The sequence below is a fragment of the Paraburkholderia lebeckiae genome, from assembly GCF_050436325.1.
Lineage (GTDB): Bacteria > Pseudomonadota > Gammaproteobacteria > Burkholderiales > Burkholderiaceae > Paraburkholderia > Paraburkholderia tuberum.
Genome location: NZ_JBNDLZ010000003.1, coordinates 2,647,180 through 2,825,000 on the forward strand (window position 1 = coordinate 2,647,180; position 177,821 = coordinate 2,825,000).

165 protein-coding genes, 6 pseudogenes and 1 riboswitch (2 of these 172 only partly in view) are annotated in these 177,821 nt (G+C 64.0%); of the genes and pseudogenes, 101 read left to right on the forward strand and 70 right to left on the reverse strand.

Annotated features, from left to right (window positions below; translation table 11 throughout):
• The 4 genes from OKW44_RS30035 to OKW44_RS30050 form a co-directional block, all read left to right on the forward strand.
• On the forward strand, window positions 1–661 hold the 3' portion of the coding sequence (locus OKW44_RS30035) for a site-specific integrase (RefSeq protein ID WP_018418831.1). The gene continues 407 nt to the left of window position 1, outside the view; 661 of the gene's 1,068 nt are visible here — the last part of the coding sequence; the start codon falls outside the window, past its left edge; the stop codon is at window positions 659–661.
• Window positions 662–744: 83 nt separating this feature from the next.
• Complete coding sequence (locus OKW44_RS30040) at window positions 745–954, forward strand: hypothetical protein (RefSeq protein WP_113061897.1); 210 nt, start codon at window positions 745–747, stop codon at window positions 952–954.
• Between the two features lie 25 nt (window positions 955–979).
• Window positions 980–1,258 carry a hypothetical protein gene (locus tag OKW44_RS30045; RefSeq protein WP_018418829.1) on the forward strand — a complete coding sequence of 93 codons (279 nt, stop codon included), beginning with the start codon at window positions 980–982 and terminating at the stop codon, window positions 1,256–1,258.
• Window positions 1,259–1,383: 125 nt separating this feature from the next.
• Window positions 1,384–3,858, forward strand: a complete 2,475-nt coding sequence (locus tag OKW44_RS30050) for a DotA/TraY family protein (RefSeq protein ID WP_239499016.1) — start codon at window positions 1,384–1,386, stop codon at window positions 3,856–3,858.
• Between the two features lie 42 nt (window positions 3,859–3,900).
• On the opposite strand, the gene OKW44_RS30055 is transcribed toward OKW44_RS30050, so the two are convergent.
• Window positions 3,901–4,164 carry a hypothetical protein gene (locus tag OKW44_RS30055; protein WP_018418826.1) on the reverse strand — a complete coding sequence of 88 codons (264 nt, stop codon included), beginning with the start codon at window positions 4,162–4,164 and terminating at the stop codon, window positions 3,901–3,903.
• On the reverse strand, window positions 4,161–4,406 hold the full coding sequence (locus OKW44_RS30060) for a hypothetical protein (RefSeq protein ID WP_084753995.1): 246 nt from the start codon (window positions 4,404–4,406) through the stop codon (window positions 4,161–4,163). Before OKW44_RS30060 ends, OKW44_RS30055 begins: the two co-directional genes overlap by 4 nt.
• A 441-nt stretch (window positions 4,407–4,847) precedes the next feature.
• Between OKW44_RS30060 and OKW44_RS30065 the strand changes: the two genes are divergently transcribed.
• Window positions 4,848–5,336 (forward strand): 3'-5' exonuclease family protein, encoded by a 489-nt coding sequence (locus OKW44_RS30065; protein WP_018418825.1) that lies wholly within the window; start codon window positions 4,848–4,850, stop codon window positions 5,334–5,336.
• A 668-nt stretch (window positions 5,337–6,004) separates the two neighbouring features.
• Here the strand turns inward: OKW44_RS30065 and OKW44_RS30070 are convergent.
• The 7 genes from OKW44_RS30070 to OKW44_RS30100 all read right to left on the reverse strand — a co-directional run bounded on the left by OKW44_RS30070 (window position 6,005) and on the right by OKW44_RS30100 (window position 13,395).
• The gene (locus OKW44_RS30070; RefSeq protein ID WP_018418824.1) at window positions 6,005–6,736 is read right to left on the reverse strand and encodes a hypothetical protein; all 732 of its coding nucleotides are present in this window, start codon (window positions 6,734–6,736) and stop codon (window positions 6,005–6,007) included.
• Complete coding sequence (locus tag OKW44_RS30075; RefSeq protein ID WP_018418823.1) at window positions 6,733–9,750, reverse strand: HsdM family class I SAM-dependent methyltransferase; 3,018 nt, start codon at window positions 9,748–9,750, stop codon at window positions 6,733–6,735. The genes OKW44_RS30070 and OKW44_RS30075 overlap by 4 nt, the downstream gene beginning before the upstream one ends.
• 82 nt (window positions 9,751–9,832) lie before the next feature.
• The gene (locus OKW44_RS30080; RefSeq protein ID WP_018418822.1) at window positions 9,833–10,288 is read right to left on the reverse strand and encodes a MerR family transcriptional regulator; all 456 of its coding nucleotides are present in this window, start codon (window positions 10,286–10,288) and stop codon (window positions 9,833–9,835) included.
• Window positions 10,285–10,716, reverse strand: a complete 432-nt coding sequence (locus tag OKW44_RS30085) for a hypothetical protein (RefSeq protein WP_162633911.1) — start codon at window positions 10,714–10,716, stop codon at window positions 10,285–10,287. The genes OKW44_RS30080 and OKW44_RS30085 overlap by 4 nt, the downstream gene beginning before the upstream one ends.
• A gap of 28 nt (window positions 10,717–10,744) precedes the next feature.
• Window positions 10,745–11,461: a site-specific integrase gene (locus OKW44_RS30090; RefSeq protein WP_018418821.1), complete on the reverse strand. Its 717-nt coding sequence runs from the start codon at window positions 11,459–11,461 to the stop codon at window positions 10,745–10,747.
• Between the two features lie 708 nt (window positions 11,462–12,169).
• Complete coding sequence (locus OKW44_RS30095; RefSeq protein ID WP_018418820.1) at window positions 12,170–13,024, reverse strand: hypothetical protein; 855 nt, start codon at window positions 13,022–13,024, stop codon at window positions 12,170–12,172.
• Window positions 13,025–13,179: 155 nt separating this feature from the next.
• Window positions 13,180–13,395 carry a hypothetical protein gene (locus OKW44_RS30100; protein ID WP_162633910.1) on the reverse strand — a complete coding sequence of 72 codons (216 nt, stop codon included), beginning with the start codon at window positions 13,393–13,395 and terminating at the stop codon, window positions 13,180–13,182.
• A 94-nt stretch (window positions 13,396–13,489) separates the two neighbouring features.
• On the opposite strand from OKW44_RS30100, the gene OKW44_RS30105 reads away from it, so the two are divergent.
• Window positions 13,490–14,347, forward strand: a complete 858-nt coding sequence (locus OKW44_RS30105) for a hypothetical protein (RefSeq protein ID WP_018418818.1) — start codon at window positions 13,490–13,492, stop codon at window positions 14,345–14,347.
• 431 nt (window positions 14,348–14,778) lie between these two features.
• Here OKW44_RS30105 and fliT read toward each other — a convergent pair whose 3' ends face one another.
• From fliT to OKW44_RS30120, 3 genes are all read right to left on the reverse strand, one after another.
• On the reverse strand, window positions 14,779–15,078 hold the full coding sequence (gene fliT / locus OKW44_RS30110) for a flagellar protein FliT (RefSeq protein ID WP_018418817.1): 300 nt from the start codon (window positions 15,076–15,078) through the stop codon (window positions 14,779–14,781).
• A gap of 19 nt (window positions 15,079–15,097) precedes the next feature.
• Window positions 15,098–16,669 carry a flagellar filament capping protein FliD gene (gene fliD, locus OKW44_RS30115; RefSeq protein ID WP_026225518.1) on the reverse strand — a complete coding sequence of 524 codons (1,572 nt, stop codon included), beginning with the start codon at window positions 16,667–16,669 and terminating at the stop codon, window positions 15,098–15,100.
• A 172-nt stretch (window positions 16,670–16,841) separates the two neighbouring features.
• Complete coding sequence (locus OKW44_RS30120; protein WP_018418814.1) at window positions 16,842–18,059, reverse strand: flagellin; 1,218 nt, start codon at window positions 18,057–18,059, stop codon at window positions 16,842–16,844.
• Window positions 18,060–18,443: 384 nt separating this feature from the next.
• Here OKW44_RS30120 and OKW44_RS30125 point away from each other — a divergent pair, with 384 nt between their 5' ends.
• The 9 genes from OKW44_RS30125 (at window position 18,444) to OKW44_RS30165 (ending at window position 27,314) form a co-directional block, all read left to right on the forward strand.
• Complete coding sequence (locus OKW44_RS30125; RefSeq protein WP_018418812.1) at window positions 18,444–20,126, forward strand: glycosyltransferase family 2 protein; 1,683 nt, start codon at window positions 18,444–18,446, stop codon at window positions 20,124–20,126.
• Between the two features lie 84 nt (window positions 20,127–20,210).
• A complete protein-coding gene (locus OKW44_RS30130) occupies window positions 20,211–21,329 on the forward strand; it encodes a DegT/DnrJ/EryC1/StrS family aminotransferase (protein WP_018418811.1) in 1,119 nt (372 codons plus the stop codon).
• Between the two features lie 17 nt (window positions 21,330–21,346).
• Window positions 21,347–21,571, forward strand: a complete 225-nt coding sequence (locus OKW44_RS30135) for an acyl carrier protein (RefSeq protein WP_018418810.1) — start codon at window positions 21,347–21,349, stop codon at window positions 21,569–21,571.
• A 4-nt stretch (window positions 21,572–21,575) separates the two neighbouring features.
• Window positions 21,576–22,613, forward strand: a complete 1,038-nt coding sequence (locus tag OKW44_RS30140; RefSeq protein ID WP_018418809.1) for a ketoacyl-ACP synthase III — start codon at window positions 21,576–21,578, stop codon at window positions 22,611–22,613.
• Between the two features lie 2 nt (window positions 22,614–22,615).
• Window positions 22,616–23,371, forward strand: a complete 756-nt coding sequence (locus OKW44_RS30145) for an SDR family NAD(P)-dependent oxidoreductase (RefSeq protein WP_018418808.1) — start codon at window positions 22,616–22,618, stop codon at window positions 23,369–23,371.
• A gap of 1 nt (window position 23,372) precedes the next feature.
• Entirely contained in the window at window positions 23,373–24,017 is a 645-nt protein-coding gene (locus OKW44_RS30150; RefSeq protein ID WP_018418807.1) for an acetyltransferase, read from the forward strand.
• 4 nt (window positions 24,018–24,021) lie between these two features.
• Complete coding sequence (locus OKW44_RS30155; RefSeq protein ID WP_026225516.1) at window positions 24,022–25,137, forward strand: aromatic ring-hydroxylating oxygenase subunit alpha; 1,116 nt, start codon at window positions 24,022–24,024, stop codon at window positions 25,135–25,137.
• Between the two features lie 69 nt (window positions 25,138–25,206).
• A complete protein-coding gene (locus OKW44_RS30160) occupies window positions 25,207–26,127 on the forward strand; it encodes a sulfotransferase family protein (protein WP_018418805.1) in 921 nt (306 codons plus the stop codon).
• Window positions 26,124–27,314, forward strand: coding sequence for an FkbM family methyltransferase (locus tag OKW44_RS30165; protein WP_026225515.1), 1,191 nt, complete (start codon window positions 26,124–26,126; stop codon window positions 27,312–27,314). Before OKW44_RS30160 ends, OKW44_RS30165 begins: the two co-directional genes overlap by 4 nt.
• A gap of 483 nt (window positions 27,315–27,797) precedes the next feature.
• Here OKW44_RS30165 and OKW44_RS30170 read toward each other — a convergent pair whose 3' ends face one another.
• Window positions 27,798–32,687, reverse strand: a complete 4,890-nt coding sequence (locus OKW44_RS30170; protein WP_018418803.1) for an O-linked N-acetylglucosamine transferase family protein — start codon at window positions 32,685–32,687, stop codon at window positions 27,798–27,800.
• 427 nt (window positions 32,688–33,114) lie between these two features.
• Between OKW44_RS30170 and OKW44_RS30175 the strand changes: the two genes are divergently transcribed.
• Both OKW44_RS30175 and rpsU read left to right on the forward strand, forming a co-directional pair.
• Window positions 33,115–34,056, forward strand: coding sequence for an aldo/keto reductase (locus OKW44_RS30175; RefSeq protein ID WP_018418802.1), 942 nt, complete (start codon window positions 33,115–33,117; stop codon window positions 34,054–34,056).
• Window positions 34,057–34,465: 409 nt separating this feature from the next.
• A complete protein-coding gene (gene rpsU / locus OKW44_RS30180) occupies window positions 34,466–34,678 on the forward strand; it encodes a 30S ribosomal protein S21 (protein ID WP_006050883.1) in 213 nt (70 codons plus the stop codon).
• A gap of 99 nt (window positions 34,679–34,777) precedes the next feature.
• Here the strand turns inward: rpsU and OKW44_RS30185 are convergent, their stop codons facing one another.
• Both OKW44_RS30185 and OKW44_RS30190 read right to left on the reverse strand, forming a co-directional pair.
• A complete protein-coding gene (locus OKW44_RS30185; RefSeq protein ID WP_026225514.1) occupies window positions 34,778–35,200 on the reverse strand; it encodes a hypothetical protein in 423 nt (140 codons plus the stop codon).
• 53 nt (window positions 35,201–35,253) lie between these two features.
• A pseudogene (locus OKW44_RS30190) lies at window positions 35,254–35,851 on the reverse strand (DNA-3-methyladenine glycosylase I).
• A 140-nt stretch (window positions 35,852–35,991) separates the two neighbouring features.
• On the opposite strand from OKW44_RS30190, the gene OKW44_RS30195 reads away from it, so the two are divergent.
• Both OKW44_RS30195 and OKW44_RS30200 read left to right on the forward strand, forming a co-directional pair.
• Window positions 35,992–36,882: a glucosamine kinase nucleotide-binding domain-containing protein gene (locus OKW44_RS30195; protein ID WP_018418799.1), complete on the forward strand. Its 891-nt coding sequence runs from the start codon at window positions 35,992–35,994 to the stop codon at window positions 36,880–36,882.
• Window positions 36,883–36,929: 47 nt separating this feature from the next.
• A complete protein-coding gene (locus tag OKW44_RS30200; protein ID WP_018418798.1) occupies window positions 36,930–37,751 on the forward strand; it encodes a Cof-type HAD-IIB family hydrolase in 822 nt (273 codons plus the stop codon).
• Window positions 37,752–37,851: 100 nt separating this feature from the next.
• Here the strand turns inward: OKW44_RS30200 and OKW44_RS30205 are convergent, their stop codons facing one another.
• The 3 genes from OKW44_RS30205 to aqpZ all read right to left on the reverse strand — a co-directional run bounded on the left by OKW44_RS30205 (window position 37,852) and on the right by aqpZ (window position 40,114).
• Window positions 37,852–38,145: a PXPV repeat protein gene (locus OKW44_RS30205; RefSeq protein WP_018418797.1), complete on the reverse strand. Its 294-nt coding sequence runs from the start codon at window positions 38,143–38,145 to the stop codon at window positions 37,852–37,854.
• 287 nt (window positions 38,146–38,432) lie between these two features.
• The gene (locus tag OKW44_RS30210) at window positions 38,433–39,200 is read right to left on the reverse strand and encodes a hypothetical protein (protein WP_018418796.1); all 768 of its coding nucleotides are present in this window, start codon (window positions 39,198–39,200) and stop codon (window positions 38,433–38,435) included.
• A 173-nt stretch (window positions 39,201–39,373) separates the two neighbouring features.
• Window positions 39,374–40,114 (reverse strand): aquaporin Z, encoded by a 741-nt coding sequence (gene aqpZ / locus OKW44_RS30215; RefSeq protein ID WP_018418795.1) that lies wholly within the window; start codon window positions 40,112–40,114, stop codon window positions 39,374–39,376.
• Window positions 40,115–40,399: 285 nt separating this feature from the next.
• Here aqpZ and OKW44_RS30220 point away from each other — a divergent pair, with 285 nt between their 5' ends.
• Complete coding sequence (locus tag OKW44_RS30220) at window positions 40,400–40,702, forward strand: H-NS histone family protein (RefSeq protein WP_013090908.1); 303 nt, start codon at window positions 40,400–40,402, stop codon at window positions 40,700–40,702.
• Between the two features lie 299 nt (window positions 40,703–41,001).
• Here the strand turns inward: OKW44_RS30220 and OKW44_RS30225 are convergent, their stop codons facing one another.
• Window positions 41,002–42,066 carry a glycosyltransferase family 4 protein gene (locus tag OKW44_RS30225; protein ID WP_018418794.1) on the reverse strand — a complete coding sequence of 355 codons (1,065 nt, stop codon included), beginning with the start codon at window positions 42,064–42,066 and terminating at the stop codon, window positions 41,002–41,004.
• Window positions 42,067–42,864: 798 nt separating this feature from the next.
• On the opposite strand from OKW44_RS30225, the gene flhD reads away from it, so the two are divergent.
• The 20 genes from flhD (at window position 42,865) to OKW44_RS30325 (ending at window position 65,013) form a co-directional block, all read left to right on the forward strand.
• Window positions 42,865–43,185, forward strand: a complete 321-nt coding sequence (gene flhD / locus OKW44_RS30230; RefSeq protein ID WP_026225512.1) for a flagellar transcriptional regulator FlhD — start codon at window positions 42,865–42,867, stop codon at window positions 43,183–43,185.
• The gene (gene flhC, locus OKW44_RS30235) at window positions 43,185–43,835 is read left to right on the forward strand and encodes a flagellar transcriptional regulator FlhC (RefSeq protein ID WP_018418792.1); all 651 of its coding nucleotides are present in this window, start codon (window positions 43,185–43,187) and stop codon (window positions 43,833–43,835) included. The genes flhD and flhC overlap by 1 nt, the downstream gene beginning before the upstream one ends.
• Window positions 43,836–43,972: 137 nt before the next feature.
• Entirely contained in the window at window positions 43,973–44,833 is an 861-nt protein-coding gene (gene motA, locus OKW44_RS30240; RefSeq protein WP_018418791.1) for a flagellar motor stator protein MotA, read from the forward strand.
• A gap of 22 nt (window positions 44,834–44,855) precedes the next feature.
• Window positions 44,856–45,866, forward strand: a complete 1,011-nt coding sequence (motB, locus tag OKW44_RS30245) for a flagellar motor protein MotB (RefSeq protein ID WP_018418790.1) — start codon at window positions 44,856–44,858, stop codon at window positions 45,864–45,866.
• Window positions 45,867–45,949: 83 nt separating this feature from the next.
• Window positions 45,950–46,327: a response regulator gene (locus tag OKW44_RS30250; protein WP_018418789.1), complete on the forward strand. Its 378-nt coding sequence runs from the start codon at window positions 45,950–45,952 to the stop codon at window positions 46,325–46,327.
• A 97-nt stretch (window positions 46,328–46,424) separates the two neighbouring features.
• Entirely contained in the window at window positions 46,425–48,785 is a 2,361-nt protein-coding gene (gene cheA / locus OKW44_RS30255; RefSeq protein ID WP_018418788.1) for a chemotaxis protein CheA, read from the forward strand.
• A 79-nt stretch (window positions 48,786–48,864) separates the two neighbouring features.
• Window positions 48,865–49,398 (forward strand): chemotaxis protein CheW, encoded by a 534-nt coding sequence (locus OKW44_RS30260; RefSeq protein ID WP_018418787.1) that lies wholly within the window; start codon window positions 48,865–48,867, stop codon window positions 49,396–49,398.
• A gap of 39 nt (window positions 49,399–49,437) precedes the next feature.
• Entirely contained in the window at window positions 49,438–51,294 is a 1,857-nt protein-coding gene (locus OKW44_RS30265) for a methyl-accepting chemotaxis protein (protein ID WP_018418786.1), read from the forward strand.
• Between the two features lie 207 nt (window positions 51,295–51,501).
• Window positions 51,502–52,464, forward strand: a complete 963-nt coding sequence (locus OKW44_RS30270) for a CheR family methyltransferase (protein WP_018418785.1) — start codon at window positions 51,502–51,504, stop codon at window positions 52,462–52,464.
• Window positions 52,461–53,180: a chemoreceptor glutamine deamidase CheD gene (gene cheD, locus OKW44_RS30275; protein ID WP_018418784.1), complete on the forward strand. Its 720-nt coding sequence runs from the start codon at window positions 52,461–52,463 to the stop codon at window positions 53,178–53,180. Before OKW44_RS30270 ends, cheD begins: the two co-directional genes overlap by 4 nt.
• Window positions 53,181–53,185: 5 nt before the next feature.
• A complete protein-coding gene (locus tag OKW44_RS30280) occupies window positions 53,186–54,274 on the forward strand; it encodes a protein-glutamate methylesterase/protein-glutamine glutaminase (protein WP_026225511.1) in 1,089 nt (362 codons plus the stop codon).
• Window positions 54,275–54,335: 61 nt separating this feature from the next.
• Window positions 54,336–54,731, forward strand: coding sequence for a chemotaxis response regulator CheY (gene cheY, locus OKW44_RS30285; RefSeq protein ID WP_018418782.1), 396 nt, complete (start codon window positions 54,336–54,338; stop codon window positions 54,729–54,731).
• Between the two features lies 1 nt (window position 54,732).
• Window positions 54,733–55,443, forward strand: a complete 711-nt coding sequence (gene cheZ / locus OKW44_RS30290; RefSeq protein ID WP_018418781.1) for a protein phosphatase CheZ — start codon at window positions 54,733–54,735, stop codon at window positions 55,441–55,443.
• 339 nt (window positions 55,444–55,782) lie between these two features.
• Window positions 55,783–56,328, forward strand: a complete 546-nt coding sequence (locus OKW44_RS30295; RefSeq protein WP_018418780.1) for a DUF2844 domain-containing protein — start codon at window positions 55,783–55,785, stop codon at window positions 56,326–56,328.
• 14 nt (window positions 56,329–56,342) lie between these two features.
• Window positions 56,343–57,665, forward strand: coding sequence for a DUF3443 domain-containing protein (locus tag OKW44_RS30300; RefSeq protein WP_026225510.1), 1,323 nt, complete (start codon window positions 56,343–56,345; stop codon window positions 57,663–57,665).
• 175 nt (window positions 57,666–57,840) lie between these two features.
• On the forward strand, window positions 57,841–59,076 hold the full coding sequence (flhB, locus tag OKW44_RS30305) for a flagellar biosynthesis protein FlhB (protein ID WP_018418778.1): 1,236 nt from the start codon (window positions 57,841–57,843) through the stop codon (window positions 59,074–59,076).
• Window positions 59,073–61,175 (forward strand): flagellar biosynthesis protein FlhA, encoded by a 2,103-nt coding sequence (gene flhA, locus OKW44_RS30310; protein WP_018418777.1) that lies wholly within the window; start codon window positions 59,073–59,075, stop codon window positions 61,173–61,175. The genes flhB and flhA overlap by 4 nt, the downstream gene beginning before the upstream one ends.
• A gap of 249 nt (window positions 61,176–61,424) precedes the next feature.
• Window positions 61,425–63,386 carry a flagellar biosynthesis GTPase FlhF gene (flhF, locus tag OKW44_RS30315; RefSeq protein ID WP_018418776.1) on the forward strand — a complete coding sequence of 654 codons (1,962 nt, stop codon included), beginning with the start codon at window positions 61,425–61,427 and terminating at the stop codon, window positions 63,384–63,386.
• On the forward strand, window positions 63,379–64,248 hold the full coding sequence (locus tag OKW44_RS30320) for a MinD/ParA family ATP-binding protein (protein ID WP_018418775.1): 870 nt from the start codon (window positions 63,379–63,381) through the stop codon (window positions 64,246–64,248). Before flhF ends, OKW44_RS30320 begins: the two co-directional genes overlap by 8 nt.
• Before the next feature lie 30 nt (window positions 64,249–64,278).
• A complete protein-coding gene (locus tag OKW44_RS30325; protein ID WP_018418774.1) occupies window positions 64,279–65,013 on the forward strand; it encodes an RNA polymerase sigma factor FliA in 735 nt (244 codons plus the stop codon).
• Between the two features lie 93 nt (window positions 65,014–65,106).
• Here the strand turns inward: OKW44_RS30325 and OKW44_RS30330 are convergent, their stop codons facing one another.
• From OKW44_RS30330 to flgA, 5 genes are all read right to left on the reverse strand, one after another.
• Window positions 65,107–65,517, reverse strand: a complete 411-nt coding sequence (locus OKW44_RS30330; protein WP_018418773.1) for a type II toxin-antitoxin system HicB family antitoxin — start codon at window positions 65,515–65,517, stop codon at window positions 65,107–65,109.
• Window positions 65,514–65,696, reverse strand: a complete 183-nt coding sequence (locus tag OKW44_RS30335) for a type II toxin-antitoxin system HicA family toxin (RefSeq protein WP_018418772.1) — start codon at window positions 65,694–65,696, stop codon at window positions 65,514–65,516. The genes OKW44_RS30330 and OKW44_RS30335 overlap by 4 nt, the downstream gene beginning before the upstream one ends.
• Before the next feature lie 291 nt (window positions 65,697–65,987).
• On the reverse strand, window positions 65,988–66,434 hold the full coding sequence (locus OKW44_RS30340; RefSeq protein ID WP_018418771.1) for a flagella synthesis protein FlgN: 447 nt from the start codon (window positions 66,432–66,434) through the stop codon (window positions 65,988–65,990).
• A gap of 94 nt (window positions 66,435–66,528) precedes the next feature.
• Window positions 66,529–66,888: a flagellar biosynthesis anti-sigma factor FlgM gene (flgM, locus tag OKW44_RS30345; protein WP_018418770.1), complete on the reverse strand. Its 360-nt coding sequence runs from the start codon at window positions 66,886–66,888 to the stop codon at window positions 66,529–66,531.
• 177 nt (window positions 66,889–67,065) lie between these two features.
• Entirely contained in the window at window positions 67,066–68,541 is a 1,476-nt protein-coding gene (flgA, locus tag OKW44_RS30350) for a flagellar basal body P-ring formation chaperone FlgA (RefSeq protein WP_018418769.1), read from the reverse strand.
• 218 nt (window positions 68,542–68,759) lie between these two features.
• Between flgA and flgB the strand changes: the two genes are divergently transcribed.
• The 12 genes from flgB to flgL all read left to right on the forward strand — a co-directional run bounded on the left by flgB (window position 68,760) and on the right by flgL (window position 81,279).
• Complete coding sequence (flgB, locus tag OKW44_RS30355; RefSeq protein ID WP_018418768.1) at window positions 68,760–69,260, forward strand: flagellar basal body rod protein FlgB; 501 nt, start codon at window positions 68,760–68,762, stop codon at window positions 69,258–69,260.
• 129 nt (window positions 69,261–69,389) lie between these two features.
• The gene (gene flgC / locus OKW44_RS30360) at window positions 69,390–69,815 is read left to right on the forward strand and encodes a flagellar basal body rod protein FlgC (RefSeq protein ID WP_026225509.1); all 426 of its coding nucleotides are present in this window, start codon (window positions 69,390–69,392) and stop codon (window positions 69,813–69,815) included.
• Window positions 69,816–69,825: 10 nt separating this feature from the next.
• Window positions 69,826–70,560, forward strand: a complete 735-nt coding sequence (locus OKW44_RS30365) for a flagellar hook assembly protein FlgD (RefSeq protein WP_018418766.1) — start codon at window positions 69,826–69,828, stop codon at window positions 70,558–70,560.
• A 43-nt stretch (window positions 70,561–70,603) separates the two neighbouring features.
• Window positions 70,604–72,118, forward strand: coding sequence for a flagellar hook protein FlgE (locus tag OKW44_RS30370; protein WP_018418765.1), 1,515 nt, complete (start codon window positions 70,604–70,606; stop codon window positions 72,116–72,118).
• Window positions 72,119–72,135: 17 nt separating this feature from the next.
• Window positions 72,136–72,894, forward strand: a complete 759-nt coding sequence (gene flgF, locus OKW44_RS30375) for a flagellar basal-body rod protein FlgF (protein ID WP_018418764.1) — start codon at window positions 72,136–72,138, stop codon at window positions 72,892–72,894.
• A 106-nt stretch (window positions 72,895–73,000) separates the two neighbouring features.
• Complete coding sequence (flgG, locus tag OKW44_RS30380) at window positions 73,001–73,789, forward strand: flagellar basal-body rod protein FlgG (RefSeq protein ID WP_018418763.1); 789 nt, start codon at window positions 73,001–73,003, stop codon at window positions 73,787–73,789.
• Window positions 73,790–73,818: 29 nt separating this feature from the next.
• Complete coding sequence (gene flgH, locus OKW44_RS30385) at window positions 73,819–74,517, forward strand: flagellar basal body L-ring protein FlgH (RefSeq protein ID WP_026225508.1); 699 nt, start codon at window positions 73,819–73,821, stop codon at window positions 74,515–74,517.
• A 2-nt stretch (window positions 74,518–74,519) separates the two neighbouring features.
• Window positions 74,520–75,689, forward strand: coding sequence for a flagellar basal body P-ring protein FlgI (locus OKW44_RS30390; RefSeq protein WP_026225507.1), 1,170 nt, complete (start codon window positions 74,520–74,522; stop codon window positions 75,687–75,689).
• A 12-nt stretch (window positions 75,690–75,701) separates the two neighbouring features.
• On the forward strand, window positions 75,702–76,706 hold the full coding sequence (flgJ, locus tag OKW44_RS30395; RefSeq protein ID WP_018418760.1) for a flagellar assembly peptidoglycan hydrolase FlgJ: 1,005 nt from the start codon (window positions 75,702–75,704) through the stop codon (window positions 76,704–76,706).
• 355 nt (window positions 76,707–77,061) lie between these two features.
• Complete coding sequence (locus OKW44_RS30400; RefSeq protein WP_503125022.1) at window positions 77,062–77,829, forward strand: flagellar brake protein; 768 nt, start codon at window positions 77,062–77,064, stop codon at window positions 77,827–77,829.
• A gap of 217 nt (window positions 77,830–78,046) precedes the next feature.
• Window positions 78,047–80,041 carry a flagellar hook-associated protein FlgK gene (gene flgK / locus OKW44_RS30405; RefSeq protein ID WP_018418758.1) on the forward strand — a complete coding sequence of 665 codons (1,995 nt, stop codon included), beginning with the start codon at window positions 78,047–78,049 and terminating at the stop codon, window positions 80,039–80,041.
• A gap of 11 nt (window positions 80,042–80,052) precedes the next feature.
• A complete protein-coding gene (gene flgL / locus OKW44_RS30410) occupies window positions 80,053–81,279 on the forward strand; it encodes a flagellar hook-associated protein FlgL (protein WP_018418757.1) in 1,227 nt (408 codons plus the stop codon).
• 67 nt (window positions 81,280–81,346) lie between these two features.
• Here flgL and fliR read toward each other — a convergent pair whose 3' ends face one another.
• From fliR to fliF, 13 genes and pseudogenes are all read right to left on the reverse strand, one after another.
• Window positions 81,347–82,129: a flagellar biosynthetic protein FliR gene (fliR, locus tag OKW44_RS30415; protein ID WP_018418756.1), complete on the reverse strand. Its 783-nt coding sequence runs from the start codon at window positions 82,127–82,129 to the stop codon at window positions 81,347–81,349.
• A 31-nt stretch (window positions 82,130–82,160) separates the two neighbouring features.
• Window positions 82,161–82,430: a flagellar biosynthesis protein FliQ gene (fliQ, locus tag OKW44_RS30420; protein ID WP_026225505.1), complete on the reverse strand. Its 270-nt coding sequence runs from the start codon at window positions 82,428–82,430 to the stop codon at window positions 82,161–82,163.
• A 35-nt stretch (window positions 82,431–82,465) separates the two neighbouring features.
• Window positions 82,466–83,276 (reverse strand): annotated as a pseudogene (gene fliP / locus OKW44_RS30425) (flagellar type III secretion system pore protein FliP).
• Window positions 83,276–83,791 carry a flagellar biosynthetic protein FliO gene (gene fliO / locus OKW44_RS30430; RefSeq protein WP_018418753.1) on the reverse strand — a complete coding sequence of 172 codons (516 nt, stop codon included), beginning with the start codon at window positions 83,789–83,791 and terminating at the stop codon, window positions 83,276–83,278. The pseudogene fliP and the gene fliO overlap by 1 nt, the downstream one beginning before the upstream one ends.
• Window positions 83,788–84,252 (reverse strand): flagellar motor switch protein FliN, encoded by a 465-nt coding sequence (fliN, locus tag OKW44_RS30435; RefSeq protein WP_018418752.1) that lies wholly within the window; start codon window positions 84,250–84,252, stop codon window positions 83,788–83,790. The genes fliO and fliN overlap by 4 nt, the downstream gene beginning before the upstream one ends.
• Window positions 84,245–85,243, reverse strand: coding sequence for a flagellar motor switch protein FliM (gene fliM, locus OKW44_RS30440; protein ID WP_018418751.1), 999 nt, complete (start codon window positions 85,241–85,243; stop codon window positions 84,245–84,247). Before fliM ends, fliN begins: the two co-directional genes overlap by 8 nt.
• Before the next feature lie 58 nt (window positions 85,244–85,301).
• A complete protein-coding gene (gene fliL / locus OKW44_RS30445; protein WP_018418750.1) occupies window positions 85,302–85,802 on the reverse strand; it encodes a flagellar basal body-associated protein FliL in 501 nt (166 codons plus the stop codon).
• A 756-nt stretch (window positions 85,803–86,558) separates the two neighbouring features.
• Complete coding sequence (locus tag OKW44_RS30450) at window positions 86,559–88,070, reverse strand: flagellar hook-length control protein FliK (protein ID WP_018418749.1); 1,512 nt, start codon at window positions 88,068–88,070, stop codon at window positions 86,559–86,561.
• 61 nt (window positions 88,071–88,131) lie between these two features.
• Window positions 88,132–88,581 carry a flagellar export protein FliJ gene (gene fliJ, locus OKW44_RS30455; protein ID WP_018418748.1) on the reverse strand — a complete coding sequence of 150 codons (450 nt, stop codon included), beginning with the start codon at window positions 88,579–88,581 and terminating at the stop codon, window positions 88,132–88,134.
• A gap of 17 nt (window positions 88,582–88,598) precedes the next feature.
• A complete protein-coding gene (fliI, locus tag OKW44_RS30460) occupies window positions 88,599–90,242 on the reverse strand; it encodes a flagellar protein export ATPase FliI (RefSeq protein WP_018418747.1) in 1,644 nt (547 codons plus the stop codon).
• Complete coding sequence (gene fliH, locus OKW44_RS30465) at window positions 90,236–90,919, reverse strand: flagellar assembly protein FliH (protein ID WP_026225504.1); 684 nt, start codon at window positions 90,917–90,919, stop codon at window positions 90,236–90,238. The genes fliI and fliH overlap by 7 nt, the downstream gene beginning before the upstream one ends.
• Entirely contained in the window at window positions 90,912–91,907 is a 996-nt protein-coding gene (fliG, locus tag OKW44_RS30470) for a flagellar motor switch protein FliG (RefSeq protein ID WP_018418745.1), read from the reverse strand. The genes fliH and fliG overlap by 8 nt, the downstream gene beginning before the upstream one ends.
• A complete protein-coding gene (gene fliF / locus OKW44_RS30475) occupies window positions 91,897–93,693 on the reverse strand; it encodes a flagellar basal-body MS-ring/collar protein FliF (protein ID WP_018418744.1) in 1,797 nt (598 codons plus the stop codon). The genes fliG and fliF overlap by 11 nt, the downstream gene beginning before the upstream one ends.
• A 236-nt stretch (window positions 93,694–93,929) precedes the next feature.
• On the opposite strand from fliF, the gene fliE reads away from it, so the two are divergent.
• The 5 genes from fliE to OKW44_RS30500 all read left to right on the forward strand — a co-directional run bounded on the left by fliE (window position 93,930) and on the right by OKW44_RS30500 (window position 97,150).
• Entirely contained in the window at window positions 93,930–94,265 is a 336-nt protein-coding gene (gene fliE / locus OKW44_RS30480) for a flagellar hook-basal body complex protein FliE (RefSeq protein WP_018418743.1), read from the forward strand.
• Window positions 94,266–94,520: 255 nt separating this feature from the next.
• Complete coding sequence (fliS, locus tag OKW44_RS30485) at window positions 94,521–94,955, forward strand: flagellar export chaperone FliS (RefSeq protein WP_026225503.1); 435 nt, start codon at window positions 94,521–94,523, stop codon at window positions 94,953–94,955.
• On the forward strand, window positions 94,952–95,278 hold the full coding sequence (locus OKW44_RS30490) for a flagellar protein FliT (RefSeq protein WP_018418741.1): 327 nt from the start codon (window positions 94,952–94,954) through the stop codon (window positions 95,276–95,278). Before fliS ends, OKW44_RS30490 begins: the two co-directional genes overlap by 4 nt.
• A gap of 106 nt (window positions 95,279–95,384) precedes the next feature.
• Window positions 95,385–96,791 carry a flagellar hook-length control protein FliK gene (fliK, locus tag OKW44_RS30495; protein WP_018418740.1) on the forward strand — a complete coding sequence of 469 codons (1,407 nt, stop codon included), beginning with the start codon at window positions 95,385–95,387 and terminating at the stop codon, window positions 96,789–96,791.
• On the forward strand, window positions 96,791–97,150 hold the full coding sequence (locus OKW44_RS30500; protein WP_018418739.1) for an EscU/YscU/HrcU family type III secretion system export apparatus switch protein: 360 nt from the start codon (window positions 96,791–96,793) through the stop codon (window positions 97,148–97,150). The genes fliK and OKW44_RS30500 overlap by 1 nt, the downstream gene beginning before the upstream one ends.
• 748 nt (window positions 97,151–97,898) lie before the next feature.
• Here the strand turns inward: OKW44_RS30500 and OKW44_RS30505 are convergent.
• Window positions 97,899–99,317 carry a coniferyl aldehyde dehydrogenase gene (locus OKW44_RS30505; RefSeq protein ID WP_018418738.1) on the reverse strand — a complete coding sequence of 473 codons (1,419 nt, stop codon included), beginning with the start codon at window positions 99,315–99,317 and terminating at the stop codon, window positions 97,899–97,901.
• 109 nt (window positions 99,318–99,426) lie between these two features.
• Window positions 99,427–101,115 carry an isovaleryl-CoA dehydrogenase gene (locus OKW44_RS30510; RefSeq protein WP_018418737.1) on the reverse strand — a complete coding sequence of 563 codons (1,689 nt, stop codon included), beginning with the start codon at window positions 101,113–101,115 and terminating at the stop codon, window positions 99,427–99,429.
• A 317-nt stretch (window positions 101,116–101,432) separates the two neighbouring features.
• On the opposite strand from OKW44_RS30510, the gene OKW44_RS30515 reads away from it, so the two are divergent.
• Window positions 101,433–103,094, forward strand: a complete 1,662-nt coding sequence (locus OKW44_RS30515) for a GMC family oxidoreductase (RefSeq protein WP_018418736.1) — start codon at window positions 101,433–101,435, stop codon at window positions 103,092–103,094.
• Between the two features lie 58 nt (window positions 103,095–103,152).
• Here the strand turns inward: OKW44_RS30515 and OKW44_RS30520 are convergent, their stop codons facing one another.
• Window positions 103,153–104,121: a LysR family transcriptional regulator gene (locus tag OKW44_RS30520; protein ID WP_018418735.1), complete on the reverse strand. Its 969-nt coding sequence runs from the start codon at window positions 104,119–104,121 to the stop codon at window positions 103,153–103,155.
• Between the two features lie 112 nt (window positions 104,122–104,233).
• Here OKW44_RS30520 and OKW44_RS30525 point away from each other — a divergent pair, with 112 nt between their 5' ends.
• The 12 genes from OKW44_RS30525 to OKW44_RS30580 all read left to right on the forward strand — a co-directional run bounded on the left by OKW44_RS30525 (window position 104,234) and on the right by OKW44_RS30580 (window position 117,476).
• On the forward strand, window positions 104,234–104,725 hold the full coding sequence (locus OKW44_RS30525; RefSeq protein WP_018418734.1) for a CidA/LrgA family protein: 492 nt from the start codon (window positions 104,234–104,236) through the stop codon (window positions 104,723–104,725).
• Complete coding sequence (locus tag OKW44_RS30530) at window positions 104,722–105,447, forward strand: LrgB family protein (RefSeq protein WP_018418733.1); 726 nt, start codon at window positions 104,722–104,724, stop codon at window positions 105,445–105,447. The genes OKW44_RS30525 and OKW44_RS30530 overlap by 4 nt, the downstream gene beginning before the upstream one ends.
• 65 nt (window positions 105,448–105,512) lie before the next feature.
• Window positions 105,513–105,646: riboswitch (S-adenosyl-L-homocysteine riboswitch) on the forward strand.
• A 33-nt stretch (window positions 105,647–105,679) separates the two neighbouring features.
• On the forward strand, window positions 105,680–107,098 hold the full coding sequence (ahcY, locus tag OKW44_RS30535; RefSeq protein ID WP_018418732.1) for an adenosylhomocysteinase: 1,419 nt from the start codon (window positions 105,680–105,682) through the stop codon (window positions 107,096–107,098).
• A gap of 173 nt (window positions 107,099–107,271) precedes the next feature.
• Entirely contained in the window at window positions 107,272–107,625 is a 354-nt protein-coding gene (locus tag OKW44_RS30540; protein ID WP_018418731.1) for a phage holin family protein, read from the forward strand.
• An 11-nt stretch (window positions 107,626–107,636) separates the two neighbouring features.
• Window positions 107,637–108,467 (forward strand): methylenetetrahydrofolate reductase [NAD(P)H], encoded by an 831-nt coding sequence (metF, locus tag OKW44_RS30545; protein ID WP_026225502.1) that lies wholly within the window; start codon window positions 107,637–107,639, stop codon window positions 108,465–108,467.
• Window positions 108,468–108,625: 158 nt separating this feature from the next.
• Complete coding sequence (locus tag OKW44_RS30550; protein ID WP_018418729.1) at window positions 108,626–110,284, forward strand: ABC transporter substrate-binding protein; 1,659 nt, start codon at window positions 108,626–108,628, stop codon at window positions 110,282–110,284.
• A 204-nt stretch (window positions 110,285–110,488) separates the two neighbouring features.
• The gene (locus tag OKW44_RS30555; protein WP_018418728.1) at window positions 110,489–112,120 is read left to right on the forward strand and encodes an ABC transporter substrate-binding protein; all 1,632 of its coding nucleotides are present in this window, start codon (window positions 110,489–110,491) and stop codon (window positions 112,118–112,120) included.
• Window positions 112,121–112,275: 155 nt separating this feature from the next.
• Window positions 112,276–113,286, forward strand: a complete 1,011-nt coding sequence (locus tag OKW44_RS30560; RefSeq protein WP_018418727.1) for an ABC transporter permease subunit — start codon at window positions 112,276–112,278, stop codon at window positions 113,284–113,286.
• Window positions 113,287–113,292: 6 nt separating this feature from the next.
• Window positions 113,293–114,210: an ABC transporter permease subunit gene (locus OKW44_RS30565; protein WP_018418726.1), complete on the forward strand. Its 918-nt coding sequence runs from the start codon at window positions 113,293–113,295 to the stop codon at window positions 114,208–114,210.
• Between the two features lie 2 nt (window positions 114,211–114,212).
• On the forward strand, window positions 114,213–115,217 hold the full coding sequence (locus OKW44_RS30570) for an ABC transporter ATP-binding protein (protein ID WP_018418725.1): 1,005 nt from the start codon (window positions 114,213–114,215) through the stop codon (window positions 115,215–115,217).
• Window positions 115,214–116,233 (forward strand): peptide ABC transporter ATP-binding protein, encoded by a 1,020-nt coding sequence (locus OKW44_RS30575; protein WP_018418724.1) that lies wholly within the window; start codon window positions 115,214–115,216, stop codon window positions 116,231–116,233. The genes OKW44_RS30570 and OKW44_RS30575 overlap by 4 nt, the downstream gene beginning before the upstream one ends.
• Window positions 116,226–117,476, forward strand: a complete 1,251-nt coding sequence (locus OKW44_RS30580; RefSeq protein ID WP_018418723.1) for a TraB/GumN family protein — start codon at window positions 116,226–116,228, stop codon at window positions 117,474–117,476. The genes OKW44_RS30575 and OKW44_RS30580 overlap by 8 nt, the downstream gene beginning before the upstream one ends.
• Window positions 117,477–117,541: 65 nt before the next feature.
• On the opposite strand, the gene OKW44_RS30585 is transcribed toward OKW44_RS30580, so the two are convergent.
• From OKW44_RS30585 to pxpB, 5 genes are all read right to left on the reverse strand, one after another.
• Window positions 117,542–118,498 carry a DUF979 domain-containing protein gene (locus OKW44_RS30585; protein WP_018418722.1) on the reverse strand — a complete coding sequence of 319 codons (957 nt, stop codon included), beginning with the start codon at window positions 118,496–118,498 and terminating at the stop codon, window positions 117,542–117,544.
• On the reverse strand, window positions 118,495–119,268 hold the full coding sequence (locus OKW44_RS30590; RefSeq protein ID WP_018418721.1) for a DUF969 domain-containing protein: 774 nt from the start codon (window positions 119,266–119,268) through the stop codon (window positions 118,495–118,497). Before OKW44_RS30590 ends, OKW44_RS30585 begins: the two co-directional genes overlap by 4 nt.
• Before the next feature lie 277 nt (window positions 119,269–119,545).
• On the reverse strand, window positions 119,546–120,298 hold the full coding sequence (pxpA, locus tag OKW44_RS30595; RefSeq protein WP_018418720.1) for a 5-oxoprolinase subunit PxpA: 753 nt from the start codon (window positions 120,296–120,298) through the stop codon (window positions 119,546–119,548).
• A gap of 20 nt (window positions 120,299–120,318) precedes the next feature.
• Entirely contained in the window at window positions 120,319–121,371 is a 1,053-nt protein-coding gene (locus OKW44_RS30600) for a 5-oxoprolinase subunit C family protein (RefSeq protein WP_018418719.1), read from the reverse strand.
• Complete coding sequence (pxpB, locus tag OKW44_RS30605) at window positions 121,368–122,021, reverse strand: 5-oxoprolinase subunit PxpB (protein WP_018418718.1); 654 nt, start codon at window positions 122,019–122,021, stop codon at window positions 121,368–121,370. The genes OKW44_RS30600 and pxpB overlap by 4 nt, the downstream gene beginning before the upstream one ends.
• 212 nt (window positions 122,022–122,233) lie before the next feature.
• Between pxpB and OKW44_RS30610 the strand changes: the two genes are divergently transcribed.
• Window positions 122,234–122,746 carry a winged helix DNA-binding protein gene (locus OKW44_RS30610; RefSeq protein ID WP_018418717.1) on the forward strand — a complete coding sequence of 171 codons (513 nt, stop codon included), beginning with the start codon at window positions 122,234–122,236 and terminating at the stop codon, window positions 122,744–122,746.
• Window positions 122,747–122,797: 51 nt separating this feature from the next.
• On the opposite strand, the gene OKW44_RS30615 is transcribed toward OKW44_RS30610, so the two are convergent.
• Entirely contained in the window at window positions 122,798–123,340 is a 543-nt protein-coding gene (locus tag OKW44_RS30615) for a 5-formyltetrahydrofolate cyclo-ligase (RefSeq protein ID WP_018418716.1), read from the reverse strand.
• 77 nt (window positions 123,341–123,417) lie between these two features.
• Here OKW44_RS30615 and OKW44_RS30620 point away from each other — a divergent pair, with 77 nt between their 5' ends.
• The 4 genes from OKW44_RS30620 to OKW44_RS30635 all read left to right on the forward strand — a co-directional run bounded on the left by OKW44_RS30620 (window position 123,418) and on the right by OKW44_RS30635 (window position 128,332).
• The gene (locus tag OKW44_RS30620; RefSeq protein WP_018418715.1) at window positions 123,418–125,385 is read left to right on the forward strand and encodes a lytic transglycosylase domain-containing protein; all 1,968 of its coding nucleotides are present in this window, start codon (window positions 123,418–123,420) and stop codon (window positions 125,383–125,385) included.
• 81 nt (window positions 125,386–125,466) lie between these two features.
• A complete protein-coding gene (locus OKW44_RS30625) occupies window positions 125,467–126,420 on the forward strand; it encodes a complex I NDUFA9 subunit family protein (protein WP_018418714.1) in 954 nt (317 codons plus the stop codon).
• Between the two features lie 29 nt (window positions 126,421–126,449).
• Entirely contained in the window at window positions 126,450–127,103 is a 654-nt protein-coding gene (locus OKW44_RS30630; protein ID WP_018418713.1) for a glutathione S-transferase family protein, read from the forward strand.
• On the forward strand, window positions 127,100–128,332 hold the full coding sequence (locus tag OKW44_RS30635) for a multifunctional CCA addition/repair protein (RefSeq protein WP_018418712.1): 1,233 nt from the start codon (window positions 127,100–127,102) through the stop codon (window positions 128,330–128,332). Before OKW44_RS30630 ends, OKW44_RS30635 begins: the two co-directional genes overlap by 4 nt.
• A gap of 34 nt (window positions 128,333–128,366) precedes the next feature.
• On the opposite strand, the gene OKW44_RS30640 is transcribed toward OKW44_RS30635, so the two are convergent.
• Both OKW44_RS30640 and OKW44_RS30645 read right to left on the reverse strand, forming a co-directional pair.
• On the reverse strand, window positions 128,367–128,561 hold the full coding sequence (locus tag OKW44_RS30640) for a DUF2905 domain-containing protein (protein ID WP_018418711.1): 195 nt from the start codon (window positions 128,559–128,561) through the stop codon (window positions 128,367–128,369).
• 31 nt (window positions 128,562–128,592) lie between these two features.
• On the reverse strand, window positions 128,593–129,795 hold the full coding sequence (locus tag OKW44_RS30645; RefSeq protein WP_018418710.1) for a class I SAM-dependent methyltransferase: 1,203 nt from the start codon (window positions 129,793–129,795) through the stop codon (window positions 128,593–128,595).
• Window positions 129,796–129,808: 13 nt separating this feature from the next.
• Here OKW44_RS30645 and OKW44_RS30650 point away from each other — a divergent pair, with 13 nt between their 5' ends.
• From OKW44_RS30650 to OKW44_RS30675, 6 genes are all read left to right on the forward strand, one after another.
• The gene (locus OKW44_RS30650) at window positions 129,809–130,636 is read left to right on the forward strand and encodes an SDR family oxidoreductase (protein WP_018418709.1); all 828 of its coding nucleotides are present in this window, start codon (window positions 129,809–129,811) and stop codon (window positions 130,634–130,636) included.
• Between the two features lie 91 nt (window positions 130,637–130,727).
• A complete protein-coding gene (locus OKW44_RS30655) occupies window positions 130,728–131,123 on the forward strand; it encodes a dihydroneopterin aldolase (protein WP_018418708.1) in 396 nt (131 codons plus the stop codon).
• A gap of 3 nt (window positions 131,124–131,126) precedes the next feature.
• Window positions 131,127–132,128, forward strand: a complete 1,002-nt coding sequence (ttcA, locus tag OKW44_RS30660; protein ID WP_018418707.1) for a tRNA 2-thiocytidine(32) synthetase TtcA — start codon at window positions 131,127–131,129, stop codon at window positions 132,126–132,128.
• A gap of 141 nt (window positions 132,129–132,269) precedes the next feature.
• A complete protein-coding gene (gene glmU, locus OKW44_RS30665) occupies window positions 132,270–133,631 on the forward strand; it encodes a bifunctional UDP-N-acetylglucosamine diphosphorylase/glucosamine-1-phosphate N-acetyltransferase GlmU (protein ID WP_018418706.1) in 1,362 nt (453 codons plus the stop codon).
• A 59-nt stretch (window positions 133,632–133,690) separates the two neighbouring features.
• On the forward strand, window positions 133,691–135,508 hold the full coding sequence (glmS, locus tag OKW44_RS30670; protein ID WP_018418705.1) for a glutamine--fructose-6-phosphate transaminase (isomerizing): 1,818 nt from the start codon (window positions 133,691–133,693) through the stop codon (window positions 135,506–135,508).
• 162 nt (window positions 135,509–135,670) lie between these two features.
• On the forward strand, window positions 135,671–136,270 hold the full coding sequence (locus OKW44_RS30675; RefSeq protein ID WP_018418704.1) for a rhomboid family intramembrane serine protease: 600 nt from the start codon (window positions 135,671–135,673) through the stop codon (window positions 136,268–136,270).
• A gap of 51 nt (window positions 136,271–136,321) precedes the next feature.
• Here the strand turns inward: OKW44_RS30675 and OKW44_RS30680 are convergent, their stop codons facing one another.
• The gene (locus OKW44_RS30680; protein WP_018418703.1) at window positions 136,322–136,582 is read right to left on the reverse strand and encodes a DUF6723 family protein; all 261 of its coding nucleotides are present in this window, start codon (window positions 136,580–136,582) and stop codon (window positions 136,322–136,324) included.
• Window positions 136,583–136,822: 240 nt separating this feature from the next.
• Between OKW44_RS30680 and OKW44_RS30685 the strand changes: the two genes are divergently transcribed.
• From OKW44_RS30685 to OKW44_RS30705, 5 genes are all read left to right on the forward strand, one after another.
• Complete coding sequence (locus tag OKW44_RS30685; protein ID WP_026225501.1) at window positions 136,823–138,058, forward strand: alkaline phosphatase family protein; 1,236 nt, start codon at window positions 136,823–136,825, stop codon at window positions 138,056–138,058.
• 8 nt (window positions 138,059–138,066) lie between these two features.
• Window positions 138,067–139,353 carry a cytochrome-c peroxidase gene (locus OKW44_RS30690; protein ID WP_239499015.1) on the forward strand — a complete coding sequence of 429 codons (1,287 nt, stop codon included), beginning with the start codon at window positions 138,067–138,069 and terminating at the stop codon, window positions 139,351–139,353.
• A gap of 125 nt (window positions 139,354–139,478) precedes the next feature.
• On the forward strand, window positions 139,479–140,171 hold the full coding sequence (locus tag OKW44_RS30695; RefSeq protein WP_018418700.1) for a lytic transglycosylase domain-containing protein: 693 nt from the start codon (window positions 139,479–139,481) through the stop codon (window positions 140,169–140,171).
• 195 nt (window positions 140,172–140,366) lie between these two features.
• A complete protein-coding gene (locus OKW44_RS30700; RefSeq protein WP_018418699.1) occupies window positions 140,367–141,284 on the forward strand; it encodes a DUF2242 domain-containing protein in 918 nt (305 codons plus the stop codon).
• A gap of 781 nt (window positions 141,285–142,065) precedes the next feature.
• The gene (locus tag OKW44_RS30705; protein ID WP_018418697.1) at window positions 142,066–142,317 is read left to right on the forward strand and encodes a hypothetical protein; all 252 of its coding nucleotides are present in this window, start codon (window positions 142,066–142,068) and stop codon (window positions 142,315–142,317) included.
• Window positions 142,318–142,402: 85 nt separating this feature from the next.
• Here OKW44_RS30705 and OKW44_RS30710 read toward each other — a convergent pair.
• Window positions 142,403–143,331 (reverse strand): annotated as a pseudogene (locus OKW44_RS30710) (DMT family transporter).
• A gap of 234 nt (window positions 143,332–143,565) precedes the next feature.
• On the opposite strand from OKW44_RS30710, the gene OKW44_RS30715 reads away from it, so the two are divergent.
• Together OKW44_RS30715 and OKW44_RS30720 are read left to right on the forward strand one after the other, a co-directional pair.
• The gene (locus OKW44_RS30715) at window positions 143,566–144,318 is read left to right on the forward strand and encodes an IclR family transcriptional regulator domain-containing protein (protein WP_018418696.1); all 753 of its coding nucleotides are present in this window, start codon (window positions 143,566–143,568) and stop codon (window positions 144,316–144,318) included.
• 265 nt (window positions 144,319–144,583) lie between these two features.
• Window positions 144,584–144,793, forward strand: a complete 210-nt coding sequence (locus tag OKW44_RS30720) for a hypothetical protein (protein ID WP_018418695.1) — start codon at window positions 144,584–144,586, stop codon at window positions 144,791–144,793.
• A gap of 151 nt (window positions 144,794–144,944) precedes the next feature.
• On the opposite strand, the gene OKW44_RS30725 is transcribed toward OKW44_RS30720, so the two are convergent.
• A complete protein-coding gene (locus tag OKW44_RS30725) occupies window positions 144,945–145,220 on the reverse strand; it encodes a hypothetical protein (protein ID WP_018418694.1) in 276 nt (91 codons plus the stop codon).
• A 53-nt stretch (window positions 145,221–145,273) separates the two neighbouring features.
• Window positions 145,274–146,032 (reverse strand): Mut7-C RNAse domain-containing protein, encoded by a 759-nt coding sequence (locus OKW44_RS30730; protein ID WP_018418693.1) that lies wholly within the window; start codon window positions 146,030–146,032, stop codon window positions 145,274–145,276.
• Window positions 146,033–146,125: 93 nt separating this feature from the next.
• Between OKW44_RS30730 and OKW44_RS30735 the strand changes: the two genes are divergently transcribed.
• Complete coding sequence (locus OKW44_RS30735; RefSeq protein ID WP_018418692.1) at window positions 146,126–146,995, forward strand: NAD(P)-dependent oxidoreductase; 870 nt, start codon at window positions 146,126–146,128, stop codon at window positions 146,993–146,995.
• A gap of 106 nt (window positions 146,996–147,101) precedes the next feature.
• Complete coding sequence (locus OKW44_RS30740) at window positions 147,102–147,737, forward strand: LysE family translocator (protein WP_018418691.1); 636 nt, start codon at window positions 147,102–147,104, stop codon at window positions 147,735–147,737.
• Between the two features lie 297 nt (window positions 147,738–148,034).
• On the opposite strand, the pseudogene OKW44_RS30745 reads toward OKW44_RS30740, so the two are convergent.
• The 4 genes and pseudogenes from OKW44_RS30745 to OKW44_RS30760 form a co-directional block, all read right to left on the reverse strand.
• Window positions 148,035–148,295, reverse strand: a pseudogene (locus tag OKW44_RS30745) (DUF2957 domain-containing protein); the annotation flags it as partial.
• Window positions 148,296–148,773: 478 nt separating this feature from the next.
• Window positions 148,774–149,721 (reverse strand): N-acetyl-gamma-glutamyl-phosphate reductase, encoded by a 948-nt coding sequence (argC, locus tag OKW44_RS30750; RefSeq protein ID WP_018418690.1) that lies wholly within the window; start codon window positions 149,719–149,721, stop codon window positions 148,774–148,776.
• Between the two features lie 222 nt (window positions 149,722–149,943).
• Window positions 149,944–150,516, reverse strand: coding sequence for a flavodoxin family protein (locus OKW44_RS30755; protein WP_026225500.1), 573 nt, complete (start codon window positions 150,514–150,516; stop codon window positions 149,944–149,946).
• 91 nt (window positions 150,517–150,607) lie between these two features.
• Window positions 150,608–151,204 carry a YbhB/YbcL family Raf kinase inhibitor-like protein gene (locus OKW44_RS30760; protein WP_018418688.1) on the reverse strand — a complete coding sequence of 199 codons (597 nt, stop codon included), beginning with the start codon at window positions 151,202–151,204 and terminating at the stop codon, window positions 150,608–150,610.
• Window positions 151,205–151,473: 269 nt separating this feature from the next.
• Between OKW44_RS30760 and OKW44_RS30765 the strand changes: the two genes are divergently transcribed.
• Complete coding sequence (locus tag OKW44_RS30765) at window positions 151,474–152,154, forward strand: response regulator (protein WP_018418687.1); 681 nt, start codon at window positions 151,474–151,476, stop codon at window positions 152,152–152,154.
• Window positions 152,155–152,298: 144 nt separating this feature from the next.
• Here OKW44_RS30765 and OKW44_RS30770 read toward each other — a convergent pair whose 3' ends face one another.
• Complete coding sequence (locus OKW44_RS30770) at window positions 152,299–152,985, reverse strand: orotate phosphoribosyltransferase (protein ID WP_018418686.1); 687 nt, start codon at window positions 152,983–152,985, stop codon at window positions 152,299–152,301.
• Window positions 152,986–153,297: 312 nt separating this feature from the next.
• On the opposite strand from OKW44_RS30770, the gene OKW44_RS30775 reads away from it, so the two are divergent.
• Window positions 153,298–154,542, forward strand: a complete 1,245-nt coding sequence (locus tag OKW44_RS30775; RefSeq protein ID WP_018418684.1) for an MFS transporter — start codon at window positions 153,298–153,300, stop codon at window positions 154,540–154,542.
• 361 nt (window positions 154,543–154,903) lie between these two features.
• Entirely contained in the window at window positions 154,904–157,186 is a 2,283-nt protein-coding gene (locus tag OKW44_RS30780; protein ID WP_018418683.1) for an NADP-dependent malic enzyme, read from the forward strand.
• Between the two features lie 159 nt (window positions 157,187–157,345).
• Here OKW44_RS30780 and OKW44_RS30785 read toward each other — a convergent pair.
• A pseudogene (locus OKW44_RS30785) lies at window positions 157,346–160,943 on the reverse strand (indolepyruvate ferredoxin oxidoreductase family protein).
• A gap of 386 nt (window positions 160,944–161,329) precedes the next feature.
• On the opposite strand from OKW44_RS30785, the gene OKW44_RS30790 reads away from it, so the two are divergent.
• Entirely contained in the window at window positions 161,330–161,530 is a 201-nt protein-coding gene (locus tag OKW44_RS30790) for a hypothetical protein (protein ID WP_018418681.1), read from the forward strand.
• 138 nt (window positions 161,531–161,668) lie between these two features.
• On the opposite strand, the gene hppD is transcribed toward OKW44_RS30790, so the two are convergent.
• Entirely contained in the window at window positions 161,669–162,766 is a 1,098-nt protein-coding gene (gene hppD, locus OKW44_RS30795; protein WP_018418680.1) for a 4-hydroxyphenylpyruvate dioxygenase, read from the reverse strand.
• 189 nt (window positions 162,767–162,955) lie between these two features.
• Here hppD and OKW44_RS30800 point away from each other — a divergent pair, with 189 nt between their 5' ends.
• Window positions 162,956–163,453: an Lrp/AsnC family transcriptional regulator gene (locus tag OKW44_RS30800; RefSeq protein ID WP_018418679.1), complete on the forward strand. Its 498-nt coding sequence runs from the start codon at window positions 162,956–162,958 to the stop codon at window positions 163,451–163,453.
• 96 nt (window positions 163,454–163,549) lie between these two features.
• On the opposite strand, the gene OKW44_RS30805 is transcribed toward OKW44_RS30800, so the two are convergent.
• The 8 genes and pseudogenes from OKW44_RS30805 to paaA all read right to left on the reverse strand — a co-directional run bounded on the left by OKW44_RS30805 (window position 163,550) and on the right by paaA (window position 169,941).
• Entirely contained in the window at window positions 163,550–164,218 is a 669-nt protein-coding gene (locus OKW44_RS30805; RefSeq protein WP_018418678.1) for a GNAT family N-acetyltransferase, read from the reverse strand.
• A gap of 277 nt (window positions 164,219–164,495) precedes the next feature.
• Entirely contained in the window at window positions 164,496–165,107 is a 612-nt protein-coding gene (locus OKW44_RS30810) for a TetR/AcrR family transcriptional regulator (protein WP_018418677.1), read from the reverse strand.
• Window positions 165,108–165,124: 17 nt separating this feature from the next.
• A pseudogene (locus tag OKW44_RS30815) lies at window positions 165,125–165,941 on the reverse strand (DUF1835 domain-containing protein).
• 174 nt (window positions 165,942–166,115) lie between these two features.
• Entirely contained in the window at window positions 166,116–167,204 is a 1,089-nt protein-coding gene (gene paaE, locus OKW44_RS30820) for a 1,2-phenylacetyl-CoA epoxidase subunit PaaE (protein WP_018418674.1), read from the reverse strand.
• 1 nt (window position 167,205) lies between these two features.
• Window positions 167,206–167,775: a 1,2-phenylacetyl-CoA epoxidase subunit PaaD gene (gene paaD / locus OKW44_RS30825; RefSeq protein ID WP_018418673.1), complete on the reverse strand. Its 570-nt coding sequence runs from the start codon at window positions 167,773–167,775 to the stop codon at window positions 167,206–167,208.
• Window positions 167,776–167,782: 7 nt separating this feature from the next.
• The gene (gene paaC / locus OKW44_RS30830) at window positions 167,783–168,613 is read right to left on the reverse strand and encodes a 1,2-phenylacetyl-CoA epoxidase subunit PaaC (protein ID WP_018418672.1); all 831 of its coding nucleotides are present in this window, start codon (window positions 168,611–168,613) and stop codon (window positions 167,783–167,785) included.
• Between the two features lie 8 nt (window positions 168,614–168,621).
• Window positions 168,622–168,906, reverse strand: a complete 285-nt coding sequence (gene paaB / locus OKW44_RS30835) for a 1,2-phenylacetyl-CoA epoxidase subunit PaaB (protein ID WP_018418671.1) — start codon at window positions 168,904–168,906, stop codon at window positions 168,622–168,624.
• A 36-nt stretch (window positions 168,907–168,942) separates the two neighbouring features.
• Window positions 168,943–169,941, reverse strand: a complete 999-nt coding sequence (gene paaA, locus OKW44_RS30840; protein WP_018418670.1) for a 1,2-phenylacetyl-CoA epoxidase subunit PaaA — start codon at window positions 169,939–169,941, stop codon at window positions 168,943–168,945.
• A gap of 98 nt (window positions 169,942–170,039) precedes the next feature.
• Between paaA and OKW44_RS30845 the strand changes: the two genes are divergently transcribed.
• Together OKW44_RS30845 and OKW44_RS30850 are read left to right on the forward strand one after the other, a co-directional pair.
• Complete coding sequence (locus OKW44_RS30845; protein WP_018418669.1) at window positions 170,040–170,255, forward strand: hypothetical protein; 216 nt, start codon at window positions 170,040–170,042, stop codon at window positions 170,253–170,255.
• Between the two features lie 23 nt (window positions 170,256–170,278).
• On the forward strand, window positions 170,279–170,767 hold the full coding sequence (locus tag OKW44_RS30850; RefSeq protein WP_239499014.1) for a CHAD domain-containing protein: 489 nt from the start codon (window positions 170,279–170,281) through the stop codon (window positions 170,765–170,767).
• A 15-nt stretch (window positions 170,768–170,782) separates the two neighbouring features.
• Here the strand turns inward: OKW44_RS30850 and OKW44_RS30855 are convergent, their stop codons facing one another.
• Window positions 170,783–171,142 carry a hypothetical protein gene (locus tag OKW44_RS30855; RefSeq protein ID WP_018418667.1) on the reverse strand — a complete coding sequence of 120 codons (360 nt, stop codon included), beginning with the start codon at window positions 171,140–171,142 and terminating at the stop codon, window positions 170,783–170,785.
• Window positions 171,143–171,353: 211 nt separating this feature from the next.
• On the opposite strand from OKW44_RS30855, the gene OKW44_RS30860 reads away from it, so the two are divergent.
• On the forward strand, window positions 171,354–172,535 hold the full coding sequence (locus OKW44_RS30860) for an FUSC family protein (protein ID WP_018418666.1): 1,182 nt from the start codon (window positions 171,354–171,356) through the stop codon (window positions 172,533–172,535).
• Here OKW44_RS30860 and OKW44_RS30865 read toward each other — a convergent pair whose 3' ends face one another.
• A complete protein-coding gene (locus OKW44_RS30865; RefSeq protein WP_018418665.1) occupies window positions 172,536–172,667 on the reverse strand; it encodes a hypothetical protein in 132 nt (43 codons plus the stop codon). It lies immediately after the preceding gene.
• 55 nt (window positions 172,668–172,722) lie between these two features.
• On the opposite strand from OKW44_RS30865, the gene OKW44_RS30870 reads away from it, so the two are divergent.
• Window positions 172,723–173,787, forward strand: a complete 1,065-nt coding sequence (locus tag OKW44_RS30870) for an efflux transporter outer membrane subunit (RefSeq protein WP_343219815.1) — start codon at window positions 172,723–172,725, stop codon at window positions 173,785–173,787.
• A 16-nt stretch (window positions 173,788–173,803) separates the two neighbouring features.
• Here the strand turns inward: OKW44_RS30870 and OKW44_RS30875 are convergent, their stop codons facing one another.
• On the reverse strand, window positions 173,804–174,253 hold the full coding sequence (locus OKW44_RS30875; RefSeq protein ID WP_035470484.1) for a hypothetical protein: 450 nt from the start codon (window positions 174,251–174,253) through the stop codon (window positions 173,804–173,806).
• 684 nt (window positions 174,254–174,937) lie between these two features.
• Between OKW44_RS30875 and OKW44_RS30880 the strand changes: the two genes are divergently transcribed.
• Both OKW44_RS30880 and OKW44_RS30885 read left to right on the forward strand, forming a co-directional pair.
• Window positions 174,938–176,560 carry an NAD(P)/FAD-dependent oxidoreductase gene (locus OKW44_RS30880; protein ID WP_018418662.1) on the forward strand — a complete coding sequence of 541 codons (1,623 nt, stop codon included), beginning with the start codon at window positions 174,938–174,940 and terminating at the stop codon, window positions 176,558–176,560.
• Between the two features lie 113 nt (window positions 176,561–176,673).
• Window positions 176,674–177,821, forward strand: the 5' portion of a protein-coding gene (locus tag OKW44_RS30885) for an SGNH/GDSL hydrolase family protein (protein ID WP_018418661.1). The gene runs 133 nt beyond the window's last position; only the first 1,148 of its 1,281 coding nucleotides appear in the window; its start codon is at window positions 176,674–176,676; its stop codon lies off the right edge, out of view.

Here is a 177,821-nt window from a genome sequence, read left to right on the forward strand (position 1 = left end):
CACCATCATCAGTCATGTGCTCACCATTGCCAGCAAGGAGTGGGGAGTCCACGTCCACACCAATCCAGTTTCCCAAATTCGCCGCCCGCGCGAAAACCGCGCGCGCACTCGTCGCCTTCGTCGTGATGAAGAAGAGCGCTTGCTCGCTGAATTGGGACCAAATCCAGATGACGTTGCTCGTGGCTATGGAGCCGGGGGCTGTCGCGGTTGCCGGAACGAATACATGCGGCCGATCGTTGTCTTGGCGGTTGAAACAGCCATGCGACGTAGCGAGATCCTATCGCTGCGTTGGAGTGACGTGTTTCTTGAGGAGCGCTATGTCCGCCTACACGACACGAAGAATGGCGATGCGAGGGACGTTCCCTTGTCGTCACGCGCTATCCAAACGCTGACCGAACTTTCAACCAAGGATCGCCGTATCGATGGTCGAGTGTTCCCCGTTTCGGCTGAAGCGCTCAAACAATCGTTCGTCCGTGCCTGCGAACGCGCGGGCATCCGCGACTTGCGGTTCCACGACCTCCGGCACGAAGCGACTAGTCGGATTAGCGAACGCCTCGATAACGTTTTGGAGCTCTCGGCAGTGACTGGCCATAAAACGGTCCAAATGCTGAAGCGCTATTACCACCCGCGTGCGAGTGACCTGGCCCGAAAGCTCGGCTGATTGTTTCAAAAAGCGGCGTGTTGGCCGGCGGCTACCGGCCAATACGCCTGACCACAACTCACCTGAACAAGAGAGGTGAAATCATGGCTGCTCCCATTCTACTGGCCCACCCGCTCACCAGCCTGTCACCTGATTGCGAACTGTCCTTAGTCTTTGAAAGAGAAGACCCGTTTCACATGCCTCTTGAGCGCTTGGAAACGCTAATCGAGCGCAGCGAACCAGGCGAAATGAGGGCCTACCTGTTTGGCTTGTATGACTTGCGTCGCGCCGTGGTCTACGCAGGGGGGTACTGACATGCGAAAGGTCATTTGCGCGTGCATGCTCGCTGCCGCGTCGCCGCTGGTTATGGCTCAGACCGCCTCGGAAATCATCTCCGGAACGAGCGGCGTCCAGCGCGCGCCGGGGTCAACTCCGGACGATCCGCTGGCCGCCAAGCTGATCGCGATCGATCCGGCGCAGGCCTCGTTTGTCGAGACTTACAACGCAAGCATTGAGGCGCTCTATAACCGACCGACCACGTATTACCAGGTGATCGGTGGCTACTGCGTGCCCGCTCCCATGACGGAGCGTCAATTCTTCTCTCTGACCCGGCGCTGATGCAACATGGACTTTCGAGAATTTTCCCGCGTTGTGTCGGCGACGCTGGCCGTCATCCGCCGTCGCCGTGCGCGTGGCGGTTTCACGCATGAGCAATTCAGGGACGCTTGCTTGATTGCCCAGGTGTGCGTGCTCGTGCATTGCTTCCTGTTCGCTTCGCTTTGGTGGGCGCGCATCCATCACGGCAGGGGAAGCTGGTCGAATTGGCTCGGCGTCGCCGTGGCCGTCGCGTGGGTCATTTTTTTCTGGGGATTCCTACTGAGGCAGGCGTACAAAGCACTCGAAAACGAAGTTGCGAGGGAGATCCGACAATGAGCAGCGACCAATCAAAGACAAACGACCTCTCCGGTTGCTTCGCTCATGCAGCCCTATGCTCGCGACATCGCGTTTCAATGGGCAAGGTCAAGCGAGCCGCAACTGCCGTGGTTATCACGCTGACATCGGTAACGTCCTTTGCGCAGTCGTCTGTGTCGATGGGCGACATCCAGAACGCCGCAAACCGAAGTGGCGACAAGTCGATGTCGCTGCTGGAACTGGTCTACGGGTCGGTGGTACACAACCCGCTTGCGGCCGGTGGCGGGTCGGGAGGCATGCTTGCGCAAATGTTCCTCGTGCTGAACTCGTGCATGCTCGCGGTCGGTGCGATTTGGGCCATGTATCACTTTGGTTCCGCGATGATAGCGACTGGGCAGGACGGTGAGTTCATGGGGCAGAAGAAATCGTCACCATGGTTCATCATCCGCTTGGGCGCGGGCTTCGCTGGCCTCGTTCCTATGTTCGGCGGCTACTGTGGCGCACAGATGGTGATGCTGTGGGGAACAATGCTCGGCGTTGGCATTGCGAACCTGTCGCTCGACCCGGCGGTTTCAGTGATCAACAGCGGTGGCTCGATGATTGCAACGCCAGCTTCGCCGCAGGCCACCACACTGGCGAAGGCTCTCTTCGAAGCGAACCTTTGCGCGCAGGCGGCCAACACGGCGATCGCCAACATGCCGAACGACAGCGGCGTGTCCGTCGATCCGGCCGAGAGTTTCACCGCGATCACGACGAGCAGCAAGGTCGTGCTCATGAACCAACGCGGCCTTTCGTGCGGCGGAGCGGAGATCGACATTACGCAACCGCCGACGCTGCCAGCGTATGACGGCATGGCCGTGTATTCGCTTGACCCGGCATCGATCTACTCGCAGATGCTCAGCGCACACCAGAGCGCATTGAGCACGCTCCAGTCCACGTTGTCTGCTGCTGCGCAAGCTTACGTGTCGTCCGTGAACGGGCAGACGCAGCCGGCAGATCCGCAGGACACGATCAATCAGGCCGCGCTCAAGTACCAGACTACGATTTCGCAGGCGATATTGAATTCCTCGACCGCAATCAGCGGACTCGCGAGCGTGATCCAATCGAACCTTCAACGCGACGGCTGGATCATGATGGGCGCGTGGTATCAGACTTTCGCGCAGGCCAACTCGCAAGTGACTACACTGGCAAACGCGACGGCGGCCGCTGTGCCGGGCACTGATGCCGACAACATGCCGTACCCGCAGCTATACCGGAAGGTCAGCGCGACGTATGCGCAGCAGAATCAACAAGACGCGTCGGTGGCCACTGCACAGAGTCGTACCAATCCGTCCGGAAGCGGCATTACGGGCCTGACGGACGCGAAGAGCATTTTCGGGAAGATCTTCGACGGCCAAGGCATGGTGAAGTGGGCGGTCAACCTGAACTCCGGTCAAGGGCCGGGAGGCACGACGAATCCGCTGATCGGCATGAAGAACCTTGGAGACTACATTCTCGACGCTGGTTGGACCGCGCTCGGCGCATATGCCGCCTTGAAGGGCTTGGAGGGGGCTTCGGACTCCAATGTTGGAAAGTTGATAGGCGTGGTCGGAGACGTGGCGACAGGAGGGATCGTCGGTGCCGCCAAGGGCGCGGCAAAAGGCGTCCTCGATGCGTTGGCACCGTTCGTCGTGGTCATGTGCATCACGTTGTTCTTTTTCGGCGCGATGCTGTCGATCTACATTCCGATGCTTCCGTTCATCATCTGGTTCAGCGGCGTATTGTCGTGGTACGCCGTCGTCGGTGAGTCGATGGTTGCGTCGCCGCTGTGGGCGATGACGCACCTCGACGGCGAAGGGGAGGGTATGGGCCAGCGGCCGACGCACGGCTACATCTTTTTGCTCAACGTCATGTTCCGGCCGGTATTCATGGAGATAGGCTTCGTCCTCGCGGGAGCCGGCATCGTCGTGCTTGGCACACTGCTGAACACGATGTTCGGCGTTGCCATGCAGAACGCTCAATACGACTCCACGACGGGCCTCGTGAGCATCATCGGCTACATCGTGCTCTATGTCGGCATGTGTCAGACGTTGTGCAACAGCACGTTCAGCCTGATTCACATCGTTCCCGACCAGGTGTTCTCTTGGGTCGGTGGCCAGATGGCGTCGCGGATGCCGGAACTGGAGGATCGTGTGAACCGGCTCTTCGGTGGAGGTCTCGGTCAAGCCGGCAATACGGCACGCGGCCAAGTGCCTGCAATTTTGGGAGGTAACGGCTCGCCCGCCGACCCGAAAGACGTTGATCGTATTCCCCGCGAACGCATGTAGCGAATGCCCCGTCGGCGCGAGGGATTTTCGTTGCGAGGTTGGCTACACCGGACGACGGCCAGACGCGATAACAGCGTCAAAGTCCTTGTCGTAGATCCGTTGGCGATTCTGCTGGACCATCAAGTAATTTGCGGGATCGGCCTTCGCCAATTCGCGGAGTGCCGCATCCTTTAATGCCTTGTTGCCTGCAAGGTTCGCCTCGGCGGCCAAGAGCTGCTGTTCGAGCTTTCTCGCATATGCTCGCCAGTCCGTCGCATTGCGCTCGGCGGCGAAAGCTCTGCCGAGCGCGACTCCGTTATCGCTCATTCCTCGCCCCCGTTCCGTTTTCGTTCGCTTTTCAATATATCGGGAACCCGGTGACCCTCGCAAGCGGCATCTCCGCTCGACGCATCATGGCTCACACCGACAATCCGGCCCGTTTTCCGATCGAAATAAACAGGCCGGATACCATGCGACTTCAAATCGCGCACAGCTTCGGCGACGGCTTCATTGGCCCGCTTCAGAAATTCCGGGCTCCGCATATAGCGGCCTAGTTTGTCGGCTGGCATGGCGTGTTCTCCGTTTGTTACAAGCATACGCGGGTGCCCGGACCCTCGAAACTCTTGATTTCGCTTGCTGCACTGCGCAGGCGCGACCAAATAACCTCACGGTTGTGCGCAGGCCGATGGACATCCGGTCCATGTCGTCACAGTCACCTGGCATAATGCCTTTTTCACCCGACTATGGCCGGGCCGGGGCCGCTACACTCGATGCATGCGCCACTTCGGGGCAAAAATGGACATTCGACCGCTGCACACTGGAGATGACTATCGGACGGCGCTGGCAGAAGTGTCGGCGCTGATCGATCGAGACCCCGAACCCTGCACGCCGGAAGGCGACAGGCTAGGAATATCGAGCGTCCTCGTAGATCGCCACTCCGGCACTCTCACGACCGAAGAACGGCTCGCGTTCCTCGCTGAATGGCAAGCAAAAAAACTCGGCGCTAACCCATGCTGCTTTTTCTAGACACCGAATACACCGGCTTGGATCAACGACCGCCGAAACTCGTCAGCCTCGCCCTCGTGGCTGAGGACGGCTCGCGCGAGTTCTATGTCGAGCTGGCCGACACATGGGCGATCGATGACTGTGCGGCATTCGTGCAGCGGAAAGTGCTGCCGTTGCTCGACAAATCCGGCACGACACGCGCCGAGGCACGCGCAACGCTTCAAAGCTGGCTTGCCGCTTCGCCGCGCACCGTGCAGGCCGCATGCGACTCGGAAACCGATTTTCGATTCCTGGTCGACCTACTCGGCCCCGATCGCCCTGCGAACCTCACCGATCGATACTACGATTTACGCCCCCTAATCGATACGCCAGTCTATGACCGCGCAGTGCAGGATTACTACCGCAAGGACCGTCGCGTGCATCACGCGCTCGCTGACGCAAGAGCCTACCGGTATGGCTGGCTGGCGTGGATGGATGCACACAAGGGAGCCTGAATTGAACCTACTGCCGGAAGCAGCCGCACCGGTCGGCAGCGCGCGCGACATCCTCGCCCGTTGCCCATCCTTGTCGCGAAGGAATGGACGATCGCGGAGGACCGCCTGCGCGACTAGATAACCTCGCGACGTACGCCCGTATCAAGACGTCCCCAAGTTGCGCGCGACCTTGGCTGCGGAAACCTCGCCGCCGATCGTCGCGCTGTGGCAATCCGACTCATGACTACGTACAACGTCATTTCTATGACGTGCAGCCGTTCAAATCTGACATAAGCGCTGTTATGTCATTGAGTGTGGTGTAGAAAAATATCGCAAATCAACCTATACCAGCGTGGAATATTCACGTGGATCGCGACGAACTAGCTTACCGGTCAGGCATTGGTCTGTTGAGGGCTTACGCGTGAAACTTTCGCGAGACCAATGCGAGGATTCTCCGAATCACGGATTCGTGCCGCCGCTCGAAAAAATTTCGCACCGCAGACGCAACATGGTCGCATCTACGAAAAAACACCACGCCTAACGCGCATCCACTATACCGCGCAGATTCTCCGCGCTATGGACGAGATACTCACATTCTCAACACGCATGAGCTCGGCAGCGATCAAACGGCTGAACCCCTTGTTTACGAAATCCGGGGAACCGAGCCACTGCAAAGCTCACGCCTTGGTTTATGGGATGTCAAGGCTCCAGAGGTGCCACACTCGAATGCTTCCTGGCTGGCCACCTGCTCCGTAGGTCCAATTTCGTTTGTGAGTACTCTTACCGCTTGCGGGAATCTTGAGGTCCGACTGAACAAGATTCTTTTTGTTTTCCGGAGAAACCAACAACGCGCGATCCTTTCCAAGCGGGGACTCCAAGGTATCTAGCTTGCGATGTGGTTTCGCCCGATATGCAATCATGAGGCCGTCTTGCATCGCCCATGCGTAGTCTCCCCGGACGAATCGCGAGACGCCATCTTTTGTATAGCTGCTCAAGCTTCTCTTCATGGACACGACCTTCGTTTCAACAAAGACGCCCACGTATCGACGCGCATTGACCAAGGGGCCGTTAGCCAGCCGTATCACGAGGTCAGGCTGCTTGTTGATTACGCTTTGGTCATAATTTGAAAGATTCGCGCCTCGTTCCACATTTTCGAACACGTCCGACGTGAACCCATGAACGGGGTTCGCCGAAACACGCAGCCAGTAGGAGAGCACCTCGCAAAGCGCATCGGTATATCGATCCTCTTCAGGATTGCCGGGCGTCACCGGCGCAAGATGGCTCGCGGGATCAGCACAAATTACTCCCCAAGCCTCGTGCAATGCTCGAATGACGATAGTCAAGACGCTGGGAGGGATCATGACTGGGAAGCCAGTTTTGCCAGAAATCAGCTTGCCAGGACTACCGTGCGGACCGATCATGCCGGCTGCCCGCTAGTAGAGACGCGATTCAGAATCGGATCATTGCGCTTGATGAAATCCAACGCAAGCGTCCGCGCAGCAGTTCGCGTCCAGTAACGTCGCTGATTCAGGACCCCGACGTAGGCCGCATCGTCTTGATGAAACTCGACCAGCGTGCAGTCCATGCTATCGGCCATGTTTAGCGCACCGAGTAAATCTTGGACTTTCGGTTTGCGATTGCCGGCAGGACCGCCGATTCGGAAAAAACGCCATGGGGACAGGGAACTTGGACGATAGGTCGTCACTTCCAAAGGCTGATCGCTCATGTCAAACGGCCGCAAGATGTTCACAAGTGCTTCTTGATATCGATCCACTTCTGCGTCTTTGGGGGGGGCGACGGCAGCCTGACGCACCCGCGAGAACGGCAGCGCAGTTGCTAGCCGATCCTCAACTAGGATGACATCGGCTGGGGTCAGCCCGTAGATGCTGTTGACCATCGCATCGACGTCGCTCATATCGAAATGCCTTATCTCTGCCTTTGCCAAAAGCTCGTCAAGCGAGGCACGATGCTCAGCGGAAAGCGAATCCAGGGGGAACACAGGGAACTGCTCAATGTCTGCTTTCTGCATCGCCTCGCGCTCACAACCGAAGATGCTGCTAGTCATCAGCGCGTAGTACAAGAACAACTTGCTGTTCATTAGCGCCCAGAGATACGTGGCCATTAGGCGGGGCTCGCGTACACCTGCACAGCTGTAACCGATGTACGACTCTCGGTACGCAACACGCTCCAGCGCTAGCATCGCAATCGGGGCATGCTCCCGGGTGCTTGGAGATTTCCTCAGCAACACCATCGGCGGTTCATAAATTTCAGACTTGCGCGTGCGATGGACGTGATCTCGATCAAAGATCTCGAGGTCTTGCGTCGGAACGATATGCCACAGTGCCAGCCGAGGGTCTGGCATCATGGGCAGGCCCTTGAGGAAACCTGCCTCCTCGTCCTCGCTGCTCGTCTGGTATCCATGCCCCTCGTTAATTCCGACGCTCTCGGCATATTCCACAAGCGTCGGATGTCGTGTCGCCCGACCGTCGCGTCTGTGCTGAGTGTCGAACTGAATTTTTTCCAACAACGCAACATCCAAGCTGCTGCCCTTGGCTAAGGTTTTGAACAGGTGTGGAACCTGGTCGACCATAGCCACATCGGATGCCCACGCATCCTTGCTGTCGATGCGTACGCGTCCTTCAGCATTCAGCGCGCGGTCCACCGCGGGTGTCACAGAGTAGAAATGGTTGTCTTCGCTAGCAGCTTGATTGCGCGCGAAGAGCAAGCAAAAATAGGCTGCGTTGCTCGGCCACACCGATGTGTTACGCAGCTCCATTCCATTGAGGACATAGGTGACGTTTAACCCGCGGAATAGAGCTTTGCGCGCATCCCATCCGAGTCGTGTCGTCTTGATCAACAAACGGGCGTGAAGTGCAAATGCCACGACGGCCCCTTCGCGAGCCCAGCGGCTGGACTCCCAAACAAAAGGAAGATCAGGAACCCCATCGGGATTGGCAGCGGGCGTGATGCCTCGCTCAATCATCGCTGAACGCGCGATATCATCGAAAGCCTTCTGCCGCGGACGATCCGCCACCGAAGTCCACGGTGGGTTCCCGACGACCAGATCAAATTGATTGGCTAGGGCACTCGCAGCCGGACGGCTCAGGCTGCCTAGATATAGGCCGCTCGGTTCATCCACCCAGTGCTCAGCTGCGAGCAGTACCTTGCCTTGCAAACCGTCGAACTTCAGATGTCGTAGCTTGCCGACGTCCGGATCCAGCTCGAGTGCCGTGAGGTACAAAGCCAGCGCAGTCAATTGGCGTGCAGCGGGGTTGATGTCAATACCAACTAACTGCGCGTTGAGAATTTTTCGAATGACCTTGGTCGTCGGTTGCTTGCCCGTTGCACGCCAACGGCCTTGAACAAGCCGACGAAATGCGGCGAGCAAAAACACGCCGCCACCTGCTGCAGGATCTAGAACTCGCGCCTTGTGCGCATCAGGTCCAAGCATCCCAAGTGCGTGGTCGACAACGTATTCCGCTAAATGACGCGGCGTGTAATAGACGCTCTGCTCCTTAGCCGTGGGCGCCTCGAAATGATGGATGTGGGCCTCGTAGACCTGGCTGAGCAGCCCAACTGGCATATAAGCAAAGTGTAGGTCGCCCCAAGAAAACTGGGTTTGATAGGTGCCGTTTCCCGCTGGCTTGTCGCCACGAATGATGGCAGTCAAATCGTCGAACGCCGAGGTTCGGTCGGCGCGACGAAGACTGCGGAAGTAGTCTTCACTCCCGCCGTCAGGAAGCGTCAGTAAATCGCCGTTAAACGTTTCATCAAGCCAGCGGGAACTGATCGCCGCCAATTCCGGCGTCGACAGACAATCGGCGAACCGAGGCACGCCAGGGATCGGGTTGATATCACTCAAGATCCCGCGGTCGTGAAGAAAGCGTAAGAAGAGCGCGCGCCCCATCAAAGCGAGCGCCTCTGGAGCGCTTACATGCCGTAGTTTGATTAGTTCGTCCGTGACTACGTTAAGCAACTCGAGCATAAGGTCATGCGTGCTGATTCCATCGGCGCGCTGGGGGATGTCGCCTACCGCGAGCTTCGCTAGCAATCCGGGATGCAGTTCTGCATCTTCGAGCAGCGGTGCTGCGTCTTCGTCCCGTGCCTGCCCTAACGCATAGACTTGCACGCTGCCTGGTCGGAGAAATGCGACGTACGGCGCATCTGATCGCAGCGCGAGTACCTGTATGTCACGGTTTCGGTCACTCGCGCTCAGAGTTGGCTCATGTCTCAGATCCCAAATGTACAACAATGGTTGATCCTCGCTGAGGACAACCGCGTCCGGCGCCGGCTCTTGTCGTTCGCGTGCGTGAATCAAGCCCAGAAAGTCCAGATGCTCCGGCTGTAGCGCAGCTTGTCCAAACGACACCACTGCGGTGGGTTCGGTACCCAACGCGTCCGCAATGCTTTGGCGGGTCAGTGTGACGGGCGACATTGTCAGCGCTTCCCTGTTTGTACGGCGGGTCGACGACCGCCGGTCGATCGAACGGTGACGAACGAGCGATTTTGTTGTGATCTCATGCCGATCGCCCCCCCGAAAGGCTTACTGGGGGGAACACGATATCGGACTGAACGGGGAGCCTTTCTTCGATGGAAAGCGATTGGCGCAACTCGGTGATCAGCGAACGCAGTGGTACAACCATGCATGTGCACATCGCCAGCCTTTGGCTGTCGAGGACGCTCACCAACTCAACCGACTCGCCGTCAAAAACGACTGCTTTGTCATCTAGGCCGAACCAAGCGCCCTGCGAGCAGATCTGAAACAGCGCTTCAGCATGCGGTGTCAGGTGGCGAATCTGTATTCCGAATGCGTGCAGCTTCGCGACGACCTTGAGCGCGAGTAGATCGCCGGGGGTAAAGCAAGGACCATAGCCGCGCCTGCCTCTCAACGGAGGCAGGGCACGACGCCAATGTCGGAAGGTTTCTTCCGAAATCCCAATGGCTTCTTTTGCTTGGGCGGGCAGGTATCTCATGCCGGGAAGTATATCTCCACGAAGCATTTCGTTGCTTGCAACGAAATAATTCGTTGTCTTTTTGCATTGTTGTGGAACTGGAGTGACCGTTTCTTCAGTTTCTGCAGGTACTTTCTCCCGCCGAACATCTCACTGCGCCGCACAATGAAGGCAAGCCGCTCAATGCGGGCGCCTACAGTAATGCTTTTTTCGCTGCTAGAAGAACGATGCTCGGGTGGTGCCCCTCGTACTGAAGCGTCACTCGAATCGCACACCGCGGCGGCAAACGAGGTTATTCGGTCGCACCTGACGAACGACGCACATTTGACGCAAACGCCCCAGCGATGCCACTGCTCGCTGCCTTCGGTGCGTCGAAAACGACGCACCTTCGACGCATTGCCGATCGGCGGGATACGGATGTCTAAGTTGGGGGAATCTTCAGAACACAAGGATGATGCTTGACGATTACCGAAGTGATTAACTGGGCTTGAGGCCTCGCCGCTTCATCGTCGCAATTTTGAAGCGGGCGAGGCGATCCACTTTCGGTGAATGCCTCACCGGCCTTGAAGTCTCTACCATCAGCGCCTTGGCTCGCCCCCGCTTTCGCCCATGGGTCGCATCGCCGTACTTGCCAATGGAATAATCGGACAGGTGCCCCATAGCTTTGGCCGCTTCTTCGAGCGGCACCTCGGGATCAGCCTTCAAATCGGAGGCATGCTGATGTCGGAAGCAATATGGGCTGACCCGCGTCCTGATTTTCGGAAATGCCGCCCGGCCTAGCTGGACAACGCTGTTGTACAGGTAGTCGGCGTCGTGGCTCACCACGCTGCGACCGGTACCGTCAGTGGAAGCCTCCAAGGCGTAACGACGCAGCACCGCCAATGCCGGGCACAAGGCCTCCTCGCCGGGACCGGTTCTGAACGCGTACCGTCGATGTGGCTGCCCTCTTTCGCGCTGGCCGGCATCGACGCACTTTGTTCCGGTTACCTCGATCACGAGCAAATGATCACGCCAGACGAGATGAACCCCGTGTTCGATTTCGGACGGCCGGCATCCGATGAGCCAAAGCACCGCAAACGCGGGAAGCAGTTGCGGGCGACTTCGCCGCCATTCCGGGTCGACTGCGCAATCCCACATGGCCTCGCGCCAGTTGGGAGGCAGTGATTTGAGCGCTGGCTTCTTTGCTTTCCCCATTATTTCGGCTCCGCATGGTTGGGTTTCTTTTTGCTTCGGTGACTGTCACGCTCGAATTCAAGGCGGTTAGAAATCTGCTACCCCCCGAGACGCTATGCGTCTCGACCCCCAGAGGGGGTGGGGGCTCGGGCCACTTCAGCCTCAACCCGTCATGTCTGCCGCATGTCGTTGTTGTGTCTGAAATGGCCCGAGCCCCCTCTTGTCCGACTTCGCCGTCGGACAAGAGACCGACACGATTTCGGCGCGTTGGAAATCAAGATCGGCCTGTGCTCGGCGGAGAAGAATTCGCACGAATCGTGGCCGCCGCAGTTGGGTTTCGGTGGTGACGTGCGCTGCCCACAAACTGGCCTTGTGCTACTGCCATGGTCATTCCCGCGCCCGCCCATGGACGGCTGCGCTGCCCACACCACGAGGGTGTGGACATCGCCGGCTCGCTGGCCGGCGTCCCGCAACCGACCACCGGCTCCCCGCGACGATTGCCTTCGGCCTGACGCGCCGCGATGCGGCTTGCCCAAGTGATAGAAGCGGTCCGACCACAAGCCCCCCTCTGCAGCCAAAGCGGTTGATCGACGGCGAGGCGTCGGCGAGCGCCGCGAGCCCGGATTGAGGTGCACGGGCACCGCCGCCCGCTGGGCGGTGGGAGAGCACCGACCGGCACGCGGTGCCGGGCAATCCGGCTCTCACGCTTGCAAATCGTTGGTTTGGTGGTCATATCCCGCGACCCTTCGCAGCGATGGCGGCCATCGTTTCATGCAACCGCCCCAAGTTCGCTTCAACGGTTTCGCGTGATGCCTTAGGAGGTTCGGAGACCGACGACGCCGAGAACTGCAACGGACCTTGTCGTCTCATCGTGATCGCGCGTCCGAACTCGGGTATGAAACTCCCGTTCTTGTATTGCGTGATTACGCTGTTGAGCCACCCGCGCACGCTTCCGACCGCACTGTGCGTGCCCCTCGCCGCTGCCTCAAGGCGACCAGCCAGTTCGTCGGCAATCTGCTGGCCGGCATCACTACTCAGCCCCGCTTGGTTGAGCAGCGTGATCAGGATGTCACGGTGCCTCTCTGCCGAGCCCCCCACCACTACGGTGACTGGCGCGTCAAGCGCGCTTCCACCGCCGCGCTGTCCATCCGTCGGCGTTGTAGTGGTAGTTCTCTTGCTATTGGTCACTGCTTCGCTTGGTATTTCTTTATTGCCGGGTTTTCCGGCGACGGATGAGCCGGAGCCGGTTACGCCATCGCCGGAAAACCCGGCACTGGTGTCGAGCGCTCGTGCTGGTGTTGGATGGAAGACAATGTTCCATTCCCACTGCCCAGCACGTCCGTTGCGCTGGTGCCGGCGAAGATAGCCGGCCGCTTCCAACTCTCGGGCAATTCTTTGCCAGCGGTCCTTCCCCAACGTTCGATATTGTGATCCCTCGCCCTCAGTGTTCGGTGCGATCTTCCCGAGTCGCTTGCGAAGGGCTTCGACCGAAATTTGCCAACCTTGCGGCTTAACGGCCAGCCACGCGGCGACGGCCCTGCTGTCTAGATCCAAGGCCGGATCTTCGAGCAAAGCCTCGGGCACTGAACCCCACCTCTCGGTGTGGCGTACTTGCACGACTCCGCCTGTGTGGTGTGGAAATTTTCGGTTCTTCATCAGAGGCAATGGTTGGCAACGGCATGTCGGCCGTCTGGGAATTCGAGGGGTTGCGCCGGCTCAAGACCGTGTGTGCCGGTTCGTCACGCCCTATTTCTCATCCACGCTCTGACGCAGCCGAGATGCCATCGCAAACGGCCGATTTGCAGGTTGGGGCTAGGCAAACCCGAGACCTTCCGCTGACGGATGCTGTTGGGCGAAAAGCCAGTGATTGCCGCAAACTCTTCGACATCGATCAATGCGTCGTCGTGGAGCAGACTCACTCGCTGGGCGAGTTCGAATTGTTCTTTGGTGCGCATGGCGGTTCCCGGAAGCTAAGCATGTCTAATGCTTGATGCAATGTGCTTACGGTAGTAGGCTGCGATCGTGATCGGGAGGAACGTAACTCGGAAAATGGAAAATTACTTGGACTTTCTGGGTGCACCAGAGGATCTACAGGCGTTCTTCCACTTGCGTCTAACGCCGGGTTGGACCGGGCGCACATCAACTGATGTGACGTGCATACTGCGGATACTGATGTCTCGCTCGGGAGTCACATCTCTCGGCAAGCTTGAGGGTTTGCTATCGCAGCAGCCAGCCGGGGCACGTTTTAACGGCTGCCTAAAGGAATATTTCAACTCGGGCGCGTCCCTTAGACGGCGCGGCTCGAAGTTGATGCGGGTCAGTTCGCTGCGACGATTAGAGCTGCAACGGAAACAGCGAAAGCATGCGCACCTTTCCGTGGATGGATTGGTAGACGCGAAAGCAGATGGCGAGGGAGCCGTAGCGCTCGTTCAGGCGGCATCGGAGGCTGGCATTCTCAGTCAGCCGGAAGCCGGAAGACTACTGCTGGACCTTGATCGCGAGGAAATGCTTGGCCAGTTGATAAATATCTGGAAAGGTAAAAAGTGGTCGCTCGATACAGACGACAACCCTTTCACCGACGAACGGTGGGATGACGTTCGGGGCTTGGCTCGAATCGTCGCGACTGATATCTGGAATCGCAGAGGCTATTGGCACAAGAATGCGGTGAGGTCGGCCATTGCGGAACTGACAGATCGAGATGCGGAATTTTCTGCTCGCGATCGCGGTGACGGGGGCAACCAATTGGATCCGCCGAATTGTTCAGCATGCGGCGTAGAACCTATGGCAATGGCCGCCGAGTATCGGGTTGGCATGGTGCTAAAGGGCGGGACTGCGATCCTGCGCACTATGTTGACCGCAGAAGATTTGGACGATGATCGTCCGCGCTCCGGCGCGGTTTCAGCGTGACTTTCCGCAAAATGCCCGTAACAAAAGGGGTAACGTTTGCTAAACTACGCTTCGATAGGTTGGCGCTTTCTCGTGTAAGCGTTTGATTTCAAAGAAGTCTCGAAGTTAAGTTACTGATTTCATTACGGGTTCTTCGCGGACTCCGAAGGCAGGGGTTGCTGGTTCGATCCCAGCCGGGCGCACCAAAATTCGAAGTGATGCCAGGTTGATGAAACCTGATAAAACAAGGCCCTAAGGCAAATGCCGAGGGCCTTTTTTCATTTTGGGCGACGTCGGGAACCCCACCGTATGCGCCATTTGGCGGAACAGTGGCGGCGTCGAGAATAGTCCAGACATAACCGTCCGATCGAAAACCGGGGCTGCACAAAGAAAAGAGCCCGCGCAAAGGCGGGCCGTGGTGCGCAAATGCGCAGCGAATCGTGGTTCCTGCTTCAAGCGAGAGCCACGCTCAAATACCGCCCGGCGTTGCGACTCGCCTGCATGTTCGCCTGATACTCGGCGCCCAGCTCCTGCTGCGCGACGCGCGCGGCTTCGGAGATGCGGCTGTCGATCTCGTGGATCTCCCTGAGCCGTGCCATAACCTCCTGCGGCGGCTGCGCGCCGAGCGCCGTCAAGAGCGGCGAGCGCTCGTCGGCGAGCTGCGCGGCGCGCTCCCAGTCGCCGACAGCGGCCGCCAGTTCGAGGTCTTTCGTCATCTGCCAGATGCGCTCGATCGTGGCTACGTTCTGCATGGTTCGCTCCGCGCCACGCTCAGCTCTTGTTCGTGGCAAGCGCGCCTGCGCTGTTGGTGCCACCGAACAGTTGCGTGAGGTACTGCGAGTTGCTGTTCATCGTTGCCATCAGCGTGTCGAGCGCGGTGAACTGCGCGGTGTACTGGCTGGTGAGCTGTGCCTGCCACGCCGTCAGCGTCGTCTGCTGGTTCGAGAGGCTCGTGAGGTCGCTGTTGATCGCGTCCGTACGGTTTTGAATGATGCCGCCGGACGAGGTGTAGTTCGTGATGCTGTCGTCCAGTTGCGCGGCGATGCCGGTGGTCGGATTGAACAGGGAGGTCACGGCCGACTGGTTGTTCTGCAGCGCAGCGTTGAGCGTCGTGTCGTCGACCGACAGCGTGCCGTCCGCCTGGAGCGTAATGCCGATCGCGGCAAGCGTCGTCTTCGTGGTGCCGCTGCCCACGCCGCTGCCCACGATGTTGGCGAGCTGGTTCTGGATCACACTCAACGTGGAATCGCCGAGCAGCACCCCCTGCGACGTCGAGTTCGCGTTGTACGCCGTCAACGAGCCCATCGTCGTGATGAGTGTGTTGTAGACGGTGACGAAATTGTCGATCGCCGACGACTCCGCGCTGGTGTCCTGCGCCACCGTGAGCGTCTGGGTGGTGCCGACCGCCGCTGACGTGAGATTCAGCGTCACGCCGGACAGGGCCGTCGTCACGGCGTTCGTGGAACTGCTCACGCCGACGCCGCCGAGCGTGAAGTACGAATCCTGGGCAGCCTGCGTCTGGGTCCAGCCTGTGCCGGAGACGGTCGACTGGCTGGGGTTGATCGTGTTGCCGCTGCTGTCGGTACCGGTGAGGTCGCTCGCGCTGGATATCGACTTGCCGGCGGTGGTCGTCACCGCGAGCTTGTTCAGGTCGTCGGTCGAAGTCGAATCGCTGATCGCGATGCTGATGCCGCTCGACGCACCGGTCGAGTTCGATTGCAGCACGAGGTGGGCGCCGTCCGCGCCGGTCACCACGGTCGCGGTCACGCCGGGATTGTCGTTGGCCGAATTGATCGCCGAGGCAATGCCGGCAATCGTGCTGTTCGAGCTGTTCAGGGAAATCGTGCTGCTCTGGCCGTTGACCGTCAGGGTCATCGTGGCTGAGCCGGAAGCCAGGTTCGTGCTCGCGTTATAACCCGCCGAGGTGAGCACTTGCGAGGTGGCGACCTGCGCCACATTGAGCGAATACGAACCCGCCACCGCGCCGGTCGCGGCCGTAGCGGTGACGCCGGTGCCGCTCAGGGTGGTCTTGAACGTATTGAGCGTGGCACCGTCGCTGAGCGGCAAGATGGCTGCCTGCAACGCGGACAGTCCCGCGGAGAGCGTGCCGTAGGCGGAGATCAGCGTGTTGTCCGCGGTCTGCTCGGCGGCGATGGTGGCGGCCTGGCCGGCGGTCTTGCTGTTGACGAGCGCGGTGACGAGCGAACTCGTGTCCATGGAGGAATTGGTCGAGCCGCTGATGATCGACTGGGCGGCTGCCTGCACCGACGCCTGGGCGGCGGCGGTCGTGGTGGCGACTGCGCTCGAGATCGCGGCAGTCGTGGATCCGGTTACGGTGGACATGAGGAGGCTCCGTGCGTCGGCAAGGCCGGTCAAAACGCTTGAATGGGCGGTTGAATGCGCGATTTAATTCGCGGTGTAACGCTGGAAACGACAATCGGGAGGCAAGCCTCCCGACGGATTTGCGTCCGGCGCGCGATGCGCTGCGAGCCGGACACCTGCGGCCGGAAGCGCCTTACTGGAGGAGCTTCAGGATCTGCTGCGGCTGCGAGTTTGCTTGTGCCAGCACCGAGATACCGGCTTGTTGCAGAACCTGCGCCTTGCTCAGGTTAGCCGTTTCCTGCGCGAAGTCCGCGTCCTGGATCGACGACTGGGCGCTCGACAGGTCGGTCGATTGCGCTTGCTGCGTCGAGCCGATGGCGGTGAAGCGGTTTTGTGCCGCGCCGAGCGTTGCTTGCAGGTTGTTCAGCGTGGTCAGCGCGTTGTCGATCGATTCCATCGCTGCGCTTGCGCCGGTCTGGCTGCTGATGTCGATGCTCGCAACGTTCGTCGGCGTGTTGAGTGCGTCGATCGTGGCACCGGTGGCGGTGTTCGAAGCCGCGGTGAAGCTCGTGGTGAGGGTAGCGGTCGATCCGCCTACCGTCGCCGACATGTCAGTACCAAGGGCCGAGGCAATTGCCGCGCCTGCGCCAGCAGCATTGGCGGCCGAGATGGTGGCGTTGCCATTGGCGTCGGCGGTGATCGTAACGCCGCTGAGCACTGCCGTAGCGGTGGCGGACGTCAGCGCCTGGTTGTTCTGGTCCGTCAGCGTGTAACCGCCCGAGCCGTCGGCGATCACGTTGATGGCCGTGATCGCGGCGCCAGTAGCAACCGTTTGGCCGCTAGTGTTCAGCGACAGGTTGCCGAACGAACCGAGCGTGTTGCCTGCTTGCACGTTGCCGGTGCCGAGCTTCGCAGCCGACATGTCTTGCGTCAGGTTCAGGCTGATCGACTGACCGACGTTCGCGCCAACCTGGAACGACACGGTGCCCAGCGAACCGTTGAGCAGGTTCATGCCGTTGAACGTCGTCTGCGACGCGACACGGTTGACTTCCGAGATCTGTTGCGAGACTTCCTGCTGCAGGGCCGCGCGGTCGTCGCTGGTCATCGAGCCGTTCGCTGCTTGCGTGGCCAACTGGCGGATACGCTGCAGGCTGTTCGTCAGCGAGGCGAGGCCGCTCGATGCGGTTTGCACCATCGACGTACCGTCGTTCGAGTTCGACACACCCTGGTTCAGACCGTTGATCTGGGTCTGCATGATGTTCGAGATCGCGAGGCCTGCTGCGTCGTCCGCTGCGCTGTTGATGCGCTTGCCCGACGACAGACGCGTGATCGCCTGCGACAGTGCGCTGCCCGAACCGGTCAGGTTCTGCTGCGAAACGAGCGAGTTGATGTTTGTATTGATTCCGAGCATTTCAATTCTCCGAGTAGGGCACGGGCCCGATCCCAAAAATGGCAGCGTGGGTTTGTGTTGGCCGCCTTGTTTGGGATATCGGTCCCTACCGGGAAAACTTTAAGGGGAGAATCAATCGAGGAAGTCAAATGGCGCGAAAGGGGCTTCGGCGCGGGATTGACGGCGCATGTCCAGCATTGAATCTTGCATCTTGCTTTCAGCGGCTGCCCCTGACTTCAAGGGCTGGTCATTCAATTCATCGCGCATTTTCGCTATGTCATAGCTTGCGCGAACCCGGCGTTCCCGCATCTGCGGAATTGGGCGCGAAAAGCGTGCCTGTCTGCCGGATCAACATTCCGTAGCGGCCGCTACACTGCCCGATCGCTTAATTCGGCCGCCAGTCGTATGCCCACAGTCAGCATCCTCATTCCCGCGTTCAAGCCGGCATACCTGGCCAAGACTTTGGCGAGCGCCTGCGCTCAAAGCTTTACGGACATCGAAATCCTCGTCGGCGACGACACGCCGGACGGCATACTGCGCGAGATCGCCGATGCAGCGAACGATCCGCGGATTCGATATTTTCACCACGGATTTCAGGACGGCCTGCGCAACCAGGAGCAGTTGTGGGCGCACGCTAGCGGCCGGTACGTGAAGTGGCTTTACGACGACGATCTTTTGATGCCGACTTCGGTCGCCACGCTGGTTGCCGCGCTCGACAGTCATCCCGAATCGACCCTGGCCTTTCATCAGCGCGTTGTCATCGATTCCGACGACAAGGTGATCGACGTGCCAGCCGCACTGATCCAGCCCGGCGAGACGGCGCTCCTCGATCGAGCGTTTCTGATCGAGAACGTGGTGGTGACCGCCAACAACTTCCTCGGTGAACCAAGCAACGTCATGCTTGTGCGCGAGCGGGTCAACGTCGGCTCCATGATGAAGTACAGGGAGCACGGATTCATCTATCTGACCGATGTCGCGATGTACCTGAACATGGCCGAGCAGGGGCCGGTCGTCCTGGCTGGCGGCTACCACAGTTGCTTTCGGCGGCACGCGACGCAAAACTCCGGCGTGGCGAACCCCTGGCTGGCGGCGGGCTTTTACGAATGGGAAATCATGGTGCGCGGCGAAGCGGCCGCCGGGACCATCGGCGCGGAGGCGCTCGGCAAGGCTCGCGAGCGGCTCGGCGAGGTTTACAGCTTTGCCATCGAACAGCGCGGCCTGTCTGGGCTTGAACTGTTGAAGCAGAGCCTGGACGAGCTGGGGCGCCTGCCGACTCGCGAACTGCCCGCGTCTCGCCGGTTTCTCGATGGCATCGCCCACTCGCGCGCGGTGGCGGCGGCAAAGAACCGCAAGCGCGTGCGGCTCGTCTGCGCCACACGGGGAGACCAGCAGCAGTTCATGGCCGACACCGCGCTCGGCCGTTCGCTGCGGCTCTACAGCTCCGCCATGCGTGAAGACGACGTGCAGATCAGGCTGACGATCAACAACACGCAAGGGTTGCCTGCGATCTACAACGCCGCGATCGAGGCGGCGGCCACTGATCCGGCGATCCTCGTCTTTATCCACGATGACGTTTGGCTTGCCGACTTTTTCTGGCAGGAACGCATCCACACGGCACTCGACCACTTCGATGTGGTCGGTATCGCTGGCAACACGCGCCGCGTGCCGGGGCAGCCGGCCTGGCATTCGACGACGCTCAGCTTTCAACAGGACGCGGAGCATCTGAGCGGAAGCGTTGGCCGCGGTCGGGGCATGCCCTGCGACGAAGTCGAGCTGTTCGGGCCACCGGAGCAAGAATGCAAGCTGCTCGACGGCTTGATGCTCATCGCCGACAGCGAGACGCTGCTTGCCCGTGGTGTCCGGTTCGACGAACGTTTTGCGTTCGACTTCTACGATCTGGACTTCTGCCGGCAGGCCGAACTGGCTGGCCTACGGATGGGAACGTGGGCGTTGAGCGTGATTCACGAGGGTGGGCGTCGGTACGGCACCGAGGCGTGGCTCGAAGGCTACATCCGGTATCTGCAGAAATACGGCGAACAGGCGGGGCATGACATGCCGGTCGCGCAGGTTTATGCCAATGAGGCGTAGTGAGGGGGAAAAGGCCCTTAGTTCGCCGGACTGAAATGGCGGCGCGAGGGTCAAACTCTCGGGACCGACTTATCTCGATTACCCATGAAATCGCCCGGCCACACGCCCATCTATGTCACCCAGCCGTACATGCCACCGCTGGAGGACTTCATTCCCTATCTGGAAAAAATCTGGGACTCCAAGCGGCTGACCAATCATGGGCCGATGCACGAGCATCTCGAGAAAGCGCTCGCCGAGTATCTCGGCGTCGAGCACATCGCACTCTTTTCCAACGGCACACTGGCGCTGGTCACGGCCCTGCAAGCCTTGCGCATCACCGGCGAGGTCATCACGACGCCGTACTCCTTCATCGCCACGGCGCACTCCCTGCGCTGGAACGGCATCGAGCCGGTCTTCGTGGACATCGACCCGGTCACGCTCAATCTTGACCCAGCGAAGATCGAAGCGGCCATCACGCCCAAGACCACGGCTATCCTGCCCGTGCATTGCTATGGCAATCCCTGCAAGGTCGACGCCATTCAGAAGATCGCCGACATTTACAACCTGAAAGTGATATACGACGCCGCGCATGCCTTCGGTGTGCGCGACGAAGGCGGCAGCATCGTGCGGCACGGTGACCTCTCCGTATTGAGCTTTCACGCCACCAAAGTATTTACGACCTTCGAGGGCGGCGCCATCGTCTGCCCGGACAAGAAGACCAAAGAACGCATCGACAACTTGAAGAATTTTGGGATCGTCGACGAAACCACGGTCGTCGCACCGGGCATCAACGGCAAGATGGCTGAGGTCAATGCCGCCTTCGGCTTGCTGCAACTGCAACACATCGACAAGGCGCTGGCGCGCCGCCGCGAGATCGGCGCGAAGTACGGTGAGCTGTTGAGAGACGTTCCGGGCATCGAATGCGTCCAGCAACGGGAGGGAAATGGCACGAACTTTTCGTATTACCCGATCCTGGTCGGACAGAAATATCCAATCAGCCGGGACGCGCTTTTTGAGCGATTGCGGGACAAGGGAATTCATGGCCGCCGGTATTTCTATCCGTTGATCACCGAGTTCCCGATGTATCGCGGCATGTCTGGCGCTTCGCGCGGCAATCTGCCGGTGGCGACGAAGGTGGCAGCGGATGTGATCTGCCTGCCGATTTATCCGAACCTCACGAACGATGAGGTCGAGACGATTGCAGCACTGATTGGAGATATTTGATGACTATCGAGTATGTAATGCCCAGCATCGAAAGCTTTATTGAAAATTTTCTGGTTGTCACCGATTTTCAGAATCCGGTGGAAGTGAAACCGGAGACGGAATTGAGCAGCCTGGAAGAATGGGATTCGCTGGCTGCGCTGGGCGTGATCGTGATGTTCGACACGGAGTTCGGCAAGGTGATCTCAGGTGACGACCTGAAGAAGTGCGCAACGATCACCGACCTCTACAAACTGCTCGGATAAGAACATGGCATTTTCCACTCTGCGCAATGTGCGCTTCGCAGGCATGGCGAGCTGTGTGCCCAGACGTGTCTATGACAACGTCCTCGATGCTCCGCCGCAAATTCGTTCGGAGCGCGAGCGCCTGGTGCGCAATATCGGCATCAAGACGCGACGCCTTTGCCCGGAGTGGCAATGCTTTTCGGATCTCGCTTTCGATGCAACGGAGAAGCTGCTCACTGAGTTGGAGTGGGCACGGGAAGAGATCGATGCGCTAGTTGTCGTGACGCAGTCGCCGGACTACCTGATTCCATCGACGGCGATCATCCTGCAGGATCGCCTGAAGCTGTCGCAGGCGACGATTGCCTATGACGTGAACCTCGGCTGCTCCGGCTATCCCTTTGGTTTGCATCTGCTGGGTAGCATGATTGCCGCTGGCGCCATCAAGAAGGCGTTGCTACTGATCGGGGATCGTTCGGGCAATCTTCGCGATCCGTTGTTCTCCGATGCCGGCACGGCGACGGCACTCGAATTCGATGAGAAAGCGCCGCCGATGCACTTCGACCTCAACAGCGACGGTAGCGGTTACAAGGCCATCTGCTTGCCGGTCGGCGGACATCGGGAGCCGGTTGGTATTCACCATATGATCCCGACGCGCGATGAAAGCGGTTTCTTTCATTCAGGACTGGACTTGACGCTTGATGGTCCAGCCGTGCTGAGTTTTTCCACGCAGCGCGTACCGCCCGCAGTGGAAAAGATTCTGGAAAAAACCGGCACGAGCAAGGACGACATCGACTATTTCGTCTTTCATCAGGCCAACAAGATGATCAACGAAACCATCCGCAAGAAGCTGGGTTTGCCGGTGGAGAAAGTGCCTTCCACCTTGCCGGATTTCGGCAATACCAGCGGCGCATCCTTGCCGGTGACGATGACGGCCCGTTTGCACGAGGTGCTGGGCAAGGCCCGGCATCGCTTGCTATTGAGCGGTTTCGGTATTGGCCTGTCGTGGGGCACGGTCATTATGGATATTGAAGGCGCCAAGTTTCCGGCATTGATCGAGTCATGAGTATGGAAAACCCGTTCTCGCTTTCCGGGAAGCGCATCCTGGTCACAGGGGCCTCATCCGGCATTGGTCGCCAGATCGCGATTTCCTGTTCACAGATGGGCGCGCAGGTCGTTATCACGGGCCGCGACCGCGAACGTCTGAAACAGACGCTGGAGATGCTCGATAAATCGGCATTGGCAGGACATCAAGCAGTACAAGCCGAGCTGACGAATGCCGCCGAGCGAGAGACGCTGGTCGCGGCGCTCGGCGGCACGCAACTGAATGGCGTCGTGCATAGCGCAGGCATTTCGCGGCTGAGTCCGGTGCGCATGTTCACCGAACAGCACTTGCGGGAAGTCCAGGCTATCAATGTCGATGCGCCCATGTTGCTGACGCAGGCGCTGCTCAAGCGGAATCTGGTTGCACCGGAAGGTTCGCTGGTATTTGTCGCTTCGATTGCGGCGCACATCGGCGTTGCCGGGGTAGCGGCTTATTCGGGAACGAAGGCCGCACTGATTGCCATGACGCGTTGTCTTGCCATGGAAGTGGTCAAGCGCCGTATTCGTGCCAATTGCCTTTCGCCAGCATTGGTCGAAACGCCTCTGCTGGATGCGACGGCCACCATGGTGGGGTCGATGGAGCAGGAGCGGAACAACTACCCGCTCGGCTTCGGAAAGCCCGAAGATGTGGCCAATGCCGCTGTTTTCCTGTTGTCGAACGCCAGTCGCTGGATCACCGGCACGACGCTGGTGATGGATGGCGGCTTGACGATCAGCTGATATGTCGAACTCTCCTCGCCACCTGTTGATTGTTGGGGCCGGAGGCTTCGGTCGCGAAGTACTGAGCTACATCGAGGACGACAATCCTTTATTCGAGGTGAAAGGCTTTCTCGATGGCCGTGCCGGTGCGCTCGATGCAACGCCACGCGACGTGCCAATTGTCGGCGATCCGCTAACGTACCAGCCATTGCCGAATGAGGTCTTCATGGCTGCGCTCGGCGATCCGCAGCAGCGTTTCAAGTACACCGCTACGCTCCGTGACGTTCATCACGTCGATTTCGCGACCGTCGTGCATCCACGTGCAAATGTGAGTAAGCACGCAAATCTGGCACATGGTTGCATCATCGGCCCAGGCGTGGGCCTCTCGGTCGATACGCACGTCGGTGGCTTCACCTGCATTCAGGAATACACGGTCGTCGGTCACGACGCGCGTATCGGCGAGTGGTGCCAGATTAACAGCCATTGCACGATTGCCGGCGGCGCCCGTATCGGCAACTTTGTCACGATTCATCCCAACTGCGTGATTACCAGTCGTGCCGTCATTGGAGACGGGGTCACCGTTGCGCCGGGCAGTGTTGTCATCGGACGGATTCCGGCAGGTATCACGGTCCTGGGCAATCCGGCCAAACGCTTTTCTTTCCGCTGATTTTATGCCCACTCAACAGATTCCGCCCCGAGCTTACGTCGATTCTGCCCATCACGAAAACGAGCTGAATGGTTTGTTTCGTCAGTCGTGGATTTTCGCTGGCCTGAAACTGGAACTGCAGGGCAACGTGCATCAGGGCATGCGCCTGGGGAATACGGAGATCGTTCTGCAATGCGACGAAACGGGCAAGCCGCGCGCTTTTCTAAACGTATGCTCGCATCGTCATGCCCGTTTGTGTGAGCCCGGGACGCATCGCGGCTTCGTGCGTTGTCCATACCACAGTTGGGTGTACGACAAATGCGGCGTACCTCTTAGCATTCCCCAGAAGCAGGCATTTCCTCAAGTAGTCGCGGAGCCGGAGAAGTTCCGACTGCATGAGTTTGCTTGCGACACGGCAGGGCAATTCATCTTTGTGCGCCTGTCGGAGGAGGGGCCGAGTCTGCGCGACTATCTCGGTTCGCAATATGTCTTCCTCGAACATGCAAGCGAAGGCATGGACACGGTGCTGGACGAATTCCGCGAAGATGTCGCGGCCAACTGGAAAGTCGTCATCGAAAACGCCCTGGAGGGCTATCACGTCCCCTCGGTGCATTCCGGCACATTCATGGAGGTCGACGGGATGAGCCGCGAAAAAGAAGCTCCGCGCTTTTTCTTCGACGACGCCCGGCACAGTCACCTGGAGCACGATGCCAACGCCGATTGGGTCGCCCGTTTCAAGCGCATGGAATCCAGAATCGGCCGCTGGCCGTGGCCTTTCGAGCATTACACGCACCATCACATTTTTCCGAACCTGACCGTGACGTCCTTCATGGGCTATAGCTTTCACGTGCAGCGTTTCGATCCGACCTCCGTGGAGACCACGACGGTGCATTCGCGCACGCTTGGCGTGAAATTCGAAGGAAGCACGGAGGCCGGAAAAAAAATGATGGAACACATCTATGCCGATGGGCACGCCTTCACGAGGAAGGTGTTTGCGGAAGATGGCGGGATTTGTGCCAAGGTGCAGGCGGGTGTGCGCAATGCGACGAAGCTGGCTGTTCTCGGCGAGGGAATCGAAGACCGCGTTCGTCATTTTCACCATGCCTATGTTGCAGCCCAACCAATCGAAGGACAGGAATGAGTGCCGTTGATATCGCAGGAAAATCTGCGGAAGAATCGTTTTTTTACCGATCCGGCGACAAGGAATAGCATGGCTATCGATAATATCTTCATCGCCGGCATGGACAAGTGCGGTACGACCGCATTGTCCGAATGGATGGTCGCAAACGATCTGGCCGAAGATAGGGTGCCGGGAGTCAAAGAACCCGCGCTGTATGTCAACGATGAGCCTCATCCCGGGAAATACCGCATTCCAACTGGGCGCCCGTTGCTGGACGCCACGGTGGCCTATTCCAGGACCGCCGATTACATTCGCTTATTGCCCGAGCACAAGACCAAAATTGTCATCTGCTGGCGTAATCAGCTCGATCGGTCCTGGTCCTTGTACAAGATGCTGAAGGTCTATGACAGAGGCGGCGCCGAATTCGACAGCTATTTTCTTTCGCCGTTGGAAAAGAGAGGGGCGAAAGACGTCAAGCGCGAAACCTTTTTCGAGGCCATCGAGGGTTATTTTCCACGGCGTCTTAACGGTGTGTTCAAGCGATACATCGAAAAGGAAATCGAGCATATTCGTACCCATAGCTTTCTCGAGCGCGTCGAATACGAAATGGGTTTTCATCTCTCGCGACAGCAGTGGCCGTTTTGCTCCGTGCTTAGCGGCGGGTTCTATTACCGCCCAATCCGCATGCTGCTGGAAAAATACATGCCGCAGGATATCGCCGTGATCTCCGTCAATCAGTTGGCTGACGCCGATCGACGCCGCCATTTCGTTCGAGAGGTATTTGAGAAAGATGTCGAAACACCTGACGTGCCTCTGTCTTTCTCTAATGAAAACATCGAACTGGAAGAACCCAAACCGGATTTCCGCGACAGGAAGTTCGACACGCTGCGCGCATGTTTTTGCTACGACCTGGAACAGGCTCGTGAACTGGTCAGAACGACATTGTTCGGAGACAGTCTTCTTGACCATGCCGGACTGGATCGCTATTTCCCTGAAGGACAACATAAATGACTAACGCTTCCCCGTCGTTACGGGACCAGTTGCTGCGCGCCTTTGCCGACGATACGGCGCCCGCTCGCGCCGCTGCCAATCTGAAGGGCGCGGCTCTGGTCATCTTCGGTCCCGGCTCGTCCCTGGCATTGATGCATCTGCAGACCTTAGTGGCGCGCGGGGCGAACGTGGTATTGGCTGTGGACGACTGGGCTCGTGTGGAGGAGATTGCCGGAATCCCTGTGTGCACGTCGGGGCAGTTGGCCGCGGAACTGTCGCGGCGCGTGCCGAAAGGCACGGAAGTCAAGGCCATCAATTTCACGCAGAACCGGTATGGGCAGGCGCGTTTCCGCGCACTGGCCGGGCACTTGGGCATGCCGATTCATGATCTTGTGGAATTGCTTGCGGCGTACGATTGCCCGGGCGTCTACGAGCCTGTCTTGCAGTATCGTGCTCGTACCAAGGAACGTGCCGATGACTGGCTGGCTTTCGCCGAAAGCCTCGAAGACGAGCGCAGCCGCGAAACCTTATATGCCTCTCTGCTGCAGCGCCTGGAATTCAATCGCTATGTGCTGGATTCGGTCATGGTTAGTCCTAGCGACGAATATTTTGGCGTTAGCCGCGCACAGAGCGAAACATTCACGATTGGCACCAGGGAGCACTTAGTCGACTGCGGCGCGCATACCGGCACGGTTGTTGCCAAGTTGTTGGGCGCGACCGACTGGAAGGTGGCAAGCGTGCATGCGTTCGAGCCGGATGCGAAAAACTACGAGGCATTGAACAACTTGATGCCCTATCCGTTGTCTTTCATGCACGCTCACCGTTGTGCGGTATCCGACCGTAGCGAGACCCTGCGTTTCCACGAGACCGGCACGATGGGTAGCCATGTCAGTTCCAGCGGAGGGGTCGAGGTGCCTTGCGTGACGCTCGACGACGTGGTGGAAGACGCTACCTTCATCAAGATGGATGTCGAAGGTTTTGAGGCGCGCGCCTTGCGCGGCGCAGCGCACCTGATCGCCCGTGCTAAACCGAGAATGGCGATTGCCTCTTACCACTATGCGACCGATCTGCTCGACGTGGCTGATACGTTGCGCGAGATCGTCCCGGGACATCGCCTGCGCGTGCGTCAACACTACAGCTACTTCTATGACACCATCATCTATGCATCACCGCGCGATGATTGGGCGCCGCTGACGCGGGCCGAATAGCAAGCAGTTGATTTGGCTGACTGACTTTGCGGCCTTCCAGACGCAACAGGCACGTCACCATTCGTGCCCCGGCACGCGGAAAGTTCATGTGCAGCTCATGGATTCGCCGCATCAGCAACTGAGCGGCCTTGCTGCCCGGTTGCGGCCGGGCATACGAGTTCGATCTCGCAACGCCAACCAGGCGCGCTCGTCGCGAGACCCACAGCGCATGCCTACGGTCAATCATCGCTTTGCGCTCAGCAATCCCGACTCGATGCGCGTGCCGCTAAAAAAGATCATTCTCCTGCGGTACGCTCGTCTTTGACCGCTGCCAGCTCCGCTTTCACTTTGAACGCCGCTGAGTGCGGCCGTCGGATTTCCTTCAACATTTCCGCGGTTCCCTTGTCAGCATCATCGCAACCAAAGGAGCCGCGGCGATTCACCTAACCGGCTATCCGAATTTGCGCGGCCACCTCTGTGTAAAGCTATTTCTGGGTGGGCACACTAGCTCCCGTATTTGCGCAAATACCGCTCGTAGCCCTCACGCCATCCCGGCGACCCAAAAGCCCCACCGCTTTCGTGCACCACGCTCAACGGCCAGGTGCCCATGCTCAGGCCCTTGAGTTCGGCCTCGCGACAAAAATCCATGTCATAGAAGTGGAACTTGAACTGCTCGTCGAATCGCACGTCGCGGCTCACGAGCGTTTCGCTGTCGGCAATCAGCAGGAGACCGTCGAGGAGCTTGCATTCCTGGGCGATCGGGCCGAAGTTCGATATCTCGTTGCACGGGAATCCCTTGCCGTGGCCGACCGTCCCGCTCAGGTACCGTCGCTCGTCCCAGCGCAGGTCCGGCGTGACGAAGGCCCATGACGGCTGGTGCGGCACGCGGCGCAGGTTACCGGCAAGGCCCACCACGTCGAAACGCGTCAGCGATCGCCGCACGCGCAGTTTCCAGAAGAAGTCGCTGAGCCAGATGTCGTCGTGAATGAAGACGAGAATCGCGGGATCCTGCCTGGCGTGCTCGATGGCTTCGTTGTAGATGCTGGAAAGCCCGCGCGAGTTGTTGTCGAACAGTTGGAGTTGGACGTCAGGCTGGTTCGCGTAGGGCTTCAGCGTGCGACCCAGTGCGGTTTCGTTCCAGAACTGCTCGCGGCTGCAACGGGTGCCGCAGACGAAACGGATCGGTTTGATTGCTGCGGGGACGCCGTCTGCCTTCTCGCTCGACGTGACCGATGCCGCCGTTGTCCCGGCGGCGGTTTGCGTATCGCTTTCGCGCGCCGCGACCGGCTGTGCCGGCGCATTCGCGTCGCGCGCCGGAACCTCGAAGTGTGCGGGTCCCAGCCCGTCGCACCAGCGTTGCCACATCGCGCGCAGCGCACGCGACGCGGCCTCGGCAATCGTGCCCGCGCTGATGAGCGAGGACTGCGCGCAGTGCGCTCGAAGCTCGCGGCGCACCATGGCTAGCGCATCCAGATCGGCGGCCAGCGCGACGCACTTGCGCACAAAATCGTTCTCGTCGCGCGCAACGAATGCGTCGTCGATGCCGAGTTGCGAGAGCCATCCCGTGCTGCCTCGACTCGCCATCGAGAAGCCGGGCAGGGTCACGGTCGGGACGCCCATCCACAGCGCGTGCATGGTCGTGGTCGAACCGGCGAACGGAAATGCGTCGAGACACACGTCGATCTCATGGTGCTGCGCCAGGTAGGCCGCCATCCCCGCGCGTGGCAGGAAGCTGATGCGGCTGGCGTCTATGCCCTCGTTGGAGAATAGCGCGCTCACCTTGCTCATTTGCTCGGGCGCCACAATCGCGCCGATGACCATCCGCGAATGCGGCACCTCGCGCAGCACGCGCGCCCACAGCGCGATGACTTCCGGCCCGATCTTGAGTAGCTTGCTGAAGCTGCCGAAGGTCATGAAGCCGTTTTTCAGGGCGGGCAACGCGTTGACGTCCGGCGCGTGCGGGTGCGGCTTGAACGGTGCGAGCGCCGGCAGGAACACGAGCTTTTCGGAGAACTGCCCGGCGAACTGCTCGAGCGGTGTGACGAAGCGGTCCGACATGTAATAGTCGATGGCCGTCAGACCGGTCGTCGATGGATTGCCGATCCAGCTCACCTGCACCGGCGCTGGTTTGTGCGCGAATGTCACGAGCCGGTTGCGGCCGGTATGGCCGGACAGATCGATGAGAATATCGATCCCGTCGCCGCGGATTTTTTCAGCGAGCACGGCATCGCTGATGCCGGAAACCGGGTGCCAGCCTTGGGCATGGGCGCGGATCTGGTCGGTGTAGCCGTCGCTGACCGTGTGGTTCGAATAGAAGTGCAGTGCGAGGCTCGTGTCGCGTGCCAGATTCTCGACGATCGACAGCAGGAAATAAGCGATTGGGTGATTGAACAGGTCGCCCGAAACGAAGCCGATCCGCAGACGCCGCGACGGATTGCGATCATTGGCGTGCTTTGGCCGGCGCGCGCGCAGGGGCGCCTCGTGGCGGGTCGCGAATTCGCGGTATTCGGCGAAGGCGCTCGCCGCATCGAGACCGTTCTTGTGCATCAGGCAAAACAGCAGGTTGCTGTGCACCTGCGCCTGCGACGGCGCCAATTCGAGTGCCCGGCGCAAGGCCGATTCGGCCTCTTTGCTCTCGCCATACTCAAGGAGTGCGACGCCGAGCGCGTCGTACGCGAGAGCGTTGTCCGGTGTCAGCGCCACAGCACGGCGGAAACAGGCGATGCTCTGCGCGTGTCGGCCCATTGACTGCAGGACGACGCCCAAGGTGTGATGCAGTGCCGCGCTGTCGGGGTGGCGTTTGAGCGCCTCGCGGCAGTGCGTTTCGGCTTGCTCGAACTGGCGCGTGATTTTCAGCGCGTCGGCCAGCAGTGTTTGTGCAGAAAGCGTGTCGAGCAGCAGGGTGGCGGCACGCTCAGCGGCGCTCGCGAACTCAGTGTGCCTGCCCGCGCGCTGCAACGCGCACGCAAGGGCGAGCCAGCATTCGCCGTGCGACGGGTATTGCTGCGTCAAGCGATGCGCGGTCTTGAGCGCCGCTTCGATTTTTCCCTTGCCGAAGAGATCCGTGTATTGCCGCATTTCCCTGGCGCTTGGGCGTCTGTCATCGCGTCTTGCGGGCGCGGCTGTGTCCGCTACCGCGATGTCGTGTTCCGGTTGCGGATCGGCGGCTGGTACACCGGTTTCGGCTGGAACCGGCAAAGCGGCGTCGAAATGCTCGGGCGCGAGTCCGTCGCACCAGCGCTGCCACATGATGCGCAGCGCGCGCGATGCGGCGTCTGCGACCGGTTTCGCACTGAACACTGATGACTGCGCGCAGTGCTGACGAAGCTCGCGGCGCAGCGTCGCGAGAGCGTCGAGGTCGGCGGCGAGTGTCACGCACTTGCGCACGTAGTCGTCCTTGTCGTGCGCGACGAAGGGCGCGTCGAGCCCCAGCAATGAGAGCCAGCCGGTGCTGCTGCGGCTTGCCATCGAATCGGCGGGGAGCGTCACCGTGGGGACGCCCATCCACAAGGCTTGCAGTGTCGTGGTCGAGCCGCCGAACGGAAACGCGTCGAGACAGACGTCGATCTGGTGGTGCTGTTCCTGATAACCGAGCATGCCTTTGCGCGGCAGAAAGCCGAGCCGCGCCGCGTCGATCCCTTCAGCCGCGAACCGCCCGGTCAGTTTGTCGATCTCGTCCTGACCGGAAATCGAACCGATGACGAGACGCGCATCGGGCACCTCGCGCAGTACACGCGCCCACAGCGCCACGACTGCCGGCCCGATCTTGCTCATCCGGCTGAAACTGCCGAACGTCAGAAAGCCATTGCGCGACGCGGGCAGCTCGTTGACGGGCGGTGAGTTTTCCGGTGCCCTGAACGGGGCGAGGGCTGGCAGGAACACGAGCTTTTCCGAGAACTTGCCGGCGAACTGCGCGAGGGGCGTGACGAAACGGTCGGACAGGTAATAGTCGATGGACGTCAGGCCGGTCGTGGCAGGATTGCCGATCCAGCTGACCTGAACCGGCGCCGGTTTATGCGCGAACGCTGCAAGCCGGTTGCGGCCAGAATGGCCCGCGAGGTCGATCAGAATGTCGATGCCGTCAGCGCGGATCTGCTGGGCGAGCGCGCCGTCAGGGAGGCCGTACACTTCTCGCCATCCATCGACATGCCCGCGGATCTGTGCGGTGACGCTGTCGCTGGCCGGATTGTTCGAATAGAAGTGCAGCGAAAGGCCGTTGTCCCGCGCGAGATGCTCAACGACCGGCAAAAGAAACGACGTCACGGGGTGATCCACCAGATCGCCCGAAACGAAGCCTATGCGCAGGCGCCGCGACGGATCGCGCGGATTCGCATGGCGGAGCCACTGCTCGCGGAGGGGCGCTTCGTGCCGCTTCGCGAACTCGCGGGCCTCGGCCTGGAACATCGCGATGTCGCGATCGACCTTGTGCATCAGGCAGTGCAGCAAGGCGGTGTACGCGCTCGCATCCATCGGGGTCAATTCGAGTGCGCGGCGATACGCAGTTTCCGCTTCTTCATTCTGGCCGTGTCCGAGCAGAGCAGTGCCGAGCGTGCCATAGACGTCTGCATGGCCGGGTGCCAGCGCCGCGGCGCGGCGGCAACTGGCGATGCTCTCGGTGTAGCGGTGCATACCCGTCAGGCTGTTCGCCAGCATGCGATGCAGTTCCGCATAGCGGGGGAATTGTTCGAGCGCCTCGCGGCAGTGCGCCTCGGCGCGCGGCCAATCGGCGATGGCGCAGAGTCCGCTTGCCAGCAGCATGTGGGAAACCAGATCGTTGCGGAGCAGCCGCACGGCGTGCTCCGCAACGGGCACGGATTCGGCGTACTGCCCCAGACGCTGCTGAGACAGGGCAAGTGCTCGCCAGCATTCTCCGTGCGATGGATAGTGCGTCGTCAGACGAAGGGCGATGTTCAGCGATGCCTCGATCTCTCCTTTGCTGAAGAGGGCCGCGTGCTGGTTCAGCTCCTCTGTGCTCGCGCGACGCGTATCACTGGAGGGCATACGGGCGAGCAGCGTAGCGAATGCCGGCTCGCGCACGCCGAGCTGCTGTGCCGCGTCGCATGCCGCGCGGGCCGCTTCGTTCTGGCCGCTCTCGATGAGGGCGTTGATGTAGCCGACCCAATACGCGCCGTTGTTCGGTTCACGGCCGAGTGCGGCTTCGAAATGCAGCCACGCCTCGGCTTGGCGGCCCGTTTGCACGAGCAGCAGGCCGAGGTGGTAGTTTGCACTGGCGTGATCGCGAATCGCCTCGAGAATCGCGGCGTAGTGCGAAGCGGCCTGGTCGAATTCCTTCCTGCGATGATGCTCGAACGCCGCCTGCATCACGACCGCAATGTCGCGCTCCAGCTGTTGTTCGAGCTCCAGGGCGTCGGTTGGGTGGGAAGGAGTGGACATGTCGAATTCGCGCGTAGATCGCAAGGAGGCTGTGTCTGCAATTATGCGGTGGGGTCTGCTGCCCCGATGCGTCGAGCTAACGCCAAAACGGTCGTCAATTTGGCGGGATATCCGGAACTGTCGCCGATCGCGATATGGCGCGAGCCAGCAACCTGACCGTGGCGCGTGCCCGCGTCCGTGTCCTATGCGATGCCGCCGCTTGCGGCATTCGCCGGTACCTGCGAGGGGCATTGAAAAAGACTTGAGAGGCGCGCGCATCCCGTTGCGCCCCCTTTTGCGCCGTGCATCAATTTGGTGAGTGCCATGCGCTGTGATTTGCAGCGGCGCCGCGCGCTGCAGCCTTGTTCAAGGCGGCGTATGCTCAACGGTCCCGGGTTCGCCGGGCCACTTCCCGCATTGCGTTCGCCCACTCATTCCTGGAGCCATCATGGAACTACGCAGGATCGGCACTTCCTCGTTGCAGGTCGCCCCGCTCATGTTCGGCGGCAACGTATTCGGCTGGACGGCCGATGAAGCCACCTCTTTCTCGATCCTCGACGCGTTCGTTGAAGCCGGACTCAATTTCATCGATACCGCCGATGTCTATTCGGCCTGGGCGCCCGGCAACCAGGGCGGCGAGTCGGAGACGATCCTCGGCAAGTGGTTCCGACAGAGCGGCAAGCGCGAGCGGATCGTGCTCGCGACCAAGGTGTCGAAGCATCCGCAGCGCAAGGGGCTATCGGCCGCAAATATCCAGGCGGCGGTCGAAGACTCGCTGCGCCGCCTGCAAACCGATTACATCGACGTCTATTTCTCCCACGACGACGACACCGCGACACCGCTCGCGGAGACGCTCGGTGCGTATCAGAAGCTGATCGAGGCCGGCAAGGTGCGCGTGATCGGCGCGTCTAACTATAGTGGCGCGCGCGTCGAGGAAGCGCTCGCGGTGTCGCGCGAGCACGGGCTGCCCGGGTATCAGTTGCTGCAGCCCGAATACAACCTCTACGACCGCGCGCAATACGAGAGCGACAGCGAGCCGGTGGCGCTCGCGAATCATCTCGGCGTGGTCGTCTATTACAGCCTCGCGAGCGGGTTCCTGTCGGGCAAATACCGCAGCGAGGCCGATCTGGCCGGCAAAGCGCGCGGGAGCCGGGTCGAAAAATACCTGAACGGGCGCGGCTTGCGGATTCTCGGCGCGCTCGACCGCGTCGCGCAACGGCACGGCAGCGCGCCGGCCGCGCTCGCGCTTGCATGGCTGATCGCGCGGCCGAGCGTTACGGCCCCTATTGCGAGCGCAACCTCGGTCCAGCAGTTGAAGAGCCTGGTCGCGGCCGTCCAGCTGTCCCTCACCGCCGACGATATTCGTGAGCTGGACGAAGCGAGCGCCTGATAAGGCGAACACCTCGGCCGCCGACACGGGGCGATCCGCGCCAGGGAAAAGCCTGGCGCAATCGGTAAACCCCTGGTAGGATGGAGAGTTTCCTGATATGATCGGGAGTGAATTGAGATCTTTGCCTGTTTCGTCTTCGTTGATGAAAGGTTGGCGAAACGGCAACAGACGCGGCTTTTGCATTACGTCTGTCCGCGTTCCGCGGTGAACTCCCCACCTCTCTTTTCCGGCCTCCGTGGCCGCTTTGCCTCCGCTTCATTCGTGGTTTGGCCGGGGTTGTTTATCAGCCTCGCGTTTGCCTGTTACTGGCCATGAATCGGAGCGACCGGAGGGCCGGCGCGTGAGTGGTGATCTGAGCGGTTACCGCCATGCAATTAAACCCGTATCTAGTGATTGAGTTAGGAATTACATGACGACGATTCTTCTGAAGGAAAACGAGCCGTTCGAAGTGGCAATTCGCCGCTTTCGTCGCGCAATCGAAAAGAATGGCCTGATCGCTGAACTGCGTGAACGCCAGTCGTACGAAAAGCCGACCACGGCTCGCAAGCGCAAGAAGGCAGCAGCTGTTAAGCGCCTGCACAAGCGTCTGCGCAGCCAGATGCTGCCGAAAAAGCTGCACTAAGCAGGCTTTTTACATACGCCGAACGGCGGTGTGAGCTTCGAAAGAAGCCACATCGCCGTTTTGCTTTTACGCGTCGGATTTTGCCCCTGCGTGCAGCCGTTACGCCGCGCTCCTCAGCCGCTTGGCCGACAGCCCGAACTCGCGCGCGATCGAGCCCAGCCGGTCGTGCCACTCCCATGTGCCGAACACGTCGTGCACGTTTTGCAGGCAACTGAGCAAAGCGATGGTCACCGGGTCGTATACGTTGATGCGGGCGCGAAGCAGCGCTTTTTTCAGCGCGGCCAAGCCGACATCCATGTAAGCGGGCACTTCGGCCGGTGGCTTGGCGATGAAGCGCACCGGCTCGCCTTCCATTGCGGTCATGTAATCGCGCGGCTTGATCAGGTTGCCGACCGGGCAGCCGCCGCAATAGCCGCGGTAGGCGCCGCCCCTCGGAAGCAATGCGGCGCGTTTCTGTTCGAACAGATGCGTGACGCACTGATCGTAAATGTCCTTGTGGGTCAGGAAGCTAAGTGTTTTCATGGTTGGTCTCCCGCCCAATTCGCTCATTTGCACGTCCAGCGGACGCTGCGGCTTCACCCCGCCTTCCGACCACGCCGCTTCTTGCCCAGCGACGCACATCGCTCGCGGCACATGCAGGTCGTCTCATGATCGTTGACCATGCCGACCGCCTGCATGAATGCATAGCAGATCGTCGAACCGACAAATTTGCAGCCGTAGCGCTTGAGCGCCTTGCTTAGCGCGTCCGATACTTCCGTCGACGCAGGTGCATGCTTATACGAAGCCCATTCGTTCTGAATCGGTGTGTCGTCGACGAATGACCACACGAAGTGCGCGAGCGAGCCATGTTCGACCTGAATCTGCTGCACAGCGCGCGCGTTCAGGATGGCCGCCTCGATTTTGCCGCGATGTCGCACGATGCTTTCATCGGCGACGAGTGCATCCACGTGCTTCGGCGTGAAGGCCGCGACCTTGTCGATGTCGAAGTCGGCGAATGCACGGCGGTAGCCGATGCGCTTGTTGAGGATCGTCGACCATGACAAACCGGCCTGCGCGCCTTCGAGCACGAGCATCTCGAACAGGTGCTGGTCGTTCGCGCGAGGGCACACCCCATTCGGTGTCGTGGTACTGTGCGAGCGCTTCGCTCGATACCCAGTTGCATCGTTGTGTCACTGTCGCGCTCCCGCGTGGTCATGTCGTTCGCCAGCATAGCGGAAGCGGTGTACGCCGCAAGCTGGCCAATCGGCTAATTGCGCGATTCAAACTGACCTGCCACGCTAAGCGTTATTCACCCACGGAACCGATTCGATTCGATGAACCACGACTTCTTTCTGATCGGCGTCGACGGCGGCGGCACCGGCACGCGCGTCGTGCTCGGCGACGCGCAGGGCCGCGAACTGGCGCAAGCGGCAAGCGACCCATCGGGCCTTGGGCTCGGCATCCCGCGCGCATGGCAGTCCATTCAGGCCGCCTGCGGCGAAGCGTTCGAGCGAGCCGGAGTCGCGCTGGACTGGTCGCGCTGCGTGCTCGGTTGCGGACTGGCGGGTGTCAACAATCGCGACTGGCTCGCCGAGTTTCACCGGCAGGCGCCGCGGCTCGCCGGACTGGCCGTCGAAACCGACGCCTACACGACCCTGCTGGGCGCGCACGACGGCGCGCCCGGCGTGATCGTCGCACTCGGCACCGGCAGCGTCGCGGCTTCGCTCGCGAGCGACGGCGAATTCCGCATGGCCAGCGGCTACGGCTTTCCATCGGGCGACGAAGCGAGCGGCGCGTGGCTCGGCCTTCGGCTGATCGTGCACGCGCAACAGGCGCTGGACGGCCGCGTTCCCGTCGACGATCTCACGCACGCGCTGCTCGCGCATACCGGCGCGCGGGATCGCGACAGTCTCGTCGTGTGGCTGTGCGCGGCCAATCAGACTGCCTACGCGCGGCTCGCGCCGATCGCGATCGAACACCGCGCACATCCGTTCGCGGCGCGACTGCTCGGCGAGGCCGGCGTCGAAGTCGGCAAGATGATCGCCGCGCTGGACGCGACGGGCGCGCTGCCTGTCGCGTTATGCGGAGGCCTCGGTACGCCGTTGCGCGAGTACGTGCCGCAGGCGTATCAGGCGCGCCTGCGCGAGCCGCGGGCGGATTCGGCGCATGGCGGCTTGCAACTGGCGCGGCGCGAGGCGCAGCGGCTGGCTGGAGGAGACCTGTAAAATGCCCGCTTTGACGCTGCCTCGACGGCTCAGCCGCCGGACTCACCATGTATAAAGTCATCGCCACAGATCTCGACGGCACACTGCTCAACGCCGATCACCAGGTAGACCCGTTCACGGTCGCCACGGTGCGCAAGCTCGAAAGCGACGGGCTGCAGTTCGTGATCGCCACCGGGCGGCATTACTGCGACGTCGCGGGCATCCGCGATCTGCTCGGCATCAATCCGTATCTGATCACGTCGAACGGCGCGCGCATTCACGCGCCAGACAACGCGGTGATCCACGCCGACGATCTGCCGCCGGCGTTCGTCCAGCGTCTCGTGCAGCCCGAAATTGTCGGCGCGCATGGTCGAGTGATCGTCAGTCTGTTTGCAGACGAGGCCTGGCTGATCGACCGCGATGCGCCCCATCTGCTGGAATTTCACCAGGACTCCGGCTTCACGTACGAAGTGACCGACCTGCCGAAGCACGATGGCGTCGACATTGCCAAGGCGCTGTATATCGGCGATCCCGCCGATCTCGCGCAGGTGGCCGCCAATCTGGAACGTGACTTCGGCGAGCGACTGTACGTGACGTATTCGTTGCCGGATTGTCTCGAAGTGATGACCGCGAACGTGTCGAAGGGGCGCGCCCTGCAGATCGTGCTCGAGCGTCTCGGTGTCGACGCGTCGCACTGCGTCGCGTTCGGCGACAACATGAACGATATCGATCTGCTCGAGACGGCCGGCCATCCATTCATGATGAACAACGCCAATCCCGATCTGATCACCCGTCTGCCGCATGTCCCGCGCATCGGCAACAATTTCGAGGCAGGCGTTGCGCATCATCTGCGCAAACTGTTTGCGCTCAACGACGAACTGGCATCTTGAACCGCAGTCACCGCGATTGAATGCGGCCCGCATCCACCGCGTGGATGCGGGCCGCAGAAGTTGCTCGCGAAGCGCGCAGCGTGCGCTCCGCTTGCGCTCGTCAATCCCGCCAGCCGCGGTGCTCGCCTCGATTGTCATGACCCCAGCGACGGTTGTCGTGACCCCAGCCGCGGTCATCGCGGTGATAGTCGCGGTAGTAGTCGCCGCGCGGGTAGCGATGATCCCAGCCGCCGTAGTACACCGGCTCCGGCGCCGCGTAGACGCGCGCGGGCGCTGCATAAACCGGGGCACCGAGCGATAGGCCGACGCTCAGATCCGTATGCGCTTGCGCGACACCGCATGCGCCCGCCGCGAGTCCGGCAGCAACCAGCAAGTGAGTGACGATGCGTTTCATGTTGGTCTCTCCTGTGAGGCGACGTAGGTTTGTCGCACAGGACCAATGTACGCACTCTAGGTGGGCTGGACTGCGACCAGATGTTACGGACTGCAAGCACCGTCGAAGTCATCCAAGGCAGGAAAAGCACTCGCGCGGACGTTGCGCGCAGTCACCTTGTTTCGCTTGCAGCCGCGCCGCACGGGGCTTTGCGGCGGATCAATTCAAGCCGGCAGGCGGCTGGTCGCGCACGCTTGCCGCTTGCCGCGCCGGCGCACGTAAACGCGGCTTACATCTGTATTGCTCAATTAATCCGCCGCAGGCGCCGAAGCGGCCGAAGTTGCGGAAGAGGCCGCCCCTGCCGAAGATGCCGACACTCCCGGCAAGGCCGCGCAAGGGCAATCGGTTGCCCGCCCGTCGAGCCCTTCGCGATCGTGTTTGAAGCTCGCGCGCGGCGTGCCGTTCTGCCAGTCGAGTCGGACGATGTAAATGCTGTCGAAGTCGTCGCTCTGCCATTTCGGCACGTCGGCCGCGCGACCGCCATGCGCGCTCAACATCTGCCGCAACAGCGTCTCGATCAGCTTGTGCTCCCACGCAACGACGATGAGCTTGCCGCGATTGGCCGGGTCGACGAGCGCGTTGCCGAGCTGGTCGATCTGCGCAAACCCGTACGGTGTTTGGACCGGCATCTGGAATTGAATCGCGGTCGGTTCGATCGTCGCGAGCGGGCGCACGTAATAGTACGGATGACCGCCGTCGTCTTTTTGCTGGCCGGGGTCGGGCGCGTAGATCGCATCGGGTTTGCCGAATTTGGCGGCGATCACGGCCGGCAACGCGAGCGCACGGTTGAGCCCCTGGCAGTCTAGCTGGCCGTACCCCTGCGCGGGTTTCTCGCCGTGTCGAACGAATACGAGGGTTTCGATATTGCCGCCCGCCGCGGCAACGACGGGGGCCGCGGTCGCAACGGCGGTCGCCGTGTTCGTCGCCGCGGACGCGGCCGGCAACGCCATCGTGCTCGCGCACAGGCCGCCGAGCGACAGTGCGACGCCATGCAGGAATCCGCGGAAACGGTTCATCGAAAGCACCTGTGCGAGGCTGGGAAGTCGCCCGATTCTAGCAGCGGTGCCCACCGCCACGCGGCCGAGGCGGCATTCATATCGCATTGGCGAGCGCAATGAATAATGGGCGCCGAGGCGCCCATTCATGCCGACTACGCGACGATCACGAGACCGGCGCGTCGAACTGGCCGTCAGTCGAGTGCCAGCCTGCTCGCATCGCTGCTGCGATCCTCGGCGATCAGCGGATAGACGACACCCGCGATCACCGCACCGATGATCGGCGCAACCCAGAACAGCCACAGCTGATCGATCGCCACGCCGCCGACGAATAGCGCCGGGCCCGTCGAGCGTGCGGGATTGACCGACGTATTGGTGACTGGAATCGAGACCAGATGGATCAGCGTCAGGCACAGGCCGATCGCGATGGGCGCGAAGCCGGCCGGCGCGCGGCGGTCGGTCGCGCCGAGAATCACGAACAGGAAGAAGCTAGTCATTACCACTTCGCAAATGAAGGCAGCGGCGAGCGAGTAGTGACCCGGCGATTGCTCGCCGTAACCGTTCGTAGCGAAGCCGCTCGCGACCAGGTCGAAGCCAGGCTTGCCCGACGCGATTAGCGACAGTACGAATGCGCCGAGCACCGCGCCGACAACCTGCGCGACGACATACGGCAGAAGATCGCGCACCGGAAATCGGCCGGCGACGGCCAGTCCGACGCTCACCGCCGGATTCAGGTGGCAGCCCGAAATGTGGCCGATCGCAAAAGCCATCGTCAGCACGGTCAGGCCGAAGGCCAGCGACACGCCGACGAAGCCGATGCCCAATCCGTGAACCGGCCCGGCGAAGTTGGCGGCGAGGACCGCGCTGCCGCAGCCTCCGAGCACGAGCCAGAAGGTGCCGAACAATTCGGCAACGACGCGCTTTGACAACTGCATGTTTGGTGATCCTAAAAAGAATGGGTACTTCAGAAGCACGCATCGAAAAGGGCGAGTACGTACCTTGAGCGCGCAATTCTAGGCGGACAGCGCCAAACCGGGTGTCAAGGATTGTCAATTCGGACAAAATTTATAAACTATTGCGAGATAAAGCGGAGGTTTTACAATTCACGCACTTTAATAATTATCAGAGGAAATTCGCTAAACCGGTATTAGTCGCCATTGCGAATTTCTATAATTGCAGCTAGTCTGCGGTCGAATGAGTTCTAGAAAGGGGAGAACCGAATGTCTCAATATGCAGACCTCAAGGCGCAGATTGCCAAATTGCAGGCGCAGGCAGAAGAAGCGCGACGCACGGAAATCGACAATGTCGTCGCCGACATCCGCCAAAAGATCGCCGAATACGGTCTGACCGCGCAGGATCTCGGTTTTGCGGTCGCCGCCAAGCGCGGCCGCCCGCCCAAGAAGACGCCGCTGCCGGCGAAATATCAGGACCCGAAGTCGGGCAATACATGGAGCGGGCGCGGCAAGCCGCCCAAATGGATCGTCGGCAAGAATCGCGAGCGCTTTTTGATTGGCTCGGCGTGACGCCCGCCCGACCTGATGTGAGACCGGGTGAAGGCGGTTTGAAGGTTTCTTTGCTGTTTGGCTTATTCGCCGCGCGCTAATCCACCGTGGAAGCGCAACCATCCCTGTATTAAAAAAGCCGCCCATACAGGGCGGCTTTTTCGCGTCCGGCAGCCAAAAGACTTCGTTTTTAGCTCGCGCAAACGATTCCGATGCCCGACTCGCCGCTATTGGGCGTTATAGGCGAAGGTTCACTGCGCCGCTTCAAAGCGTACCGAAAACGGCCAGCCGTTAAAGCACCGGCCGGTTTTCACGCGCACCTAGCCGACCGCGACCTGGCGCAATACCGGGCGCCGCGACGTTTCAATCAAGGCGGAATAGCCGTCGACATAGTTCTGCGCCATCGTTTTCGAACTGAAGCGGCGTTCGAACTGGGCGCGGATTTCGGTGCGCGACAGCTCGTCGAGACGCTGCAGAGCCGCTACCGCGCCTTGCACGTCCTCGACGATATAGCCGGTCACGCCGTGGTCGATCACCTCAGGCACGGAGCCGCGGTTGAACGCGATAACCGGCGTGCCGCAGGCCATCGACTCGATCATCACGAGGCCGAACGGCTCGGACCAGTCGATCGGGAACAGCAGCGCCTTCGCGCCCGACAGAAACTCGGGTTTCTGCGCCTCGTTGATCTCGCCGACGAACTCGACATGCGCCATCGACAGCAGCGGCTCGATCTCGCGCTTGAAGTACTCCATGTCGACCTTGTCCACCTTGGCGGCGATCTTCAGCGGCAGACCGCTTTGCGCGGCGATCCTGATAGCTGTATCGACGCGTTTTTCCGGACAGATGCGGCCGAGGAACGCGAGATATTCGGGCTTCTTGTGCGGCTGCGGCGTCAGCAACTGGTCAGGTAGACCGTGATAGATCGTGTTGAGCCAGTTGGCCTGCTGCAGCGGCAGACGCTGCGAATCCGAAATCGACACGACCGGCACATGCGAGAACGCGTCGAACACCGGCTGTAATTCCGGCAGGTCGAGACGACCATGCAGCGTGGTCACGAACGGCGTGTCGATCGTCGTGAATAGCGGGAACGGCATGTAGTCGAGATGGAAGTGCAGCACGTCGAACTCGTGCGCGATCTTGCGGACCTTTTCCATCATCAGCACGTGCGGCGCCAATGCATCGCGAATCGTCGGATCGAGGCGCAGCGCGCGCGGCCAGCATGCCTCCAGATTGGCGGACGTGACCGAGTCGCCGCTCGCGAACAGCGTGACGTCATGGCCGAGTTCGACAAGCGCTTCGGTCAGATACGACACGACACGTTCGGTGCCGCCATAGAGTTTCGGTGGGACAGCTTCGTAGAGCGGCGCGATTTGTGCGATTCGCATGCGTTTTCTCCTGTGTCGATCGAAGTTGGCGCTGTGGCGCCGACCCAGATCCCATGCGGATTTTTGATACTTACCGGGGCTTCGCACGACGGCTGAATGGCGCGTGGTGCGTATGCCGAACCGGACGGTTGGGCGCGGTTTGCCCCGCCCGAGCGGGCTCCGAAATGACTATCGGGTAATCCCTTAGCCTTCATTATCGGGATCGACGGCGGTAATTCGAGCTATTTTTCAAACGCTTAATGTTGTTACAGCGCGAAACATGGACCGTTACAGCTGCCGCGCAAGGTCGAGCCGCAAAGGGTCCCCATAATCGGGAAGCGTAATTCCACCGGCTCAATCAAGGCTCGACAGGCGAAATGCACCATAGCAAACGGCGGGCCCGAGGGTCGGGTGGCCGAAAAAGGTCTCTAACCGAGCCAGATTGCAGCCGGTTGAAAACGTCTTATAATTCTTTGCCACCGTTTAACGGTGCGCCGGTGAGGTTCTGAAAACTCACCATCCGGTACACGCCGCTGCCGTATAAATTCCCAGCGCGCATCGTCAGTCCCGCCCCGCGCATCAATTCATCCCAATTCGTGGCTCGCCGCAACCCGAGTTGTAGGAATAATTCCTACACAAATGACGGATTAATCCGTCACCGAGCTGGGGTGTCTCTCCGATTTTCGGCTGTGCCCCCTTTCGAGACAATGCTTGCAAGACCAGAGACGAGCGGATTCGCGCGGATTCAGCGCGCGCGTTCGAGCAAACGTTTCCGCAAAAAATCGGCCTGACCAGCCGGGCATACGAACGGGGGAAATCATGAGCACGACTAGCCATATGCTCAGTGAGATCAGGGAAGTCAATCTTTCCTATCTGCTGCTCGCCCAGCGTCTGCTGCGCGAAGACAAGCCGATGGGCATGTTCCGCATGGGTATTTCGGACCAGTTGGCCGACGTGCTCGCCAATCTGTCGTTGGCGCAGACCGTCAAGCTCGCGGCGTCCAACCAGATGCTGTGCCGCTTCCGCTTCGACGATCACGCGGTGCTGTCCGCCCTCGCGGACAAGGACAAGTCCAGCGCGATCGCGCAGGCTCATTCGGCGATCCTGATGGCGAGCCAGCCGGTCGAGCAGATCGGCTGATGGCCAGTAAGAGCGTCGTACTCGAAGTCCGGGAAATCACCCTCGCGATCGAGCTGGTCGAACTGGGTGCGCGTCTGCAATTGCTGGAGGCGGAAACCAGCCTGTCGCGCGACCGGCTCGTCAAGCTGTACAAGGAATTGAAAGGGGTGTCGCCGCCCAAGGGCATGCTGCCGTTTTCGACCGACTGGTTCATGACCTGGCAGCCGAACTTTCATTCGTCGCTGTTCTACAACATCTACCGTTTCATGGCCGGTCACGGCGGCTGCCGCGCGATCGAATCGATCGTCAAGAGCTACCGGCTGTATCTCGAGCACGTGCAGTTGCACGACGACGAGCCGGTGCTCAGTCTCACGCGCGCGTGGACGCTGGTGCGCTTCTTCGACTCGGGCATGCTGCAGATGAGCGCCTGCCGCCGCTGCGGCGGCCACTTCGTCGCGCACGCGCACGATCCGCAGCACGGTTTCGTTTGCGGGCTGTGTCAGCCGCCGTCGCGCGCGGGCAAGACGAAGAAGGCGGCGCAAACGCGGGCCGAGCGGCAAATCGCCGTCGCCGGAATCCCGGCCGAGGTGCCGCAAGTGACCGACGCGCGAGCTCACGAGGCCCGCCGCCCCGCCCCCACGCTCGATACCCCCGTCAACGCCGAAGTCTGAGCAGCACATGCTGAGGCAGAGCAAGCCTCTGGTTTACACCGGACTCGAGCGCCGTCTTTTTCCCCAAAGTTTTCCGCCTCGGTGCCGTAAACCTGACTAACGACGGTAACCGTCGCTTTTTTTGTGAGGGCTCGGCAGTGCTGATTTTCGTGGGAACACTCGTGACGCTGTTGTCCGTTTTCGGCGGTTACGCGCTCGAAGGCGGCCATCTCGGCGCGCTGCTGCAACCCGTCGAGGTGCTGATGATCGTCGGCGCCGGACTCGGCGCATTCATTCTCGGTAACGGGATGAAGACGATCCGGGCGACACTGCGCGTAATTCCGACCCTGTTCAAGGGCGCGAAGTACAACAAGGACGTCTACATGGAGCTGATGGGGCTCCTGTACGTGCTGCTCGCGAAAGCACGCAAGGAAGGCACGCTGACGCTCGAAGCCGACATCGACGATCCGTCGAAGAGCCCGATCTTCACGCAGTACCCGAAGATCCTCGCCGACAAGCACATCATCGAGTTCCTGACCGACTACCTGCGACTGATGGTCGGCGGCAACATGAATGCGTTCGAGATCGAAAGCCTGATGGACGAGGAGATCGAGACGCACCACCAGGAAGGCGAGGCGCCCGCGCACGCGCTGACCAAGGTCGGCGACGCGATGCCGGCGTTCGGGATCGTCGCCGCGGTGATGGGCGTCGTGCACACGATGGCCTCGGCCGACAAGCCGCCCGCGGTGCTCGGTGAAATGATCGCTCAGGCGCTCGTCGGCACCTTCCTCGGCATTCTGCTTTCGTACGGGCTGATCGGGCCGCTCGCCAGCGTCGCCGAGCAGCGCGTGACCGAGTCGACCAAGATGTTCCAGTGCATCAAGGTGACGATCCTCGCGAGCCTGAACGGCTACGCGCCGGCGATCGCGGTCGAGTTCGGCCGCAAGGTGCTGTTCTCGACCGAGCGCCCGTCGTTCGCCGAGCTCGAAGAGCACGTGCGCCGCGTCAAGGCGAAATAAGACGGCGACGGGAACCGAATCGATGAGCAGCAAGGACAAAGACCGCGCAATCGTCGTCAAGCGCAGCGCGCCGAAAAAGTCCGGTCATCACGGCGGCGCGTGGAAGCTCGCGTACGCGGACTTCATGACCGCGATGATGGCGTTCTTCCTGCTGATGTGGCTGCTGAGTTCGGCCTCCACCGTGCAGCTGAAAGGTATCGCCGACTACTTCAACCAGCCGTTGAAGATCACGCTGTGGGGCGGCGATCGCAGCGCCGAAGACTCGAGCATCCTGAAGGGCGGCGGTCGCGACATCTCGACCGACGCGCAGGGCGTGACCCGCTCGACCGACGGCAGCAGCAGCCGCGCCGAGCGCACCGCGTCGCACAACGACGACGACTCCGTGAAGCAGCTGACGGGCGCGCTCGAACGCCAGGAACAGGTGCGCCTGCACGACCTGCAGGTCAAGCTGATGGCCGCGATCGAGGCGAACCCGGTGCTGCGCCAGTTCAAGCAGCAGATCCGCATCGACTCGACGCTGACCGGCCTGCGCATCGAGATCGTCGACTCGCAGAAGCGGCCGATGTTCGCAACCGCGCGCGACGTCGTCGAGCCGTACATGCGCGACATTCTGCGCGAGATCGGCCACACGCTGAACGACGTGCCGAACCGCATCATCGTGCAAGGTCACACCGACGCCGTGCCGTACGCGGGCGGCGAGAAGGGCTATAGCAACTGGGAGCTGTCGGCCGACCGCGCCAACGCATCGCGGCGCGAACTGGTCGCGGGCGGCATGGACGAAGCGAAGGTGATGCGCGTGCTCGGTCTCGCGTCGACGCAGAACCTGAACAAGGCGGACCCGCTCGATCCGGAGAACCGTCGCATCAGCATCATCGTGTTGAACAGGAAGTCCGAGGAGGCGCTCGATCACGACGACTCCACGACGACGACCCTGTCGGACGACGCAGCCGGCTCGAAGCCGCTGCTGCAAAAACTTGCGCAGCCGGTGACGGCTGCACCGAAGTTGCCGGCGGCGGCGCCACCGGCCCAGTAACAGACCGCGGCCGCCGGGCCGCGGCGCGCGCCCGACCGGCGCGCACCGCCCGGCGCCCCAGTGTTAAGCGCAGCGAGGTTTTCATGATCAGGCACATCCTGGCAATCGACGATTCGGCATCGATGCGGCAGATCCTCGCCGCGACGCTGACGGGCGCCGGCTATGAAGTCACGCTCGCGGCGGACGGCAACGAAGGGCTCGAAAACGCGCTCGCGATGGCGTTCGATCTCGTGTTGACCGACCAGCACATGCCCGGCAAGACCGGTCTCGATCTGATCACCGCGTTGCGCGGAAATCCAGCCTATCAGGCGACGCCCATCCTCGTCCTCACGACGGAATCGGGCGAACCCTTCAAAGAGGCTGCGCGCGCGGCGGGCGCGACCGGCTGGATCGAAAAGCCGCTCGACCCGGACATGCTGACCGAGCTGGTGGCGGCGCTGGCCGAACCGGACCCGGCTTGATCCGCGCAATCAGCACCTTTAGACACAGTACAGATAGCTCTCGACGCGCCTCTACGGCAGCTCACGCCAGAACAGGCACTCTCGCGGTGAACCAGGCATGACACTCGACATCACACAGTTCTATCAGACGTTCTTCGACGAAGCGGACGAACTGCTCGCGCAGATGGAGCAATTGCTGCTCAATCTCGACGTGGCCCACCCGGACCCCGAAGACCTCGCGGCGATCTTTCGCGCCGCGCATTCGATCAAGGGCGGCGCGGCGACGTTCGGTTTCACCGCGCTCACCGAGACCACGCACATTCTCGAGTCGCTGCTCGATCGCGCGCGCAACAACGAGCTGGTGCTGCGCAAGGACATGATCGACACGTTCCTCGAAACCAAGGACGTGCTGTCCGGCCAGCTCGCCGACTATCGCGCGAGCGCCGAGCCCGATGCGGCGGTGGCGCGTGCGATCTGCGCGAAGCTGGAGCAGCTGCACGCGGAAAGCCGCATGGGCGGCGCGCCGGCAGCGGCGGCGAGCGCCGAAACCGCGCCGGCCGTGAGCGCACCCGCGCCCGCAGCAGCGCAGGCGACGGCAACCCAAACAACAACACAAGCAACCGCGGTACAGCAGCAAGGCGGCACTCCGCCCGAGCACGTCGTCGAACAGGCGGTGCAAGCGGCGGGCGAATGGATCGACGGCGAACCGGCACAGACCGGACAAGCCGCGGGCACGGCCGACAGCGCCGGCCCACATATGAAAATTACGCTACGGGGCGTGGGAGAGAAAGACCAGGAACTGCTCACCGAAGAGCTGGGCAACCTGGGCAACATCGTCGGGCAGGTCAAGAGCGGCAGCGATCTGATGCTGTGGCTCTCGAGCGACGTATCTTCCGACGACATCATCGCCGTGTGCTGCTTCGTGATCGACGAAAGTCAGATCACGATCGGCCGTGGCACCGCGCCGGTGGACGACGCGCAGCAGGGCGAACCTGGAACGCCCGACGCTGCCGCTCCGACACCGGCGCAAACTGCGCAGGTCGCGCCCGCCGCTCCCGCGGCGCAAGCGCAGGCGCAGCCGGTCCTTCACACGGAGCCCGCAGCATCGTCGACCCCGGCGGCCCTCACCGCTTCGGCCGCAAGCGCGCCCGGTCAGGCGGACAGCATCGAGTCGCCGCCAGCGGCACCCGCGGCGGCTCAGGCTGCGGCCAAACCGGCTTCGGCCGCGTCCGCCGATCAGGACCGCAAGGCGGCCCGTCCGGCCGCCGCGGCGGCCGGCGCCGAAGGCAGCTCGATTCGGGTCGGCGTCGAGAAGGTCGATCAGCTAATCAACCTGGTCGGCGAGTTGGTGATCACGCAGGCGATGCTCGCGGAGACCACCAGCACGTTCGATCCGGCGCTGCACGACCGGCTCTTCAACGGCATGGCGCAACTCGAGCGCAACGCGCGCGATCTGCAGGAAGCGGTGATGTCGATCCGCATGATGCCGATGGATTACGTGTTCAGCCGCTTCCCGCGTCTGGTGCGCGATCTCGCGGCGAAACTCGGCAAGGAGGTCGAACTCGTCACCTTCGGTCAGGCGACCGAACTCGACAAGAGCCTCATCGAACGGATCATCGACCCGTTGACGCACCTCGTGCGCAACAGTCTCGACCACGGCATCGAAACCGTCGAGGCGCGGCGCGCGGCGGGCAAGGATTCGACCGGTCAGCTGGTGCTGTCGGCGGCGCACCACGGCGGCAACATCGTCATCGAGGTCAGCGACGACGGCGCGGGCCTGCGCCGCGACAAGATTCTCGCGAAGGCGGCCAAGCAGGGCATGCAGGTCAGCGACACGATGAGCGACGAGGAAGTCTGGAACCTGATCTTCCTGCCGGGCTTCTCGACCGCGGAGCAGGTCACCGACGTGTCCGGCCGCGGCGTCGGCATGGACGTGGTGAAGCGCAACATCCAGTCGATGGGCGGTCACGTCGAGATCACGTCGCACGCGGGCAAGGGCAGCACCACGCGGATCGTGCTGCCGCTCACGCTCGCGATCCTCGACGGCATGTCGGTGAAGGTCGGCAACGAGATCTTCATCCTGCCGCTGAACTTCGTGATGGAGTCGCTGCAACCGCGAGCCGAAGACATTTACACGGTCGCCAACGGCGAGCGCGTGGTGCGCGTGCGCGGCGAATACCTGCCGCTGGTCGCGCTGCACGAGGTGTTCAACGTATCGGATGCGAAGCGGGAGCCGACGCAGGGCATCGTCACGATCATGCAGACCGAGGGACGGCGCTTCGCGATGCTGATCGATGAACTCGTCGGCCAGCAGCAGGTGGTCGTGAAGAATCTGGAAACGAACTACCGCAAGGTGCACGGCATTTCCGCGGCGACCATTCTGGGCGACGGCAGCGTCGCGCTGATCGTGGACGTCGCGGCGCTGAACCGCGAATCGCGTCATGCGCATGGGCATGCGCAGGCGATGAGCGTCGCCTAACGCATGCAGCAAACGCGGCACTGACAGACATTCGCAACACAACTTCAATTCAATTCATCCCAACCGTTTGGGGGCTAACGTGGCAGAAGTCCAATCCATCAATTCGAGCGTCGCAAACGCGAGCGGTACGAATGGCCGCCGCGACGCGCAGGCGGACGCCGGCGGTCAGGAATTCCTCGTCTTCACGCTCGGCGCGGAAGAGTACGGCATCGACATCCTCAAGGTGCAGGAAATCCGCGGCTACGACAACGTGACGCGCATCGCCAACGCGCCCGAGTTCATCAAGGGCGTGATCAACCTGCGCGGCATCATCGTGCCGATCGTCGACATGCGGATCAAGTTCCATCTCGGCCGCGTCGAGTACGACCATCAGACCGTCGTGATCATCCTGAACGTCGCGCATCGCGTGGTCGGCATGGTCGTGGACGGCGTGTCGGACGTGCTGACGCTCGCGGTCGATCAGATCATGCCGGCGCCTGAATTCGGCGCGACGCTGACGACCGAATACCTGACCGGTCTCGGCACGGTCGACGGCCGCATGCTGATCCTGATGGACATCGAGAAGCTGATGACCAGCTCCGAGATGTCGCTGATCGAAACGCTCGGCGCCTGAGCGCAGGCAGTAACGGAACCCGGCACAAGGAGCATCAAAATGCTGAGCAGGTGGTCGATCCGCACGTCGCTGACGATGGTGGGGATTCTTCTGGTGACGCTGACCGTGGTAGTCGGCGCGCTCGGGCTGTCCGCGCTGAATCGCGCGAGCGGCTCGCTCGATCGCATCGCGCGCGGCGAACTGGTCGCGATTCATGCGCTCGACGATGCGTCGGCGTATCTGTTGCGTTCGCGCATCGCGATCGATCGCTTCAACACGCTGACGGCCGCCGGCAACGCGGAGGAGGCGAAGAAGGCGCTCGATCGCGCGCAGGAGCTGCTCGGCAAGAGCAAGCAGAGCTGGCAGGCGTATCTCGACGCGCCGAAGCACGGTGTCGAGCAGCCGTTGCTCGACGATGTGCTCGCGAAACATACGACGGTGATGCACGACGGCGTCGACGTCGAATTCGCCGCGTTGAACGCGAACAATCTCGACGCGTATCACGCGGTCGCGGACACGAAGATCAGCCCGATGTTCATCGCCTACGACGCGGCCGCCGCCGCGGTGATCCAGGCGCTGCAGCAGAGCGTGGCCGATCAGGAAACGAGCGCGCAGTCGAACGCGTCGCTGATGATCATGCTGATCGGCGTGACCACGGCGTTCGCGCTGCTGGTGGTGGTCGGCATCCGTTTCGCGCTGCGCGGGCTCATCGTGCAGCCGCTGAACGACGCGACCGCCTGTTTCGAGCGGATCGCCGGGGGCGACCTGTCCACCCCCGTCGAGGTGTTCAGCAACAATGAAATCGGTCGTCTGTTCGCGGGCATCAAGCGGATGCAGGAAAGCCTCGCGACGATGGTGCGCGCGGTCCGCAGCGGCACCGAATCGATCGACACCGGCGCGCGCGAAATCGCCATGGGCAACACCGATCTGTCACAGCGCACCGAGCAGCAAGCGGCGTCGCTGCAGGAAACCGCATCGAGCATGGATCAGCTGACCGGCACCGTGCGGCAGAACACCGAGAACGCGCGCCAGGCGAGCCAGCTCGCCGTCAACGCGTCGGACATCGCGACGCGCGGCGGCGACGTGGTGAGCCAGGTCGTCACGACGATGCAGGAAATCGCGACCAGTTCGAACAAGGTCGTCGACATCATCGGCGTGATCGAGGGCATCGCGTTCCAGACCAACATCCTCGCGCTGAACGCGGCGGTCGAAGCCGCACGCGCCGGCGAACAGGGCCGTGGATTCGCGGTCGTCGCGGGCGAAGTGCGCAGCCTCGCGCAGCGCAGCGCGAGCGCCGCGAAGGAAATCAAGGAGCTGATCGGCGATTCGGCCGACAAGGTCAAGAGCGGCTCCGAGCTGGTCGGCCGCGCGGGCACGACGATGGACGAAATCGTGCAGGCGGTGCGTCGCGTGACCGACATCATGGGCGAGATCAGCGCGGCGTCGGAAGAGCAGTCGGGCGGCATCGAGCAGGTGAACCGCGCGGTCGTGCAGATGGATTCGGTCACGCAGCAGAACGCGGCGCTGGTCGAACAGGCGGCGGCCGCGGCGGCGTCGCTCGAAGATCAGACGCGGCAGTTGCAGGCGGTGCTGGGCGGCTGGAAGGTAACCGGCACACCGGCGCGTCAGAGCGCCCCGGCGACGCGTGCGCAGACGCCCGCGAAGTTCGCCAAGGCTGCACCGCAAGCGGCGAGCGCGGCGACTCCGGTGAACCCGATGGGCGCGAGCAAGGAATCGAAGGCAACCGCGGCGAGCGCGGCGCCCCCCACCCAGCACGACGCGGCCGCACGCGTCGAACCGGCATTGAAGCCCCGGCCGGCCGCAGCCGCGGCTCGCGTCGCGACCGACACGGCTACGCGCGTCGCTCCGCCGAGCACGGCGAAGGCGGGCTCGGACGCGGACTGGGAAACGTTTTAGGCAACGGCAGAGTGACATGTGGTCAACCGGCATCGCGCGCGCGGATGGGCGAAGCATCGAAACACGCGCAGCAGCACGCGTGTCGCGAGCCGGCCATACGTCGATGGTACTCGCGGGAGGGCGCGACCCCGCGACGACAATTCCTACCTCCCGGGCAGTCCGGCTGGGAGGCGAGCGTGACGGCTCATATCGCAGACAGGAATTTTGATGATGGCAACGCGCGCAACACAACGCCCCGCGCGGGCAGCACCTGACGGCACAGAGCCGGCCAGGTCCGTCGAGACGGGCCGCGACTTCGAATTTACGGCGGAGGATTTCGCCCGCATCCGCGACCTGATTCATCGCGGGGCGGGCATCTCGCTGTCGGACCACAAGCGCGACATGGCGTATAGCCGCCTCGCGCGCCGCTTGCGGGCGCGCGGCATCGATACGTTCCGGCAGTATCTCGATCTGCTCGAAGCGGAAAACGATCCGGCCGAGTGGGAAGCGTTCACCAATGCCCTGACCACCAACCTCACGGCGTTTTTCCGGGAAGCCCATCACTTTCCGATCCTCGCCGAGTTCGTGCCGCGCCGTGCGCAACCGGTGTCCGTGTGGTGCTCGGCGGCATCGACGGGCGAGGAGCCGTACTCGATCGCGATGACGCTGCTCGAAGCGCTCGGCGACAGCGGCGCGCGCCAGGCGTCGGTGCTCGCGACCGACATCGACACCCAGGTGCTCGCGAAGGCCGAGGCCGGCGTCTACCAGTTCGACCAGGTCAAGCACCTGTCGCCCGAGCGGTTGAAGCGCTTCTTCCTGAAGGGCACCGGCGCGCATGCGGGGATGGTCAAGGTGCGTCCCGAAGTGCGCGCGCTCGTGCGCTTCGAGCAACTGAACCTGACCAATCGCGATTACCAGTTGCGCACGCAGTTCGACGCGATCTTCTGCCGCAACGTGATGATCTATTTCGACAAGCCGACGCAGGCGCAGGTGCTGTCGCGCTTCGAGCCGCTGATGAAATCGGGCGGCCTGTTGTTCGCCGGCCATTCCGAAAACTTCACGTACGTGACGCAAGCGTTCCGGCTGCGCGGCCAGACCGTCTACGAACTGACGCGCGACGCGGGCGGTGCGCGCGCGCCCTCGCGCGCCGACGCGCATGACGCGCATCAATCGAGCGGGGTGGCCGCATGAGCAGCACGCTGCCGATCGCTTCGAACCTGTACTACGACAACCACTTCCAGCGCCCCGGCGTGAAGCTGTTGCCCAACGAGTTCTACACGACGAGCGAAGACATGGTGCTCGTGACCGTGCTCGGCTCGTGCGTCGCGGCCTGCATCCAGGACCGCACCGCGGGCATCGGCGGCATGAATCACTTCATGCTGCCCGACGACGGCGCCGACGTCGCGCAGGCCGCGTCGGACTCGATGCGCTACGGCGCGTACGCGATGGAAGTGCTGATCAACGAACTGATCAAGGCGGGCGGCCGGCGCGAGCGCTTCGAGGCCAAGGTGTTCGGCGGCGGCGCGGTGCTCGCGGGCATGACGACGATGAACATCGGCGATCGCAACTCGGAGTTCGTGCGCCGCTATCTGGCCACCGAAAAGATCCGCATCGTCGCCGAGGACCTGCAGGGCTCGCACCCGCGCAAGGTCGCGTTCATGCCGCGCACCGGTCAGGTGATGGTGAAGAAATTGCGCTTGCAACAGGAAGCGGGCGTCGCCGAGCGCGAACAGGCGCTCGTGCGACAAAGCGCCGAAGCGCGCGCCGAGCGGCTCGCCGCCGCGCGCAAGCGGGTCGAGCTGTTCGCGAAGCCGGCCGCCGCCGCCGCGCGGCCGAGAATCGAACTGTTCGGCGCGAGCCCGCGCCCGACTCATTCCAACAACGCCAGAACTACAGAGGAGGCGTGAGCGCTGTGCAAAAGATCAAGGTATTGTGCGTCGACGATTCGGCGCTGATCCGCAGCCTGATGACCGAAATCATCAATGGCCAGCCGGACATGACGGTGGTCGCGACGGCACCCGATCCGCTCGTCGCGCGCGAGCTCATCAAGCAGCACCACCCGGACGTGTTGACGCTCGACGTCGAAATGCCGCGCATGGACGGCCTCGACTTTCTCGAGAAGCTGATGCGTCTGCGGCCGATGCCGGTCGTGATGGTGTCGTCGCTGACCGAGCGCGGCAACGAAATCACGCTGCGCGCGCTCGAACTCGGCGCGGTCGATTTCGTGACCAAGCCGAAGGTCGGCATTCGCGACGGCATGCTCGACTACTCGGAAAAGCTCGCCGACAAGATTCGCGCGGCAGCCCGCGCGCGCGTGCGCCAGGCCGCGCCCGCGCAGCATGCGGCCACGCAGGCCGCGAATGCGCCGGTCGGCTCCGCGCCGCTCTTCAACAACCCGCTGCTGAGTACCGAGAAGCTGGTTATCGTCGGCGCCTCGACGGGCGGCACCGAAGCGATCCGCGAAGTGCTGGTGCCGCTGCCGCCCGACGCGCCCGCGGTGCTGATCGCGCAACACATGCCGCCGGGCTTTACGAAATCTTTCGCGCAACGCCTCAATGGTTTGTGCCGGATTACCGTTAAAGAAGCGGAGCACGGCGAGCGTGTGCTGCCGGGGCACGCGTACATCGCGCCGGGCCATGCGCATCTGTTACTCGCGAGGAGCGGTGCGAACTATATTGCGCATCTGTCCGACGACCCGCCGGTGAACCGGCATCGTCCGTCGGTCGATGTGCTGTTCCGTTCGGCCGCGCAACATGCGGGCAAGAACGCGGTCGGCGTGATTCTGACCGGCATGGGGCGCGACGGCGCGGCCGGGCTGCTGGAGATGAAAAAGGCCGGTGCCTACACGCTGGCGCAGGACGAGGCGAGTTGCATCGTGTTCGGCATGCCGCGCGAGGCGATCGCGCTCGGCGCGGCCGACGAAATCGCCGCGCTGCCGGAAATGAGCCGGCGTGTGATGGCGCGTTTGTCGTCGATGGGTGACCGCGTTCAGCGGGTATGATGCGTGCCGGATGGAATGACGTGGCCGAGCGCCGCAACATGGATCAAGCAAAGGGAAAGAAATGGACAAGGGAATGAAGATTCTGGTGGTTGACGATTTTCCGACGATGCGCCGGATCGTCCGCAACCTGCTGAAGGAACTGGGCTACTCGAACGTCGACGAGGCGGAAGACGGTGCGGCCGGTCTCGCGCGTCTGCGCAGCGGCAGCTACGAGTTCGTGATCTCGGACTGGAACATGCCGAACCTCGACGGTCTCGCGATGCTGAAGGAAATCCGCGCCGACGCGAGCCTCGCGCACCTGCCGGTGTTGATGGTGACGGCCGAGTCGAAGAAGGAAAACATCATCGCGGCGGCGCAGGCCGGCGCGAGCGGTTACGTCGTCAAGCCGTTCACGGCCGCGACGCTCGACGAGAAGCTCAACAAGATCCTCGAGAAGATGGCGAAAGCCGGGAGCTGATGTGACGCCGCCGACCCAAACGCCTGGCGCCGAAGCGGGCAACGACAGCGGCGACTTCGCGTCGGACCGCATCCTTGCCCGCATCGGACAACTTACGCGCACGCTGCGCGATTCGATGCGCGAACTCGGGCTCGACAAGCACGTCGAGCGCGCGGCCGAAGCCGTGCCCGATGCCCGCGATCGTCTGAAGTACATCGCCAACATGACCGAGCAGGCCGCCGAGCGCGTACTGTCGGCGATCGACGTCGCGAAGCCGATCCAGGAGCAGCTGCAGAAAGACGCGGGCACGCTCGACGCGCGCTGGGAGCAGTGGTACGCGGCGCCGATCGAGCGCGAGGAAGTGCGCGCGCTGATGAACGACACGCGCACCTTCCTGCGCGGCGTGCCCGAGGCGACCGGCGCGACCAACTCGCAGCTGATGGAGATCATGCTCGCGCAGGACTTCCAGGATCTGACCGGCCAGGTGATCAAGAAGATCACCGACGTCGTCTATCTGATCGAGCAGCAGCTGCTCGGCGTGCTGGTCGAGAACATCGCGCTCGAGCGGCGCGAGCAGTTCGCGGCGAACGCCGCGGCTCTCAAGGCGGAGGTGTCGTCGACGGGCAGCCCCGAGCATCTGCTCAACGGTCCGCAGATCAATCCAGAAGGCAAGACGGATGTGGTGCAGGATCAATCGCAGGTCGACGATCTGCTCGCGAGCCTCGGTTTCTGATCGACTGATTCGGCCCGGCAGGCGTGCCGGGCTGCTGGCTTCTCCGCGATTCGCGCCAAACACGCGTTCAATGCGCGCCGAGTACCCATCTTCCGTCCGGTTTCCTGTTAGAAATAGGCGGGTAAGTCGCGCGCGCGGGCGCGCCTTGCGCCGCTGAAAGAATCCGCAGGCATACTACGAGGTCAAAGCGGTACGGCACCCGGCTAGCGCGACGCCGGGCGGTCGCGCGGTGAGGCGGCCCCCCTCAGCGTTGCGGCCGCGGCGGTGCCGTATCATCTGCCTATAAGCGGCCGCTTCGCCCAATCGGCGAAGCGTTCCGCGGCTCGGGAGGAGCTTCTCATGTGGAGTCGTATTGGTCGCGTCGGAGTCACGGCGCTCGTGTTGCCGTGTTCGTTGTTGGCCCTGACGGCCGCGCAGTCCGCCCATGCGGCGCTGGGCAGCGCGCCGCTTACCCCCCCATCCGACGCCTCGGTGTCGTCCCGCGTGGTGCAGCCCGCCAGCGGCGCGGCGCAAAGTGTCATGCGTTCTGAATCGAGCGCGGCATCGTCCACATCCACCACATCCGCTTTCTACACGGTACGCGAGACCACGTTCGGCAACGGCACCGTGGTGCGCGAATATCTGAGCACGAGCGGCGCGGTATTCGGCATTTCGTGGCATGGTCCGCAAATGCCCGATCTCAGTGATCTGCTCGGCAGTTATTTTCCGCAGTACGTGGCCGGCGTGAAGGCAGTTCGGGCCGCGCGCGGCAATGCGCGGGGGCCGGTCGCCGTCGACGACAGCGGGCTGGTGGTGCGTTCGGGCGGCCACATGGGCGCGTTCAGCGGCGTCGCGTGGCTGCCGTCCGCGCTGCCGGCCGGCGTCAGCGGTTCCGACATCCAGTAACGGCGAGGACCACGATGCGAACCATGCTCACGACCGCGAATATCAAAAGCTGGATGCAGGCCGCGCTTGCCGTGCTGCTCACGGCGACGCTCGTCGCCTGCGGCGGAGGCGGCGGCGGTAGCGACAACAACTCGAGTTCCAACAATGGCAACAACACCTCGAACGGACTGAACGGCGGTTCGCTGCCGGCCAGCCCGACCCAGCAGCCGATCTCCGCGAACGCGTCGAACACCGTGCCGATCACGGTCGGCCGGGGCGCGGCCGGTGTCATCAACATCCCGACCGTCAGCGTGACGATCTGCGCGCCGGGCTCGACCAGCAACTGCCAGACGATCGACAATATCCAGGTCGACACCGGCTCGTTCGGCTTGCGCGTGGTCAGCTCCACGCTCAATTCGACGGTGCTCGGCGCACTGCCGGTCAGCACGATTGGCAGCAACGGCGCGCAGCTCGCCGAGTGCGCGACGTTCGCGGACGGTTACACGTGGGGCTCGGTGCGCACCGCGATCGTGACGATCGGCGGTGAAACGACGACCAGCAGCATCCCGCTGCAGATCATCGGTGACAAGGCGGCGAGTACGGTGCCCACGCCCGGCTGCGGGAATGGCTCGGCGCAGAACACGGTGAGCGATCTCGGCGCGAATGGCATTCTCGGCATCGGCACCGCGCTGAACGATTGCGGCGCGACGTGCGCGGACCCGACCAAGGCGGCGATCTACAGCAACTATTTCGCCTGTCCGAACGGCACGTCGTGCACGCGCACCGCGGTGCCGCTGACGCAACAGGTCGCCAACCCTGTCGCGAAATTCCCGCTCGACAACAACGGCGTGATCGTGCAGATGGCACCGGTCTCGAACACCGGCCAGGCGTCGGCGACCGGCACGCTGGTGTTCGGCATCGGCACGCAGGGGAACAACCCGCTTGGCGCTGCGCAGGTCTTCACGACCGACGCATTCGGCGACCTCAACAACAGCACCTTCAACGGCAAGACCGTCCAGGCGTTCCTCGATTCCGGCTCGAACGCGTACTTCTTCAGCGATAGCACGCTCACGCTGTGCGCCAGCCAATTCGCGGGCTTCTATTGTCCGTCGTCGGCGCAGACCCGCACGATCACGCTGGTCGGGTTGAACAACGTGTCGGCGGTCGCGAGCATCGGCATCGTGAACGCGCAGACGCTGTTCGCCAACGGCAGCAACTACGCGTTCAATACTCTCGCCGGCCAGATTGGCGGCAACGCCAGCTTCGACCTCGGTCTGCCGTTCTTCTACGGCCGCCACGTGTACTACCAACTCGATCAGACCGCGAGCGGCGGCCCCGCCCCCTTCGTCGGCTACTGAAGCCGCACGTCGATCCAATGCCGGACGGCGCGCGTGACAAACGCGCGGGCCGTCCGCTCATCCGTCGAAATACCCCGGTTTCTCCGCCCTTATCCGCCGATCGGCGCTTGCGTCGAGCAGGAATAATCGCTCTCACTGGAAAGAGGCGCCGTGCCTCGGCCGACTGGAGAGCTTTGTGGCAGAGGACAGCGACCTCGAAAAAACCGAATCCGCCACCCCTCGGCGCCTGCAGAAGGCGCGCGAGGAGGGGCAGATCGTGCGTTCGCGGGAACTGTCGACCTTCGCGCTACTCGCGGCCGGGTTCTACGGCGTATGGGGCATGTCGGGTAGCATCGGCGAGCATTTGCAGAACATGCTGCGTGCGTCGCTCACCTTCAACCACGCGAGCGCGTTCGACACCAGCCGCATGCTGATCGGCGCGGGCACAGCGGGTCGCGAAGGACTCTACGCGCTCGTGCCGATACTCGGCGTCACCGGACTTGCCGCGCTGCTCGCACCGATGGCGCTGGGCGGCTGGCAGCTGTCGGGGAAAGCGCTCGAGCCTAAGTTCAACCGGCTGAACCCGATCGAGGGCCTCGGCCGCATGTTTTCGATCAACGGACCGATCCAGCTCGGCATGTCGCTCGCGAAGACGCTGGTGGTGGGGTTGATCGGCGGCACGGCGATCTGGAATCGCCACGAGCAATTCCTCGCGCTCGCGACGCAGCCGCTCAATCTCGCGCTCGCCAACTCCGTGCATCTGATCGCGGTCTGCTGCGGCATGACGGTGGCCGGCATGTTCGCGGTGGCCGCGCTCGACGTGCCGTACCAGCTGTGGTCGTTCCACAAGAAGTTGCGCATGACGAAGGAAGAAGTGAAGCGTGAGCATCGCGAGAGCGAAGGCGATCCGCACATCAAGGGCAAGATTCGCCAGCAGCAGCGCGCGATCGCGCGGCGCCGCATGATGGCCCAAGTGCCGAAGGCCGACGTGGTCGTGACGAACCCGACGCACTTCGCGGTCGCGCTGCAATACACGGATGGCGAGATGCGCGCGCCGAAGGTGGTCGCGAAGGGCGTGAACCTCGTGGCCGCGCGGATTCGCGAGATCGCCACCGAAAACAACGTGCCGCTGCTCGAAGCGCCGCCGCTCGCGCGTGCGCTCTATCACAACGTCGATCTGAATCGCGAGATTCCGGGGCCGCTCTATGGCGCGGTCGCGGAAGTGCTCGCGTGGGTCTATCAGCTGCGCCGCTTCAAGGCCGAAGGCGGCGACGTGCCGGTCGCGCCGACCGAACTCGACGTGCCGCCCGAACTCGACAAGGGCGGCGTATCGGACGAGGACGCCGCCGAGGAAGCCGCCAACACGCTGAACCCGACCGACGACAGCCCCAACGACGCCACTAGCGGCGACAACAACGGAGCCTCCGCATGAACGCTCGCGCCGGTTTCCTCGCCCGACGGCCGGATGCGCTGAGCAGCACCAACCTGCGCGCCCTCGCCGGGCCGGTGCTGATCTGCATGATCCTCGGCATGATGATTCTGCCGTTGCCGCCGTTCCTGCTGGATCTGCTGTTCACGTTCAACATCGCGCTGTCGGTGATGGTGCTGCTCGTCAGCATGTACACGATGAAGCCGCTCGACTTCGCCGCGTTCCCGAGCGTGCTGCTGTTCTCGACGCTGCTGCGGCTGTCGCTGAACGTCGCCTCGACGCGGGTCGTGCTGCTCGAAGGCCATACCGGTCCCGATGCGGCCGGTCAGGTGATCGAATCGTTCGGCCACTTCCTCGTGGGCGGCAACTTCGCGGTTGGTATCGTCGTATTCGTGATCCTGATGGTGATCAACTTCATGGTGATCACCAAGGGCGCCGGGCGGATCGCCGAAGTGTCCGCGCGCTTCACGCTCGACGCGATGCCCGGCAAGCAGATGGCGATCGACGCCGATCTGAACGCCGGCCTCATCAACGAAGAGCAGGCTCGCACGCGGCGCAAGGAGATCTCGCAGGAAGCCGAGTTCTACGGCTCGATGGACGGTGCGAGCAAGTTCGTGCGAGGCGATGCGGTCGCCGGCCTCCTGATCATGGTGATCAACATCATCGGCGGGCTGATCGTCGGGATGGTCCAGCACGACATGAGTTTTGCCGCGGCGGGCAAGAACTACACGCTGCTGACGATCGGCGACGGCCTCGTCGCGCAGATTCCGTCGCTGGTGATTTCGACGGCGGCCGGCGTGATCGTCTCGCGCGTCGCGACCAACGAGGACATCGGCACGCAGCTGACCGGCCAGCTGTTCGCGAACCCGCGCGTGCTGATGATCACCGGCTGCATTCTCGTGCTGATGGGCCTGATCCCGGGCATGCCGCACTTCGCGTTCCTGATTCTCGGCGGCGGCCTGATCCAGCTCGGCCGCACGATAAAGAAGCGCACCGAGGAGCGCAAGAACGCACCGGCGCTCGTCGACGTCGCGCCGGCCGCGCTGGCGCCGGTCGAAAACGCCGAGGCGAGCTGGGACGACGTGACGATGATCGACACGCTCGGCCTCGAAGTCGGCTACCGGCTGATTCCGCTCGTCGACAAGAACTCGGACGGCGAGCTGCTCAAGCGGATCAAGAGCATCCGCAAGAAGTTCGCGCAGGAAATCGGCTTCTTGCCGCCGGTCATTCATATCCGCGACAACCTCGAATTGCGGCCGAACGGCTATCGGATCGCGTTGAAGGGCGTCGAGGTCGGCTCGGGCGAGGCGTATCCGGGCCAGTGGCTCGCGATCAACCCGGGCCAGGTATCGGCCGCGCTGCCGGGCACGCCGACCCATGACCCGGCGTTCGGCCTGCCCGCCATCTGGATCGACACGAATCTGCGCGAACAGGCGCAGGTATACGGCTACACGGTCGTCGATTCGAGCACGGTGGTCGCGACGCACCTGAATCACCTCGTCGTCACGCACGCGTCGGAGCTGCTCGGCCGCCGCGAAGTGCAGTCGCTGGTCGAGCGGATGCAGAAGGACACGGCGTCGCTCGTCGACGATCTGGTGCCGAAGATGCTGCCGCTCACCACGCTGCAAAAGGTGCTGCAGAACCTGCTCGAAGAAGGCGTGCCGATTCGCGACATGCGCACGATCCTCGAAGCGCTCGCCGAACACGCGACCAAGCTCACCGACCCGCACGACCTCACCGCCGCGGTGCGGCTCGCGCTGGGCCGCGCGATCACGCAGCAGTGGTTCCCCGGCACCGCCGACATGCAGGTGATGGGCCTCGACGCGAACCTCGAACGGGTGCTGTCGCAGGCGCTATCGACCGGACCGAACCCGGGCCTCGAACCGGGTCTCGCGAACACGCTGCTCACCGAAACGCAGAAAGCGATGACGCGTCAGCAGAACCTGGGCCTCGCTCCGGTGCTGCTGGTGCAGCACGCACTGCGGCCGATGCTCGCGCGCTTCCTGCGCCGCAGCCTGCCGCAGCTGAAGGTGCTCTCGTATGCGGAAGTGCCCGATACGCGCAACGTCAAGGTGGTCAATCTGATCGGCGCGCACGGCTGACGAAGGTCGCTCGCTCGCGGCTGTCGATACAACGCAAACCGGCGCTCCAATGGGGCGCCGGGTTTGCGTTTGCACGGCTCTCCCAGGCTCGTCGAACGATGCGTCTGCGGTGTGTCCATCGCGCGAATTACCCACCTTTAACGGTCTTTATCCATCGATCGTCGCCCGACGCCTTTCGCAATAATTGATCGCAATGGGAAGCGGTGTATTGCCGGTCCGTCAGTCCGTATACCTCATCGGGGGTCCAGCTTGAACATTCGTAAATTTGTCGGTGCTACCAGTCGCGACGCGCTGCGTCTCGTTCGCGAAGCACTTGGCTCCGATGCGGTCGTGCTGTCGAATCGCACGATGGACGACGGCAGCGTCGAAATCGTCGCGCTCGCCGATAGCGATCTCGCCGCGATCACGCCGAAAGCGCACGAAGGCGCGCAGGCCGCGGCGCTCGGCACGGGCTCAGGTGCGGCATCGACGCTAGCGCCGCGCGGCTTGTTCGCGGCGCCGACGAATCCGTACGCGAGCGCAATGCCGGACGTGTTTTCGTCGGTGTTCGGCGCGAGCCCGGAAGCGGGTGGTGAAGCGACGCCGGCGATCGAGCCGGCGAATGCGGCTGCGGATTTCATGGCCGCCGCGTTGCCCGGCAATCCGCCAATCGCCCCGGCGATGCTGGGCACGACCGGCGCGTCCGCGGCCATCGCGGCAGGCGCCGCGCCCGCCGTGAGCCAGTCGGCCTCCAGCGCGGCCACATCGTTCAACGCACCGGCCACCGGCGCCGCTGCCGCCACGCCTTCCGGTGCGAGCGCCCGCGCCGCGGCCGCGCGCCTGTCGAAAGACATCCGCGCGGATTTGCTGAAAACTGCCGGCGGGCCGGTACCGCCGGCTATCGCATCGAGCGAAGCCGCCGCGCCGCGCACGATGGCCGAGTCGAATCCGTGGCTCATCGATCACGCGCGCCGCATCGCGGCCGAGCAGCAGCAACAAAGCGGCCAATACAGCGCGCGTCCCGCCGCGATGACGCCCGCCGTCGCGACGGCCAAAGGCCTCGGCAGCGCGGTCGACGCGCGGCCGGCCGCCGTGCCGCCGCTGATCGACACGCCCGACTGGGCGCGCGAAGCCGCCGAAGTCGCTGCGCGCCGCGCCGCTCAGAAGATCGCACCCGTGCCGTCCGCTACTGACGAAAGCCGCACGCCGTCCGCCGTCGCCGAAGCGATCAAGGGGCGCATGGAGCAGGTCGTCAAGGACACCGTGATGAACGAGCTGTCGTCGATGCGCGACATGATGGAAGAGCACTTCGCGGGTCTGCTGTGGGGCGATCGACAGCGCCGCACTCCCGCACGCGCCGCGCTCACCAAGCATCTGTTCGCCGCCGGCTTTTCCGCGCAGCTCGTGCAGATGCTGGTCGACAACATGCCCGAAGATGTCGACACGATGGACGGCGGCATGGACTGGGTGCGCTCGGTGCTCGAGTCGAACCTGCCGGTGATGGAGGACGAAGACGCGCTGATGGAGCGCGGCGGCGTATTCGCGCTGATGGGGCCGACCGGCGTCGGCAAGACGACGACCACCGCGAAGCTCGCAGCGCGCTGCGTGATGCGCTTCGGCGCGAGCAAGGTGGCGCTGCTGACGACCGACAGCTACCGCATCGGCGGTCATGAACAACTGCGCATCTTCGGCAAGATTCTCGGCGTTTCGGTGCATGCGGTGAAGGACAGCGCCGATCTGCAGCTCGCGCTCTCGGAATTGCGCAACAAGCACATCGTGCTGATCGACACGATCGGTATGAGCCAGCGCGACCGGCTCGTGTCCGACCAGATCGCGATGCTAAGCCGCGCCGGCCAGCCGGTGCAGCGTCTGTTGCTGCTCAACGCGACGAGCCACGGCGACACGCTGAACGAAGTCGTGCAGGCGTATCAGCGCGCGCCGGACCAGCAGCCGCTCGCCGGCTGCATTCTGACCAAGCTCGACGAAGCGACCAACCTCGGCGGCGTGCTCGATACGGTGATCCGCTACAAGCTGCCGGTGCATTACGTATCGACCGGACAGAAGGTGCCGGAGAACCTTTACGTCGCGACGAAAAAATTCCTGATCAAGAGCACCTTCTGCATTCCGCGCGACAACTCGCCGTTCGTGCCGCACGACGACGACATCCCCGCTTTGCTGTCCTCGCTGTCCGCACGTTCGACGGCCGAGCTGCACGAGGTTCGCTTTGGATAAGTTCATTTCAGATCAAGCCGAAGGGTTGCGGCGGCTCCTCGCGCGCGGCGGCGCGCGCGTGATCGCGTTGGCGGCTGCGTCGTCGGGCGTCGGCAATACGACCGTGGCGGTCAACCTCGCCGCCGCGCTCGCACAGCAGGGCAAGGACGTGCTGGTGATCGACGAATGCGTCGGTGAGAAATCGGTGAGCGCGATGCTTGGCGGCTTGCGCGGCGCGGGCAACTTCGCGGCGGTGATGCGCGGCGAGAGCCCGGTCGATTTCGCCGCCGCGCGTCACGCGCTCGGCTTTTCGGTGCTGTCCGCCTCGCGCAACAACCGCGAGGGGCATACGGAGGCCGAACTCAGTGCGCTGCTCGGCGGTTCGGCCGATATCGTGCTGATCGACGCGCAGCTCGACGACGAAGGGCATCTGTCGCCGCTCGCGAAGCAGGCGCATGACGTGATGATCGTCGCGCGCATGTCGGGCGAAGCGATCACCGAGGCCTATGCGTGCATCAAGCGTTTGCATTACGCGCACGCGATCGCGCAGTTGCGCGTGCTCGCGAATCACGTGCAAAGCGCCAACGACGCGCAAGCCGCGTTCGCGAATCTCGCCGGCGTGGCCGGCCGTTACCTGACCGTCGCGTTGGAAAACGCCGGCTGCATTGCGGCCGACGTGCGCATCGCACGGGCACTCGAGCTGTCGCGCTGCGTGGTCGACGCGTTTCCGTCGACACCGGCCGCGCGCGACTTCCGCCATCTCGCCGCCGAATTGCAGTACTGGCCGATGCGGCCAGCGATGTCGTCGCAAACGCCCTGGCGGGCGCCTGCGACAGTTACAGCGGCGCACCACGCCGACCAACCGTCCGCGCATCACGCTTAAAACGCGTGCACGAAGGACAAGGGGAGCACGATGTACAACGCTCAGGGAAAGATTTCTCAGGCCGAAGTTTTGACGAAGTACGCACCGCTCGTGCGTCGACTCGGCTTGCAGCTTGTCGCGAAAATGCCGGCGAGCGTCGATCTCGACGACCTGATCCAGGCCGGCATGATCGGTTTGCTGGATGCCGCCGGCCGCTACAAGGAAGACCAGGGCGCGCAGTTCGAGACCTATGCCAGCCAGCGGATTCGCGGCGCGATGCTCGACGAGCTGCGCAGCAACGACTGGCTGCCGCGCAGCCTGCGCCGCACGTCGCGCGAAGTGGAATCAGCGGTGCACAAGGTGGAGCAGAACCTCGGCCGCTCGGCGAGCGAGGCGGAGGTCGCCGAGCACCTGCAAATGCCGCTCGAGGAATATCAGTCGATGCTGCAGGACCTGCATGGCAGCCAGCTGATCTATTACGAAGACTTCGACCGCTCAGCCGACGACGAACCTTTTCTGGACCGCTACTGCGTCGATCATTCCGACCCGCTCTCGGCGCTGCTCGACGACAGCCTGCGCTCGGCGCTCATCGAAGCGATCGACCGCTTGCCGGAGCGCGAGAAGCTGCTGATGTCGCTGTACTACGAGCGCGGCATGAATCTGCGCGAGATCGGCGCGGTGATGGAAGTCAGCGAATCGCGCGTGTGCCAGTTGCACAGCCAGGCCGTGGCACGCCTGCGCACCCGACTGCGCGAAATGGCCTGGGCGAACGCCGAAACGAACTGACGCCACCGCGGCGCAGCACGCCGTCTTTCAAGCGCTGCTTTCAAATGCGGCGGTGCGCCGATGCCGATGCGCGCCTGTGCCGCCTACCGTTGCTCAGGCGTTCGCCATCTCATGCTCGGCGGCGAGCGCGAGAAACGCCGAGCGCGACATACCGCGCGCCTGCGCATACGCGTCGATCTCCTGCACCAGCACTTCGGGCAGCGAGATGTTGATGCGAACCGCCTTCTTCAACGCCGGAATATTGCGCGTCGTCACGAAACCCCATGTGAACCCCGCGAACTCGGGATCGCGCCGATGCTCGCCCAGCGTGAGAGGCTCGGGCAACGGGAGCCCTTCGTCGAGCAAGGTTTCGAGATGCGATTCGATTGCCTCTTTCGCGTTCACATACGCTTGTTCGAGTGTGTCGCCCGCGGAGTAGCAACCTGGAATATCGGGCACCACGACGCCGAACGCGTGCGTGCTGTCTCCGGGTTCGATGGCGATCGGAAAGATCAGATGCTTCATTTGAGTCCCGCCTGTTTCAGAATGCTGTTCAGCGTGCCGGCCGGCAAATCTTTTTTCGGATGCGGGACGGTCACGAGCCCCCGTTTTCCCGGGTGCCTGAAATGATGGTGACTGCCCGCTATGCGAACGAGCTGCCAGCCGTTCGCTTGAATCAATTTGACGACCTCGGCACTGTTCATACATCATACCCTCCATTATACACACGCCTACACAAACTCACGAGCAAACAAGATTCCGCCCGCCGGATTGCGGCCACGTCGAAGCCGCGGCGTTGGCGAAAGCTCGAACGAAGTCACCATTTCAACGTGACGAGATGGACTAGCGCCAGCTAGCCGAACGGCTAACGCAGCGCGGAACGGACAAGGAAGTGGGTGGAAAAGCGGCGGCGGAAAACGAAAAAGCCCGTCATCGACGGGCTTTTTCATTCATTTCGTATATTGCTGCGATTGCAGGTCGGGCAGGCGGGCCGATCAAAGTCCCGAATAAGCCGGAACTCGTCCATCCGGTCCGTACAGATTCGTCTTGCGCGGCACGTTGACTTGCAGCGCCTTTAGCGCGCGCTCGTTGTAGTCCATCCGCACGCGGATCAGCTCGCCGTTGTTGGTATTGACGCGCCGCGCGCGATCCGCGGCTTTCTGCAGCAGCTTCCATTGCGTCGCGACGCGCGCGTCGGTGCTGGCCGCGAGCTCCATGCCGGACCAGCCGGTCGGAAAGCCTAGTTCGGCCAGATGCGAGTCGCGCGCGGCTTCGAGCCTCGCGAGCACGCCGATCAGCTCGGTTTTCTTCTCCACGATCGCGGGCAACTGCTCCAGCGGCGAGACCGCCGTCAGCGCTTTGGTTTCGAGAGTGAGGATGGAGGCGAATGCCTCGACGGTCGAATATTCTTCGATCAGGGTAGCAACGAGGGCGTCTTTCATATCAACAACTCGCTACGCAGACTGGCTCGCGAACAGCGCGCGAACCGGGTTGGTCGGACGCCGCCCGGCAGATCACCGCACGGCGAAATGCCGATCAGTTGCCGGTCGACGAGGTTTTGTTCTGCAACAGGTCGCGCGCCGTCTGCAGCACGCCGTCGGCGATCTTGCCGGAGTCGATCTGCAGTGTGCCGTCCTTGATCGCCTGTTTGATCGACTCGACGTGCGCCGTGTCGATGTCGGCCGAGCCGGAGGCCGCGAGGCTGCGCAAATGCTGCGACAGACCCGACAGGCTCACGCTCGTGTCGCCCGACGCGCTGCTCGCGGCCGGCGCGGCCGTGCTCGTCGCGCCCTGCGTGGTGCTGGCTGCCGGCGTGGCTTCGTCGCCCTGCTGCGAACGGGACAAAGCGTCTTTCAACGACGGCAGATTTGAAGAGGTGGTGGGATCGACTTTCACGATTGGCTTCCCTAACGATTTGATCCTGATAACGGCAACCGCTGATCAAAACTTTAGCGCAATCGCTCGACACCCGGCTCGCCGCCAGGTGGCCATCTACCCCTTTCAATCTCCGTCCGTCTGGCCTGGCCACCGGGGGGCCGACCGTTTCGACGGTGCTCGTTGCCGCCAGCCCGCTCACATCTGGATCTCCACCGTGCCGCCGTCCTTGACGATGCCGGAGATGATCTGGCCGTTGGCGGTCTTCACGCGCACCTGCTGGCCCGGCGACGCGTTGTTCATCGCGCTGCCCTCGGACGAGATCGAGAAACCGTCGCCGGCCGCGATGACCCGCACGGTCTGGCCGAACACCACCGCCGACGCGCTCTTCAGCATGTCGCGGCGCAGCGGCATGCCGCCCGCGATCCGCGCGAGCGAGACCGAGCCGACCGCCTGCGACGGGTCGGTGACGATCGCCTGCGGCAGGCCGGTCAGGTCGCCTTCGCGCGCGACGAGGTCGGCGGCCGTGAGCACTTCGCCCGGCGCCATCGCGCGGGCGGCGAGGTAGTAGGTCGCATGCAGCGAGATGCGCGCCTGCAGATAGATGGTCCACGGTCGCTCGCCCGCGCAGCGCACGCCGACCGTCAGCCGGCCCCACAGGCGCGCGCCGGTCGGCATGAACGGTTCGAGCGACGTGCACGCGGCGAGGCCGCGCGGAAACGCGGGCGCGACAGTGATGTCGGCTTTGCCGGGCAGGCCGACGGCCTGCTGTTGCAGGAACGCGAGCGCGCTCGCGTGAATCGCTTCCGGGTCCTGCTGGCCCGGCAGCGGCGCGGCTTGCGCAGCCGCCGCGGCGGTAGCGGTCTGCGGCGTTCTCTGTGCAATGACGGCCGCCGGTTGGCGCGAGCCAGGCGACGCCGCGGGCGCTCTCGCGATGCCGGGATGCGCCGCCTGCGCCGCAGCGGCCGCGATCGGCTTGCCATTCGCGCCGAACACGGGTGGCTCGCCGCGCGCGGCGAGACTGTCGAAACCGTCGCCTTGCGGCGCACTGGCCGCGACCACGCGCTGATTCGCGACGCTGGCGGCAGGGCCCGCTTGGACATTGACGCGCGCGACGCCCGACGCCCCAGTGCTGGCCGCCGGCGGAATCGTCACGACGCCGTTGGCGTCCGGTTTGAAGTTGGTGCGGATGATTGCCGGCGCGGCGGCTGCGGGCTCGCCCGCGCCCGGAATGACGATCGCGCCGCTTGCGCTCGCGGCGCGCCCGAACGTATCGGTGTCGCGCGAGCCGCTCGCGCGGCCGAGCGACTGTGCGGTCGCCGCAGCGAGCGACGCCGCCGACGCGCTGCGCTGCGCCGGCGTCTGAATCCGTTGCGCGAGATCGTTCAGCGCGGCGGGATTTTTCTCGGCGGGCCCGGCAATCACGATCGGGCCGCCCGCATCCTGCGCCTGGGTCGTAGCCGGCAGCAACACGATGCCGCCCGCAACCCATACCGCGACGTTGACGGCCACCCGCGTCAGGCAATGCGCAAGGCAAGGCGAGAAAGAGCGCGGCACCGGCTGGGCGAGCGCGCCCGCCGAACCATCGACACGTTCATCGACCCGGCCACCTCCCACGCGGCGCATCGTCGTGCCGCTCGCCGGCTGCGGCAAGGTGTTGGTGGGCTGGTCCATCGCGGGTCTCCATCGAATGCATCGGTACGCCTTGCATTCTAGTGAGCCCCCCTTTCGCGCAAACGTTGAATAGAAGCCCCCTTTCCCGGTTATTCGTCCGATTGCCGCTTGCGCGCGGCCCATAAGATGCATCACATGCAAAAAGGCCTTCGCACCCGCCGCGTGTCTCTCACGATGCGCACACGGGACGGCCTTGGAAACGTTCTCGGGAGATTCCGATGCTGGACAAGCTCGATGCCGAATTCGCATTCGGCCGGCAGGCGATGGATGTGCGCGCATACCGGCAGGAACTGCTGTCGTCGAATATCGCGAACGCCGACACGCCCGGCTACAAGGCGCGCGATATCGACTTCGCGTCGTCGCTGGCCGGCGCGCTGAAGAAGACGGGCGGCAGCACCGCGGGCCAAGGCGCATCGAACAGCTCGACGCTCGCGATGACGCAACCCGCGGGCGTGACGAGCGGCATGTCGATGAACACGACCGAGGCCGGCCACATGAGCGGCAAGGCCACACTGACGGCGACGGGCGGTAGCCCCGACGATTACGGCAACCTGCAATACCGGATCCCGGTGCAGCCGGCGCTCGATGGCAACACGGTCGACGTCGACACCGAGCGCGTGCAGTTCGCCGACAACACGGTGCACTTCGAGTCGGGTATGACGGTCGTGTCGAACCAGATCAAGACGATGCTGTCGGCGATCACGTCGGGCTCGTCGTAAGCCCGGCCCGCCGTACGGCACGCAAGCAGAGCGCACAGCAGCTGAATACAGGCAGCATGCACGCACGAACAGAAACGCTACGGGACTTAACGTAAAGCCGGTGCGAACCGGCAGGAGAGGTCAGGAAACATGCCATCCCTGATGAATATTTTTGGTGTCGCGGGCTCCGCGATGTCGGCGCAGTCGGAGCGGCTCAACGTGACGGCGTCGAACCTCGCCAACGCGGACAGCACGACGGGCCCCGACGGTCAGCCGTACAAGGCCAAGCAGGTCGTGTTCGCGGTGAGCCCGCTCGGCGGCGCGCGCACACGCTCCGGCCAGCAGGTCGGCGGCGTGCAGGTGACCGGAGTGGTCGACGATCCGTCGCCGATGAAGACCGCGTACGAGCCCGGCAATCCGGCCGCCGACGCGAACGGCTACGTGACGCTGCCCAACGTCGACCCGGTGCAGGAGATGGTCAACATGATCTCGGCCTCGCGCTCGTACCAGGCCAACGTCGAAACGCTGAACACCGCCAAAACCCTGATGCTGAAAACGCTCACGATCGGAACCTGAGGAGAGAGCCTTGACCACCAACACCACGATCGGCGGCAGCGGCACGACCGTTTCGCAGACGCTGCTGGACACGATGAACGGCACGAGCAGCAGCTCGAGCGCGACCAGCTCGACGAGCAGCACGTCGAGCAGTTCGTCGGGCACTTCGGCGGCGGACCTGCAGAACACCTTTCTGGAGCTGCTCGTCGCGCAAATGAAGAACCAGGACCCGACCAATCCGATGGACAGCTCGCAGATGACCTCGCAGCTCGCCCAGATCAGCACGGTGCAGGGCATCAGCCAGCTCAATACGTCGCTCACCTCGCTGTCGACGCAGCTGTCGGCGGGCCAGCAGTCGCAGGCCGCGCTGCTGATCGGTTCGACCGTGCTGGCACCGGGCAACTCGATCACCGTGGCGAGCGGCAAGACGAACGAGTTCGGCGTCACGCTCGCGAACTCCGTCAGCGACCTGCAGATCGTCGTGAAGAACTCGGCCGGCACGATCGTCAACACGCTCGATCTCGGCAAGCAGTCGGCCGGCACGATTCCGGTTGGCTGGACGCCGACCGATTCGGCGGGCAACACGCTCCCCGACGGCACCTACACGATCACCGCGACAGGCACGATCAACGGCCAGCAGGCGACGGCTACCACGCTCACCGGCGCGACGGTGGAAAGCGTCGTCCAGCAGAGCAGCGGCACGCCGGGCCTCGTGCTGTCGAACGGCTCGACGGTCGACCTGACCGGCGTCGCGGCGATCCTGTAGTCCGGATCCATTCAGTTACGACTTTACAGATACGGAGTACGTCATGAGTTACCAAACAGGTTTGAGCGGTCTGTCGGCGTCGTCGAGCGATCTCGACGTGATCGGCAACAACATCGCCAACGCCAACACCGTCGGCTTCAAGAGCGGCACCGCGGAATTCGCCGACATGTACGCCAATTCGGTCGCGACCGCGACGAGCCAGCAGATCGGTATCGGTACGCAACTGTCTGAAGTGCAGCAGCAATTCTCGCAAGGCACGCTCACGACGACGAACCAGGCACTGAACGTCGCGATCAACGGCAACGGCTTCTTCCAGATGTCGAACAACGGCACGCTGACCTATTCGCGCAACGGCGTGTTTCAGCTCGACAAGAACGGCTTCATCACGAACGCGCAGGGCCTCGATCTGATGGGCTACGCGGCCAATGGCTCGGGCATCATCAACACCGCGCAGACCGTGCCGCTGACGGTGCCGACCGCGAACATCGCGCCGCAGGCGACCACCTCGATCACCGCGGGCCTGAACCTGAACGCGCAGGACAACATCATGCTCGGCGCGCCGACGGCGACGCCGGGCGCCGGCAACACCGGCACACTGAGCACGACCGGCGCGACGATCACCAACGCGGCAGCGGGCACCAACACCGACAATTACACGATCAACTTCACGAGCCCGACCACCTACACGGTCACGGACAACACGCTCGGCACGACCACGGCGTCGCAGACCTACACGTCCGGCACCGCGATCACGCTCGGCAACGGCGAGAGCATCACATTCAGCGGCACGCCAGTGGCCACCGACAGCTACACGGTCACGCAGAACCCGACCACCTTCAACCAGAGCAGCTCGTCGACCTACAACTACTCGACGAGCACGACCGTCTACGACACGCTCGGCGGCTCGCAGACGGTCAACATGTACTTCGCAAAGACGGGCTCGGGCACGTGGAACGTGTACGCGGGCCCGGCGACCGGCACCGCGACCCTGATCGGCACGGCGAACTTCAATTCATCGGGCACGCTGGTCAGCACGACCGACGCGACGACCGGCCTCGCGACCGCGACGCTCGGCGCGTTCACCATGTCGCTTCCGACCACCGACGGTTCGGGCACGCCGCAGAACGTCACGCTGAACATGGCCGGCACCACGCAGTACGGCGGCAAGGACGGCGTCAACAGCCTGTCGACCGACGGCTATGCGGCGGGCACGCTGACGAGCTTCACGGTCGGCTCCGACGGCACGCTGACCGGCAACTACTCGAACGGCGAAACCGCGGCGCTCGGCCAGATCGTGCTCGCGAACTTCTCGAACCAGAACGGCCTCGTCGATCTCGGCAACAACGAGTACGGCCAGACGGCTGCCTCGGGCGTCGCGCAGATCTCGACGCCGGGCTCGACCAATCACGGCGTGCTGCAAGGCGGTGCGGTCGAGAACTCGAACGTCGATCTGACGAGCGAGCTGGTCAACCTGATCACCGCGCAGCGCAACTATCAGGCGAACGCGCAGACGATCAAGACCCAGCAGGCCGTCGACCAGACCCTGATCAACCTGTAAGCGAACGGGACCTCTTCATGGATCGGCTGATCTACACCGCGATGTCGGGCAGCGCCCAGGCGCTCGAACAGCAGGCGATCGTCGCGAACAACCTCGCGAACGCGTCGACCACGGGCTTTCGCGCGCAGCTCGAAACCTACCGCGCCGTGCCGATGTCGTTCGGCGACGGCAGCACGATCAACGACGACACGACCCGCACCTTCGTGCTGTCGTCGACACCGGGCGCCGACTACACGCCGGGGCCGATCCAGCAGACGGGCAATCCGCTCGACGTCGCGATTCAGGGGCCGGGCTGGCTGTCGGTGCAGACCGCCGACGGCAACGAGGCCTACACGCGCGCGGGCAATCTGCACATCGACGAAAACGGCCAGCTCGTGAACGCGACCAATCAGGTCGTGCTCGGCAACGGCGGGCCGGTATCGGTGCCGCCGGGCGCACAGATCACGATCGGCAAGGACGGCACGGTGTCGGCATTGACGCCGGGCGATCCGCCCACCGCTGTGGTCACCGTCGATCAGCTGAAGCTCGTCAATCCCGATCCGCAGTCGCTCACGCGTGGCGATGACGGTCTGTTTCGCACCGCCGACGGCAACCCCGCCGACGCCGATCCGACCGTGACGGTCGCGCCGGCGTCGCTCGAAGGCAGCAATGTGAATCCGGTCAGCGCGATGGTCTCGATGATCACCAACGCGCGCCAGTTCCAGATGCAGACGCAGTTGCTGGAAAACGCCGACAAGAACGATCAGTCCGCCAACCAGCTGCTCAGCTTCAGCTAACGGATTGCCGCGCGGGGCGCCCTACGAGGCGCGCTCCGAGACAGCTTTGCATGGGGCCGGAGCAAGCGCTAAAGCGCCAACCCCGCCCGACATTGGAGAACCATAAGTGAACCGCTCACTGTATATCGCCGCCACCGGCATGAATGCGCAACAGGCGCAGATGGACGTGATCTCGAACAACCTCGCGAACGTCAGCACCAACGGCTTCAAGGGCTCGCGCGCGGTGTTCGAGGATCTGCTGTACCAGACCATCCGCCAGCCGGGCGCGAACTCGACGCAGCAAACCGAACTGCCGTCCGGCATCCAGCTCGGCACCGGCGTGCAACAGGTCGCGACCGAGCGTCTGTACACGCAGGGCAACCTGCAGCAGACCGGCAACTCGAAGGACGTCGCAATCAATGGCGCGGGCTTCTTCCAGGTGCAGATGCCCGACGGCACGACGGCCTACACGCGCGACGGCTCGTTCCAGACCAACGCGCAGGGTCAGCTCGTCACGTCGAGCGGCTATCAGGTGATTCCGGCGATCACGATCCCGACCAATGCGACCTCGCTGACGATCGGCAGCGACGGCGCGGTGTCGATCACCGTGGCCGGCTCGAGCAATACGCAGCAGCTCGGCACGATGCAGCTCGCGACCTTCATCAACCCGGCCGGCCTCGACTCGAAGGGCGAGAATCTGTTCGCGGAGACCGCGTCGTCTGGTGCGCCGAACGTGTCGCAACCGGGCCTGAACGCCGCGGGCACGCTCAACCAGGGTTACGTGGAAGCGTCGAACGTGAACGTCGTACAGGAGCTGGTGAACATGATCCAGACGCAGCGCGCGTACGAAATCAACAGCAAGGCCGTGACGACCTCCGACCAGATGCTGCAGACCTTGAGCCAGATGCAGGTTTGAGGACTGGAAATTTAAGGCGGTAAACGATGATGTCGCACTCCACTCGCACTCCGGTTCATTCGCGCACGGCCGAGGCGCTCGTGCAGCTCACGCTGCTCGCCGCGCTCGGCGGCTGCGCACTCGTGCCGAAGCAACCGATCACGCAACAGCCGATGAGCGCGCTGCCGCCGGTGCCGCCGCAGGCGCAGGCGCCGGGCTCGATCTACAACCCGGGCTACGCGGGCCGTCCGCTGTTCGAAGATCAGCGGCCGCGCAACGTGGGCGACATCATCACGATCGTGATCGCCGAGAACATCAACGCGACGAAGTCGTCGGGCGCGAATGCGAACCGCAACGGCAACACGAACCTCAACGTGCCGACCGCGGGCTTCCTCGGCGGACTGTTCGCCAAGACCAACCTCAGCGCGACCGGCAGCAACGGCTTTGCCGGCACCGGCGGGGCGAACGCGTCGAATACGTTCAACGGCACGATCACGGTGACCGTGACCGGCGTGCAGGCGAACGGCAACCTGATCGTGAGCGGTGAGAAGCAGATGCTGATCAATCAGGGTAACGAGTTCGTGCGCTTCTCGGGCGTCGTCAATCCCAACACGATTTCGAGCCTGAATGCCGTGTACTCGACCCAGGTCGCCGACGCGAAAATCGAATACTCCGCGAAGGGCTACATAGACGAAGCGGAGACCATGGGCTGGCTGCAGCGGTTCTTCCTCAACGTGTCGCCGTGGTGATCATGGGTACCGTCTTCAACACGCTGTCGCGCGCGGGCCGCGCACTGATGTTCGTCGCGCTCGCCTGCGCGGCGCTGCCGGCCGCGACGCCAGCGCACGCGGAGCGCCTGAAGGACCTCGTGCAGATCCAGGGCGTGCGCGACAACCCGCTGATCGGCTACGGCCTCGTGGTCGGCCTCGACGGCACCGGCGACCAGACCACGCAGACACCGTTCACGACGCAGACGCTCGCGAACATGCTCGCGAACCTCGGCATCTCGATCAACAACCAGGCGGCGGGCTCCAGCAACTCGCAGTCGTCGCTGTCGAACATCCAGCTGAAGAACGTCGCCGCGGTGATGGTGACCGCGGTGCTGCCGCCGTTCGCGCGGCCGGGCGAAGCGATCGACATCACGGTGTCGTCGCTCGGCAATGCGAAGAGCCTGCGCGGCGGCACGCTGCTGCTCACGCCGCTGAAGGGCGCCGACGGCCAGGTGTATGCGCTCGGCCAGGGCAACGTCGCCGTGGGCGGCGCGGGCGCGAGCGCGAACGGCAGCAGGGTGCAGGTCAACCAGCTCGCCGCGGGACGCATCACCAGCGGCGCGATCGTCGAGCGCTCGGTGCCGACGGCGGTGTCGCAGGCGGGCACCATGCAGCTCGACCTGAACGACATGGACTACGACACCACGCAGCGCGTCGTCGCGGCGATCGACAACGCGTTCGGCAGTGGCACCGCGACCGCGCTCGACGGCCGCACTATCCAGCTGCGCGCGCCGGCCGATCCGCAGCAGCAGGTCTCGTTCATGGCGCAATTGCAGAACCTCGAAGTGCGGCCAGGGCAGGCCGCCGCGAAGGTCATCCTGAACGCCCGCACCGGCTCGATCGTAATGAACCAGATGGTCACGCTGCAGAACTGCGCGGTCGCGCACGGCAATCTGTCGGTCGTGATCAATACGCAGCCGGTGGTGAGCCAGCCGGGCGCGTTCTCGAACGGCCGCACGGTGGTCGCGCAGCAGTCGCAGATCCAGATGAAGCAGGACAACGGCTCGCTGAAACTCGTGAACGCCGGTGCGAACCTCGCCGAAGTAGTGAAGGCGCTCAACGCGCTCGGCGCGACGCCCGCGGATCTGATGTCGATCCTGCAGGCCATGAAAGCAGCCGGTGCATTGCGCGCCGACCTTGAAATCATCTAAGGAGCACGCGAGATGAATTCCGATACGACCAATAGCGTCAACTCCGCCAACGATCTGACCAGCCGGTTCGCGCTCGACGTGCAGGGCTTCGGCGCACTCAGCGCGCAGGCAAAAGCCTCGCCGCAAGCCGGCATGAAGATGGCCGCGCAGCAGTTCGACGCCGTGTTCACGCAGATGATGTTGAAGAGCATGCGCGATGCGACGCCGCAGGACGGTCCGTTCGATTCGCACGACACGGCGACGTTCACGTCGATGATGGATCAGCAGATGGCGCAGCAGCTATCGAAGAAGGGCATCGGCGTCGCCGACGCGATGCTCAAGCAGCTGATGCGCAACCAGGGCATGCAGGTGGGTGGCGCGAACGGCGCGGGCGCGGCGGGCGGTCTCGCCGGCATGGCCAACGCGCTCGGCGGCGGTAGCGGCGGCGACGAAGGCCAGAGCGCGGCGCTCAACGCGCTCGCGCGTGCCTACGGCAACGCCCAGTCCAACGGCCAGCTCGCGCTCGGCCGCGCCTACTCGGCCAATAGCGCGCTGACGCCGCCGGTGCGCGGCGACGGCAGCTCGTCGAAGGTCGACGCCTTCGTCGACAAGCTTGCCGCGCCGGCGCAGGCCGCGAGCGCGGCGACCGGCATTCCGGCGCGCTTCATCATCGGTCAGGCCGCGCTCGAATCGGGCTGGGGCAAGAGCGAGATCAAGAAAGCCGACGGCTCGGCGAGCCACAACGTGTTCGGCATCAAGGCGGGCAACGACTGGACCGGCAAGACCGTGTCGACGGTCACGACCGAATACGTGAACGGCAAGCCGCATCGCACGGTCGAGAAATTCCGCGCATACGACTCGTACGAGGAAGCGATGACCGATTACGCGAGCATGTTGAAGAGCAATCCGCGTTACGCGCAGGTGATCAATTCGTCGCGCGACGTGAACGGTTTTGCGAACGGCATGCAGCGCGCCGGTTATGCAACCGATCCGCATTACGCGAAAAAGCTGCTGTCGATCATGCACAAAATGAGCTGATTAAAAATAACGCACGCGACGGGCATTAAGTTTTAAAGGTGTCGGTAAAATCGGCGATAAAGGCAGCAGGAATACCGGCATCGGTAAAAAGCTCCGCATGGTCCGGGCGAGCAAGGTCGCGGGAAATAGGGCGGATACGCTTTTAACGTTTGCGCGAAATTTTCCGGCGAATATTTAAATTGCGCCCCTAAATTTTGGCTCGATGTTGCCGCTAACGAGTTAGACCCGATACCGGAATAGCGCTGTAAGGTCCGGTCGAACGCGTGTGTTGCGGCTTTGCATGAAGACCTTCAGAGTCCATGGCTAGGCCCTGGCACGTGCCCGCAAGAACATGCTTACCGGCAAGCCCATGGATATGAACCAGTCGAACGGCCTGACTGACACGAACGGTCAGCCGCACGTCCCGCAAAACGAGAGCGCTTCCGATTTCGGCCGCCGCAATCCGCTGGAAATCGGCGTGCAGCTGCGCAATATCGTCAATCGCGGCGATTTCCTCACCGTCGAATATGCGGGCGGGCAAATCGTCACGCGCCTGCTCGACGTCGACGTGCGCGAGCGCACCTTCACCTTCGATTGGGGCGCGCTTGCCGATCAGAACAAGGAGCTGCTCAAAGCGCCGCGCTGCCAGTTCCACGCGTCGCCCGACGGCGTGCGCGTCGAGTTCACGACGCCGACGCCACGCGAGACGCGCTTCGAGGGAATGCCGGCGTTCGAGGCCGACTTCCCCGAGGTGCTGTTCTACGTGCAGCGCCGCGAGTACTTCCGCGTCGCCGCGCCGATTCTCGACCCGTTCATGTGCACGGGCCGCCTGCCCGACGGCGACACGTTCCGCTTCGAGGTGCACGACCTGTCGCTCGGCGGCGTCGGGATGCGCACGACCGACCTGCGTGTCGCCGAGCTGCCGATGGGCGCGCGCCTGATGGACTGCGAGCTCACGCTCGGCGCGCTCGGCCGTCTGTCGCTCGATCTGCAGCTCGTGTCGCATCGCTCGCTCGCGCTGCCGAACGGCACGCAGCGCTATCAGCTCGGCTTCCGTTTCCTGTCGCTGCCGGGCAGCGCGGAAAACACGCTGCAGCGGCTGATCACGCAGCTCGAAATGAAGCGCCGCTCGCTGGCGCGCTGAGCGGCGAGCCAACGCGCGGTGCCGTGCGCGTGACGCCTGGCACCGCGCGAACGCTTTGGCCGACGAAGCAAACGTTGCACTCGCGTCGGAGGCAATGGCGCGGCAACGTCGCGCAAACGAAGTGGAATGGCCCTCAATTTTTCGCACGGTGGGCCGTTAAAGAGGATGTTCCACTAACGCGGTGGCATGTCTGCGATGCCGCCATTCAGGATGACGCATGTCCAGCAATCTGTTGAATATCGGCCTTAGCGGACTCAACGCGGCCCAATGGGGTTTGACGACGACTGGTGAGAACATCAGCAACGCGTCGACACCCGGCTATACGATGGAAACCCCGGTGTATTCGGAGACAGGCGGCACGTATACCGGCTCCGGCTACCTGCCGATGGGCGTCTCCACCGACACCGTGACGCGCGCGTACAGCCAGTACCTGACGACCCAGCTGAACGACGCGCAGTCGTCGAGCAGCGCGCTCACCGCGTACAACACGATGATCACCCAGCTCAACAACCTCGTCGGCAGTCCGACCGCCGGGATTGCGAGCGCGATCAGCGGTTACTTCACGGGGCTGCAGAACGTCGCCAACAACGCGTCGAGCGTGTCGACGCGGCAGACCGCGATCAGCGACGCGCAGACGCTCGCGAACCAGATCAACGCGGCGGGCCAGCAGTACGACCAGTTGCGCTCGAGCGTCAACACGCAGCTGAGCAACTCTGTTACGCAGATCAACACCTACACCGCGCAGATCGCGTCGCTGAATACGCAGATCACGCAGGCGAGCAACCAGGGCCAGCCGCCGAACCAGCTGCTCGACGAACGCGACCAGGCGGTGTCGAACCTGTCCCAGCTGATCGGCGTGTCGGTCGTGCAGGACAACGGCAACTACAGCCTGTTCATGTCGAGCGGGCAGCCGCTCGTGCTGGCCGGCAACAGCTTCAACCTCGGCACGGCGACTTCGTCGGGTGATCCGAGCGAGCTGTCGGTCCAGTATCTCGGCCAGGCCGGGGCAAAACCGACACCGACGCCGCAGACGCTGTCCGACACGAGCGTGTCCGGCGGCACGCTGGGCGGACTGCTGCAATTCCGCTCGCAAACGCTCGATCCGGCCGAGGCGCAACTCGGTGCAATCGCGACCAGCTTCGCCGCGCAGGTCAATGCGCAGAACGAACTCGGCCTGACGCTGAACGGCACCGCGGGCGGCGCGCTGTTCACGGTCGGCTCGCCGACCGTGTACGCGAACTCGCAGAACACCGGCAACGCTACGCTCGGTGTCTCGTTCGCCGACGCGACCCAGCCAACCACGGGCGACTACACGCTGTCGTACGACGGCAGCAGCTACACGCTGACCGACAACCAGACCGGCAGCATCGTCGGTTCGGCGGCGAACCTGACCAGCCCGATCGGCGGCCTGCAGTTCTCGGTCGCGAGCGGCACGATGAAGGCCGGCGACTCGTTCTCGGTCGAACCGACCCGCGGCGCGCTCGACGGCTTCGCGCTGACCACCACGTCGGCGTCGGCAATCGCGGCCGCCGCGCCGGTGCTCGCGTCGGCGTCGACGTCCAACACCGGCACCGGGACGATCACGCAAGGCACGGTATCTGCCGGCTACAGCGCGCCGACCAGCACCTCGACGATCACTTACACCGCGGGCACCGGCCTGACCGGCTTCCCGGTCGGCTCGGTGGTGACAGTCGCCGGCTCGCCGTCCACGCAGTACACGATCAGCGCGGCGACGACCGCGGTGCCATACTCGCCGAGCTCAGGCGCGACACTGACGATCACCAACCCGAGCAATTCGGCGAGCGCGGGCGTGATGAACAACGTGACGGTCACGATCAGCGGCACGCCCGCCAACGGCGACTCGTTCACGATCGGACCGAACACCGGCGCGACCAACGACGGCCGCAACGCGCAACTGCTGTCGAACCTGACTTCGGCGCAGGTGCTCAACGGCGGCACCTCGACGCTGACGGGCGCGTACGCGAGCTACGTCAACAACATCGGCAACCAGACCACGCAGATCCAGACGTCGGCGACCGCGCAAAGCACGCTCGTCACGCAGATCACGTCGGCGCAGCAGTCGGTGTCGGGCGTCAATATCAATGAGGAAGCGGCCAACCTGCTTCAGTACCAGCAGCTCTATCAGGCCAACAGCAAGGTCATCCAGACGGCGCAGACGCTGTTCCAGACTTTGCTTGGCATCTTCTCGTAAGGCGTTGAACCATGCGAATTTCGACCCAGCAGTACTTCAGCATGAACGTCGCGAACATGAGCGATCAGCAGGCTCAGTTGTCGCAGATCTATCAGGAAATCTCGAGCGGCCAAAGCCTGACCACGCCCGCCGACAATCCGCTCGGCGCCGCGCAGGCCGTGCAGCTCAGCTCGACGGCGTCCGCGCTGTCGCAGTACACGACGAACCAGAACGCGGCGCTCACGTCGTTGCAGGCCGAGGACTCGACGCTCTCCACCGTCATCACGACGTTGCAAAGCGCGAACACGTTAGGTCTGCGCGCCGGCGACGGCGGTTTGAACGACGCCGACCGCACGGCGATCGCCGCACAGCTGACCACCCTGCGCGACCAGCTCGTCACCTACGCGAATTCGACCGACAGCTCCGGCAATGCGCTGTTCGCCGGTTTCCAGAATTCGACCCAGGCCTTCACGACCGATGCGGCCGGCAACGTCACCTATACGGGCGACACGGGCACGCGCACCGTGCAGGTCACCGATAGCAACGCGGTCTCGACCGGTGACAACGGGTTGTCGGTGTTCATGAGCGTCGGCGCGACCAATGCGCAGCCGATCGCCTCGGGCGACCCGGCCAATACCGGCACCGGCGTGATCGGCGCGGTGTCGGTCAACGATCCGACCAACGCGGGGAACGCCGACTCGTACCAGATCCAGTTCAGCGGCAGCGGCAGCTCCCTCACCTACACGGTCACTGACACGACGACCGGCGTCGCGGGTGCGGTGCAGCCGTACACGGCGGGCTCGGGCATCACGATCGCGGGCCAGACCGTCGAAATCACAGGCACGCCGGCCGCCAACGACAAATTCACGGTGCAGCCGGCCAACCAGGCGGGCACCAACGTGTTCGCGAACCTGAACGCGATGATCGCCGCGCTCCAGCAGCCGGTGAGCGGCAACCCCGCGGCCTCGGCGAAGCTGCAGAACTCGTTGAATACGGGCCTGTCGCAGCTTGGCAACACGCTGAACAACGTCACCGCGGTGCAGGCATCGGTCGGCGGCCGCGAGCAGGAAGTCAAGGCACTGCAAACGGTTACGGAGACCAACTCACTGCAAACGCAAAGCGATCTCGCGGACCTGACCCAGACCGACATGGTCTCGACGATCAGCAAGTACACGATGGAGCAGGCGGCCTTGCAGGCTTCGCAGCAAGCTTTCGTGCAGATCCAGAACATGTCGCTGTTCCAGTACATCAACAGCTGATACCGCTCCGGCGGCGCAATAAAGAAACCGGCGCGAGCCGGTTTTTTTATGTCCGCGATTTTCGGCGTTATCCCAGCGCCGCCGCGACCCGTCCCATCTCATCGATGCCGCTATCGAACAAGTGCACGAAGAACGGGATCATGTTCGGCAGCATCAGCTGCACGAGCAGCAGGCCGACCAGCATCGTCAGCGGAAAGCCGATCTGGAACACACCGATCTGCGGCGCCGCGCGATTGAGAATGCCGAGCGCGAGGTTCGCGATCAGCAGTGCGACGACGACCGGCAACGCAAGCAGCAGCCCCGCCGAGAAGATCGAGCCGCCCCAGTTCGCGAGCGTCTGCCAACCGTGCGGCGCAAGCAGGTTCGCCGACACCGGCACCGACTGGAACGTCGTCACGAGCGCGGCGATCATCTGCAGATGACCGTCGACGGCGAGAAACACCAGCGTCGCGATCGTCGTCATGTAGCGTGAGATCACGACGCCCGAGCCGGTCGCCTGCGGGTCGAAGAAGGTCGCGAAGCCAAGGCCCATGCCGAGGCCGATGAAGTAGCCGCTCGCGTCGATCGCCTGGAACACGACCTGCATCGTCACGCCGAGCGCGATGCCGATCAGGAACTGGTTGACGAGAATCCACACGCCGGCCGCGGAAAACACGGTGACCTGCGGCAGCGCGCCGATCGTCGGGGCGACGATGATCGTCGTGAACGCGGCGAGACCGATTTTCACGCGCGAGGGCAGCGACGTGTTGCCGAGCACCGGCGCGGTCGCGATCAGCGCGGCGATGCGCGCGAACGGCCACAGGAACGCGGTCAGCCAGACGTTCAGTTGCGCGTAGGTGACCGTGAACATGGAGTGGGGAGAGCGGACGTGCCAGCGGCGCTCAGTTGACGAGCGTCGGAATGCTGGTGATCGTGTGGCGCAGATAGTCGAGCATCGTGGTCAGCATCCAGGGTCCGGCGATCACCAGCGTGAGCGCGATCGCGAGCAGCTTCGGGATGAACGACAGCGTGCTTTCGTTGATCTGCGTGGCCGCCTGGAACAGGCTCACGACCAGACCGACGACGAGCGCGACGAGCAGCAGCGGGGCGGCCAGCACGAGGCTGACGTACATGGCCTGATGGGCCAGCGTCATGACTGCTTCGGGTGTCATCGTGAGTGCCTGAAGAACAACGAGTGGAAAAAATATCAGACGAAGCTCTGCGCGAGCGAGCCGAGCAGCAACTGCCAGCCGTCGACGAGCACGAACAGCATCAGCTTGAACGGCAGCGAAATCGTCGCCGGCGACACCATCATCATGCCCATCGACATCAGCACGCTCGCGACCACCATGTCGATGATCAGGAACGGAATGAAGATCGTGAAGCCGATCGTGAAGCCGGTCTTCAGCTCGCTCGTCACGAACGACGGCACCAGCAGCGACAATGGCACGTCTTCGGGCCCCTGCATCGGCGCCGCGTGCGAGATGCGCGCGAACAGCGCAAGGTCGCTTTCGGCGGGTCTGACGCAGCATGAAGGTCTTGAACGGCGCGACGCCGCGCGCCACCGCCTGATCCATCGACATCGTGCCTTCGGAGAACGGCTTGTAACCTTCGTTATAGGCTTTATCGAGCACCGGCGACATCACGAACAGCGTCAGAAACAGCGCGAGACCGACGAGCACCTGGTTCGGCGGCGTCGTGGTCGTGCCGAGCGCCTGGCGCAGCAGCGACAACACGATCACGATGCGCGTGAAGCTCGTCATCATCAGCACCATCGCGGGCAGGAACGACAGCATCGTGAGCAGCAGCATCGTCTGCACGCTCAGCGAGTAGGTCGTGCCGCCGTTGGGGCCGGGGCTCGTCGTGAACGCCGGCAGGCCGGCGGTTTGCGCGAAAGACAGCGTCGGCAGCGCGAACAGCAGTGCCGGCAGCGCGAGTTGAAGCGCTGCGGGGAGCGCCCGCCCCGCACGGCGCGTAAGCGTGAAGAACCAACCTGACTGCCTGAAACTGACCTGCATTACCGATCCCCGCCGCCGTGCGCGTTGAAACGTTTGCCCACTTCGCTTTTCAGGGCGTCGCGAAAGCGTTGACCAAAGGTGCCGGAAAGCGGTGCTGGCGAAGCGGCAACCGTATCGGCCGAGACGGAACCCGCCGGCATCGTATGCAGCAGCCGCACGTTGCCGGGCGCGGCGCCGAGCACGAGCCACGTATCGCCGATCTCGACGACCGCGACGCGTTCCTTGCCACCGAGCGAAGCGCCGCCGACCGTCTTCACCAGACCGCCCCGCTGGCCCGGTTGCAGGCCGAAGCGTCGCGCGAGCCACGCGCAGCCGAACACGAGGCCGATCACGACCGCCAGCCCGACGAAGGTTTGCAGGACCGCGCCGACGCCGAGCGCCGGCACCGCGCTACCCGCGCCGACACCCGAGGCGATCTTCGCGGCGTTGTTGACCGCGTTCATATCGGCGGCGTGCGCGACGGTGGACGCGAAAAGCGACGCGAGCAGCACGCCGCGACCTGCCAAACGGTTCATCGATTGAGTTTCCGGATGCGTTCGGACGGCGTGATGATGTCGGTCAGCCGGATACCGAACTTGTCGTTGACGACCACCACCTCGCCCTGCGCGATCAGGCAGCCGTTGACGAGCACGTCCATCGGCTCGCCGGCCATGCCGTCGAGTTCGACGACCGAGCCCTGCGCGAGCTGCAGCAGATTGCGGATCGCGATCTTGGTGCGGCCGAGTTCGACCGTCATCTGGACGGGAATGTCCAGGATCATGTCGATGTCGTTGTGCGTCGAGGTCGGCGCGGCCTTCGACAGCGGCTGGAACACGGCGCCCGCGGCCGGGTTGATTTCGTCGTTGCCGTTCTGCTCGGCGAGCGCGCTTGCCCAGTCGGCCATCGCCGCGTCGTCTTCCGCGGCGGACAGCTCGCCGGCGGCGAGTTGCTCGGCTGCCGCGAGATCGGTCTCGGGCTTTGCGTTCAGGTCACTCATATCCACCTTCCTTCATCGTGTCGGCTGCGCTGATCATCTTCTGGACCCGCAGCGCGTACTGACCATTGAAAATTCCGTAGCCGCATTCCATTACCGGCACGCCGTCTACTTTCGCGGTGATGTGCTCGGGGATGTTGATCGGCAGAACATCGCCTTTGCGCATGTTCAGGATCTGTTCGAACGTGACCGGCACCTGCGCGAGATCGGCGCTCAGCTGCACTTCGGCGGCCTGCACCTGCTGCGACAGCACGCGCACCCAGCGTCGGTCGACGTCCACCGCCTCGCCCTGGATCGGCGACGAGAGAATGTCGCGGATCGGCTCGATCATCGAGTAGGGCATGCAGATGTGCAGCGTGCCGCCCGTCGAGCCGAACTCGATCGAGAACTGCGTGACGATGACGATTTCGTTCGGCGTCGCGACGTTGGCGAACTGCGTGTGCATTTCCGAGCGCACGTATTCGAACTGCAGCGGACGCACGCTCTTCCACGACGCCGCGTAGTGCTCGAACGTCAGATTGAGCAGCTTCGTGATGATGCGCTGCTCGGTCTGCGTGAAATCGCGTCCTTCGACGCGCGTATGGAAGCGGCCGTCGCCGCCGAACAGGTTGTCGACCACGAAGAACACGAGGTTCGGATCGAACACGAACAGCGACGTGCCGCGCAGCGGCTTCACGTGGACCAGGTTCAGGTTGGTCGGGATCGGCAGGTTGCGCGTGAACTCGCTGTACTTCTGCACCTTCACCGGGCCGACGGAAATCTCCGCCGAGCGCCGCATGAAGTTGAAAATGCCGACGCGCAACAGGCGCGCGAAGCGGTCGTTGATGATTTCGAGGCCCGGCATCCGGCCGCGGACGATACGTTCCTGCGTCGCGATGTTGTACGGGCGCACGCCCGTACGGTCGTTTTGCTCGGATTCCGTGTCGGATTCGCCGGTGACGCCCTTCAGAAGGGCATCGACCTCCTCCTGGGACATGAACTCTTCGTGGCCCATTGCTTATTCCTCGTGCGTCCCTTGGCGATTGATGATGGCAGCGCTAAACAACGTCACGTCACTGCACGACGAATTCAGTGAACAGCACGTCCTGCACGCGGATCGGTGCGGCGCCCTTGTCGATCGGCTCGGTGATCAGCGCCTTCAGCTCTTCGGCGAGCGCGCGCTTGCCTTCGAGCGGCGCGAGTTCTTCGGGGTGCTTGTTCGACAGCGCGAGCAGGATGCGGCTGCGCACTTCCGGCATGTGATCGGTGAGCGCCTGCTGGGTGACGGCGTCGCCGAGCTTCAGCGTGAGGCCGATGCGCAGGAAGTGTTGCTGGCCGTCGTCCGATTGCAGGTTGACGGTCATCGATTCGAGCGGGAAGAACAGCGGCACGGCGGATTGCACCGGCGCGGCTTCGGCCGATACGGCGACGGGTGCGCGCTTCGACAGGAAGAACCACACGCCGGCACCGGCAGCGCCCGCGGCGATCAGCGCAATGAGGACGATCAGGATGATGCGCTTCATGGGGCCCGGCGAGGCGGGCGCGGCTTGTTGCGGGGCGGTCGTGGTTGCCATTTGGGTTGCCAGCTTGTTGCTGGCCTAGTAAGGGTTAGGGTGATTGTTGTTGATTTGCCTGCGGCGCTATGGGTCGAAAAGAAGGGCTATTTCTGGCTATTTCTGGCCGTTTCTGGTTTTTGGGTTTTTTTTTGTCGTTGTTCTGGCTTTGTTGGCCTTTCCTTGCTGACTTATCGGTCTATTAGCGTTGCCCCTGTGCGGGGCGGCACCTACTTTCTTTGCTGCTGCAAAGAAAGTAGGCAAAGAAGACAGCTAAAACCGCCAACTCTTAAGCGGGTCCCTCGGTCTGCATCAGGTAGTGGTGCATCTGGAATCCGTGCTCCCGCACATTCCGCGCTGGTGACAAGGCTGTCATTCTTCCGGCGGCGCTACGCGCGCCGAAACCCCGTTCCCAAACCACCGGTTGTTTCGGCGCATCGCCGAGGCGCAGCCGAGGGCTCCCGCTGCGCGGGCAAAACCATTGGTTTCCCCAGGCAGACCCGTCCGCGACGCACGTAGTGCGGAGTGGGAGGGATGACGGCTTTGTCACGAACGGGGAATGTGCGGGAGCCCGGATTCCAGATGCACCACTACCCCTTCCAAGCCAGGGAACCCGCTTAAGAGTTTGCGGTTTGAGCTGTCTTCTTTGCCTACTTTCTTTGCAGCAGCAAAGAAAGTAGGTGCCGCCCCGCACAGGGGCAACGCTAATAGACCGACAAGACAACAAGGAAAGGCCAAAAAAGCCAGAACAACGACAAAAAAGCGCCCCGCCTCGCTTCAGGCAAACGTATCGACCAGTCCAACCTGCTGCCGCACGGCAACACTCCCGATGGCATCGCTGGAGCTGTCCCCTGCAAAGGCGCCCCCACCACTACCCCTCTTCCCATTCCCCCCACCCGCGCCAGCGCCCTGCTGTTGTTGCCCGCTTTGCCGCGCAAACCCATCACTCACACTCGCACTGCCAAGCCCAATCCCATTCGACTCCATCGCCTCGCGAAGCTTCGGCAACGCCGCCTCGACCGCCTCCCGCACCGACTGGTGCTGCGAAACGAACAGCGCATGCGCATGGTTATCCGCCACCTGCAACACGACCTGCAACGGCCCCAGATCCTTCGGATTGAGCGTCAGCTCAGCACTCTGCGAATGCGCATTCGACAAAAACACCACCTTCTGGCTCAGCGCGTCTTCCCAGTCGCTCGTGCCGACCTGCGGCGTCAACGCATTCGCGGCGGCGGCCGCGCTCGCATTGCCCGTACTCTGCGCTGCCGCCGTCGTGCCCGCGGCGTTCGCTGCCGCCTGCGTCGCGGCCAGCGCGGCGTTCGCCGCCTCGGACGCGCTGCGCGCCGATGCGAGGTTGTCCGCCTGGCCGCTCGTCGCGGCCGCGGCGCTCAACGCATCGGCGGCCGACTTCGCGGCCGACGGATCGGCCAGCGCGGTCGCGGCGGCCGTCGCCGTCGACGTCGTGTGGGTCGTCGAGGCGCCCTTGCCGTTGCCGAACAGGCCGCTCGCGAGTGTCTTGTCGTCCGTCGTGCCGTTCAGGCCGTTTTTCGTGTTGCCCAGGCCGCCCGCCGCGCTCGCGGCTTTTGCGGCCGCGCCGGCAGCAAGCGCGGCCGCGGGCACCGCGCCCTGGCCGCTCGACAGCGCGGACAGCGCACTCTGCAACGCATCCTGCAGCGACTTCGGATCGACCGCGCCTTTCCTGCTTGCCGCGGTGGCCGCGAGCGCGCCCGTGGCCGTGCCGGCCAGCGCGCTCATCGCATCGGCGGCGGAGCTTGCGGCATCGGTCGTGGTGGTGGCGCTCGAGTCGGCGTTATTGGCGACGGCCTGTGCCTGCGCTTGCGCCTGAGCCTGGGCGGTAGCCGCAGCGGCGGCGAGCGCGCCAGCGTCGGTTTGCGCCTTGGTGTCTTTCTGCCTGGCTTGCGTCGCGGTCGTCTGGCTGTTCGATGCCTGCTGCGTTGGTGTCGTCGACGCCGTGGACGACGGCGATGACGCGCTGCTGCTGGCCGCGTTGCTCGCTGTGCCGTTGCCGTTCTGGCTACCGCTCGCGCTTTGCTGCGAGGAAGCGGGAGCGGGCGGCGGCGCACTGGGCGCGCTCGACGCCGAGGCATGCGACGCCGTCGCTGAACTGGTCTGCTGTTGATTCGCGCTGTTCTGCTGGTCGATGCTTTGCTGCAAGGTCTGCGCGAACGGGCTCGAGCCCGCGGCGGCCGCGGCCGCGCTGCTCGACCCATTGCCGCTCGTGTCGAGCAGCGTGCTCAGTTGGGAGCCGATCTGTGAAAGAAGCGACATAAAGAATCCTGTGAATCGGTCGAACGGGTGTGCCGTAGGGCGTTAGCCGCGAGACAAGGCCTCACGCGCCGTCGGCTCGCATGCGCAGACTCCGCGCGGCATATTCGTCGGCGTCGCGCTGTTCGCGCCGCGCCGCAACCTTCGCCTCGGCCGCCTCGCCGCGCGCCTGCAGCACTTCGTACGAGCCGAGCTTCTGCTTGTGGCGCTGCCAGTCGGGCTTCGCCGCCTCGAGGCGCGCGCTCGCCGCCGCCAGCAGGCTGCGCTGCTGCTCGATCGCGGCATCGAGCGTGTCGATGAACGCCTGGAAGTTGCGCATGTTGCCGGCCGGCATGCCCGACTGCGCGCTCTCCATGAAGCGTGCGTAGTATTCGTCGCGGTACTGCACGAGCGCATCGAGTTGCGCCTGTACGTCGTTGCGCTCGCGCTGCGCGCGGCCGAGCCGCTGCGCGGCGGCGTCCACGTCGTCCTGCGCGAGACCGATCAGCGTCTTGATCGGAAAATGTTTCGACATCGTCAGCCTCCTCGGCCCTAGGCAAACAGCGCGTTCAGCATGTCGATGCTCGGCTGGAAGTTCGCGCACTCGCGAAAGCCTTGCTGCAGGAACGCTTCCATCCGCGGATACAGCGCGATCGCGCGATCGAGCACCGCGTCGCGCCCGCTCGAATACGCGCCGACGTTGATCAGATCGCGGTTACGCTGATAGCGCGACAGCATCTGCTTGAACATACGCGTTTTATTCAAATGGTTATCGTCGATCAGCGCGGTCATTGCCCTGCTAATCGACGCTTCGATATCGATCGCAGGGTAGTGGCCGGCTTCGGCGAGCGAGCGCGACAGCACGATGTGGCCGTCGAGAATCGCGCGCGCCGAGTCGGCGATCGGGTCCTGCTGGTCGTCGCCTTCGGTGAGCACCGTGTAGAACGCGGTGATCGAGCCGCCGCCCGCCGGTCCGTTGCCGGTGCGCTCGACGAGCGCCGGCAGCTTCGCGAACACCGACGGCGGATACCCCTTCGTCGCGGGCGGCTCGCCGATCGCGAGCGCGATCTCGCGCTGCGCCATCGCGTAACGCGTCAGCGAATCCATTAGCAGCAGCACGTGCTTGCCCTGGTCGCGGAAGTATTCGGCGAGCGAGGTCGAGTACGCGGCGGCCTGCATCCGCAACAGCGGCGACACGTCGGCCGGCGCGGCGATCACGACCGAGCGCGCCAAACCTTCCTCGCCGAGAATCTGTTCGATGAACTCCTTCACTTCGCGGCCACGTTCGCCGATCAGGCCGATCACGATCACCTCGGCGCTGGTGTAGCGCGCCATCGTGCCGAGCAGCACCGATTTACCGACGCCCGAACCCGCGAACAGCCCCATCCGTTGACCACGACCGACGGTCAACAGCGAGTTGATCGCGCGCACGCCGACGTCGAGCACCTTGTGAATCGGCTCGCGATTGAGCGGATTGATGACCGGCGCGGACAGCGGCGCGTCCTTTTGCGTGCCGAGCGGGCCGAGCCCGTCGAGCGGACGGCCCGATGCGTCGAGCACGCGGCCGAGCAATTCCCAGCCGACCGGCAGACGCTTCGCGCCCGCGAGCGGATCGGCGATCGGCGCGCTTTCGAGCGGAAAGACGCGCGCGCCGGGCAACAGGCCGATTACTTCGGTGGTCGGCATCAGGAACAGCTTGTCGCCGGAGAAGCCGACCACTTCGGCTTCGGCCATCGGCAGCGAACTGCCGGGCGGCAACTCGATCATCACTTCGGCGCCGACCGACAGACGCAGGCCGACCGCTTCGAGCACGAGACCGGCCGCGCGTGTGAGACGCCCGCACGCGCGCAGCGGCTTCGCGATCGCGTTGCGCGCGCGCAGCGCGTCGAGCTGGCCGCGCCATGCCTGCATGTGGGGATTGATGTCGAGCGCGGGATCGTAGGACGGCGCGTGCGGAGCATGAGCGGCGGAAGCACTGCGCGCAGCTTGCTCCGTCGCGGCGGACTCGCGGCTCGCCGCCGCGCCCGTCGCTGGATGTGAGCTCGCAGGAGCGAGCCATGCCGCATCCGGGGGCTCCGGAATACCAGCCGACTCGACATCGGCCAGCGCCTCGGCGCCGAACGACGCCAAGGCGAGCTCGCGTTCGAGCGGCGTCAGATCGCTCGCGCGGATCTCGTCGAGCGTCGGCTTCACCACGTGCTCACCTTGCCGAGCGCGGCGGCGACGCGCTGCCAGCGCGTGTCGATGCCCGCGTCGACCTCACCGGTGCCGGCCTGCGCGCGGCAACCGCCACGCTCAACCGATGCATCGGTGCGCACGGTCCAGCCGCGCGTTTGCAATTCTTCGAGCAGATACGCCTCGACGACCGGCAGATCGGCGGGACTCACGATCAGCGCCGGCGCGCCGGCGAGCGCGGGCTCGGCCGCGAGTACCTCGCGCGCGGCCGCGATCAGTGCGGTCGGGTCGTGCTGCACGTGCTGGCGCACGACCTGCTGCGCGATGTCGAGCGCGAGTGCGATCAGCGTTTCGGAGATCGCGTGCTGCGCGCCATCGAGCGCGCGCTTGAAGGTTTCGGCGAGCGCGGCGAGCCGCATCGCTTCCTCGCGCGCCTCGGTCTGGCCTTGCGCGAAACCCTGCGCATGCCCCTGGTCATAGCCCGCCTGATAGCCGAGCGCCTGGCCGGCCACATGACCGGACGCGACGCCCTGTGCATGCGCGGCTTCGCGGCGGTGCTCGAGTTCGGCTTCGAACGCGCGCTCGTCGAACTCGGGTTCGGCCGGCGGCGGCGCCGGCGGAGCCGGGTCGAACGACGCCATCTCCCAGCGCTGGTAGGCCGAGAGGCTTTCCTTTGCCGGGGCGTTCGGATCAGACATAGGCGTCTTCCGCCTTGCCGCCTAGAACGATCTGCCCGCTCTCGGCCAGGTTGCGCACGATCTGCAGGATGCGGCGCTGCTGCGTCTCGACTTCGGACACGCGTACCGGGCCGCGCGCGTCGAGGTCTTCGGCGAGCAACTCGGCGGCGCGCTGCGACATGTTCGACAGGAACTTCTGACGCAGCGCGGGCGCCGCGCCCTTCAGCGAGATGATCAGCGCTTCGGATTCGACTTCCTTCAGCAGCAGCTGGATCGCGCGGTCTTCGAGGTCGAGCAGGTTCTCGAACACGAACATCTGGTCGATGATCTTCTGCGCGAGCTCGGCGTCGTACTGGCGCACGTTTTCGATGACGCCTTCCTCGTGGTTGCTCGACATGAAGTTCAGAATCTCGGCCGCCGTGCGGATACCGCCCATCGGGCTGCGCTTCAGGTTGTCGCTGCCGGACAAGAGGCCGGTCAGCACGTCGTCGAGCTCGCGCAGCGCGGCCGGCTGGATGCCGTCGAGCGTCGCGATCCGCAGCAGCACGTCGTTGCGCAGCCGGTCCGTGAAACAGCCGACGATCTCCGAAGCCTGATCGCGGTCCAGATGCACGAGGATCGTCGCGATGATCTGCGGATGCTCGTTCTTGATCAGTTCCGCGACCGCCGCCGAATCCATCCACTTCAGGCCTTCGATGCCGCTCGTGTCGCTGCCCTGCAGGATCCGGTCGATGATCGCGCCGGCCTTGTCGTCGCCGAGCGCCTTGGTCAGCACGGAGCGGATGTAATCGCTCGAATCGAGCGACATGCCGGTGTGCTGCTCGGCCTCGCGCACGAACTCCTGCAGCACCTCGTCGACCTGCTCGCGGGTGACGTTCTTCAGCGCGGCCATCGCGACGCCGATTTTCTGAACCTCACGGGGGCCCAGAAACTTGAACACCTGCGCCGCCTCTTCCTCGCCGATCGACATCAGCAGCAGCGCGCTCTTCACTACGCCTTCAGCGCTCATCGGACACCCAGTTCTTGACGACGGTTGCTACGATCTTCGGATCCTGACGCGCGATGCTGCGCGCGAACTCCAGGTTCCGCTCGTATTTGTGCTTCGCGTTTTCGAGCGCGAGCTTCTCGCTATCCGCTTCGATTTCGACCACCGCGCCATCGCGCTCCTCGGCCGGGATGCCGTCGAGCAGCACCGGTTCGTCGGGCGCCATCAGCGCGGCAACCGGCTCGGGCGGCGGCGGGAAGGCGCGGCGCAACGCCGGCTTCACCATCACGAAGTAGAGGAACAGGGCCACCGCGCCGATGCCGAGGTACGTCGCGATCTGCTTGTACAGCGCGAGCATGTCGGGCGTGCGCCACCACGGCAGGTCGGCGTTCGGGTCGAGCTCGGTGGTAAACGCGCTGTTGACCACGTTGACCGAGTCGCCGCGCGACGCGTCGAAGCCCATCGCGTCCTTCACGAGCTGGGTGATTTGCGCGAGCTTGTCGGCGCTGACCGGCTGCATCGTCACGTGACCCTTCGGATCGACGACCCGCAGATAATTGACGACCACCGCGACCGACAGCCGGCGGATGCCGCCCATCGGCTGGTCGACGTGGCGCACGGTCTTGTCGAGCTCGTAGTTGGTGGTCGAATCCTTGCGGTCGCTGACCGGCGTCGTGGTGACCGAGCTCGCGCCGTTGCCCGCCACGATCGGCGCGGAGGCCGGCTGCGGCGGCTGGTTCGACAGCGCGCCCGGCACCCCCGAGGCGCCGCCTTGCGACATTTCAGTGGCGCTGCTCGACTGCTGGCTGCGGATCGCGGCCTGCTGCGGATTGCCGTTCGGGCCGTAGTTCTCCGAGGTCTGCTCGCTGTGCGAGAAGTCGATGTCGGCGCTGACCTGCGAGCGCGCGTTGCCGGCGCCGAACAGCGGCGCGAGGATCGTGTCGATGCGCTGCTGGGTGTTGCGCTCGATCTGCTGGCGAAACTTCAGTTGGGTCGCATCGAGCCCGCTGCCATTGGCGGGCTGCGTGAGCAGGTTGCCGTCCTGGTCGAGGATCGTCACGCCGCGCACCGGCATTTCCGGCACCGCCGAGGCCACCATGTGCGTAATCGCGACGACCTGCCCTTCGTCGAGCACGCGGCCCGGGTACAGGTTCACGAGCACCGCCGCCGACGGCGCTTCCTTGTCGCGCACGAACACGCTCGGCTTCGGAATCGCGAGATGCACGCGCGCCGATTTGACGCTCGAGATCGCTTCGATCGTGCGTTCGAGTTCGCCTTCGAGCGCGCGCTGATAGTTGATCTGCTCGTCGAACTGGCTGATGCCGAATTTCTGGTTGTCCATCAGCTCGAAGCCGACCGAGCCACTCTTCGGCAGCCCCTGCGATGCGAGGCGCAGGCGCATCTCGTGGACCTGCTCGGCCGGCACTAGGATCGCGCTGCCGCTTTCGGACAGCTTGTACGGAATATTGGCCTGCTGCAGCGCGGTGATGATCGAGCCGCCGTCGCGGTCGGACAGATTGCTGTAGAGCACCTTGTAGCTGGGCGCGCGCGACCACAGGAACAGGCCGGCGACGACCGCCACCAGCAGCGCGACCGCGAACACGAGCGGCGCGCGCGGGTTGCCGCGCATCTGCGCGAGTCCGGACAGACGCTGGCCGAAATTGCCGCCAATACCTCCCAGGCCGCCGAGGCCACCGAGGTCGGCCGTGCCGCCGGCCTGGCCGCTACTGGCCTGACCGGCAGCGGACTGCGCGCCGGCGAGCCCCATACGGGCGTCGGGGTTGATCAACGAGTTGGCTGACGAATCCATGCGTCGGGTTTCTCCGGGAAATGCCTTGGCGTTCTGCCGTGATGCCGCGCCGGGGCTCGGCGGACGGACAGAGACTTTCACTTTTGAAATTATCCGCAGCGCCGCTCAACCCGATTGCTTGAATAGAGCCGGGTTTTCCCTCTAGTTTCGGGACTTTCCGCGAGGAGCCGCTGCTATGCTTTCGTCCAGATCGGTACACCGTCCGGCGGTCCGATCGCACATCCAACGGAGATAACATGACCATGCCCGTGAACGCGCTATCGTCGGCGCTGCAACAGATGCAGGCGATGGCGGCGCAGGCGGCCGGCGACGCGACCCCGGCGGCGGAGCAATCCGGCGCGGCGACGCCCACCAACTTCGCGGCGGCGCTGAAGGCCTCGCTCGACAAGATCAGCGGCGACCAGCAGAAGGCGATGGGCGAGTCGCAGGCGTTCGAGCTCGGCGCGTCGAACGTGTCGCTGAACGACGTGATGGTCGACATGCAGAAGGCCAATATCGGTTTCCAGTTCGGCCTGCAGGTGCGCAACAAGCTGGTCGCCGCGTACAACGACATCGCGCAGTTGTCGATCTGAGCGGGATCGCGCAGGTCTGCTGAAAGACTGAATGAAGGTCCACACGAGTCCCGTCCGACGATCCGGCACGCCGCTGCCGGCGCTTGCGCCGGCGGCTTCGTGCCGTGTTTCCCGTGCCCGCCCAGCGGCGCCTTCGATCCTCCTTACACCGGACTAAAGCTTTGTCGTCGCGCATCCGATAACCCAAGTACAGGTCAGCAACCGGCGCGGCGACGCCACGACATAACCGCAGCCAGTATCAGAGGAGGAGCGCCGATGTTTTCCCAAGGACACGCTGGAGCCAACGCGTATGCGCGTGTCGGTATCGAGACATCCGTGATGGGCGCAAGTCCGCATCGTCTGATCGTGTTGCTGTACCAGGGCGCACGTCAGGCGATCGCGCAAAGCCGCATGCATTTGCAGCAGGGCAACGTGGCCGAGCGTGGCATGGCGATCAGCAAGGCGATCCGGATCATCGAAAGCGGGCTGCAGCAGTCGCTCAACCTCGAGGTGGGCGGCGAAATCGCCGAACGGCTCAATGCTTTGTACGACTATATGGCGCGTCGACTGTTGCAAGCCAATATCAATCAGAGCGAGGCGATGCTCGTGGAGGTGGACCGTCTGCTCGCGACGCTTGAAGAGGCATGGATCGGGATAGCCCCGGAGATCGCGCGGGTGGCAGCACAGCCAGCCGCGGAAAGCCTGAGATGACATCGAACGCAGAATATTTTGCCCGCTACGAGGCGGTTGCCGCGCTGTCCTGCCGCATGCTGATCGCGGCCCGTCGTGCACTGTGGAACGACCTGGCGCGCTTGCAGGAAGAGTATCGGCAGCTCGTCGAAGCGCTGCGCGAAGCCGACGTGGGCGTCAAGCTCGACGAGGCCGAACGCCTGCGCAAGTACGCGCTGATCCGCCAGATCCTCGCCGACGACGCCGCGATCCGCGACCTCGCGAATCCGTGCATGGCGCATCTGTCGGCGCTGTTCGCCGGCCGGTCGACGCGCGTGCTGAAGGAGTTGTACGGGGCGCGCTGAGCGCGAGCGGGCGCGCGCGTGAGCGGGCGCCACGCCGCACGCGTCTGAAGGATCGGAGCAATCAGAGCATCGCGCGCGTTGCCGCCGATGCGACCAAGGAACCGGCATGAACGGAATCGATTCGGCCCTCGCCTCGGTGCTGTCGAGCCGGGTCGACAGCCTGCTCAGCATCGCGCCGGGAACCGCGACCACCTCGCAGACCGGCGCGGCCGGCGTCGATACCGCGGTTCCCGCGGTGCCTGGGAACGTGACGCCCGCGCCCCAGTCGTCCGCGCAAACCGCGCTGTCGGCCGTCGCGCTGACGCTGAATGCGATTGCGCACTCAGGCGGCGAGGCCACACCGGCGGTGCTCGGCCGCGCGCCGATCTGGGCGGCCGCGCCGGCGCTCGACGTCGCCATCGAAAGCTTGCCGCTGACCGACGCGGCGGGCGCCGCACCAGTCAATTTCGCTGCCGGCGATTCCGCCGCTGCTGCCAACAGCAATACCAATCCCAACGCTGCCGCCAACGCAACCGCGGCCGCCACCGCGAGCGTGGCGGCGACCGAAGTGCCGGTCGCGGCGCTCGCGGCCGCGCTGCAACAGACGGTCGCCGACACCGGCCTGTTCTACGAGGCGCATCTCGCGGCGTGGCTGGTCGGCCAGCGTTCGCCGGCGCAACTGGCGAACGAGGCGCAGAACCAGCTCGTCGCGGATTCTCAATTGCCTCCCGACTGGAGCGCCGACGCTGGCGACGCGAGCGCGCGGTCCGCTTCGGCGAACGGCGCCCCCGATGCAACGCCACGCGGCGCGCCGAACGTTGCCGGGAACAACCCTGCCATGCACGCGATGCCGTCGATCCTGACCGCGCAGGCCGCGCGACTCGTCGCGGGTGAGCTGCTGGCCAGCTCGGTGTCCGACCTGAATGGCCAGTCCACACACGCGGGGCTGCACAGCGCGACGTCCCAGGCGGCCGATGCCGGCTCGTCGCAGAACGCGCAGGCGATGGCGGCGGCGGTGCATCCGGCGACGGTGCCGCTCGTGCGCCAGCAACTCGATCTGCTCGCGACCGGACAGTTCCGCTGGACCGGCGAGGCGTGGCCCGGCGCGCGTCTGGACTGGACGATCGAGCAGGATGGCGACGAATGGGACCGCAGCGGCGGCGGCCTCGCGAGCGAGGACGACCAGCCGTGGCGCACGCGCTTGACGCTGTCGCTGCCGACGCTCGGCACCGTCGATGCCGAACTGACGCTGACCGGCACGCGGCTGACCGCGCGCGTGCAGGCGAGCCCGCGGGGCGCCGCGCGGCTCGCGACGCAGGGGGAAGGTTTCCGTCAGCGGCTCGCGGCGGCGGGGATCGAGCTGCAGGGATTGACGATTCGCGAGATCGGCGGCGGTGTGCCTGGCACTAATGCGGCGGGTACCTCCGCGGCGGGTGCGCAGGCCGCGGGCGCGTATGCACGGTCGGCGTCGGCGGCTGTGGCCAAGTCGGCGTCGGGCGCTGCATCGCACGACGACTTCGATTGGGATATCTGATGAGCCGCACCCATCGTCGCGGCGCGGCTGCGCTTGTTTATGACGCTCATGGCGGTGAGCCCGCCCCGCGTGTGGTCGCCAAGGGGTATGGGCTGCTCGCCGAGATGATCGTTCAGCGCGCGAAGGAGGCTGGGCTGTATGTGCATGAGGCGCCCGAGATGGTGTCGCTGCTGATGCAAGTCGATCTGGATGCGCGGATTCCACCGCAGCTTTATCAGGCTGTCGCCGAGTTATTGGCCTGGTTGCATCGGCTCGAGAGTGGGGCTGATGCTGAGCCGGGCAATGGCGCTGGCGCGCCGGATGTGGTTGATGTTGTTGCTACTGATGTGCCTGGCGGTGCTAGTACTGCGGATCACTGAAGGTGTGTGGTTGCCCTTTGGCAGGGCGGGCGCTTTTTTGTCTTTGTTCTGGCGGTGTTGGCCTTTCCTTGCTTTGTTGTCGGTCTATTAGCGTTGCCCCTGTGCGGGGCGGCACCTACTTTCTTTGCTGCTGCAAAGAAAGTAGGCAAAGAAGACAGCTAAAACCGCTAGCTCATAAGCGGGTCCCTCGGTCTGCAGAAGGTAGTGGTGCATCTGGAATCCGTGCTCCCGCACATTCGGCGCCAGTGACAAGGCTGTCATTCTTCCGGCGGCGCTACGCGCGCCGAAACCCCGTTCCCAAACCACCGGTTGTTTCGGCGCATCGCCGAGGCGCAGCCGACGGCCCCCCCTGCGCGGGCCAAACCATTGGTTTCCCAGGCAGACCCGTCCGCGACGCACGTAGTGCGGAGTGGGAGGGATGACGGCCTTGTCACTAACGGGGAATGTGCGGGGGCACGGATTCCAGATGCACCACTACCCCTCCCAAGCCAGGGGACCCGCTTATGAGCTAGCGGTTTTAGCTGTCTTCTTTGCCTACTTTCTTTGCAGCAGCAAAGAAAGTAGGTGCCGCCCCGCACAGGGGCAACGCTAATAGACCGACAAGACAACAAGGAAAGGCCAAAAAAGCCCGAACAACGGAAAAAGCCCCGCCCCGCACAGGGGCAACGCTAATAGACCGATAAGTCAGCAAGGAAAGGCCAACAAAGCCAGAACAACGGAAAAGGCCTCACCCCGTCCAGGGGCTAAATCAGAACCTCATCATCAACTTCAACACCGCGTTGACGCGTCTACCGTACGGTGGCGAAATCAACCCGCGCGCATTCAACCGCGCCTGCACGAGCACGGGCTTCATCTTGGAAAAAGTAACGAACCCCTCGTACCCGTGGTACGCCCCCATCCCACTCGCCCCGACCCCGCCGAACGGCAAACTCTCACATGCCAGATGCATCAGCGTCTCGTTAACCGCCATGCCGCCGGCGATCGTTTCATGCGTGACACGCTCAACCGTCCGCGCATCGTCGGCATAGAGATAAAGCGCCAGCGGCCGCGGCCGCGCATTGATCCACGCGATCGCGTCATCGAGCGTGTCGTACGGCACGAGCGGCAACAGCGGCCCAAAAATCTCCTCCTGCATCAGCGCGCATTCGTCCGGCGCGCCAGTCACGGCGATCAGAGGAAAGCGCCGGCTCGCGGCATCGGGCGTCGCGTTGGTCAGCGCATGCAATTGCGCCCCTGCGGCCCGCGCTTCGTCGGCGAGACGTTCGAGCCGCTCGAAGTGCCGCGAAGAAATGATCGACGTGTAATCCGGGTTCTGCGCGAAGTCCGGATACATCCTCGCCATCCGCACGCGCGCCCGTTCGATGAACGCCTGCTCCTTGCCGCGCGGCACCAGCACGTAGTCAGGTGCCACACAGGTCTGCCCCGCGTTCAGCGTCTTGCCGGCGATCAGATTGTCGACCGCGTTGTCGAAACGCGCATGCGCGCCGATCAGCGCCGGCGACTTGCCGCCGAGTTCGAGCGTGACCGGCGTCAGATGCTCGGCCGCCGCGCGCATCACTTCGTGACCGACCTTCGTCGAGCCGGTGAACAGCAGATGATCGAACGGCAGCGCGCTGAACGCGGCCGCGAGCGCCGCATCGCCGTTGACGACCGCGACATGAGTGCGCGCGAACGTCTGACCGATCAGCAGCTCGAATAGCGCCGAGGTGCGCGGCGTCAGCTCGGACATCTTGATGATCGCGCGATTGCCGGCCGTCAGCGCGCTGATCAACGGGCCGACCGCGAGCAGCACCGGATAATTCCACGGCACGATGATGCCGACCACGCCGAGCGGCTGCGGCACCACCTTCGCGCGCGCCGGCAGCAGCCACTTGTTGGTGCGGCGGCGCTGCGCTTTCATCCAGCGCTTGCCGTGACGCAGCGCGGCGTCGATCTCTTCCTTCACAAGCAGGAATTCGGCGAGCAGCACTTCTTCCTTCGCGCGATTGCCGAAGTCCGCGTGCATCGCGTCGGCGAGCGCGTCGCGATTGTCGAGCATCAGCTTGCGCAGCGCACGCAGATGCGTCGCGCGCGTGTCCCACGACGGATACGGCGCGCGCAGATACGCATGACGTTGATCGCGCAACAGTGCTTCGAGCGCGGCGACCTCCGGCACATCGTTCTTCATGTGAGTCCACTCCCAGATGGATGACCGTGCGCGTCGAGCGCGCTTATATTGGTTTGAGGTTGAGTCGGAGTTGCGAGCGGTGCGCTCGGGGTTTGCGCGCCCGTCGCGTTTACCCGGGAAAGGCGCGCTCGACGATCGCCGCATGATCGAACGTGGCCGGCAGCGTGCCGTACACGCGGCCGCTTTCGCCGCAGCCGTCGGCGAGACGCGTCGCGATGAACGCGTCGGCGACCCCGGCGGGCGCGTGCTGCGCGAGCAGCGTCGCCTGCGCGATCAGCACGATCTGCTGCGCGATACGTCGTGCCGACGCCTCGCGCTGTTCGGCCGGTCCGTGCAGCGTCGCGGCGAGGCGCGCGAGTGCCGCGCCCAACGCCGGATGCGCGCGCGCGACGTCCTGCCAGGCGGCGAACAGCGCTTGCGCGGCCTGCGGCTCGCGCTCCATCGCGCGCAGCACGTCGAGGCACATCACGTTGCCCGAGCCTTCCCAGATCGAGTTGACAGGCGCCTCGCGGTAGAAGCGCGCCATCGGCCCGGTTTCGACGTAGCCGTTGCCGCCCCAGACTTCCATCGCCTCGCCGGTGAATTCGAGCGCGCGCTTGCAGACCCAGTACTTCGCGGCAGGCGTAACGATGCGCCGCCAGGCGCGTTCGGCCGATGAAGCCAACGACGCGTCGGCGGATTCCTCGAACGCGCGCGCGAGACGCATGAACAGCACCGTAGCCGCTTCGGATTCGAGCGCGAGATCGGCGAGCACGTTACGCATCAGCGGCTGCTCGGCAAGGTGCCGGCCGAACGCGCTGCGATGCCGCGCATGATGGACCGCCTGCACGAGCGCGGCACGCATCAGCGCGGCGCTGCCGATCACGCAGTCGAGCCGCGTGTAGCTCGCCATTTCGATGATGGTCGGCACGCCGCGTCCTTCGTCGCCGATCATCACGCCGTACGCGTCGAGAAATTCGACTTCGCTGCTTGCGTTGGAGCGATTGCCGAGCTTGTCCTTCAGACGCTGGATCTGCACTGCGTTCTTGCTGCCGTCCGGCGCGAAGCGCGGCACGAAAAAGCACGACGGCCCCTCGTGCGCGTCGGTGCGCGCGAGCACCAGATGCGCGTCGCACTGCGGCGCCGAGAAGAACCATTTATGACCGACGAGCCGGTAGGCGCCGCCGCGTCCGCCGGCACCGTCGAACGCATGGGCGTGCGTCCGGTTGCTGCGCACGTCTGAGCCGCCCTGTTTCTCGGTCATGCCCATGCCGATCATCGCCGAGCGCTTTTGCGTGAGCGGCACGTCGCGCGGATCGTGCTCGCGTGTGTACAACTGATCGCGCAGCGTATCGAACAACGTGGATTCGCGCTGCAACACCGGAATGCTCGCGAAAGTCATCGTCAGTGGGCACAGCGAGCCGGATTCGATCTGCGCATGCATGAAGTAGCCGGCGCAGCGCGCGGCCATCGCGCCGCTTCGCGGCTCGGCGAACGGAAGCGCGTGTAGCCCTTCGCGGCGCAGCAGCGCGAGCAGTTCATGCCACGCGGGATGGAACTCGAGCGCGTCGATGCGCTCGCCGCGCGGACTATGCGTGACCAGCTCCGGCGTATGGTGGTTGGCGAGCTCCGCGAGCGCGAGCGTGTCGGGCGTCGTCAGCGTCGCGCCGTGTCGCAGCAGCGCCTCGCGATGCCAGCTCGCGCCGTCGCGATCGACGGCTGCGCTCAAAGCGGCGTCGCTCGCGAACAGGTTGTAGTCCGCGAGCGGCGGTGCCTGATTCGTCACCTCGTGAGTCTGGCCGAAGCCGTGCCGTTCCATATGCTGTCTCCGTGCCTTCACTATTGTGCGCCGCTTTGCCGACGGCATCCGCGATGCGCTTCGACGCATCTGTTCGAGCGCCGCGCGTGATGCCGCATGCCGGACGGTGGGCGCGCGTCGCGCCATGTCTGGAAGCCGCGCGCGGGACGTGCGCGCCTTTCATCATAGGGGCGCGTTTGCCGCCGGCGTTTAGAGGATTCGTTCTGTCAGGAGGCCGCCGCAGCCCCAATACGCTCCCTACAATGCGCAGAAAACACACGTAGACAAGTGTGCACGAGACAGGGTCCGCGAGCAACGCGGCCCATCAGGAGGAGCGCATGCAATATGACTACATCGTCGTCGGTGCGGGCTCGGGCGGCTGCACGCTCGCGAGCCGTCTCGCCGATAGCTGTCCCGACGCGACCATCGCGCTGATCGAGGCCGGTCCGCATACCGGGCGCAATCTGTTGGTGAACATGCCGGTCGGCGTCGCGGCCGTGGTGCCGAACAGACTGAAGACCAACTACGGCTACCTGACCACGCCGCAACCGGGGCTCGCCGGTCGCCAAGGGTATCTGCCGCGCGGACGCGGTTTCGGCGGATCGAGCGCGATCAACGCGATGATCTACACGCGCGGCCATCCGCTCGATTACGACGAGTGGGCGCGGCTCGGCTGCGACGGCTGGTCGTGGGCCGAGGTGCTGCCGTATTTCCGCCGCGCCGAAGACAACGAGCGCGGCGCCGATGCGTGGCATGGCGAGGCCGGTCCGCTGACCGTGTCCGATCTGCGCTTCAGGAATCCGTTTTCCAGGCGCTTCGTGCAGGCCGCGCTCGAAGCGGGCTACCAAGCGAACGACGACTTCAATGGCGCGGACCAGGAAGGCATCGGCTTCTATCAAGTCACGCAACGTGACGGGCGCCGTTGCAGCGTCGCGCGCGCGTACATCTACGACCGGCCGCGCGCGAATCTGCACACGATGGCCGACGCGACCGTGCTGCGCGTCGTGTTCGACGGCAAGCGCGCGAGCGGCGTCGAAATCGTGCGCGGCGGCCGCACCGAAACGCTCGCGGCGCGCGCCGAGGTCGTGCTCGCCGCTGGGGCGTTCAACTCGCCGCAACTGTTGATGTGCTCGGGCATCGGGCCGGCCGCGCATCTGCGCTCGCTCGGCATCGACGTGCTGCACGATGCGCCCGAGGTCGGCCAGAACCTGATCGATCACATCGATTTCACAATCATCAAGCGCGTGAGGTCGATCGAGCCCACCGGTTTTTCGGTGCGCGGCATCGCGCGGATGCTGCCGCAATTCGTGACCTTCATGCGACATGGGCGCGGCATGCTGTCGAGCAACGTCGCCGAGGCGGGCGGTTTTCTGAAGAGCCGGCCGACGCTCGCGCGGCCCGATCTGCAACTGCATTTCTGCGCGGCGATCGTCGACGATCACAACCGCCATATGCACTGGGGCCACGGCTATTCGCTGCATGTATGCGTGCTGCGTCCGCATAGCCGCGGCACCGTGACGCTCGCGAGCGCCGATGCGCGTGTCGCGCCGCTGATCGATCCGCGCTTTCTGAGCGATGCGCGCGATCTCGATCTGCTCGTCGAGGGCGCGAAGATGGCGCGGCGCATTCTCGGCGCGCCGTCGCTCGCGCTGCACGGCGGCGAGGAGTTGTACACGCGGCCAGGGCAATCGGATGCGGAACTGCGCCGGACGATCGCCGAGCGCGCGGACACGATCTATCACCCGGTCGCGAGCTGCCGGATGGGCGGCGACGCGCGCTCGGTCGTCGATCCGCAATTGCGCGTGCGCGGCGTGACGGGGTTGAGGATCGTCGATGCGTCGGTCATGCCGACCCTGATCGGCGGCAACACCAATTCGCCGACGGTGATGATCGGCGAACGGGCGGCGGATTTGATCGCGACGAGCCGGCGAGACGGAGCGGCCAGGTCGGCGACGGTGACGCCCCCGAACCCAGGTGACGTGCCGGCGCAGGCGGTTTGATCGCCGTTTGCAAGGAGTCGGCAAACGCGAGCGGCGTAACGCGGCCGGACGCCGCCCGTCACTCGCCTGAGGGTGGCAGAGCTCCTTGCGGCGCTGCGATTCCGTTAAAGCCGATCCCCGGTCCGAGTATGAAATCGTCGCTGGCGTGTGTCGGCAGCGTTTCGCGCGCGACGTCGAGCCATGCGCGCGCCGCGTGCGACAGATAGCCGTTGCGGCGCCAGCCGATCGCCATTTCCCATGGGATCTCCGGTTCGATGACCGGGCGGCAGGTGAACTGCGCGGGATCGAGCCGCCGGCAATAGGGCGCGGGCAGCAGCGCGATGCCGACGCCAGCCAGCACCAGCGCCGCCATGAAGTCCCAATGCGCGCTGCGTCCGACGATCGCGGGCGCAAATCCCGCCGCGCGACACGCGTTCAACACGACGTCGTTCAGCGCGAGGCTTTCGCCGTAAAACACGAACGGCTCATTGGCGAGTTGGGCGAGCGGCACCTCGTTCAACGCATCCCAGCGCGAGCCGGCGCGCGCGACGAGCCACAACAGCTCGCGCGACATCGGCAGCACGTCGATGTTGTCGGGGTCGACCGGCTGCAACACACCGCCCAGTTCCAGTTCACCGTTGATCAGCGCGGATTCGATCGCGCGCGAGCCCTGCTCGAACAGCTTCAGCTCGATCTTCGGATAGCGCTGGCGGAACGCGGCGATTGCGGGTGTGAAGAGCGCACCGCCCATCGGCGGAATGCCGATTGCCAGTTCACCGCGCCCGAGCGTGTCGAGATCGTTCAGCTCGGCCTGCAATTGCGCGTGCGCGGCGAGCACGTCCTGGCCGCGCTGATAGACGATCCGGCCCACGTCGGTGAGAACCATCTGGCGGCCGTCGCGCAGCAGCAGCGGCGAGCCGATTTCGTCTTCCAGCGACTTGACCATCTTGCTGATGGTCGGCTGCGTGACGAACATCTGCTCAGCGGCGACGGTGAAGCTTTGTCGACGGACCACTTCGACGAAATAGCGCAGCGCGCGGAGTTCCATGAGCGTGGCCTCCAGAATTCCAGTTTGGAATGGTTTCGATGATTGTAAGTCATTTTGTTTATGGTGCAGCGGGCCCCATACTAAGCGCCTTTAACGCCAGCTAGGGGATTTCATGTCCGCGCCAGTTTTCGCCCGTTCCGCGTGTCCTGCCGGTGGCGGCTCAAGTGGGGACGCGGGTGGCTTCGGCCGCGTCGCACGCATCGCCGTGCAAAGCGCCGCGATCGCGGCGCTGTGGATCGGCGCCGATTTCATCGTGCGGCGGCTGCATCTGCCGGTGCCGGGCGGCGTGGTCGGCCTCGTCGTGCTGCTCGCGCTGCTGTTCTGCGGCGGTATCGCGCCGCGCTGGGTCAAGGCCGGCGCGGACTGGCTGCTGTCCGACATGCTGCTGTTCTTCATTCCGGCGGCGGTCGCCGCCGTGCAATACGGCGGCCTGTTCCGCGCGGACGGCTGGCGCCTCGCGCTGGTGGTGATCGCCGGCACGCTGATGGTGATGGTCGCGGTGGCGTTCGCTGTCGATCAGGCCGCGCGCGTCGAACGGCGTTTCGCGCTGCGCCGCGTGCGGGTTGCGCGTAAGGCAGGCAGTCTGTCGCGCGAGCGCCGATGAACCCGCTCCCGTTCGCTTCGCTGTTGGCCGACGACGCCTCGCGCCTGATCGCGGCCGGTTGCCTCGTGCTGACGATCGCGCTGTACTTCGCGTCGAAGGCGCTGTATGCGCGCGTGCGCTCGCCGTGGCTCACGCCGATGCTGACGGTGCCGACCGCGCTGGTCGCGATCGTCGTACTCGCGCACATTCCGTATTCGCTTTACTTCGAGGACACGCGCTGGCTGATGTGGCTGCTCGGCCCTGCGACGGTCGCGTTCGCCGTGCCGATCTACGAGTACCGCGCACTGTTGAAGCGCCACTGGATCTCGCTGTCCGTCGGCGTGACGGTGGGCATTCTGGTCGGCGTCGGCGGCTCGCTGATGCTCGCGAAGCTGCTGCACCTGTCGCCGGACTTGCAGCGCAGCCTGATGACGCGTTCGGTGTCGACGCCATTCGCGCTCGCGGTGTCCGACAGGATTCACGCGCCGAAGGACCTGACCGCGCTGTTCGTGATCGCGACCGGCGTCTGCGGCATGCTGTTCGGCGAAATCGTGCTCGCGTTCGTGCCGCTGCGCACGCGGCTCGCGCGCGGCGCGCTGTTCGGCGCGGCCGCGCACGGCGTCGGCACCGCGAAGGCACGCGAGCTCGGCAGCGAGGAGGGCGTAGTGTCCAGCCTGACCATGATGATCGCCGGCGTCGCCATGGTGCTGCTCGCACCGATACTGGGGCTGCTGCCGGTCTGAACCAGCGCGCTGCCGCACCGTCCGGCGCGCGCCGAAGTCATCTCGATTTGCTACAATCGCCGTTCGTCTTCGAGGAGCGTTGCGACGGGTACCGCGAATCCGCATTCGCCGGCCGCCCGCCAGGCTCGAAGGCTTCAATTGGCAGCATGGAACGCGCTTGCGCGATTTCGAACGCTGCCTCAAACCGCGCTCACGTCACATTTCTAGTCAATTTCTTAGAAAGGAGGGCGTGATGAACGCCGCAGTCATCGATTCCCAGAACCAGGATTACGTTGTCGCCGACATGTCGCTCGCCGGCTGGGGCCGCAAGGAACTCACGATCGCCGAGACCGAAATGCCCGGCCTCATGCAGACCCGTGATGAGTACAAGGCGCAGCAGCCGCTGAAGGGCGCGCGCGTCGCCGGCTCGCTGCACATGACGATCCAGACCGGCGTACTGATCGAGACGCTGACCGCGCTCGGCGCGGACGTACGCTGGGCCTCGTGCAATATCTTCTCGACTCAGGACCATGCCGCCGCCGCGATCGCGCAGGCCGGCACGCCGGTGTTCGCGTTCAAGGGCGAATCGCTCGATGAATACTGGGAGTTCTCGCACCGCATTTTCGAATGGCCGAACGGCGAGTTCGCCAACATGATCCTCGACGACGGTGGCGACGCGACGCTGCTGCTGATCCTCGGCTCGAAGGCCGAAAAAGACCGCTCGGTGATCGCCAAGCCGACCAACGAAGAAGAAGTCGCGCTGTACAAGTCGATCGCCGCGCACCTCGAGATCGACCCGACGTGGTACTCGAAGCGCCTCGCGGCGATCAAGGGCGTCACCGAAGAAACCACCACCGGCGTGCACCGTCTGTACCAGATGGAGAAGGAAGGCCGCCTGCCGTTCCCGGCCATCAACGTCAACGACTCGGTCACGAAGTCGAAGTTCGACAACCTGTATGGCTGCCGCGAGTCGCTCGTCGATGGCATCAAGCGCGCGACCGACGTGATGATCGCGGGCAAGATCGCGGTCGTGGCCGGTTACGGCGACGTGGGCAAGGGCTGCGCGCAATCGCTGCGCGGTCTGGGCGCGACCGTGTGGGTCACCGAAATCGATCCGATCTGCGCGCTCCAAGCGGCGATGGAAGGCTACCGCGTCGTGACGATGGAATACGCGGCCGACAAGGCCGACATCTTCGTGACCGCGACCGGCAACTACCACGTCATCAACCACGATCACATGAAGGCGATGCGTCATAACGCGATCGTCTGCAACATCGGCCACTTCGACTCGGAAATCGACGTCGCGTCGACCCGTCAGTACCAGTGGGAAAACATCAAACCGCAAGTCGACCACATCATTTTCCCGGACGGCAAGCGCGTGATCCTGCTGGCCGAAGGCCGCCTCGTGAACCTCGGCTGCGCGACGGGCCACCCGTCGTTCGTGATGTCGAACTCGTTCACGAACCAGACGCTCGCGCAGATCGAACTGTTCACGCAGGGCGCGAAGTACGAAAACAAGGTCTACGTGCTGCCGAAGCATCTCGACGAGAAGGTCGCGCGTCTGCATCTGGCGCGGATCGGCGCGAACCTGACCGTGCTGTCCGACGCGCAGGCCGGCTACATCGGCGTCGACAAGAACGGTCCGTTCAAGCCGAACCACTATCGCTATTAAGCACGCGGCCGTCCGCGGCTCCATGCGCGCATTCGCGCGCCCGGCCACGCGGGCGGCGCTAGAAGCTTGACGGTCCGATCTCGGGGCGGCGCGCAATGCGCCGCTTTGTTCGCCAGCGCCGCTTTTCGTTTGCTGGACATCTTCTCCGCAAAGGTGCTTACAAGGAGTTCTACATGACCGTGCTGCTGACCTGGCTCATCAACGCGCTCGCGCTGCTGATCATCACCTACATCGTTCCGTCGATTCATATCCGTAGCTTCGGTACCGCGCTGATCGTCGCGATCGTGCTCGGCCTCATCAATACGGTGCTGCGGCCGCTGCTGATCCTGCTGACGCTGCCCGTCACGATCCTCACGCTCGGACTCTTCATTCTGGTCGTCAATGCGCTGTGCTTCTGGCTGTGCGCGTCGCTGCTGAAGGGCTTCGAGGTGTCGGGCTTCTGGTCGGCGTTCTTCGGCTCGATCCTGTACAGCGTCGTGTCGTGGCTGCTGTCCGCGCTCATTTTCGGCAACCGCAGTCTCGCTTGACCTTTTTGACCATGAATCCGATCGAACTCTCATTCGAATTCTTCCCGCCGAAAACGCAGGAAGGCATCGACAAACTGCGCGCGACGCGCGCGGAACTCGTGTCGCTCAAGCCCAAGTTCGTGTCCGTCACGTTCGGCGCCGGCGGTTCGACCCAGCAAGGCACGCTCGATACCGTCGTCGACATGGCGAAGGAAGGGCTCGAGGCGGCGCCGCATCTGTCGTGCATCGGCTCGTCGAAGGAAAGCCTGCGTGCGATCCTTAACGAGTACCGCGCGCACGACATCCGCCATATCGTCGCGCTGCGCGGTGATCTGCCCTCGGGCATGGGCGCGGTCGGCGAGCTGCGCTATGCGTCGGAGCTCGTCAGCTTCATCCGTGCCGAGTTCGGCGACTGGTTCTGGATCGAGGTGGCGGGCTATCCGGAATACCATCCGCAGTCGCGCTCGCCGCGTCACGATCTCGAAAACTTCGCGCGCAAGGTGAAAGCCGGCGCGAACTCGGCGATCACGCAGTACTTCTTCAACGCGGACGCGTACTTCCGTTTCGTCGACGATGCGCGCCAGCTCGGCGTCGACGTGCCGATCGTGCCCGGCATCATGCCGATCACGAACTTCTCGCAGCTGATGCGCTTCTCCGAAATGTGCGGCGCCGAAGTGCCGCGCTGGATCGCGCGCCGGCTCGAAAGCTTCGGCGACGACCGCGAGTCGATCCGCGCGTTCGGGCTCGACGTGGTGACGGCTCTGTGTCAACGGCTCGTCGATGCGAAGGTGCCCGGTCTGCACTTCTATACGCTGAACGCGGCCACGTCGACCAAGGCGATCTGCGAAAGGCTCGCCGTGTAACTGCAATGCCCGCGCGGCCACAACGGCCGCGCGGGCCCCGCCAGTCTGGCATGGGTCGCAAATTTGTCCCAAATAGCGTGGTAAGTCCCTGTTGAAGCTCATTTTTGGGCTGTCTATCATCGAAACGCAGCCAACCCGGCTGCTGTGCGGAGGACGATATGACAGTGACAAGAAAGACTGCGGCACACCGACGGTTCGCGCTTCACCCGTTCTGCCTGCCGGCTCTCGCCGCGCTCGCGGTCGCCACCAGCGGCCTCGTGCCCGCCGCGTCGCAGGCGGCCACGCTGCCCGACAAGACGCTGGTCTTCTGCTCCGAAGGCAGCCCGGCGGGCTTCGATACCGCGCAATACACGACCAGCGTCGAGTTCAGTGCCGGCTCGTACACGGTCTATAACCGGCTCGTCGAATTTGCGCATGGCAGCACGGACATCGAGCCGGGTCTCGCCGAAAAGTGGGACGTGTCGCCCGACGGCCTCACCTATACGTTCCATCTGCGCCACGGCGTCAAATTCCAGACCACGTCGTACTTCAAGCCGACCCGCGAGTTCAACGCGGACGACGTCGTGTTCACCTACGAGCGCATGCTCGATCCCGAGAATCCGTTCCGCAAGGCGTATCCGGTCAATTTCCCGTACTTCAACGACCTCGGTCTTGCGAAGAACATCGCGAAGATCGAGAAGGTCGATCCGTACACGGTGCGCTTCACGCTGAAGGAAGTCGACGCGCCGTTCCTGCAGCAGATCGCGATGCCGTTCGCGTCGATCCTGTCGGCTGAATACACCGATCAGTTGCTGAAGGCCGGCAAGGCGTCCGATATCAACCAGTACCCGGTCGGCACCGGTCCGTTCATCTTCCGCAGCTATACAAAGGATGACACGATCCGCTTCGACGGCAATCCCGACTACTGGAAGCCGGGCGTCGCGAAGGTCGGCAAGCTGATCTTCGCGATCACGGTCGATCCGGCCGTGCGCCTGCAAAAGCTCAAGCGCGGCGAATGCCAGGTGATGTCCTATCCGCGCCCGGCCGACATCCCTACCGTGAAGGCCGATGCGTCGCTCGCGATGCCGAGCGAAGTGGGCTTCAACCTCGGCTATATCGCGTACAACACGACCAAAAAGCCGCTCGACAACGTGCTCGTGCGCCGAGCGCTCGACATGTCGGTCAACAAGAAGGCGATCATCGAAGCGGTCTACCAGGGCGCGGGCCAGGCCGCGACCAACCCGATGCCGCCGACGCAATGGGGTTACGACAAGAACCTGAAGGACGCGCCGTACGACGTCGACAAGGCGAAAGCGCTGCTGAAGCAGGCGGGCTACCCCGACGGGTTCGAGCTGACGCTATGGGCGATGCCGGTGCAGCGCCCGTACAACCCGAACGCGCGCCTGATGGCCGAAATGCTGCAGTCGGACTGGGCGAAAATCGGCGTCAAGGTCAACATCGCCACGTACGAGTGGGGCGAGTACATCCGCCGCGCACATGCCGGCGAGCATCAGGCGATGCTGATCGGCTGGACGGGTGACTACGGCGACCCTGACAACTGGCTCGGCGTGTTGCTCGGCTGCGACGCGGTCAACGGCAGCAACTTCTCGAAGTGGTGCTACAAGCCTTACGACGATCTGATCAAGCAGGGCCGCAGTACCACCAACCTGGCCGATCGCACCAAGGCCTATACGCAGGCTCAGGAGATCTTCAAGGACCAGGTGCCGTTCACGCCGATCGCGCATTCGACCGTCTATCAGCCGATCAGCAAGAACGTGACGGGCTTCAAGATCGATCCGTTCGGGCCGACGCAATTCCTGGAAGTTGGGGTGAAATAAGCGGGCGCGGCGCGCTTTTTGCGCCGCATTCGTCGCCGGGCGGCTCGAATGGGCCCGCCCGGCCCGTGACAAAACCGTGGCAAAACGTTTGCACGAAGTGTTTCCTGTCGTCAACGGAAGGATTTTGCTCCGCTTGGTCGCCGGCCCAAGCTCAAGTAATATCCCGCTACGCCGGCGCAGGCCGGCCCCGAACCTGGAGGAAACATGAAGCAAAACAATCTGTTGCGCGTCGCGCGTAGATCCACGCTCGTCGCTGCCGCAGCGGCATCCCTGCTTGGCGTCACGAGCGCGCAGGCTGCCGGGATCCCGAACAAAACCCTTGTTTACTGCTCGGAAGGCAGTCCCGCGGGTTTCGATCCGGCCCAATACACGACGGGCGTCGACTTCACGGCCAACACGTTCACCGTCTACAACCGCCTCGTCGAGTTCGAGCGCGGCGGCACCAAGGTCGAGCCCGGCCTCGCGGAGAAGTGGGACGTGTCGCCCGATGGCAAGACCTACACGTTCCATCTGCGTCATGGCGTGAAGTTCCAGACCACCTCGTTCTTCAAGCCGACGCGCGAATTCAACGCGGACGACGTGGTCTTCTCGTTCCAGCGCATGCTCGACCCGAACCAGCCGTTCCGCAAGGCATATCCGGTGCAGTTCCCGTACTTCACCGACATGGGCCTCGACAAGCTGATCACGAGCGTCGAGAAAGTCGACCCGTACACGGTCAAGTTCACGCTGAAGGAAGTCAACGCGCCGTTCATCCAGAATCTGGCGATGGAATACGCGTCGATCCTGTCGGCTGAATATGCGGATCAGCTGCTCAAGGCGGGCAAGGCCGCCGACATCAATCAGTTCCCGGTCGGCACCGGCCCGTTCATCTTCCGCAGCTATACGAAGGACGCGACGATCCGCTTCGACGGCAATCCCGACTACTGGAAGCCGGACGCGGTGAAGATCTCGAAGCTGATCTTCTCGATCACGCCGGACGCCGGCGTGCGCGTGCAGAAGATCAAGCGCGACGAATGCCAGGTGATGAGCTATCCGCGCCCGGCCGACATCGCGCCGCTGAAGGCCGAGCCGAACATCGACATGCCGTCGCAACCGGGCTTCAACCTCGGCTATCTCGCGTACAACGTGACGCACAAGCCGGTCGACAAGCTCGAAGTGCGTCAGGCGCTCGACATGGCGATCAACAAGAAGGCGATCATCGACTCGGTCTACCAGGGCGCGGGCCAGCTCGCGACAAACCCGATGCCGCCGACGCAATGGTCGTTCGTCAAGAACCTGCCGGCCGCCTCGTACGATCCGGCCAAGGCGAAGGATCTGCTGGCGAAGGCGGGCTACCCGAACGGCTTCGACCTCACGCTGTGGGCAATGCCGGTGCAGCGCGCGTACAACCCGAACGCGCGTCTGATGGCGGAAATGATCCAGGCGGACTGGGCGAAGATCGGCGTGAAGGCGAAGATCGTCACGTACGAATGGGGTGAGTACATCAAGCGCGCGCACGCTGGCGAAGACGACACGATGCTGATCGGCTGGACCGGCGACAACGGCGATCCGGACAACTGGCTCGGCACGCTGCTCGGCTGCGAGGCGATCAACGGCAACAACTTCTCGAAGTGGTGCTACAAGCCGTTCGACGATCTGATCCAGAAGGGCCGCACGACTTCGGACGTGGCGACGCGCACGAAGATCTACGGCGACGCGCAGCATATTTTCGCGCAGCAACTGCCGTTCTCGCCGATCGCGCACTCGACCGTCTATCAGCCGGTCAGCAAGAAGGTGGTCGACATGCGCATCGAACCGCTCGGCTACGCGCGCTTCGACGGCGTCAGCGTCAAGTAATCGTAAAGTTCGCGCAGTAGGCCGCAATACAGTACGCCGCAACACAGTACACTTTTCGCACGGTTAGAAAACTGGTCGAAATGGTCCGGCGACCGGGGTCACGAGCCCTCGTCGCCGGTTGCGTTTTTTCATCACCAGTACCATGGGAGCGAACCATGTTCCGCTTCGTTTTGCGCCGCATCGGCATGGTGATACCGACGTTCATCGGCATCACGATCCTCGCGTTCGCGCTGATTCACCTGATCCCGGGCGACCCCATCGAAGTGATGATGGGCGAGCGCGGCGTCGATCCGGCCATGCATGCGGCCGCGATGCACCGCCTCGGGCTCGACGAGCCCTTGCCAATGCAGTACTTCCACTACATCGTCCGTGCCGTGCACGGCAACCTCGGCACGTCGATCATCACCAACACGAGCGTGATGGGCGAATTCCTCGCGCGCTTTCCCGCCACCGTCGAACTGTCGCTCTGCGCGATGCTGTTCGCGCTGATCGTCGGCCTGCCGGCGGGCGTGTTCGCGGCGCTGAGGCGCGGCACGGTGGTCGACCACGGCGTGATGGGCACCGCCCTGACCGGCTACTCGATGCCGATCTTCTGGTGGGGCTTGATCCTCATCATGGTGTTCTCGGTCAAACTCGGCTTGACGCCGGTGTCGGGCCGCATCGCGGTCGAATACGACATTCCGCACGTGACCGGCTTCATGCTGATCGACTCGCTGATGTCCACCGACGAAGGCGCGTTCAAATCCGCACTCAGTCACCTGATCCTGCCCGCGATCGTGCTCGGCACGATTCCGCTCGCGGTCGTCGCGCGCATGACGCGCTCGTCGATGCTCGAAGTGCTGCGCGAGGACTACATCCGCACCGCGCGCGCGAAGGGGCTGTCGCCGGGACGCGTGATCGTCGTGCATGCGCTGCGCAATGCGCTGATTCCTGTCGTCACCGTGATCGGCCTGCAGGTCGGCACACTGCTTGCGGGCGCGGTGCTGACCGAAACGCTGTTTTCATGGCCGGGCATCGGCAAGTGGCTGATCGACGCGATCGGCCGGCGCGATTATCCGGTCGTGCAGGGCGGTATCCTGTTGATCGCCACGCTGGTGATCGTCGTGAACCTCGTCGTCGATCTGCTGTACGGCGTGCTGAACCCGCGCATCCGCCATACGAGGTAAATCACAATGGCTGATATCCAAAACACCGTCCCCCAAGCAGTTACCCCGCCGAGCGGCCGCGCCATCGCGGCACGCGAATTCTGGGCCAACTTCTCGCGCAACCGCGGCGCGGTCGGCGCGGGCATCATCGTGCTGGTGCTGGTCTTCATCGCGATCTTCGCGCCGCTGATCGCGCCGCACAGCCCGATCGAGCAATACCGCGACTCCGTGAAGATCCCGCCCGCATGGCTCGACGGCGGCAACTGGAAGTTCATTCTCGGCACCGACGAAGCGGGCCGCGACATCCTTTCGCGTCTGATGTACGGCGCGCGGCTGTCGTTCTGGATCGGCTTCGTCTCGGTGGTGCTCGCGCTGATTCCGGGCGTCGTGCTCGGCCTCGTCGCCGCGTTCTTCGAGAAATGGGCCGACACGCCGATCATGCGCATCATGGACGTGCTGCTCGCGCTGCCGTCGCTGCTGCTCGCGGTCGCGGTGGTCGCGATCATCGGTCCGGGTCTCGTCAACACGATGCTCGCGATCGCGATCGTCGCGCTGCCGGGCTACGTGCGTCTGACGCGCGCGTCCGCGCAGGGCGAGTTGCAGAAGGAGTACGTGACCGCTTCGCGGGTCGCTGGTGCGAGCACGTTGCGGCTGATGTTCTCGCAGGTGCTGCCGAACTGCACCGCGCCGCTGATCGTGCAGGCAACCCTTGGCTTTTCGTCGGCGATTCTCGATGCCGCCGCGCTCGGCTTCCTCGGCCTCGGCGTGCAACCGCCTTCGGCGGAGTGGGGCGCGATGCTCGCGTCGGCGCGCGATTACATCGACAGCGCATGGTGGATCGTCACGATGCCCGGCCTGTCCATCCTGATCTCGGTGCTTGCGATCAACCTGCTCGGCGACGGGCTGCGCGACGCGCTCGACCCCAAACTGAAACGGATGGCCTGACCATGAGCAATCTACTGACCATCCGCAATCTCGCGGTCAACTTCGGTGGCCTGCCCGCGGTCGACCGCATCAATCTCGATGTCGCGCCCGGAGAAGTGGTGGGCGTAGTCGGCGAATCGGGCTCGGGCAAGAGCGTGACGATGATGGCGCTGATGGGCCTGATCGACGCGCCCGGCAAGGTCTCCGCCGACGAAATCACGTTCGACGGCAAGAACCTGCTGAAGGCCTCCGCGAAGCAACGCCGCAGGATCATCGGCAAGGACATCGCGATGGTGTTCCAGGACGCGCTGACGAGCCTGAACCCGAGCTACACGGTCGGCTATCAAATCAAGGAAGTGCTGAAGCTGCACGAAGGCCTGCGTGGCGCGGCGCTGGAAAAACGCGCGCTCGAACTGCTCGACCAGGTCGGCATTCCGGACGCAAAAAACCGCATTGGCTCGTTTCCGCATCAGATGTCGGGCGGCATGAACCAGCGCGTGATGATCGCGATGGCGATCGCCTGCAACCCGAAGCTGCTGATCGCCGACGAGCCGACCACCGCGCTCGACGTGACGATCCAGGCGCAGATCATGGAATTGCTGATGCGCCTGCAGAAGGACCGCGGCATGGCGCTCGTGCTGATCTCGCACGATCTGGCCGTGGTGTCCGAGGTCGCGCAGCGCGTCGCCGTGATGTACGCGGGCGAGGTGATCGAGACGAACAAGGTGCCGGACATCTTCGCCGCGCCTCATCATCCGTACACGGAAGCGCTGCTGGCCGCGATTCCCGAGCACAACGTGGGCGCGGTGCGGCTCGCGGCGCTGCCGGGCATGGTGCCGGGCCGCGACGACCGGCCCAAGGGTTGCCTGTTCGCGCCGCGCTGCAAGTACGTGGTCGACGACTGCATGAAGGCCCGCCCCGCGCTCGCGCCGCTGCCCGCGCACGCCGAGCTCACGCGCGTGCGTTGCATCAAGCCGCTGAACCTCGAGAAGGACGCCAACGTTCACACGCAAGGAGGCGCCCGATGAGCGCAGTACCCGAAACCCGTCGCCAGTCGGATCGTACTGGCGATCACGTGCTCGTCGCCGACCAGCTCGCGCGCTACTACACGGTCAAGCGCGGCATGTTCGCGCACGGCACGGTGAAGGCGCTGAACGGTGTGTCGTTCGCGCTCGAACGCGGCAAGACGCTGGCGGTAGTCGGCGAGTCCGGCTGCGGCAAGTCGACGCTCGCGCGTCAGCTGACGATGATCGAAACGCCGAGCGCGGGCCGCCTGCTGATCGACGGCGAGGACGTGGCCGGCGCGAATCACGAGAAGATCGCGGCGCTCAGGCGCCGCGTGCAGATGGTGTTCCAGAACCCGTTTGCGTCGCTCAATCCGCGCAAGACCGTCGAGCAGACGCTCGGCGAACCGCTCGCGATCAACACGCAGATGAGCGCGACCGAGCGCGCCGAGCGCATCGCGCAGATGATGCGCACGGTCGGCCTGCGGCCCGAGCACGCGAAGCGCTATCCGCACATGTTCTCCGGCGGCCAGCGTCAGCGTGTGGCGATTGCGCGCGCGATGATCCTCGATCCGCAGATCGTGGTCGCCGACGAACCGGTCTCGGCGCTCGACGTCTCGATCCAGGCGCAGATCCTGAACCTGTTCATGGACCTGCAGGACGAGTTCAAGACGAGCTACGTGTTCATCTCGCACAACCTGTCGGTGGTCGAGCATATCGCCGACGACGTGATGGTCATGTACTTCGGCGGCGTCGCTGAACTGGGCGACAAGCAGCGCATCTTCTCGAAGCCGCGCCATCCGTACACGCGCGCGCTGATGTCGGCGACCCCGTCGATCTTCGAGGCCGACCGCACGATCAAGATCAAGCTGCAAGGCGAAATGCCGTCGCCGCTGAATCCGCCGTCGGGCTGCACGTTCCATCAGCGCTGCCCGTACGTGATCGACCGCTGCCGCGGCGAGGAGCCGAAGCTGCGAGAAGTGGATGGCCGCCTGGTCTCCTGTCACCGCGCTGAAGAGGTGGGGGACGTGGATGCCTGATGTGGTGGCGGCGCGTCGTCTTGCGCGCCGCTTGTGTGAGGGCGGCTGGATAGCCGCCTTCGCGCGGCGCCGCGGGGCGCGTGCGCTGGGAGGCGCCGCGCCCTGCGGCGCATTTGCTGGAAGGTTCGCCGGCAAGTTTTTTCGCACGTTTCTCTGCGCGTTTGTTCATGCGCTCGCGCGCGCCTTTTTCTCCGTATTTCTTCCCGCGTCGCTGTCCGCTTTATTTCGCGTAGGCTGCGCGCTGTCGATCGGCGCGGCCGTGCCCTGCATCGCTCACGCGGCCGGCGCGGCGGCCAAGGCGCCAGCCCAGGCGGCCCGTCCTGCAGTCACGGTGCCAAGCCCGCCACCGCCGTCGATTGCGCCGCCTCCGGTCCCCGGCACCACCGCGAGCGGACCGGTGCGCCAGCAACCGGCGCGCATGCCGTTCTATGTCGCGACGCGCGGCAGTACGACGATCTACGTGCTCGGCACGCTGCACGTCGGCGATCCCGCCGACTATCCGGCGGGGCAGCCGTTCCGCGCGCCGATCCTCGCGGCGCTCGCCGCATCGCAGACGCTCGCGCTCGAACTGTCGCCCGACGAGCTGCTGGTGTCGCAGGACGACGTGTCGAAGTACGGCGTGTGCAAGCACGACTGCCTGCCGGGTCTGCTGCCCGAGCCGCTGTGGCACAAGCTCGCGTTGCGGCTGCGCGGCAACCCGGCCGCGCTCGATGCGATCAAAAAGATGCGGCCGTGGCTCGCGTCGCTGGTGGTCGAGACCTACGACTCGCTGTCTGCGGGTCTGCAAACGGAATACGGCACCGAAGCGCAATTGCAGAACGTCTATCTGAAGACGCGCGGCAAGATCGTCGGACTCGAAACGCTCGCGCAACAGATGCGCGCGTTCACCGGACTGTCGGCCGCGCAGCAGCGTGAGATGCTCGCGCAGGATCTGGTGCAGACGCCCGCGCAGAACGTCGAGGACGTGCGCACGCTGCATCGGCTGTGGCGGGTCGGCGATGCCGATGCGATCGCCGCGTGGCAGGCTGCCAAATCGGAGAAGCTCGCGCGCGACCCGCGCGTCTCCAATTCGATCGACAACCGGATCGTCTACGAGCGCAATCGCCGCTTCGTCGCGAGGATGCTGCAACTCGCCGCGCCGAACAAGCCGCTGTTCGTCGCGATCGGCGCGCTGCATCTGGGTGGGCCGAAGGGCGTGCTGCAGCTATTGCGGCGGCACGGCTTCGTGGTCGAGGCGGGTTGATCGGCGCAAGACCGTTTGCGTCTGCTCACATGCCGGTTGTCAAAACGACGCGCTTGTCAGCAGCCCTACAAAAACATCAAGAAATTCAACAGAAAGATATTGATCACCAGCAGCATCAACGCCGTCGGAATCTGCACCTTGATCACCGCATTCTTGTCGGGTAATTCGAGCAGCGCAGCCGGCACCATGTTGAAGTTCGCGGCCATCGGCGTCATCAGCGTGCCGCAGTAGCCGGAGAACATGCCGATCGCGGCCATCACGGCCGGGTTGCCGTGGAACACGCCGACGAGGATCGGCACGCCGACGCCGCCCGTCATTACCGGAAACGCGGCGAAGCCGTTGCCCATCACCATCGTGAACAGCGCCATGCCGATGCAGTACACGGCCACCGCGACGAAGCGGTATTCGAGGCTGATATACGACGTGGTCACGTGCGCGACCGCCTTGCCGACGCCCGCGTCCGAGAACACCAGACCGAGCATGCCAAGCATCTGCGGCAGCACCGCGGCCCACGACAGCGCATCGACGAGGCGGCGCGCTTCCTTCATCGACTGGCCGACCGTGTCGCGCGTGATCACACAGGCGATCGCGAGCGCGATCACGCAGCCGAGACCGAAGCCGATCAGCGTGACGTTGGCCTTCTCGATCAACGGCACACCGCCGAACACGAGATGGCTTGCCGCGAGCGTGATGATCACGGTGACGACCGGAATCGTCAGCGCGGGCACGAACAGCTTGTTGCGCAGCCGCGCGGCGCTCGTCTGACGTGCTTCGAGCGACAGCGTCTTCGGCTTGCCCGCGGTGACGCCGCCGAAGCCCGCGATCAGCGCCATCGCGATCACCGCGACGCCGACCACGGCCGGCGGCAGCCGGTCGCCGATCAGGAAGATCAGCGCGTAAAGAATCCAGAAGCCGCCCGCGGTGAGGCGGCGCGGATGCTCTCGGTCCGTGACGATCATGCCGCCGACGATCAGCAGCACGATGCCGAGCAACCAGAACAGATAGGTGATCGTGAAGGTCATGCTTCGTCTCCGGTAGCACGCGTGGCCGACGACGGCGTCGATGCGGCGGTCGCCTTCGCGGTCGACGTGCCGCCCGGCGCCTTACCGCGCAATTCACGCTCGAGCCGGCGGTCGAGCAGCCAGAGCCGGAAGCCATGCACGATGAACGCGCTGATCGCGGTCGGAATTCCCCACACGGCGACGTGAATCGGCTCGACGACGATGCCCGCTTCCTTCAGGAAAGTCGTCATCAGCACGATCGCGCCGAACGCGACGAAGATGTCCTCGCCGAAAAAGAGGCCGACGTTGTCGGTTGCCGCCGAGAATGCGCGCAGTCGGAAGCGCACCGCGTCGCCGATCTTGCCGAAGCGGTTCTCGGTCGCACCCTCGGCCATCGGCGCGATCAGCGGACGCACCATCTGCGGATGGCCGCCGAGCCCGGTCAGGCCGACCGCGGCGGTCAGCTCGCGCACGAGCAGATAGACGATCAACAGACGTCCGGCGGTCGCCGCCTTGATGCTGCTGATCCACGCCTGCGCGCGCTCGCGCAGGCCGTGTCGTTCGAGCAGGCCGATCACAGCGAGCGGCAGCAGGATGATCAGCGGGATGTTGCGCGTCTTGATGAAGCCGGTGCCGATCAGCGCGAGGATTTTTTCCGGCGGGAAATGCGCCGCGAAACCGGTGACGATCGCGGCGACGGCCACGATCAGCATCGGATTGAAGCGCAACAGAAAGCCAACGATGATGACGGCCACACCGATGAGCGGCCATAGACTGACAGTTGTCTGCATCAGGATCTCCAAGAGGTCATTCAACTTCGCCGCCGGTGGCGGCTGACGTGAACCGGAGCGTGCGGCCTCATGCGCCGGCTTGCTACCACGGCTCTGCGGCCGCGTCGAACTCTCTTTACCTGCCCCGTGAATGCGCGTCGGCATCCGTGGGTTTGCAGCGGGCATCGCGATTGATGCCGCGGCTGGCAATCGCCCCGCATGGGTGCGGGGCGCTGGATCGGTCACGCGCGCCGGATCGGAGCGACGCGCGCAGTGGGTAGGACGGTGAGGCGAACGCTCAAGCGCGCGCGGCGCCCGCCGCGTGCACTTCGATGCCGGCGTCGGCGAGCGCGCCGCGAATGCGTCGCGCGAACGCGAGCGCATGCGGGCCATCGCCGTGCAGGCAGATGGTCTGCGCGTTCAACGGCACCCACTGTCCGTCGACGGCCTTCACGCGTTGCTCGCGGATCATCGCGAGCGTGCGCGCGAGCACTTCGTCCTCGTCGTCGAGCAGCGCGCCCGGCTCCTTGCGCGGCACGAGCGAGCCGTCCGCGCGATAGCCGCGGTCGGCGAACACTTCCTCGATCGCGGTCAGGCCCGCGTTGCGCGCGGCGCTCACGAGCCCGCTGTTGGCGAGCGCGAACACCGCCACGGACGGATCGAAATCGTGCACCGCGGAGACGATCGCGTCGGCGATCTTCGCCTCGCGTGCGGCCTGGTTGTACAGGGCGCCGTGCGGCTTCACGTGCGCGATGCGCCCGCCCTCGGCCTGCGCGATCGCCGACAGCGCGCCAAGCTGATACAGCACGCCCGCGTAGATCTCGTCCGCCGGCAGATCCATTTCCTTGCGGCCGAAATTCTCGGGATCGTTGAAGCTCGGATGCGCGCCAATCGACACGCCTTTCTGCACGGCCCAGCGCACGCAGTCGCGCATCGCGTTGGGGCCGCCCGCATGCCAGCCGCATGCGATGTTGGCCGAGCTCACGAGGTCGAGCAGCGCCTCGTCGGAGCCGCAGCCTTCGCCGAGATCGGCGTTCAGATCGATTTCCATGGGGATTCCTTTACTTAGGGTCACAGCGCCGCGGGCGCCGCCTGGCGCGCGCAACGCTCTTCATGCATCGCGATCGCGGCATCGATCTGCCGCAGATACGTGCGTTCTTCCAGCAAAGCCTGGCGGGCTTCGTAGAGCGTCGTCGGGATGAAACGGACAGCACCGTTCAGGCGCACCTGCGCGAGCTTCCACAGATCGGCCTGAATCACTGCGCCGATCTTCGGATAGCCGCCGGTGGTCTGCGCGTCGCTCATCAGCACGATCGGCTGACCGTTCGGGGGCACCTGGATCGTGCCGGGCAGCACCGCGTGCGACAGCAGGTCAGTCTTGTGCGTGCGCTTCAGCTCGGTGCCGGCAAGGCGATAGCCCATGCGGTTGCTGTTCGGCGTCACGAGCCACTCGTCGGACCAGAACGACTGCTGTGCATCCGCGGTGAAGCTGTCGTATTCGGGGCCGCGCAGCACGCGGATCGGTATGGCCCAGGGCACGCCCGACGGATGACGACCGCGCCGCAGCGGCTCGTTGACGAGCACGAACTTGCACCAGGCGGGCGCCTTCACGCCGAACTCGGGCGCCTCGGGCGTGAAGCCGAGGTGGCCGCGCTGCTGCGGCGCGCCGACCGGCAGACGGTCGCCGTCGTTGAGCGCGCGGCCGCCGAGTCCGCCGAAATGGCTGGCGAGGTCGGTGCTGCGCGAGCCGAGCATCGGCAGCACGTCGATGCCGCCCGCCACGCAGACATAACCGCGCATGCCGCGCTTGGCCGCGTGCAGCACGAGCTCCTGGCCGGCCTGCACGGGCAGACTCCAAAACGAATAGACGGGTTTGCCGTCGAGCGTCGCGCCGAACTCGGTGCCGGTGATCGCGACGCGCGTCGCGCGCAAAAAGCGCAGCGCGGTCGGGCCGAAGGTGATTTCGAGGCCGGCCGCGTCGGGGCGGTTGCCGACCAGCCGGTTGCCGACTTCGAGCGACAGCCGGTCGAGCGCCCCCCCCATCGCGACGCCGAGATGCCGATAGCCATGGCGGCCGAGGTCCTGGATCGTGGTCTGGAGACCCGCGCGGATAACGTCGATCATGCGTGCATCCCCGCGATCGTGAAGCGCACCCGGTCGCCGGGCTGCAGCAGCGTGGGGGGCCGGCGCGCCGGATCGAACAGCGGCACCTCGGTGCGGCCGATCAGCTGCCAGCCGCCCGGCGACACCGCCGGATAGATGCCAGTCTGCTCGCCGCCGATGCCGACCGAGCCCGCTGGCACCTCGAGCCGCGGCGACGCGCGGCGCGGCGTGTGCAGCGCGGTGTCGAGCCCACCCATATAGGCGAAGCCGGGCTGGAAGCCGAGAAAGAACACCACGTAGGCGCCGCCCGCATGACGTTCGACGACCTCGCGCGCGCTCAAGCCCGTATGTTCGGCGACCGCCTGCAGATCGGGGCCGAATGCGCCGCCGTACTGCACTGCAATCTCGACGTCGCGCCCGGGCGCGACGGCTTTGGCCGCTGCGTTCCAGGCCGTCAGCAACTGCTCGCCGAGCGCGTCGGCGTCGGTCGAGAGCGGGTCGAACACGAGCGTCAGATTGTTCATGCCGGGCACGACTTCGAGCACGTGCGGCCAGTCGCGCGCGGCTTCGGCCGTAGCCCACACGCGCTGCTGGCACTCCAGCGTGGCGGGCGGCGGCGCTTCGCAGACGAGCGCGGCATCGCCGAGGGGAAAAATTCGTGGTTGGCTCATTGACTGGGCGGCCCGGATCGAATCGGAGGATGAGGCGGACAGCGCGGTGCGGTGGCGCATGCCCGGCACGGAGTCGGCGACATTTGAAGGGTACATTATCAATAAAATATCGACGAAATACCAATAAGCGTATTTGCCAGGCTCGTCGGCGGCGGGGCATCGTCGTACACTTGCGACACTTTTCCAGCCCATTTTCGTCACGGGAACCTCGTATGACGCGTCATCCCACCAAGATCGTTTCGTCGGAACACCTCGTCTCCGAAAGCAGCGCGGAACTCTCGGAACTCGAATACGCGCTGATCATGGCGGGCAATGCGTTCAACCGCTGGATGGTGCGCTGCATGTCGGCGGCCGGCGACAAGGACATGACCGCGATCGAGGTGTCGCTGCTGCACCACGTGAGCCATCGCGAACGCCGCAAGAAGCTCGCGGACATCTGCTTCGTGCTGAACATCGAGGACACGCACGTCGCGACGTACGCGTTGAAAAAGCTCGTAGCTAGAGGGTACGTAAAAAGCGAAAAGACCGGCAAGGAAGTGTTCTTTTCCGCAACCGACGCGGGCCGCGAACTATGCCTGAAGTACCGCGAGGTGCGCGAAAACTGCCTGATCTCGACGCTCAAGGAAAGCGGCCTGACCAACCAGCAGATCGGCGAGGCCGCGCAGTTGATGCGCAATGCGTCGGGCCTGTACGACACGGCGGCGCGCGCGGCGGCTTCGCTGTAACGACGAAGCACCGCGCAAGCGCCGGCGCGTCACACGCCGCGCATCGCGCGTTCAGCCCGGCAGCGCCGGATGAAACCCCGCCTCTGTGATTATCAGATCGAGCGCAATGTCATGCGCCTCGCGTTCCAGCGTGTCGGTGCGGCACGCTTCGTACGCGATGCCGACCGTGATCGGCTTGTGCGCCGCCGGCCAGCCGGCCAGCGTGCGGTCGTAATAGCCGCCGCCGTAGCCGAGGCGGTAGCCGTCCGAGTCGAAACCCACGCAGGGCACGAACAGCAGCTCGGGCAGCACCACGCGCCCCGAGGTGGGCTCGGCAATCTTGTGATGGCCGATTTTCATCGGCGTCGCGGGCGTCCAGGCATGGAATTCGAGCGCCATGCCACGTTCTTTAATGATTGGCAGACTGGCTTCGTGGTGCGAGTCCGCGGCAAGCCAGATCGCAATCGCCCCGCGCGCGTCGAACTCGCCGGCAAGCGGCCAGTAGAATCCCGCGCTGCGTACCGCGTAGTGCTTCAGCGCGTCGAGCATCCGACGCCCGAGCGCGGCATTCTTCGCCGGCTCGGAAGCCGCTTGCAGACGGCTTTCCAGCAACATCCGGCGCAGCGCCTTTTTCGTTGCCGGGACAGGGTTGCATGCTATGCTTGGGTCCAATTCGCGCTCCAGAAACAACGATGTCAAAACGCCTTTTTCGAGTATATCGCGCGATCAGTATCGCGCTTGCCGCAGCGGCACTCGTGGCCTGCAGCACTGCTTCGGCCGTCAAGCCCCTTCCACTCTCGCAACTCACGAACGACGACCAGATTTTCGTCCAGCTTCGCGAAGCCTCGCGTACTAACGACGCGGCGCGCGCAGCTCAGCTCGCGAGCATGATCCCGAATTATCCGGCGCCCTCGTATCTGGAGTACTTCCAGATCAAGCCGCAGCTGTTCGATTCGACCGGCCATGCGCGCATCGACGCGCCGGACGCGCCCGTGCTCGCGTTCCTGCAGAAGTACGACGGCCAGGCGATCGCCGATCGCATGCGCAACGACTACCTGACGGTGCTCGGCACGCGTCACGACTGGCGCAACTTCGACCAGCAGTACGCGAAGTTCGTGCTCGACGACGACACTCAGGTCAAGTGCTACGCGCTCGAATCGCGCGCGTCGCGCGGCGAGAACGTCGCGGACGCGGCGCGCGCGCTGCTCGTCGAGCCGAAGTGGTACGGCGACGGCTGCGTCGATCTGATCACGGTGCTCGGCGTGAACCACCAGTTCAGCGCCGACGACATCTGGGCGCAAATTCGTCTCGCGTACGAGCAGAACTACACGAGCACCGGCAGCAAGCTCGTCGACGCGCTCGGCGACCAGCCGCCCGACCCGGTGCTGTTCAGCCAGGCGACCAATACGCCGCCGCTATTGCTCGCGCGCGGCGTCGGACCGGATGCGCAATCGCATCAGCTGGCGCTGCTCGCCATCACGCGCATGGCGCGCAATGATCCGGCCATGGCCGCGGCCACGTTCGCGTCGGTCGCGCCGTCGCTGAATTCGCCGGAGCGCGCGATCGGCTGGGGCACGATCGGCTATCAGGGCGCGCTCAAGCAGATGCCTGGCGCGGTCGACTGGTTCCGGCTGTCGGCGAACGCGCCGCTGTCGAATCCCGCGTATGAATGGCGCACACGCAGCGCGCTGCTCGCTGGCGACTGGAACATGGTGCGCTGGTCGATCGAGCAGATGCCCGAGTCGCTGCGCAAGCAACCGTCGTGGGTGTACTGGCACGGACGCGCGCTGAAACAGGCCGGCGACACGGCCACGGCCAGTCAGGAATTCCAGTCGATCGCGTCGAACTTCAACTTCTACGGCCAGCTCGCGCTCGAAGAGCTCGGCCAGAAGATCACCGTGCCGCCAAAAACCACCGTGACCGACGCCGAAGTGCAGCAAGCCGGCACCACGCCGGGCTTCGATCTCGCGCAGCGCTTCTATGGGCTGAACCTGCGGCTCGAAGGCAATCGCGAGTGGAACTGGCCGTTGCGCAACATGTCCGACCGGCAACTGCTCGCCGCCGCCGAGTACGCGCGCCGCATCGAGCTGTACGACCGCACCGTCAACACTGCGGACCGCACGAAGAGCGAGCACGATTTTTCGCTGCGCTATCTATCGCCGTTCCGCAACATCGTCGAGCAGGACGCGCAGTCGAGCGGGCTCGACGTCGAGTGGGCGTACGGGCTGATTCGCCAGGAGTCGCGCTTCATCATCAACGCGCGCTCTGAGGTCGGCGCGGGCGGACTGATGCAGCTGATGCCCGCAACCGCGCAACTGGTCGCGAAGAAGATCGGTCTGGGACCGGTGTCGCGCGAGCAGATGAACGACATCAACACCAACATCCTGCTCGGCACGAACTACCTGGCGATGATCTACAATCAGTTCGACGGGTCCGCCGTGCTGGCCACCGCTGGCTACAACGCAGGTCCGGGCCGTTCGCGCAACTGGCGGCAGTCGCTGCAGCGCCCGGTCGAAGGCGCGGTCTTCGCCGAGGCGATTCCGTTTCAGGAAACTCGCGACTACGTGAAAAATGTGTTGTCCAACACGGTCTACTACGCGGCATTGTTCGAAGGCCGTCCGCAATCGCTGAAGGCGCGCCTGGGTTACATCGCACCGTAAGCGCCTTGGCGCCGCAATCTCGCTTCGAGGTTGCGGCGCGCTTCGCCAGCCGTTGCCGCGGCTTCCATCAGGGAGTCGAAAATGCGACATCAAGCCATCGCGGTCATCGGCGGTTCAGGGTTTATCGGCAGCTACCTCGTCAACGCGCTTGTCGAGACGGGCAAGGACGTGCGCGTCGCCACACGGCGACGCTACAACGCGCGCCATCTGACCATGCTGCCGATCGACGTGCTCGAAACCGACGTGTTCGATCCGGTGCAACTCGCGCGCTTCGTCGAGGGCGCGGATTGCGTAATCAATCTCGTCGGTATCCTGAACGGCAAACGCGGCAAGCCCTATGGGCGGGAGTTCGCGCATGCGCACGTCGAGCTGCCGACGCGCATCGTCGCCGCCTGCGAAGGCAAGGGCGTGCATCGGCTGATTCATCTGAGCGCGCTAGGCGCCAATCCGAACGGCCCGAGCATGTATTCGCGCTCGAAGGCCGACGGCGAGAAAGCCGTGCATGCGGCCAACGTCGCGTGGACGATCTTCCGGCCGTCGGTCGTGTTCGGACCCGAGGACGCGTTTCTGAACAAGTTCGCGTTCCTGCAGCGCGTGTTTCCGGCCATTCCGCTCGCGATGCCGGACGCGCAGTTCCAACCGGTCTATGTCGGCGACGTCGCGAAGGCGATCGTCAACGTGCTCGATCTCGATGGCGCGAGCGGCCGCACCTACGAGCTTGGCGGCCCGACCGTCTACACGCTCGAAGATCTGGTTTCATACTGCGGCGACGTGATCGGCAAGCATGCGGGCATCATCCGTCTGCCCGAGCCGCTCGCGCGCCTGCAGGCGTTGAGCTTCGAAATGGCGCCGGGCGAACCGGTGATTTCGCGCGACAATCTCGATTCGATGAAGGTCGCCAACATTCTGAGCGGGCCGCTCGCGCCCGAGCTCGGACTCGAACCGGTCAGCCTCGAAGCGATCGTGCCGACGTACCTGACCGGTGCTGCCTCGGGTTCGCGACTCGACACGTTCCGCGCCAGCGCCGGACGCTGAAGCCTATTTCCCTCTACCCGATAACCAGTATGAAACTGCTGATTGGTGACAAGAACTATTCGTCGTGGTCGATGCGTCCGTGGCTGCTGCTCACGCACTTCGGCATTCCGTTCGACGAGGAACTGATCCTGCTGTACGAAGCGGACACGAATGCGAAGATCCGCGCTCAGGCGCCGCGCGGACCGGGCAAGGTGCCGTGCCTGATCGACGACGCCGGGCAGGCCGTGTGGGATTCGCTGGCGATCGCCGAAACGCTCGCCGAGCGCTTCCCGCAACACGCGCTGTGGCCGCGAGACGCGGCGGCGCGCGCGCATGCGCGCAGCGTCAGCGCCGAGATGCATTCGGGGTTCGGCGAGTTGCGCTCGAAGATGTGGATGAACATCCGTGCGTCGTTCCCGGGCAAGAACGCGACGCCTGGTGCGCTCGCAGATATCGCGCGGATCGAGACGATCTGGCGCGACTGCCTCGAGACCTACGGCGGTCCGTTCCTGTTCGGCGAATTCGGCATTGCCGACGCGATGTTCGCACCGGTCGCGATGCGCTTCAACACGTGGAAGCCGACGTTGTCGGAGACCGCAACCGCCTATGTAGAGCGGCTCACCGAACTGCCCGCGGTCAATGCATGGATCGACGCCTCGCGCCGCGAAACGCACGCGATCGCCTATCAAGACGAATGCCCATGAATATCTATGCAGTCGGTGGCGCGGTCCGCGACGAGCTGCTCGGCGTGCCGGTGCAGGACCGCGACTACGTGGTGGTGGGAGCGACACCCGAGCAGATGGTCGCGCAGGGCTATCGGCCGGTGGGCAAGGATTTTCCGGTATTCCTGCACCCGCAGACGCACGAGGAGTACGCGCTCGCGCGCACCGAGCGCAAGACGGCGGCCGGCTATCACGGCTTCCAGTTTTTCTATGCGCCCGACGTGACGCTCGAAGAAGACCTCGCGCGCCGCGATCTGACGATCAACGCGATGGCGCGCGAGGTGCGCCCGGACGGTGAGCTGACCGGCCCGGTCATCGATCCGTTCAACGGCCGGGCTGACTTGCAGGCGCGGCTTTTTCGCCATGTCAGCGCCGCGTTCCTCGAAGATCCGGTGCGGATTCTGCGCATCGCGCGTTTCGCGGCGCGTTTCGTCGATTTCACGGTCGCGCCGGAAACGCTGGCGCTGATGCGGGAGATGGTCGCCGACGGCGAGGCCGATGCGCTGGTGGCCGAGCGCGTGTGGCAGGAGGTGTCGCGCGGGTTGATGGAGAAGAAGCCGTCGCGGATGTTCGGCGTGCTGCGCGACTGCGGCGCGCTCGCGCGGATTCTGCCGGAGATCGACGCGCTGTTCGGCGTGCCGCAGCGTGCCGACTATCACCCCGAGGTCGATACCGGTGTCCACGTGATGATGGTGCTAGACCATGCCGCGCAGCAGGGCTACACGCTGCCGGTGCGCTTCGCGGCGCTGACGCACGACCTCGGCAAGGCGACCACGCCCGAGGACCTGCTGCCACGGCACATCGGCCACGAGGGCCGCAGCGTCGATCTGCTGAAGCCGCTGTGCGAGCGGCTGCGCGTGCCGAACGAGTGCCGCGATCTGGCGGTGCTGGTCGCGCGCGAGCACGGCAATATCCATCGCGTGATGGAGATGGGGGCGGCGGCTCTGGTGCGCGTGCTCGAGCGCAGCGACGCGATCAGGAAGCCGGCGCGCTTCGCCGAGGCGCTGCAGGCCTGCGAGTCGGATGCGCGCGGGCGGCTCGGTTTCGAGATGAGCGAGTACCCGCAGGCCGAGCGGCTGAGGCTTGCACTGGTGGCCGCGCGAGGCGTGGATGCAGGGGCAGTGGCGCAGCGGCTCGCCGATGCGCCGGCCGGCATCAAGGACGCCGTGCATGAGGAGCGCGTGCGTGCGGTAGAGGCTGCCCTGGCTTGAAGTCGCGCGGGCGAAAAGTAGCGCGCGACGGCGCCTACAACACCCGCGCCAACAGCGACAACAGCATCGACAGCACCAGCGTCGACATGAACGGAAACGGATACTCGCGGCCGAACAGCCGCAAGGTCACGTCGCCGGGCATCCGGCCGATGCCGAGCTTCCTCAGCCACGGCCAGCACGACGACAGCACCGCGACGGCAACGAAGGTAGTCAAAAGCCAGCGAATCATCGCGAGTCCTCGAGCCAGAGCGGATTCACAATCACAGCGTATGCGAACGATCGCCGCTCGAAAAGGCGCGCAGCGTATCGTCGAGTCCGCGCGAAAACGCGATCACCTTGAAGAGCTCGCCCATCTCCGCCTCGGACAGCAGCTTCTGTACCGCGTTGGCGGCGGGAAGAAAGCGCGCGGCGTCGGCGGGATCGATTTCGCCGAGCACCTCGGTGACGCCCGCGTTCAGCAGGAAGCGCGCTTGCGACGTGAAACCGAGCAGGTCCGCGCCGGTCTCGACGCCCGCCTCGGCGATGCCGGTGAATTCGACGTGCGCGGTGATGTCCTGCAGACCGGGGTACAGGAACGGGTCGCTGTGCGCGCGGTGCCGGTAGTGGCACATCAGCGTGCCCTGCGCGCGCTGGTCGTGGTAGTACTCGTGGCGCGGAAAACCGTAGTCGATCAGCAAGATCGCGCCGCGCGCGAGCATTGTGCAGATGGTGCGCGTGAAGGCGCGCGCGGCTTCGTGCGTTTCTGTCACGTAGTCGTCGCCGGCCGGGTCGCGGGTCGCATCGATTTCGGTCAGCAGCGCAAGGTCCGCGGCGGCCGCGACGGGGCGGTCGTCGAACGCGAAGGCGCCGTCGCGCCACACCACGCCGCGCTCGCGCCAGACACCGCCGTTTTGCGCGAAGAGCCGCACCGGCATCGCATCGAGCACCTCGTTGCCGATCACCACGCCTTCGAAGCGCTGCGGCAACGCGTCGAGCCAGCGCACTTTCGCGAGCAGCGCGGGCGCGGCCGCCGCGATCGTTTCGCGCTGCCGCTCGCGTAGCTCACCCGATAGATCGATGATCGAATAGCTGTCGAACTCGGCGCCGAGCGTGTCGAGCGCATTGAGCAAGCCCGCGGCGAGCTTGCCGGTGCCGGCGCCGAACTCCATCACATCGCGCGTGCCACTCGCCTCCAACGCTTCGGCGAGCGGGCGCGCGAGCGTCGCGGCGAACAGCGGCGACAATTCCGGCGCGGTGACGAAGTCGCTGCCGTCGTCGGCGCGCAGGCCGAATTTACGCGCACCGCCGCTGTAGTAGCCGAGCCCCGGCGCGTACAACGCGCGCTCCATGTAGCGGTCGAACGGCAGCCAGCCGCCGGCCGCGTCGAGCTGCGCGCGGATTTCGGCGACGAGCGCGTCGGACTGCGCGAGCGCGCTCGGGCCGGGAGCAGGTAAACTGTCGGGTTGGTGAGCTTTGGGATTCATCCCCGCATTGTAAATGACCGTTTCTCCGGACATCGCTGCCCGCGCGGCTGAACTGCCGCCCGAAACGCCCCGCGTCGTGCTGATTACGGGCGCCGCGCGCCGCATCGGGCGCGCGCTCGCACTCGGCTTCGCCGCGCGCGGCTGGGACGTGGCCGTGCACTACGGTGCCTCGCGTGAGGACGCCGACGAAGTGGTCGCGCAGATCGTCGCGCTGGGCCGCCGCGCGGTCGCGCTGCACGCCGAGCTCGGCGACGAGGCGCAGGTCGCCCGGCTGCTGCCCGACTGTGCCGCTGCGCTCGGGCGGCCGTCGTGCATCGTCAATAACGCGTCGCGCTTCGAGGAAGACACGGCGCGCGACGTCGGCTACGAGTTGCTGCTGAAGCTGACCGCGATGAACGTCGGCGCGCCGCTCGTGCTCGCGCGCATGCTTTACGAAGCGATGCCCGATGCGGCGTTGCGCGACGAAAGCCAGCGCGGCGTCGTCATCAATGTGCTGGATCAGAAGCTGTACAACATGAACCCGGACTATCTGTCGTACACGCTGTCGAAGGCGGCGCTGCAGACCGCGACGGTCGCGCTCGCTCAGGCGCTCGCGCCGAAGCTCCGGGTGGTCGGGCTCGCGCCCGGGCTGACCATGCAATCGGGCGACCAGACCCAGCACGGGTTCGAGGCCGCTCACCGTATGACGCCTCTTGGCCGTGCGTCGCGGCCAGAGGATATCGTCGCCGCCGCGCTGTATCTCGCGGATGCAGCCGGCGTTACCGGAACGACGCTGGTGGTCGACGGCGGGCAGCATCTCGTGCCGCTGCCGCGCGACGTGATGTTTTTGACGGGCGCCTGACACGCGCGCGTGGCCGGCCTTCGAGGCGGCCATCGCGTGTGGCGAAGCGCCCCTTTGCGTGCCCCGCACGCTTTTTTGGACTGGAACGAACATGTTTGCCGCTCTTTCGCACCCCCGGCTCGCAGATTGCCGCCGGCTTTTTCTGCGCAATTACGAAGTGCACATCAATATCGGCGTGCACGACTTCGAAAAGCGCGGCGAGCAGCGCGTCGTGATCAACGTCGAACTGTTCGTGCCGCTCACGATGTCCACGCCGGTGCACGACAAGCTCACCGAAGTGGTCGACTACGACTTCATGCGCTCGACGATCGCCAGGCGCGTCTCGCAAGGCCATATTCATCTGCAGGAAACGCTGTGCGACGACCTCGTGCGCGCGATGCTCGAACATCCGCAGGTGCGCGGCGCGCGCGTGTCGACCGAAAAGCCGGACGTGTATCCGGACTGCGATGCGGTCGGCGTCGAAGTCTTCCGCATCAAGGAGGACTGAGCGATGAACGCACCGGAAATGCTGAACGCAGGCAACCAGGCCGCCGAGGCCACCGCGGCACCGAGCGCCGCCCGCGCCTCGAAATCGCCGCTCACGCGCCGCGAGCAGAAGGAAGCGTACGAGAACAACAAGCTCTTCAAGCGTCTCGCGCGCCAGGTCGGCCAGGCGATCGGCGACTACAACATGATCGAGGACGGCGACAAGGTGATGGTGTGCCTGTCGGGCGGCAAGGACAGTTACGCGATGCTCGAGATCCTGATGCGGCTGCGCGAGCGCGCGCCGATCAATTTCGACATCGTCGCGGTAAACCTCGACCAGAAGCAGCCGGGCTTCCCCGAACACGTGCTGCCCGAGTATCTGACCCAGCTCGACATCCCGTTTCACATTGAGAATCAGGACACCTACAGCATCGTCAAGCGGCTCGTGCCGGAGGGCAAGACCACCTGTTCGCTGTGCTCGCGGCTGCGGCGCGGCATCCTGTATCGCGTCGCGGGCGAGCTCGGCGCGACCAAGATCGCGCTCGGCCATCATCGCGACGACATCCTGCAAACGCTGCTGTTGAACCTGTTCTATGGCGGCAAGTTGAAGGGCATGCCGCCCAAGCTGCAATCGGACGACGGCAAGAACATCGTGATCCGGCCGCTCGCCTACGTGAAGGAAACCGATCTGGAGAAGTACGCCGAGCTGCGTGAATTCCCGATCATTCCGTGCAATCTGTGCGGTAGCCAACCAAACCTTAAGCGCGCGGAAATGAAGGCGCTGGTCCGCGACTGGGAAAAGCGTTTCCCGGGCCGCATCGAGAACATGTTCAATGCGTTGTCGAACGTGGTGCCGTCGCATCTGATGGATCACCAGCTGTTTCCGTTCGCGGGGCTGCGCGCGACCGGCGAAGCCGACCCGCAAGGTGACATCGCGTTCGACGAAGAACCATGCTCGAGCGGCGACGAAGGCGCGCCGCTCACCAGTGCGAAGACCATTTCGCTGGTCCAGTTCGACGACCTGTAACGAGCGAAAAGTGCCTGTTCCGGCGGCATTCCGGCGCTTTTCCGCTGGCTTGCAAGTCCTGCCGAGGCCGCGTCTGCGGCCTTTTTTGCAGGTGCAGCATGATAGAATCGTCCGCTCCAAACTCGTCTATTTGCCGACGCCATGAACATCGTCATTTTGGCGGCAGGTACCGGCAAGCGCATGCGGTCCGCGCTTCCCAAGGTGCTCCATCCTCTGGCCGGCCGGCCGCTCCTCGCTCATGTCATCGACACAGCCCGCGCGCTGAAGCCCGCGCGCCTGATCGTCGTGATCGGCCACGGCGCCGAAGCCGTGCGCGAAGCCGTCGCGGCGCCCGATGTCCAGTTCGCGGTGCAGCAGCAACAGCTCGGCACCGGCCACGCGGTGCAGCAGGCGCTGCCGCTGCTCGATCCTTCGTTGCCCACGCTGGTACTTTATGGCGACGTGCCGCTCACGCGCGCGCAAACGCTGCGCGCACTGACCGGGCGTGCCGGCCAGGACGGCTACGGCGTGCTCACCGTCACGCTCGACGACCCGACCGGTTACGGCCGCATCGTGCGCGATCAGCACGGCAACGTGCAACGTATCGTCGAGCAAAAGGACGCGAGTCCCGAGCAGCTGAAGATCGCCGAAATCAACACCGGCATCATCGTCGCGCCGACCGCGCGCCTTGCCGGCTGGCTCGCGGCGCTCAAAAACGACAACGCGCAAGGCGAGTTCTATCTGACCGACGCGGTCGAAATGGCGATCGAAGCCGGCCTCGAAGTCGTCACCACGCAGCCCGACGACGAGTGGGAAACGCTCGGTGTCAACAGCAAGCAGCAGCTCGCCGAGCTCGAGCGGATTCATCAGCGCAATGTCGCCGACGCACTCCTGGTCGCGGGCGTGACGCTCGCCGACCCGGCGCGCGTCGACGTGCGCGGCACGCTCGAATGCGGCCGCGACGTGTCGATCGACGTCAACTGCGTGTTCGAAGGCCTTGTGACGCTGGCCGACAACGTCAGCATCGGGCCGAACTGTGTGATTCGCAACGCGAGTATCGGCGCCGGTACGCGCGTCGATGCGTTCACGCACATCGAAGGCGCGGAAGTCGGCGCGAAGGCCGTTGTCGGTCCGTATGCGCGCTTGCGCACAGGCGCGGCGCTGCAAGACGAGTCTCATGTAGGGAACTTCGTCGAGATCAAGAACGCGGTGCTCGGTCATGGCTCGAAGGCCAACCACCTCACCTACATCGGCGATGCGGATGTCGGCGCGCGCGTGAATATCGGCGCGGGCACGATCACCTGCAACTACGACGGCGCCAACAAATTCCGCACCGTGATCGAGGACGACGTGTTCGTCGGCTCGGACACGCAACTGGTCGCACCGGTGCGCGTGCAGCGCGGCGCGACGATCGCGGCCGGCACCACAGTGTGGAAGGACGTCGCCGCCGACGTGCTGGTGTTGAACGATAAAACCCAGACAAGCAAGACGGGCTACGTGCGCCCTGTCAAAAAGAAAAGCTGATCGATACGGCGTGCCCACGAGGCGCGCTCACTGAATCCGGCACTGAAAAGGAATACACCATGTGCGGCATTGTCGGCGCGGTTGCGCAACGTAATATCGTTCCCGTCCTGATCGAAGGACTGCGGCGCCTCGAATATCGCGGCTACGATTCGTGCGGCGTCGCCGTGCTCGGCGTTCGCGGGCCGAGCCGCGCGCGCAGCGTCGCGCGCGTGGCCGACCTCGAAGGCCAGGTGCGCGACAGTCACCTCGAAGGCGTGACGGGCATCGCGCATACACGCTGGGCCACGCATGGCGCACCGGTCACCGACAACGCGCACCCGATCTTCTCGCGGGATGCGCTGGCGTTGGTACACAACGGCATCATCGAAAACTACGAGACCTTGCGCGAAATGCTGCGCGGCAAGGGTTACGAGTTCGTCTCGCAGACCGACACCGAGGTTATCGCGCACCTGATCCATAGCCTGTATCACGGCGACCTGTTCGCTGCGGTGCGCGAGGCGATCGCGCAACTTCACGGCGCGTATGCGATCGCGGTGCTGCACAAGGATCAGCCGCATACGGTGGTCGGCGCGCGCCAGGGCTCGCCGCTCGTGGTCGGGCTCGGGGACGGCGAAAACTTCCTCGCATCGGATGCGCTCGCGCTCGCAGGCAGCACCGAGCGCTTCATCTTCCTCGAGGAAGGCGACGTCTGCGAACTGTCGCTCGATGGCGTGCGCATCGCCGATCGTCAGGGCGAGGCCGCGCAACGCGAGGTGCGCCAGGTCGCGGCCTATGGCGGCGCGGTCGAACTCGGCCCGTATCGCCACTTCATGCAGAAGGAAATCTTCGAGCAGCCGCGCGCGATCACCGACACGATTCCTCAGGCCGACGCGTTCGATGCGTCGATCTTCGGCGAAGGCGCGCGCCAGGTGTTCGCGGACATCGACAGCCTGCTGATTCTCGCGTGCGGCACCAGCTATTACTCGGGGCTCACCGCCAAGTACTGGCTCGAATCGCTCGCGAAGATTCCGACTCAGGTCGAGATCGCGAGCGAGTATCGCTATCGCGAGTCGGTGCCGAATCCGAAGTCGCTGGTGGTGGTGATTTCGCAGTCGGGCGAAACCGCCGACACGCTCGCGGCGCTCAAGCACGCGCAGGAGCTCGGCCACAAGCACACACTCGCGATCTGCAACGTCGGCACGAGCGCGATGGTGCGGCAGACCGAGTTGTCGTTCCTCACGCACGCGGGCCGCGAGATCGGCGTCGCGTCGACCAAGGCATTCACGACGCAGCTGGTTGCGCTGTTCACGCTGGCGGCAACGCTCGCGAAGCTGCGCGGACGTTTGAACGACGAGCAGGAAGCGAGTTATCTGAAGCAGTTGCGCCACCTGCCGGCGGCGCTCAACAGCGTGCTCGCGCTGGAGCCGCAGATCATCGCGTGGTCGGAGGAGTTTTCGCGCAAGGAACATGCGTTGTTCCTCGGACGCGGCATGCACTATCCGATCGCGCTCGAAGGCGCGCTGAAGCTCAAGGAGATTTCGTATATCCACGCCGAGGCGTATCCGGCTGGCGAGCTGAAGCACGGGCCACTGGCGCTCGTGACCGAAGCGATGCCAGTGGTGACGGTCGCGCCGAACGACGCGCTGCTCGAAAAGCTGAAGTCGAACATCCAGGAAGTGCGCGCGCGCGGCGGCGAGCTTTATGTGTTCGCCGATGCCGATACGAAGATCGTCAACGGCGAAGGACTGCATGTGATCCGGATGCCGGAGCACTATGGCTTGCTGTCGCCGATCCTGCACGTCGTGCCGCTGCAGTTGCTCGCGTATCACACCGCTTGTGCGCGTGGCACGGATGTGGATAAGCCGCGGAACCTGGCGAAGTCGGTGACGGTGGAGTGACGAAGACGTAGCGGCAAACCGGGCCGCAAACTCACGCGGTCCGCCGCACCGCCATGCGGTCCGGCGGACGAAACACCATCGGCATCTGTCTTGCCACGATGCCTCGACGTGACGACGCCACATCGACTACCCTCTGTCGACATCCCACGTGGCCTCGTCATCATGAAGACCTCATCTCCCAACACGCTAACCGAAAAGCTGAAGTCACGCGTCGTGCTAATCGCGCTGTTCGTCGGTTCGATGTGGGCGGTGTTCTTTCTGTCGGTTGCGTTGCCGTTCCTGCATCTGAACGAGCACGGCGTCGTGCCGCGTTCGCTCGGCGGCTTGCAGGGGATCCTGTTCGCGCCGTGGCTGCATGCGAGCCTCGGGCACATCGCCGCCAACACGAGCGGGCTCGTCGTTCTCGGCTGGCTGTGTACGTGGCCGGATATCGCCGGCTTCTGGCGCGCGACCCTTGGCGCGATGCTCGGCGCGGGCCTGTGCGCGTGGCTGTTCGGCGCGTCGTATTCGGTGCATATCGGCGCGAGTGGGCTGGTGTTCGGCTATGCGGGCTACCTGGTCGCCCGCGGCTACTACACGCGCAATCTCGTGTCGATCCTGGTAGCCCTGCTCGTCGTCAGCAGCTACGGTCTGAGCCTGCTGTTCGGCGTACTGCCTATCTATCCGGATGTGTCGTGGCAGAGCCATGTCGGCGGCGTGCTCGGTGGTGTGCTCGCCGCGCGTGCGCGGAGCGGCGCGGCGAACCGGGTAAGCGTGCGCTGACCCACCTGCATTTTTTCGCGTAGCGGCATATCGCCGGACGATCGACGAATCCTACAACTCCGGCCGCTCCAGATCGCTCGCGACGATGTGTTCGCCATACACCTGCGCGGCCGCGAGCGCTTCGAGTCGGCTCGCGTGTGGGCCGAGTTCGGGCGCGCCATCGAATGGAAACAGCATGCGGCCGTCGGTCGTGCGCACCACCTTCAACACGCCGAAGAAGCGCCGGTAGCCGGCCATTTTCGCGCTCGCCGAAATCTCGAAGTCGTCCTCCGACGTGCCGGGGACGCTGGGAATAAACGCGGTCTTGCTCATAGCTGAAAACATCAGTTGTTCGTTGAGGCGGCGCGCAACGATGCGCGCGTTCGACGGGCATTGTCTCAAATCGGCGCGAAGCGTGAATCGAGTGGGCAACCCGCTGATTCGCCAACGGTTTTATCGGTGAACTAATGTCAACTTTCACGGCAATGTCATAGGCGCTCCATAAAGTCTGCCCGCAAATAGAACGGCATTCCCGACAGGGCAACAAAAAGACAGCAACAGAGGTCAACGAACATGTCACACCGCATTGGGCTACGCGCATTCATCATGGCCGCTTGCGCGGCTTTAATCGCTTTGATCGTGGCCGCCTGCGGCTCGTCTTCTTCGTCCGGCGGGCTGCAACTGACCGGACAGCAGCAGATTCGCCACGTGTTCGTGATCACGCTCGAAAACGAAAACTACGCGACCACATTCGGCGCCAACACCAAAGCGCCGTATCTCGCGCAAACACTGGCATCGCAAGGCGCGCTCGTGCAGCAGTACTACGGCACGGGCCACGTGAGTCTCGACAACTACATCTCGATGATCAGCGGCCAGTCGCCGACCAACGAGACCGACAACGACTGCATGACCTATCAGGACTTCAAGCTGACCGGCATGACGTCCGATGGCCAGGCGATCGGCTCGGGCTGCGTGTATCCGGCGAGCGTGAAGACGTTGCCGGACCAGTTGAAGGCAGCGGGCTATACGTGGAAGGGCTATGAAGGCGACATGGGCAACGATCCGTCGCGCGAAGCCGCCACCTGCGGCCATCCGACGCTGAACACGACGGACCTGACGCAGTCGGCCGAAGCGCCGAGCGCGGCCGTGCCGCTCGGCGACCAGTATGCGACGCGCCACAATCCGTTCATGTACTTCCATTCGATCATCGATTCGCCGGACTGCGGACAGCACGTCGTCAATCTGAATAACCTGCAGAACGATCTGCAATCGGTCTCGACCACGGCGAATTTCAACCTGATCACGCCAAACCTGTGCGACGACGGCCACGACGCACCTTGCGTGAACGGCCAGCCGGGCGGCCTGACGAGCGCGAACACGTTCCTGCAGAAGTGGGTGCCGATCATTACCGCATCGCCGGCGTTCCAGAAGGATGGCCTGCTGATCATCAACTTCGACGAAAGCAGCTACGCGACGGTCACGCAGTCCGCGTCGGGCGAGGATCTGGTATTTGCCGGCACGACCTGCTGTAGCCAGCAACCCGGCCCGAACCTGCCGTCGTTCCCTGAGACTTCGTCGCTCGCCTATAACGGCATCACGATCAACCTGACCAAATCGAGCTACGGCGGCGACCAGACCGGCGCCGTGATGATCTCGAAGTTCATCAAGCCGGGTACGGTGTCCACGGTGCCGTACAACCACTATTCGATGCTGAAGAGCATCGAGGACATCTTCCAACTGGACCACCTCGGTTATGCGGGACAGGCAGGTCTGGTGGGGTTCGGCAGTGACATCTTCACGAACCTGTAAAAGACTCGATGCTGTCTTCTGTCATGCGATTCGCGGCGCGCGCAAGCGCGCGTCGGATAGCACTCGCCGCCCTGATGGGCGGCGCGTTATTGGGGGGACCCGGTGTGGCGCCCGCTGTTGCGTCGAATGCGACACCGGCATCCGCCGATGCGAAGCCCGTCTATAGCGACGCCGCCGCGCTCGGCAAACTGATGTTCTTCGATCCGGCGCTGTCGGCCTCGGGCAAGATGTCGTGCGCGAGCTGTCACAGTCCCGAGCACGCGTACGGGCCGCCCAACGGTCTCGCCGCGCAACTCGGCGGCGCGGACTTGCATCAGCAGGGCACGCGCGCGGTGCCGAGCCTGCGCTACGTGCTGAACCGTACGCCGATCTGGACGCATGCGCAGGCGGCGAGCCTGTCCGAGCGGCTCAGCGAAACGGACAACGCGCCGGTCGGCGGTTTTGGCTGGGACGGGCGCTTCAACTATCTGCACGATCAGGCGAGCTTCCCGCTGTTCAATCCGAACGAGATGGCCAACAAGGATCCGGCCGCATTGCTCGCGAAGATGCAGCGTGCGCCATACGCTGCGCGCTTCAAGGAAGTATTCGGCCAGAACATCTTTGCCGATCCGACCAAGGCTTTCACCCAGGCGATGTACGCGATCGAGCGCTTCGAGCTCGAAGACCCGAGTTTTCATCCATACACGAGCAAGTTCGATTACTTCCTGGACGGGAAAGTGCGACTAACTGCACAAGAGTTGCGCGGCAAAAAGCTGTTCGACGACCCCGCCGGCGGCAATTGCGCATCCTGTCATATCGACCAGTCGGGCGTGAACGGCGCTCATCCGCTTTTCACCGACTTCAACTTTCAGGCGCTTGGCGTGCCGCGCAACGCTGAACTGAAGATCAACGCCGATCCGAAGTATTTCGACATGGGCCTGTGCGGACCATTGCGTACGGATCAGAGCGACAATCTGAACTGCGGACTGTTCAAGTCGGTATCGCTGCGCAATACCGCGACGCGTCATGTGTTTTTTCACAACGGTCGCTTCCACACGCTGAAAGAGGCGTTGCGTTTCTACGTGCAACGCGATACGAACCCAGACAAGTGGTATCCAAAGGATGCGCACGGCAAAGTCGACAAATTCAACGATCTGCCGGTCGCACTGCGCGTGAACGTCGATACGACCGACGAGCCGCTGACGCGCAAAACGGGCGAACGTCCGGTCTGGTCCGAGCGTGATATCGACGACGTCGCCGCGTTCCTCGCGACGCTGAGCGACGGCTATGACCTGAAGTTAAAAGCGGTCAAATGAATGCGTCGGAAAGCGGGACGAGTTCCGGTCACCCTTGATTTAAAAGACAAAAATTGCCGAAGAAAGGCGCCGCCCGACGCAGCGACGCTATAATGCGCGGATCTTTGCTTCCTCCGACGTCCACTATGAGCCGGTTACTTTGCCTGATCGTGCTTTCGCTCGGCCTCGCGCAAACCGCTGCGGCCGACGAAAACACCGACCGAATATCGGCGTACCTGACGCATAAGTTCGGTGTGGGCAAGGAAAAGGCTCAAAAGATCTCCGATGCGGTGCAATCCGCCGCCAACAAATACTCCCTTCCTCCGGCGCTGCTGCTCGCCATCATCTCGATCGAATCCCGCTTCAAGGAAAAAGCCCGCGGCGCCAATGGCGCGACAGGGCTGATGCAGGTCGTGCCGCAGGCGCACCGCGGGCTGCTGCGCAACGTGAAGGATCTGACCGAGCCGGTTGCGAACATCGAAGTGGGCTCGGCGATTCTATACGGCTACATGCGCTCGGCGAACGGCGATCTGAATACCGCGCTCAAGAGCTATGGCGGCTCGAAGGCCTATGCGCAGAAGGTGAATCTGCGCGTGGAGGATTTCGCGGCGGTTGCGACACCCTCTGAGGGCGCTTCCGGGGCCGCTGGGCGGGCCGCGTCGTGCGAGGCGGATCGTTGCGCCAGCGCGAACCCGTGGGCCGACGCGTTCAGCGTGCCGGCGGCGCTCGTTGCATCCGCGGCACCCGTCGCGAGCGGGGCAGCTGCGGCATCGTCGGCCGCGAACTCTGGGTCGACTTCGGCCGCGACGGTGGGCTCGACGCGCACAACATCGAACTAGGCCCGCACGCGCAGTCTTTTCTCGCATTTTCACCCGTTTGCGCTGCGAGGGCGCGGCGGCGTGCATCAAGTTGACACGTTGTTTTCCGCTGTAACAGGGTCCGGGCTGCACCTTGCACGCTTTTTACGCACGTGACGCTGGCCGCTCTACAATGCATTTCCATTCGCGCTCACGAGGCGCTTCTCGCAACTGATCATGCAGAACCCCTTTTCCCGCACCACCGCCGCGGCCCTGTTCGGGCTGGTCGCGCTCACGGCATGCAGCAGCACGCCGCAACCCAAATTCACTCAGGAACTATTCGAAACCGGCGCAAGCCCGTACGCGCGCAATTTCAATTCGAGTACGGGCGATAGCTGCGAAGCCGCGCGCCGCGCATTGCTGAGCCAAGGCTATCTGACGACGATGTCGCGTCCCGATACCGTCGACGGCACGAAGAATTTTCAGCCGACCGGCGATTCGCACGTGGTCGTCGAATTTCACGTCGTATGCACGCCCGGCGAAGAGGCGGCCGATACCAGCATCGTGTATGTGAACGCGGTGCAGAACGGCTTCGCGCTGAAGAAGAGCGATACGTCGGCGAGCGTCGGGCTCAGCGTGCTCGGTTCGCTGTCGCTGCCGATTCGCTCGAATAGCGACGCGATGGTGAAGATCTCGAGCGAGACGATTCCGTCGGGCAAGTTCTATGACCGCTTTTTCCGTCTCGTCGATCATTACTTGCAGACGGTCGTGCGCACGCAGCCGGTGACGAGCATCCCGATCGAGACGCGGACGCTGCCGATGCCGGTAGCAGCGCCGCTTCAACTGACGATCCCTGAGCCGGTGCCCGAGCCGGTAGCGGCGACCACCTCCGCTGCAGTTCGAGCGACGCCGACCGTGCCGGTTCAGACGACGTCACCAGCGCTCGCCCAACCGACGACCGACAAGCCTGTGGCGGTGACGCCACCAGTTGCGGCTCAGCCGGTCCAGTCAGCGCCCGCGCCAGTGCAGTTAGCCGCGCCCGCACCGGTTCCGTTGACGACACCGTCGACATCCTCGCGGGTCCAACCCGCCAACCCGAGTGGTCAGGCTGCAGCGATCGAAACCACGAGCGGCACGGCGCCTCTGGTGCCGTAACAGCGGCGCAGCGGCTTTCGCATCGAGGCTGATCAAGATCCGATCAGCCTCTGGTTCAGGCGCGCAGCGATATTCACCCTATGGTGTTTACTTGATACGTATACATACCTAGTAGTAGTTAACAAGGGTTAACCGATTCTGTGGATAAGTCGCGAATGTCGCGCCGCTTCAACGTCATGCGAAACCTATAACCCTGCGGAACACGTCGGTAGAAAAACTACATAACTTGGATAAGTTCGAGCACCCGTTGGCCGACCTGATCCTTATCAAGATTTCGCGCACAGGCTGTTCGTCGCGCTATCCCGAAGTTATTCAGAGCTCGCTGTGGATAACCACGCCTCCGAACGACACTTCCCGTTGCTCCCGCATCGACGCTTCGCACGATGCGAAGCGCTCGCCAACGCACAGATTTCCGCCCACCGAACGCGCACATTGATAACGCGGTACGAAGATTGCGCGTCTTCTTATTGCAAGCGCAACTGTTGCTATTTAGTCAAAATCATTTGCCCAACGAACAATCCGGCATAGAGTTAAAGTGCTTTGTGAGGTTTCTGGTGCAGTGCGGGGGATGTATGAAACGCAGATCAGCACGACAGCTAGTCCGTCTTCTGGTGGACCTTCGACATGCGGCCCATTGCAGTTCGCTGCGCGCGGCCGCGACCAGTCGGATGATGGCGCTGGCAGCCGCCGAGGCTGCCGAGAACGGCGACGCCACTCGCGACGACGACAGTCCCGAATCCACGCGCGATGCGCAGCGCGACAAGCTGTTCCGGAGCAGATCATGAGAGCCGCGAGCGAACGGTCGTTGCGGTTTCTGGTCGAGAAGTGGCTTTCGCCATCGCCGGCCGAGCCGATTCACGTGACGGAGTTCAGCCGCACGCGCGCGGGCGGGCGGCGATATGTGCGGGTGGAGACGTCGTCGGAACAGGGCGGGCGGGGATTGTTCTTCTTTCGCCACGACGACGGCTGCTGGTGCGTGTTTCCGCCAACCGCCGATACGCCGAGCCTATTCGCTCATCCGCGCGCGGCTTAGTTGGGAAGGGGCAAGACGCCTGTCGGCGCGCAATCGCGCATCGCGCACCGGGCGTCGGCGTCGAATCGTTTTATAACGCTGTAAATCACGACACTTGCGGCACACGCTGCCGGGCGCGTTTCCAGCCCGGCAGTACCTGACACACGATCAATCCCGCGAGCATCAGCGCACAGCCGAACAACGCGCGAGTCGTCAGCGTTTCGCCGAGGACGAGCCAGCCCGCGAACGCCGCGAACACGCCTTCCATGCTGAAAATCACGCCGCATGCGAGGGCGCCGCGTAGCGCTGCGCGACCACCTGGATCGTATACGCGACGCCCACCGATAACGCGCCGCCGTACGCGATCGTCGGCGCGGCTCGCGCAATTATCGCGGCGCTAAAGGGTTCGACGGCAAGGCCGATCGATAGACACACGAGCCCACAGGTCACGAACTGCACGAATGCGAGCATCAGCGTGTCGTGGCGAGCCGCGAAGCGGCCGACCAGCATCATCTGCGCGGAAATCACCAGCGCCCCGGCGAGCTGATACCAGTCGCCGTACAGCATCGAAAAGTGCTCGTCGACGCTCAGGAAGTACATGCCAACGGCCGCCAGTAGCGCGCCAAGCCACGTACCGAGGCCAGTCCGGTGGCGAAACAGCACGCCAAGCAGCGGCACGATCACCACATACAGCGAACTGATGAAGCCCGCGTTCGCGATCTTCGTGTACTGCAGGCCGATCTGTTGCAGCGAGATCGACACAGCCAGCACGACGCCCAGCAGCCCGCCCGCGCCAAGCAGTTCGCGGGCTCCGCCGGGCGCGCGCTTCGTCAGCTCGGCGAGCGCCGCGCGGCGCACGCAGACGATCATCGTCAGCACGACGAGTGCGCCGAGCAGAAAGCGCAAGCCGGTGAACAGGAACGGGCCGATCGTATCGAGGCTCAGTCGCTGTGCGACGAACGCGGAGCCCCAAATCATCGCGGCGATCAGCATCAGCACGTTCGCGCACAGGTGTTGGCGGGTATCGGGATTCAAGATTTCTTCTGATTTGCCTTGGGATCGCGCTGGGAAGCCGCGCAGGCGCGCCACGCGGTGCTCAGCCGGTAAGGAATCGCTCACATGATACGCGGGCCTCGCGCCGGGCAGGCAAAGCCCGCGAGTCGCGCGATAATCGCGCAACGGCCGTGCGGTCGCCGGCCTGCGGATCGCGATGATCAATCGACTTGCGGACCGGACCGCGATCCCCCGCTCCTTCCACGAGCAAACGAAATGGACGACAAGGACTGGATCGCGGGCGCCGCGAAGGCGCTCGCGATCATCGAAGCATTCGACGAAGAGCACGCGCGCATGACGCCAACGATGGTCGCCGCGCGCGCCGGCCTGTCGCGCACGGCTGCCCGCCGCTATTTGCTGACGCTGCGCGAGCTCGGCTACGTCGACACAGACGGCAAGCTGTTCTGGCTCGCGCCGCGCGTGCTTCGGCTCGGCCAGTCTTACCTCGATTCGGCGCGGCTGCCGCGCACCGTGCAGCCGTTCCTGCAGCGGATTACCGCGACCGTGCAGGAAACCGCGCTGGTCGCGATCCTCGACGAACACGACGTCGTCTACGTCGCGCGCAATGGCGTGAATCGGGCGATGGCGGTCGGCTTCGTGACCGGCTCGCGCGCGCCGGCGCCGTTATCGTCGGCGGGGCTCGTGCTGCTCGCGTTCCAGCCGCCCGACAGCATCGACCCGTGGCTCGCGTCGTATCCGATCAAGGTTTTCACGCCGTACACCTATTCGACGGTCGAACGGCTCAGAGAAGTGCTTGGCGAAATCCGCCGCAACGGCTACGTGGTCACCGACCAGCAGTTGGAGATCGGTGTGCGCGGCGTCGCGGTCCCGCTGCGCGACCGGCACGGTACGGTGGTCGCGGCGATCAGCGTCAGCATGCCGATCGGCGAGGAGTCGGCGAACGCCGCGCTGCACCGCGTTTTGCCGGCGCTGCAGGAGACCGCAAGCCTGTTGCGGAACCTTGTTTGAGCGGCGCGAAGCGGTCGGCGAAGCACGCGGGCGGCGGCTTCACAGGGACTTGGTAGGGTCCGTGATGCGCCTTGCAGGTAGATGAAAGCACGCTGAAAGCAGGCTGTCTCCCGGAAAATACATATCGAGTTTTGCGCATGACAAACCGCCTACGCCTGGGTAATACTCTCCCGCGGGGAGCACAAGGCACCTCGAAGTCCAGCCGCTCTACCGTGCAGCTGTATTCATTCACATTGACTCAGTCGTCTGGTTTGGGGATCAACACATGAAAAAAGTTATCGTCTCGCTCGCAGCCGCTTCGATCGCACTCGTTTCCGTTCAGGCTTTCGCGCAGGCATCGGACGCCGCTGCTAAGGAAGCAGCAAGCGCACCGAAGAAGCACCACATCAAGCAGTTGAAGACCCACGGCAAGAAGGCACACGTTTCCGCCGCAGCTTCGGCAGCAGGCACGAACGACAAGGGCGCGCAGAACTAAGCCAACGCGCGCTCGTCGGACGCGACATAGCGCTGCGCCGCACCGTTTGGCGGTCGGTGCAGCCGGTGGCGGCAGACGCGTTGCCAGCAAAAAGGCCAGAGCTCGCGCTCTGGCCTTTTTGCTTTTGCGGCGGATTTTGCGCGCGGGAAGGTCAGCCCGCGAGCCCGCGCCGGATCACTTCATCCAGCAGCCCGTTCAGGCCGTCCGGATGACTGGCGGCGCGCGTTTTCAGCTCCTCCACCAACTCGCCGTTGAGCTTGCACGCAAACGGGACGAGGCCTTGCGCCTGATCGAGCTTGCGCTGCTCGCGCCGGTCGATCTTCGGCTCGGTCGCCGCGTTCTTGCCGCCGCGGTTAGCGGTCGCCTGTTTCATCGCGTTGCCCAGTTTCAGCGCCTTGTTCTTTTCAAGGTCGGTTTTTTTCATCATCGGAAAGGCCTCTGCCAAATAGATTAACCCGCATTGTACGCAAGCGCGGGGCGTCAGCCGACACGGTCCGGTGCGCCGGCGGAGACGCTGTCCATCAACGCGCGCATCCTCTGCCAATGCGTGCCTTCCCAGAACACGCGTCGGCATACATCGCAGGTCACGAAGCGGCTGTGCCGCTGCAGCACGCCGCGCGGCACGCGCGGGCCGGCTTCCTCGCGTGCGATGCGTCGCAGCGGCGCGTTGCATACGAGGCATAGTCGAAACGGTTGCGCGCTGCGCGCGAGGTCGAGCCGCTCGAACACTTCGCGCAGCTGCTCGCGCGGCCGCAGCGCGCGCACGTAGCAGCCATGCGTGATGTTGCGGCGTTTGAGCAGCTCGCGGTCGCGGGTCAGCACGATGCGCTGCTGCGCGGCGGCGAGCGCCTCGATATCGGCGTCGGGAAAGTGGTTGTCGTACAGCGTATCGAAGCCCGCAAGCCGTAGAAGCGGCGCGAGGCCGCCGAGATGCGCATCGGCGATGAAGCGCATCACGCGCAACGGACGCTCGCGCACGCGCAGCAGCGGCTGGATGTCGAGCGCTTCGAATTTCGGATAGACCGCGACGCGGTCGCCGTCGGCGAGCGGATGATCGAAACCGACCGAGTCGCCGTTCACCAGTATCAGCTCTACCTCGGTATGCGGCACACCGAGCACTTCGATCATGTGCTTGGTCGATGCGCCGCGCGCGCAGACGCAGGTGAACGCGCGCCGGCGCAGCGGCCGGGCGATGAAGTCGTTCAGCTCCTCGTAGAAGCGGAATGTCGCGGTGACCATGCCTGCAGTATCGCACCGCTCGGGTTGCGCGTTGTGCTGCGCTTGTCGCATGAGTGTGCTCTACTTCAGGTTCTTTAGAAGACGGAGCGATAGATGGACATCGGTTTTATCGGTCTCGGCGAGATGGGCGCCGCGATGGTTGCAAACATTCTGAAAGCCGGGCACCAGGTGCGCGTGTGGAACCGCTCGCCGGAAAAGGCCCAGGAGCTGGCCGGGCTGGGCGCGCAAGTCGTCGCGACGCCGGCTGAAGCGTTTGCGGGCGACGCCGTGTTCTCGATGCTCGCCGACGATGCCGCGCTGCGCGAAGTCATCACCGCGTCGTTGCTCGAACATGCGCCGCGCGGGCTGATCCACGCGAATATGGCGACGATTTCCGTGGCGCTCGCCGAGGAACTGGCGACCGCGCACGCGTCGCGCGGCGTGCATTACGTCGCCGCACCGGTGCTCGGGCGGCCCGACGTCGCGGCCGCGGGCAAGCTGACGATCGTCGCGGGCGGCCCGGCCGAATCGATCGACCGGATCCAGCCGATTTTCGACGCACTCGGCCAGAAGACCTGGCGCATCGGCTCGCTGCCGCAGCAGGCGAACGTGATGAAGCTGGCCGCGAACTTCATGCTCGGCGCGGCGATCGAGACGCTCGGTGAAGCGGCCGCGCTCGTGACGGGCCACGGCCTCGTGATGCAGGACTTCCTCGACGTGATCACGAGCGGCCTGTTTCCGGGACCGGTGTACTCCGGCTACGGCAAGCTGATTGCCGAGCAGCGCTTCGAGCCGGCTCTGTTCAAGGCGCGTCTGGGACTGAAGGACGTGCGCCTCGCGCTCGCCGCCGCCGATGCGGTGACGACGCCGATGCCGGTCGCGAGCGTGGTTCGGGACAGCCTGATCGAGGCGATCGCGCACGGCGACGGCGAGAAGGATTTCGCGGTGCTGGGTCAGGTCGCGACGCGCCGGGCCGGCCGCTGACGGCGCTGTCGATCGCCGGACGCAAGCGATCGACGCTACGTGGCCGCATGAGTCGCGCTGGGCGGCAAGGCATAATAGCCGCCCGATCCCCCTACACCCGATTTCGATGACTCTGCATACATGGTGGCTGTTCGCCGCCACCGTTTTCGTCGTTTCCGCGATTCCCGGTCCCAACATGCTGCTCGTGATGACGCACGGCGCCCAGAACGGCCTGCGTCGCGCGAGCGCGACGATGGCCGGTTGTCTGTCGGCGCTGGTGCTGATGCTGGCCGTATCGGCGGCGGGGCTCGGCGTGTTTCTGGCGGCATGGCCGACCATGTTCAACGCACTGCGCATGATCGGCGCGGCCTACCTCGTATATCTAGGCATCAAGGCATGGCGCGCGCCGGCCGACGAAACCGCCGCGCACAACGTCGACGACCTGACGGCCAGGCCCGCGCGCTCGCGCTTCGCGCTATTTCGCAACGGCTTTCTGGTCGCGAGCAGCAATCCGAAGGCGATCCTGTTCGCGGCCGCGCTGCTGCCGCAATTCATCGATGCAACCCAGCCGAAGTTGCCGCAGTTCGGCGTGCTGCTCGTGACGTTCGCGTCGATCGAGGTCAGTTGGTATCTGGTGTATGCGGGTTTTGGCACGCGCATCGGCGCCAGGTTGAAGAGCCGCAGCGTCGCGCGGATGTTCAACCGGCTGACGGGCGGTGTATTCGTCGGTTTCGGCGCGATGATGGCGCTGGTGAGGCACTAAGCACCGCGCGTGTCGGCAGACAAGGGAAATTGAGCCGTCCCAATGTGACCGTTGTATGTTTGCAACATCGAGGGTCAACCCTAATTTGCATGTTGCAACGCACCAAGCGGTTTGCTATAGTTCGTCTTGTCTCCTCCATGTCTCCTCTGATATGGATTCAGCCCGCCAACCTAGGTGGGCTTTTTTTTGCCCGGAATTCGCCGCGCGCCCAAAGCGGCGCCGCGACCGCGGAAAATCGGATTCAGAACTTATACGACACGGCGACCGCGAAGCTGCGGCCGTTCGTCGGCGTCGGCGTGTCGCGTCGATATTCAGCTGAACGATTTCACCGCTGCCGGCGCCCCCGAGGTAAGTGCTTTTGACGATGTGCGCGGTGTCGGGGCACAGCGTCGCGGTGCTAGCGCTGGGCGTCCGCGCACCTTGCGTACCGCAACTCGCGCCCGCGTATTACGCCGGTGTGACGGAGCCCGGATTGTCGGCTTTGCCGCCGTCGCAAGCGATAAGAAAAGGTGCTGTGGCAATAGCCATTGCCAGGCCGCGAGTTGTGCCCTGCGACATGCTGCTGTCTCCCTTTATTTAATTGTGCGGAGTCATTTTGCAGTGCATTTATTCGCTGTCAGTTGGAGTGTGGCAATCTAAAAATATCGATTCAAACAGCACGAATTTCAGCGCACGCACTGCACGGGCATGCGCGGCCTTGTTAAACGGAAAAGGATTTTTCACGCTGAACGCGGCATCGTTGTTTCGCCAATACGCTTGCTGGACAAGCGTCGCGGCAAAAAGGCTCTATCATCCTGGCACGCCCATTCGCCAAAAAATTCGGAGCTTCCTATGCGCGGAAAACAATTCAGTGCGATGTAACTAGAGGAATGAATTGCCGACTCGAGTGAAGAATCCGATTTTTATTTCAGGTAATTCGGACGACTACCAGGCAGAAATGTGTTGTATCAATTTTAATGTGCGGGCTTTAAAACAAAAAAGCCGGTCTGTGAAGACCGGCTTTTTTTCGTGGCACCGCGGATGCGGGTCGACTCGCCTAACGCTTCAAACCGGTGTCTTCGGCCGCGCCGATCGCGAGATTCATGCACTGGATCGCCGCACCCGACGCGCCCTTACCGAGATTGTCCAGCCGCGCCACGGTCACGAAGCGCTCTTCGTTGCCGAACACGAACAGGTCGACGCGGTTGGTGTCGTTGTTCGCCTGCACGTCGAAGAAGCCGTTGTCGAGACTCGCGTCGGCGTTGAACGGCGCGACGTGCACGAACGCTTCGCCCGCGTAGTATTCGGCGAACTGAGCCTGCACGTCCTGCGGCGTCGTCTTCTTCGCGAGCTGTCCCGGCGAGAAGTACGTGGTGACCGCGAGGCCCTTGTAGAAGTCGCCGACGATCGGCGTGAAGATCGGCGCCGACTTCAGGCCCGTATGCGTGGCCATTTCCGGCAGGTGCTTGTGCGTGAGGCCGAGCGCGTACGGGCGCGGGCTCCTGAGTCTGTCGTTGCCGCCGGCTTCGTAGTCGGCAATCATCTTCTTGCCGCCGCCGCTGTAGCCAGTGATCGAATAGGCGTGCGCGGCGAACTCGGGTGCGACGACGCCGCCTTCGACGAGCGGTCGCATCGCGAGCACGAACGCCGAGGCGTGGCAGCCCGGCACGGCGATGCGTTTGGCGGTGCGCAGGCGCTCGCGCTGCGAGCGAGCCAGCTCGGGCAGGCCGTAAGCCCAGTCGGGCGAGGTGCGGAACGCGGTGCTCGCATCGATCAGCACCGTGCGGTCGTTCTCGACGAGCGAGGCCGACTCGCGCGAGGCGACATCGGGCAGACACAGGAAGGTGACGTCCGACGCGTTGATGAGACGACGGCGCTCGTCCAGGTCCTTGCGCTTCGCTTCTTCGATACGCAGGATTTCGACGTCGGCGCGCTGCGACAGGTATTCAAAAATTTTCAGGCCGGTCGTGCCTTCCTGTCCGTCGACAAAAACTTTCGTGCTCATCTCGATCTCACTCGCTGGAAACGGGGCGCGACGCCGCGCCGGAACGTTATTTTAAGACCTCATCGCCGCGACCGTGCGGTGCAGCGCGAAAAAACGACGATGCGCGCACAACGTGACGTCGGCGTGACCCGTTGCGCGGCGAATGCGGGCTGATGACCGAAGATGAACCGCAAATGGGCCGCCACGTCGTTTCGGCGCCGTTCAGCCATTAGCCGCGCGCCGCTACCCGCGCGGCGCGATCCAACGCGCGGTGACACCCGCAATGCGCGCGCCGAACAGGCGCGCGGTTTCGAGATCGCCCGGCGGCGGCGCTTCGTCGGGCGACGCATCGGCCGCCGATTGCGTAAGCAGTCCGGTAAAGCCGCCGACGAAGTTCAGATCGTTGCGCGTCGCGGCCTTCGTGTTCGACGGCATCATGCCGGTGCCGGCCCAGATCATGCTGTGCTGCATCGCCAGTGTGACGAAGTACTGAATGGTCGAGAACTTGTCGCCGTTCATCGTCGCCGAGTTCGTGAAGCCGGCTGCGATCTTGTCTTTCCACGCCTGCGCGAACCACGGTTTCGAACTGGCGTCGGCGAACTTCTTGAAGTCGGCCGACGGACCGCCCATGTAGGTCGGCGCGCCGAAGATCAGCGCGTCGGCGGCGGCGAGTTCGTCCCACGAGGCGTCGTCGAGGTCGCCGACCGGCATCATCTTCGCCTGCGCACCGGCTTCCAGCGCGCCCGCGAGCACGGCTTCGGCGACCTTCTTCGTGTGGCCGTAGCCACTGTGATAAACGATGACGATCTTCGACATGAAGTGCTCCAGCAAAGCGATCGGGAAGGCGAACGGCGCAAGCCAGGCGATGCGGCGCGGCGGCGCCCCATGACGACCGCGATGGCCGCCACTAGCGCCCATAATTGACCACCAGCCGCGCGCTGCCGATCGCGGCCGTGCCGATCTCGTGATCGAACATCAACGCGGGACGTCCTTGCGCGAGACGCAGATCGGCCGAGTTCAGCGCGTACACGGTGATGATATAGCGATGCGGTTTGCCGGGCGGCGGGCACGGGCCGCCATAGCCGTCGGTATCGAAGTCGTTGCGCGCTTCGACCGCGCCGAGCTTGCGCAGGAAACCGGACGAGCTCGCATTCTCGGGCAGGCTGTCGACCGTGGCGGGGATGCCCGCGACCGCCCAGTGCCACCAGCCGCGCCCCGGCGCGTCCTCGTCGAACATCGTGATCGCGAAGCCGCGCGTACCGGCCGGCGCGTCGCGCCATGAGAGCTGCGGTGAACGGTTGCCGCCCTTGCAGTCGTTCCGGTCGAACACCTGCGAATTCTCTACGGTGCCGCCCGCGCGCACGCTCGCGCTCGTCAGCGTGAACGGCTCGTCGGCCCGCGCACCGGCACTATGCGCTGCGAATAGCGCGAGCATCGCGCCGACGGCGAGCGATCGATGCCGCCAAGCTGAAGCCAGCGAAACAACCAGGCAACGCACGCGCATATGCCGGTTCTCCTGTCAGGGTGCGAGGCACGGGTCCTCGCGACGGTCGTTGTCCTGAATTGTGCCCCAAGGTCGAGTCAAGTCTAACATCAGCGCTGATTAGCTCTGCGACGCAATATGTTCGCGTCCCGCGGAATTCGCAGACAGGAAATCAGCTATAGTAAGAGGGTTGTCGCGCGATCCTGACTGTATTTGACTCGTTTTAATAGCGAGCGTCGAAAGCAGTGTTAGAAGTTGTGGAGACCGGTTTATCCGTCCAGAGGAGGGCGATGCAAGTTTCACTCAGGGTCGTGGTGGCAGACGATCATCCGGTTATTCTGTTTGGCGCTGAAAATGCGCTGCTCAAATTTCCCGGTATGCAAGTCGTTGGGCGTGCAAGGCAGTCGACTGAACTTATCAAATTGTTGCAATCCACCGAATGCGACGTGCTCGTCACCGACTTGGCCATGCCGGGCGGTCAGTACGGCGACGGCTTGCAACTCATCGACTATTTGCGCCGCAATTTCCCGAATCTACCGATCGTCGTGCTCACCATGCTCGAGAACGCCGCATTGCTCAAACGGCTCAAGGAACTTGGCGTGACGTCGGTCGTGAACAAATCGGACGATCTCAGCCATATTGCGCTTGCGGTACAACACGTGGGCCGTCGTATGACCTATATGAGTCCGTCGGTGAAGGCGGTGCTCGATGGGTTGCGGGTCAATTCAGCCGGCAAGCGCGACGACTCGAAGCTGTCGCGGCGCGAACTCGAAGTCGTGCGCCTGTTCGTATCGGGTATGACGATCAAGGAAATATCGGGGCGTTTGAATCGCAGCATCAAGACGATCAGCACACAAAAAAACGCGGCCATGCGCAAGCTCGGAATCGATCGCGACTCCCAACTATTCCAGTATGCGCAGAGCAATGGTTTGCTGAATCTTTCGAGTATGGACGTCGCGAACCAGTCCTGATATCGGGCCTCGTTTCGTCCGCCGGGTAATCGGCGATAAACAATCGGCGATAAAAAAAGCCGCCTGTCTCGCAACGGGCGGCTTTTTCATTCGATCCGCATAAAGCGGCTACGTTTTTATTGTCACTGCCTTACCGCGATGGCTTTATTGCGGCGTGGACGTCGCACCGCCATGTGCAGCGGACCACTCGGCCGGCGCATGCAGGAATTTCTCCACTTCGTCGATCGTCTTCGTGTCGAAGTAGTTGTTCTGCTTCGCGACGCGCAGCACGTCCCACCACGTGGCGAGCGCGTGCAGATCGACGTCGATGTCTTTCAGCACCGACACGCTTTCCTTGAAGATGTTGTAGTGGAACAGCACGAAGCAGTGGTTCACCGTCGCGCCGGCGGTGCGCAGCGCGTTGATGAAGTTGATCTTGCTGCGGCTGTCGGTCGTCAGGTCTTCGACGAGCAACACGCGCTGGCCTTCGGTCAGCAGACCTTCGATCTGCGCGTTGCGGCCGAAACCCTTCGGCTTCTTGCGCACGTACTGCATCGGCACCATCAGGCGGTCGGACAGCCATGCCGCGAACGGGATGCCCGCGGTTTCGCCGCCGGCGACCGCGTCGATCTGCTCATAGCCGACGTCGCGCAGGATCGTCGCTTCGGCCATTTCCATCAGGCCGCGGCGCACACGCGGATACGAGATCAGCTTGCGGCAGTCGATATACACCGGGCTCGCCCAGCCGGACGTGAAAATATACGGTTTCTCCGCGTTGAAATGCACTGCTTGCACTTCGAGCAGCATCTTGGCGGTGGTGTCGGAGATCGTCTGGCGATCGAAGCCTGTCATGGGCGGATCCTTCGGAGTGAGCGGGGGAGAAGCGGGCGCTGGGCCCGGTGGCGCAGCAAGCGGGGTATGCCGCGCCATGCTGGGCGGGATACGCGGCCGGGGGAAGAGCACAGACCGGCTTTTGCTGCGCGCGTGGGCCGCTATTTTACCTGAAATGGGTCGCACAGAGGAGGCCGTCATGCGCGGCGGCGCAGCCGGCGGGCGCTTTGGCGCGCGCATCGTCTTGTGACCGGGTGAGGCCACCTTTACACTCACGCGACTTTCCCGGGACGCTTCCCACGCAGCCGCCTTCAGACCTACGGAATGCTTTCAATGAACGCCGCTCCACCCGCCTCCGCCACCGCCACCGAAACCCGCTCCGCCGTCAAACCGGGCTATGCGGGCCGCGCGCTGCTTGCGTCGGTGCTGGGCTATGCGATGGACGGCTTCGATCTGCTGATTCTCGGCTTCATGCTGCCGGTGATCGCCGCCGACCTGCATCTGAGTTCCTCGCAAGCCGGCGCGCTGGTCACATGGACGCTCATCGGTGCGGTGGCGGGCGGCGTGCTCTTCGGCGTGCTCAGCGATTATTTCGGCCGCGTGCGCATGCTGACGTGGACGATCCTGATCTTCGCGGTGTTCACCGGCCTGTGCGCGCTCGCGCAAGGCTACACGGACCTGCTGATCTATCGGACCATCGCCGGGATCGGGCTGGGCGGCGAATTCGGCATCGGTATGACGCTGGTCGCCGAAGCGTGGCCGGCGTCGCAGCGGGCGCGGGTGTCGTCGTATGTCGGGCTCGGCTGGCAGCTTGGCGTGCTGGCGGCCGCCTTACTGACGCCGCTGCTGCTGCCGGTGATCGGCTGGCGCGGCATGTTCGCGCTCGGGCTGCTGCCGGCGGTCGTGTCGTTCTTCGTGCGGCGCCGCGTCGAGGAACCGGCGCTTTTCGACCAACGCGTCGCGCGCGGCATGCGCAAGCTGCCGCTGAAACTGCTGTTCGTCGATGGACGCACGACGCGCGCGAGCCTCGGCGTCACGATCCTGTGCTCGGTGCAGAACTTCGGCTATTACGGGTTGATGATCTGGCTACCTAGCTATCTGTCGAAGACCTTCGGCTACTCGCTGACCAAATCGGGGCTGTGGACCGCCGCGACGATTCTCGGCATGGCGGCCGGCATCTGGCTATTCGGCATCGCCGCCGACCGCTTCGGCCGCAAGCCGACGTTCCTGTTCTACCAGGCGGGCGCCGTCGTCATGGTGTTGGTCTACGCGCAACTGACAACGCCGATGGCGTTGCTGATCGGCGGCGCGGCGATGGGGGTGTTCGTCAACGGCATGATCGGCGGCTACGGCGCGCTGATTTCGGAGCTCTATCCAACCGATGCGCGCGCCACCGCGCAAAACGTGCTGTTCAACGCGGGGCGCGCGGTGGGCGGCTTTGGGCCGGTCGTCGTGGGCGCGCTGGCGGCGCGCTACTCGTTCGGCGCGGCGCTCGCGCTACTGGCGTCGATTTACCTGCTCGACATCCTCGCGACCCTGGTTCTGATACCTGAGCGACGCGGCGTCGAACTCGACTGACCGCGTCGACGAAGCGCGTCCTTCAATCGCTTCGAATACTGCGAATACGTGGACCATGCGGCCCGCATGGCACCCCGTCGCGTGGCGGAAAAGCACATGGCCGGGTCGTGGCGACGCAGCGTCCTGAGCGCCTGTTTCGCTAATGGCGAGTCCTGATAACCACTCAGTGCATCGACACGTCCGGGGTGTACACTGATCGACCCGCGAAGCACTCCACATCGTCCGTCTTCGTCGAGGTAAGCCGTCGTGCCTGACCGGGCGCGTGCGAAAACCGCCTCGGCCGGCTATCCGTCCGACAGATGAAAGCGCTGCAACGGTGTGTGTCGCCGGGCCCAATCACTTACGTTTCGCAGGCCTAGAAATGGACGAACAACTCAAGCAAAGCGCTCTCGCATATCACCAGAATCCGAAACCTGGCAAGATTTCGGTGACGCCCACCAAGCCGCTGTCGAACCAGCTGGATTTGTCGCTCGCGTATTCGCCGGGTGTGGCGGCAGCCTGTATGGCAATTCACGAGGAACCGCTCGACGCGCAGAAGTACACGTCGCGCGGCAACCTCGTCGGCGTGATCACGAACGGCACCGCGGTGCTCGGCCTCGGCAATATCGGCCCGCTTGCCGCCAAGCCGGTGATGGAAGGCAAGGGCTGTCTGTTCAAGAAATTCGCGGACATCGACGTGTTCGACATCGAGTTGAGCGAATCCGATCCGGACAAGCTCGTCGAGGCGATCGCAATGCTCGAGCCGACGCTCGGCGGCATCAACCTCGAGGACATCAAGGCGCCCGAGTGCTTCTACATCGAGAAGAAGCTGCGCGAGCGTATGAAGATTCCGGTCTTCCACGACGATCAGCACGGCACCGCGATCATCGCGTCGGCGGCGATCCTGAACGGCCTCAAGGTGGTCGGCAAGAGGCTCGACGACGTGAAGCTGGTCTGTTCGGGCGCGGGCGCGGCGGCCATTGCGTGTCTGGATCTGCTCGTCAATCTCGGTCTGTCGAAGAAGAACATCCTCGTCGCCGACTCGAAGGGCGTGATCTACGAAGGGCGCGGCAACCTCGATCCGTCGAAGGAACGCTATGCGGCGCACACCGAAGCGCGCTCGCTCGCCGATGCGATCCGCGGCGCCGACGTGTTCCTCGGCTGCTCGAGCGCCGGCGTGCTAAAGCCGGAAATGGTCGCCGAAATGGGCTCGCAGCCGCTGATTCTCGCGCTCGCGAACCCCGAGCCGGAAATCCGTCCGGAAGAAGCGCGCAAGGTGCGCCCGGACTGCATCATCGCGACCGGCCGGTCGGACTATCCGAACCAGGTCAACAACGTGCTGTGTTTCCCGTTCATCTTCCGCGGCGCGCTCGACGTCGGCGCGACGACGATCACCGAAGAAATGAAGCTCGCGTGCGTGCGCGCGATTGCCGAACTGGCCGAGGAAACCGACCAGGGCGATGAAGTCGCGAAGGCCTACGAAGGCCACTCGCTCGAATTCGGTCCCGAATACCTGATTCCGAAGCCGTTCGATCCACGCCTGATCATCAAGATCGCGCCGGCCGTCGCGCAGGCCGCAATGGACTCGGGCGTCGCGACCCGCCCGATCCAGGACATGGATGCATACCGCGAACAGCTCGGCGCGACCGTCTATCGCTCGGGCATGGTGATGCGGCCGGTGTTCGCGGCGGCAAAGTCGGCACCGGCGCGCATCGTGTTCGCGGAAGGCGAAGACGAGCGCGTGCTGCGCGCCGCGCAGTTCGTGCTGCTCGAAAAGATCGCCAAGCCGATCCTGGTCGGCCGTCCGTCCGTGATCGAGATGCGTCTGAAGAAGATGGGCTCGAAGCTCAAGTGCGGCGAAGACGTCGAGATCGTCGATCCGGAAGACGATCCGCGCTATCACAAGTGCTGGCAGGCGTATCACGAACTCGGCGCGCGCGAAGGCGTGACGCCGGACGTCGCGAAGGCCGCGATGCGCAAGTTCAACACGCTGATCGGCGCGATCCTCGTGCGCCTTGGCGAAGCGGACGGCATGATCTGCGGCATGATCGGCCAGTACCACACGCATCTGAACTTCATCGAGCAGGTGCTCGGCAAGGCCGACGACGTAGAGAATTTTGCCGCGATGAACCTGCTGATGCTGCCGGGCCGCAACATGTTCATCTGCGACACGTACGTGAACGAAGTGCCGACGGCCGAGCAGCTCGCCGACATGACGATGCTCGCCGCGCGCGAAATCGAGAAGTTCGGCATCACGCCGAAGGTCGCGCTGCTGTCGAACTCGAACTTCGGCAGCGCGCCGTCGTCGTCGTCGCAGCGCATGGCCGCGGCGCGCAAGCTGATCACGCAACGCGCGCCGTCGCTCGAAATCGACGGTGAAATGCACGGCGACGCGGCGCTGTCGGAGACGATCCGCAAGGCCGCGTTCCCGGGCACGACACTCGCCGGCGAGGCGAATCTGCTGATCATGCCGAACGTCGAAGCGGCGAACATCGCGTACAACCTGCTGAAGGTCGTGGGCGGCGAGGGTGTGACGGTCGGACCGTTCCTGCTGGGTGCGGAAAAGCCGGTGCATATCCTGACGCCGGCCGCGACCGTGCGCCGGATCATCAACATGACAGCGGTCGCTTCGGCGAACGCGCGCAAGTCGGTGAACGCGAAGTAACGTGCGTCACGTGAGGTTGGCGCGGGCGCAGCAGTAACGCGCGCGCGGCGGCCTAGGCAGAAGCGCTACGGAACTGCGGTTCCGTAGCGTTTTTTTGCGCCTGAAAAAAAGCGGCGGTCCGTGCAGACCGCCGCTTTTCGGTTCAGCTGGGAGAGTCGATCAAGCCGCGTGCTGCGTCTTGCCCGCATTCGGCGAACGCCAACGCGCGAGCAGCTCGTTCCACTTGATGCGCACGCCTTTCAGGTTGTTTTCCTTCACATGCCCATAGCCGCGGATGCCGTCGGGCAGATCCGCTAGCTCGACCGCGAGATCGCGTTTCTGAGAAGTCAGCCCGCCGATCAGCTCACGCACCAATGCCTCGTATTCACCGATCAGCGCGCGCTCGGTGCGACGCTCCTCGGTGTTGCCGAATACGTCGAACGCGGTGCCGCGCAGGAACTTGAGTTTCGCGAGCACGTGCATCGCGCGGAACATCCACGGACCGTACTTCTTCTTCACCAGATGGCCGTGCGCGTCCTTCTTCGATAGCGTCGGCGGCGCGAGATGCAGGTGCAGCTTCCAGTCGCCTTCGAACGTCGCGTTCAGTTTTTCGATGAACGCCGGGTCGCTGTACAGACGCGCGACTTCGTATTCGTCCTTGTACGCCATCAGCTTGTGCAGGTTCTTCGCGACCGCCTCGGTCAGCGGCATTTGGCCGTCGGCGGCATCGAGCGCTTCTTCCGCGGCCCGCACCTGCGACACCAGCGCGCGATAGCGCTCCGCGTACGCACGGTTCTGCCAGGCCGTCAGATAGTCGGCGCGCTTGTCGATCAGCGTGTCGAGCGCCTTCGGCGTATGCAGCGCGATGATCTTGCCGCCCGCGCTGTCGGCCGGATCGCCGCATCCCTGCGTTTGCGCGAGCTTGCGTACCGCAGCCAGATCGTGCGCGGCACGCCGGCCCCATTCGAACGCCGCGAGGTTCTTGTCCACCTGCACGTTGTTCAGCTCGATCGCGCGAATCAGCGACTCGTGCGTGAGCGGCACCCAGCCGCGCTGCCACGCATAGCCGAGCACGAACGGGTTCGTGTAGATCGCGTCGCCGAGCAGCGCGACGGCGAAGTGATTCGCGTCGACAGTCGAGACATTGTCATTGCCGGCCGCGGCGCGCACGTCCGCTTCGGTGCTGCTGCCGGGGAAGCGCCAGTTCGGGTTCTTGATCAGCTCGGCCGTCGGCGTGTGCGCGCTGTTCAGCACGACGCGCGTGCGATCCGCGTGCATCCGCGACACGCATTCGTCGCTGGCGGTGACGATCGCGTCGCAGCCGATCACGAGGCTCGCTTCGCCCATTGCGATGCGGGTCGCGTGGATGTCGGCGGGCTGCTTCGCGATCTGCACGTGGCTCATCACGGCGCCGCCTTTCTGCGCGAGGCCGGTGACGTCGAGCACCGTGACGCCCTTGTTCTCGAGATGTGCGGCCATGCCGAGCAGCGCGCCGATCGTGACGACGCCCGTGCCGCCGACGCCCGTCACCAGAACGCCGTACGGACGGTCGATGGACGGCAACTCGGGGTCCGGCACCGGCGGCATTTCGGCGCCGGCGCTCGACGCCGCCTTCGGCTTGCGCAACTGGCCGCCTTCAACGGAGACGAAGCTCGGGCAGAAGCCGTTCACGCACGAGAAGTCCTTGTTGCAGGTCGACTGGTTGATCTGGCGCTTCGTGCCGTACTCAGTATCGAGCGGTTCGACCGACAGGCAGTTCGACTTCACCGAGCAGTCGCCGCAGCCTTCGCACACCGCTTCGTTGATCACGACGCGCCGTGCAGGATCGGGATACGCGCCGCGTTTCCTGCGACGGCGCTTTTCGGTCGCGCAGGTCTGGTCGTAGATCAGGATCGTGGTGCCCGGAACCTCGCGCAGCTGACGCTGCACGTCGTCGAGCTGGTCGCGGTGGTGAATGTCGACGCCGGGCGCGAGGCCGACGTTTGCCGCGTACTTCTCCGGCTCATCGGTGACGATGACGATCTTCGCCGCGCCTTCGGCGGCGAGCTGATGCGTGATCTGCGGCACGCTCAGCACGCCATCGACCGGCTGGCCGCCCGTCATCGCGACCCGCGTCGTTGTACAGCAGCTTGTAGGTGATGTTCGCCTTCGACGCGATCGCCGCGCGAATTGCGAGCAGCCCCGAGTGGAAGTAGGTGCCGTCGCCGAGATTGGCGAACACGTGCTTGTCGTTCGTGAACGGCGCCTGGCCAATCCACGCGACGCCTTCGCCGCCCATCTGGCTGAACGTGCTGGTGCTGCGATCCATCCAGACCGTCATGTAATGACAGCCGATGCCGGCCATCGCGCGCGAGCCTTCCGGCACGTTGGTCGACGTGTTGTGCGGGCAGCCCGAGCAGAACCACGGCTTGCGCTCGACTTCGACGCGCGGCCGCGCGAGCGCCTTTTCCTTGGCCTCGATCACCGCGATGCGCGCGGCAATGCGGGCGCGCACATCCGATGGCAGATCGAACTTGTCGAGCCGCGTGGCGATCGCCTTCGCAATGATCGCGGGCGACAGCTCATAGTGCGCCGGCAGCAGCCAGTTGCCCATCGGCACCGACCATTCGCCGCCCGCGCCGTCCTTTTCGTCGAACTTGCCGAATACGCGCGGGCGCTGCGCGTCGGGCCAGTTGTACAGCTCTTCCTTGATCGCGTATTCGAGGATCTGGCGCTTTTCCTCGACCACCAGAATTTCGTCGAGACCGCGCGCGAAGGCCTGCGCGCCTTGCGCCTCGAGCGGCCACACACAGCCGACCTTGTACAGCCGGATGCCGATGCGCGAGCAGGTTTCGTCGTCGAGACCGAGGTCGGTCAGCGCCTGACGCACGTCGAGATAGGCCTTGCCGCCGGTCATGATGCCGAAGCGCGCATGCGGCGAATCGATTTCGACGCGGTCGAGTTTGTTCGCTCGCACGTAGGCGAGGCCCGCGTACCACTTGTAGTCGAGCAGACGCGCTTCCTGCACGAGCGGCGGATCGGGCCAGCGGATGTTCAGCCCACCGTCGGGCATCACGAAGTCTTCCGGCAGGATGATGTTGGTGCGGTGCGGATCGATATCGACCGATGCGGACGATTCGACCACGTCGGTCACGCACTTCATCGCGACCCAGAGGCCGGAGTAGCGGCTCATCGCCCAGCCGTGCAGGCCGAAGTCCAGATATTCCTGCACGTTCGACGGAAACAGCACCGGCAGCCCGCATGCCTTGAAGATGTGTTCGGACTGATGCGCGAGTGTCGAGGATTTGGCCGCGTGATCGTCGCCGGCGAGCACGAGAACGCCGCCGTGCCGCGACGAGCCGGCCGAGTTGCCGTGCTTGAAGACGTCACCTGACCGGTCGACGCCGGGGCCCTTGCCGTACCACATCGAAAACACGCCGTCGTATTTGGCGCTCGGGTACAGATTGACTTGCTGCGAACCCCACACCGCGGTGGCCGCGAGGTCTTCATTGACGCCGGGCTGGAACACGACCTGGTGCGCGGCCAGATGCTTTTTCGCTTTCCACAGCGACTGGTCGAGCCCGCCGAGCGGCGATCCGCGGTAGCCGGAGATGAAGCCGGCCGTGTTGAGGCCGGCGGCGCGGTCACGTTCCTGCTGCAGCATCGGCAGACGCACCAGCGCCTGGATGCCGCTCATGTACGCGCGGCCGCGATCGAGGGTGTATTTGTCGTCGAGCGTGACGGAAGACAACGCGGCTTCGAGCGAGGCTCGCTGACCTGCGTCTAGCGGGGCATTCATTATGTGTACTCCTCCACTTCAGCTTGGGATCACCAAAACTTTTCTGGCCCCGGCATCTCGTGAATGCTGGGGCCGGGGTCGTCATATTGACGGGTTTTAAGCGATGGTAGCACTGGTGGAAACCCGCCGCAGCGGATCAAAAATCGCCCGCGCACGATCTGATTTCGGCCGGTTCCGCGACGAGTTGCCTATATGTTGTCGGCAGTTGTCGCGGATTTCCGCCGGAATGGAGTCGTATTGCGCCTGCGCGTGTAACAAGCTGTAAAACCTACAAATTTGCGGAACCGCAGTGAAAACCACTGTCTAACCCCGACCTGCGAGCGATGCCGAACGCCGCGCATTCTGTGCAGCTTCTGGACAGCAGGGCAGTTAGAAAAGGAGTACGCATGAACACAAGAAACATCCAGACCTTCCTGATGGTTTCCGCCGCTTTCTTCGCGATGAGCGCGCCGGTGCGCTCGAATCCGGGCAGCACGGGGGCACTGTCGAACGCGATCATCCGCACGGCGCAGGTGGCGCCGGCGCGTCGGGGAAAGGCGCGGGTCGACGGTGCGATCGGCAGCGATCTGTACAGGCAGAATTCATGACGCACCGCATCGCGCGCGTCTAACGACGACCGGCCGCCGTTCCGAAGAGAGCGGCGGCGTTGCAACGTAAAAGGGCGAGGATCCTGCGATCCTCGCCCTTTTTTCTGCTGCGCGCCGATCACGCGCGAGTCTCCGTGGTCAAGTCTTGTCCTGCACGACGCCGCGGCGAATCTGATCGAGCTCGATCGATTCGAACAGCGCCTTGAAGTTGCCTTCGCCGAAGCCCTGGTTGCCCTTGCGCTGAATGATCTCGAAGAAGACCGGGCCGATCTGGTTTTCGGTGAAGATCTGCAGCAGCAGATCGTCCGGTGCGCCGTCGATCAGGATCTTGCGCTTGCGCAGTTCGTCGAGCGGCTCGCCATGATTCGGCACGCGTCGGTCGACGAGTTCGTAGTACGTGTCGATTGTGTCGAGCAGTGAAATGTCCGATGCGCGCAGGCCGTCGACCGTGCGGTAGATGTCGCTGGTGCCGAGCGCGATGTGCTGGATGCCTTCGCCGTGGTACGCGTCCAGATATTCCTGGATCTGACCGGCGGTGTCCGAGCCTTCCTCGTTGATCGGAATGCGAATCTTGCCGCACGGCGAGGTCATCGCCTTCGACTTGACGCCCGTCACCTTGCCCTCGATGTCGAAGTAGCGCACCTCGCGGAAGTTGAACAGGCGCTCGTAGAACTCCGCCCACTCCTGCATGCGTCCGCGATGCACGTTGTGCGTCAGGTGGTCGATATAGGTCAGGCCGTGGCCGACCGGGTTCGGGTACGCGCCCGGAATCGGCTCGAAGTCGACGTCGTAAATTTCGATGTCACCGATGCTGTTCGGCGCCGCGCCGTTCTTGCCGCGCCAGCGGTCGACGAAATAGATCAGCGAATCGCCAATGCCCTTGATCGCCGGGATGTTCAGCTCCATCGGGCCGGTCTTGTTGTCGAAACCCCATGCGCCCTTTTCGAGCGCCTGGCTATACGCCTTCGCAGCGTCCTGTACGCGAAACGCAATCGCGCAGATCGACGGGCCATGCAAGCGCGCGAAGCGCTGCGCAAACGAATGCTTCTCCGCGTTGACGATGAAGTTGATGTCGCCCTGACGATACAGCGTCACGTCCTTATGACGATGCCTCGCGACGGCCGTGAAGCCCATCCGTTCGAACAGCTTGCCGAGCGCTATCGGGTCCGGCGCCGTGTATTCGATGAATTCGAAGCCGTCGGTGCCGACCGGGTTTTCCCAAGTAGAAACCTGCATTGTCTGTCTCCAATCCCATGCAAGAGGGTTGCCGAGGCGCGCTGGTGGTGAGCGCGCGGGACGGTCGGCTGGGCGCGACCGGATAGGGCGAGTGTAGGACTGAGATGAAGGCAAATACTTGCGAACTTAATTGCGCGTCGCTACGCTGGAGCCAGTTTATGGCTTTATTCAGCGGATACGCGGCAGAACATGGCTAATAACGGGATAGACGCGATCGATCGACGCATTCTGACGATCCTTCAGGAGAATGGCCGGCTGTCGAATCAGGAGATAGCGGAACGGATCAATCTGTCGCCGAGTCCGTGCCTGCGGCGGATTCGCCGGCTCGAGGAAAGCGGCGTGATTCGCGGCTATGTCGCGCTGCTCGACGCGCAACGTCTCGGGCTTGACCTGCTCGCGTATGTCAGCGTGCGGCTGGAGAAGGGTGGCGGTCGCGCATTCAGTCCGCATGGCGAGGCCACGCACGCCGATCTGTTCGGCGCGGCCGTGCAGACGTGGCCCGAAGTTGTCGCATGTCACGCGATGACGGGTGAGATGGATTACCTGCTGCGCGTCCAGGTGGAGGACATGGCGCACTTTTCACGCTTCGTGCAGGATCAATTGCTGCGGCATCCATCGGTGATCGATGTGAAATCGAGCTTTTCGCTAGAAAGGATCAAGGAAACGACAGCGCTGCCCATTTTGTAGCTTCACGCGCACGGTCCTACGTGTGGCGTTGATTGGGTGCAGACAGAAAAAAGGCGACCTTGCGGCCGCCCCATCTCATTTCCCCGTAGCGATTATTCAGGCAGCGACAGCCACCGGCATGAACGACTCGAACAGTCGCGATGCCTGGCGTGCGTGGCGCTTGAGCGCGTAATCGAACACGGCGGCCTGCTCCTGCAGCATTTCCGCGAGGATGCTCGACTGATCGGCCGGCGACAGCGTCAGATATGCGTCGGCTTCGCCATACGCGTACTCGATCTTCATGCCGGCCTTCCTGGCGATGTGCATCATGGTCGAATTGCGCGCCAGGCAGTGGATGTACAGCGTCGTCACATGCGTGTTGCGGCTGCGGATCGCGGCGCGCTCGAATAGCTTCGAGCCGATACCGATGCCGCGTGCGCTTTCGAGCACGGAGACGCCGAATTCGGCGGTGCGCTTGTTGCCTTCGGCCGGCAGGTAGGCCAGATGGCCGACGCCGCTCAGTTCCAGCTTGCTGTTGAACACGCCGAACACGGTGTCGCGCGTGAAGTCGATCGCGCGCACGTAGTTTTCGATCACATGATTCGGCACGACCTGGCCGAAGCGCAGCAGACGGTCTTCTTCGTCGAGCGCGAGGAAGTGAGCAAGCAGGCGTTCGCGATCGGCGGCGGTGAGTTCACGGACCAGAACGTGCGCGCGTCCAGCAGGCGGCAACGCGCGATCGTTCGACGCGATCGGCTTCGTGTTGCGATGGGTCAGCATGTTCATGGTCGGGTTCTCCTTTTAATCAGGCGGCGTTGTGCACCGCAAAACCGATTTTAACGGAAACCTAAGCCATTCCCTAGGGAAAACCCGTATCAAAAATCGAGGTGAATACCTGGAACGCTGGAGCCCTCAATTTAATTAATTGATTTTAAACATGAACTTAAACTGATCGCACGTTCGTGACACGATGCCGCATGGATTCCCTGCGCTGATTTATCTGGTCTGCATGTTGTTGCTTTGCAACATCCGTGCGCGGGTTGCGATCTGTTCAGACCGTCGTCTACCTGGCCGGCGCGCTGCCGAGACCATGCTCGACCATGCCGACCACCTGCTCGGCGAACTCGCGATAGCCCATCCGGCCGTCCGGCTTGAGCCACGTGAACGTCCAGTTGATCATGCCGAACACCATCATCGTCAGCGCGGTCTGGTTGTCGCGTGTCGCCCGTTCGGGATAGGCGCGCACGAGCTGCCGCGCGAAGGCGGCGACTACGTCGCGCTGACGGTTCAGGATGATCTCGCGCTGCGAATCGACCAGATACTTGACATCGTTCAGCAGCGCGACGTGCCGGCTGTGCGACGTCTCATACTCGGACAGGAACGCGCGGATCAGCTCCGCGAAGGTTTCACGCTCGCTCAGTTCGCGCCGCTGGCTCGATCCTTCCACCTCGGCGATGATCAGCATCAGGCGCTTCGTGTAGCGATCGAGCAGATCGAACAGGATTGCTTCCTTGCTCTCGTAATAGTGATAGAGGCGCGCTTTCGAGGTGCCGCTCGCCGCGGCAAGATCGGCCATCGACGTGCTTGGATAGCTGGTCTGCGCAAACTTCGCGGCGGCCAGTTCGAGAATCTGCTCGCGTTGGGTTTCGTGGTCGGGGGCTCGTGTGCGGGCCATGTTCGTCGGTTCTTATCTTATTGGGGTGAGCAGGGGGCGGATGCCGCGCGCAGTTCGAGCGAGCGCCATTCGTTCGCGTCGCCGCGCAGGCGGATGCGCCGCAGCGCCGCGAGTTCGCGCATGCGCCACAGCACGATGCTGTCGCTGACGAGGAACCACAACCCGGCGGTCATCACGTAGGCGGCGACGCGCGCGGCGGGCTGCCAGTCGTCGGTTGCGCGTTCGAGGATCAGCGCGTCGATTTCGGCAACGCTGCCGCTCGTGAAGGTGTTGGCACGCCAGCGCCGCGTCTCGCCGTTCGCCTGTTTGACCTCCTGCCATTCGAGCGCGAGCCGGCTGATGCGCAGCACGGAAATCGGCGCGGCGTCCGGCAGGTGTGTCTGCAATACGTCCGGCGCAAACATGCCGACCGATGTCGCGCGATCCTTGCGGGTAATGCGCCCACGCTTGCGGATCGGTGAGGTCGGCAATCGACAGACGCACCTCGTTCAAACGTTGCGGGCTGTTGCGCACCAGGTAGCAGACGCGTCGCAGCATCAGTTGATCGGACGCGCTTTCGCCGTGCCACACCACGAGATTCGCGGTGCTGCTGGCGAGGCCGTCGAGCACCGCGGCCTGTTCGCGGAACTCGCGCACGAAGTCGCGTTGCGTGTCGGCGCTGACGCGTTCCCAGAAGTCGGCGCGCACGTGCGGAGCGTCGTCGACGCCGCGTAACGGGCCGACCGCCAGATCGTCCCGCAGCGGCTGCACGCGATCGTCGCGGCCCGCCTGGTCCAGCGCGGTACGCAGCGACTCGGCGGCGACATCGCCGTTGGTGAGGTGAATCGTGCTCATGGGCAAGGGCTTGCAGTGACGCCAGCAGCTGTAACAAAAAGAGGCCGCTCGCCGACTGGAACCCGATGTCCCGATCGATGAGCGGCCCCTAGTTTAAGCGGATCGCGAAACGGCCGAAAGCGGTGGCGGACGTCAGAGGAGGGCAGTCCGTACCTAGCCACGAAAGCACTCGACTCAACGTTCGTCGTAACTGACGACGACCTTGTCGCTAACCGGATGACACTGACATGTCAGCACGAACCCGTCGCGGACCTCGTGCTCTTCGAGCGTGTAGTTCTTTTCCATCTTCACTTCGCCCTCGAGCACCTTCGCGCGACAGGTGCAGCACACACCGCCCTTGCACGCATACGGCAGCGCGAGACCGGCGCGCAGCCCGACGTCGAGCACGCTCGCGCCCTGATACGGTAGGCGCAGCTTGCGCCGCTTGCCGTCGAGCACGATTTCGAGGTCGGCAGCGGGGGTGTCCGCGGTGATCTCGACGGGCGGCACGCCCGCCTGCGGCAGCGGCGTGCCGAAGCGCTCGACGTGCACCTTGGCGGGCGGCACGCCGGCTGCCTTGAGCGCGGCCTCGGCCGCGTCCATCATCGGTGCGGGGCCGCAGATGAACGCTTCGTCGATTGCGTCGGCCGGCAGGAGCTGCTCGATGAACGCCGCGCATTTTTCCTGGTCGAGCACGCCGTTAAACAGCTCGACGTCCTGCAGGTCGTCCGACAGCACGTGATACAGCACGAAGCGGTTCATGAAGCGGTTCTTCAGATCCTCGAGCTCCTCGGCGAACATGATCTGGTCGACGCTGCGGTTGCCGTAGACGAGCGTGAAGGTGCTGCGCGGCTCGACTTCGAGCGTCGTCTTGATGATCGCGAGCACCGGCGTGATGCCCGAGCCGCCCGAGAAGGCGAGGTACTGCTGCCCCTGTTCCGCGTTCAGGTGCGTGAAGAAACGGCCGTCGGGCGTCATCACGTCGATCGTGTGGCCGGGCTGCAGCGTGTCGAACGCGAAGTTCGAGAAACGCCCGCCGCGCACGCGCTTGATGCCGATGCGCAACTCGCCGTCGCGATCGTAGTCGGTGACGCCCACGCAGATCGAATACGAACGGCGCGTTTCCTCACCTTCAATATGCGTCTTCAGCGTGACGAACTGGCCCTGCGTGAAGCGATAGTGGTCGCGCAGTTCGGGCGGGACTTCGAAGGCGACCGAGACCGCATCGGCGGTTTCGGGGCGCACTTCGCGGATACGCAGCGGATGGAATTGCGGGGTGGCCATATCAGTACGGTTTGAAGTAGTCGAAGGGTTCGCGGCAGTCGAGGCAGCGATACAGGGCCTTGCAGGCGGTCGAGCCGAATTGCGCGAGCCGCTCGGTGTGCGCCGAGCCGCAACGCGGGCAGCCTGGGGCCGGCAGCGCGCGCGGCACGAAGCGCAGGACTTTCTCCTGCGACGCTGACGTCGCGGCTGAACCGCAGTTGCCCGTCGGCGGCGCGATGCCGTAGACGCGCAGTTTTTCGCGGGCTTCGGCCGTGATCCAGTCGGTGGTCCACGCCGGCGCGAGCACGGTGGCGACGCGGTATGGCATGAGCTGCGCGGCCTCGAGCGCACGGCCGATGTCTTCGGCAATCTGCGACATCGCCGGGCAGCCCGAGTAGGTCGGCGTGATCACGACTTCGAGCGCGCCGTCGGCGGCGCGTCGCACGTCGCGCAGGATGCCGAGTTCGCGGATCGACACCACCGGGATCTCCGGGTCGGGTACCGCTTCGAGCACGGTCCATGCGCGGGTGAACGCGGCGTCGGTCGTGGCAGCGGCGGCGTTCGCGGGCTGCGGGGCGGTCGAGGTCGTCATCGCGTACTCACCAGCTGGCGCCCGGATGCTGGCGCGCGAGGCTCTGCATTTGCGCGAGCACGAAACCCATGTGCTCCGAATGCTCGCCGTGCTTGCCCGTGCTCACGTGCCGCAGCGCCGCGGGCAGCGTCAGCGTGGCCTGGTCGAGCGTGGCGCGCACGTCGTCGAGCCACGCGGCTTCCAGCGCCGAGGTGCGCGGGCCGATGCGGGCCGCGGCGACCGCGTCTTCCACTGCGTCCGCGCTGAAGAACTCGTACGTGTACGGCATCAGATAGTCGAGCGCGGCCTGCGCGCGACGGTGCGATTCGTCGGTGCCGTCGCCGAAACGGATCAGCCACTCGCTCGCGTGATGCGCGTGGTACTGCGTTTCCTTGATCGACTTCGCGGCAATCGCGGCGAGCTGCCCGTCGCTGGAGCCCGTCAGTGCACCCCACAGATGCATCATCAGCGTCGCGTACAGGAAGTTGCGCACGATCGTCACCGCGTAATCCTTCTCGGCCTGCGCGGTGCCGGCGAGCGGCCCGTAATGCGGCAGCTCGGCGAGCGTGTAGTTCGCGAATTCGCGCTCGGCGCGGAAGTACGCGTAGTCGTCTTCAGTGCGCTGACGGCCGGTGAGCTGCGCTTCGAGCTCGGCCGCGTGCGTGTACAGCAGGCGCGCCTGGCCGATCAGGTCGAGGCTCATGTTCGACAGCGCGATGTCCTCTTCGAGGACCGGGCCGTGGCCGCACCACTCGGTGTTGCGCTGGCCGAGGATCAGCGCAGTATCCGCAAGGCGCAGCACGTACTGGAGATGTTCGGGCGTCGTGGACGTAGTGGGCGTAATGGACGTAGTGGTCATGGCCGCGCTTACATGTGGTTGACTTCGTCGGGGAGCGTGTAGAACGTCGGGTGGCGATAGATCTTGTCGCCCGCCGGTTCGAACAGCTCGGCCTTCTCGTGCGGCGCCGAGGCCGTGATCGCCGAGGACGGCACCACCCAGATGCTCACACCTTCCTGGCGGCGCGTGTAGACGTCGCGCGCCATGCGCAGCGCCATCGGCGCGTCGGCGGCATGCAGACTGCCGCAGTGTTTATGGTCGAGTCCCTGCTTGCTGCGCACGAACACTTCCCAAATCGGCCATTCCTTGTTCATTGCTGATCTCCTGATTCCTTTGATGTGCGGTGCCACTCAGGCGGCGTGCTGTTGCGCGCGCTGGCGCTGCTTGTCCGCGTGGGCGAGCGCGGCTTCGCGTACCCAGGCGCCGTCTTCATGGGCCTTCACGCGGGTCGCGAGGCGCTCGCGGTTGCACGGGCCGTCGCCATTGACGACGCGCCAGAACTCTTCCCAGTCGATGTCGCCGTAGTCGTAGTGGCCGCGCGCCTCGTTCCATTTGAGGTCCGCGTCGGGCAGCGTGACGCCGAGCACCTTCGCCTGCTCGACGGTCGCGTCGACGAATTTCTGGCGCAGGTCGTCGTTGGTGATGCGCTTGATGCCCCATCTGGCCGACTGGTTGCTGTGGACCGAGTCCTTGTCGCTCGGGCCGAACATCATCAGCACCGGCCACCACCAGCGATTCACCGCCTGCTGGACCAGCTCGCGCTGCGCTTCGGTGCCGGCCATCATCGCGAGCAGCGCGTCGAAGCCCTGGCGCTGATGGAACGACTCTTCCTTGCAGATACGGATCATCGCGCGGGCGTACGGGCCGTACGTGCAGCGGCACAGCGGGATCTGGTTCATGATCGCCGCGCCGTCGACGAGCCAGCCGATCACGCCGACGTCGGCCCACGTGGGCGTCGGGTAGTTGAAGATGCTCGAATACTTGGCCTTGCCCGCGTGCAGCGCGTCGATCAGCTGCTCGCGCGACACGCCGAGCGTTTCTGCGGCGCTATACAGATAGAGGCCGTGGCCGGCTTCGTCCTGCACCTTGGCGATCAGGATCGCCTTGCGCTTGAGGCTCGGCGCGCGCGTGATCCAGTTGCCCTCGGGCAGCATGCCGACGATCTCCGAGTGCGCATGCTGCGAGATCTGCCGCACCAGCGTTTTGCGGTACGCGTCAGGCATCCAGTCCTGCGGCTCGATCTTGCCGTCGGCGGTCATGACCGCGTCGAAGCGAGCCTGTTCGGGCGAATTCGCGTCCGCGTCCAGCGGGGCGACGTTGCCGGGGATATCGAGGGATTGGGTGTACATGAGGGACGCTCTCTCTGGAGGAGTGGTCTGTGTCGACCTAGTATAAACCAACCGACCGGTCGGTTAATAAATTTTTTTGTGAAGAGGCGTTTGGGGCTTTGTCGGTTGCCGTGTATGTCAAACCCAAAACCAAGGCCAAGCGAGTGCTCGCGGGATCGACGCTTGCACATGCAGGGGCCAATGGGAATGCGGACGAAGTCTCGGCTGTCCGCCAGGCGCGCGAGCGGATCGCCGTCAACAACCGGCAGCGGGCGGCAGCCGCGGTCGAGTCGGTTCGCTACACCGGCTGGTTCTCCAACTCGCGCTCTGGTTAAACCGGAAGGGCCGGCAAGACGGGATGTCCGACAAGCAGCGCGAGGGGATTGGCAGGCGCGCCGGGCAGTTCGCCGCGCAAGTCGTTCGCCGCCGGCACAGGAAACTGATCAAACGTGGCAAGGCTCGCCGATCTCGACGATCACTGTCGCCACCGCGCCCGCATTGCCGCGAGACAGTGCGACACGCGACCGAGTTTTTCGCGTCGCTGTGCGCGAGGCGCGCCGTCCGGCATTATGTCGACGCGTTGATCGAGCTCCAGGATGATCTGGGCTGGCGCAACGATGCCGTTGTCGCCGACCAGCTCCTGAAGCCGTTGCCACCAGCATCGCCCGAAGCGGCCTCGGGCGCAGTCTTCGCGCGAGGTTATCTCGCTTCACGCGTCGCTGCCGATCATCAGACAGTGAAGAAGCGGTGGAAACGCTTCAGGCGCCTCCCGCCACCGCACCAGGCGCGCCTGTGGCTCAAAGGGGAAGAGTCCGCTTCGCAGCTTGTGGACGTTGGACGCTTTTGACAGGCAGTGGCTCGCTCAACCCTCCGTTGGTCGTTGCTGTGGCTTCTTACTACGGGTCGTGTTGTCCGTCTCGCGCAGCGCCGCGTTTGCCCTGACTAACAATGCTGCATCGTGGTCACGCAGCACTGCGTCGACTGCGTCGAAGGCCTTCTTTAGCTCCTTTTTTCCAGGCTTCGTTGAATCGTCGCCTTCCGATATGGCGTCAGCTTCCTTCTTCAACCGCTTGACGAGTTTCGCAGCAAACCGGCTATCGAGCGATCTGTTCTGGACGAACTCCTTGATCTGTATGGTCAACGCCACCAACGCCTGTTCAGTTGTTTCATTTGAGGTTTCATTTGAGTCGCTGGCATTGTCAGAAAACGATTTCTTCCCCATCAGAATTCTCCAAAGTGTATTTACTCTCAGCGAGCAGCGGCGAAGACAGAGCGTAAAGTTGCGAATCGGAATGCCTGAGAGTATCACTTCGTGAATCTGCGCGATCACTGCCTCAGCTTGTGTCTGTCTCGTCCCTCGGCAAATCCATAGGAAGTGAAGATCATCAGTCACGCGCGCCTACGCATTTATACGGCAGGGCATTCACACGATCATGCTGACCTGCGTGATCGTCGCACTGCCGAGCCTCGGCGCATCGACGCAGCGCGCGTTGCTGCGGCTGGCGGGGGCTGTCATCGGCAGTGCGCTCGCACTGTTCATGGTCGTGTCCGTGATTCCGCATCTCGACGATATTGTCGGCCTGCTGCTGATCATGTTGCCCGTCGTCGCGTTCGCGGCGTGGATAGCGGCTGGGTCCGAGCGGATCGGCTACGCAGGCATCCAGCTGATGTTCACCTTCTCGCTCGCGCTGCTCGAACGATTCGGCCCAACCACGAATCTCACTGAAATCCGCGACCGGTTGGTGGGCATTCTGCTGGGCGTTGGCGTGGCGACCTTCGTGCAGACGTCGTTCTGGCGCGAGGGCGAAGGTGACGTGCTGCGGCAGAAGCTGGCGACCATGTTGCGCGCGATTGCCGCACATGTGAGCGCATCGCATGCAGACGCCGACAGGCGCGATGAATTGCCCTACGCTCAGGGCCAGTTGCAGGCGTGGGCTGTGCTGGCCGATTGCGAGGCGACGCTCTCGCGCGTTGCGCTCGAGCCGGGCTGGCAGGAGACGGAACAGACGCAACTGACGTTGCGCGCACAAACGGTTCTCGCGCAGGGGCGCGAGATCATGCTGGCGGGCGATGCGTTGCGCAACACGCTGGTTGCGCAAGCGGGATCGTGGAGCCCACCAACGATCGATGCAGTGCGCTCGACCTGGGAACAGGCGTTCGCCGAACTCAACCGATACGCGGATGAACTCGCGGCCAGCCCGCCCGACGCCCGCGCGCCGCGCCGCATGGAAATCGCCGCGCGAGCCGCCGAACCGGCCCAACTGCTCGACATGCCACTCATCGCTGCAGCGGAACATCTGGCACGGCAGGTCGCCGGGTTGCCGGACCGCGCGTCGTGGCACCCGTTAAGGCGCCTGCTTCTCGGGCCTCACGAACATGAAAGCGCAATCAGTGTCTCGCGTGTCGTCCAGGCATGGCACTGCCTTCCGCGTCGCGGGATGGCTGTGCGGCAGCCTGGTGGGGTGTGCGCTGATCCATCACAACGGCACGCGCCATCCTGCGATTTCGCCGGAACAGATCAATCTCGCCGACGACATCCATCTCGCGCGCGATGGATGGCCGGCCGCGCGCTGGTGGACGCGCCATCACGATGCGCAACTCAGTGCGCTGATTGATCAGGCGCTAAGCGATGCGCCGACGATGGTGATCGCGCGCACGCGCGTGGCCCAGGCGAGGTCGGATGTCGAGCTTGTCAGAACGGGGTCGAGTCTTAGGTCGTGGCGCTTGCGCTGCTGAATCGCGAGCATGTTTCCGCGAACGGCTTCATCGGCCCGTTTGCGATGAACGAACCGGCGTTGGGGGCTGACGGGCCCGTGGTACACCGAGGGCGTCGTCGGACTTGGCGCAAGTCTCACCGTCGACATCTGGGGCAAGCAGCGCGCGCAGGTCGCGGCGTCGCTCGGCGTGAGCAATGCGCGGCTCGCGGAGACGTCCGCCGTCGAACTCGAAATCTCGACGGATGTCGCGCGGCTTTACTACGGCATTCAGACGACTTACCAGCTTCTCGATCTGCTGGACGAATCGCATGAAGTGGCGGAGTTCTCGGTGAAGGCACACGAAGCTCGTGTGGCGCGGGGCCTCGAAGCCCGCACGCTACTGGAAGAAGCAAGAACTGAGCAATTGGCCATCGAACAGCAGACTGTGGCGGCGCAAGGACGGATCCGGCAGTTTCGCGAATCGATGCGAGCGCTGGCGGGCGCGGGACCCAACGGCTTGCCAGCGATCGAGCCCGTCGCGCTGCCGCGCTCGAAGGCGGCTTTACCGACGACGCTTTCATACGAACTCCTTGCCCGGCGGCCCGACCTGCACGCGATGCGATGGTATGTAGAGTCATCGTTCGACCGGAACGACGCAGCGAAAGCGGCGTTCTACCCGAGCTTCGACATCAAGGCGTTCTTCGGTTTCAACGCATTGCATCTCGCCGACCTCTTCACGCATGCAAGCCAGCAGATCAACCTGATCCCGGGCCTGTATCTGCCGATCTTCGACGGCGGCCGGCTCAACGCCAACCTGAGCGGAGCGCGCGAGGGCAGCAACCTGTTGATCGAGCAGTACAACCAGGCGGTTCTCAACGCAGTACGCGATGTTGCGCAGACGGGCAGCCGCCTGCAGGCGCTCGATGCGGAGGCCGAATTGCAGAAGCAGCGGATCGAATCGGTTGCGTTCGCGAGGGACAGCGTCGAAGCCTATTATCAACGAGGTCTGACGAGCCGGCTCGCGGCGCTCGAAGCGCGCCAGCAGGTGATCGCCGAGCAGCTTGCACTGCTCACGCTCCGAGGGCAGATGCTCAGTCACGAAATTGCGTTGACCAAGGTGCTCGGCGGCGGGTATCGCGCCGAAGCACCCGTCGAACTCATGCCGCGCTGAACGGTGCGAGCGGGCATCAATCCAGTTGCGCGCGAAGCGATGCAAACTCCGCGCGGCATGCGTCGCTGAAGTTGTTGAGGATATCGACCGAGCCGTCCGCAAGCATCTCGCGAATCTCGAGGAAGGACTTGTCCGGCGCGAGGTAGGTGTCGACGATCTTGCGTCCGATGACGTCGGCTTCGTCTGCGACTTCGCGTGAAGACTGGATCCGCATCCGGCCGATTTTAGCGTAGAGGCTGCCAACCGAGTTCAGATCCGGCTCGTTGTGTTGCAGTGCGTCAACGTAGCACCTGGTCGCCTCCTCGATGAACTCCTTGTAGAGTTCCTGACGCCGGACGCGGTCATGTGCCCGCCACTCCGCGCGAACCTGGGTGCGTTGGGTCAGCCATGAAGCCAGAACCGAAGTGAGGCCGCCGATTGCAGCGCCCACGAGTGCAGCCAGTGCGGAAATGATCGATGCATTCATGGAGCTGCCGCTCATTGCTGTTTGCGATCATCCATATTAGCGCCCGCGCGCGCATTTCCTGGGAGTAGTGCCAAGACTGTGAGCCAACAGGGTGAAGAAGACCGGTCCCGCGGTACCTGCCAGCAGGTGCGACCGGCAGGCTGACTAGGCTTGGGATCGCAGCCGCCGAAGGGCTAGTCCGGTCCGAAAGCTGGCGTTGGGTCTTGTGAGGCCGGACGGGTGGTCAGGGTCGAACTGAGACGATCGCGTGATTTGGTTCTGTGCGGCCGCAAGCTGATACCGGCGTAACGCGGTCTAATGGCTGTCGGCGGAACAAACCAACGGAGCACGGCTTCCGGTCTGGAAGATATACGAACCTCCAGCAACGGCGGTCCCGATTGATGCGCGTCCGCAAATGCTCAAGTTTGTTGTCAAGTAGCCCGGAATTGCTCAAGTTAGCTGACAAGCCGCGTCGAGCGCTCATGGCAAGGTGAGCGCTAAATTATTGATTTATAGGGCCCGGCGCTCAGCTTAGATGACAAGCGATAGGGCTGATAGCTCAATGGGGGCGTCGAAGCATGCATGCTGGTTTTGCCCGGTTTCGACGGGCCGGCGCTTCATGACCGGCCGTCACCCCGCGTCGACACTTACCGGTAAAATTGCGAATTGGCCGCGATTTGCGGCCCACTTGCATCTCCGGTACTCATGTTACGTCTAAGCGAAATCAAACTCCCGCTCGATCATCCCGAAAGCGCCCTCGAAGCCGCCATCCGTGCGCGCCTCACGGAACTCGGCGTGGCGCGGGACGGGCTCATCCGGTACACCGTGTTTCGCCGCGCGCACGACGCGCGCAAGCGCGCCGACATCAAGCTCACCTATATCGTCGATGTCGAGGTAAAGGATGAAGGGGCCGCGCTGAAACGGCTCGCCGACGTGCCGCATTGCGGCGTGACGCCCGACATGAGCTACAAGTTCGTCGCCGAAGCGCCCGCCCAACTGAGCACGCCGCGTCCGGTCGTCATCGGCATGGGGCCGTGCGGACTGTTCGCGGGCCTGATCCTCGCGCAGATGGGCTTCCGCCCGATCATCCTCGAGCGCGGCAAGGCCGTACGTGAGCGCACCAAAGACACGTTTGGCCTGTGGCGCAAATCGGTGCTGAATCCCGAGTCGAACGTGCAGTTCGGCGAAGGTGGCGCGGGCACCTTTTCGGACGGCAAGCTCTACAGCCAGATCAAGGACCCGAAACACTACGGCCGCAAGGTGCTCGACGAATTCGTGCGGGCCGGTGCGCCGGAGGACATCCTGTACCTGAGCCGGCCGCATATCGGCACGTTTCGTCTCGTCAGCATGGTCGAGAAGATGCGCGCGAGCATCCACGAGTTGGGCGGCGAAGTGCGCTTCGAAGCGCGTGTCGAGGACATCGACATCGACAACGGCCAGGTGCGCGGGCTGACGCTGTCGACCGGCGAGACGCTGCGCTGCGACCACGTTGTACTGGCGGTCGGCCATAGCGCACGCGATACCTTCCAGATGCTGTACGACCGCGGCGTTCACGTCGAGGCGAAGTCGTTTTCGCTCGGTTTCCGGATCGAGCATCCGCAAGGGGTGATCGATCGGAGCCGTTTTGGGAAATTTGCCGGTCACAAACAGCTCGGCGCAGCCGACTACAAGGTAGTGCACCACTGCAGCAACGGGCGAGCGGTCTATAGCTTCTGCATGTGTCCCGGCGGCACCGTGGTGGCGGCCACGTCGGAGCCGGGGCGCGTCGTCACAAACGGCATGAGCCAGTACTCGCGCGCGGAGCGCAACGCGAACGCGGGCATCGTGGTGGGCATTACGCCAGACGACTACCCGGGCGGGCCGCTCGCCGGCATCGCGTTCCAGCGCAAGTGGGAGGAGCGGGCGTTCGAGCTCGGTGGCGGTAACTATATGGCTCCAGGGCAGTTGGTCGGCGACTTCATCGCGGGGCGGCCGTCCACTTCACTCGGCTCGGTCGTTCCATCGTACAAGCCGGGCGTGCGGCCAACCGATCTCAGCACCGCGCTGCCCGACTACGCGATCGAAGCGATTCGCGAAGCGCTGCCACAGATGGAGAAGAAAATCGCCGGTTTCGCGATGCATGATGCGGTGCTGACCGGCGTTGAAACGCGAACTTCGTCGCCGGTACGCGTGCGTCGCGGCGACGACTACCAGAGTGTCAACGTCAACGGGCTGTATCCGGCGGGCGAGGGTGCGGGGTATGCGGGCGGGATCTACTCGGCGGCAATCGACGGAATCGAGGTCGCCGAAGCGGTCGCGCTGAAGATCATGAGTCAGCAAACGGCGTGAGTCCGAGCCGGCACAGCCGCCGGGCGCCGGGGTAGGCGCACCTGCCTGCGATTGCCGGCGATTGCCGCGTCGTTCGGGCAAAATGCGCGTTTCGCCTCGAACCGATCCTCCGAATGACCAATCGCACCCTGGCTGCCGCATGCGGCGCGGCGCTGCTTGCCCAATTTGCCCCGTTTGTAGTTTCATCGAGTGCGTTCGCTGCCGAAGCGCCCGAGCATTGGGTCGCCGTTTGGGCGACCGCGCTGCAACCGATTCCACAGCGGGTCGAGTTGCCACCGCTGTATCGCGCGCCGGAAGTCGCCGGGCGCACCGTTCGGCAAATCGTGTATCCGACGTTGTCGGGGAGGGTGGCGCGAATTCATCTGAGCAATGCGTACGGCAAGACGCCTCTCGTCATCGACGAACTGCGCATCGCGCGCTCGGCCGATGGCTCGGCAGCGGTCGAGGGCGCCGGCAGTCGGGTGACGTTTGACGGTAAGGGCGCGGTCAGCGTTCCGCCTGGCGGCGAGGTGGACAGCGATCCGGTCGCGATCGATGTCGTCGAGGGCGCGCCATATGCGATCAGTGCGTTCATGGGACCGGAGCAGCGGATCGTCGCATGGCACCGAGTGTCGAATCAGGTGAATTATGTGTCGGGGCCCGGCAATCACACCGCCGACGCGTCCGCCACGGCGTTTCGCGGCCGCTTCACGCAATATGTGTGGGTCACGGGCTTGTCGGTGGAGGCGGCGGCACCGTCGCTTGCCGTGGCCGCCATCGGCGACTCGATCACCGACGGCATGCGCTCTACCCTCAACCAGAACCGTCGCTGGCCGGATGCGCTGGCTCGGCGGCTGGCGGCGAGCGGCGCGCAGTCGACCGCGATCGTGAATCTCGGCATCAGCGGCAACCGGCTCCTGAGCGACTCGCCTTGCTATGGCGACGCGCTTGCGAGCCGCTTCGAGCGCGACGTTTTGCGACGTCCAGGCGTCAAAGCGGCGATCCTGCTGATTGGCATCAACGACATCAACTTTGCGGCAATGCCACCTCATGGCGGGCTCGACTGCGATTTTCCTCATACGTCGGTCACGGCTGCCGATCTGATCGCCGGTTACCAGCGAGTGATCGCGGCCGCGCGGCGCAACGGTGTCAAGATGTTCGGCGCGACGCTGACGCCGGCGTCGCTGCCACAGGAGCGGGAAAACATCCGACTCGCGGTTAATCAGTGGATCCGAACTAGTCGTGCTTTCGATGGCGTCGTCGACTTCGACGCGGCGTTGCT

Coding starts and splice junctions, on each gene's coding strand:
- flgL (WP_018418757.1), top strand. CDS start 80,053: ATGCGAATTTCGACCCAGCAGTACTTCAGCATGAACGTCGCGAACATG.
- OKW44_RS30090 (WP_018418821.1), bottom strand. CDS start 11,461: ATGGGGAAAGCAAAGAAGCCAGCGCTCAAATCACTGCCTCCCAACTGG.
- OKW44_RS30765 (WP_018418687.1), top strand. CDS start 151,474: ATGCAAGTTTCACTCAGGGTCGTGGTGGCAGACGATCATCCGGTTATT.
- flgC (WP_026225509.1), top strand. CDS start 69,390: ATGCCATCCCTGATGAATATTTTTGGTGTCGCGGGCTCCGCGATGTCG.
- OKW44_RS30755 (WP_026225500.1), bottom strand. CDS start 150,516: ATGTCGAAGATCGTCATCGTTTATCACAGTGGCTACGGCCACACGAAG.
- OKW44_RS30150 (WP_018418807.1), top strand. CDS start 23,373: ATGTCGAACTCTCCTCGCCACCTGTTGATTGTTGGGGCCGGAGGCTTC.
- OKW44_RS30720 (WP_018418695.1), top strand. CDS start 144,584: ATGAAAAAAGTTATCGTCTCGCTCGCAGCCGCTTCGATCGCACTCGTT.
- fliT (WP_018418817.1), bottom strand. CDS start 15,078: ATGCAGAACGTAGCCACGATCGAGCGCATCTGGCAGATGACGAAAGAC.
- flgB (WP_018418768.1), top strand. CDS start 68,760: ATGCTGGACAAGCTCGATGCCGAATTCGCATTCGGCCGGCAGGCGATG.
- flhA (WP_018418777.1), top strand. CDS start 59,073: ATGAACGCTCGCGCCGGTTTCCTCGCCCGACGGCCGGATGCGCTGAGC.
- OKW44_RS30625 (WP_018418714.1), top strand. CDS start 125,467: ATGCGACATCAAGCCATCGCGGTCATCGGCGGTTCAGGGTTTATCGGC.
- OKW44_RS30510 (WP_018418737.1), bottom strand. CDS start 101,115: ATGGAACGGCACGGCTTCGGCCAGACTCACGAGGTGACGAATCAGGCA.
- OKW44_RS30525 (WP_018418734.1), top strand. CDS start 104,234: ATGTCCGCGCCAGTTTTCGCCCGTTCCGCGTGTCCTGCCGGTGGCGGC.
- glmU (WP_018418706.1), top strand. CDS start 132,270: ATGAACATCGTCATTTTGGCGGCAGGTACCGGCAAGCGCATGCGGTCC.
- OKW44_RS30600 (WP_018418719.1), bottom strand. CDS start 121,371: ATGATCGACGTTATCCGCGCGGGTCTCCAGACCACGATCCAGGACCTC.
- OKW44_RS30080 (WP_018418822.1), bottom strand. CDS start 10,288: ATGAGATACCTGCCCGCCCAAGCAAAAGAAGCCATTGGGATTTCGGAA.
- OKW44_RS30125 (WP_018418812.1), top strand. CDS start 18,444: ATGCCCACAGTCAGCATCCTCATTCCCGCGTTCAAGCCGGCATACCTG.
- OKW44_RS30220 (WP_013090908.1), top strand. CDS start 40,400: ATGTCTCAATATGCAGACCTCAAGGCGCAGATTGCCAAATTGCAGGCG.
- OKW44_RS30450 (WP_018418749.1), bottom strand. CDS start 88,070: ATGTCGCTTCTTTCACAGATCGGCTCCCAACTGAGCACGCTGCTCGAC.
- OKW44_RS30655 (WP_018418708.1), top strand. CDS start 130,728: ATGTTTGCCGCTCTTTCGCACCCCCGGCTCGCAGATTGCCGCCGGCTT.
- OKW44_RS30515 (WP_018418736.1), top strand. CDS start 101,433: ATGCAATATGACTACATCGTCGTCGGTGCGGGCTCGGGCGGCTGCACG.
- OKW44_RS30855 (WP_018418667.1), bottom strand. CDS start 171,142: ATGGGGAAGAAATCGTTTTCTGACAATGCCAGCGACTCAAATGAAACC.
- OKW44_RS30135 (WP_018418810.1), top strand. CDS start 21,347: ATGCCCAGCATCGAAAGCTTTATTGAAAATTTTCTGGTTGTCACCGAT.
- ahcY (WP_018418732.1), top strand. CDS start 105,680: ATGAACGCCGCAGTCATCGATTCCCAGAACCAGGATTACGTTGTCGCC.
- OKW44_RS30170 (WP_018418803.1), bottom strand. CDS start 32,687: ATGTCCACTCCTTCCCACCCAACCGACGCCCTGGAGCTCGAACAACAG.
- argC (WP_018418690.1), bottom strand. CDS start 149,721: ATGAGCACGAAAGTTTTTGTCGACGGACAGGAAGGCACGACCGGCCTG.
- OKW44_RS30705 (WP_018418697.1), top strand. CDS start 142,066: ATGAGAGCCGCGAGCGAACGGTCGTTGCGGTTTCTGGTCGAGAAGTGG.
- OKW44_RS30560 (WP_018418727.1), top strand. CDS start 112,276: ATGTTCCGCTTCGTTTTGCGCCGCATCGGCATGGTGATACCGACGTTC.
- OKW44_RS30800 (WP_018418679.1), top strand. CDS start 162,956: ATGGCTAATAACGGGATAGACGCGATCGATCGACGCATTCTGACGATC.
- OKW44_RS30735 (WP_018418692.1), top strand. CDS start 146,126: ATGGACATCGGTTTTATCGGTCTCGGCGAGATGGGCGCCGCGATGGTT.
- OKW44_RS30330 (WP_018418773.1), bottom strand. CDS start 65,517: ATGAAGCATCTGATCTTTCCGATCGCCATCGAACCCGGAGACAGCACG.
- OKW44_RS30120 (WP_018418814.1), bottom strand. CDS start 18,059: ATGCTCGGAATCAATACAAACATCAACTCGCTCGTTTCGCAGCAGAAC.
- OKW44_RS30390 (WP_026225507.1), top strand. CDS start 74,520: ATGGGTACCGTCTTCAACACGCTGTCGCGCGCGGGCCGCGCACTGATG.
- OKW44_RS30175 (WP_018418802.1), top strand. CDS start 33,115: ATGGAACTACGCAGGATCGGCACTTCCTCGTTGCAGGTCGCCCCGCTC.
- fliD (WP_026225518.1), bottom strand. CDS start 16,669: ATGTCCACCGTAACCGGATCCACGACTGCCGCGATCTCGAGCGCAGTC.
- OKW44_RS30200 (WP_018418798.1), top strand. CDS start 36,930: ATGTATAAAGTCATCGCCACAGATCTCGACGGCACACTGCTCAACGCC.
- OKW44_RS30370 (WP_018418765.1), top strand. CDS start 70,604: ATGAGTTACCAAACAGGTTTGAGCGGTCTGTCGGCGTCGTCGAGCGAT.
- OKW44_RS30635 (WP_018418712.1), top strand. CDS start 127,100: ATGAATATCTATGCAGTCGGTGGCGCGGTCCGCGACGAGCTGCTCGGC.
- OKW44_RS30760 (WP_018418688.1), bottom strand. CDS start 151,204: ATGCGCGTGCGTTGCCTGGTTGTTTCGCTGGCTTCAGCTTGGCGGCAT.
- OKW44_RS30730 (WP_018418693.1), bottom strand. CDS start 146,032: ATGGTCACCGCGACATTCCGCTTCTACGAGGAGCTGAACGACTTCATC.
- OKW44_RS30325 (WP_018418774.1), top strand. CDS start 64,279: ATGTACAACGCTCAGGGAAAGATTTCTCAGGCCGAAGTTTTGACGAAG.
- OKW44_RS30620 (WP_018418715.1), top strand. CDS start 123,418: ATGTCAAAACGCCTTTTTCGAGTATATCGCGCGATCAGTATCGCGCTT.
- OKW44_RS30780 (WP_018418683.1), top strand. CDS start 154,904: ATGGACGAACAACTCAAGCAAAGCGCTCTCGCATATCACCAGAATCCG.
- paaC (WP_018418672.1), bottom strand. CDS start 168,613: ATGACCACTACGTCCATTACGCCCACTACGTCCACGACGCCCGAACAT.
- OKW44_RS30550 (WP_018418729.1), top strand. CDS start 108,626: ATGACAGTGACAAGAAAGACTGCGGCACACCGACGGTTCGCGCTTCAC.
- cheD (WP_018418784.1), top strand. CDS start 52,461: ATGAGCAGCACGCTGCCGATCGCTTCGAACCTGTACTACGACAACCAC.
- fliH (WP_026225504.1), bottom strand. CDS start 90,919: ATGTCTGATCCGAACGCCCCGGCAAAGGAAAGCCTCTCGGCCTACCAG.
- paaB (WP_018418671.1), bottom strand. CDS start 168,906: ATGAACAAGGAATGGCCGATTTGGGAAGTGTTCGTGCGCAGCAAGCAG.
- OKW44_RS30195 (WP_018418799.1), top strand. CDS start 35,992: ATGAACCACGACTTCTTTCTGATCGGCGTCGACGGCGGCGGCACCGGC.
- OKW44_RS30045 (WP_018418829.1), top strand. CDS start 980: ATGCTCGCTGCCGCGTCGCCGCTGGTTATGGCTCAGACCGCCTCGGAA.
- OKW44_RS30695 (WP_018418700.1), top strand. CDS start 139,479: ATGAGCCGGTTACTTTGCCTGATCGTGCTTTCGCTCGGCCTCGCGCAA.
- glmS (WP_018418705.1), top strand. CDS start 133,691: ATGTGCGGCATTGTCGGCGCGGTTGCGCAACGTAATATCGTTCCCGTC.
- OKW44_RS30805 (WP_018418678.1), bottom strand. CDS start 164,218: ATGAACATGCTGACCCATCGCAACACGAAGCCGATCGCGTCGAACGAT.
- OKW44_RS30650 (WP_018418709.1), top strand. CDS start 129,809: ATGACCGTTTCTCCGGACATCGCTGCCCGCGCGGCTGAACTGCCGCCC.
- OKW44_RS30860 (WP_018418666.1), top strand. CDS start 171,354: ATGCTGACCTGCGTGATCGTCGCACTGCCGAGCCTCGGCGCATCGACG.
- OKW44_RS30530 (WP_018418733.1), top strand. CDS start 104,722: ATGAACCCGCTCCCGTTCGCTTCGCTGTTGGCCGACGACGCCTCGCGC.
- cheA (WP_018418788.1), top strand. CDS start 46,425: ATGACACTCGACATCACACAGTTCTATCAGACGTTCTTCGACGAAGCG.
- OKW44_RS30570 (WP_018418725.1), top strand. CDS start 114,213: ATGAGCAATCTACTGACCATCCGCAATCTCGCGGTCAACTTCGGTGGC.
- paaE (WP_018418674.1), bottom strand. CDS start 167,204: ATGGCCACCCCGCAATTCCATCCGCTGCGTATCCGCGAAGTGCGCCCC.
- hppD (WP_018418680.1), bottom strand. CDS start 162,766: ATGCAGGTTTCTACTTGGGAAAACCCGGTCGGCACCGACGGCTTCGAA.
- OKW44_RS30675 (WP_018418704.1), top strand. CDS start 135,671: ATGAAGACCTCATCTCCCAACACGCTAACCGAAAAGCTGAAGTCACGC.
- paaA (WP_018418670.1), bottom strand. CDS start 169,941: ATGTACACCCAATCCCTCGATATCCCCGGCAACGTCGCCCCGCTGGAC.
- cheY (WP_018418782.1), top strand. CDS start 54,336: ATGGACAAGGGAATGAAGATTCTGGTGGTTGACGATTTTCCGACGATG.
- paaD (WP_018418673.1), bottom strand. CDS start 167,775: ATGACGACCTCGACCGCCCCGCAGCCCGCGAACGCCGCCGCTGCCACG.
- flgJ (WP_018418760.1), top strand. CDS start 75,702: ATGAATTCCGATACGACCAATAGCGTCAACTCCGCCAACGATCTGACC.
- aqpZ (WP_018418795.1), bottom strand. CDS start 40,114: ATGCAGTTGTCAAAGCGCGTCGTTGCCGAATTGTTCGGCACCTTCTGG.
- fliE (WP_018418743.1), top strand. CDS start 93,930: ATGACCATGCCCGTGAACGCGCTATCGTCGGCGCTGCAACAGATGCAG.
- fliM (WP_018418751.1), bottom strand. CDS start 85,243: ATGGGCCACGAAGAGTTCATGTCCCAGGAGGAGGTCGATGCCCTTCTG.
- OKW44_RS30210 (WP_018418796.1), bottom strand. CDS start 39,200: ATGAACCGTTTCCGCGGATTCCTGCATGGCGTCGCACTGTCGCTCGGC.
- flgK (WP_018418758.1), top strand. CDS start 78,047: ATGTCCAGCAATCTGTTGAATATCGGCCTTAGCGGACTCAACGCGGCC.
- flhD (WP_026225512.1), top strand. CDS start 42,865: ATGAGCACGACTAGCCATATGCTCAGTGAGATCAGGGAAGTCAATCTT.
- OKW44_RS30250 (WP_018418789.1), top strand. CDS start 45,950: ATGATCAGGCACATCCTGGCAATCGACGATTCGGCATCGATGCGGCAG.
- OKW44_RS30575 (WP_018418724.1), top strand. CDS start 115,214: ATGAGCGCAGTACCCGAAACCCGTCGCCAGTCGGATCGTACTGGCGAT.
- OKW44_RS30265 (WP_018418786.1), top strand. CDS start 49,438: ATGCTGAGCAGGTGGTCGATCCGCACGTCGCTGACGATGGTGGGGATT.
- OKW44_RS30555 (WP_018418728.1), top strand. CDS start 110,489: ATGAAGCAAAACAATCTGTTGCGCGTCGCGCGTAGATCCACGCTCGTC.
- fliL (WP_018418750.1), bottom strand. CDS start 85,802: ATGGCAACCACGACCGCCCCGCAACAAGCCGCGCCCGCCTCGCCGGGC.
- OKW44_RS30645 (WP_018418710.1), bottom strand. CDS start 129,795: ATGAATCCCAAAGCTCACCAACCCGACAGTTTACCTGCTCCCGGCCCG.
- OKW44_RS30040 (WP_113061897.1), top strand. CDS start 745: ATGGCTGCTCCCATTCTACTGGCCCACCCGCTCACCAGCCTGTCACCT.
- OKW44_RS30300 (WP_026225510.1), top strand. CDS start 56,343: ATGCGAACCATGCTCACGACCGCGAATATCAAAAGCTGGATGCAGGCC.
- OKW44_RS30185 (WP_026225514.1), bottom strand. CDS start 35,200: ATGAAAACACTTAGCTTCCTGACCCACAAGGACATTTACGATCAGTGC.
- pxpA (WP_018418720.1), bottom strand. CDS start 120,298: ATGGAAATCGATCTGAACGCCGATCTCGGCGAAGGCTGCGGCTCCGAC.
- OKW44_RS30700 (WP_018418699.1), top strand. CDS start 140,367: ATGCAGAACCCCTTTTCCCGCACCACCGCCGCGGCCCTGTTCGGGCTG.
- OKW44_RS30640 (WP_018418711.1), bottom strand. CDS start 128,561: ATGATTCGCTGGCTTTTGACTACCTTCGTTGCCGTCGCGGTGCTGTCG.
- OKW44_RS30880 (WP_018418662.1), top strand. CDS start 174,938: ATGTTACGTCTAAGCGAAATCAAACTCCCGCTCGATCATCCCGAAAGC.
- OKW44_RS30615 (WP_018418716.1), bottom strand. CDS start 123,340: ATGTTGCTGGAAAGCCGTCTGCAAGCGGCTTCCGAGCCGGCGAAGAAT.
- OKW44_RS30070 (WP_018418824.1), bottom strand. CDS start 6,736: ATGATCGGTCCGCACGGTAGTCCTGGCAAGCTGATTTCTGGCAAAACT.
- OKW44_RS30685 (WP_026225501.1), top strand. CDS start 136,823: ATGTCACACCGCATTGGGCTACGCGCATTCATCATGGCCGCTTGCGCG.
- fliR (WP_018418756.1), bottom strand. CDS start 82,129: ATGTTCACGGTCACCTACGCGCAACTGAACGTCTGGCTGACCGCGTTC.
- flgA (WP_018418769.1), bottom strand. CDS start 68,541: ATGGACCAGCCCACCAACACCTTGCCGCAGCCGGCGAGCGGCACGACG.
- OKW44_RS30225 (WP_018418794.1), bottom strand. CDS start 42,066: ATGCGAATCGCACAAATCGCGCCGCTCTACGAAGCTGTCCCACCGAAA.
- flgH (WP_026225508.1), top strand. CDS start 73,819: ATGTCGCACTCCACTCGCACTCCGGTTCATTCGCGCACGGCCGAGGCG.
- flgF (WP_018418764.1), top strand. CDS start 72,136: ATGGATCGGCTGATCTACACCGCGATGTCGGGCAGCGCCCAGGCGCTC.
- fliK (WP_018418740.1), top strand. CDS start 95,385: ATGAACGGAATCGATTCGGCCCTCGCCTCGGTGCTGTCGAGCCGGGTC.
- OKW44_RS30680 (WP_018418703.1), bottom strand. CDS start 136,582: ATGAGCAAGACCGCGTTTATTCCCAGCGTCCCCGGCACGTCGGAGGAC.
- fliS (WP_026225503.1), top strand. CDS start 94,521: ATGTTTTCCCAAGGACACGCTGGAGCCAACGCGTATGCGCGTGTCGGT.
- OKW44_RS30540 (WP_018418731.1), top strand. CDS start 107,272: ATGACCGTGCTGCTGACCTGGCTCATCAACGCGCTCGCGCTGCTGATC.
- OKW44_RS30490 (WP_018418741.1), top strand. CDS start 94,952: ATGACATCGAACGCAGAATATTTTGCCCGCTACGAGGCGGTTGCCGCG.
- OKW44_RS30580 (WP_018418723.1), top strand. CDS start 116,226: ATGCCTGATGTGGTGGCGGCGCGTCGTCTTGCGCGCCGCTTGTGTGAG.
- OKW44_RS30100 (WP_162633910.1), bottom strand. CDS start 13,395: ATGCGCACCAAAGAACAATTCGAACTCGCCCAGCGAGTGAGTCTGCTC.
- OKW44_RS30590 (WP_018418721.1), bottom strand. CDS start 119,268: ATGCAGACAACTGTCAGTCTATGGCCGCTCATCGGTGTGGCCGTCATC.
- OKW44_RS30690 (WP_239499015.1), top strand. CDS start 138,067: ATGCTGTCTTCTGTCATGCGATTCGCGGCGCGCGCAAGCGCGCGTCGG.
- fliF (WP_018418744.1), bottom strand. CDS start 93,693: ATGGATTCGTCAGCCAACTCGTTGATCAACCCCGACGCCCGTATGGGG.
- OKW44_RS30770 (WP_018418686.1), bottom strand. CDS start 152,985: ATGACAGGCTTCGATCGCCAGACGATCTCCGACACCACCGCCAAGATG.
- fliN (WP_018418752.1), bottom strand. CDS start 84,252: ATGAGTGACCTGAACGCAAAGCCCGAGACCGATCTCGCGGCAGCCGAG.
- OKW44_RS30055 (WP_018418826.1), bottom strand. CDS start 4,164: ATGAGCGATAACGGAGTCGCGCTCGGCAGAGCTTTCGCCGCCGAGCGC.
- OKW44_RS30775 (WP_018418684.1), top strand. CDS start 153,298: ATGAACGCCGCTCCACCCGCCTCCGCCACCGCCACCGAAACCCGCTCC.
- OKW44_RS30630 (WP_018418713.1), top strand. CDS start 126,450: ATGAAACTGCTGATTGGTGACAAGAACTATTCGTCGTGGTCGATGCGT.
- fliQ (WP_026225505.1), bottom strand. CDS start 82,430: ATGACACCCGAAGCAGTCATGACGCTGGCCCATCAGGCCATGTACGTC.
- OKW44_RS30335 (WP_018418772.1), bottom strand. CDS start 65,696: ATGAACAGTGCCGAGGTCGTCAAATTGATTCAAGCGAACGGCTGGCAG.
- motB (WP_018418790.1), top strand. CDS start 44,856: ATGAGCAGCAAGGACAAAGACCGCGCAATCGTCGTCAAGCGCAGCGCG.
- OKW44_RS30725 (WP_018418694.1), bottom strand. CDS start 145,220: ATGATGAAAAAAACCGACCTTGAAAAGAACAAGGCGCTGAAACTGGGC.
- OKW44_RS30060 (WP_084753995.1), bottom strand. CDS start 4,406: ATGCCAGCCGACAAACTAGGCCGCTATATGCGGAGCCCGGAATTTCTG.
- OKW44_RS30295 (WP_018418780.1), top strand. CDS start 55,783: ATGTGGAGTCGTATTGGTCGCGTCGGAGTCACGGCGCTCGTGTTGCCG.
- rpsU (WP_006050883.1), top strand. CDS start 34,466: ATGACGACGATTCTTCTGAAGGAAAACGAGCCGTTCGAAGTGGCAATT.
- OKW44_RS30065 (WP_018418825.1), top strand. CDS start 4,848: ATGCTGCTTTTTCTAGACACCGAATACACCGGCTTGGATCAACGACCG.
- metF (WP_026225502.1), top strand. CDS start 107,637: ATGAATCCGATCGAACTCTCATTCGAATTCTTCCCGCCGAAAACGCAG.
- OKW44_RS30810 (WP_018418677.1), bottom strand. CDS start 165,107: ATGGCCCGCACACGAGCCCCCGACCACGAAACCCAACGCGAGCAGATT.
- OKW44_RS30340 (WP_018418771.1), bottom strand. CDS start 66,434: ATGAAAGACGCCCTCGTTGCTACCCTGATCGAAGAATATTCGACCGTC.
- OKW44_RS30270 (WP_018418785.1), top strand. CDS start 51,502: ATGATGGCAACGCGCGCAACACAACGCCCCGCGCGGGCAGCACCTGAC.
- OKW44_RS30850 (WP_239499014.1), top strand. CDS start 170,279: ATGTCCGACAAGCAGCGCGAGGGGATTGGCAGGCGCGCCGGGCAGTTC.
- flhC (WP_018418792.1), top strand. CDS start 43,185: ATGGCCAGTAAGAGCGTCGTACTCGAAGTCCGGGAAATCACCCTCGCG.
- OKW44_RS30610 (WP_018418717.1), top strand. CDS start 122,234: ATGACGCGTCATCCCACCAAGATCGTTTCGTCGGAACACCTCGTCTCC.
- OKW44_RS30520 (WP_018418735.1), bottom strand. CDS start 104,121: ATGGAACTCCGCGCGCTGCGCTATTTCGTCGAAGTGGTCCGTCGACAA.
- OKW44_RS30505 (WP_018418738.1), bottom strand. CDS start 99,317: ATGAAGAACGATGTGCCGGAGGTCGCCGCGCTCGAAGCACTGTTGCGC.
- OKW44_RS30105 (WP_018418818.1), top strand. CDS start 13,490: ATGGAAAATTACTTGGACTTTCTGGGTGCACCAGAGGATCTACAGGCG.
- OKW44_RS30205 (WP_018418797.1), bottom strand. CDS start 38,145: ATGAAACGCATCGTCACTCACTTGCTGGTTGCTGCCGGACTCGCGGCG.
- ttcA (WP_018418707.1), top strand. CDS start 131,127: ATGAACGCACCGGAAATGCTGAACGCAGGCAACCAGGCCGCCGAGGCC.
- fliJ (WP_018418748.1), bottom strand. CDS start 88,581: ATGTCGAAACATTTTCCGATCAAGACGCTGATCGGTCTCGCGCAGGAC.
- OKW44_RS30865 (WP_018418665.1), bottom strand. CDS start 172,667: ATGCTCGCGATTCAGCAGCGCAAGCGCCACGACCTAAGACTCGACCCC.
- OKW44_RS30130 (WP_018418811.1), top strand. CDS start 20,211: ATGAAATCGCCCGGCCACACGCCCATCTATGTCACCCAGCCGTACATG.
- OKW44_RS30715 (WP_018418696.1), top strand. CDS start 143,566: ATGGACGACAAGGACTGGATCGCGGGCGCCGCGAAGGCGCTCGCGATC.
- OKW44_RS30740 (WP_018418691.1), top strand. CDS start 147,102: ATGACTCTGCATACATGGTGGCTGTTCGCCGCCACCGTTTTCGTCGTT.
- OKW44_RS30565 (WP_018418726.1), top strand. CDS start 113,293: ATGGCTGATATCCAAAACACCGTCCCCCAAGCAGTTACCCCGCCGAGC.
- OKW44_RS30165 (WP_026225515.1), top strand. CDS start 26,124: ATGACTAACGCTTCCCCGTCGTTACGGGACCAGTTGCTGCGCGCCTTT.
- OKW44_RS30160 (WP_018418805.1), top strand. CDS start 25,207: ATGGCTATCGATAATATCTTCATCGCCGGCATGGACAAGTGCGGTACG.
- OKW44_RS30075 (WP_018418823.1), bottom strand. CDS start 9,750: ATGTCGCCCGTCACACTGACCCGCCAAAGCATTGCGGACGCGTTGGGT.
- OKW44_RS30400 (WP_503125022.1), top strand. CDS start 77,062: ATGAACCAGTCGAACGGCCTGACTGACACGAACGGTCAGCCGCACGTC.
- OKW44_RS30155 (WP_026225516.1), top strand. CDS start 24,022: ATGCCCACTCAACAGATTCCGCCCCGAGCTTACGTCGATTCTGCCCAT.
- fliG (WP_018418745.1), bottom strand. CDS start 91,907: ATGAGCGCTGAAGGCGTAGTGAAGAGCGCGCTGCTGCTGATGTCGATC.
- OKW44_RS30140 (WP_018418809.1), top strand. CDS start 21,576: ATGGCATTTTCCACTCTGCGCAATGTGCGCTTCGCAGGCATGGCGAGC.
- OKW44_RS30500 (WP_018418739.1), top strand. CDS start 96,791: ATGAGCCGCACCCATCGTCGCGGCGCGGCTGCGCTTGTTTATGACGCT.
- OKW44_RS30790 (WP_018418681.1), top strand. CDS start 161,330: ATGAACACAAGAAACATCCAGACCTTCCTGATGGTTTCCGCCGCTTTC.
- OKW44_RS30875 (WP_035470484.1), bottom strand. CDS start 174,253: ATGAATGCATCGATCATTTCCGCACTGGCTGCACTCGTGGGCGCTGCA.
- pxpB (WP_018418718.1), bottom strand. CDS start 122,021: ATGAGCCAACCACGAATTTTTCCCCTCGGCGATGCCGCGCTCGTCTGC.
- OKW44_RS30585 (WP_018418722.1), bottom strand. CDS start 118,498: ATGACCTTCACGATCACCTATCTGTTCTGGTTGCTCGGCATCGTGCTG.
- OKW44_RS30145 (WP_018418808.1), top strand. CDS start 22,616: ATGGAAAACCCGTTCTCGCTTTCCGGGAAGCGCATCCTGGTCACAGGG.
- fliO (WP_018418753.1), bottom strand. CDS start 83,791: ATGAACCGTTTGGCAGGTCGCGGCGTGCTGCTCGCGTCGCTTTTCGCG.